Raw genomic sequence first — 230686 nt, forward strand, 5'->3', positions numbered from 1 at the left:
TGAACAAGGTCATCCTAGCGTTGTTTTAGAGCATCCTAAACATGCAAGAACAAAACAATTTTTACAATTAATACAATAATTTTTAAGATAAAATAATTTACAATATAGTGTAGAAAACTAGTACTAGATGTTGATCTAGTGCTTTTTTTATGTAAAAAACGCGGAAAAACCAATTAAAATGTTTTTTCCAAAATTTACATTAGCTAAACATACATATGTTAATCGATTAGAGTCATACTATCATTACACTACTTAAGGAGGTGAGACAACATGGCAAACAACAACAGCAGCAACAACTTAGTAGTAGCTGGTGCTCAATCAGCATTAGATGCAATGAAGTATGAAATCGCTTCTGAGTTTGGAGTAAACTTAGGTCCTGATACTACAGCTCGTGCTAACGGTTCTGTAGGTGGTGAGATCACTAAACGTTTAGTTCAAATGGCAGAACAAAGCTTAGGTGGTTATACAAAATAATAACTATGGCTAATAAGGGATGGAGATTAATCTCCATCCTTTCTTAATGAAGTAAATGAAATTGGAGTGAGCTTTTTATGGATGGTATTTGTCCACTGTGCAATGGAATTGAGTATTATAAACTAAAATGTCCTATTTGTGAAAATCATTGTGAAGATAAAGGCAGAGCTGTTGATTACGAAGATAAATATAGTCCATATTTAGATTATGACATTTCAGCAAAGGCTGATGGGTTAACTGAGCATAATTCAAATCAATATTGTACGCATATGTTTAATTGTCCGGATTGTAACGAAGGTTTTCTTAAAATTATTGAGAAAATAAAATAACGCAGTACCAATTAAAAATGGTACCGCGTTATTTTATGTTTAATTCATTATTGAATTATCGAATACGAGATTCTGTTTCTTTATCAAAGAAATGAACTTTGTTCATATCTACTGCTAATTTAATTACTTGACCATGTGTAAATGTTGAACGTGCATCTAATCTTGCTACTAATGTATTTCCTTCAAAGTTAGTATAAAGCATTGATTCTGCTCCTAAAAGCTCAGCTACTTCAATTTTTAAATCAAGAACTGTACCTTGAGATGCTTCGATAAATACTGGTTCGTCGTGTAAATCTTCAGGACGTACACCTAAAATAACTTCTTTTCCAACATACCCATTATCGCGTAATGTTTTCATTTTTCCTTCAGGGATAGCAACTTTTTTGCTGCCAAAGTTAAAATGGCCATCTTCAACCTTACCAGAAACAAAGTTCATTGCAGGTGAACCAATAAATCCACCAACGAATACGTTTTCGGGGCGATCATAAACTTCCTTTGGTGTACCTACTTGTTGAATAATCCCATCTTTCATGACTACTAAACGTGTAGCCATTGTCATTGCTTCTGTTTGATCGTGTGTTACATAAATAGTTGTCGTTTGAAGACGTTGATGTAATTTTGAAATCTCAGAACGCATTGCAACACGTAATTTAGCATCTAAGTTTGATAATGGCTCATCCATTAAGAATACTTTTGCGTCACGTACAATTGCACGACCAAGAGCTACACGTTGACGTTGTCCACCAGATAAAGCTTTTGGTTTACGGTTTAAATATTCCTCAAGACCTAAAATACGTGCAGCATCTTTTACACGACGATCAATTTCTGCTTTGTCAAACTTACGTAATTTTAATCCGAAAGCCATGTTATCATATACAGTCATATGTGGGTAAAGTGCGTAGTTTTGGAATACCATTGCGATGTCACGATCTTTTGGTTGAACATCATTTACTCGCTTGCCGTCAATAAAGAAGTCACCTTTTGAAATATCCTCTAAACCAGCGATCATTCGAAGTGTTGTTGATTTACCGCAACCTGAAGGACCAACGAATACGATAAATTCTTTGTCATCAATGTGAAGATTAAAATCTTTTACAGCTGTTACGTTATTATCATAAATTTTATAAATGTGATCTAATTTTAATTCTGCCATCAGTATTACCTCCAACTATTTGTAATCGGTTTCATTGATTAAATTGTAAACATTTAAACGTTTTTAAACAATGTCAAAGGTTCACAAAAAAAATAGCCTACTTTGTACAAGGTGCACAAAATAGGCTTTAATTAATTTTCATTCACGATCTCAAGTAGATGAATTGCTAAAAATATAACTAGTCCATCCTCGAAATGCTTTAAATCTATACCAGTTTGTTCCGAAAACTTATCAAGACGATATTGAACAGTATTTCGATGTAGAAAAGCTTTTTTTGAAGTAGCAGTAACATTTAAATTTTGTTGAAGAAAGATTTTTACCGTTGAAAGAATTGGGTCATCAATTTTCATATCATTCAAAAATAAATTAGGTAATTCCTTTTGTAAATCATCTGGTAAAAAGGAAAGAATATAATAAAGCATTTCTTTTGAAAACCAAAGTATATTTTTTTGCTTTTTTACAGATAAAGCTTTTTTAAAACATTGATGTTCAATATCAAAATAAAGGCTTAGATTTGCTAGTGGTGAGTAGCGTTTTCCTATAAAAAAAGTAACATCATGGTACAAGTCAGCTGCAATGATTTCTTGCATATGCTCTAAAAATTCTTTGTTAAAAGGTTGATCGATTATTTTTTCTATAATGACGCCTTCCTTAGCAGAATTCCAAACGACTATTACTTCTTTATGAAAGAATGCGTTGATTGCTTCTTCAAACTCATTTTTATTAGAGAATAACTGATTGCTATAAAAATGAATAAAACGAATTGAGGTAGGGAGAGTAGCTCCAGTTTCGAAAGAGAAGGGATTATGTCCTTTACTTAAAAATAAATATTGGAACCACTCGCTTTGTTCAGATGGCATCAAAATTGCATCTGATTCTAATTTTGTAAAAAGACATTCCAGTAGGTTATTTTGTTCCTCTGATATTGAATTTTTTTTAATCCCGAAAATTTCTTGATTCTCAGTAGAAAACCAAGAATAATCCATATATGTACTCTCATCAGGCGTGACTGAAATAGACTCACTCCCAAACAATGTCTTAATTTTATCAATCATATTTATTTCCTTCCGACGCATTATTTCATATTAGTTTATCATTGTTAATAAAAATAAAAAAGCTCAGACTGTTGACAAACGTTCGCTTTCTTCGTTGCTTCGTCTGCCTGAGCGGTGCTCATTACCGTTCAAAGGTAACTCCGCTTCTCACCAGCCTTCGCGCCTCGAAAGACAAACGCTTGCAATCAGTCTGAGACTCAAGTTTTTTGTACATTGTTACAGTAATCTTTTAACTACTGTTTAAAATTCGAAAGTTCATAAAATAGTCGAATTAAGTTTTCAAGTCCTTGTTCTTTGATTGCAATTTCGTCAAAGACCATTGGTTTTGAGTTAATTTCAAAAATATAGTAATGATTGTTTTGAATTCCGATATCCATTGAGAATTCATAAAAATGTGCATCATCCATATTTAATGCAATACCTGTTTGTTTGACTATTTCTTGTAATAATGAAAAATTTAATTCAATCGGTAGTTCTTCAATTGTAATAATGCTACCACCTCTAGGTACATGAGTTGTAATAGCATTAAATGTTCCTACTCTTACACCGATACCGGAAAGAATATAATTATTTTCATTTTTATGTGCAAGAATTCGTAGATCAAACTTTCTTCCATCAGGTAATTCGCTCACGATCCCTTGTTGACAAATAAAGTCCTCGCTTAATGAACTTAGAAATTTCCAACAATCACTAATTGATTTCACCAATTCTACATGAAATGCATTACGGATTAAGACTTCTTTGTCACTTTTTAAGGAGAGCTTAAACACGCCAAATCCCTTTGAAGAATTATGTTTCTTTATATATAGAAATTTCCATTTTTTTAAATAGAAATATAAATCTTTTTCGCTAATTAAATTGATTGTCTTTGGTATATAACTTTTTAAAAAGTCGTTTGAAGATAATATTGATGTTGTTTGTATTTTTGAGAGATATGATTCATTAAAAAAAGGAATGTTTAGTTCTGAGATTTTTACTCGGAAATTTTTATAATCATCGTTAGATTCGTACTGAACAGATGGGATGCGATTATAAATTACGTCTGGTAAAGGGGAAAATAGTTTAAGCCATTTTTTTGTTTTAAAACAAAACGTATAACATGTAACCGAATTACCAGAGAGGGCGGTAGGGGTTATTATGATAGGTATACCGCCTTCAGTTAACACCTTCTTACAAATTCTTTTAAAGGTTTTAATATTTCCACTAAAAGGTAGTCGATCTTCGTTTGTTAAAATACCGATAATAGGGCCTAAATGTGTTCCGGTTTTTTTTACCTGAAATTGTATGGAATTTGAACGATCGTCGTGGGATGGTAATATAGTAAGCCGATTATGGCCTATGGAATATCTTGATTCACTATGGTCATGCGACCAAGAATTTTTATCAAGATGATAAAAAACAGAGATCATTTCATTGAAACCTCGAGTTCATTACCTTTTTTGGAAAGGTGAGTAGCATATTCCAAAAATAGTTTTTTTATCTGTTTGTCATTTTCTTGGAAATTAGGATTTGAAAAGATTGATCTTCCAGGTTTGGAATTCGCTTCGAATAGCCAAATTTTTTCATCCTTATCAACACCTATATCAAATCCAATTTCTCCGATATGGCCATCTACTTGACGATCTAAAGATTCACTAATTTTTAATGCTGCTGTAGATAATTTATCATGAATTCTTTTCGCTTTTTCCTGATCAAATAATTCTTCAAGAGTTTTCACTCGACCACCGTTATTTAAGTGAGTAGTTGTGCTACCTTTTCCTGCTACTTTTGCGGCAATAACCGTTACATGCCATTTTCCTAAAGCATCCTTGTTTGTATGAACTCGGAAATCGACAGGCTGATGCTCGTAACGAATTAGTGAAATACCTTGTTGTACAATGAAGTCGTGTAACTTGGTGCTACGAAAAACATGATTAATTAAAGATTGGAGTGATGAGAATTTTTGAAGTTTATTTGTTTCAAAATCACGATATCTACAATAATAAATTCCTTCTTCTCGGTGGTATCGAATTAAAATAACTTTTGAACCGAGACTACCATTTTCTGGTTTTACATATACAAATTGGTATTGCGATAATAATTCTTCAATCGTGTCAAAATTATGGAACTTTACTGTTTTCGGGAGATAATGTGCAACTGATTCTTCATTTTTCAATTTTACATATAAGTCCCATTTATTGAAGAATCCAGGATTAAACCATGGGATTTTGTAATCTTTTTCTAGTTTTTGACGTACGCGTTTTATTGATTTATGAACCTCAACTTTTCGATTAGGTAACCTATTATATATAACTGTTGGAAAAGGAACGACTTCTTTGGTCCATCTTTTATTCGTAAAGAAATAACCTTGAATGGTTTCTGATTCCCAATCAATTCCGTGAGTACCAAATACAAATATGAAGCTATTTTTGTGATTATTTTCTGCAATTAAGTTTGCAAACATAAAGCTACGATCACCGATAGGGCGAAGTAGTGACTCAGTAAAGCCGGCGGTGAAAATTCCGACTAGTGGCCCAAGCTGTAATGTATTTCCGATAATAATTGGCTCAATAGAACCTTCAAAAGGTATACAGAGCATTTCGACTAAATGCTCTGAGATCGAAATAATATTGTGAAGTGTATTCATCGTAACTAGTTGACAAGGGTATTTTTTTTGACCAAAAGCAATATATTCAATATTTCTAGAAGTAGTAAGCTCTTCAGGTATACATACTAGATTCTTACTCTGTCGATGAGTAACGATTTTATAAACTTCATTCATTATTTAATTTCACTTCTTTCACTTTTAGATTTCGATTGTAAATGTAAGCAATATTGAATTGGTGCTGAGTAAAGCTTTTGTTGAATAGAAGGGTCGGTTTGCAGTAGAACTTTTCTTCCAGGCTTTGAATTAACATCTAAAATCCAGATGGCTTGATTTGAATCGATGCCTAAATCTAAACCAATTTCAAATAAAGGAAGAAAATTCTTTTCAAGAGTGACTGGTAATTGTTTACAAATTGTCTCAATATCTTGCTGTAATATTAAAGCAGTTCGTTGATTAAATTGAGTAATCCATTCTTCAAATGGAACTGCATTACTTCCCGCACTTAAATTTGCAACAATTGAATTAGGCTGACCGATGCGAACACCTTTTCCAACTGCTTGCCATTCACCTTTTTCATTTTTTTGTAAAAGGATCCTTAAATCAAATGCTTCACGTGATTTTGTTTGGAGGTCTAGATAATTTTGATAAACATATCCTTTTGATTCAACAATCGGTTGTAGCCACTCAAAAAATTCATCTCGTGTTTCGTAAACAGTCTCAATTACTTCCTTTTGTTTTTGTGTTGAAACACTGATTGAATAGGCACTTAACGTAATAAAATAAATATTGATTCCTCTTGAACCATGGATTGGTTTAATGACGAGCTTGCGCGTTTTTCTAAGTTCTTCAAAAAATACAGCTAAGTGTAATAGTTTCTTTGTTTTAGGGATATAAGGATTTAAACTTTCATCAGTTGCTAGAGCTTGATAAGTTTCCCATTTTCCTGGCAGTCCATATCCTAAAAAAGTGATGTCTTTACGTTTTTTTAGCCAGTCAACGATAGGCTTTGCTTGCTTACTTTTAATGCTTGGGGAATAGAAGCAACGATCATAAATATAATTCGGTATTTCAAATGTTGTTTTCTCCCATTGTTCTGTTTCTGCTATATACTTCCAACCCATAATTTCTTCAGTAGCTGGTTGAATATTAAAAGGGGTAAATTGAACGAATTCGTAACCAAGTTTACTTGCTTCTTTCGCCATATGCTGAACGTATTCACCTTCTTGTCTTTCTTTAAGAGATAAATAACCTATTCTCATTCTTTTCACTCCTTGTACTTATAAATATGATTGAACAAGAGAAAAAATAGCTTTTGTTGAAGGTCTAATTTTTTGAATTGGGTCTGAAACATGTAAATCTTTTGAAGGCTTTGAATTTATTTCGATAACCCAAGGGTTAAATTCATTGTCTATAGCGAGATCCACACCAAACTCTGCGAATAATCCATCAAAGGAGGAGTCTATACATATACAGCATTCGATGGCTAACTCAACCAATAACTTTTTAAAGTGAATTCGCTCTTTCTTTGGTAAATATTTACTTAAAAATTCATCAATTTTTTGAAGGTCTCCCCCGCGGGCCAAATTGCTTACAAACTGCGTAGGGTGACCAATCCTTGCTACAGTTGAAGTTACTTCCCATTTATTAAATTTATTTTTATGACATAAAAATCTAAAATCAACAAGTCGATCATCCTTACTGATTAAAGGTAAGCCTTCTTGGATGATAAAAGTCCGCTTACTTAATTGCTGTTTAATTGGGTGAAATAGTTGAGAAATTGATTTATATTCAACATCTACTTCGGAATTTTGGCTATTTTTTAAACGATACAAATCTTTATCTTTTGTAACCTTAAAAATGTTTCTTCCTTGGCTACCGTGAATGGGTTTAATAAAAACCGTTTCATATTTTTGAATAAAATTCTCTAATTGTTCGACTGAGCAGCATTCCTCAGTGTATGGAACGTATGGCTTTATATAGGCTGTATCAATCAGAGCTTTAAAAACTTCAAGCTTATTTAAGAAGCGAGCATTAAAAAAAGGTATTTGTTGACTTGTTAGCGAAGAATTTAGTAATCTAAACTCTTTCGTTCGTTCAAGTCTTCTCGAATGAATTCGATTATGAATGATGGATGGGGCAGGTACATTCATTAAAGTCCAGCCATTTTCTGAACGCTTATATCCTGTTAATTCATTCGATAGTAGTTTTTTTAATGTCGTTACATAGAAATCAATATCAGAGTCTCTGCATAACTCTGATAGTTCCTCACAAAGAGTCGTTATTGAACCGAGAGGATATAATGACTCCTCATTGATCGAATCAGTTACTACAACAAAAGAGTGGGGTTCTTGATTTTTAGGAAAAGATTGCAATGATTCTCCTCCTTTCCAAAATAATTGTCGTTGTATACTATGTGATATTCGCCTAGTTGGTGAATGTATTTAGGAAATTTTTAGGGAAGAAAGTTTGATTTGTTTTAGAAAGACTGACATATAATAGAATGTTTGCTATAGTGGAGATACAAAAGTTTATAGGAGGTAGTAACATGGCTGTAAATATTTATGATATTGCATACTCACTACAAAACGCTTTTAAGGAGCAACCAGAATTTAAAAACTTACAATCACTTTACTCACAAGTATTAGCTGATCCAAATGCAAAACCATTATTTATGGAATTTCAAAACTTCCAAAAAGCGATGCAACAAAAAATGTATCAAGGTGAAGCAGTTACACCTGAAGAAAATGCAAAAGGACAAGAAATTGTTGCAAGAGTGTCTCAAAATCCTTTAATTGCAAACTTAATGCAAGTGGAACAAAGACTAAATTTAGTCATCCAAGATGTAAATAAAATTGTCATGAGTCCATTAGAAGAATTTTATAAAGCTTTACTTGAACTTTAATATTTTTAAAAGGCAGGATAAGAAGAGGATCATTCATTCTTTTACTTTTTCCTGCCTTTCTTTAAATTTTTCCTAGCACATAAGAGAGACTTCATTGAAATGGAGTCTTTTTTAGTATAAGAATGGATATAATAACAGCCTATAATGTTCTAATTAAATGAAGCATGTCATATATTCTAGTAAGGTATTTCTTCGCGAAATGGGGGAGATTAAGTGATTTATAAGTTACTTGCAATTAATATAGATGGTACTTTATTGCAATCCAATGGAAAACTCTCAAAAGAATCGAAAGAAGCTGTTGAATACGTTCAAGACAAAGGGATTTATGTAACCTTATATACAAGTAGAAATTTTCAAGCTACAAAAAAAATCGCAAAAGCTCTTAAGGTTAATAACCTTTTGGTCTCTCACTCAGGTGCCTTTATCTCTTCAAAGCTTGATGAACCATTATTTGAAAAGAGAATTGAAGAGGAAGAAGCTTATGACATCGTTAAAAAACTAGAAAAATATGATTGTAATATTCGGTTGTCACATGAACATTTTTCAATTGGAAATCGAAAAAAATTACAATCTAATTTAGTGGCAAAAGCAGTTTTATCAAATGCTGATCCTGTCTTTTATCCAATCCAATTTGTTGAATCACTTTCAGATAGCATTCTGGAAAATTCAATATCACCTTTAAAAATCGAATGTTATTTCTCTGATGAAGTAGAGAAAAATAACGTGAAAAAAGAATTGAATGTAAAGTATCCACATCTTGATTGCTTATGTGATGAAGATCGTAAAATTGAAATCGTCCGAAAAGGAATTTCAAAATATTCAGGATTAAAACGATTAGGTGAACATTTAGGAATTTCTTATCACGAAATGGTTGTAATCGGAGATAATTATAGTGATTTACCATTAATCGAGCATGCAGGTTTAGGAGTTGCTATGTCAAATGCTCCTGTAGAGATTAAAAAAGTTGCTGACTGGATTACAAGATCAAATGATCAAAATGGTGTTCCTTATATGATCAAGGAGCATTTCAGGAAACAATTCCCACTGCCATTTTTAAAAACACATTTAAAAATCGAAAAATAAATAAAAGCCTGGTTTTCAAGAGAATCCTCTTCGAAAACCAGGCTTTTTCAGTGAATTTTAAATAATTGACCTCGTTACTCTTTAATTTTATACTTAAGTGATAACTTAAAAAGGTGATAATAAAATGAAAATATATATTAAAGGCTTAGAGGATATTCGTTTTCAAAGACCGTTAGAGCTATTAGCTCAACTATTTTTTGAAGACTGTGATGTATCGTTAGAAAAAATAGATGCAGATATTGAAGTAAGTTTTGTACTAGATGAAGTTAATAAACAAGTAACCGGTAAGCTAGGTACGAATTTCGAAGCAACTACAAGCTATGTAGATGGTAAAGATGATCGAGAATCATTTAAATTTAAAAAGAAAGCAGTTAATTTTGTCTTTTTATCATTACTACAAGAGCATACCGGAATTCAGCAAAAGTGGGGAATCTTAACTGGCATACGACCAACTAAGCTCCTTCATTCAAAACTTAAATCTGGTATATCAAAGGAAATGGCGCATGAAGAGCTACGAAATGACTATTTAATCCATGACGAAAAAATTGAATTAATGCAATCAATCGTCGATCGTCAGTTAAAAGTAATACCAGATTTATATAACTTGCAAAATGAAGTTAGTCTTTATATTGGTATCCCATATTGCCCTACTAAGTGTGCTTATTGTACATTCCCAGCTTATGCTATTCAAGGGAAACAAGGTGCAGTTGATTCATTCTTATATGGATTACATTTCGAAATGGAAAAAATCGGCGAATTTCTAAAGCAACGTGGCATTAACATTACGACGATTTATTATGGTGGAGGGACACCTACTAGTATTACAGCAGAAGAAATGGACTTACTGTATGCTAAGATGCACGAATCATTTCCAAATATGAAGCAGGTTCGTGAAATTACGGTAGAGGCTGGTAGACCTGATACAATTACACCCGAAAAATTAGATGTTTTAAATAAATGGAATATTGATCGAATTAGTATTAATCCACAATCCTATATTCAAGAAACGTTAAAAGCGATTGGTAGACATCACACTGTGGATGAAACAATAACAAAGTACCATCTAGCCCGTGAAATGGGTATGAACAATATAAATATGGATTTGATTATTGGTTTACCTGGAGAAGGTTTAAAAGAATTTCAATATACATTAGATGAAACTGAAAAGTTAATGCCTGAATCATTGACTGTTCATACACTTTCATTTAAAAGAGCCTCAGAAATGACGCAAAACAAACAAAAATATAAAGTTGCAGATCGAGATGAAGTGCAGCAAATGATGAATGAAGCAACCGTATGGACAAAAAATCATAACTATCATCCATACTATTTATATCGTCAAAAAAATATATTAGGTAATCTTGAGAACATTGGTTACTCTGTTGATGGTCAAGAAAGCTTGTATAATATATTAATTATGGAAGAAGAACAAACAATTATTGGTTTAGGTTGTGGTGCATCTAGTAAGTTCGTAAATCCAGAAACTCGTCAAATAACTCGTTTTGCTAATGCAAAAGATCCTAAATCATATAATGACGGTTATGAGCATTATACAAATGCAAAAATTAAGATTTTAGATGAGTTATTTTCGAAAAGTAATCAATCAAATTAATGAAAAATAAAGGAATTTCCCCTTGCGATGTTTAATGTTTAAATTAACCATGAAAACAAGGGGGATTTTTTTATGTCTATTTCAAACACGGCAGAACATGTTTTATTAAGAAAAGAGGGACGAGTTGCCACTGTTGTATTTAATCGACCTGAAGTATTGAATGCAATGAATGAAGATACATTCAGACAATTTCGAGATGTACTGGATGAAATTGCTAGCTCAGACGTTGATGTAGTCGTTCTATGTGGAAATGGCAAAGGTTTCTCTTCAGGTGGAGATTTAAAATCAATGCTAAGTAACACAGATGAGTCTGCTTTTGGTCCAGTAATGGATTTAATTACAGATGTAGCAGTTAAATTATATACTTTACCTAAAATCGTTATTAGTGCGATTCATGGACCAGCTGCTGGAATAGGACTAAGTTTTGCTCTTGCTAGTGATTTCGTTCTTGCTCACGAATCAGGTGTATTGGCAATGAACTTTATCGGAATTGGCTTAATTCCTGATGGTGGTGCACATTACTTCTTAGAAAAAAGGTTAGGTGAAACAAAAGCTAAACAACTGATCTGGGAAGGTAAAAAACTAAATGCAACGCAAGCGCTAGAAATTGGTTTAATTGATGAAGTAATCAGTGGGGACTTTGAACAAAAAATTAATGAACGCGTGAAGTCTATTCTTCAAAAACCAGTAAGTGCGATGATCCAAACAAAACAAATCTACAGTAACGGTAACGTAGAGTCCTTAAAAAATGTACTTTTATTTGAAAAAGAAGGACAAAGTGCAATGAGAAGAACAGCAGATCATCAAGAAGGTGTACAGGCCTTTTTACAAAAGAGACTGCCGGTTTTTACTGGTAAATAAGGATCGTGAAATCGACTGGATTCGGTCGATTTTTTTGATTAGAAGAAAAGAAAAGATGTACAGATAAAATTAACAAAAGTACAATTAAATAAACTGAAATAGTAGATATAATATTTTATTGACTATTTACGATCACACTACTATTTTCTTTCTGTAATCTTATGTATTTAATATAAAAAAGAATAAATCATTAAAAATTAGATTGTCTATATTCTATTATGCACTAGTCTTTGTTAGTTAAATTGTGTCTGACAATGAAAAAAACTTAACAGTTGTTTTACGAAATGGTTAATTTTAAAATACAAGACTATAAGTTTTTCTCCACTCATGGTAGAATGTTGACATTCTCAGTTTTGGGAGAGTGGTTAGATTGAAAAAGATTCAAAGCAATTCACGTACAACGTCAAGAGCGAAAAGAAAAAAAACAAAACTCATTTTATTTGGATCAATCGGAATCGTACTAATACTAATAGCATTTGTTTCGTATTCCATTTTTTCGCCGAATGATAATAAGGCAGGATCTAATAAAAGTGCTTATGCCTCAGCCAAAGACAGCAAAAAGAATGATGAAAATGGTGTAAAAGAGACATCAACAACGGTTCAAACAATTGATGATGACGAATCAGAGGGCACGGCACCGGAATCACCAGAACAAACGGGTGCACAAACTGGTGCCAAACATGTGACAAGCTATGATCGAAATTCTCAAGACTGGCAGGCAATGCTTCAGACAATCTCTTCTGCTGTTGGAACAGATCCAAGCAATATGACTGTATGGTTTTTAGGTAGTGACAAAAGCAACCCAGGTGGCTCAGTCGGAACTGTATCAGCAAAGACAAAAGGCTCGCAAAAATATCGAGTATATCTCATATGGGATGGCTCTGGCTATAAAGCTACAAAAGTTGAACCTGCTTCATAAAATGTAAATAGGATGTACTTAAAGGTAATCCTATGGCTGTTAAGAAATTCACGACGGCTTTTTCATTAAAAGGTAGTCCACGCCAAGCAGAAGTTGAAAAGTGTTGAAACTTTGATTGGTACTTAATTTAGATCAAAACAAAAAAGCTGCGATAAATTTTCGCAGCTTTTTTTATTATGGATGAAATAAAAGTAGTTTACCAGTTTGACTAATGCAACGGTGTGTTTTATCAAGTGCACCGAGTGTATTAAGTTTTTCTGTACCAATTTTTTTTGCTTCTAAGTCAGAATTAGCTTCAAATTGTTCATCGACAATTGATTCGCCACTTTTTTCAAAAGCAGTAATTCGATATGTTGCCATGTCCTAGACCTCCCTAAAGTAGTTGCGATATTACTATTTTGGCATAGATTGAAAAGCTGTGTAAAGTAATAATTTGAATTATAAAAAAATTCAGTTCGGATTTAAAATTTTGACATTTGGAGGTTACAACAGATTTTAAGAATTGTTAGATTATGTCTTAATTTTTTGTATGAACATTGTTGGGCTAAGTATCTATTTTAACGTATAATAGATAAGTAAAACGACTAATACATAATTTGATTTTCCTTTTTTTATTTTGTGAAATTAATTTTCCAAAATATTTTAAGCTATTTACTTAAGTAGAGCTTAAGGAAGCATATACAAAATGGAGGTACTTATGGATAAAAAAGTATATGATCATGAAGTTGGCGAACGTTTTGTAACATTTTTATTTGTCAAAGCTGTTACTAAAGGTGTAGCAAGTAATCAAAAAACATTCTTATCTTTAACTTTACAAGATCAAAGTGGAGATATTGAGGCGAAGCTTTGGGATATTTCTTCAGAGCAAGAAGAAGCGTATGTAGAAGGAACTGTTGTAAAAGTTGAAGGGGAGCTACACGATTATAGAGGAAAACTTCAACTTAAATTACGCCAAATTCGTCCAACTAAAGATACAGACGAAGTTAATCCGGAAGATTTTTTCGCAAGAGCACCAGTTTCTAAAGAAGAATTATATGAGAAAATTACTTCATATATTAATAATATGGCCAATGAAAAACTTAAAAAGCTTACTGAGTATCTAGTATTAAAAAATCAAGAGGATTTTCTTGATTTTCCAGCGGCAACTAAGAATCACCATGAATTTGTTTCTGGTTTAGCATACCATGTTTTTTGTATGTTGAAATTAGGTGAGTCAATTGCGAATTTATATCCTTCAATCAATAAAGATTTACTATATGCTGGAATCATACTACATGATTTAGGAAAAGTGAGAGAATTATCTGGTCCAGTTTCAACAAAGTATACTGTAGAAGGTAATTTATTAGGTCATATCTCGCTTATGGCAATTGAAATTGGAAATGCCTCAATCGAACTAGGTATTGAGGGAGAAGAGGTTACTGTTCTACAGCATCTTATTTTGAGTCACCATGGTAAGTATGAGTACGGTAGTCCTAAACTACCTTTAATTAAAGAAGCGGAAATTTTACATTATATTGATAATATTGATGCAAAAATGAATATGTTAGACCGCGCACTTGAAAGAGTTGAACCAGGAGAATATACAGAGCGTATTTTCCCATTAGAAAATCGTAGTTTTTACAAACCAAAATTTTAAATTAATCATACTTCCTCCTTATTAGCCATATAATGAAGCAAATGCTTGTCTACTAAGGAGGAAAAACAATGCCAATTTTACCATTTTGGATGTATATCGTGATTTTAGGAATTTTTGTAAGTGGATTTATGGTGCTTTATACCTCGAAACAAGAAAGAGATGCAGATGAAGCATTCATTGAAAAAGAGGGAGAAATTTACTTACAAAGAATTAAAGAAGAAAGAGAACGAAGAGAGCAATTACTTATTAACTCTGAGATTTCATCCAATTAAAAAACCTGCCAATTAAGGCAGGTTTTTTATTATGATTTTTTCTCTTGGCTTTCTAAGTCTTTATCTTTTACTTTAAATTTAGCTTTTTTAAGAAGTTCATCAGAGAATGCTTGGAAGTTTTCTTGGCTTAGCTTAGACTCTGCAAGTTTTTTGCGAGCATCTTTTTCGTTAGCAGTCTTTTTACCAGTTAGTTTAATAACATGGTATCCAAATTGTGATTTAACAGGTTGGCTGATTTCTCCAACTTTTAATTTGTAAGCAGCTGCTTCGAATTCAGGTACCATAGCACCTTCACCAAAATAACCTAAATCTCCACCTTTGTCTTTTGAACCAGTGTCAGTAGAATATTTTTTTGCTTCTGCTGCAAAATCTGCACCTTTAGCTAATTCTTCTTCAACTTTTTTAGCTGTAGCTTCATCTTTTACTAAGATATGACTAGCTCTAATTTCTGGTTTATATTTTGCTAAATCAGCTTTTGTAACTGAAGCTTCAGCAGCTTTTTCAGTTAATAGATCGATTTTAACACGATCTTTAAATGCTGCTTCATCTTTAAATCCGTACTGTGCTAAGAAAGCTTTAAATTGGTCACCATTTTGTGTTTTATACTCATTGAATTTAGCATCAACATCTTTATCACTAACTTTGTAGTTTTTCTTTAAATAATCTTCAATAGCCATTTGCTTAAGCATTGCTAATCCTGCTGTATCCTTCATCTTGTTATATAAATCTTTAGATGTGATATCTCCCGCATTAGATGTAGCAACAACATCGTTACTAATACCAGCAGATCCACATGCTGCTAGTCCGAATACTGAGGTAGCTAAAACTGCAGATACGATTAACTTTTTCATTTAAACATCTCCTAATAAAAATTTAAAATGATTTCTTATAAAGAAAAATTTTACTTATTAAAGTATGGAGCTTAAATCTTAATTTTTCCTGTATTTAGACGTACCTTTTACTGGAAATTACTTCACTTAATATAACATATTTTTCTTCAATATGACAAAGTTTATCCAAAAAAAGAATAATTTGGTATGCTTTTTAACTAAAAATAAATTAATTTTAAGGAAACTTGAACTAGTTTTAAATGAAATGTAGGCACTATGAGAGTAGGGGATTAAATGAATGTAGGTTTCTATTTTTTATATTATAACTCCTGATTTTACCTAAAAGTCTTGCTTATCCTGCAAATTAAAAACTTGTCAATCGTGACATTCGCCCAATCATTTAAGGCATTCGTCTATATATTATTATGGATTACTGTTAGGAGGGTGGAAAAATGGAGGGGAAAGCATCGAATGAATTTGTATTAATCGTGATCCTGTTTATTTTGTTAATCATTATTGGGTGTTCATTTTTATAAGTAGTATGAATCTTCAAAAATGAAGGTTATTTATACATTTGCCCAGACCATTTTTTACTACACGCATAAGATAAGATATGTAGCAAAAGGAGGTGTGAATGATGGGCGTAGGATTCCATGGTGGAGGATTTGCGTTAATCGTTGTATTGTTCATCTTATTAATTATCGTAGGAGCAGCTTGCATCTAATTTGTAAATAAGACAAATATTCGACCGGAGGTATTGTACCTCCGGTTGAGTTTTTATTCCAGATGAAATAGTTAGTACAGATGCTTGTTAAATGAAATTTAGAAATAAATGAAAAGGAAATAAAAGCTTGAGGATTTTAAAGAGGTATTTATGTGAAATTTTGAACAAAAGTGGCCGAAATAAAAAGCGGAAGGATTTAATTAATCTTGCCCCGCTTCTATTTATGTGTACAATTTCACGGCATATAAACTGAAATTGTAACTTTAAAGAAGATATTAAGGTTTCTTAATTAAACGATTATCTTCTTCAATGAATTCTTTATCTATGTTACCTAAAGTTGTTTCAAATATATCCATAAAATCTTTTCCATAAATATTACGTAAAATAGCCATAATTTCCATATTTTCTGGAAATTTACCATAAAATTCTTTTAATGGTAAAGTACCTTGAAAAACTGAATTTGTCTCTGGATCAAATTCACCTAGGATTTCTAATAGCATATCTTTACCTTTTTCTGTTAATTCAATATACGTATTACGTTTATCTTCTACTTTTTTAGAAAACACTAATAAACCACGTTCTTCTAGCTTTTTAGAGAAGTTAAAAGCAGTCGATACGTGCATCACACCAAATTTAGCAATTTCAGAAATAGACGCACCCTTTAAGTGGAAGGCGATCATTAAAATATGATGTTCATTGATATTTAAATCATAGGGCTTAATCCATTGTTGCCAGTCTTTTTCAACTGACTTCCATAATGCTTTAGAAATTTGGGCAATTCTTTGACTAAAAATCAAAGCTTCTTTCATTGTGTATAATTTTTGTTCAGTTTTCATCAATTCACCTTCTTTTCTATTTAACTATCTATTTATTATTATGCCAATAATATGTGAAGAAATAAAGAACTTTTAGTTAGAATTTTTAAAAATTTTCACAAAGTAGTTGATAAAATTCTACATTTTTATATTATAATTAAGTGTTGTGGGTCGAGAGAATTATGTTTGTATAATAATTTTAACGAAACTATAGAGTGATTGTCGATAAAATATTATTGGTAATATAGTAAATATATAATATAAATCTATAAAAATATAGTATATATTGCAGAATTCAGATGGGATTTACATAAAAAAAACAAAAACAGGAGATATTCACTCGCCTGTTTTTGTTTTTAAAAGAGATGATTTTATTATTTTTTAATAATGTTATTTTCGATGGATTTTGCAATCTCTTGTAGCGTTTCATTTGTGTATTGATTTTGGTTTGAAAGCCATTTTACATCAAAGCCATCATTATTTCCGTATCGTGGTAAAATATGCATATGATAATGAAATACAGTTTGACCTGAAACTTCACCACTATTATTTAATATATTTACACCTTGGACATTAAAAGTTTCTTTCATTGCATTAGCAATGTGAGGTACTTTTCGGAAGTATGTACTAGCTGTCTCTTCACTCATTTCGAATATGTTTTCAACATGATTCTTTGGAATGACTAATGTGTGTCCTTTTGTAACTTGACTTAGATCTAAAAAAGCTAAAATATCATCATCCTCATATACTTTTGAAGCTGGAATGCTACCTTCAACAATTTTACAGAAAATACAATTAGTGTCATGTGCCATTTTTTTATACTTCCTTTCACTTTTTTCCTTATTTTAACATAGGGGTAGGTTTAAGGGGAAATAGGGGCAGGAAAAAACAAGAAGCAACCTATGTTGCTTCTTGATGAAGGGGAAAGATTTTATTGGAGTAATTATAAATTGTCTTTAACAGACACCTCATTTGCTTTAAATGTTCAATAAATTGGCACACCTTATTAGAAATTTATATGCTCTGGTCGAGACACCTCATTTTCAAATTGGTATACTAAAACCTTTGTATATAAGTGATAATGTTCAAGCTAACCATCTCCTTTGATGTTTTCACTGCTGTTTATACAACGATGTTTTATCTATGGAGAAATTTCACTTCAACAACTACCCTTGCATAGGTTTGAACGCAAATTAAATTACCTTTAACACACACCTCATTTCAAATTTTGAACTGGAAAGTGTGTTGCTTTCCCTTCAAGAATTATGATGCCCTATATGAAAGAAAGTATGCAAAAACAATAAAAACCCTTAAAAGCAGTTTAAGACTAATTTAATTATTTGGATCATTAAGAGTATAGTACAGGGGAACGGGGACGTGCCCTCGAGGAGCAAACCAAGGTGTGGAGCATCTAGGAGTGGAAATCAACATAACATAATTTCTTTTCAACAACATAAAACAAGAAGCAACCTATGTTGCTTCTTGATGAAGAGGAAAGAATTATGGAGTAATTATAAATTGTCTTTAACAGACACCTCATTTGCTTTAATGTTCAATAAATTGGTACACCTTAAAATAAATTTATATGCTCTGCTCGAGACACCTCATTTACAAATTGGTATACAAAAACCTTTGATTTTAAGTAATGTTCAAGCTAACCATCTCCTTTGATATTTTCACTGCTGTTTTATACAACGATGCTTTATCTTGGGAGACACTTCACTTTAACAGTTACCTTGCACAGGTTTGAACGCAAATTAAATTACCTTTAACACACACCTCATTTCAAATTTTCGAATTAGAAAGTGTGTTGCTTTCCCTTCTAGAATTATGATGCCCTGCGGTAAAGAAAGTATTCCTAAAAGGAGAAAAAAAGATTTAAAAGGCATCGAAGGTTGAGAGGAAAGGCTATAAAACAGAGAGGGACTAGTTAATTATTGGTTAATTAGATAAATAAGAGTATAGATAATAGAAGGAAGTAAATTTAATGTAAACATCTTCATATGATAAGTTGATTTGAACGAAAGAATACTTCAATCCATAAGAAATGCAAGATCTGAGAAAGCGGGCATCCTGTATTGGAAATCAACCTTCTACTATTACGAAAATAAGGTAATTAATTGACAAGATTGTTTTTCAACAAAATAAAACAAGGAGCAACCAGTAGTTGCTCCTTGATGAAGGGGAAAGATTTAGAAAATGAATTTAGGTTAATAAGTTAAATTGTCTTTAACAGACACCTCATTTGCTTTAATGTTCAATAAATTGGTACACCTATAAATAAATTATATGTTCTGCTCGAGACACCTCATTTACAAATTGGTATACTAATGACCTTTGTTTTTATAGAACATGTTCAAGCGCACCATCTCCTTAGATTTTTGCATTGCTGTAAATGACAACGATGTTAATCTTTGGAGATACCTCATTTCACTTAAACAATTATCTGACTTAGGTTTGAACGCAAATTAAATTTCCTTTAACACACACCTCATTTCAAATTTTGAACTGGAAAGTGTGTTGCTTTCCCTTCATGAATTATAATACCCTTAACCTAAAATAGTATTCAAAAAAAGAAGGATTTTTTTTTAGTATTCCATAAATATGATATTAAGGAAGTTAAGATTATTATTTGATACAATAAAATTTATAGGAAAAGTACATTTGAAAGGATTTGTAAAGAATGACTTTATTGCATGTAAAAGATGTCACAGGTGGATACACTAGACAGCCTGTCATTAAAGATGTCTCATTTACGATTAATAGGAATGAGCTTGTTGGTTTAATCGGGTTAAATGGTGCCGGTAAGAGTACGACAATAAAACATATATTAGGACTTTTGAAACCATCTAAAGGTGACATATTAATTAATGGTGAATCTTTTGATAAAGATCCAACTGCATATCGTGCTAGCATATCATATGTTCCTGAAACTCCGATGATTTATGATGAATTAACTTTACAGGAACATCTTGAAATTACAGCCCTGGCGTATAATATTCCTGAAAAGGATTTTAAAAAACGTAGTGAAGAGCTATTAAAAACATTTAGATTATATGATAAAAGAAAATATTTTCCTTCGACATTCTCTAAAGGGATGAAACAAAAAGTAATGATCATTTGTGCCCTTATTGTTCAACCACAGTTATACATAATAGATGAACCATTTTTAGGACTTGATCCAATCGCGATAAATGATTTACTTGAGATTTTGAACAATGAAAAAGAAAAAGGAGCAGGCATTCTAATGTCTACTCATATTTTATCGACTGCTCAAATTTATTGTGATTCATTTATTATTTTGCATGAAGGAGTCATTATTGCAAAAGGTACATTAAACGAATTACAAACTCAATATAATATGCCAAATGCTTCATTAGATGAAATTTATATTTTTGCAACGAAGGAAAAAGAAATATGAGTACGATCAAAGAATTATGGTTAGCAAGGTATAGGAGTTTTTTAAAAGAAATGAGTAAATATGGTCGTTATATTTTTAATGATCATATAAAATTTGTAATTGTTTTTGGATTTGGAGGAGGAGCATATTATTATCAACAAATGCTAAAAACAATTTCTCCAGACTTTCCGGCTATTTTACTAATCTCTATTCTTTTTAGTTTTCTTGTTGTAACAGGTCAAGTTACTACTTTTTTTAAAGGACCTGATTTACATTATTTACTACCTTTAGAAAAAAAGATGAAAAGTTACTTTATCCGCTCCTTTTTAATTACATACATCGTTCAAGTTTATTTAATGTTAATGATGCTAGGTGTGATATATCCAATATATAAGAAATTTTCACTAGGACAAACAACAAGTTTTATCGTCTTTATGCTAATAATTTTCTTATTAAAAGGATACAATCTCTTTGTTTCATACATGCACCTTACAAATAGCGGTATTTTAAACCGAGCTTTTGATTATTGTTTAAGGTTGCTAGGTACTTTCTTATTTATTTATGGCTTATTAAGTAAATGGAGCAGTTTTTTCCTTGTAATAATGATCGTAATTTTAGCTGTTTATGCATTATCTATTCAAATAGGTAGTAAAAATAAAAGAGTACAATGGGAAAGAAATGTTAAACTTGATACTTCAAGATTAGCGACTTTTTATCGATTTGCGAATATGTTTACTGATGTACCATCTATTCAACAACAAGTTAAGCGAAGAAAATGGGCCGATCCAATCATTAATAAAATTAAAATGAGAAATGCTGCGAATTATTTACTAGTTCGTACATTTATCCGAAATGGTAACTATTTAAGTATGTTTTTAAGACAACTTTTCGTAGGTGGGTTTGTAGTTTACTTGGTGCCAACTACGATTGGGAAAATATTGATTGGTATTTTATTTCTATACGTAATCTCCCTACAGAATATGTCAATTTTAAAACAGTACAACTATCATTTGTTGTGGAAAATTTATCCTTATACAAATGAAGAAAATAAAAAATCTATTTCAACACTTTTGTATATACTACTGATAATATGTAGTCTAGTTTTTAGTATTATTGGTTTAATAAAGGGCTTATCAATTTTAAACTTTATTATTGCAATCGTTGTGTATACTTTATTTTCAATGTGGTTAATTAAATTTTATGTGCATAAAAGGTTAAGTCAGCCACAAAAATTGTAAAGGGTGGACAGAATGGATTCTTATGAACTTCGTATTCAGTACGAACTATCTAGATGGAAACAAAAAGTAATGTCCGATTCAAATATTTTTCAAACTTCTGCAAAAAAAGTTCAGTTAAAGCTTCAATCATTATTACCAGAACAAATACAAGACTTGCTCACAAAAACAGTTAAAAATATGACGGTTTTATTTATGGGAGGGTCTACTGTTTTTAATGGCAGTGGTGAAGAGTATGAAGCATTAACACTTAGAGAAAGAGATTTAATCTTAGATAAAAAGTTAAACGAGTACAAAAAGATTTCAGCTGTAGAAGGTGCGGGTACAGGTGCGGGGGGAATATTACTCGGTCTTGCTGATTTTCCGCTATTACTAGGAATAAAAATAAGGTTTTTAGTTGAGGCAGCAAAAATATATGGTTACTCGCCTAAAGATGAGCTTGAACGACAATTCATGTTGTATATTTTTCAACTTGCTTTTTCAAGTGACAGCCATCGCAAAAAAGTATTTCAAGTTATTGAAAAGTGGGAAGATAAAGTAGATGAAAATCCCCAAGTCAATTGGGAGCAATTACAACTAGAATATCGAGATCATATCGATTTAGCAAAACTTCTGCAATTAGTTCCTATTATTGGAGCACCTGTTGGAGCATATGTAAATTATCAACTTCTTGAACAATTAGGTGAAACGGCTAAAAATGCTTATCGATTAAGGTATATGAAGAAGAATGAAAATCTCATCTAAAGAGTTACATACTAAAAGGAGAACTAAAAGTTCTCCTCAGTGTGTAGACAAAGTACATAAAACTTGAGTTTCAGACTGATTGCAAGCGCTTGTCTTTCGAGGCGCGAAGCCTGGTGAGGAGCGGAGTTACCCTAGACGGTAATGAGCACCGCAGACAGGCGAAGCAACGAAGAAAGCGAGCGTTTGTCAACAGTCTGAGGAGAACTAAAAGTTCTCCTTTTTTTATTTTTGTTCAACTAATTTTTGTGATTGTTTCAATGAAGTTAATGTCACAGACCCTAGTGTTTTTGCTGCAATTAGCATTGCTTTTTCGTCAAAATCAAATTTTGGATGGTGATGAGGGTATGCTTCTGTGACGTGAGGAGGTTTAGCTCCAGTGAAGAAGAATGTACCTGGTAATTTTTGTAAGTAGTATGCGAAATCTTCTCCGCCCATCTTAGGGTCCATTTCTTTTAATTGACTAACTTCATCAATTGATTCGGCTACTTTAACTAATAAATCAGTTTCTTTTTCATGATTTACTACTGGAGGATATCCATCATCGTACTTATATTCGTATGTAACATCATTTGCTAGACAAATCCCTTTAATGATTCTAGCTATTTGTTTTTTTACTTTTTCTTGTGTTTCCTTTTTGAACGTACGAACCGTTCCTATTAAGGTTGCTCGATCGGCGATTACATTAAAAGCATTTTTTGCTTCGAAACTTCCGATTGATAACACTACAGTGTCAATTGGATTTGTTTCCCGACTAACAACTTGTTGAAGTGCCATAACAAGTTGACTAGCGATTACAATACTGTCTTTTGTTCGATGGGGTTCTGCACCATGACCGCCTTGACCTTGGATTGTGATTGAAAACCGATCAGCTGCTGCCATGATTGGTCCTTTTCGATAACCAATTGTTCCTAATTCTTCAATTGCCCACAAATGGGTTCCATAAACCTCATCAACACCGTCTAAACAGCCATCAGCAATCATAGAAATTGCTCCACCTGGAGCATATTCTTCTGCATGTTGGTGAAGTATGACAACCTTACCGTCCCATGAATCTTTTTGCTCATGAAGTGCCTTTGCTAAATATAATAGTGTAGCAGTGTGACCATCATGACCACATGCATGCATAACGCCAGGCACTTTTGAGGAGTAAGGAACATTTTTCTCATCTTGAATAGGTAATGCGTCAAAATCAGCTCGTAAAGCGATTGTTTTTCCAGGATTACGACCATTAATAGTAGCAACAACACCATTGCCACCGACATTTGATTTGAATGGAATATTTAATTGTTGATAAAAGTTTTGAATGAATTTTGCTGTCTCGTATTCTTTAAATGAAAGCTCAGGATTTTCATGTAAGTATCTACGAGTAGATACCATTTCCGGATAATATGAATCTAATAAAGAAAATAAATCTGACATTATTTCACCCTCCTACTTACTATCTATATAACCTATTCAAGAAATGTAATTGATATCCTTCAAAATTATCTTCAATTAAGAAATGACGAAAAATGTATTGCCAAGGAAATATAGATCGAAAAAAAGGAAATAATGACTTATTCATGGGAATAAATGGATATACTATTTGTTATAGTGTAAGAGAAATGAAGGTGAAATAATTGAAAAAATGGGGATATTTAGCAATAGGACTGTTAGGTGTCCTGTTAATTAGCTTTGTTGGATTTTTACTAATCGTTTTCTTAGGTAATTATGTTATAGATGAAGATAAGTTAGTCGTCCATTCATCATCGGAAATGGTAGATTTAGAGGGGAATTTTGTATCAAAGCTATATAATGAAAATCATCAAATCGTTTCAATTAGTGATATACCTGATTATACTAAACAAGCAGTAGTTTCAATTGAAGATGAACGTTTCTATAAGCACCATGGAATTGATACACAATCAATCTTTCGGGCAATAGTAAATGATATAAAAGCATTTAGTAAAGTACAAGGTGCGAGTACACTTACTCAACAACTTGCAAAGAATGTTTTTTTGACGAACGACAAAACATTTATGAGAAAAACAAAGGAAGTAATTATAGCAATTAATCTAGAAAGAAAGTATACAAAAGATCAAATACTAGAAATGTATTTAAATCAGGTTTATTTCGGTCACGGGGTATATGGCATAGGTGGGGCTGCAAAATATTATTTCGGGAAAGATGTTAAACATTTGACCATTGAGGAAAGTGCTTCGTTAGCAGCCTTATTAAAAGCTCCATCTCATTATGATCCAGTTACACAACCAGAGCGATCTTTAGAGCGTAGGAATCTTGTTCTTTATAAAATGCTAGATACGCATTATATAACTGAAACTGAGTATCAGAATGCCAAAAGTAAACCATCAGTATTACATATTACGGAACAAAAATTTGAAAACGGATATGCTACATATATTGATATGGTTATAAAAGAAGCAAAAGAGAAATATGGGATTTCTTATGACCAACTTTTAAATGGTGGATACAAAGTTGTCGTTCCTATCCATAAAAAAACACAATTAACCGCCTATAAATATTTTAAAAATGGAAACTATTTTCCGGGAACTGATCAAAATGCTGAAGGAGCCTTCGTATTAATAAACTCCGAAACAGGCGGTGTAGAGGCAGCAATTGGGGGGAGAAATTACTATTTTCAAGGTTTAAATCGTATTAACGTGAAAAGACAGCCTGGTTCAACAATGAAGCCTTTACTTGTCTATTCGCCAGCACTTGAAACGGGGAACTACAATCCGTATTCTTTATTACCAAATGAACAGAGTGCGTTAGGAGACTATAAACCGAAGAATTATAATGGAGTTTATTCGAAAACGATTTCGATGTTTAATGCGTTAATAGAGTCAGCAAATGTGCCAGCAGTTTGGTTATTAAATGATATTGGGATTGATAATGCAAAAGAGTATTTAGAAAAAATGGATTTGAATATCCCCGATCAAGGTTTAAGTATGGCGCTTGGAGGACTTAAGATTGGTTTAACACCATTAGAGCTAGTAAAAGCATATAGTGCCTTTGATCATGATGGAGATGCATTAGAACCTTTTGTTATTAATGCAATTTATGATCGGAACAATGAATTAGTTGCTGAAGCGAAAATTAAGGAATATAAAGTGTTTTCATCACAAACCTCTTGGTATATGACAAAAATGCTTAAAGGTGTTGTAAATGAAGGAACAGCTAGTAGAGGAAGTTTTACTGGCGATTTAGCTGGTAAAACCGGATCTACAAATATACCTGGCCAAACAAATGGAAATAAAGATGCTTGGTTTGTAGGCTACACACCAGACGTAGTAGGTGCAATTTGGATGGGATATGATAAAACAGATTCAAACCATTTTTTAAGAAATGGTAGTACATATCCAACCATTTTATTTAAAAAGATTTTAAGTGAAGCAGGAAGAGAACCCTCTACCAAATTTAAAAAACCAAAAAATATAGACGATTTAGAATCACCGATAAATTTAGAGCCTATTTCTAATGTTCAATCAAAAGTATCATTCTCTCCATTTGGATTATTCACTGTCGTCATTAACTGGAATGCACCAACTGACCACAGACAACAATATCGAATCTATCGAGTGAAGAATGGAAAAGAGAAATTAATAGATACTGTTACTGGTTTAGATGAGTACAAAGATTCCTTTGTAAATGTATTTAATGTACCTTCTTATTATGTAGTACCGTACAATCCTCAAACAAAAGAAGAAGGTGAGAGGTCTAAACTTGTCAAACCCAACATAAGAAATAAGGAATAGACATTTTAAGGCTCTCCTTCTTATCAAATGATTTGAAGGGGAGTTTTTTATTTCCTATTAAAGTAAAAACTGTATCTCTTTAAAAAATAGTAAAGAGATTAAGAAGATTGAACGATGAGATAACGATTAACCGAACATTAAAAAAAGAATTATAAAACTCCTTAAATTTATAAAAAGTCTTAATAAATAAAGATTATTAATTCGATATTTTAGACATATTTTGATATAATTTTTAATGGGAAAAGTCTGGTAGTAAAATATACCTATTAATTGAGAAAAATAGTAAAATCAGTGAACATTATGTGTCAAAATTCGAGTTTTCTATACAATTAATGGTTCAATCAGTATATTTAATAGTAGAGTTTGGAAAAGTGAAAGGGAGACTTTGAAGGATGAAAAGAGATTTTAACGATACATTTCTTAAAGCGATTAGAGGAGAAGAAGTAACGCATACACCAGTTTGGTATATGAGACAAGCAGGGCGTTCTCAGCCAGAATACCGAAAAATAAAAGAAAAATATTCTTTATTTGAAATTACTCATCAACCTGAATTATGCGCTTACGTAACAGCGCTACCAGTGGACCAATATAATGTTGATGCAGCTATTTTATATAAAGATATTATGTCTCCACTTCCTGCAATTGGAGTAGACGTAGAAATTCAATCAGGAGTAGGACCGGTAATAAGCAATCCTATTCGTTCTTTAGCAGATGTAAAAAAGTTAACTGATATTCATCCAGAAGAGCAACTACCTTATATCTATGAGACGATTAAATTATTAACAACAGAGGTTCTTTCTGTTCCATTAATTGGATTTGCAGGTGCACCTTTTACAGTTGCTAGCTATATGATCGAAGGTAGACCATCTAGAAGCTATAATAAAACAAAATCATTTATGTACGCTGAGCCAGAAGCATGGTTTGCTTTGATGGATCATTTAGCAGACATGACTATCAAATATGTAAAAGCACAAGTTAAAGCAGGGGCAAGTGCAATTCAATTATTTGATTCATGGGTTGGTGCTTTGAATGCAAATGATTATCGCATTTATATTAAACCATGCATGGAAAAGATTTTTACAGCACTTAAAGCAGATCATATTCCAACTACTATGTTCGGAATTGGAGCAAGCCATTTAATTCATGAATGGAATGAACTGCCTGTAGATGTAATTGGGCTTGATTGGAGAACTTCTATTACTGAAGCTCGCTCTTTAGGGATTACAAAAACACTTCAAGGTAATTTAGATCCTGCCTTTTTATTAGCACCATGGGAAGTAATTGAGAAACGTGCGAAGGAAATATTAGATGAGGGTATGGCAAATCCAGGTCATATTTTCAACTTAGGTCATGGGGTATTCCCTGAAGTAAATCCTGATACTCTTAAACGATTAACAAGTTTTGTACATGAGTATTCATCAAGGGTTAAAGCTTAATATAAAAGGACTATGGTGATGACATGAAAGAAAAAATCGGTTTATTAGTTATGGCTTACGGCACGCCATATAAAGAATCAGATATTGAGCGTTATTATACAGATATTCGTAGAGGTAGAAAGCCTTCACCAGAAGCGCTAGAGGAACTGACAGAACGATATCGTGCAATTGGAGGAATCTCTCCTTTAGCAAAAATAACAATTGAACAAGCAAATGCATTAGAAAAAGATTTAAATAAGATCCAAGACAAAGTAGAATTCAAAATGTACATTGGACTAAAGCATATTGAACCATTCATTGAAGATGCAGTAGATGAAATGAAAAAGGATGGTATAACAAAAGCAGTTAGTATCGTACTTGCACCACATTATTCTACGTTTAGTGTGAAGTCATATAACGAACGTGCTACAAATCATTCAGAAAAAATAGACGGGCCAAAAATTATCCATGTAGATGATTGGTATAAAGAAGAACGATTTATTCAATATTGGGTTCGTGAAGTAGAAGCAATTCTTGAACCAATGAATGAAGAGCAACGTGTCAAAACGGCGTTTATTTTTTCAGCGCATAGTTTACCTGAAAAAATTCTTAACTATGGAGATCCATACCCAGAGCAACTTAAGGAAACTGCCCAGTTAGTCGTTCAGCAATCTGATATTCGTCATTATTTTCTAGGATGGCAAAGTGCTGGTAATACACCAGACCCTTGGCTTGGACCTGATGTACAAGATTTAACACGTGAGTTGGATGAAAATTATGATTTTGAAACTTACGTATACTTACCATTAGGATTTGTAAGTGAGCATTTAGAAGTACTATATGATAATGATATAGAATGTAAACTAGTAACGGATGAAATTCAAAAAGCATATGTTCGTCCACCGATGCCTAATACGGATCCATTATTTATAAGTGGGCTTAGTACCGTTGTATTAAGAAAATTAAACGAACAATAATATGGTTTTGAAATAGGAGGTAAAGAAGTGAATAAGAAGGTTGTCATTATTGGTGGCGGTATTACTGGATTGACATCTGCCTACTATTTAAAACAAGAAAAATTAAAAAATAATCTTCCAATTGATATTCAATTAATTGAAGGTTCATCAAGGCTTGGAGGAAAAATCCAAACAATTAGAAAAGATGGATTTGTTATTGAGCGTGGCCCTGATTCATTTTTGGCAAGGAAAAAGAGTGCATATCGATTAGCTGAAAACTTAGGGATCCAAGATCAAATCGTTTTTAACTCTTCTGGAAAATCATATGTATTAGCCCATAATAAATTACATGGTATGCCAGAAGGTTCAAACATGGGGATTCCTACACAAATCAAGCCTTTTATTTTTTCGGGTCTATTTTCACCTGCAGGAAAAATTCGTGCAGGTTTAGATTTTGTATTACCAAAAACACATGTCCAAGGGGATATGTCATTAGGTAAATTTTTTAGAAGAAGACTAGGTAATGAAGTAGTTGAGAATCTAATTGAACCCCTTTTATCAGGTATTTATTCAGGCGACATTGATCAAATGAGTTTAATGGCAACGTTCCCTCAATTCTTCCAAATTGAACAAAAACATCAAAGTATTGTTCTAGGAATGAAAAAAGAGATGCCTGTGAAGAAATCAAAAGGTCCGAGAAAAGGAATTTTCCAGACTGTAAGTACAGGTCTTCAAACAATTGTTGAACGAATTGAAGAAGAGTTAGACCAAGAGGAAGTTTTAAAAGGTGTACAAGTAGTTAATATAAATAAAATTGGGAAAAAATATGAGATTTTACTTAGCAATAATGAAAAGATAGAATCAGATTCCATTATTGTTACAGTGCCTCATCGTTTTATTCCACAACTATTTAATAATAAACCTGTATTTGAGCCTTTCAAAAAAGTTCCTTCTACATCTGTTGCGAATGTTGCACTTGCATTTCCAGAGCATGCAATTAAGAAGGATATAAATGGTACAGGCTTTGTTGTTTCGCGTAATAATGACTATAATATAACAGCGTGTACTTGGACTCATAAAAAATGGGCACATGCTTGTCCAAAAGGTAAAGTTCTATTACGTTGTTACGTTGGACGACCTTACAATAAGGAAATAGTCGATAAAACAGATGAAGAACTTGTTGAAATTGTATTAGAAGATTTAAGAAAAACGATGGATATAACTGAAAAACCTGAGTTTTATATTGTTTCAAGATGGAAAGATGCTATGCCTCAATATACGATTAATCATAAAGAGCGTACGAAAAACATGGAACAATATTTACAAAAAGAAATGCCTGGTGTATCGGTAATTGGTTGCTCATTCTATGGGTCCGGCTTACCAGACTGTATAGATCAAGGTGAGAAAGCAGTTTCAGATACAATTGAATACTTGTTTGCACATGAAAAACAAGCTGTTCGAAGCTATTAAGGCTTTTAAAACAATTAGTAAAGAATAGAGCAACCAAAAAAGTAGATCGATACTTTTAGGTTGCTCTTTTTATTATGCCTCTGTACTAATAATATGTTTAATCATTTCATTAAGAAAATTGCTGAACCTAAAAGACTTCAATTAAAAACTATCTTTTAAGCAATTTGAACAAGTGTTACTGTAGCAATCATGTTGTTCTTCAATCGTCGAATTACAGTGTTTACATATTTTCTTTGGTAATAGTTTTAAAAATTCGGACATTTTTACAAGCATGTTACCCTCTCCTTTAGTTAACTTATTAGTATTGTATTACTACAACGTATTTTGTGTCAATCTGTATTAGTACAATTTTTAAAAAATAATCTAAACGCCTATTTTTTTAAAACAGTAAGGACAAGCTTATAAATTTAAATTTTCATAGAAATAATAAATCTAAAGGAGTGTGTTTGTTTTATGAAAGTAACCGTTATTGGTTATTGGGGCGGCTATCCAGGTAAAGGTGAAGCAACTTCATGTTATTTATTTAAATCCAAAAATTTTAATCTATTGGTTGATTGTGGTTCGGGTGCATTAGCTACATTGCAAAATTACATAGATCCTAAAAGCTTAAATGCTGTAATCCTGTCACATTATCATCATGATCATATTGCAGATATAGGAGTACTACAATACTTCAAACTTGTAAACGCTGGAAAGGATAAGTTTGCTTTACCCATATACGGACATAACTTTGATAATGTAAAATTTAATTCGTTAACATATAAAGAAGCAACAAAAGGATATGAATATAATCCAAATGAAGCTCTAGACTTAGGTCCATTTACTATTCGATTTATTAAGACAGTTCATCCTGTAGATTGTTTTGCCATGCGAATTGAAACAGCAACTCACTCAGTAGTCTATACAGCTGATTCAAGCTATACGGAAGACTTCATACCGTTTTCTTCCAACGCGGATTTGCTTATAAGTGATTGTAATATGTATGAACATCAAGATGGTGCCAAAGTAGGGCATATGAGCAGCAAAGATGCTGCAACAATTGCAAATGAGGCGAATGTAAAAGAATTATTATTATCACATCTTCCTCATAGCGGAAATACAACAGATTTAATAAGTGAAGCCCAAAAGTATTATAATGGACTTGTTCATTTAGCTTATACAGGTTTTGAATGGAAATCAAAATTATAGGAGGATACATATGCTATTTTTAGATAATAGGGGAATAACGGATCCAACATTAAATTTAGCGATGGAAGAATATGCGCTAAAAAATCTAGATCCTGAAAATACATACTTTTTATTTTATATTAATGAGCCATCAATCATTATTGGTAAAAATCAAAATACTGCCGAGGAGATTAATGCTTCATATGTAAATGATCATAATATCCATGTAGTTCGAAGATTATCTGGTGGTGGAGCGGTATATCATGATTTAGGGAATCTTAACTTTAGTTTTATTACAAAAGATGATGGTGACAGCTTTCATAATTTTAGAAAGTTTACTGAGCCCGTAATCGAGGCATTGAAGGAAATCGGTGTGAATGCTGAACTTAGTGGAAGAAATGATATATTAGCAGAAGGTAGAAAAATCTCAGGTAATGCACAATTTTCTACTAGAGGTAGAATGTTTAGCCATGGTACATTGTTGTTTGATAGTAATATAGATGAAGTTGTAAATGCATTAAATGTAAAGCTAGAAAAAATTCAATCTAAAGGAATTAAATCAGTCCGAAGTAGAGTTGCGAACATTAAGGAATTTTTAAAAGACGATTTAACAATCTTAGAATTTAAAGATTTAATTTTACAATCTATTTTTAAAGAACATGGGAAAATAGAGCGATACGAATGGACAGATGAAGATATAAAAAATATTAAAGAACTTGCAGAGAGTAGATACCGAAATTGGGATTGGAATTTTGGAAAATCTCCTAAATGCAATATCCAACAAAGTAAAAGATTTGCGGCTGGTTCGATTGATCTTCGTTTAGATGTAAACAAAGGAATCATTGAGAATGTTAAAATTTATGGTGACTTCTTTGGGGTAGGAGATGTATCTGATATAGAACAGCTTCTGATTGGTAGTAAATTTGATCAACAAGTGATTGAAAATAAGCTAAATGAAGTTAATTTTACCCATTATTTTGGTAAGGTAACGAAAGAAGAATTTATGAGTTTATTATTTTAAAAAAAGAGTAGGAAACTACTCTTTTTTTGTTTGTTAAAAAATTAGAAGTCTAAAAAGTGCTAGTTTTCTCACTTGCCAGAATTGTTTTCTAGCAATATAATATATTTAGAATATTTTTAATTTTTATATTTAAAGGGGGTAGTTTTTCTTGAATTTAGTTGAAACACTGTCACAATCAGCTTTGAGGCATCCTGAACATTCTGCTATTATCTTTGAAGGGCAGATATTTTCATACTCAACACTAGAGACTTATATTACGAAATTTGCGAGTGGCCTCTCAAAATTAGGAATAGAAAAGGGAGATAAAGTAGCTCTAGTTGTTGGTAATTCTCCTCATTTTATTATAGCACTATATGGTGCCTTGAAGGTTGGAGCGGCTGTAATACCGGTTAATCCTCTATATGCACCAGATGAATTAGTATACATATTAACAAACGGCGACGCAAAAGCAGTTATCACCTTAGACTTATTTCTTCCACTAGTAGAAAAAGCTTCACCGATTCTTCCTAATATCGATCACTTCATTATTTGTGAAACAAAACAAGAAAATCCTTATGAATTTGAGAACAATAAATTGAAATCGTTTACAAATGTAGTTGGACTTGGAGATCTAGATTTCAAAGGACCTGAATTACATGATGACGATTTAGCAGTCATTTTATATACTTCTGGTACAACAGGAAAACCAAAAGGAGCTATGTTAACGCATAAAAACTTATATTCAAATGCCATGGATGCTGGACACTTCTTAAGCTTTTCAAATACAGAAAAGGTCATTGCAACATTACCTGCATTCCATGTATTTTGTTTAACTGTAGCTTTAAACGCGCCTTTAATGTATGGAGCTACTGTTATTTTAGTGCCTAAATTTAGCCCGAAAGAAATATTTGATATTATTCGTACATACAAAGCAACTGTATTTGCAGGTGTGCCAACAATGTACAACTTCTTATATCAATTCCCTGAAGGGAAAACAGAAGACTTTGAGTCAATTCGACTTTGCATTTCGGGTGGTTCATCATTGCCGGTTGCACTTTTAGAGAATTTTGAGAAGAAATTTAAAGTTATTATTTCAGAAGGATATGGATTGTCAGAAGCTTCACCTGTTACGACGTTTAATCCATTAGACCGTCCTAGAAAAGCAGGATCTATTGGGACAAATATCAGCAATGTAGAAAATAAAGTTGTAAATGCTCTTGGTGAAGAAGTTGCAGTTGGTGAAGTAGGTGAATTAATCGTCCGCGGACCAAATATAATGAAAGGCTATTATAATATGCCAGAAGAAACAGCAATGACGATACGCGATGGCTGGTTATATACTGGTGACCTAGCAAGAATAGACGAAGATGGATATTTCTATATAGTCGATCGAAAAAAAGAATTGATTCTTGTTGGCGGCTATAATGTATACCCTCGTGAAGTTGAAGAGGTAATTTATAATCATCCAGATGTTGTTGAATGTGCGGTGATTGGATTACCAGACGATAATTTTGGTGAAAGTGTAAAAGCCTATGTTGTTTCAAAAAATCCTTCATTAAGTGTGGAGTCTTTGACAGAATATTGCAAAGCACACTTAGCCAAATATAAAGTACCAAGATCAATAGAGTTCATTCCAGAGCTACCAAAAAATGCAACAGGTAAAATACTTAGAAGAGCGTTGAAAGATTCAGTTAGACTATAAATTGAGGTAATAGAGGAGAGGGGATCTCTCCTTTTTTATTTTGCCATACCAGTTAAGGTATTGCACACTAAAAAATGGACAGTAGTTGATCCTTTCAAATGGAAAACATGCAAAACTATTCTAATTCTTTCAAATTTAAATAAAAAAATGATTTTAGTCTGCTAATTATCTATAAAATAAAGTTGAATTTATACTAGAAATGAAAAATAACCTCCGATATACCATTCTCACATTTTAAATTTCTCTCCATTAGGATAGATTACTAATTCTTGGTATTTATAAAAACTGTTTAAGATCTTCCCAATTTTATTCTAAAAGTGCTGGACGGAATTTTTTACGTTTGATAAAGGTTGTATCTTTATTTTCCTAAAAATCCCTTCAAAATAGAAAAAAAGTATTTAAAAATATCATAGGTTGAAGTTCTAAAAAATTGGACAAAGTTGATAATATAGAATGGGGGGAGATTTTATGAAAAAAGCAACTAAATCTAAATTAACCAAATACATCTGTCTAGGCTATCTCGTTTATATCATTTTAGTCCTGTTATACTTTTATGTTTTTACGACTTCTGACCTACCATCAAAATATAAAGGAACTTTCGTAGATCCACATACATTCATGAATCATAAGGAAGCTAATTTAAGTACTAGTTATAGCACTTTAAAAAATGTTCTTTACTTTATTACCTTGCCGATTGATTGGATTGTATTATCACTTTTATTATTAAGTGGATCAATTGAAAGATTAGGTGACTCATTATCTAAGTTGACTAGATTTAAGTTTATACAAGTCTTATTATATTTCTTCTTTGTATCGGTCGCTACATATATCGTTTCATTTCCATTTGATTTCTATCGATTTAAATTATCGACGAAATACGGATTGTCTGTTCAATCCTTTAATGCGTGGATGAAGGATGAAATGATTGGTTTTTGGATAAATTTTGCCATGATGTTTTTTGTGGTGTATGTTGTGTATTTATTAATCAAAAAACAACCAAAGAAATGGTGGCTCACTGCATGGCTATTAAGTATTCCTTTTACAATTTTCTTAACGTTTATTCAGCCTGTAGTAATTGATCCCTTATATAATGATTTTTACCCATTAAAAGATAAAAATTTAGAAAAGAAAATTATTACCCTTGCTAAAGAAGCAAATATTCCTGCACATCGGGTATATGAAGTAAATATGTCCACGAAAACAACTACTTATAATGCATATGTTACTGGTATAGGTAAAAACGCTAGGATTGTATTATGGGATACAACTCTTAAAGGGCTTACTGAAGATGAAATTATGTTCATCATGGCTCATGAAATGTCACATTACGTTCATAAAGACATCTATAAATCAATGTTTGGTATGTTAGCAGGTAGTTTAGTCGGTCTGTATATCATTCATTTATTAATGAGGTATGTACTATCCAAGAGTAGAAGCAGTAATTCTACTGAAAAAATGGCCGTCATCTTAACACTATTTTTAATCGTTAGTGGAGTAGTAAGTTTTATTTCTGATCCAGTATCAAATGCATTTTCAAGAAGTGCTGAGAAAAGAGCAGATTTATATGCAGTTAAGCTAACACATGATCCAGAGGCAGGCATTATAGCGTTTCAAAAGTTATCCAAAAACAGCTTGTCTCAAGTAAATCCACCATTTTTAGTGAAATTATTCAGATATGATCATCCGACTATGTTGGAAAGAATGAAGTATTTAGAGGCAGCTGAAAAAAGAAACAACAATAAATAGAGTAAATCCTTTTTTGAATGTTTAGCTTGTAGATTGATTGGTTTTGTACCAATATCTACAAGCTTTTTTTGTATTATGTATGAAAAATCTTATTTGAAGAATTTGGAACCTTTAGTAAAAAACAACTTTTTCTCTAAAACTTTTACTGAGGTGATCTTATTAAAAAAGTTAAGCTGTCGAAAATTCTTTTAGAAATATTTTCAGAATTTAATATCAAATCCGAATATACTGTTATATAATAACGTAAGTAATCAATATCTGTTATATAACTGAATGGAGGGATCATATGACAACTGAGCTTTCAAAAATCAAAGTTCTAGGTAATCATGTAGAGGGTTCAACTGACATTCTTACGACTGAAGCATTAAATTTTTTAGAGCAATTACATCTGAAATTTGATCAACGTAGACAACAGCTGTTATTAAACAGAAAAGAAAGAATGTGTTTTTTACAAAATGGGGGAAAGCTCCAATTTTTAGAGGAAACAAAACACATTCGTGAAAGTGAATGGACAATTGCACCTATTCCAGAGGATTTACAAGATCGAAGAGTAGAGATAACAGGACCAGTTGATCGAAAAATGATTATCAATGCATTGAATTCTGATGCATTTGTTTTCATGGCTGATTTTGAGGATGCTACTTCTCCAACTTGGGAAAATATAATTTCTGGGCAGGTTAATTTAAGAGATGCTGTGAATCGAACAATTTCACTTCATTCAAATGGAAAAACATATAAGTTAAAAGAGAAGCCAGCTGTACTATTAGTTCGACCAAGAGGCTGGCATTTAGAAGAAAAACATATCACTGTAAATGGTGAAAATATGTCTGGTAGCTTAGTAGATTTTGGACTTTATTTCTTTCATAATGCGAAACAAGCAATAAAAAATGGCTCTGGACCTTATTTTTATTTACCAAAAATGGAAAGCTATTTGGAAGCAAGATTATGGAATGATGTTTTTTTATTTGCTCAAAATGAATTGAATATACCTGTTGGAACGATTAAAGCAACTGTATTAATCGAAACAATTGCTGCTTCATTTGAAATGGATGAAATACTTTATGAATTAAAGGATCATTCAGCTGGATTTAATTGTGGCAGATGGGATTATATTTTTAGTTTTATAAAAATGATGCGATACGACAAATCAATTATTTTACCTGATCGATCTGTTGTGACAATGGAAGTACCTTTTATGCGTTCATATTCTCAAAAAGTTATTCAAACTTGTCATCGTAGAAATGCTCCAGCAATTGGAGGAATGGCAGCTCAAATTCCAATTAAAGATGATAAAGAGCGAAATGAAGTTGCGTTTGAAAAGGTAAGAAAAGATAAAGAGCGTGAAGCGAAGGATGGACACGATGGAACTTGGGTAGCTCATCCTGGTTTAGTAGCTGTAGCTCTTGAACAGTTTAATCGATTTATGCCTACACCAAACCAGATTCATAGAAAACATGAGGATGTTAATGTAACAGAGGCGGATCTTTTAGAGATTCCTAGTGGTGTTATTACGGAACAAGGTCTCAGAACAAATATAACAGTTGCGATTCAATATATTGAAGCATGGATAAGTGGTCGAGGTGCGGTGCCGCTTTACAACTTAATGGAGGATGCTGCGACTGCTGAAATTTCGCGTGCGCAAATTTGGCAATGGGTGCGTCATGAAAAAGGTGTTTTAGAGGATGGTACAAACATTACTTTACAATTAGTTGATTCTTTAAAAAATGAAGAAATGATGAAGCTTCAACTAGAAATTGGGAAAGAACAATTTGAAGCAAAACGATTTAATGAAGCAATTGGATTATTTGATGAGTTAATTAGCAACGATGAATTTGCTGACTTTCTGACTTTAAAAGGATATAACTTTTTATAAAATTAGGAGGAATTGATTATGACGAAAAATCGTGAAAAGCGTATTGCTGAATTACAAGAAAGCTGGGAGCTGGATTCTAGATGGAATGGCATTACAAGAACATACACTGCTGAAGATGTAATTAAATTAAGAGGATCAATCGATATTGAACAAACATTGGCAAAAAAAGGCGCGGAAAAATTATGGAAGCTTTTAAATGAAGAAAGCTATGTTAATGCACTAGGAGCATTAACTGGAAATCAAGCAATTCAACAAGTAAAAGCAGGTTTGAAGGCTATTTATTTAAGTGGTTGGCAAGTAGCTGCTGATGCGAATCTTTCTGGTCAAATGTACCCAGATCAGAGCTTATATCCGGCAAACTCTGTACCAGCAGTTGTAAAACGAATTAATCAGGCTTTCCAACGTGCAGATCAAATTCAATATGTTGAAGGTGGAGAAGAAATCGACTACTTCGCACCGATTATGGCAGATGCAGAGGCTGGTTTCGGTGGACAATTAAATGTATTTGAACTAATGAAAAGTATGATTGAAGCAGGAGCGGCAGGTGTGCATTTTGAAGATCAATTGTCTTCGGAGAAAAAATGTGGCCATTTAGGTGGGAAGGTATTATTACCAACACAAACGGCGGTGCGTAACTTAATCTCTGCTCGTTTAGCAGCGGATGTAATGGGAGTACCTACCCTTATTGTTGCACGAACTGATGCAGATGCAGCAGATTTAATTACAAGTGATATTGATCCTGTCGATAAACAATTTATTACAGGTGAAAGAACACCTGAAGGTTTTTATCGTACGAAAGCGGGGTTAGATCAAGCAATTGCTCGTGGTCTTGCTTATGCACCGTATGCAGACTTAGTTTGGTGTGAAACGTCAGAGCCAAATCTAGAGGATGCAAAACGTTTTGCAGATGCTATTCATGCCAAATTCCCAGGTAAATTACTAGCTTATAACTGCTCACCTTCTTTTAACTGGAAAAAGAAACTAGATGACGAAACAATCGAGACTTTCCAACAACAAATTGCAGCAATGGGTTATAAATTCCAATTCGTTACTCTTGCTGGTTTCCATGCGTTAAACTTTGGCATGTTTGAATTAGCTAGAAACTACAAAGATCGTGGAATGGGAGCATATTCAGAACTTCAACAAGCTGAATTTGCAAGTGAACAATATGGCTATACTGCAACAAGACACCAACGCGAAGTTGGAACAGGATATTTTGATCAAGTAGCTCAAATTATTACTGGAGGAACTTCTTCAACAACAGCTCTTAAAGGCTCTACTGAGGAACAACAATTTTCATCTAATTAATTAGTAAAAAAACCACTTTTTTCGAATGTGAGAAAGGTGGTTTTTCTATTGGCTTTTATCCTAAAATTTAGTAAACAATGACACTTTTGTTAAAGTATTCAAAAAATGATTTTATAAATAAAGATTTGTGATATTATTTCTCTAACATCAATGTTGCTACTATACTTCATGTTAAAAAATTCTTTGTCTGATCTTGTTAAACTTTATTGTTGGCTATCAAATTATTTAAGAGACTAACTTGTAGCCAACAAAATTTAACAGTTCAATACTAATAACAGAAGGAGTTGTAATGATGAATCATGTGAAAGGACAAGTTAAAGTATTAAATGAGTATGAGATTAATAAGTCGACAATGGCAATCATTCCAGAATTTACGGTCGATTTAGTTGTAATTTCAAAAGTATTCGAAACAGATGATAATTTTTATGTTTTAATGAAACCGATTGAAATTATAGAAAGGAGCTGTGCTTACTTCGGAAGTAGTTACCGGGGTAGGCGTGAAGGAACGAAACAAATGATTTCCATCACTCACAAACCACCAATAGCGATCAGCTCAATGAATCAAATTTTCTTTTTCCCCACTTCATCTTCTTTAAAAGTAGAATGTTCTTGGATCTCCTACAATCATGTTTCTAATTTCAGAGGCGGTAAATACAATCGATCAGTTGTTGAATTTTTCAATGGTGTTGAACTTCCATTAGAAATATCTCGTGGCTCATTTGAAAACCAATTATACCGAACTGCACATTTAAGGGCTATTTATGAAGACAGGCTTAATCCTGAAAATACCCAACAAAAATCTTACAAATTAATCCCAGATAACGAAATTACCTCATATATAAAAGGAATGTCAGTACACGAAAAATAAAAATGAAAGATTAAAATTTTGACTACTTAACATTTAGTAAAGTAGTTTTTTTATGTGAATTATTTGATCAAGTATGTAGAAGAAAAGATTATTTTGAAATTCAGAAATTTAGTCCTTTTAATTCTTAATAAGAAGGAACTGTTAAAGTAGATTGTTGATTTCTTATTCTACTATATGGCAGTTTAGTTGAAAAAGGTAATTTGAGTATAAATGAGAAATAGTTCAAGTCCATCTAAGACACTTATTTACTTATTTCCTAATGCTGTAACTTTTTAATCTATATAATTAATTTACCCGAAATTATTGGAATTTTGGTAAAATTTAAATATGTAAGGGAGGTATTCAACTTGATCGTATTAAAAGAAGTCACTATTCAAAACTGGTTTAACATCGTTATGCTTAGAAGTGCTAATGATCAAGCGAATAAAATTTTCGAAAAAAATATTGCTTCTAATTGTTTTTCTCTAGCACAGTCTAGTATAGAAGGAAACTGGGTCACAAAAGCTATCTATTATAATGAAACCCTAATCGGATTTACTATGTATGGTTATTCAGAAGAACTTCAAGGATATGAAATTTGTAGATTTATGATAGATTTTAACCACCAAGGTAAAGGGTATGGAAAAGAAGGATTAAACTTAGTAATACAAGAAATAGTAAACCATTTTAAATGTGAAGAGATACTACTAAGCTTCCATCCAGAAAATGAGAAGGCAAAAAAACTATATGAATCAGTAGGATTTCAGAATACTGGAAAGGTTGTTAAAGGTTTCGTTGATGAGCATATATATTCTTTAAAAACTAAGTAGTACATTTAATATTTTAGACAGTCAACAATTTATATAGTAATTAAGAATACCAACATAATTTATTGTGTTCTTTAAGTATTGCATTAGTTGAATAACAAGAATGACTATATAGAAATAAACGCATTTTTTTACAGAAAGGAGGGCTTACGTTTTATGACGTTTAGCGACCGTTTTTTCAAGAACAGGATAAAGCCGATCGTAATTACTCAAATGATATTGGGAATTCCAGTTACGTTATTTTTTATTTTTTCCTTAAAATCATCTCTCGCCGCTAATTTTTTCTATTCTGGACTAATAGGAATTACCCTTGCGTTATATATGTTTTTATCTGGGATAGAGCAATATATTTTAAAAAAGAAAAGTTGGTCAATTACCTTCTTTGTCTTATCGGTAATTATAATTTTAGTTGCATCACAATCCTTTTATATATCACAACTACATAAATAACTCTTATTAAACTAACGCAGAGCTTTAGTTCAATGAAAAGTTAAGAAGCTGATTATCGGCTTCTTTTTTGTGTTTAAAAATCAAACATTAAAAGAGTGACTAATTCAAGATAATGGTAATTTAGTCCTTTAAAAGTGGATTTCCATTTATTCAAAAAAGATTACCTTAGTACCCAAAAAAATAACCCAATTGACGATTTAGAACACAAAATAGATAATTTACTTATCAACATTTAATGAATAAGAGGGAGTTTTTATGAATCGGTATGAAAGGACAGAATCAGTAATTATCGGAATTGTTTTTATGATTTTTTATGTATTAATAAAAATGGATTTTTCGATTGCCATCTCGTTGATTTTATTAGTTCTGTTTTTTGTTTTCTTATACTACACACAACATTTGTTTAAAAAGAAGATGGAAGATCATTGTTTGAGTCGTGGTTTTACTTCAAAATGGTATTTTATAGTCATCTGCTTCTTATTTATTTTTCTTTATAATGGAGTAATAAATATCGCATTTTTTGAACGTTCATTTTTAAAAGGCTCATCAACACTACTGTTTGGAGGAATAGGGACTTTAATTGGTTCGTTTGTGAACATTAAAAATTAATATAAATCAACCTTGAACGAGTGTTTTTTTGAGGACTATTATAAAAGATTTTTGATTTCTTTATTTAATAAAATGGCAGGATAGTTTAATAAGAATATAGAAACTTTCATTAAACATATTATAAAATAGGGGATTAACTAAATGAAAAACTTTGGGATAATATTTGTATTTATGGGAGTTATTATGATGGTATTAGGTGGGTTCGAAAAGATACTTATTTCCTTATCTTTTAACGGTAATGGTAACGGTATTGATATGACCGCAATTAAAAATTTAACAACTTCATATTTATGGAATATTACAAACTTCACCTTCTGGTTTGGATTATTATTTTTCATTATTGGTTTAAGTGTATTTTTCGAAGTCTCAAAATATTTTAAAGTGGAAAATTGATTTTATTAAAAAACTCGATCGGCTATTTAGTCGATTTTTTTTATTGAAGTAAATGGCAGATAGTTCAATAAGGATTAATTATAAAAGGGAATATCATTTATTTCAATAATTTACATATTATGGAAAAAATACTATAAAGGAGATAGATTGATGGATTACGGATTATTGATTGTTGGAATAGCACTTTTACTTGTGTCTTACCTAGTCGCTGTGAAAAAACAAACATGGTTGTTAGCCGGTTTTAATGAGAAAATGATAAAAAATAAGTCCTTGTTAGGAAAAGTGGTAGGTGGAGGTTTTTCTCTTCCTCTCAGCATGTTAATAATTATTAATAGTATTTTCGACTATCCTTATGAAGTAACGCTTCTTATAATAATAATGTTGATTTTATTAACAATGGTGTACTTATTTATCAATAGAAGATTACTCGATTAGTTCAACTAATGCATGCCATAGTTAGATAAAAGCTCCTAAAGGTTGTCTAATTTGACAGTCTTTTTTTATTTCAAAAAAACATTTTAATTTAACAGAGCTAATACGAAAAATAATATAAATTAACATAGCGTTCGTTTTCATCTATTAAATCAACATGACGTGACTTATTTAAATGACAAATTCTCTTTCAACGCATGAAAAAACTACTTTACCATTCAGTGAAGTAGTTTTTTTATTTATTCAAAAATAGTTTATTAGAATTAGATTAAGCATCATTAGGAACAAATTAGTAAAAAAATATTTATAATATGATCAGTCAAATTATTACAAAAAATACTAGTTAGAATCATTTATTATTATTGAATAAATAGTTATATGTGATAATGTTAACAGTAAGGATATCTATTTAGAAATACGGCTTAAGGAGAGATTCATATTTAAATGAACGTTTTTGACTTAAAGGCTTTTTTTACAGAAGAACATTTTTTACATCTCATTCAACAATACAAAGATTATGGTCCATTAGTTGGAATTTCAATCCCTTTTATCGAAGCAATTTGTCCAATTTTACCTTTGGTCATTTTTGTATTTGCTAATGCAGCAGCATTTGGTCCTTTTTTAGGTTTTTTATATTCATGGATTGGTTCTTGCTTAGGTTCCATTTTACTATTCTATGTTGTTAGAAAATTTGGTCAGAAACGATTTTTTTCCTTTATAAGTAAACATAAGAAAGTAGAATCATCAATAGGGTGGATTGAAAAAAGGGGATTTGGTCCAATTTTTATTATGTTTGCATTTCCGTTTTCACCATCTTTTTTAATAAATATAGTAGCCGGTTTGTCACGTATTAAAATATCACAATTTCTTATCGCATTGGTACTTGGAAAGTTTACAATGATCGCGATGATTAGTTATTTAGGGAAAGATTTAACTTCAGTGTTTCAGAAACCGATTAAAGCATTGTACATAGGAATTTTTATATTCGTATTATGGATAGTTGGAAAAGTGATTGAGAAACGTATGGACATCAAAGAAAAAACAACAGAGAAAAAGAGTGCGTCTCGATCATCTGATGAGCAATAAAGTATTATGACTCAGGGAGGGAGAGAGCAACTTTATGCTAAGAAAAGAAGTATTTGACTGGGGAAAAGCGATCATTATTGGGATCGCAATTGCTTTTATTGTAAGAACGTTCTTATTTTCTACATATGTAGTTGATGGAGAATCTATGATGCCAACTTTAAAGGATGGAAACTTACTAGTTATAAATAAATTTGGATATGAAATTAGTGATATTAACAGATTTGACGTAATTGTTTTTCATGCAAATAAGCAAGAAGATTATGTTAAACGTGTCATTGGTTTACCTGGAGATTCAATTGAATATAAAGATGATCAGCTTTATGTTAACGATAAAAAATGGAATGAACCATATTTAAATGATTACAAAAGTTCTTTAAAGGGAACAACTTTTACACCTGATTTTAATTTAAACGAAGTTACAGGTAAAACGAAAGTTCCACCAGGCTATGTTTTTGTTGAAGGGGACAATCGACCAAAAAGTTATGACAGTCGTTTGTTTGGATTTGTAAAAATTGATAAAATTGTAGGGAAGGTCGATCTACTTTATTGGCCACTTTCAAGTTTGAATACGAATTTTAACAAATAAGCTCCTTATGGGGGCTTTTCTTATTAGGTACACATTTAAACACTTTTTTACTAAACAATAACCATTATTCTAATACATTAAGGAGGGGGATTTATGTCGTTTCAATTTATATTAGGACGTGCAGGAAGTGGAAAAACGCATCACATTTTAAATGAGATTACAGATCGATTAAAGAACGAAACAAAAAATATCATTTTTATTGTACCTGACCAAATGACCTTTCAGATGGAATATGAATTAGTTAAAAGGCAGGAAAAAAAAGCAATTATTAACTCCCAAGTTTTTAGTTTTACTCGATTAGCCTGGAAGGTTCTACAAGAAACAGGTGGAATCAGTCGGATTCATATTGGTGAGATTGGAATTTCTATGATTCTTCGAAAGATTATTGAAGAAAAGAAAGAAGATTTGAAAGTTTTTCATCACGTTGCTGATCGACAAGGATTTTATAAGGAACTAACGGGTCTTATTGCTGAGTTTAAAGGTTTTCAAGTTTCTTCAGATGAATTATCTTCCGTTATATTACAAATGGAGCAAGATTCATCAAAGGATCATATCTTTATTCAACAAAAGATAAATGATATTCAAATCGTGTTTGATGCTTTTAATACATATATGAAAGATAAGTATCTTGATTCAGAAGACTATTTAAATTTGTTGATTCAAGAATTACCTAAAAGTGATTATATAAAAGACAGTATTATTTATATTGATGGATATTATGATTTGGCACCTCAAGAGCGAAATGTAGTTGAGGAGCTAATGAGATATTGTAGTGAGGTAAATTTCTCTCTCACAATCGACCGGCAATATGATGATTTTTTACCACATGAATTAAATTTATTTTATAAACCAGCGCTTCTATATCAACAAATTAATGAGATTGCTTTAAATACAATGCAAACAATAGAGCAACCTGTTATTTGTCATCATAACTTTAGAAATCAATCGAATGATTTGAAGTATTTCGAAACGAATTTTGATAACAGACCAGTTAAGCCTTCGTTTGAATCAGATGGAATTAAGATTATGTCGGCATCTAATCGACGAGCTGAAGTAAATGGGATTGCCAAAGATATTATTAATAAGGTACGTGATCAAGGATACCGATATCGTGATATAGCTATTTTCTTAAGAAATGGAGAATCATATTCGCATTTGATTTCGACTATTTTTCATGCGTACGAAATACCCATTTTCATTGAAGAAAAGCGTTCTATGTTAACGCATCCATTATTTACGTTTTTACAGGCTACTTTCGATATCATTCAAAAAAATTGGAGATATGAATCAGTTTTCAATGCGTATAAAACGGAATTAGTTTATCCATTCGAAAGTAATCGTGATAAGAATCGTGAACAGCTCGAGTTATTTGAGAATTATTGCATAGCGTACGGTAAGCAAGGAAAAAGGTGGACGATTGAAGAGCCATGGAAGTATCGAAAGTATCGCTCAACTGAAGGTATTGATAGAGGGATAACAACTGAAGAGTTAGAATTCGAGGCATTAATCAATTCCGTAAGAGATTTATTAGTAAAGCCAATACTTACATTTCAAAGCAATCTAAAGCAAGCAAAAAATGCGAGAGAAATGTGTGTAGCATTGTATGAATTTGTTGAATCGCTAGATATTTCAAGGAAGCTTCAACGTTTAAAGGATGATGCTGAAAATCGATCCAATTTAATTGAAAGTAAAAATCATGAGCAAGTTTGGAAAGGGTTTATTCAACTTTTAGATGAATGCGTTGAATTAATTGGAGAAGAAAAGCTGTCTCGTAAAACATTTTTTGAAATTCTTCAAACTGGTTTTCAATCACTTCAATTTGCGAATGTTCCTGCATCATTAGATCAAGTAAACATAGCTGATTTTGATCATTCAAGATTACAAAATGTAAAATGTGCTTATATCATTGGTGTAAATGAAGGTGTTATTCCAAGGAAGGCTAATGAAGACGGATTATTAGGCGATACTGCCAGGGAGTTTTTACAATCATTTGGTGTAGAAGTAGCACCAACAAGTAAGCACCAATTATTTGTAGAAAATTTTAATATCTATACTGGAATTAATCGTGCAAGCCATGAGTTAATCATTAGTTACCCATTAGCAAGTGATGATGGAAAAAGTCTTGCCCCATCAAGTCTCATTCAAAGGCTAAAATCGATTTTTCCAAATATACATCAACGATTTGAAAGTGGAGACTTAACATTTAGTTCCGTAGAAGAACAGCTAACATCTATTACAAATTTTGGTACAGCGTTAACGAATTTAGTTTCTCAGCTTCAAGTTTGGTCTACTAGGGAAACAGAAACGAATATGGATTTATGGTGGACGCTTTATAATGTCTTACGAGAAAATTCTGATTCAAAAGATAAACTGTATAAAGTAATAGGTAGTGTAATGTATAACAATGTCGCGAAAGATCTTGGAGAAGATTTAAGTACAGAATTATATGGGGAGGAATTGAGTGGATCGGTTTCACGAATCGAGCTTTTCCATCAATGCGCATATGCCCATTTTGCACGATATGGTCTAAAGCTTCAAGAACGTGAAATTTATAAGTTTGAATCATTTGATATGGGTCAATTATTCCACAGTGCTTTAACAATTATTGGAGAGAATCTTTTACAGACAGGGAAAAGCTGGAGTAGTTTAACGAATTCAGAATGTGATGAATTAGCAGCTAAAGTAGTAGATGAAATCTCTCCAAAGTTTCAACGTGAGATTTTGTTAAGTACGAATCGCTATATGTTTTTAAAGAAAAAAATGAAGGATGTTATTGCTAAAGTATCCTCAATTTTAAGTCAACAAGAGCATGCAGGTAAATTCGTTCCTGTTGCTTTAGAAGTACCATTTGGTATGGGTAAACAGTTAAATTCTTATGAACTTCCGATTGATAGGAAGAGAAGAATGGTATTAAATGGTCGAATTGACCGAATTGATAAAGCAACAAGTGAAAAAGGCGATTACTTACGAATTTTGGATTATAAATCAACGAAGAAGGAATTAAAATTATCAGATGTTTACTACGGACTTGCTTTACAGTTACTAACCTATTTAGATATAGCTGTAGCAAATTCAACAACTTTACTTGGAAAACACGCGGACCCGGCTGGTATTCTTTATTTCCATGTTCAAAATCCGATTGTTAAAGTTAAAAATAATATCGAACTCGATGAAATTCAGGATGAGATCTTTAAAAAGTTTAAAATGAATGGATTACTTTTAGAAGATCGTGAAAGTAATACGTTAATGGATGAAGCCTTAATTCAAGACGGAAGCTCTTCAAAAATTGTGCCGATTAGGCTTAAGAAAACCGGAGAGTATATGGCGAAATATTCAAAAACGGTAAAGCCTGAACAATATCCAATGATGACAAATTATATAAAGCAAAAATTTACTGAAGCAGGTCAGCAAATATACAACGGTTTTGTAGAAGCAAATCCATATCAGCAAAAGGATAAAATACCCTGTACATATTGCTCGTACCAATCAGTATGTCAATTTGATGCGAATGTAAAAGGAAATGAATATCGTGTTCTACCTCCTTTAGAAGATAGCGAAGCATTACAAAAAATGATCGAGGTGGTGAATAAAGATGAGTAAAGAAGAAAATAACGCAAGTAAAACAACATGGACAGTCGACCAACAAAAAGCGATTGATTTCGAAGGGACGGATATTCTTGTAGCAGCAGCTGCTGGTTCTGGTAAGACGGCTGTTCTTGTTGAACGAATTATTCAAAAAATCATTCGTAATGAAAATCCAATAAATGTTGATGAATTACTTGTTGTTACTTTTACAAAAGCAAGTGCCCAGGAAATGAAGGAAAGGATCGGGATTGCATTAGAGAAACAACTTGTAAATAATCCTGAATCTGATCATTTAAGGAAACAAGCTTCTTTGTTAAATAAAGCTTCAATCTCTACTATTCACTCTTTTTGTACGGAAGTCATTCGATCAAATTACTATATGGTAGAATTAGATCCAAACTTCCGTACTGCAGAAGAAATTGAGATTCAATTACTGATGGATGAAGTGTTAGAAGAGTTGATGGAGTCAGAATATAGTGATGAGTCTAATTTAGTCTTCTTTGATTTAGTTGATCGATATACTAGTGATCGAGATGATAATGATTTACCAAAATTAATATTAAAGCTATATCGTCATGCAATTTCTAATCCAAACCCAAGTGAGTTTTTAAATGCATTCATTCATCAATATAATGTAGTCGGTAAACCAGTTGATGAGATTCCTTTTATTCAAGAGCTTAAGAAATTTATTCAAGATGATCTGTTTGCTTGTATAAACACTTATAAACAAGCTCTGGATATAATAGAAAGTCCTGATGGTCCAATTAAGTATGCTGAAGTGTTTAAAGAGGAGTATGCTAATTTAGAATGTTTATTCCATGCTTCAGAAAAATCATGGGAAGAAATTAATGTTGGTCTACAAAAAATAGTATTTAATCGATTGCCCACTATTAAAAAGACAGAGGGAGATCAACAGAAAAAGGAATTAGTAGCGAATTTCCGAAAAGACGTTAAAAAGGAGATTGATGATATAAGAGATAAGTATTTTAGTCGAAGTATTGACGTTCAATTAAGACAAATAAGTGAATTAAAACCCCTAGTTGAAAAGTTAATTGAACTTGTTAATCGTTTCATCGTGTTATTTAAAGAAGCAAAATTAGAAAATGGAATTTTAGATTTCAATGATTTAGAACACTATGCACTTGAAATTTTAAAGGAAAAAGACGAAAAAGATTTATTAGTACCTTCATCGGTTGCAAGAGTTTATCAAGAAAAGTTTAACGAAGTGTTGGTAGATGAATACCAAGATACGAACTATGTACAAGAATCGATTTTAAGATTAATCACAAAAGGCACGGGAGCTTCTGGTAATCTTTTTATGGTTGGAGATGTTAAGCAATCAATCTATCGCTTTCGATTAGCCGAACCACAGCTGTTTATAAATAAATACAATTTATATGAAAAAGAAAAAAATGAAAGAACTGGTTTAAGAATCGATCTTTCTAAAAACTTTAGAAGTAGAGCGGAAGTATTAGATGCTACCAATTTTATTTTTCAACAAATCATGGGAAGAGAAATTGGTGGAATTGAGTATGATGAAGATGCGATGTTAAAGCTAGGTGCGAGCTATCCTGAATACTCAGACTCGGCTGCTGAATTAATCTTATTAACGAATTCGGATGAAGAAGAAAATGTGCCTGAGTATAGTGAACAAGAAGATGATGATCTTGTTGAAGAAAAGCTTGAACAAATTGAGGCAAGGTACGTAGCAAGAAGAATAAAGGATTTAGTTGAAAGTGAATATTTAGTAACGGAAAAGACTGGAGAAATGAGACCAGTAAAATATAATGATATTGCTATTTTAGGCCGTTCATTATCGAATGCAGATTTGTATATCGAAGAATGCAAAGCGTTGGGTATACCGCTTTATGCTGAGAAATCAAAGGACTTATTTCAAACGATTGAAGTAGCCGTCTTTTTAAATTTATTAAAGCTAATCGATAATACGATTCAAGATATTCCACTTGCATCTGTCCTACGTTCTCCAATTGTAGGACTTTCGGAACCGGAATTAACGATGATTAGACTTAATCATAAAAATGGATCCTTTTACGATGCATGTCAAGATTATCTAAATAATTATGAAAACCGCCATAAACAGCTTTCAATTAAATTAGTAAATTTCTTTGCACAAATAAAGGAATGGAAACGACTCGTTAAAAGGGAGACACTTTCAATCTTTATTTGGAAGGTATTAAAGGAATCTACATACTATGACTTTGTTGGAGGCTTACCAGGAGGTAAACAAAGGCAAGCAAATTTAATTACGATATTTGATCGTGCTAAAGCTTTAGAAGAATCAAATTATAAAAGTCTATTTCAGTTTTTAAGATTTTTAGATCGTATGCAAGAAAGAGAGGAAAAGCTAGATGAGGTTCGTATTTTAAGTGATCAAGAAAATGTCGTTCAAATGATGACAATCCATAAAAGTAAGGGATTAGAGTTTCCAGTTGTGTTTGTCGTGAATACATCTAAGCAATTTAATATGCAGGATTTAAGGGCGAAATTCATTTTACAAAAGGAATTAGGTCTAGGTATGAATTTTGTACATCCTGCGTATCGTACGACTAATTCAACTCTTTTGAAGGAAACAATCAAGCGCAAGGAACATGAAGAGTTAATTTCCGAGGAGTTAAGAATTCTTTATGTTGCATTAACTCGTGCAAGAGAAAAACTTATTTTAGTAGGTAAAGTAAAAGATGCACAAAAAATGATTGAAAGTTGGAAGGAAGTTGAAAACCATAAAGAATGGCTACTGCCATTAAACGTTATTAGTGGTGCTAAAAGTTATCTTGATTGGATTGGTCCTTCGATCATTCGGCACGATTCTAGTAATGCAATTAGACTCGAAGATGATTTGTGGCATACAGAAAATGAAATTCAGTTTTATCCATGTCGCTGGAATTATTCAATTGTAGATGCTTCTACAATTCAACCATTGGAAACTGAGGAATTAGAAAATAATAAAGTCGAAGTATTTCAAGCCTTTCAGTCAAAGGAACCGATTCAATTTAACAATGATGAGCTTCATGAAAAACTAGAGAATCAATTAAACTGGCAATATCATCATAGACAATCAACGCTATATCGACCAAAACAATCTGTTACAGAATTAAAAAGGAAAATGCAAGAAGAAGATCCATATAGTCAACGTTTTACAGCGGCTAAAACGAAAGATTTCCCACTTGAAAGACCGAAGTTTATGTCAGAACAAAAAATGAATTCAGCTGAAAAAGGAACTGCTACCCATGCTATTATGCAAAATCTAGATTATCAATTTGTTTCATCTCATGAAGACATCATTAATCAGATAAATAGTATGGTTTTAAAAGAATTAATTACCCAAGAGCAAGGGAAAGCTGTAAATAGCTTGGAAATTTTTGAATTCTGTCAATCACAGCTTGGTCAATTAGTGGCAAACTCTAATCAAAATCTGCGCGAAGTACCATTTAGTTATGGTGTTTCAACAAATGAAATTTATAAAGATTGGGTAGATGAAGAGGAAGTTGTATTAATCCAAGGGATTATTGATTTACTTTTAATTGATGGAGACGAGGTTATATTAATTGATTATAAAACCGATCGAACTGGTGCATTTGCAACAAGCGATGCCTTGAAGCAAGAAGCAATTAGAAGATATGGTGTTCAACTTGATCTTTATTCAAAGGCAATTGAAGCGGGTATGGATAAACTGGTTAAAGCTAAGTATCTATACTTTTTCGATGGTGGTCATATTGTAGAGTTATAGAAAAAAGCGATGCGGATGCATCGCTTTTTTGTGTATTATAGAGTGGCTACTTCATTTTGATCTACTAAATCAGCATCTAAAGTATTGGTTGCACTTGCACCGTTAAATGCAACTGGTAGGAATCCAGTGTTACCTGAACCTGAACCGAAATATGATTTTGTTTGTGTTTTTGGTGAGATATTATTAAGATCTCCTGTATTTATATTTCCTTCATTGCTTGTTATGACAATTGCACCAAGAAATGTTGGCATGAAATATACTCCTTTCTTAATCGTTTATTTTTGGTTCTGATGTTTCTTCTTTTCGCCTTGTTACTACAGGTACTGTAGGCACGGTTGGTACTACTGTGTGTACCGGAACTACAGGTGCTACTGGTACTACAGTGTGTGGCGTTATTGCTGGCGAAACTGGTGTGGTAGGTTGAACAAGTACATCTGATTGATAAGGTTGCATAGTCTGTGTCATCATTGGCTGCATTAGTTGAGCAAAAGTAGGTTGAGCATGAATGCCTGGAGTTTGGTAATGGATTGTAGGTTCTGAGATAAAATGTCGTATTTGATGTACACGAGCTAACATTGTAGCACTATGAACGGAGCCAATTATGGAAGCGCTGGCTGAGCTTATACCATTATAATTAATCGAACCAACTTGGATTGTCGGGTTAAGATTTACTCGATTTAACTTCACATTAGGAACATATGGAAGATGTTTTGGAATGACTTTAAAAAGTGGATATATTTCAAAAACATCTTTATTTGGAACAGCAAACACATTTCCTTCTTCTTGAAGAGCGAGAGCATTTGACTCTGCATTGAGTGAAAATGCATCCCCAAACTGCAAAATGCTTGAAAATAGTACTGTATTTACATCATATCTTTCTACAGCGGCTAAACGAAATCTTGGATCAATTTTAAACATTAACTTACAGATAAAGGTACAAATGGTCCAATAATTAATGATTCTGGTGGTGTGTCAAATATAGAAGATAGTGAAATATTATGAGCATCTCCAATTATAAATAATGAAGATGATGAAATGGCTGTAAATTTTATTTCATCTACTTGTAAATTGCAATTTGTTACATTTAAATTCATCCTTTATTCTCCTTCCCAATATTATGCGGTAAGTTCTGTAAAAAGGCACTATAGGCAGTTCGAATATCATTTAACATGTGTAAAACGACTTCTTCAGAATATCTTAGCGGATTATCAGCGAAGTTTGGTTTATTTTTATATAAATCAATATAGTAAGGAATCCTAATATCCATTTGATTTCGGATATCATCGATCATCATTTGACGATAATAATCATCTACTGACACTCTAAGCTCTGTTTCTAATTGGAGAATGGTTTCTAGCGCTTCTTCCTTTAAATGGAAATGAATTCGATCTGCTATATATGATTTCAAGGCTTTCATATTATTGTCAGGTTTAATATCAATTTGTTGGTTTTCAACTGTTAAATCATCGAATGTTGGGGCTTGAAGAGGATTCAGCCCAATTGTTAGCGTACCATTTAAATTTTCTACTTTTAATTGGTCAAATTTATATTCAATTTTATCTATTTTTGTCTCAGGTCTTTGAGAAAGTTCAATAACAGTAGCCTCAAGCTGAACTACTTTAGCTTTTAATTGTTCAATTATTTGGGACTGCTCATATAGTAATTGCTCAATTTGAGTCTGTCTTAATTCTAGTTGATTCATAGAATTCCCTCGCTTTCAATTTGCTACAGGAATAAAATTTATGTTTCTTGCGAAGTTTGAACGATTTGACCTGGTTCAGTAAGTGGTGGTGCTGGTTCTAAATAATCTCCAGTATTATTCGTTATCGTTCTTGCATTTATATGTCCTGTTGTACCAATTTGGAAAACAGATGAGTTTACAATCCCACCGGTTTTTAGCTGATTAATAATAATTGTTTGATGTATATATATATTCAAACGACATCCTCCTTTACATGTTGCCAACCATTGGTTGATCTACTTGATCCTGATCATATACGGTCGACATACTTTTATTGTTATAAACTGTTACATTATCACCTGTATTAAACGAACCAGCACCGGCATACGTTTGAGCATTACTTTTAGGTATGATATTATATGCATCACCCACGTTAACTACAGCGCTACTACCGATACTGACGATATTTATTACTCCAACATAAGCAGGCATGACTGTACACCCTTTGTTCTTTTTATGATTATGTATTATATGGCCATTTAACCTAAAATGTGATTGTAGACTATGTATTGTTAAGAAGTATTAAATTTAATAATAGGAAGAAAAGAGGGAGGAGGGGGAAATTATACTATCGTATTCTATAACAAAAAAAATACTAGCTGCAATTAGAATAATCTAATCGCAAGCTAGCTATTAGGCTCTCCTTTTAGAAGAGGTAAAAGTCGAGATCATATTCATTAGCCTGTCCAATTCCTGGCTACATAAAACTGTTTTCTTGTTTGTAAAGCCATATCGTCCCGCATAATATACCATTCGGGCCCGTTTTTTCTCTATAACATGAAGCAGCAATTTAGTCACCAACTTTGTTCAAGAATAGGGAATTATGTCTAGGTCTCACGATGTATGTAATGCTATTATACAAAATCATTTTCATATGAGAAGACATTCGCTAAAAGAAGTGTAAAACTTACAAAATACTACAATATTCATCTGCATTCCATGTTGGGATAGTGGAAATTGAAAGGTTTTTGTAGGATAAACTATACGGGGTGTCGAATTGTAAGGAGCTATAGATGATATTGAATTTATTTTCGACAGTAGATTACAATCCTAGATTAATATAATTTATGATTTTTAAAAATGAATATTAAGTCATGCTTTTTATATCGGTTAATGGGTATAAAATCATAGCTTTTATTTTGAACAATTTGTGAATTTTTTAAAATCTTTTCCATTTCCATCTCCTCTACATTTTTCCTTATTGGATCTCTTATGTTATGATTATTTAGAATATATATTTGGGAGGAAATGAAATGATTCACTTACATATTACATCGTGGGTAATCGCTATTATTTTAGCTTTATTTGTTGGGCACGGATACAAAAATGGTTGGAATGTGAAAGTTGCCCATATGATTTTACGTCTTTTATACTTCGTTATTTTAGGAACTGGACTGTATTTATTTATTCATATTTCAAATAAAGAAAATATGCCGTCTAATATGATGATGCTTTATAACGTAAAAATGACACTTGGTATTCTTATGTTAGGTGTGTTTGAATATTTCACAGTGTCTTCTAAGAAACACCGTAAAATGGTTGTTCCTGCAACTATTTTTACTGTATTTATTTTAGCTTTATTATATTTAGGATTTAGATTACCACAAGGTTTTCACTTCTTTGCTTAATAAAAAAACTGTCACAAATTACTTGTGACAGTTTTTTGTATTTATGAAAGTTGAGTTAATAGGTAGCGGTTTCCTGTAGCTTTCGTGAGTTCAAATCGATGGTTTTGTTCTTCAGATGAAATTCTAAATTGGTGATATACTGAACAAACAAGTTCTCCATTATCAAATACGATGAAATTAACTCCTTCTGAAGGTGAACCTTCAGGTTGAAATGACAGGAAGTTGTGACAGTACAAGCAATCGTATAGGGAAAAACTATGAGTATTTAGTAGGTACGCCAAAGTATAAAAAGATTCATCGGTCAAATTTTTCAATAGTGAATCGAAGCTATATAAAAGCTTTCTTTGAATACGAAGGATATCACCATTTTGTAATTTTTTCTTTTTGGGATACTGAATAATAAAATTACCATTTTTTAAAGAAGCAGGAACCCACTCTTCATTTATAGAAACTTCAAAATCTTCATCGATAAGATCCTCAAGTAAAAATGCCTCATCAGTTTCATCATCGAAAAAGACCCATTCATCATTTATTTCTTCAATTGCTCCAATAGTAAAAGCGCGAGGTTGCTTTTGAAATAATTGTGATCGGTGCTTAAATTGCATTAAGTAACCTCCAGTTACAAGCGTTCTGCTGTTCATTGTTTAATTACATAGGTTCAAGTGAAAAGTAGTGATTCGGACATTTTATTGAATCATAAAATTAAGTATCTAATAGAATCTTTTTTTCGTTCGAACCTTTTTTTGAATCTCGAATATTGTTTAAAGGATTAAAAAATTTACTCTATTTTCCGACCGGTATTAGGATTTATAAATCATAATAGCTGAGATTATTTCGATTTTAATAAAGCTGCTACTTTTTTCATTTATTGACATAACTTAACTATTTTATAACTATGCAAAAATTAAAAAAACGTATGGACAAATATTGATAAGTTACAAACTTTTTTTGAGGATTAACGCACCTATTTTTAAAAACAATAATACGATATAGAATTAACTTTAGTTTTATAGGGAAATAGCCCAGAAAGGAGAAAAAAACATGTGCGGTATAACTGGGTGGGCAGATTTTCAAAAGGATTTATCCAATGTAAATTCAGTCACAAAAAAAATGGCTGAAACATTGTCTAAACGAGGGCCAGATGATACGAATATTTGGACGTCGAATCATTGTAGTTTTGGCCACAAAAGATTAGTTGTAGTTGATCCGGTAGGTGGAAAACAACCGATGCGTAAGACGAAAGGTAACTCCACGTACACGCTTTGCTACAATGGTGAGTTATATAATACTGAGGATATTAGAAAAGAACTTTTAAAAAGAGGCTATACGTTTCAAGGGCATTCAGATACAGAGGTACTACTTACAAGCTATATTGAGTGGAAGGAAGCTTGTGTAGACAAATTTAATGGAATATTTGCTTTTGCAATCTGGGATGAAGAAAAGGAAAGTCTATTCATTGCAAGAGACCGTTTAGGTGTTAAACCTCTATTTTATAAAGAGGACTATAAAAGATTATTATTCGCTTCAGAAGTAAAAGCAATTCTAGCAAACCCTGGGGTGAAGGCTGAATTAACTGAAGAAGGGCTCTCAGAAGTATTTGGACTTGGTCCATCTCGTACGCCTGGAAATGGTGTTTTTGATGGGATTAAAGAACTCCGTGGTGGTCATGCTATGACATTCTCAAGAAATGGACTTAAAATATGGAAATATTGGGATGTTAAAAGCGATATTCACACAGACTCAGTTGATGAAACGATTGAAAAAGTACGTTTTTATGTTGAAGATGCAATCGTAAGACAATTGGTTTCTGATGTGCCTTTATGTACGTTTTTATCAGGTGGAGTTGATTCTAGTACGATTACAGCAATCGCTGCAAATCATTACGCTAAAGAAGGAAAAGGTCAATTAACCACATATTCAATCGATTATGAGGAAAATGATAAATATTTTACATCAAGTGTATTCCAACCAAATTCAGATGCACCTTGGATTGAGTTAATGTCTTCAACATTTAATACAAATCATCAAAGATGTGTCATTACAAACGAAGAACTGGTTCAATATTTAGATGAGGCGACAGAGTGTCGTGATCTTCCAGGAATGGCGGATGTCGATTCTTCATTATTATGGTTTTGTCAAAAAATTAAACAGAACTTTGTAGTAGGCTTATCAGGAGAATGTGCTGATGAAATCTTTGGTGGATATCCATGGTTTCACCGAGAAGATGATTTGAACAGACCAGCGTTTCCTTGGATGAGATCAACAGAACTTCGTCAAAAGCTTTTAAAAGAAAATTGGAGTAAGAAGCTGAATTTAGCTCAGTACGTTCAAGATCGATACAACGAGACTGTAAAAGAAACGCCAATCCTTGAAGGAGAAAGTCCATTAGAAGCTAAAAGAAGACAACTGTTTTATTTAAATCGTCAATGGTTTATGTCACAATTATTAGATCGAAAAGATCGGATGAGTATGGGAGCGAGCCTTGAAGTGCGTGTTCCTTTTGCAGATCACCGACTTGTCGAATATGTATGGAATATCCCGTGGGAGCTTAAAATGTATGGCGACCGTGAAAAAGGCATTTTAAGAAAGTCGCTTGAAGGTCTGTTACCAGATGATATCTTATACCGCAAAAAAAGCCCGTATCCAAAGACGCATAACCCGGTATATACAAAATTAGTTGTTCAAAAATTAAAAGAAGCTTTAAAAGATAAAAGCTCAGCTCTTTACGAGTTTCTTGATAAAGAGCAATTAAATAGTTTAGTGGAAAGTGAAGGAAAAGCATTTCAAGTTCCATGGTACGGACAATTAATGTCTGGCCCTCAATTACTAGCTCATTTATATCAAATCCATGTTTGGTTTAAAAAATTCAATATTAATGTGAAAGCTTAAATTCTAGGGGTGATCTTTTTCACCTCTTTTTTGTCTGTTTAAATAGTCGAGTGGATCTGCAAATAAAAAGTCGGAAAGTGCAATTAAAAACTCGATAACTGCAAATAAAAAGCATGAAATTGCAAATGAAAGGAGAGAGCTTCAAATAAAAAGTCAGAAAGCACAATTAAAAAATTGATAATTGTAATTAAAAAGCCCTTAACTGCAAATAAACATTCATTTCCTTTGGTCTTTAATAAGATTTCAATGGATATAGCAAGAAACAGATTGGAAGCAAGCAACTATATTAAAAATCTAACCTCTTTTTACAAAAAAACTTATATTCAATAAAAATTTTGGCCACCATTCACATCTACAAAATCCTTGGAGTTGCTGTTACTCAAATGAAAATTGTGAACTAACAAATAAAAAACCTAGCCATATAGAACGACTAGGTTTTAAAATCTAATAATCATTTTGTAATGCGTCTCTTCCTTCTTCGCCAGTACGAATTTTTATCGCGTTTTCAATAGGGTATACAAATATTTTTCCATCCCCAGGTTTTCCTGTTTTTAACACTCTTTTTGCTTCATCGATTACAGCTTGAACAGGTACGTCACATACGACTATTTCAACTTTTATTTTTTCATGTAAATTGATTGTTCGTTTTTTTCCTCGATACACTTCCGTATAGCCGGATTGCATTCCGCATCCTAAAACGTTCGTTACGGTCATTCCTGTGATTCCTACCTTTGAAAGTGCATCTTTTAAAACATCAAATTTATCTGGCCGTGTAATGATTTCAATTTTCGTTAATTTTGCAGTCATTTTTTTCCCTCCTTAAATACTTGCGTCGTGATATGCTTTTTCTCCGTGTATGCTTAAGTCAAGGCCGAGGTTTTCTTCCTCTTGATCAACTCGAATGCGGATGAAAAAGCCTATAACTTTCACAATTAAAAAGGTAATAATTCCTGCAAAAAGATAGGTTGCACAGATAGCGAGTAGTTGTTTCCAAAGAAGTGATATGTCACCGTAAAAAAGTCCGTTTGCACCTGCACTATTTACTGATTTTGTGGCGAATAATCCTGTTGCAATAGCTCCCCATGTCCCACCGATTCCGTGACAACCGAATGCGTCTAAAGCATCGTCATATCCAAATTTGTATTTTAAGTATGTTACTGCTAAAAAGCATATGACACCACCTAAAAATCCAATCACGATTGATGAGAGAGGAGTGACGAATCCACAAGCAGGTGTAATTGCAACTAATCCAGCTACGGCACCACTAACGCCACCTAAAATAGTAGGTTTTTTATTTACGTACCATTCTACTAGCACCCAAGCAACTGAAGCTGCAGCTGCTGCAGTATTTGTATTTATGAATGCAGTTAAAGCCACATCATTTAATGTTAAAGCACTACCAACATTAAATCCGAACCACCCAAACCATAATAGTCCAGCGCCTAATACAGTTAGTGGTAAATGATGAGGTGATGTAGATCCGAAATCTCGTCTTTTGCCAAGAAGTAGAGCCAGAACCAAACCTGAAACACCGGAGGAAATATGGACAACTGTTCCGCCAGCGAAGTCTAAAGCACCTAGATTACGAAGCCAACCATCCACGCCCCAAACCCAGTGAGCTAATGGATCGTAAACAAATGTTGTCCATAAAAGAGTAAATAATAGAAATGCTGAAAATTTCATGCGCTCAGCGAAGGCACCTGAAATAAGTGCAGGAGTTAAAATTGCAAACATTAGCTGGAACATCATGAAAAGATTATGAGGAACTGTTGCGCTGTAGTTATCATTTGGAGTAAAACCAACATCCTTTAATGCTGCCCAAGAAAAGTTACCAATCAAATGATGAAAATCTGGACCGAATGCTAAAGAGTAACCAATTAACACCCACTGGATTGATACGATTGCCATAGCAGAATAGCTATGCATTGTAGTACTTAATACGTTTTTACTTTTTACCATACCGCCGTAAAAAAGTGCCAAACCAGGTGTCATAATCATGACTAAAACAGTTGAAATAAAAAGAAATACACTATCCGCAGCTTGAATACCGTTCATCTTCATTCCCCATTTCTTTAATGTTAGTTTTTATAACATTAAATGTTATATAAGTTATCATATTCAGAATGTATGCAAAATTCAATAATAATTTCACGAAATTCCCAAAAAAATATATAAAATTATAATGAAAACGCTAACATATAACTAATTTGTTAGAAAATCTAACATAACGTAAATGGGTGAATAAAAATACAGACCCACTTAAATGAGTCTGTATTTGAAAGTTTGATGTCAGGACAACAGCCTTAATTAAATAAGTTTGTATCTTCTACTTGCAAGATTAAAAAGTCGGTCTCTAGTAGATCAACACCAATTGAATCAGATTCAGTTGCAAACTGTTCGCCATTCCATACATTTGTAATTCTTTTCTTACCTAAATTTATTGGTACTTTAACTGACTGTTTTTCGCTTGAGTTATTAATGATGATAAAAAAATGAAATTGATTATTCTTTCTTTCATACATAACAATGTCGGGCTGTTCCACTTGTACCCAATTAAACTCACCGTCATTTTCTAAAACTGAGTATTTTTTTCTTATCGAAATCAACTTTTTTATTGAATCAAAGATACTTAAATTATATTTTGATTTGTCCCAAAGCATACAGCTTCGGCATTCGGGGTCATTTCCACCTTGTAGACCAATTTCATCTCCGTAGTAGATACATGGAGTTCCAAAGAAAGTAAATAAAAAGACATATAATAGTATCACTCGTTTTTCATTTTGATTACATTGTGTCAGTATTCTTGGTGTATCATGTGAACCTAATACATTGAAGAGCACTTTGATTACAGGTAATGGATATTGGGCTATTAAATCGTTAATCGAATATTGAAATTGTATCTTTGAAATTGATTGATACCCGAAATAATCAAAAAGCGATTTCATTAGAGGATAATTCATAACAGAATCGAATTCGTCACCTCTTAACCATGGAATTGCATGGTGCCAAATCTCACCTACAATAAATAAATCCTTTTTTAATTCCTTCATTTTTTTATTAAATAGTTTCCAAAAATAATGATCGATTTCGTTTGCTACATCTAAACGCCAACCATCTATATTAAATTCTTTGATCCAATAAGAACCTACTTCTAATAAAAAATTCTGTACTTCTTTATTTTCAGTATTTAGTTTTGGCATTTCCTTTACAAAAGAAAAAGTTTCATACGCTGCATTGTTTTGTTCATCTTTAAAAAAGTGAAACCACTCATAAAAGGCGGATTCCCTTCCGTTTTGCAAAGCATCCTGAAATGGAGGAAAGGATGCACTTGTGTGGTTAAATACTGCATCAAGCATTACTCGAATATTATTTTCATGACATTTTTCGATTAATGTTTTTAATACTTTTTCATCTCCAAAAGTAGGATCTATTCTAAAATAATTAATTGTATTATATTTATGATTTGAATTTGCTTCAAAAATAGGAGTTAAATAAATTCCGGATATTCCTAAATTTTTAAGATAATCTATTTTTTGAATAACACCTTCTAAATCACCACCAAAATAGCTTGAACTAGTTGGTAGAGTAGAGCCCCACGGAGTCGAATTGATAGGATTATTTTTGTTATTTCCACTAGCAAATCGATCGGGGAAAATTTGATACCAAATCGTATCATGAATCCAACTCGGGGGTGATATTAAATTATTTTTATGAAGAAACGGCAATGTAAAACAGTTTGATTGATCGTTAGGGTTAAAATTGTTTGAAAATCCTCCCTCACCATAAAATAGAGAAACTTGCTCATTTTTTAAAAGAAATTGATATTTCATTCGTTTATTTGGAGGGATTACATTTACTTCCCAGTAATCAAATAGTTCAGTGGAAAATGCAAGATACATGGAGAGTGATGATTCAATTTGCCAACCTGATTCATTAAATTTAAATGGATCTCCGAAATAAAAAATAATTTCTGTACAATCACCTTTTTTTGTTCGTATTCTTAAACGATAGGTTTCATCATCTATTGAAAAAGCATATTGATCATATGGCTGATGATATATTGATTCAATTTGCATGATCCCACCCTTTATTTTTTAGTATAATTTTATTATGAATGTCTTTAAGGAATTAACTTGCTATCTAACTTTGTAACAGTATAATTAAATAGTGTGTGCAATCGCTTCCATTTTTATGAAATTTAATTTAACATTTGAATTTCATTGTAATATTTTGCAAAATAATGTAGAGAGTGAAATTTTTGTACATGCGAGTGTCTTGCAGGGGGAGAAAAAATGAGGCGATTTGGTTTTTTAATACTAGTGTCTGTACTATTTTTTAGTACGTTACCAAGTATTGGTTTTGCAGAAAAAAATACAACTGATCTAAGAAAAGAAATGATTTATCGAATTTTAATTGATCGTTTTTTTGATGGTAATCCAATGAATGATAAAAATACAGACCCGAAAGATTTAAATAAATCTCAGGGTGGGGATTTAGATGGTATTACCCAAAAATTAGATTATCTTAAGGATTTTGGATATAATGCTATTTCTATTTCACCTATTTTTGAGAATGACGCAAATTCATATGATGGATTCTCAGTTGTTAATTTTAGAAAAATTGATCCAAGGTTCGGAACAAATAAAGAACTTAAGAAGTTAGTTAAAGAAGCGCATAAACGTAATATAAAAGTTTATATTGATTTTGTTACAAATAATGCTTCGCCAAATAATGAACTTGCTAAAAAAACGGATTGGTTTAATCCTGAAAATAGTACAAGTTCAGAAAAGAAATGGATAAATGGGTTACCTGATTTTAATCAAGAAAATAATGAAGTAGCTAATTACTTAATTGAAACAGCTAAGTATTGGATGGATCAAGCTAAATTTGACGGATATAATTTACAAGAAGTAAATAATGTACCTGTTTCATTTTGGGAATCATTTAACAAAGAAATAAAAAAGAAAAATCCAAATTTCATTTTATTTGCTGATTTAAATGCTTCAAGTGATATAGATCTAAATAAATATAAAAGTTTAGGTTTTAATGGAATTTATAATGTTGATTCAGTTCCTGATTTAGCAAATACGTTTTCTTCACAAAATCAATCATTAACTGACATAATGAAGCAACAAGCGTATTTAAGTAAGCAGTTAGGTTCGACATTAATGATTAACTATTTAGATGATGAAATGACTAAGCGTTTTGTTTCAATAGCTCTTTCAAAAGGGCAGTATCCACCTTCAAGATTAAAGTTGGCTCTTGCATATTTATTTACAACACCGGGGATTCCTTTGACGTATTACGGGACAGAAATTGCACTAAATGGTGGAAACATCCCTGATAATCGAAAAGGAATGGATTTCCGTACTGATGAAGATTTTTCAAAATATATTAAAAAGCTGACTGAATTAAGAAGAACTTTACCGTCACTTTCTGATGGTGATTTTGAAGTACTTTATGATGATTCTAAAGGTATGACTTTAATTAAGAGACATTATAATGATGAAACTACGATCGTTGCAATAAATAATACTTCTCTTGATCAAAAGGTTCATGTAGATTTTGATGTTGTTAAAAAGTCTAATGAATTAAGAGGGATGTTAAGTGATGATTTGGTTCGTCCAAATAAAAAAGGATTTGATATAGTCCTTAAAAGAGAATCTTCAAATGTTTATGCAGTTGCACCTAAAACTAGTTTAAACATTGGAGTGATTATTGCAATTCCATCTATTTTTGTGGCGTTTATCATCTTTTTATGGTTTGCAAGAAGACGTAATAATGAAGAGAAATAAATACTAGTTAGCTGAGCTTAGAATACTTGTGAAGATGACTGTCTTATTTAGTATTCTAAGCAAATTGTATAAAGATTTAATCCACTAGATTCCATTATAATAAACGGGACATCGACTTGTGAAGGAAGATGTGGATTGTATCAAGAATCAATAATCTTTTAAATAGAGTCTACATCTAAAGAAGAAATGATAACGTTTACATTCATTCGTAAATAAGGGGAATTAAAATGACTATTACAATTAAGGATGTTGCGAAGAAAGCGAATGTAGCGCCTTCAACGGTGTCTCGAGTTATCTCAAACAACCCAAGAATTAGTGAAAAAACAAAAAGAAAAGTTAGAAAAGTAATGGATGAACTAAATTATCATCCAAATTTAAATGCAAGATCATTGGCTAATCGATCAACGAAATCAATTGGATTAGTTTTGCCACCAGCATTAGATACATCATTTCATAATCCTTTTTTTGCAGAAGTAATTAGAGGTGTTACAGCGTATTCGAATCAAAAAGATTACTCTCTTTATTTTATTACAGGAAACAACGAAGAAGAGGTTGAACAAACTGTGATTAAAACAATTAGAGGTAGAAGAGTAGATGGAATTATTCTCCTTTACTCTAAGGAAAATGATAAGATTATTGATTATTTGAACGAAAATAACTTTCCTTTTGTATTAGTAGGGAAGCCTTATCATTCAATTGATGATATAACATATATTGATAACGATAATTATGCAGCTGCAAGAGATGTAACGAATTATTTAATTGATCATGGACATCGACAAATTGCGTTTGTTGGAGGAGATAGTAGTCTTCTTGTAACTCAAAACCGTTTACGCGGATTCGAAGATACAATGCAATTAAACGGACTTTCAGTAAATAAAGAAGAAATTATATTTACATCATTTACGAGAGACGGTGGAAGAAAAACAGTAAATCAATTGCTTGAACTAAAGGAGCTTCCGACTGCGATTGTTGTAACTGATGATGTATTAGCATTAGGAATTATAAGTGTATTAAGCGAACATAACATTTCAGTCCCAAATAATCTTTCAATTATTAGCTTTAATAATGCAATTTTTGCAGAATTAGCAAATCCACCATTAACATCAGTAGATATTAATATTTATCAATTAGGCAATGAAGCAGCAAAAAATATTATTTCAAAAATTGAAGAACCAGATGGTACTGAAAAAAGTATTATCGTTCCATATAAAATAGTAGTCCGTGGCACATGTGTAAAGAATGAAAGATTAACGTTAGTTAGTAGCTAATTGAATTTATAAAAGTTAAAAAAGAGGATGATTCGTTTCATCCTCTTTTAAATATGTATATACTTATCGGTAATTTAAAAATTGAACATCAACAGATAAATCTGCACCTTTTACAGCAGCGATAATTGCTTGTAAATCATCTCTACTTTTTGCAGTCACACGGATTTGATCATCTTGAATTTGTGATTTTACTTTTAATCCACTATTTTTAATGATTGTATTAATCTTTTTTGCATTATCTTTATCTATACCTTGAACTAATTTAGCTCTTTGTCTTACAGTACCACCCGAAGCACCTTCAACTTTACTGTAGTCTAGATTTTTAATTGGAACATTGCGTTTAATTAATTTATTAATTAATACGTCTTTTAATTGCTCTAACTTATAATCGTCATCAGAAACTAAAACTAGTTCTTCTTTTTCTAATGTGATTGAGCTTTTGCTTCCTTTAAAGTCATAGCGAGTTGCGATTTCTTTTGTAGCAAGTTGAATCGCATTCGAGACTTCTGGTAAGTCTACTTTTGAAACAATATCAAATGAACTTTCTTTAGACATAGATAGAATCCCTCCAATTCGTTAATACTTGTATTATAGTGTATGATAGACGAAGTAACAAACTTTCATTATGCATGATATAATAATTTTTAGTTTGGAAGTTTAGGGAGGATGTAACAAAGAATGAGTTTACAAGCAGGAGAGATTGTAACTTTAGTTTGCAGTCGAGAAACAGAGATTGGGTATATGCTTGTCCAAGATCAAGAAGAAGTATTTTTACATAAAAATGAGGCATCTGGTGAAGTTGAAATAGATCAAGAAGTAACTGTATTTTTATATCATGATTCTAAAGGTAGACTTTCTGCAACGATGGAAATGCCGTTCATTACAACAGAAGGATATGGATTTGCAAAAGTAGTCGATAAACTTGATGGAGTGGGTGTTTTTGTAAACATCGGTATTTCTAAAGATATTCTTTTAGAAAAAGGTGACCTTCCACCTCTTCAAGAAGTTTGGCCTGAAGCAGGCGATGAAATTTTTTGTACGTTAAAGCAAACAAACAAAGGCAGACTTTTAATTAAAATTGCTACTGAACCAGTCATGAAAGAGTTCTCTGTACCGGCTGAACCTACTATGCTTAATAAAAATGTTACAGGAATCATTTATCGTACTTTAAGAGTGGGTTCTTATATTTTAACTGATGAACGCTTCATAGGTTTTATCCATGAATCTCAGAGAAAAACTGAACCGCGCATTGGTGAAAGAGTAAGTGGACGCATTATTGATGTTAAAGATGATGGAAGTATTAACGTATCACTTTTACCAAGGGTGCATGAAGGATTAGATCAGGAAGCAAATGACATTTATGAATATATGATGAGTCGTGGTGGGGCAATGCCTTACTGGGATAAGAGTGACGCAGAGGATATTAAAGTAAGATTTAAAATTAGTAAAGCTTCATTTAAACGAGCGATGGGTAGATTATTAAAGGAAAATAAAATCTATCAAGAAGACGGTTGGACTTACGCTAAAGAACTGTTTGAGAAGAAAGAGCAATAATTAGTTTTTGAAACCATTTCACTTGGTGAAGTGGTTTTTTGCTATTTTTTTACAATTTACAGGCATACTAAACATATGAATGTTTAGGAGGCTTGTAGGTGAATGACAAAAAAGAATTGTTAACAAAAGTTCTTGTTGTAATATTTGGTGCATTTATGAATGCATTTGCGATGAATTGTTTTTTAATTCCCGTCAGTGTTTATTCAAGTGGTTTTTCTGGTTTAGCTCAGTTACTTACAAATTTATTAAATGATTTTACACCTTTTTCGGCTTCTACTGGTATTTTACTTGCGATCTTAAATATCCCTGTTATCATTTTAGCATGGAAAAAAATAGGTCGATCTTTTACGTATTTTACGATTTTAAGCGTTGGAATCACGACGTTATTTTTAGAAGTAATCCCAGTAACGCCGCTATTCTCAAAAGACATTTTACTAAACGCTGTATTTGGTGGATTAATTGTTGCAGTTGGGATTGGATATACATTAAAGTTTGGTGCTTCAACAGGTGGATTAGATATAGTTGCACTAGTATTATCACGTTCGAAAGGAAAACCAGTTGGTACATACTTCTTCCTGTTTAATGCGTTAATTATTTTAACAGCGGGCTATATTTATGGAATGGAGAAAGCACTTTATACATTAATTAACTTATACGTAACGTCTAGATTCATTGATGCAATTCATACTAGTCATATCAAAGTAACTGCCTTTATTGTAACAACAAAAGGTGATGAGTTGCGTAAAGAAATCCATTCGAAGCTAGTGCGAGGAATTACTGCGATCAATGCAAAAGGTGCCTTTACGAATCAAGATAAACAAATTTTAATGATGGTACTATCACGTTATGAGTTATATTATCTATCGAAAGTCATTAAATCAGTTGATGAAAAGGCGTTTACAAATATCGTTCAAACAATTGATGTGTTTGGAGAATTTAGGAAGTTCTAGGTATTAATGATGATAAGAACTTTGGAGATTAAATATTAGATCTTTCACTTCGTTATAAAGTGCAGCATTAAATACTTCAAGTTGCTAAGGCGTCATCTCTACAGTAACAGTAGCTTGTTTAAATAAATTTTTCATATAATCCCTCCAACTTGTAATTTTTGTATAGATGATCCAATGAAAACATTACTGTATTAATAGAGGTATCGTGAGTCCTTATTTGATATATTGCATTTCAAATAAGGAAAGTACATGGTGATTAATACTTGATATTATTTAATGTTGTTCAGATGCTTTTTTATATTATTCATTAAAACTCCAAGTAAAAAAAGACCTTTCCAGTAATGCTGGAATGGTCCTTTTTTTCAATTATTTAGATTTTGTATTGTTTTAAAAAGTGTCTGTTCACGATCATTATGAAAAAATATTCCTCAAAAACCTCACCCAATTTTTGGGAAGGGAGTTGGCTTTTGTTTGGCAAAGTTTTAAATTTGTTAAACCTCTAAAAACACTTATAAAATAGTGTTTCTAGAGGTTTTTTAAAAATATTTACATCGGTTAAATATTCTTAATAATAAGGCTTTTTTAAGTTTAGAAAGTTCTTATTGTCTTTCAGAAAGATTTAAATATACTTAAACTATTGGATGAAATTCTACATGTTTTTTGAATCGTTAGAACGTGTTAAATATTAAAGATGATCGACACTTTTAGAAAAAGATTTCTTACCAGCCTGTGCATTTTTGCTTTCTTGTGCATTTTTCTTTTCTCTTATAGCGTTATTATCTTTTGCTTTTTTGTCATTATCACTAGTAGGCATATTTAAGCTCCTTTATAAAAAATGATAATGTTAGGTTTGCCTTAATCACCTTAATTATGTATGTGTGTTCGTTTTTACATTTTGGCTTTTGTTAAACAACTATGATGTTCTACAGAGGCAAATTTTTTAATATAGAGAGAAGTTTTATTTTTTTGAGGAGGAAGCAGAGTTGGTGGAAAGAAATAAAGAGCTTTTATTTAAGCTGGTTGTAGTAATGATTGGCGGTTTCTTAAATGCGTTTGCAATGAATTGTTTTTTAATCCCTGCTAATGTTTATTCAAGTGGTTTTGCAGGTCTAGCGCAGTTGCTTTCAAATATTATTACTGACTACACTCCGTTTACTGCAACGACGGGGATTCTTTTAGCGTTATTAAATATTCCTGTTATCGTCTTAGCATGGAAAAAAGTTGGACGTTCCTTTACGTTTTTTAGTTTCTTTAGTGTAGGGATTATGACATTATTTTTGGAAATCTTACCTGTTAAACCGATTTTTTCTGATGATATTCTTCTTAATGCAGTTTTTGGTGGTTTAATTGCTGCGATCGGAATTGGAATGACATTAAAATTTGGTGGATCTACAGGTGGGTTAGATATTATCGCATTAGTTCTTTCAAAATCAAAAGGGAAACCGGTTGGAACCTATTTCTTTTTGTTTAATGCAATTATTATCATTACAGCTGGCCAGCTATATGGAATGGAAAAAGCTCTTTATACTTTAATCAATTTATATGTTACTACTCGTGTGATTGATAGTGTTCATACAAGTCATGTTAAGCTAACGGCAATGATTGTCACGACAAAAGGTGAAGAGCTTAGAAAAGAAATTCATGCGAAACTTGTCCGAGGAATTACACAAATGAATGCTACTGGAGCATTTACTAAACAAGATAAAGATATTTTGATGATTGTTTTATCTCGTTATGAATTATATGATTTGGAAAGAATTATAAAAAGAGTAGATCCAAAAGCTTTTACGAATGTGGTACAAACCGTTGATGTTTTAGGTGAATTTAGAAAGATTTAAATAGATAAAGACTAGCAAAAAGTTTAAATTTGCTAGTCTTTTTTGTTTATTTCAATTTAGGATTTTCAGGTTTTTGTTTTCCATTTATTTCATTAAAAATTGAAGCAGAACTTTGAGTACTCTCACTTAAATTATTATTATTAAGTTGAAAACCGTACGACTCCATTAGTGTTTTAAACTCTCTAATTGTTAATGGTTTTGCATCCTCAGCTAATTCGAATCCTAATAAGCCATTTGGTTCTATTGTAGCAAACTTAATATCATCAAATTTATTAATTCCTTCATTTCGAATACGCATTTCTAATTGATCAACCGTTAAACGTAGCTTTTTTAAATTTTTAACATTCAACTTCCCGTTTTCTACTACAATTTTTGATTTTCCTGTAAAAAATTTTTCAAGAGTATTCGATTTCGTCTGCAAAAATTCTAATACAAGTAGAGTTAATACAAAAACTGTGGCAGCAACAATTGTTTTAATTAAGCCTTTTTCAATAATTGGAGTAACGATAATTGTACCAATCGAAATCATAACAATTGTTTGGGGCAACGTCATTTGTGAAATTGATTTTCTTCCAGCTATTCTTAATAGTAAAATGCCAGCTAAAATTAGTATGAATGAATGAAAAATAGTATGCATCATGTTATTTCCCCTTTCAAATATGGGTAAGGAGTACTTATATCTTTGATAAAGCTTAATTATTTTTTATAGACAATTTCAATAATTAGATAAATACTTAATTAATTTTTCTTTTAATTTTAAGATTTATGCATTTGTTTCTAAATGATCAATGCTACTAATCACAATATTTCACTGAAATTTCAAACTAATTTCTCAGCTTTTTGGTATAATTTAGGATAAGGATACTAAAAAGGTGGAGATTATTTTGAAAAAGGGATTGATTCTCTTACTAGCTTGTTCACTACTTCTTTCTGGTTGTGGTGCAAAGAGTGACAAGGAAATAAAACCAACACCAAGTACAAAACAAACTGTAGGTCAAAGTAATGAGATTGACGTTGAAAAGCTTTCACCAACACTAGAAATTACAGAAGCTAATGGGCTTGTAAAAATGAAGTATTCATTACGTAATGATAATAAAATCTCTGCAAATTTTACATTCCCTTCATCTCAAAAAGTTGATTTTACAATTAAAGATGAAAGTGGACAAATAGTTTATCAATCATCTCGAGAAATGGTATATGCACAAGTCATTACAAATGTAGCGGTTTCTAGCGGGAAAACACAAGTTTGGGAAGAGCAAGTTAATTTTGCAAATAAAAACCTTCCATATGGGGATTATGAAATAACAGCAAATATCGTTGCAACAAAGGTTAATGAGAAGAATCTTAATGGAGAAATTAAACCAGTTACACAAACAATTTCTTACAAGAAACTTCTTCAGTAAATAAAGAACTAACGAAAAAATAAAAAAACAACCAAAGGAGTATTCCAATGGTTGTTTTTTGTTTTTAATGCTTTAAATTAAGCATTAAAGCTTTGACTATTATTAGCTTTTCGCTCTTCTGCTTCGGCTAATGTAAAGTGATAAGGGAATTTTTCAGAGTACTTTGTAACAGAATCAGAACTTTGTTGAATAAAGCGCTTAGACTTATTACTTTTGCCCATTATGATTCCCTCCTAAATAGGAAAGCTTTTTGTTTTTGACTTCGTAAGAATTTCCAATAGTAATTGATCGATATCAAAAAGTGGATAATCCCTTTGGTGAAGTCCTTAATAGAATGCTCATTTAGCAAATTGTTATAAGTGGTTATTATTAGTTATCTTTGAAATTAATGACAAAGAAGAATTATATTTTTAAGTTGAAAAAATCTTCTAGGAAAATTGCGATTCCATCATCTTGATTAGATAATGTCGTGTGGTTTGCAATATTCTTTAATTGATGAATTGCGTTATCCATAGCAACACCATGACCTGCATATTCAATCATTTCCAAATCATTATCCTCATCCCCAAAAGCTATAATGTTTTTTCGAGGAATATTATAGAAAGAAGCTACTTTTTGTAGACCTATTGCCTTATTCATGCCTGCTTTAACAATTTCGATTATATGATGAGGTGCTGCCCAACGACGGTGATCAATTACTTCAGCATGGACATTTGATAGGTGCTCACGAATGCTGGCAACATGAGACTCTTCACTATCGATTAAAAGACATGTTGGCGCTTGTGTAAGATTTATAACTAAATCTCCGTGGATTATATCTTCTTTTAAATAGTGGAAAAGTGGGAGAATCTCTTCTTCGTGTTTATCTGCGTATACATCGTCCATTACTTCAGCATACATATTTTTTAATTCATAGTCTCTACAAGAACTAATTACCTCTTTTGCAACTTCTAAAGGTAATGATTCGTGATAAACACCCCATGAATCATCTAGAGGGTGATGAACATAAGCACCATTAAAGTTTACAATGGGAGTTGTAAGTTTTAATTGGTCATAATACATTTTACTAGCTCTAAAAGGTCTACCAGTTGAAATGCATACTTCGTGACCTTGATTCTTTAACTGTTGGATCACTTTTAAAGTACGTTCGGATATTGTTTTTTCATCCGTTAATAAGGTGCCATCTAAATCTAGTGCAATTAAGTGTTTTGTTTTCATATTCATCACCTTTTATTTTTTAATGTTAATCTTTTTAAGAAAAAATATTATTGGATAAAAAACCAATAATTACTAATGATACCATCTTTTTAAAAGAAAAAACTTTCTTTTTAGAGGAACAATAAGAACCTAAAAAGAAGGAGGAATACATTATGGGTCAAGCACATCAATTTCGACCAGGCGACAAAGCACCAAATAATGGGGTATACGTGGAAATCGGTGAAACAGGAAGCAACGTAACTCGCCCAAAACAAATTAAACTTCAGGCTGGAGAAGTTTTTCCAGATACACAAAACCATAATAGAAAATGGACATATAAATCCAAATTTAAATAATTGTGGATCATAGAAGAGTCAACATAAGAAACATAAAAGAGGTATAAAAAAAGCGCTTTCGATTAATTGATCGAGGGCGCTCTTTTATGCGTTTACAATATACAAAATATTGAATGTATTTATCAAAATTTTAGTATTTTATAAATTATCTAAACCTATAATTGATGACATATGTATATACCAAGTTGAACGTTTTTGGGTGCTACAACATATGTTATATATAGATTTTAGTGGTGTTTTGCAACAGGTTCGTTAGGAATTATTGCTTCACTAAGAACTGAAATAGCTAAAGATAATACTACAGCCATAACTGAAGCAGTTGTGAAGTTATACTCTCCGCCAGTCATTGAACTTAAAACGTAAGCTCCCATTTGGCATAAAACAAAGCTCCAGAACAATGTCATAATAAAACGCACTCTAATCACTCCTATCTAGTTAGTTCTTATCATATTATATACCTAGAAATTTGATAATTGAAGTTATAATTAAAAAGTTTTAATTAAAAAAAGTAACTTAAGAATTTTTTATACCAATTTTATAATTCCCCAAAAATACTACATTAATAATAAGGTGATAGGAATGCCTGTAACTGAGAGATTTTTTAAACAAGAGGATCAATATGCAGTTATTCATCTACCTATTAGACCGAATGGTTTCGGAGTACTCTATATCGGTGGGAATACTCATTACGTAGATAATGCACATAGTTGCTTATTGCAGCATTTTGATAAAAGAAAGTTATTATCAACTTTAACAGATGATGGGTACACAGTATTCACTTCAAATTTATATGGGAAAAATTGGGGTTCTGATGACGCTGTCGATTTAGCAGAAAGCTTATATCATTCAGTTATGAGAAAAGAAATTTTAAATCCATCAATTCATATAATTGGAGAAGGTACTGGTGCATTAGTCGTTTGTAAATTACTTGGCCTCTTAAAGGGTAAAGTCAGAAGTGTTTCATTATTAAATCCTTCGTTAAATTTAAAAAATGAATTAGATTTAGAAAGAGAAAATAAATTGTTCTATAAAAGAACAGTTCATGAAATTTTGAAAGCATATAAAGCGTCGGATATATATATGGTTATAGATAGAGAATGTTTTTTTTATGAAACAATCTCACCAATTAAAATATACACAACAACAAGAAATCATTATAAATGGAAAAGTGATATTAGACTTTTAGAAGAAGAGCGACATAAAAATAATTTACCGATTTCGATTTTAATTTCATTAGAAGAGAAAAAATTTGACTGTGGAAAAAACTTAATAAGGTTTTTAAAAAAATATCAGGATGTTTTATAGTCTCTATATTTTTTTTGAATAAATTTCCTAAAAGAAGGAGGTTAATAATGAAAAAGTGTGCTGTAATTGGATCCAGTGGATTTATAGGATATGAGTTAGTTTGCCAACTAATGGAATATAATGATGTTTCAGCAGTTGTGATGGAAAAAGGAAATGAAAGTGATTTAATAAGTGAAGAAAAAATCTTTTCAATCGGAAGGAATGCAAGGGTCATCTTTTTAGATGAAGAGCAATTTTTATTAGAGAATGAGCAATATGATACTATCTTTATATGTCATTTTTATGATGAACTAAAGTTAAAAGGCTCAATTAATAGTATAGAGTTTACAGAAAAACTATTTAACAAAATCATTGGCAAAAGTAAGGATATTATTTTTTTATTATCTACAAAAAAAGAATTAGCTGATTTAGAAAGAACTGTTAATGAATTGAGTAAAAATATAGACTGCAATATTACTTATATTGAAATTCCATCTTTATATGGACCTTGGGAGCCGTCAGCAGGCTTAGTACATGAATTGATTGTTCAAGAACTAGGAAAGAGGAATGTTTCCATAAAAAATGTATACGGTTCTAATGAAATTCTATTTGTAGAAGATGTTGGTAAAGCAATTCGAATAATTTCTGAGAAGGAATTAAAAGAACATAAATATATCATTACAGCTAAACAATGTATGTACTTACCAGAGGATGGGAATTTCACCAGATTACAAAATATGATTGATGGAATAAAGTTCGCTCAAATGAGAAACTATATTGATGCAACTCCTTTTGTTATTATTAATACAACTTCATTTGAGGACGGTATACAAAAGCAAAAACAGCAAATTCAACAGCATTTTCATCTTTACTAATGAAATACATTACTCAAATAGGGAAATGGTTCATTTTGAACTATTTCCTTTTTTGTAGTAGAATACTATACGTTTAAAAATTCGCTTTGGCTTTGAGGTTCGTCCAATTGGATGGTATTCTTTTTAAGAAATGATTCTTCTTTTTTACATAGCCTGGATTTAAAAAGATAAAAATGTAGACAAAGTACATATTATTTCATAAAATTAGTACCAGGTAATAATAAGAAGACATAAAAATAATAAAGTAAGGCGGGGATATTAATGAATGCTGGAATTTTAGGTATTGGCTCATACGTACCCGAAAAAAAGTTAACTAATTATGATTTAGAACAAATGATGGATACTTCAGATGAGTGGATTGTTAGTCGTACTGGAATTAAAGAAAGAAGAATTGCTAGTGACGAACAAGACACATCTGATTTAGCATATGAAGCGGCAGTAGAAGCTTTAAAAGATGCAGATGTAAAAGCAGAAGAACTTGACTTAATTCTAGTTGGAACCGTTACTCCAGATAAGTCGTTCCCATCAGTTGCTTGTGTAATTCAAGAAAGACTTGGAGCTAAAAATGCAGCTGCAATGGATATTAGTGCTGCTTGTGCTGGATTTATCTACGGAGTTGTTACTGCAGCTCAGTTTGTAAAAACTGGTACATACAGTAGAATTCTAGTTATTGGTGCTGAAAAGTTAACTAAAATTGTTAACTGGGAAGATCGAAATACAGCAGTTTTATTTGGTGACGGTGCAGGTGCTGCAGTTATCGGTCCTGTAAGTGAAGGAAGAGGAATTCTTTCTTATGAATTAGGAGCGGACGGTACAGGTGGTAAACATCTTTATAAAGGTGGAGATCACTTAGTAATGAATGGTCGAGAAGTGTTTAAGTTTGCAGTTCGTCAAATGGGAGATTCTTGTGAAACTGTTTTAAAATTAGCAGGATTAACAAAAGAAGAAGTGGATTTCTTAATTCCACACCAAGCGAATACTCGTATAATGGACGCTGCAAGAGAAAGATTACAACTTCCTAAAGAAAAAATGAGTGTAATTATTGATCGTCATGGTAATACATCTTCATCTTCAATTCCAATTGCATTAGTTGAAGAATATAAAAAAGGAAATGTTAAAGAAGACGATGTATTAGTATTAGTTGGATTTGGCGGCGGATTAACTTGGGGTGCAATTGCACTTCGATTCGGAAGATAATCTAATTGAAGGAGGATTTTTTTAATATGAAAAAAAGAGTTGTTATTACAGGTTTAGGTGCAGTATCACCTATTGGTAATGATATAAATACAGTATGGGAAAGTTTAATGAATGGAAAGAGTGGAATTGGTGTTCTGACTCGAAAAAATCCTGATAATTTCCCTGTTAAAGTTGCAGGAGAAGTAAAAGACTTTGATCCTGAAAAATATATTGATAAAAAAGAAGTAAAACGCATGGACCGCTTTACTCATTATGCAATTGCAGCTTCAAAAATGGCATTAGAAGATGCAAACTTTACAATCGATGAAGAAATTGCTCCTAAAGTAGGTGTTTGGATTGGTTCTGGTATCGGTGGTATGGAAACATATGAAGAACAGTTTAATACATTCCAAACAAAAGGTGCACGTCGAGTAAGCCCATTCTTTATTCCAATGCTAATCCCTGATATGGCTTCTGGACAAGTATCTATTTTAACTGGTGCTAAAGGTCCTAATGGTTGTACAGTTACAGCTTGTGCTTCTGGTGCAAGTTCGATTGGTGATGCTTTCAAAATTATTCAACGTGGCGATGCAGTTGCAATGATTACTGGTGGTGCCGAAGCACCGATTACTGATATGGGTCTTGCTGGATTCTGTGCTGCAAGAGCTTTATCATTAAATCCAGATCCTGAAAAAGCTTGTCGTCCATTTGACAATGCTCGTGATGGCTTTATCATTGGTGAAGGTGCTGGGATTGTATTCCTTGAGGAATTAGAACATGCATTAGCTCGTGGAGCGAAGATTTATGCTGAAATCGTTGGATATGGAACAACGGGTGATGCACACCACATTACAGCACCAGCTCCAGGAGGAGAAGGTGGCGCTCGTGCAATGAGAATGGCACTTGATGATGCTGGTTTATCAATTGAAGATATTCATTACATTAATGCACATGGTACAAGTACTGAATTAAACGATAAATTTGAAACGATGGCAATTAAAGAAGTATTTGGTGAACATGCATACAATGTACCAATTAGTTCAACAAAATCTATGACTGGTCATATGCTAGGAGCAGCTGGTGGAATTGAAGCAATTATTACAGCATTAACAATCCATAATAAAGTAATTGCTCCTACGATAAATCACCAAGAAACTGATAGCGAATGTGATTTAGATTATGTACCAAATGTTGCTAGACCATTTAATGTAAAAGCAGCAATTTCTAATTCATTAGGATTTGGTGGACATAATGTAACTTTAGCATTTAAAGAATTTACTAAATAAGGTTGAAATTTATTTTGGACACGAAAGCTTAGGTCTTTACCTAAGCTTTTTTTTATTAAAAATCCCAGTGTAAAAAAAAGTAACTTTCACTAGTTAATTATCATACTTTAATAGTAAATTAAGGTGGTGATTAACTTGGGATAATGCCAACTTATAGATGGGTTGATTTTATTGAAGACAAACAAATGGTAATGAAAAAACTTTTACCATATTTTCCGAAATATAATGAGGAAAGTTTATATAAATATCTTCTTTCCCACGGTTTATCGAGGCTGTCAACTTTGAGTAAAGATGATCTGAAACAACTAGATGAAAAAAGTATATGGAAAAGCCTTTCTGAAGAGTTTGAGAAGTTAAAAAGAGAATTTAAAGGACCTGACCTTCCTATATTTATTTTACCTTGTCATAGAACGGGAAATATGTTTAAAAACACGACTTATCAAAGGGGTGGAATAGCACATAAAAATTGTATTTGTTTATTTTTGTCCCCTTTAGAAGGAATTTTACAACATAAAGCAGTATTATTACATGAGTATCATCATATTGTAAGATTGACAAAGTTATATAAAAACAAAAAGGTCACATTACTTGATGCTATGATTTTAGAAGGTTTAGCCGAAACTGCAGTTTTAGATCTGTATGGAGAAGCGGTTCAGGCACCATGGACAAATCAGTATTCTTCCAAGCAATGTGAATTATATTATAAAAAATATTTAATTGATAAACTTGAGATAACAAGTAATGATGCTAATTTTTCAAAATACTTGTATGGTGGGAACGGAATTCCAAAATTATTGGGTTACAGTGTTGGATATGACATTGTTAAAAGTTGTACAGAGCAGACAGAATGGTCAACTGATATCCTTTTACGAACGCCAAGTAAAAAGATTAAGGAAAATGCAATACATTATCTTTCGATTTGAATGCAAACGATGCCAGAGCAGATCAAAGCGTATATAATGTATTGTTTAGTATTAATGTATCAGAGATGCTTTAATCTATGATATTTTAATGAATTATTGACTATTTTTCATTCAGTTTGTTAAACACTTTTTGTAATTCAGTGGAAAATGGAATAAATTAGTGAATCACTGACCATACTGAAAGTTACATACAGTTGTGAAGTGAGGGGTAGTAAATGTTGTATTTACATGATGTATGGGTCAATTGGTTTGAAGGTGAAGAAAATGGTTACAATGTCTGTCATTTTTTTGAATGGAGAAAAGATGATAGTGTTGAATTATTAGACCAAGTTCCAGTCATTAAAGTTACTCCAGAGTTATATCAGTATATTGAAAATGAACTATTAGAGCTTCCTTCCGGTCTATTAACTGAAGTGTTCCAAAAGTCTTATGTAAGAAAGAATCACGAGCGTATTCAGCTAGATTATTGCTTTGTAGTAACTGACGGTAATGGTATTATTGCAGTTGACACAATTGGGTATAATATTCCAATTCGAAAAAGCCGTTTAATACCTAGGCAAGAACAAATGGTGTATGATATGACAGCCGAGATTGAAGAAACTCACTATACTCTTCAAAATTTAGTAAATGATGAAACAAAAGAACATCATATACTGTCACCGTCGCCTATTATTATGAGCGGACTAACAAGAAAAGAAAGACAACTAAAGCAGTTATTATTTATGGCGCTAGATCAACTCCATTCATCAAAAAATCCATCGGAGATTCGCTATTGGTACACTGAGTGGAATCCAAGATCGTATCAACAAATTCAGGATTTGTCATTTGAGGACATTTGGTCTCAATTATATGACGAAATAAAAAGTGGATGGTCAGAGCGACATGAGCAATTATGTGGAAGAATCGTTAAAGGTCAACCTTTCTTTGAAAAACTATGGGAAATGGAACACGAGCAAAAAGTAAACTAAAAGAGGTTATTTAAATTCGCCTCAAAACAAAAAGACCTACAAGGTGATAAGAGCCTTGTAGGTTTTTTAATGATTTATTGATATTTCGTTCTTTTCCTTACAGTAAAGAAAAAGGTGTCTCAAAAGTTCTTTGACTTTTAAGACAACAATTACTATTTAATGTTTACGTAAGTAGGGATTATTTTTTTCTCTTGCGACCTAATCCCATAGCATTTTCCATTTTTTTAATCATTTTACTCGCAACAGCATTTGCTTTTGCAGCTCCCGCATTTAAAATATCATCTAATTCAGTCGATGAAATAATTTCTTTATATCGTTCTTGTAATGGGCGTAATCCGTTAACTACTACATCTGCAACATCTTGTTTGAATTCTCCATAATTTTTACCAGCGTATTTATTTTCCAATTCTTGAATTGTTTCACCCGTAAATGCTGAGTAAATGCTTAATAAATTCGAAATACCAGGCTTATTTTCTTTATCATACTTTACAATGCCTTCAGAGTCAGTTACAGCACTCTTAATTTTCTTTTCGATAACTTTAGGATCATCTAAAACAAAAATTGTAGCTTTTTGATTTTCATCGGATTTACTCATTTTTTTAGTTGGATCAGCTAAACTCATAATTCTAGCAGCGTCTTTACTAATTCTAACTTCAGGGATCGTAAAGATATCATTATATTTCTTATTAAAACGCTCTGCTAAGTCACGAGTAAGCTCTAAATGTTGCTTTTGGTCATCTCCAACTGGAACTAAATGAGTACCGTATAAAAGTATATCTGCGGCCATTAAAGGTGGGTAAGTTAATAAGGCAGCAGATACACCATCTTTACCAGATGATTTATCTTTAAACTGTGTCATACGCTCTAATTCACCGATATATGATATACATTGCATCATCCATCCTGCTTGAGCGTGTGCAGGTACTTCTGATTGGATAAAAATAGTTGATTTTTCTGGGTCTAATCCAGCAGCAACATAGATTGCAGATAGACTTTGAATGTTTTTACGTAAAGCGAGTCTGTCTTGAGGAACAGTTATTGCATGTTGATCAACAATACAGAAATAACAGTTATAATCATTTTGTAATTCAATGAATTGTTTTACCGCACCTAAATAGTTACCTAAAGTAATACCTCCAGATGATGTTGGTTGAATTCCACTAAAAATAGTTTGCATCTTAAAATCCTCCTAAATAAAGCTAAATAAAATAAAAAAAGCGGCATAATCTCTCTATTACATAGAGACGATTAAACCGCGGTACCACTCTAGTTATTCCAAATATGGAATCACTCATGCATGAAATCATGCTCTCATCTATCGTTTGAGTTACGTCGAAGCCTACTTATACTATCTGTTCGGTTCGAAGCTCAGAAGTCCATTCGACAGGGAGCATGACTTGTTTTCACCATCCACAAGCTCTCTTAACATGCTAAATCTGTGTACTACTCTTCATCACAGCTTATATATACTTTCTATAGATAATATCTTAATTATATTCAACTTTCAAGATGTTGATACATCATTTAGTAAATAATGATAAAACTGAATAAAAAAGAAAGGATAACTAAAGTGATTGAAGCCATCAGTAATGGTTTTGTAATTGAAAATCGATATCTTCTATAAATCATATCCTTTTTAACAGTAAGTGATTCATCACCTGTCATTTCTGCCATCTGTTGGTCTCTCGTTCCGAATACTTTACGCATTCCAAAGCGAGTGATATTAAAAAATCCACTTTGTACAATTAATAAAAAACCACCAATCACAAATAATGTTAGTCCAATATAGAATATTGTGTTCGTGAAATGAAGGAAAAAGTTTAATGTTCCTTTGGTAAAAGAAAAGATTGCTGCTAGTACTATCGCAGATAATACGACAATGATATAGTGTTTCGACATTTAGTTTGTGATCCTCCTGTTGGAAAGAATTATATATTGTAGACTTAATAATGCTATACTATAATAATATTGTAAACAGTTTCAACTAATCGTTACAAAATATTTTTAAATTGTTAGCATTTTTAAGACAATTCTCTTTATTTTAACAAATTATTTAATTTTATTTGTCAAAATTGTTGTAAAACTCTCATAAAAATGTATAATAAAATTTGTAGAAAAAAATCGATACTTATCGAAAATTCTACTATAAAAATTCAGAATTGTATATTAACTTTCTGTATTTTAACCTACATTGCATTAGCATCTTAGGGGGTATACATCATGGATTGCGAGATATGTTACGATAAATAAATTTGCTATACTGAAATTGCAATTTGAATTTTTGAATAAACATTCATTTTTTTACCAAATTTATGAATAAATACCTAAATAAGCTATTTTTTATAAGGATCCCAGTTCAATTTATAAGGGGAAAAATTGTAAAGAATTATCTGTTTAGAATAATAATTTAGAATTTTCCGGTAAAAAAATATTGACCAAAAGCGTCATTGCGAATACGCTTACATTGTTGGGAAAAAAAGCTTAAGCAAAAATTTACACCATTTTACATCAAATGAAAAAAAAGGATTAAATGATTAATCCCATGTTTGAGAATAATATGGACAAGAAGTTAAATCGATCGAAAAAATTACAGAATTATAATTGGTACTAAAGAGTATGTGGAATAGATCCAAATAGGGGAAAATCCAAATGCTCTCATTTTTACAAAAAAATTATCAAAAAATAAAAAAAATAAAATATTTTTTAAATTAATAGGGGGGTGCAGTTGTGGGACGTTACGTGCTACAGAGATTTATTTACATGTTTGTCACACTATTTTTGATTTGTACTGTTACATTTTTCTTAATGAAGTTGTTACCAGGTTCTCCATTAAAAAACCCAGAGAAATTAACACCTGAACAAAAACAAATTATTTTTGTTAAATATGGGTTAGATAAGCCAGTTCCTGTACAATATGCAAATTACATGAAGAATCTTGCTAAAGGTGATTTAGGAGATTCATATAAATACGATAATCGTAAAGTAACTGATATGATTTCAACTCGTATTGGTCCATCAGCTCAATTAGGTGCTCAAGCACTATTATTAGGAACATTTATCGGATTAATCTTCGGTATCGTAGCAGCACTAAAAAATAATACAATTTTTGACTATGGTTCTACTGTTCTAGCAGTTCTAGGTATCTCCATCCCGTCATTCGTTTTCGGGGCAATCTTACAGTACTACTTAGCAGTAAAATTACATTGGTTCCCGGTAGCATATTGGGAAAGCTTTAAATACACGATTCTACCGACAATTGCATTGTCAGTATTCGTAACAGCAACTGTAGCTCGTTTTTCAAGAACTGAGTTAATCGAAGTTATGAACTCAGAGTATATCGTAACAGCTAAAGCAAAAGGTATCTCTCAAGTAGGCGTAATCATTAAACATGCTCTGCGAAATGCATTAATCCCAGTAGTTACAATTTTAGGTCCAATGGCTGTAAACTTAATGACTGGTACATTAGTTATTGAAAATATGTTTGCTGTACCTGGACTAGGTTCTCAATTCGTTAACTCAATTGTAACAAATGACTACTCAGTAATTATGGGTACAACAATTTTCTATAGTGCATTATTACTAATCGTAATCTTCTTTGTAGATATTTTATACGGTGTAATTGATCCACGTATCCGTTTAGCAGGAGGTAAATAAATAATGAACAACAACACAGCGCAAAAAATTTCATCTGATTTATTCCAACCTGCAAACGTAGATTTGAATAATGCAGATAAAATCTCAAGACCTTCGGATTCTTTTTGGAAAGATGCAAGAAGACGTTTTAGAAAAAATAAAGGTGCAATGTTAGGATTTATTATCCTTGGTATCTTATTATTCTTTACATTGTTTGGTCCAATGATGAGTGGACACTCATATAAAGACCAAGATTTAAAAAGATCAAAATTACCACCAAAAATTGGTGTATTAGAAAATGTAAAATTCTTACCATTTGACGGAATTGATCAATATGGAAACGATGTATATAAAAACAAAAATATTAAAGAAAATTACTGGTTTGGTACAGATGATTTAGGTCGTGACCTTTTCACAAGAACATGGGCTGGTGCTCGAGTATCAATCTTAATCGGTTTATTAGCAGCAGTAATTGATATGGTAATTGGTGTAGCTTTCGGTGGTATTTCAGGATTCTTTGGTGGCCGGACAGATACAATCATGCAGCGTATTGCTGAAGTTTTAATGGGTGTTCCTTATCTAATCGTAGTAATCCTATTCATTTTAGTATTTAAAAACCCAGGTATTCTTTCGATCGCTTTAGCGATGGTAATCACTGGTTGGGTAGGTATGTCCCGTATCGTACGTGGTCAAATGCTAAAACTAAAAAATCAAGAATTCGTATTAGCATCAAGAACTTTAGGTGCAACAAACACTCAATTAATTGCAAAACACTTAATTCCAAATATTATGGGTCCAATCATCGTAATGATGATGTTCACGATTCCAAGTGCAATTTTCTCTGAAGCATTCTTAAGCTTCATCGGTTTAGGTATTGCACCACCAAAAGCATCATTAGGTTCGTTAGTAAGTGATGGCTTCAAATCATTACAAACTTTCCCTCATATGATGATTATTCCAGCGGTTGTAATCAGTTTATTAATCTTAAGTTTCAACTTAATTGCTGACGGATTACGCGACGCTTTAGATCCAAAAATGAGTAAGTAATTTTGAAGGGAGAATGAACTATGAGTAAATTATTAGAAGTAAAAGATCTGTGTGTCTCCTTTTATACTCATGCTGGTGAAGTTCAAGCAGTACGCGGAGTTTCATTTGATCTTAAAAAAGGTGAGACATTAGCAATTGTAGGTGAATCTGGTTCAGGTAAATCAGTAACATCTAAAGCATTAATGGGGTTAATTCCAAACCCACCAGGTAAAATTAAGAGCGGTGAAATCTTATTCGATGGAAAAGATTTAGCTAAATTAAGCGAAAAAGAAATGCAAAGTATCCGTGGAAAAGAAATTTCAATGATTTTCCAAGATCCTATGACTTCTTTAAATCCAGTATTAACGATTGGATATCAAATAACAGAAGGTCTAATAAAGCATCAAAAAATGAGTAAAACTGAGGCAAAGAAAATTGCTTTAGAATTAATAAATCTTGTTGGAATTCCAAATGCTGAAGATCGTTTTAAACAATATCCACACCAATTCTCTGGCGGTATGAGACAACGTGTTGTTATTGCAATGGCCTTAGCATGTAATCCAAAATTATTAATCGCCGATGAGCCAACAACGGCTCTTGACGTTACAATTCAAGCTCAGATTCTTGAGTTAATGAAAGAAATTCAAAGAAAAACTGATTCAGCAATTATCTTTATTACACATGATTTAGGTGTAGTTGCGAATGTTGCAGATAAAGTTGCAGTTATGTATGCAGGAAGAGTAGTTGAAATGGGAACTGTAGACGATATTTTCTACAATCCAAAACATCCTTACACTTGGGGACTTTTAGCTTCAATGCCTGACTTAGATAATGAACAAGGAGCAGAATTAGTAGCAATTCCTGGTACACCACCGGATCTATTAAATCCTCCAAAAGGTGATGCGTTTGCACCACGTAATCCAAATGCTTTAAAAATTGACTATGAAATGGAACCTCCTATGTTTAAAGTTTCTGATACACACTATGCTGCAACATGGCTATTACATGAGGATGCTCCAAAAGTTGAACCACCTGAAGCCGTTAAGAAGCGTATTCAACGAATGAAGGAAGGTGAAGTAAATGTCAAATAAAGTAGCAGAAAAATTAGTTGAAGTTAAAAATTTAAAACAATACTTTAATACAGGTAAAACAACAGTTAAAGCAATCGATGATGTTACATTTGACATTTTCCGTGGAGAAACTTTTGGTTTAGTAGGTGAATCAGGTTCTGGTAAATCTACAACTGGACGTTCAATCATTCGATTATATGATGCGACTGATGGACAAGTAATTTTCGATGGTCAAGATGTACATGGTAAGAAAAGTCGTAAAGAGTTAAAGCAGTTTAACCGTCGTATGCAAATGATTTTCCAAGATCCATACGCTTCATTAAATCCGCGTATGAAAGTTGCAGATATCATTGCAGAAGGTATTGATATTCATGGCTTAGCTCGTAACAAAGAAGAGCGCATGAAAATGGTTTATGACTTACTTGAAACAGTAGGTTTAAATAAAGAGCACGCTAACCGTTTCCCACATGAGTTCTCAGGTGGACAACGCCAACGTATCGGTATTGCAAGAGCACTTGCTGTACAACCAGAATTTATTATCGCCGATGAGCCAATCTCAGCTCTTGACGTGTCAATTCAAGCTCAGGTTGTAAACTTAATGAGAAAGCTTCAACAGGAAAAAGGTTTAACATATCTATTTATCGCCCATGATTTATCAATGGTTAAGTACATTAGTGACCGTATCGGTGTAATGTACCACGGTAAAATTGTTGAACTTGCAGATAGTAATGAATTATATGATTACCCAATGCATCCTTACACAAAATCATTATTATCAGCAATTCCGCTTCCAGATCCTGATTATGAGCGCAATCGTAAACGTATCGTTTATGATCCAAAACAACACGATTATTCAAACGAAGAGCCAAAATTACGTGAAGTTCGTCCTGGACATTTCGTACTTTGCTCTGAAGCAGAATATAAAAACTATCAACAAATGTATAAATAATAAATCAATCCTAGTGAGTTTATCGCTAGGATTTTTTAATTGGATTAAGATTAGGTTACTGGGGGCATGAGTAAGTAGAACAGCGAAAAGGTGGAATACGGTTTCTCATGAGGAAGTAAAATAGCAAAAAGAAGTAAAATGGATCCTCTTGAGAGGTTTATGAGGAAGTAAAACAGCAAAAAGAAGCAAAATGGTTCCTCATAAGAGGTTCATGAGGAAGTAAATCAGGAAAAAGAAGGAAAATGGTTCCTCATGAGAGGTTTATGAGGAAGTAAAACAGGAAAAAGAAGTGTAATGGTTCCTCATAAGAGGTTCATGAGGAAGTAATACAGCAAAAAGAAGCAAGATGGTTCCTCATAAGAGGTTTATGAGGAAGTAGAAATACTAAAATAATGTTAAGGGAAAATTAAGGTGGAGGTTTTATGATAAAAGTGCAGATAAGGCTAGGGGTAATAATGGTAGGACAAGCTTAGAAGAAAATTATCCAGAGTGTACAATGATAACCAAATTTTTAATTCAAAGCCCCTGAGTTTAATATTTCAAAGTACTGTACCGTAGGACGAACTAGTGACCTTAGTCATTCTACATTGGTTATACACTAAACCTTATCAAGGCAAAAAAAAAGAAAGGGCCTTTGCCCTTTTTTTTAATCGTAAATTTCTAATAAGTCTGTTCTTAATAAGTTTTTTTACGGAACTTGCCTTGGCCACCAACTTGTTTGAAGTTTGCAGACATTCTGTCAGACATATCAACAAATTGACTTTTTTTACTTCTACCAAATATTTTTTCGCCGATCGCGTTTGTAAACACACCATTAAGTGCAGTAATTCCAATTACTAACAATGCAACAATCAATAGATCAGTTATGTAAGCTGCCATAAGATTAGCCTCCTAGGAATGTAAGCGTTACTATTATTGTATTAAAAATTTGGTGAAATAGAAAGGATAAATAAGCTTTTTCCGAATAATTATTTTTGGTCTTTTTATAAAGCAATCTTGTTTTTATTATTGTAACTTTAAGGAATAAAATTGTGTGAAACGAAGGGGTACTTGACTAATTTGGGAAATGCTACGGGAAGGTAAAGGACTGCAAGATCAGCTGAAACTAGAAATCAGGTTTCATTTACGGATAGTGAGGATTATGGAGTAAAATGCAGCTGTCATATACGAAAAATGTATCAAAGAAATTAGCCTATATTTTACTTGGGAATTTACTGAAAATTGTACACCTTTTGTATAGGTTTTTTAAAATTTTTTTACAAATTTGTATATATTTATTTTGAACAATACTGTATAATGTGAACATATGGTGGTAGATTAAACTAATTATAATTAACCAATTCTTATAAATTAATACACATAACTATATTACTTTTATTTAAAAGAGTAGTTAGGGGGAGAGCAAAATGGTAATTTTGTATAATTCACCAAGTTGTACGTCTTGTCGAAAAGCAAAAATGTGGCTAGAAGATAATAATATTCCTTATAAAGAAAGAAATATTTTTTCAGAACCATTATCAATTAATGAGATTAAACAAATTTTACGTATGACTGAAAGTGGTACTGATGAAATTATATCAACAAGATCAAAAATTTTCCAAGAATTAAATGTAGACTTAGAAAGTCTTCCATTACAAGACTTATATGAAATCATTCAGAAATATCCTGGTTTACTTAGAAGACCGATTATTATTGATGAGAAACGTTTGCAAGTTGGTTATAATGAAGATGAAATTAGAAGATTTTTACCGCGTTCAGTTCGCACATATCAATTACGTGAAGCGCAACGTCTAGTTAATGAGTAAATCTACGTTTCGAATTGTGAAAAAAATTACAATTCTTGATTAAGATTCTCAATCATATTGAACAAATACTTATTCATATTATATAAAAAGCTGTAAAAAGTTAAATGCATACTTTTTACAGCTTTTTTTTTAACAATTAGGATGTTCGCTTACGGTACCGAATATTATTAAAATAGTAACCTATAACAATGGTGAAGATTATACAAGATGAACCGACAATTAATTCCATATCGTTCCGCCCGTTTATATATTGACTGATAAATGGCTCGTCTATTAACATCTTGCTAGCTGTTATTGAAAGAACAGAAGCCCCTACAAAACTCAAAATTGGATATCTTTCTAAAAACCATAAAACGATTTTACTTCCCCAAATAATAATTGGAATTGAGATGGAAAGACCTAAGATGACTAATGATGGCTTTCCGTTTGATGCCCCAGCTATTGCTAATACGTTATCAATCCCCATTACTAAATCAGCAAACACAATTGTACGAATTGCGTGGAAAACTGTGTAGTTCTCCTTTATAGAAGGGTTGTCATCCTCCTGAATAATTAATTTGCAAGCTATGTACAAAAGTAATATTCCGCCAATTAAATGCAAGAATGGGACCTTAAGGACGAAAATTGCACATATTGTTAGGATAATTCGTAAAACAATTGCGGTAATACTACCGAAAATTATCGCTATGTTACGTTGCTTATATGGTAATTTTCTACATGCTAATGCAATGACAATAGCATTATCTCCACCTAAAACAATGTCTATAATTACAATCATTAAAAAGGACCATATATAATGAAGATCTATCATGAATTCACCTCTCTTATTAAAAGCTTTAAATGATTGTCCTATTATTAATAGGTATATGATGATTTTTAAAAAATAGGTGAATTTTATTTCCAAAATTTTAAATTGTATCATAAAATATAATTGTAGTTACTATTCGCATTTAATAAATTTTCATGGTAAGATAGATAAAAATTTACTTATTAAAGCTAAATTTTTAAGAGTATTTTTCTAATTTACTATTTCAGAATTTTATATTTAACATAAAATTTCTTTTACTTTATTTATTCTATTTCGTCTAACGCAATTACTTGTTGTTCATTAAAGGAGGGGGAAAACAAATGGAAATAGAAAGAATTAATGAAAATACGTTTAAGTTCTCCATATCCTACTTAGACATCGAGGAGAGAGGTTTTTCTAAAGATGAAGTATGGTTAGATCGAGAAAGAAGTGAAGAGCTTTTCTGGGAATTAATTGATGAAGCGCATTTGACTGAGGAATTCATTGCTGGTGGCCCCCTATGGATTCAGGTACAGGCACTAGACAAGGGGTTAGAAGTTGTTGTAACAAAAGCTGTGATTTCTAAAGACGGCAAAAAAGTAGAAGTGAATTTAGGTGAAGGAGAAAAGAATTTAGAAATTCCATTTATCTCTGTAGATGATGACGATGATTCAGATGAAGATGATGATGACGATATTTTTGACTCGATGGATGAAGAGGAAACTGAACTGATTCTATCCTTTAAAAATCTTGAAGACATTATTTCATTATCACATGCTGTGAATCAAGAATCATTTGAAACTACACTTTATTCCTTCCAAGATTATTACTATCTTTATGTTAAATTTGAAGAAGAATTGCTTGATGAAGTTCAAGTCGATTACTTGTCATCAATGTTACTTGAATATGGTCATCGTTCAAAAGTAACTATACATGTTTTAGAAGAATACGGAAAATTGATTTATGAAAAAACAGCATTACCTCATTTTAAATCTATTTTTCCATTATTGTAATAGCCGATGCCTTAGGGATCGGTTTCTTTTCTTTATAAAGGAGAATATTGATGCAATTTCGATTAAAGATTTTAATATTTTTATCAATTGTTGTATGCATTTTATATTTTGCTTCTCCAACTATTAAATTCATTTGGTTAATGAATTTTGCATTTTTTGAAAAATCTACTATTTTTAGATTAATAAGTATAATGTTCTCGATAACGGCTATAGGTGTATCGATTATTATTTTCTTAGAAAATAGAAATCCTGCTAGAACTTTAACATGGATCATTCTTTTAGCTATTTTCCCGTTATTCGGTTTTGTTTTTTATTTAATTTTTGGACAAAATTACAAAAAGAAAATGGTCTATCGAAAAAAGGCAATTAATGATCAAAATGCAAATGGTTTAATTAATGGGTCAGAAGATGTAGAAGTGAAAGAATTTATAGCGCAAAATCAAAGATTAGAGTATCTAATAAATATCGCAGCTAAACAGAGTAATACACCAGTCACGATGAATACTTTTACAAAAGTTCTTACAAACGGAAGTGAAACATTTCCAAAAATAATTGAGGAACTAAAAAAAGCAAAGCACCATATTCATATCGAATTCTATATCGTAAGAAATGATGAGATTGGTAATCAATTAAAAGATATTCTAATTGAAAAGGCGCAAAATGGTGTAAAGGTTCGATTTCTCTATGACGCTGTAGGTAGTTGGAAATTATCAAGAAATTTTGTAAAAGACTTACGAAAAGCTGGTGTAGAAATACTACCATTTTCTCCAGTTAAAATTCCAGTTTTAAACGATACGATAAATTACCGAAACCATCGGAAAATTATCGTCATAGATTCGAATGTAGGATTTGTTGGCGGCTTAAATATTGGAGATGAGTATTTAGGGAAAGATCATTATTTTGGAAAGTGGCGAGATACCCATCTATACCTTAATGGGGAAGGTGTACGAACACTACAATTCATATTCTTGCAAGATTGGTATTATATGACGAATGAGTTAATTGATGACAAAGAGTACTTTGACATTAATGCTAGTAGTTATTCTTCCAAAGGAGCAATTCAACTTGTTTCTGGTGGACCAGACCGAAAGCATGAAGTGATAAAAGAGTTATTTTTTGCGATGATTACAAGTGCAAGGAAAAGTATCTACATTGCTTCTCCATATTTTGTTCCTGATGAAGATATTTTAACTGCCCTTAAAGTAGCAGCAAATGGTGGGGTCAAAGTAAAAATTCTAATGCCTGATCGTCCCGATAAGAAAATCGTATTTTATGCCTCGCGTTCATATTTTCCAGAGTTATTAGAAGCAGGGGTCGAAATCTATGAATATAGACAAGGCTTCTTACACAGTAAAATATTGATTGTAGATGATGAAATCGCATCTGTTGGAACGGCAAATATGGATATGAGAAGTTTCCGTTTAAACTTCGAGGTCACTGCATTTTTATATTTAGAGGAAAGTATTAATCACTTAGTTAATGATTTTAATAATGATATCCGTGATTCTGAAGCAATTATTTTTACTGATTTTAAAAAGAGACCTATTTACAAAAGGATATTTGAATCATTATCAAGATTAATGGCACCACTTTTGTAATGAGCTATCTTATTGATAGAACATTGATAGAACATTTTTATAATATTTCATATAGTCACCTACCAAATAGAAAGTTTAATTTGGTAGGTTTTTTATTTGAAAAATCGTTTTTAATTTTTTTGAAGGAAAATACGAAAAGGATAGTGAAGTAATTTGGAAAGGAGGTTGTGGTAAATGATCGTGGCATTAAATACTAAAAGGCATACTATTAATTTATTTGAAGTTAAAACGACAGAGGAATTATTAAGATTAAAGCAAAACGGACCATATTTTTGCCCAAATTGCCAAAAGCAAGTGAGGCTCAAAATTGGAGTGAAGAGGGTAACTCATTTTGCGCATATCGATTTGACTGAATGTGAAAATGAGAAAAAAGAGAGTATTGACCATTATAAAGGGAAGTTTGCTTTGTATCAATTTTTTAAAAAGTTTAATGTAAATGTTGAAGTTGAAAAATTTTTACCTGAATTAAATCAAAGACCTGATTTATTTATAAAATTTAATACTCTTCAAATGTGTGTTGAATATCAATGTTCGCTTATTCCTTTAGAAACAATGATAAATAGGACAAACTCTTTTAAAGATAGTGGAATGAAAGTTTTGTGGATCCTAAATGACAAACTATTAAATCAAAAAAGATGGTCATCTTTCTACATTAATTCGCTTTCTATTTATTCATTTGTTAGAATTAACGTTTTTTCACTTCTCTTCTATAATCCTACATTACAATCTTTTACAGTGCTTTCCTCATTAATAGCATTTTCTCCAGTTCAATATATTGGTCAAAAGGACGTATTTCCAATAAATAATTTCAGTCTTAAGGAATTTTTATCTCCAAATAGAATTGATAAAAAGGTATTTGTAGCTAAATGGAATCGTTTAAAAAAGGATTATAGACTATGTCAACATTTGCATACTAAAGGTAATGTAAAGGTTTTTAAACAGTATTTATACAATGCAAATATTAATTATTTTCCGGCAGTAATTGGAGTTCCTCTAGACAGTAACTGCATCATTAAAGAACATTGTATCGTTTGGCAGGGGCAAATCTATTTTAAATTTTTTCATGAAGTGGAAATTGGACAAATGATCTTTATGGATAAAATAAATCAGTCTGTAAAAATGGAAGTGCAGAATGGTACATGGAGAGTTAATCAATTTCAAGATTATGAAATTGATAATTTGGAGAAATGTGTAGAAAAGTATATTGACTTTTTAGTAAAAATTAGAATCGTAAAACCCATTAAAAATGGTAAAATAATGAAGATAGCTAATGCTATTATTCCATCATCATTCCAACAAGCATTGGATGAAGACTGTCTGAGCGCTAATACAGCATTTGATTTGTTGTTTAATGCAAGAACTGATTCAAATGATTATTAATAACAGACACTGGAATGTTATTTATGCTAATAATAATTTTAGGGGGATCAGACATGCTAGAACAAAAAGCTGTTAAAAAATTACCAACTAGAAGTGAAGTTCAAGAAGAATTAACTTGGAAGTTGGAAGATATTTATGAAACAGATGCAAAATGGGAAGCAGAGTATAAAAAAGTACTTGAATTAATCCCATCATTTTCAGAGTTTAAAGGTAAATTAGGTGAGTCATCTCAAACACTTTTAAATGCGTTGAAAAAACAAGATGAAATTTCGTTTTTATTAGGTAAATTGTATACATACTCTCATATGCGTTACGATCAAGATACAACAAATTCTACATATCAAGCTTTAGATGATCGTGCGAAAAATCTATACACTAAGGCTGGAAGTGCAATGTCATACTTCGTGCCTGAATTATTAACAATTTCAGAAGATACATTGAAAAAATTTATTGAAGAAAATAATGAGCTGAAATTGTACGAGCACTCTTTAGAAGAAATTTTAAAGCAAAAACCACATGTTCTTTCAGCAGCTGAAGAGGAAATTATGGCACAAGCTTCTGAAGTGTTATCTTCTTCTAGTAATACGTTTGGAATGTTAAATAATGCGGATTTAAAATTTCCGACGATTGAAGACGAGAATGGTGAAGAAGTAGAAATCACACATGGCCGTTATATTAATTATTTAGAAAGCGCAGATCGACGCGTTCGAAAAGATGCTTTTGAAGCAGTTTATCATACGTATGATTCGTATAAAAACACTTTTGCAAGTACTTTAAGTGGTGCTGTAAAGAAAGATAATTTCAAAGCAAAAGTTAGAAAGTATGATAATGCTCGTCATGCAGCATTAAGTAATAACGAAATTCCTGAAATTGTTTATGATCAATTAGTTTCTACTGTAAATGATAATTTAAATTTATTACATCGTTATATTGCTATTCGTAAAAAAGCGTTAAAGCTTGATGAAATTCATATGTATGATTTATTTACTCCATTAGTAGAAGAAGTAAAAATGGAAGTTAAGTATGAAGAAGCAAAAGAAATTTTATTAAAAGCATTAAAACCATTAGGTGATGAGTATGTTGAAATACTAAAAGAGGCATATGAAAGCCGTTGGGTAGATGTTGTAGAAAACAAAGGAAAACGTAGCGGAGCATACTCTTCTGGTGCGTATGGTACGAATCCATATATCCTAATGAACTGGCAGGACAATGTAAATAATTTATTCACATTAGCACATGAATTTGGTCATTCAGTGCATAGTTATCATACTCGTAAAAATCAACCTTATGTTTACGGAGATTACTCAATCTTCGTAGCTGAAGTTGCCTCTACTTGTAATGAAGCGATTTTAAATGATTATTTACTAAAAAATACTGAAGATCCTAAGCAAAGACTTTATTTATTAAATCACTATTTAGAGACTTTTAGAGGAACTGTATTCCGTCAAACGATGTTTGCGGAGTTTGAACATCAGATTCACGTATTAGCTCAAAATGGTGAAGCGTTAACGCCAGATTTATTAACGAAAACATATTACGAGCTTAACAAAAAATATTTTGGTGACGAGATCGTAATCGACGAGTTAATTGGGTTAGAATGGAGTAGAATTCCTCATTTCTATTACAATTACTATGTTTACCAATATGCAACAGGTTTCAGTGCAGCAACAGCACTTTCAAAACAAATACTAGAAGAAGGCGAACCAGCAGTTGAAAGATACTTAGGATTCTTAAAAGCAGGAAGCTCTGATTATCCAATTGAAGTATTGAAAAAAGCTGGCGTTGATATGACCTCTTCACAACCAATCGTAGAAGCATTGAAAGTATTTGAAGAAATGTTAAACGAAATGGAAGAGCTTTTATTTAACGAATAACTTATTTTAACAAACACATGTAGCAATATTGCTATATGTGTTTGTCTTTTTAAATCCTAACTTTTTCTATATCTTTATACCTACTATTTTGTGTCTAAAATGTGAAATATTTCTCAAACGGTTGCCAAACTCTAAAATAAATTGTATTATAAGGGTGTGAATTACTTCACAAACACAAATACCCCTTTGTTGAACGTGAAAATTTCTCCCATCCCCTTGATGTAAAAATATTACATCAAAAAAATGACCTAGCGAAAGCTAGGTCTTTTTTTATATCTTAAACAACATATTGATAATAAATTTGATCTTTTTGAACAATCTTCTTAACTTTTCTACGTAGGATTAATTTTTTTAATTCTAACTCCATACATTGAGTAGATTGTTCGTAAATCATACATAATTCTTTAATCGTAACAAATGGTTGGAATTTAATAAATTCGGCTAAATCAGGTAGTTCTCGTTTTTCTAACTTTGTATTCGTCATTAATTCTAATATTTTTACATAAGTCTGATAGCTTTCAAAACCAGAAACTTTCAAACCTTCTTCTTCAATATTTTCATTAAAAAATACAACACTTGGAATTTCAGTTACATGCATTTCTTTCGTAACTTTAATATCACATTGCAAAGCTTTAATAGAGTGGGTACTGTGTAAATCTTCCATAAACTCTTTTACATCAATATTTATATCTTTAGCACATTCGATAAGAACATCTTGATCTGTAATGTCTAAATCCTTCAAGAAATAATATTCTTGTAACTTCTTTAAGTAGCTAACGCCAGCTACTCTACCTTGAAGCTCAGCTGCCTTTAATGCAATTGCAGAGTAGTATGGGTAGAGTTCTTTATTATCAATCCATAAGTGATCGTCGCAAAGGATATCCGATCTGCTAGCTGTCTTCTCCCATACGAATGCAAGCTGAGAAGGTCGTTTTTCTAATAGTTTTTTTGTTGTGTAATATCGACTAACTGGAATATAAGTAGATGAAAAATATTGGCCATATTCTAAGTGAAACTTTTTTAAAATTGTACTAAAATCCCAACAATTTCTACAAAGTGGATCTATGAATACATACAATTCAATCGATTTTTTTGTACAATTCTGCTCGGGAAGCTTGATTGATTCATTTTTATATTGTTTGTCATTCATATATTTCACCCTTAATGCAATTCATAAGTCCGTACTATAACAGACTTGAAAATTAATTTGTAAGATATAACACGTTTATTCTCTAATGGTATTGTAGCAACGGATAGTTAATATTTCAAATATGATGCACTATTTTTCATTAATCTATTAATATTTACTTATTTCAATTGAGTATTGTGATAAAAAGGGTGGTGCCGCAGGAGTCTGAGCGAATTGTAAAATAAATTTTTGAAATGGAACCGAGGAAAAAGTCTGGTCTGCAAATAAGGATGAGAGAAGTGCAAATAAGAAGTTTATCTGTGCAAATATATGAGGAATCGTTGTAATAAAAATTTGAACTGCAAATAAATTTCCAAAATCGTAAATAAAAATGTCAGAACTGCAAATAAAATTTAGAGAATCACAAATAAAAATAACAATACTGCAATTAGCAATTAAAGCCTGAGGAATTGCAAATAAGAGAAATTAATACCCATACCGGCTAAGGCATAATGACAAAAAATTGGACAAAAGTAGTTATTTTCAATTGGCAAACTAGGAAAGCAGCTTTAACTTTAATTAATCGGTTAAAAAGTTGAGCGAAATCTGCTATCTTTCAATAAAAAGATTGATAATATCAGTTACATACTAAAAAACGCCGAAATATACCCTTTAGGTTTCTCCGGCGTTTGAAAATAATGCTGCTCATATGTCAGTTAGCTTGATTTCCTTGCTTAACATTAAAAAAGCGTCTAATTTTATTTAATGTTTTACGGTGAGGAATTTGAAGGTTCTCTAACAGATTGATAAACTGTTGTTTACCAATGTTCTCGTCCGAAACTTCGAATTCTAACTCATAATCCTCGTGATTTAAATATGTACTATGGTCTAAAACTAAGAGTCCATTTTCATATGGAAATTCTGCTCTGTTTGTTGTTAAGTCACCTATTAATACTAGGGCATCTAAGTTTAATTTTACTTCGTTGATATAATCTTTTACTTCTCCATCTGGAATAGCGTATGTTTTTAGCATAGTTGATGCTTCAGTTTCACTAATTTTTTGATTAATTTCTAAATGTCCGACTGTTTGTTTTATTTTTAAAGTTAAAGTATATGAAGTTAGTGACTTTTTTCGTATTCTTAGAGCTCCGCCATGTTCTTTAATTGTAAAATCAGGTGTCTCAAAATAATAATTAGTTTGTGATTGGAAACTTGACTCGTTAACTTGGAAATACGATTTAAGCTTTTCAAATTCCTCTTTTGTTAATAAGTTCTTAAATTCAATTTCAATTTCTTTAGCCATAATTGACTCCTTATTTTTAGTATAATTTTTGTGATTGAATGTGCTAGTCTTCGTCTATTTTCTATTTGATATGTTACAATAGAAATGGTCAAATTTAAATAAAATACATACATTAAAAAGGTTGAGGTTTTAGTGATGAGAAAAATGCTTGAAATAAATGGAATAAATATAAATGAAGATGGCTTAATCCTGTTAATCGACGATACAAAAATGAATTTAGAACAGTGTCATGAAATAGGAACAATGATTGCAGATTCAGACCAAGGTTCACTATTGTATATATTAGAAGAAAATGAAGAATTTGTATATGTTACAGTGCCTTACAAGCATTGGTCGGACTTGAAAAAAGCAAATGATCAAAATTTAAACGTATTTTTAAAGGTCGCTGAAAAGAGTCTTTCACTAAATAATTGGAATGAAGAGTTAACTTATTTAATCCAAAATGTTGAAGGAAATTTTAACTATGGAGAAGAATTTGTTAAGCAAGTTCAAAGTGCATTTTTAGAAGAGAAGTAAGTTGGTGGTGATTGGATGAATGGTCAATGGGAAAGTTTTTTAGCACCTTATGAACAAGCAGTAAGTGAATTGAAAATAAAGTTAAAAGGGATTAGAAAACAGTTTGAAGAAACTAATCAGCATTCCCCAATTGAGTTTGTAACTGGGAGAGTTAAGCCTATTCACAGTATTGTTAATAAGACAATAAGAAAAGGAATTCCTTTAGCAAATTTAGAAACTGAATTACAGGATATTGCCGGTCTTAGAATGATGTGCCAATTTGTAGAGGATATTAAAAATGTAGTGGAGCTTCTTCGTAAACGTAAAGATTTTACAATTGTCGAAGAGCGAGATTATATTACAAATAAAAAGAATAGTGGGTATCGTTCCTATCATGTAGTTGTTGAATATCCAGTCCAAACAATTGAAGGTGAACGAAAAGTTTTAGTTGAAATTCAAATAAGAACTCTTGCGATGAATTTTTGGGCAACAATAGAGCATTCTTTAAATTATAAGTATAAAGGGAAATATCCTGAAAATATTCATGAACGATTACAAAGAGCAGCTGAAGCAGCGTTTCTATTAGATGAAGAAATGTCCCTTATTAGAGGAGAGATTCAAGAGGCGCAAGCAGAGTTTTCGAAAAAAAACGACCAATAGGAAAGGGCGAGAAAATGAAATTCGTAATTATGTCTAAGGGCGATCAAGAGTCCAATGAACTGACGAAACGAATGAGAGATTATTTAGAGAGTTTTAATTTTAAATTTGATGAAGAAGAGCCTGAAATTGCTATATCTGTAGGTGGTGACGGAACCTTACTTCATGCTTTTCATAATTACACTCATCTTCTCGATAAAGTATCTTTCGTAGGGGTTCATACTGGGCATTTAGGGTTTTATGCTGATTGGGTACCAAGTGAGGTAGAAAAGCTTGTTATTGCAATTGCGAAGACTCCATTTCAAGTAGTTGAATATCCTTTATTGGAAGTAATCATCCGTTATAAGGATGGAAGAAAAGAAATGCAAACATTAGCTTTAAATGAATGTACGATCAAAGGTCTTGAAGGTACATTAGTGATTGATGTTGAAATAAAAGGTCAGCATTTTGAGACATTTAGAGGTGATGGTCTTTGTATTTCTACACCTTCAGGTAGTACAGCTTATAATAAAGCACTTGGTGGAGCAATTATTCATCCATCAATTGAAGCGATTCAAATTGCTGAGATGGCTTCAATTAATAATCGAGTTTTTCGTACGATTGGTTCACCTCTTGTTTTACCTAAACATCACACTTGCTTACTTAAACCTGTAAGAAACGCAAATTTTCAAATTACATTAGATCATAAAACAATCGTACATCAAGATGTTAAATCGATTCAATGTCGAGTAGCTCATGAAAAAGTACGTTTTGCACGTTTTAGACCTTTTCCATTTTGGAAACGTGTTGTTGATTCTTTTGTTAAATAAAATGGTGAAGAATATGAAGCAATTTAGTTTATCATGGGAAGTAAAAAAAGAGCATAATGGAATTTTACTTAGAGAGTTTCTTAAATTAAAGGAGCTCTCTAAACGTGCTCTCACAGATATTAAATTTCAAGGTGGAAAAATTACAATAAACGGTGAAGAAAAAACTGTCCGCACGATGTTAAAAGAATTAGATCTTGTACAAATCTATTTTCCAATTGAGAAACCAAGTGAGGATCTTATAGCAGAAGATATTCCTTTTGAAATTGTTTATGAAGATGATGCTGTAATAGTCATCAATAAACCTTTTGGAATACCAAGTATACCTTCTAGAGAGCATCCTAATGGTACTCTTGCAAATGGATTATTATTTTATTATCAAACAATCGGGCTCCAATCGACCATCCATATTGTAACTCGATTAGACAAAGACACTTCGGGATTAATGTTAATTGCTAAAAATCGTTATATTCATTATTTGTTTTCGAAAAATGAATTAGAAAATGTAAAAAGAAAATATTTAGCAATTGTTCATGGGGAAATGAAGAATACAGAAGGTGTAATACGAGCAAAGATTGCAAGGAAAAGTGATAGTATTATCGAGAGAATTGTTTCTGAAGAGGGACAAGAAGCTATCACACATTATAAAGTCCTTTTAGTAAATAAGGACAACTCAGTTGTTGAATTAGAATTAGAAACAGGACGAACACATCAAATCCGGGTTCATATGTCTTCGATTGGACATCCACTAATCGGGGATGACTTATATGGGGGGAATACTGATCGATTAAAAAGGCAGGCGTTGCATAGTTATCAATTGTCATTTGTTCATCCAATTGATCATACGGAAAAAAACTTTGAAATCGCTTTATCTGCTGATTTAGAGAGATTATTGAAATCGTAAATGTCAAGTAATAAATTTGTCTAAATTTTGTATAAATTATTGACAATATATGAATAATAGATTATTTTTAGTATGTAGTGTTTCTCCATGGGGATGGAAGAGACTAATATATTAAGCTGATAAGTGAGCGCTTACATTATCAGCAAAAAAGTAGGTTCCGATCAGAAACCTACTTTTTTTGTATCTTTTTTCCTAAACTCTGCTTTCTGTTTCTTCGTAAAAACTAAATTTTTCTTCAATGTATGGCATGGAAGATTGTACTTGGGTATATTTATGCTCTGGATACGAAAAGGCTGTTAGTTTACCACCAAAGACAGCGCCAGTATCAATATTAATTGTATTATTTAATTCTCTTGGTTCCTTTATTGGCGTATGACCATAAACAATTAATGCTTTACCTTTATACTCTTTAGCCCAATCTTTTCTTACAGGCATCCCATTTGGAAGCACTTCTCCATTTATATCTCCATATAAAACGAATGTTTTAACATTATTTGAATGCTTACCGATCATATCCTCACGTATACCAGCATGACTAACAACTAATTTTCCATTGTCTAAAACATTATAAAGTGGGGAGCCTTCATATAGTTTTTTAAACGATGCCAGGTAATGGCTCCTCTCTTTACCACTAATTGATTCTAATTCAGCAACTGTTGTTTCAAGTCCATGTTGAATTTTTACATTGCGACCAAGAAAATAACGATAAAGTTTATTACAATGATTCCCTGGTGAATAATGTGCTTTCTTATGCTTCATCACAAGTTCATATACTACTTTTATAACTGCAAGTGAATTAGGTCCGCGATCCGTTAAATCACCAACAAAAACTAACTTTCGATTTTCAGGGTGAACAGGAATATGATTATCCCATGAATAACCAAGTTTTTTAGTTAGTTCAACAAATTCATCATAACAACCATGAATATCGCCTATAATATCGTATTTCATCCTATCAATCCTTTTAGTCTGTTATTTCAACTAGTCTTAATCGTAGTATGCCCCAAAAAAACAGTGTAAAAGAATTTTCCAAAAAGAGTATTGCTAATATAAAAAAAGAAGGGGTAAAGATCTTCATTAGATCTTACCCCTTCTTTTTTGTATTTCTATTCTATCAGTCAAACATATACTTATTTGTTCTTGATCTTACATTAAGGATGAATCCAATTGCTAGAAGATTGGTTGCTAGAGAACTTCCTCCGTAACTAACGAATGGTAGAGTAATCCCTGTAATCGGTAATAGACCGATCGTCATACCAATATTTTGGAAAATCTGGAAAGTAAACATTCCGACTACACCAGCACAAATATAGCTACCAAATTTGTCGTTACTTTCTAAAGCAATATGAATCATTCGATAGATTAATAAGAAGAATAATGAAATGACTACACTTGCTCCTATGAACCCGTATTGTTCGCAGATTACTGTGAAAATAAAATCTGTATGTGGTTCAGGGAAGTATGCTTCACCGTTATGGAACCCTTTACCTGTAAGCAAACCAGAACCAGCTGCCATTAATGCCTGAGTAAGCTGATAACCTTGCGAAGGGTATTCATACGGTGCTAACCAACCGTAAAAACGATTTAACTGGTATTCCTCAAGCACGTGCGATGTGAAAAATTCAAAATGATAAAAATATAGATAAACCATGAAAGCACCAAGGCCAATCGTTAATATAACAAGTCCAAGAATATAGCGCCAACGAATTCCAGAAATTAAGATCATTGTCGCGATAATTGCACACATAACCATTGTATTTCCTAAGTCAGGCTCTTTCGCAATCAGTAGTAGAGGAGGCAATGCAATACCGAATATTTTACCTAAAAGTAAAATATCTTCTCTCTTTCCACGGACAGAGTACATTTCATTATGTCTTGAAATAATCGTTCCTAAAATAATGATCATAAAAATCTTCATTAATTCAGATGGTTGGAAGTTACCAATACCAGGTAATGTGTACCATGCTGTTGCACCTTTGATGGTTTTAGCACCTGGAATATGCAGTTCTAATCCAAGTAGTAGGAGTAGTCCAAAACCATACATATACCAAATAACATTTTTATATCGATCAAAATCAATAATCATAATAAAGGCAATACCAACAAGTCCAATGATATACCATTTAATTTGTTGTCCAGCGAAATTGATGTTTCTTAGATTTGCAGGAAGGCTTGGCATTGCACTAGTAATTGCAAGATAACTTACAGCGGCAATACAAAAAAGGATAAAAAGTAATTTGAAATCAATTTGAAAGGGAGATGTACGGTCTTCCTTCATGTCCTCACCTCTCTATAGTAAGTTTTATTAGTATGCTTTTAAATAGGCACTTTTAATGTACGACAATCATCATTATAATTTATTTTTGTCCTTAAAGGAATTCAAAACTATAAACTCTTTTTAAATAAACTATTATATTTATATTTTTCACTTTAAAATATAAATTGGCAGATAGGAATAGTACTCGACGTGGTAGCCAATTCTAGGAACAAAGTATAAGTGCAACTACGCCTCTGACTTCGCCTAAAAGGCTCGTCAGTCGACGAGTTTTCTTTATGTGTATAAAGCTATATATAACTTTACTATTTTCAATTCATCGTATTTGTGCTACTATTTTAGTATCTAGTACTAATAACTAATAATAAAGGAGATGAATGATTTGATTTCATTGCAAGGAAAATCTTTTGTTGTTATGGGTGTTGCAAACTTCCGTAGTATTGCTTGGGGAATTGCACAATCATTACATAGCGCGGGAGCAAATTTAATTTTTACATATGCAAATGAAAGATTAGAAAAAGGTGTTCGTGAATTAGCTGACTCACTTGAAAATCCAAACAATCTTTTAGTTCAATGTGATGTAACTAGTGATGAAGATTTAGCAAAATGCTTTGCTTCAATTAAAGAGCAAGTAGGCACAATTCATGGTGTAGCACACTGTATCGCTTTTGCTAATAAAGAGGACTTAAAAGGTGATTTTGTAGACACAAGCCGTGATGGATACTTATTATCACAAAACATTAGTGCTTACTCTTTAGTAGGTGTAGCTCGTGAAGCAAAACCATTAATGGTTGAAGGCGGAAGCATTGTTACTCTAACTTACTTAGGTGGAGAGCGTGTAATGCAAAACTACAACCTAATGGGTGTATCTAAAGCAGCTCTAGAAGCTTCTGTACGCTATTTAGCAAACGATTTAGGGAAAGATAATATTCGCGTTAACTCAATCTCTGCAGGACCAATCCGTACGCTTTCTGCAAAAGGAGTAGGCGACTTTAATACAATCTTAAAAGAAATCGAAGAAAAAGCACCGTTACGTAGAAACGTAACACAAGAAGAGGTAGGAGATTCTGCTTTATTCTTATTTAGTGACTTAGCAAGAGGTATTACTGGAGAAAACATTCATGTTGATTCAGGATACCATATAATGGGATAAGAAGAGTAAGAAAAATAGAAGTCGAAATGGCTTCTATTTTTTTTTCGTGTTTTTAAGTAAACATACTTTAAATAAGGTTCATGAGTAAGTAAGACAGCTAGCAGACGAAAATAACTTACTCATAAGGGGTGCATGAGTAAGTAAAACAACGAGAAGTTGAAAAAAAACTACTCTTAATGGGTTCATGAGTAAGTAAGGCAGCCAGAAGATGACAAAATAACTCACAAAAGGTTCATGAGTAAGTACAGAGTAATAAAAAAAAGTGCCTTCTTATGATGATCATAACTAGGCACTTTTTTATTGTAAATGTGGCATTTTAATTTTATTAATTCTTACGGAATAAAAATTGATTTTAAGTGACGAAGACCTACTAATTTGCTTTCTCCTCTAGATGTAGTCAACTCTATGAAATTTGAGTCAATCGAACTCAACTTACCTATATATTCGTAATTTTCTCCACTGTTCATTACGACTAATTCACCAATCAACTTATTTAATTGAACGTCTAACGTGCGCGCTAGAGGGATATTAGAAGGATTAACAGGTAATAAATTATGACTTAACATATAAGGGGTTTTTTCTGTGAGATACGGGGTTAACCACTTTAAATGCTGGAGGGATATATACATGATTTTATAGATCGGTGAATAGAATACAAAGTAATTATTCATGATCGTTGTAATAAAGCCATGAAAAGAACGATTATTTGAGAGGTTAATTTCTACAAAAATCCCTTTGGCAGCAGTTAATACTTTACGTAAAGATAACTCATCTTTTTCGTGTTCTAATTCTTGGAGGGAAGGAACAACACCAAAGGATTCTTCGAGTATACTTTCACTAAGATTATGAATATGAAGTAGTGGAATATAAAGAAAATTTTCACCATTGAAAACAACTAATAAATCATTTCCAACTTCAATTAAGATTCCATCAACATTACTGTTACCGGATATTTCAATTGTAACTTGTTTGTTGAGAAAATTTTTGAAACTTGCCATGATTTTCTCCTTTCTTAAAAAGATAAATCATTATTATTCAGACATGTTCATTTCTGAAAAAGGATTTTCAATTTTATTAATTTGGGCATATCGATAGGATGATAGTTTGTCTAAATAAAATCAATCATTTCACTTAAAGGTTGGCAAAGTAGATAGTGCCTGTCTTATATGAATGAAAAAAGATTATAAAGTTTGAAAATTTTATAGTTGGATCAGTTAGTTCATAGCAGCATACTTCCAATGATTTATTGATTACCACTCAAAATTAAGTATAGTTTCAAATTACTTATAATGGGTTTACATAATTAGAATGGCATCGAGGGTCAAAGTTTTATAAAAAAAGGGTCGTTTTATTTCATAAAACGACCTTTCTAAACATTATTTTCTTCTTCTTAATGTTTGGCTTGTCGTATTACTTCTTTCGTAAACTTCAAATTTTTCTCCGAAACTTACACTTTTTACATGATAAGTAGCAATATACACTAGTTCATCGTTAAAAGAAATTTCTACATAATCATGGTTTGCATCAAGAAGAATGCCTTCAACTTTGTCGTGGCCACCGCGATTAATTTTTACCCATTGTCTAACTTGAGAATTTAATAAGTCTACAAAACTCTCGTTTGGTAATAATTCAATCGTATTGTACATTTCATCATAAGATAATTTACCTTTTGCAAATGAAGTTACGCTTTTAATATGAGTATAAGGGAAGTAAATTACACCTTCAGCCTCTGTAAAAAGAGCAATATGTGTTCCAAATGCACCAATTAATAAACCTTCTTTAGATTCATGACCTCCTCGACCAATTCTAACTCCTTTACCTACGAATACTGAGAATAACTCTTTATTCACTTTTTCATCGCTCCTTGTTTTTTCTGTGCGGTTACAATGTATTTATATGTGCCCTGTCAATTGTTTGTACTAGGATATTTGTCCAATTTCTATGATTATGTTCAAAATTGGTCAAGTGTTTATAGGCAATTATTTCGTATTTCGATTAAACTTGTAGGTTACTTGATTGAGAAAAAAGTAACATTATAAATATTGTTTGTTCATATAATTTATGAGAGCACACTTACGAGGGAGGAACAACAATGGCAAGAAAAGAGTCTAAAGAGGGTGTAAAGCCATTATTATATATTGCGCAGCCAGATTTCCAAGAAGCCAAGTTGAACGTACAACACTCATATGTGGTCAAAGTAAATAATCAGGATCAAAAACAAAAGGATAAAGAATATGTAGCTTCTAAATACGCGGAAGTGGAAGAAATAAAGGAATTAGAAGAAGTAGAAGAAGAAGAAGTAGAAGAAGTAGAAGATGTTGTGAATTTAGATGAACAAGAAGAGCAAAAAGAAGAGCAACAAGAAGAACAAGTCGAAGCAGACAATGCTTGGATGAAAAAACCATTTAAAGCTATGACGAATGAAGAAAAAGTTTTATTTATGATAAATAAACCCCATTATATCCCAAAAGTTGAGTGCCGAATTCGAACAGATAAAGATTTATATATTGGCTATATTATGGGTTACAACGAAGGAAAGGTTTCAATTAAAGTTTCTTCAAAAATTAATGACGTTCAATTGGATATTCAAAGTATTGTAAGTATTCAAATGGTAGGTATTTAAGGCGTTAAAAAGGTGGTAGATACATGATCTACCACCCATAGTTTTTTAGTTTACATTAAACTTACAGATTTGAAACGTGTACGTCACGTAAGCATTGGATCGCACAGAAGCAATCTAAGTCAACAGTTACACAAGTGTTTGAAGCAACAAACATGTCACCGTCTACTAATTCACAGAAAGTGTTTTGGTTGTTTTTGTTGTTGTCTTTGCCATTATTTACAGGGACTAATGCTCTTAACACTGCACAGCAATCATCGTCTACACTTTCAACACGGAAAACAACTGTATCTTGGCAATTGTTAACTTGAGCGTTTTTGTTTTGGTTTTGATTGCCGTCTTGATTTTGATTAGCTTGAGCCATGACTGCCATCATATTATTATTAAATGCTGGTACTCTAAATAATTCACCGTTTGCTAAATACAATAGGAAAGGGCGAGTATTTGCAAGTGGTACATTAGGGTTAGCACCTAAGAATGGAACGTCACAACCTGTTGGGCAAGTGTGTGTTGCGCAATCTTGTAGATCATTTATGAATTTTACAACGTCACATACACAATGGTTTCTTTTTTTGTCGTGGTTGTCTTTGCAACTCATCATTTTCACTCCTTATCACTTTAGATGGATATTACATTACTATGATATTAAGCAGGCGAAAAACGGTTACTGAAGATTTTTGCTTTTTTAGATAAATGGGCTTAGGAGCAAAGTAGTACAGTTAAAGCAGGTAATACAAAGAAGAGCGTAGATCTGAATAGGGGAATAAGGAGAGTAAAAAAGAAAAGGGGAGGAGAAGGGTTGGAAGGGATTAGAGGAGCATAAATGTAGGGTAAGGAAGTGAGATTATTTACCCCTTGCATCCAGATCCCTTGTCCTTCGTACTTAACATGGATATAAGTTGGTTGTTGCTATTCATCTTAATTTTGGCAAGCTTTCGATTGACTCGTTTAGTTGTTCACGATAAGATAACAGCTTTTCTAAGAAGACCTTTTATTGATGAAATAACGCTTGAAGAGAATGGGATGCCAGTTACTTATACAAAGATTAAAGGAAGTGGAATTCAATATTTTTTTGGTGAGTTATTAAGTTGTACTTGGTGTAGTGGAATTTGGTGTACAGCGTTTTTACTATTAATATATGTGTTCTTCCCACATGTGGGAGAGTTCATCATCATTTTATTAGCTATTGCAGGGGCAGCTGGCGTAATAGAAACGATTGTTAATAGACTGAATTCGTAATTTTAGGTAGAACGATTGAAAATTCCTTTCATATACTATTTTGAATAGACTTATATAGGAGGGAAGATATGTATAATCAAGGTCAAGGTCAAATGACTCCTTATCAATGGCAACAACTCCAACAACAACAACAGTACCAAATGCAACAACAACAAATGCAGCAACAAATAAATCAAGCGAATTATAACCCATATTATCAAGGCGCTCCGGCCGGCTATGAGAAAAAATCAGGTTGTGGCTGTAGCAGTAGAACAACTAGACGATAAATGATAAAAAGGTGAGCATATTTGCTCACCTTTATTTTTGTCCAATATTTAAAATTAGGTAGTTCAATCTCATTTCTTATTAATAAAACGTCGAATTAATCTTGAAGAATTAGCTTTTTTCCCTCTTCTTTTTTGAAGAATCGATAAGTATAATAGCTTTCTAGCTCTTGTACATGCCACATAAAGAAGGCGACGTTCTTCTTCTAGTTGATCTAAGTTACCATTTTTCAAAGATTCTAAAGCATAATCATGAGGGAATCCTCCGTCTACAACACCTAGAATATAGACATAATCATACTCTAATCCCTTTGAACGGTGAGCTGTTAAAAGCGAAATATTACCTTGTGATGACTGATTTTTTTTCTGCTTATATTCCTTAAATTTAGCAGAAATATGAAATGCGTGTTCAACAAACTCTCGAATTGATTTGAAGTTTTTGCTTACGACCTTTAAATCTCTTAAATCATCAGAAGGTCGTTCGATTTTATTAGATTCATTTCCACGTTTTTTAATATAGTCCATAAATGCTGGACTTTCTTCAATTCGCTCAATTGCTTCTAAAGGAGATGCATGTTTTAAATAACGTAAAATCTTGATCAGGTTTTCAATTTTTTTAATTTGAAATGGTGCTGCACTTTTAATAGTGGTGAATGCTTCTAAGAAAGATAGATTTTGCAAAACACTATTCATTTTTGCATCTTGAAATGCTTGTTGTTTTAGGAAAAAAACAGGTAATATTTCTTTTAATGCTGCTTGGTGGTCCTCATCTCCTATTAAAAGTAAGAAAGAGATCATTTTTCGAATAATCGGTCGATCATAAAATGAGTCACCATCTTGATCGATTGTAAAAGGTAAGCTTGTTCCAATTAATCGCTCAAAAACAGCCCTTGATGCAGTATTAGTGCGATATAAAATTGCAAATTGTCCTGGATTTGCTCCGTTATTTATTTTTTCTTTCATATCATTAATAATCATCGTTGCTTCTTCTTCTTCATCGTAAGGAAAGAAGAAAGAAGGTACTTGATCGTAGTCATATTGAGCATGCATTGATTTTACAAAACGGTTTTTATTAGGCTTAATGACTTCGTTTGCCAATGATACAATCCCGTGTGTGGAACGATAATTTTCACTTAAATGATAAATTGTAGATCCTTGGAAATGTTCTTTAAAGTCCAAGATAAACCTAGGGTCACTTCCTCTAAAAGCATAGATTGACTGGTCATCATCACCAACAGCCGTAATATTTTCTGTATGTTGAAAAAGGATTTTTAAAATATTGAATTGGATTTTATTAATATCTTGAAACTCATCCACTAATAAACATTTAAATCGATTTTGATAATGTAAGAGTATTTCATTATTTTCATTTAACATTTCAAAGCAACCGAGTAACATATCGTCAAAATCAAATTGCCCATTTTGCTTTTTCAATGATTCATAGCCTTCATAAAGAGAAGCGACCTGTTCTTCCCAAACATCTTTTGACCTGATCTCATGGGGATAAACACAAGAGTTCTTCCATAAGCCGATTTGTTGAATAGCTTGGTCATATGCAAATGACTTTTCATCAATTTCAAGTCGTCGACCAATTTGCTTTAACATAATCTCCTTTTGAAAATCCGATTTAATTAAACGGCTTGAATCCCATTTTGCACGGTCAAATCGTAAAAGCATTTTATAAAAAATACTATGAAAGGTACCAATTTCCATCTGTTGGATAGGGTAACCTAGACCTTTCATTCTTTCTTTCATTTCTGCAGATGCTTTAGACGTGAATGTTACGAGCATCATTTCATGAGGAAGTATACCGCTATTCATTAAGTGCATTGCTCGAGTTGTAATGACTCGTGTTTTACCACTGCCGGCTCCAGCAAGTACAAGTAATGGTGAACCGATATGTGTAACAGCGTTCCATTGTTGGGAATCTAATGAGATGTGATTGATCACAAATTCATCCGTTTTATGTTCATTTTTTTTATATGGTGGAATATTGTAAAAAGGTAGTCTGTTAATAAATTCATTTTCATCTGTTTTTTCGATTGTAGCTGTATTTGAGATCGAACGCTTAGTAGGTAGTTTAATAATACGATCGTTAGTATTTTCGGTAGTAGAATGATTATTTTCAAATCTAGCAACAATTTCTTGCTCCAACTCTACGTTATGATTCATACATGCTAGATTTTGCTCTTTGTTTATATGATAAAAATGAGGAATATCATAAATAGTTAAAGTGAAACTTAATTTTTGATGGCAATTAACACATTTAACTTCCCCGCGAATACTGGCTTGATATATTTCCTCATATCTTGATCGAGGGAATTCTGGTAAATAGATTGATTGATTTTGATAGTTTGCAATTTTCATTATTTTCCCCCTTAAAATTAAAGCAGACTCATCTATGTTACCAAAAAGATTTGTGTACGAAAAGTGAATTTTAATGGGAAAATAGTATCTTTTCATATGGATCGAACTAGATACATTAGTAAGACTGTTGTTTGTTACATAGCCCCGTGTATAGTTTTTTAAATCCCCATGAAAAAACTATGATTCAATTGAATCATAGTTTTAAGTGTGTTTAATTTAATTTTAGTTTCATTTCTGCATGTGGAATGCCAGCTTCAAAGAATATTTCGGAAGAGATTTTATAACCTAATTTTTCATAAAAAGGAATGGCAGATTCTTGTGCGTGTAAGACTAATTGATCTAAACCTTTTTCCTTTGCAGTGTTATGAATTAAATACATAATTTCATTTCCAATTTTTTTTCCTCGATAGCTACTTAACACACAGATTCGCTGAACTTTTCCAGTCGATTCGATTAATCTAAGTCGACCTGCAGCAATCGGTTGGTCTCCATCGTATGAAACAAAATGTATACATTCTTCGTCAAGGCCATCAAACTCTAATTCTCTTGAAATTTGTTGTTCCTCTACAAAAACTTCTACTCGTACTTTAAGAGCGTCTTGTATACTTGCGTCTATTGCTGCAACTATTGTGCGAATGCTCATTTTTTAGCTCCTAATTTAAATGTTTCATACACTTCCCAAGCACCGTTTTCTAATTGGTAAACTAATTTAAAGTTATCTACTACTTCATTGTAACTAAATTGAATCATACGTAACTGGCCTAGAATATCAGCAAATTCAGCATCTTGTAATTGCTGACCAATTGTAATATGCGGTACGAATGCATAATCTTTTATTTCTGGGAAAGTGCCAGTGTGCATTTTTTCATGAAGCTCTTTTAATGCTTCAACAGGTGTAACTTTTAAATAAATGACATTATTAACTGGTGCAAAAGAACTTACCTTATTAATTTCCAATTCAAATGGTTCAATTTGACTCGCAATTTCATTTAATTGTGAAATAATATTTGGAAGTTGATCTTCACTTAATTCGAATCCACTTCTTACTGTTACATGAGGAGAGATTAACGTATAAGCTGGATCAAAACGTTTTCTATACTCATTAGCCTTATCTTGAACGAAATTAGATGGGAAAATAACAACGCCACATTTCATAAAAATTACCTCCTGTTTACAATACTGTATATTTTAATTTGAAAAAATTAACGAAAGAAAAATAACTAATTTTAATTATACCAAATTTTTTGAAAATCGCTAAGTTTCACGAATTATTTTGCTAAACTAATTTTTAATACCTCTTCAAGTTGCTTTTCCCAGTTTGTCCAAGTATGGTCCCCTTCATATTCTGCATAATGTAATTCTACAGGGAATTTAGCTAAAATATCTTTTAACTGTAAACCGCCATTGACAAAATTAACCCATTGCTTACTTGGTGTGAAAACATTTTCTTCTTGTTTTCCAACAGTTTGAACAATAGAAAGAATTGAACTTAATTTTGTATTCTCTAAAAATTCTATCACATCATCGTTCACAAAAGGGGATTGCATAATGACTTGTCCGAAAGTATTTGGATATGTAAATGCAGCTTGTAATGAAACAGTACCACCTAATGAATCGCCGATTAATGTTCTGCTATGGGCTAATCCAAGTAAAGGTAAATGATCATCTAAATATGGAAGTAATTCTTCAGCTAAAAAACGAATATAATTTTTTTGTCCCACTTGAGAAGGGTGGTATAGCTTAAAGCGCTCCTCTGGTGAAGAATATGGAATTCCTACAATGATTGTAGGTTGAATTGAACCTTCTTTTGTTAATTTTTCAATTACTCGATGAACTTTTCCTAAATTAAAATAGTCTTGTCCATCTTGAGCAATTAATAAGTGATGTTTTATTAACGGAGTGTACATGCTTGAATAGTATATTGTAAATGTAATTTCTTTTTTAATGTGTTCACTATATAGTGTATGTTCTTCTCTAGTACCATTTGTTTGAATCATAAAATGTCTCCTCTTCTTTTCCCTAGGATGATATAATTAGATGTTACTTCATACAAAAAATTTAGAAAAGTAAAATGTATTAAACGCTTACAAAAATAAGTCTAAAAGAGGTGAAACATGAGTAAAAAACAACCTAATGCAATGATGTCTTTATTAATTTTGTCCATTATTGCAATTTCAACTTCAGCTATATTAGCTAAATGGACGAAAGCTTCCCCATCTGTTTTAAGCATGTATCGCCTCTGGTTTACATGTATATGGATGTTACCATTTGTATTGAAGCGAAAAAATGAGTTAAAAGCTTTAAAAAAATCGCATTATAAATCTTTTGCTTTAGGTGGATTAATGTTAGCTGTCCATTTTATTTTATGGTATGGTTCATTAGTTTTCACTTCAGTGGCGAGCTCAACTATTATATTAGCTCTTCAGCCATTAGTTGCAATGATTCTTGGATTCTTTGTATTTAAAGAGCGAACGTCTATGCAATCTAAAATATGTATGATTATCGCGATTATTGGTGTATGTCTAATAGGATTCGGTGATATCGGGTTAAGTATGTCAGCGTTTAAAGGTGATATACTTTCATTTTTAAGTGTAATTGCTGCAGTACTCTATCTAATGGTTGGACAAACAACCGTAAAAAATACATCCCATTGGGTGTATAGTTTCTGGGTATTCGCATTTTCAGCTGCATTTTTAACAATCTATAATATCGTAACGATGGATAATTTCTTTGATTACCAATCAAAAGATTGGATCATTTTTATTGCATCTGCCATTATTCCTTCATTAGCGCATATTATAAATAACTATTTATTAAATTACGTAAATGCTACGACAATATCAATGAGTATACTTGGGGAACCAGTTGGTGCATCAATTTTAGCTGTTTTCCTTCTTCACGAAATGTTATCATCATTTCAGTTAATTGGAGGTACGATCGTCATTGTGAGTGTATTCTTGTACTTATATCAACAACAAAAAGAAGTGTCATCAATACAAGTCAAAACAGATAATTCTTCATCAGCTTAGATCAACCAATTAAATTAATAATTATTTAAAAAGACTTTCAAATCTTTCATACGGTTTGAAAGTTTTTTTGTTTTTTAACTAAAAATAGGTAGAATAGATAATAGTGATTAGAAAAATATTCCATAAATTTTTATCCAGCCGATTAAAGGAGAAAAGAGCTACATATGAAAAAGAAGAAGAAAAAAGCCAAAAATCCTCTCCATTACATATTTATTTCTTATATCATCATTACATTTTTATTTTCATTCTTATACTATCTCCCATTTACGAGAATTTCGAATATAAGTTATATAGATAGTTTATTCGTTTCAACGAGTGCGATCAGTGTGACTGGGTTAACAACAGTAAACTTAGTTGAGACCTTTAATGTGTGGGGAAAAATACTATTAATGATCCAAATGGAAATTGGTGCAATCGGAATTGTTGTATTTATTAGTTATGGTTTTATGATCCTCGGTATTCGGATTACGATTTCAAATTTACTAGTCGTATCGAAGGATCAAAATCAAAGTAGTATTAAATCAATAAAAAGATTAAGTTTATCAGTTTTATATACATCATTATTTTTTCAATTTATCGGTGGACTCTTTTTTTATAGTCAATTTAGAGGGAAATATGACACTGTATTAGAAACTTTATTAGTTACAGCTTTCCATTCAATTGCAAGTTTTTCAAACACAGGTTTTGATTTATTTGGAAATAGTTTAATTTCATTTCAAAAAAATAATTTAGTCTTAATAGTAACAGCAGCGCTAATTTTTATAGGTGGATTAGGATATCCGACTATTATGGAGTACATCTATAAATACAACAAGAAAAAATCCTTATTTACAAGGATTAATATGCGTCTGCATTTTTCGTTTATGATACTTGGTACAATTGTATTTTGGCTTTTAGAAAGAGGCCATGCGTTTAAACATTTAAATTTTTTTGATCAACTAACAAATTCATTTTTTTTATCAGTAACGAGTCGAAATGGTGGATATGCACCTCTTGATATTGCAGAACTCACATTGCCTGCAATCTTAATACTTTTAGTGCTGATGTATATTGGTGGAGCTTCATCGAGTGCAGCAGGCGGGATTCGGTTAACAACAGTATCGGTCTTAGCTGCAAAAATGTTTTCAGTCATTAAGTCACAGGACGATACAATTATTTTTAGAACAAGTGTAAAGAAAGAGGTTGTTGACCGTGCATTTGTTATTGCGATGAGCTTTATCCTATTAATCACAGCTGCAACGTTCATGATTTCGATTTTTGAACCGTTTCAGTTAGATTTAATTTTACTAGAGGCCATATCGGCAATTACAAATACCGGATTATCATTAGGGATTACAACAAATATCCATAGTGTATCAAAAATAATATTAATTTTACTAATGTTTATTGGAAGAATTGGAATCTTCACGCTGATTTATTTCGTACTACGTGTAGATAATCAAAAATTAAAATATGTTGAAAAAGACTTAGCAGTTGGGTAAGGAGGAGAGTGTATATGCCAAAGCAATATTTAGTAATTGGTGCTGGACGTTTTGGGCGTGGAATTGTTAAAGAGTTTGATCGATTAGGCCATGAAGTTGTTGTTTGTGATAAAGAAAAGACGACATTAGAGCAATTAGAAGAGTACACAGAATATGCGGTAATTGGCGATTTGCGTGAAGAGTCTATTTTAGAGGACTTAAATGTAAGTCAATTTGATGCAGTATTTGTTGCGATTGGAACGGATTCTTTAGCCTCAATCTTAATTACGAGAAGATTGAAAGAGAGAAAAGTTAAAAGAATTATTTGTAAAGCAAATAATCGTGAAGTTGGTGGGATTTTAGAAAGCATTGGAGCGGATTTAGTTATTTATCCTGAAGAGGAAGCAGGACATAAAGCGGCAAGAATGGAAGCGATGAGTGGCATAATCGAATACATTGAAATTACAAAGAACGTTGCAGGCGTTGAAACGGTCATTCCTGAAAAATTGGTTGGTAAAACACTAAGAGAAATGAGTTTTTCGATGAAATATGGCATAACTGTTGTCCTAATCATCCGTGACGGTGAGCCGATGGTATCGCAAATTGGAGATGTAGTTTTTCAAAGTGGGGATTTAATTTTTATTGTAGGAGAAAAATCAAAAATAGAATTGTTTAAAAAGAAAGTTGGATAAATATAATAGGGCTCAATTACAACAACCTATTTGGAACGTTTAAACGTTATAGTTGAATATACTAATCCTAAATGACTAATCAAGGATTGGTGTTTTATAATGAGCCAAGTTATGGAAGTTATTGGGGCATGGGTAAATGCAATTGGAACAATCAGTTCAGCAATTAGTAGTACACCCATGAGAGGATTAAAAGGAGAAAACCGAAAAAGATGGGAAGATACAAGTTTTCATCTAGATTTTGGTGGAAATACCTTTCAAGCGATTGGAAATATAATAGAAGCTTTTTTAGGCGAGCCTAGTGTAATAGAAGATGCAGGTGAAATTATCCAAGCCTCAGGTAATGTTACTGTATTATTTAGTTTATTAGCTGCAGAAGCAGAGGAAGAAAAAGTAGAAGAAGAAAAAGATGCAGATCGAGCGATAAAGTTAAATATGACAGGAAATGCCCAACAAGCTTTTGGAGGATTAATCGCAGCCCTTGAAGAAGTAAGTTCAGAGGATTTTGATGTATCTGGTTTTATGGGGAACTTTTTACAAGCGATTGGAAATACATTACAAGTATTAGCTGGTATGGTAGAGCTAGAAATAGAGGATTTAAAAGATTATTTAGAAGAAACCGGTCAAGTAGAACAACCTAGCGATTTATCAGATGGAGTCATATTTGACGTACTTCAAGAATATCATGGCAGTGCGCCTTACTCTGAGACTAGTGATCTATCAGATGGAATTATTTTTGATGAAGTACAAGAATATACCGGAAGATTTCCAGAAGATGGTACGGTAGAACTTACAAATGAAATTGAAGATCATAATGAAAACATCCTATCAACCGAATCTTCTAATGAAGAAATATTGAATGAAATAGAATATCTTTTTGGTAGAATACCAGATTACGAACCGATTGAAACACAAGATGAATCAATTTCAAGTCAACATGATGAATCAATTTCTAGCGAACAAGACGTTCCTAGTGATTTGTCAGATGGGATCATTTTTGATGTACTCCAACAATATGACGAAGAAACTGAAACAAACCCATTAGTGAAGGAATACGAAGAATTAGCATTACTATTAAAATATAGCGGAAGTTGGATTCAAGCTGGCGGTTCAATCGTATCCGTGTACTCTGAACAAAAAGAGTTATTTAAGTCGAATGCTGAACAAAAAGAGAAAGAGAAACAAGAACTAGAAGAGAACAAAAACCCTAGAAAAAGAAATAAAAAATCGGTGGAAAATAAGGTCGAATCAAATCAAGTGAAAAGCAAAACTTCGGAATATACAGAGATAAAGAAAAAGAGCTAACAAAAATAAGCTTTAGTATGGATGTTAGTTCTAGATACATAGAACATAGAATAAAGCCATTCATTAAAGGTGCATAAAATAAACATGTAGAAATAGAAAGAATACAAGATTTTTTGCAGTGCTTGAATATATACAAAGGAAACAATACTAAATTGTAAACGATTTTAGAATTTTTGATTACATATTAGGCAAACAGGAAAATATTAATAATAAAGAGAGTATACCTTCACCATTTTTGGTTTAGGAATATTAATATTTAACTATTGGAGAGATCGCCTATGAAAAGTAGAATGATTAAAATCGTTAAAAACTATAAAGTTCAGACATTTGTATTTGGTGTGGGTGTTTTACTATTGTTCTTAACAATTGTGGTTGGCAGTATTCTATTAAGCAATATACCAAGAGACAAAGACGTGAGATGGAAAGATTTGATGCATACAATAAACGAAATAGAAGCAAAGTCGAATAAATGAGCATTTTTCAAAATTGAAAAATACATTCTAGTGGACTTATATTCGAAATTTTTTGTTAAATATTGGTTGAAGAGTAGTATACAAAACAGTATAATAGAATTAATAAGAGAGAATGATTTCTCTCCATATATTACGATTCCATAGCTCAGCTGGGAGAGCACTACCTTGACAGGGTAGGGGTCGCTGGTTCAAGTCCAGTTGGGATCATACGATTAAGGAAGCTTAAACCTAAGTGTATCAAGGGTTTGGGCTTTTTCTTTGTTTTCAGTTACTTCCATTTTTTGTAATGAATATTATGCATTGCACAAAGACTGCACAGAAACTTCACGAGCATTTTAATTTAAACCAAATTTTTCATCAAAACGATCAGCTGTATTCTTCTCCATTTCTTCATTTGAATGTGAGTAGATACCAATTGTAGTTTCTACTCTTGAATGACCTAATCTCTCGCTAACAATTTTCGGGTTTTCACCCATTCTCTCGAATTATTTTTTTAAGGAGCTCAAAACTAAAAGCTCGATTAGAAAAATATTAGTACCTGATTCTGTAATGAATTTATTAAAACAATTAAACGAAGTACAAGATCGAGTAAAATCCATCTTAGGTTTAAATTATCATTTAAACGATTTAGTAATATGTACTCATGATGGTAAGCCGATTCATCCTCGAATCTAGCGTGTAAGTTTAAACAACTAATTAGTAAAACCGGATTAAAAGAAATCAACATACACGGGATGCGACATTCGAATGCAACACTGTTAGTGAAGCAGAATGTTAACGCTAAAGTAATTAGCGATAGACTTGGCCATTCAAATGTAGGAATTACATTAAACCTTTATACACATACAGATTTAGAAATGCAAGAAAATGCAAAAAAAGGGAATACGATAACAATATTCAGCGATGAGTTAATTCATTCATTCAAGGGGGAAGTATATAATTGTCCCAAATACTCCAGGCAATACGACATTAAGGTATCTATTATTTGTGAAGAATATACAGAGCGACAGGACTTTTCGATCTCTATGATTATCAATCAAAAGGCGTAATTATTGTTTTAACCGTAATTCAATTTTTAATTTAAAGGATATTTTGTAAATCTCACCAGCATCTCATATATTGTCAATTACAGTCCACGCATGTAGAGTGTATCTCGCAACTCATTTTAAAGTAATGCAGTAAGCCCATTGGGCGCTGCCTTTTTATGTTTCCTATAACGGATATACAAGCCGTCACCGGGTCGATCGTCAGATTCACGTCACGGAAATTTACAAAAACTAACAAAATATTTACAATATTACTAAATTAATATGAAACACTCCTACTATTCTAATCTTGTTAAATAGATTTTAGAAAAGATCCTAGGAGGAGAATTATGAAAAAAGGACGTTTGACTAAAAAAAGAGCAACGTTAGTATTAGCACTAGCATTAACGATTCCTGCTGTAATGCCTGTTTCAGCCATGGAAAATAAAGGACATGTAACGATTGATTCAGTAAAATTTAATGGGATGGATGCGCCAAAAACGATTGATAAGATGGTTCAAACCTATTCGAACGCATCTCTGGAAGTAAAATATAGTAATGGTGAAGTAAAGAATTTCCCGCTTTCATATAACAGGCTTTTCAAATCTGAAGATAAAATTGCAATGAACAATGGAGAGTTAATTCCAGCTGGTACACCTATTGATGCGAACGGGAAACCAATTGTTGATAACAGTGTAGCAGGAAACTCAACATATTTTGTATCTGATGCTCCCGATTCCAATAGCCTGTTAAACCCGATTGGTGGGAAGATTTATATGGTCACCCATTATGAATATCAGACATTTGATGCCGCTGGTAAGTCTGCTTATGGAATCGTTCCTGCTTCGATGTCATTATCAACTATCCAGCAGGATAAGAATTCAGGCAAACTCACTCCTACAAGTGTAAGGAAAATTGACTTCTCTAGCGTAAACGGTCTTTGGATCCCTTGTAATGGTTCTCTATCGCCTTGGAATACCCACTTAGGTTCTGAAGAGTATGAACCGGATGCACGCAGTTTTGAACTAAATCCAACCTCATCTGCAAGGACTTCCGTTGAAAGCTTTGCTCAGCTCTATTTTGGGGACAAATTAAAAGCAAATCCTTATTTCTATGGATTTATTCCGGAAATTAAGGTAGACAATCATGGAGAAGCTTCCGTTTCAAAACACTACAGTATTGGCCGTTTTTCTCATGAATTAATGAAAATGATGCCTGATAACCGCACTGCTTTCTTTGGTGATGACGGTTCCTACACAACGATGTTTATGTATGTAGCTGATAAAGAGAAGGATCTTTCTGCCGGTACACTTTATGCCGCGAAATTCCATCAAAATGGGACGGAAAATGGCGGTTCCGGAAACTTGGAATGGATTAAATTAGGACATGCTTCCGACGAAGAAATCAAATCAATAATCGATAGCGGTGTGAAGTTCAGTGATATTTTTGAAATCGCTGAAGGACCTAAAGAAGGATTCAAAGCGATTAAGCAATACACATATGGAAAAACAGAATACCTAAAAGTAAAGCCTGGAATGGAAAAGGCAGCAGCATTTTTAGAATCCCGTCGTTATGCAGCTATTCTTGGTGCTACCTCCGAATTCAATAAAATGGAAGGTGTTACTTTAAACGAAAAAGATAACAAAGTGTATATTGCCATTTCGGACCAAAGCAATGGTATGCTTGAAAATGCTAGTGATCCTTCCGATGATATAAAATTGCCAAAAATTAAATCTGGTGTTACCTATCAATTGAATTTGACAGGTGATCAAAAAGACAGTAGCGGACAAAAGATTCACAGTCAATATGTTGCAGCCAATATGTTAGGATTAATTAAAGGTGAGGATTTACCTGGTCCAGATGCATATGGGAACACAGCTAATGTGGGAAAAATAGCGAATCCCGACAACTTAAGCTACTCAGAAGCACTAAGAACATTATTCATTGGTGAGGACAGTGGCATGCATACAAATAACTACGTATGGGCTTATAATGTTGACACCAAAGAATTATCAAGGATTTTATCGAATCCTGCAGGAGCAGAATCAACAGGTTTGTCTGCCATCGACAATCGTAATGGGTTCTCCTATATTATGAGTAACTTCCAGCATCCAGGTGATGAATTAGAGGGTAAAAACATTACAGCTGTTAATAAAGCTGAATTAATTAAAGCAATGGAAACTGAAATCGGTATTGATCGTACAGGTGGCGTAGGGTATATTTCCGGTCTGCCATCAGTTGAAGACCTGCTAAATAAGAATCGAGATGTGAATAGCATCTTTAAAAAATAAATAAGTAATAAACTATTGCAATAGAATATAAGGTTTAAACTCCGGTGTTCAATGAATCCCGGAGTTTATCGTTTAGTTTTATTCCTATATTCAACACATTTAGTCTGGATAGTCATAATTGGCTATTCATTTTTTTTCTAAACGCTTTATAACACAAGTCGATTCAAAATAGGATGGGAAAGAATTATTTAAAAGCTAATCAAATTGAAATTCCTCATTGAACTGACTGGCATTAGTTCAATAGGATTGTGAAAGGACTGTCAAAATTAAGTCAGTCCTTTTTCAGTTATTAAATATTAAGATTTTACTTTAACAGAGCCTTGATAAGAGAAAGACAGTGTAAAAAATTTATACATACTTATTTCATTCATCCCAATCCGTTTTTTCGATTTTTCAAAATGTAGGATCGTAATTTCTATTTTTACTAAGATCTACTAGCGCTTCGCTTAATTGAAGCAGATGTTCATGATGATTATATTTTTCCATGTAGTCATTTATAATTTTGTTTTCAAAGGGTTTAAGTAATTGTGAAATTCTGTGGTTTCTTCTACAATTTCAAATTTGTGCAATTCACCCTACCTCATAATAAAGCTTTACTTTTCAAATGCACAGAAATTGCACGGACATAATAGAAACAATAGAATTAAAAGAGTTGCAATGAATAAAATTACAGCGACCGCTTGATTTACTGGACTTAATTTAACTAAAATATTCATAATTACTGTATAATACTCGTATTCTGTATTTGATAGAGTAGGGGTCACTGGTTCAAGTCCAGTTTGGATCATGCGAATTAGAAGGCTCAAACCTAGTAGTATCAAGGGTTTGGGCTTTTTCTTTGTTTTCAGTTACTTCCATTTTTTGTAATGAATAATATTCATTGCACAAATACTGAGTCCGGATGCATGGATGGTATCGCCCACCGTTTCGACATTCGATAATGACAGCCACTCTCCATCACGGTTCCAAAGACGTTTTGGATCATTCATTGTCGGTGAAAGGATCCATTAGGCACAAATGCTTGGACAAAGGACTAGCCATCAGGATTAAGTGCCTTTGGATATATCTTCGGAGCATCGTTTGATGCTAGCATGAAAGCGGCGAAAAACGTACTAAACTGGTATCATATTACGGACTATCCTGCGACAGAAGCAATCCTGCAGCAAATATCGCTAAATGGGCAATGAACTTGATTCTATTGATCCGAATGCTGCGCATTGAACTGAGCTAGATAATTGAACAAGTAAAATATTAAAAACATTATGAATAAGGAAATATAAAAAAGGAACGTATTTTGAATTCAGAAATACGTTCTTTTTTTCATAATCTCAAGGAATGTATTGTTAATCTATCAATTTTACGGCGGCTTTGAAATTGCATAGCTGTTTAAGTAATCAAAGGAAATATGATTTTTTCAGAAAGGATTGAAATAATATTATTGACAAACTATGTATGTAATTTTAACATTACATTTGTTAACCATCTACCAATAATTGGTTAACAATAAAAATGATAATCAAAAATTGAATCTTTATGCTTTACGAAAGCTCTATTAGAAAGTGTTCTATAGTTTGCTCATGATGCAAATAACAAAAGAAAGATTTATAAAAAAACCCCCGCATTAAATTTATAAGATTATTAAACGATACCAAGGTTTGGAGAGTAACGTGTATGATTGATGAAAACTTATTTAGTGTTAGAATGAGAGCCTCCAAGAATGGGGCACATGAAAATGGTGGTAAACATATATCTGGTGGCGAACTAATTTCAACTTACGACAATTTAAAAAATGCAGTAATTGTCCTATTAGAGAAAGCTTTAACACATTCAAGAGGCAAACCGGACTTTTTTCAGATTCAGTTTGAATTAATTGATGAACCTATCTCAAAATTGAGGCCATTACATGTTAAGACAAATGAAGTGGGCTCCGTAGAAGAAGGACAAATAATCGCTCAGAGTCTTTTAGAACAAGCAGGTGTTCCAAAAGAGAGCATTAAAAAAGCATACCAACAAATATATGAATATATGAATCTTAGAGGGGCAATCTTGTTTGATATCCGAACTGGAAAACGAATTGATGATTTGAACGAAAAAGGTGTTCGGGTTTCAAGAATGGACTGGGGAACCATGGATTTTGAAAAGTGGGCTGACTTCTACACAATACCTCGAAGTCAAAGAGTGAAGGAGGCGCTTGTTCTTGCAACAAAGGTGAATAGGCATCACTCAACTATCGCAGAATTATGTTGGTCAGATGATCCTGAATACATAACAGGTTATGTTGCAAGTAAAAAGCTGGGCTATCAGAGAATTACGATGTTAAAAAAATATGGTGATGAACGCGGATGCCGAATCTTTTTTGTGGATGGTTCAAGCCATCTACAATCATACATAGACTACTTAGAAAAAAAGCCAATCATCGTTCAATGGGAGGAAGAAAATGCAACATGAGTTAATTGATAAAAATAAAAAACATACTTGGTTACTGTTCACACAAATGAAAGATTATGACGAAAATCCTTCCATCATTGTGGTCACAAATGAGGTGACAAAGGTTGGAGCTTGATGAATGGCTAAACCAACGAATACTTAATACAAAAGAGTCTGGTTTATATCGAATATTACGAACTATGAATTCGACCCCACTTTCTAATATGTTGATTGGTGGTCAAAGGCAAATTGTATTTTCATCTAATAACTATTTAGGCCTGTCGAATAATCCCAGCTTAGTTCATGCCATAGAAACGAACCTTCATGATTTTGGAGTAGGGAGTAGTGGATCAAGATTAACGACAGGCAATACGGATTGGCATCAAAGGCTTGAGGAGAAACTTGCCTCTTTTAAGCAAACGGAAAAGGCTCTGCTTTTTTCAAGTGGTTATTTGGCAAACGTTGGTGTGTTATCATCTATACCAGAAAAAGGGGATATTATTTTAAGTGATCAATTAAACCATGCAAGTATTATTGATGGATGCCGTCTATCAAATGCGACTACTATTGTTTATAACCATATCGATATGAGTGATCTTGAGGAAAAATTGAAAGGGATTTCTTCCTGTCAGCGACGTTTTATCATAACAGATGGTGTTTTTAGTATGGATGGGACAATTGCCCCTCTTGATCAGATCATTCCACTTGCAAAAAAATATCATGCCTTCGTCATTGTTGATGATGCGCACGCAACAGGTGTTTTAGGGGAAAATGGTAGAGGAACGAGTGAATATTTCGGAATTCATCCAGATGTGGTCATCGGAACTTTAAGTAAAGCTATTGGGACCGAAGGCGGATTCGTAGCTGGTTCACCTGTTTTAATTGATTTTCTCATAAACCATGCAAGAACCTTTATTTTTCAAACCGCTTTACCGCCGGCAGTCTGTGCAGCTTCTTATGCCGCATTGGAAATAATTGAGGAAAGTTATTCAAAACGCCAGCTATTATTTTCAAATGTAAAAAAAATAAAAGCTAGTTTAATAGAAATGGGATATATCGTGAAGGGAGATTTGACACCGATTATTCCAGTAATTATAGGAGATGCCAAAGAGGCGCTAATTTTTGCAGAAAAGCTACTGGAAAATGGAATTTTTGCTCCTGCGATTCGTCCGCCAACTGTACCAATTGGGGAAAGCCGTATCAGGCTAACTGTCACCTCCGAACATTCCTCGGAAGAAATAAATTATCTGTTGGATTGTTTCTACAGAATAGGAAAAGAGGTAAACATGATAAAATGAACGGTTTATTTGTAACAAGAACTGATACAAATGTTGGCAAAACGACTATATTTAGCGGATTTGCATTGGTTTTAAAAGAGAAAACATTATTTCGCTCTATCAATCAAACCAAAGAAATTCGATTTTCAGGAGGACGCGAAGTTAAACTCCGTTCCTTATAACCACTAGGTCTATATGCAGACAACTCTATCTTCGTTGGCGATTATTTAACAACTGCTGGGCAAGAAGAAAATGAGGATTACAAAATGTTACGTGACTTAGGATTTGTAGTGGAATCAGTAGAAGAAATGTAAGCCAGTTTAGCATTAGAAAATTAAAAAGTTTGATAGATTATTCATTATGCAGCAATCAAAATTGATAGTAATTCTTTTTAGGGAGGCTAAAATGAAAACGGAATACCAAGCATTTTCTTATATTACTAATGAGTTTTTTCAAAACCCTTATCCATTTTATGAGAATCTTCGATCCATGAATTCAATCTATCGGGGAAATCTTTTAAAGTATCCAGGCTGGTATGTGACAGGATATGAAGAAGCTATAACCATTCTCAAAGATTCTCGATTTAAAAATCGTGTCCCGTTGCCAGCGACCTCAAAAAAATATGATTTTTTAAAAAACATTCAAAATGACATGATGCTTTTTAAGAATCAATCAGACCATAAGCGGCTGCGTTTCCTAGTTAGTAACGTATTTACACCTAGGATGGTGGAACATCTTCGTCCTTATATTGAAGAAACGGTATACGATTTATTGCAACAGTTTCAAAATCAGAAAACATTGGATATAGTTTCCGATTTAGCATTTCCTTTAGCAAGTCTCATTATTGCGAGAATAATAGGGATACCTCAACAGGATATATATCAATTTAAAAAGTGGGCGGAAGGCTTAATTCAAAGTATTGATTTTACCCGTTCAGGAAAGACGTTAGAAAGCGGGAATGCTATTACAATAGTCTTAAGAGATTATTTTAATGAATTGATTAAAAAACGAAAACATAGCCCTGAAGATGATCTTATCAGCAGGTTAACTATGGAAGAGCAGCAAGGGGAAAGTTTATCAGATGAGGAATTATTAGCAACCTGCATTCTACTTGTTATTGCCGGCCACGAGACAACAGTTAATCTTATAAGTAATTCGGTTTTTACTTTATTAAAACATCCGAATCAAATGATAGAGCTCAAGGATAACCCAGTTTTAATTGAACAAGCTGTTGAAGAGTGTTTGCGTTATGAGAGTCCAACACAGATGATCGCTCGGGTAGCTACCGAAGATATTGAAATTGATAGTGCATCTATAAAAAAAGGGAATCAGATTTATGTCCTAATAGGAGCGGCCAATCGAGATCCGCATAAATTTCATGATCCTCATCTATTCGACATTACCAGGAGTCCTTGTCAACATCTAGCATTTGGATATGGTACTCATTTTTGTTTAGGTTCCACCTTGGCACGTTTAGAAGCACAAATTGCGATTAAAACACTCCTTAATTGGAAAGAAGTTCATCTGGTAGATTCTACTGAGTTGCAGTGGCGAAGACTTATTGGGTTTAGGTCCTTAAAAGAACTCCGAATAATATTTGACTGAGCAAGAACTTACATAATTGGTTTGGTGACCTGGAAAATTGCCTAGACAGATCTTTGAGGAAAATGGATTTGACGTTGAAAACATAGGTATTACTAGAATTAATAGGGCTGCCAATAGATGGCGTACATCATATAATGATTCTGGAGTTCTTGGACTTCGTGATACGCGTAAAGCCAACTCTGGGAGACCAACTAATAAAGAGCTCACTTTAGAAGAAAAAAACGCTAAATTAGAAGCTCAAATCCAACTATTAAAAGCTGAAAATGAATTGCTAAAAAAGCTAGATATGCTGGAGAGGGGGATGAAGGTAATAGAGTAAAAGTACCAACTGAACAAAAATTTCTTTTAATTCGTTCAGTGATCGAAAAGTTTAACTTTAAAAAATATGATAAGCTTTCTATGCAAAATTTCAGGAGTCTCACGTTCAGGTTATTATATATTTACTTCTCTTTTAGAGCTTCCGAAAGAAGATCACAATTTGAAAATAAAGACTCAAAAATAAAAGAAAATATCCTTAAGGCTCTCAAATTTAAAAAACGTAAAAAAGGTGCTCGACAAATTAAAATGACACTACAGAAGATCTTCAATATTATATATAACTTGAAGCGTATTCGAAGAATTATGAAGAAGTATAAGATGATCTGTCCAATTAGAAAGGCTAATCCTTATAAGAAGATGTTAAAAGCTACACAAGAAACACTCTGTATTACCAAACTTACTAAACCGTAAATTTAAACAGGATATCCCAGGTAAAGCTCTTCTTAAAGATATTACCTATCTTTATTACGGAAACGGGCATAAGGCTTATTTATCTACTATTTTAGATAGTTCCACAAATGAAATACTTGCCTATAATGTTTCCAATAGACTTACTTTGGATTTAGCGACAGATACTTTATTGAAGTTAAAAAGAAACAGGCGTGTCATATTAACAGAAGATGCTTTTATTCACTCTGATCAAGGCTCACATTATACCAGCCCTACTTTTCAGAAAAAAGTTAAAAAATTAGGATTAAAACAATCAATGTCTAGGAGAGGAAATTGTTGGGATAACGCTCTTCAAGAATCTTTTTTTGGTCATTTCAAAGATGAGGCAAATATACAACAGTGTAATAGTTTAGAAGAACTAAAGAAGAAAATAAGAAGTTATATGACCTACTATAACAATTCTAGATATCAATGGAATTTAAAGAAGATGAGTCCTGTAGAATACAGAAATCATCTTCTTTGTGTGGCATAACCTTTTTTCAATGTCCTTTACAAAGGGTACATTTTAATTTAACTGGTTAACCTTATAATACGAACGAATGCGTTAGTTGAAGATCAAAGTCACAGTTGTGGCTCTTTTTTTGAAGAAATTAACGATAAACGGATAAAAAGGGTTCAATTATTTTTTGTAGAATATATTAAGTTACAAAATTGGAAATAAATCCCAGTGTGGAAAGGGTATGTCCTCTGGAGGTGTTACTATTGGATTACAGTTTATTAGTTATTGGAATAGTGCTTTTAATGGTCTCTTACTTAGTAGCTGTGAAAAAACAAACTTGGTTGTTAGCAGGTTTTAATGAAAAAATGATTAAAAACAAATCCATGTTAGGTACAGTAACTGGTGCTGGCTTTTTTCTACCACTAAGCTTGTTAGTAATAATAAATAGTTTTATCAACTATCCTTATGAGAAAACGGTTCTTATAACGATAATGTTAATTTTATTAACCATTGTGTACCTTTTTATTAATAGAAAGTTACTTGATTAATCCAATTTAGCGTTTGTTGAATAACGAATATGCTGCTACGCAGTCTTTATTATTTTAATAACGGATTTTTATCTTCAAAAAACCAACGTAATTTTTGAATGATTTATGGTTCTTAACGAGGTGATTTTTTTAAGTCATGATCATTTGGAGGAAGGCAGAGTGTCAAATCAAATTAAGAGTTACATTGACTATCAAATGGTAAAAATTCCAGGGGGAGATATAGAGTTAAGAGACGATAGAATAAAAAGTAAATGGAAAACTGAAATAAGACCATTTCTTCTTGCCCAGTTTCCTGTAACTATGGATATATACAATACTATAACAAATAAAACACTCAATACTTTTGACAGAGATCTAAAACCAGTTGTGAATATTTCTTGGAATGATGCAATTTCTTTTTGTAATCTACTTTCACAGAAAGCAGGACTGAAAGAGTGTTATTTTATAAGTTATGATGGCGAAAGGATTTTTTGTGATTGGGAATCAGATGGCTATAGACTTCCTACAGAAGCAGAGTGGCAATATGCGTGTAAAGCAGGAACCACTGGTTATAGATACGGTGAACTTGATAAAATTGCGTGGTACAGTGAAAATTCTGGAGATAAAATCCATGAAGTAGGAAGAAAGGAACCGAATGCATGGGGTCTGTATGATATGATAGGGAATGTTTGGGAGTGGTGTTGGGATTTATATGATGAAAAAGTCTATGGGTCCTACCGAATTTTTCGAGGTGGTAGCTGGGCAGAAGTAGCTAGAGGTTGTGGCGCATCATGTCGTCGTCGTAGCCATCCGTCATTTTGCATAGACGATCTTGGATTCCGTCTTGCCCGGTCTTTTTAAATTCCTCAATTGATGGGACAGATATTTAGTCAATGCTTAAACTATCTTATTCAACTAAAGCAATGCTTTACTTCAATAGAAGGTCGCTTTTTTATTGAAGTAAAAAGCATATTATTTAAAGAAATGAATCGAGAATCTAATAATTTAGTTTGATTTGTTACAATTACTGGAGGACAGTAGGAAGAGGTAATATTTATGATAAAATTTATGTATATATTTTGCTTGATTGTATGGGGACTTAATTTTATTGCTGTAAAAATTCAAGGAACTCCAGTAAGCTTAGAATTATCCTTAACTTTTCGACTAGTTATGACAGCATTTTTATTTTTAGTTCTTGTTTTGTTCATTCGACCAAAGGGGAGACCAACAAGTAAAGATATCCCGTTTGTAATGGCATTTGGTATATGTAACTTTGCATTAAGCTATCTGTGTCTTTATTACGCTACAATATTGAGTTCTGCAGCAATCGTAACATTGGTATTTTCTTTAAAAGTGATATTAACTCCAATTGCTCTCCGGATTTTTTTAAAAGAAAAATTACATTCGAGAGTTCTATTTGGAGGTATTCTTGGTGTAGTGGGAGTGTGTATTCTAATTTATCCGACACTGGAAAATTTTCAAGGGTTCCATGACATAAAAGGAATTATTTTCGCTTTCCTAGGTACTCTCCTAACCGCAGTTGGTGACGCATGCTCGGCAAGAAATGCAAATCGCAAGGTTGATCCCATTTATGCAAATGCAATTGGATTTACAGTGGGCAGTTTATTGATGGGAGCAATAATATTGTTTCAAGGGAAAGAATTTATTTTTCCAACATCTTTTACGTACTTATCTGCGTTGTTATATTTAACGTTGGTTGCTTCTTTTGCTGCATGGTTATTCTATTTGAAGCTAGTAGAAAAAATTGGAGGATCTCAAAGCGGTTATATGGTCGCCCTTTTCCCCGCAATTGGTGGAGTGGCCTCTGTTTTAATTGGCGAGTCTGATCCATCAGTGTATTTGTTTGCTGGTTGCTTTTTTTCCTGTATTGGCGCCGCGATTGCTTTAGGTTTTGGAACGAGAAATCAGAATATGAAGTTGCCTATACAGGGCTAACTAAGGCTTTTCTTAAACGTAATGTTTTAGTTATATGACGGTGGAAAAGATTTCCAATGAGAAAGGCGAATAACGAATACAATACATAATAATTTTTATATAATAAAGTACAGTTACATGTTTCTTTTTTACCAATATCACCTATTTTTTAGGGAAACTCTTTATCCTGTGAGTTTCTCTTTTTTGTCAGTCTAAACATAACAATGTTAATAGATAAAAAAGAGCCTGTATCGAAAATTACTTGGTATTTGAAGATACAGGCTTTTAATTTAAACGATTAATTGTTGTTATAAATATTAGTTGTATACAAGAAGAAGAGCTTGATCTCGTATTAAAAAAGCGAGAAGGCTTAAGAAATGTAGTCAATGCTTGTAATGCAGTAGTCGGTGAATCTAGGTCTACTCAATTATGATGTTAAGAAAGATTATGCTGCATTTGTTTGCTTACCGGAATCAAGTGATTTAATATAAGCTTGCGCTTTTTGTTTATCGAATTGACCTTCTGATTTAGAAATAACAACTGCCGCAAGCGAGTTACCTACTACGTTAACTGCTGTTCTCGCCATATCTAAAAGACGGTCAATACCTGCGATAAACGCTAATCCTTCTACCGGAATTCCAACTGTACCGAGCGTTGCCAACAATACAACAAACGACACTCCGGGAACCCCTGCAATTCCTTTAGATGTTACTACCAATACAAGTACTAATGAGATTTGGTCGCTAATCGATAAATTAATACCATACATTTGTGCAATAAAAATGGCCGCTAATGCTTGATATAACGTTGAACCATCTAAGTTGAAAGAATATCCTGTTGGGATAACGAACGATGTGATTCCTTTAGGGCATCCGAATTTCTCCATTTTATTCATAATTCGAGGTAAAACAGTCTCAGAACTAGCCGTTGAATAAGCAAGGATCAGTTCATCTTTTAATAACTTAATAAAATGAATAATGTTAATGCCTGCCCATCTTGCAACAAGTCCTAAAACAACTAACACAAAGAAAATCATCGTTGAATAAACAAGAATCGTTAACTTACTTAATGGGATCAGTGATTGGACACCGAATTTTGATACCGTTACACCAATTAATGCAAATACACCAAATGGAGCAAACTTCATGATTAGATTTGTCACATAGAACATTGCTTCAGCTGTTCCCTCGAAAAACTTTATGACCGGTTTTCCTTTTTCACCTATCGCTGCCACACCTAGTCCGAATAAAACAGAGAAGAAAATAATGGCTAACATGTTTCCTTCTGTCATTGCTGAAATGATATTTGGCGGAACGATATTGACGAAAGTTTCAGCAAAACCGTGGCTTTTCGTCATTTCAGTTGTTTCTATATAGCTTCCGATATCTGTTTTCTGTAATGATGACATATCAACGCCGCTACCGGGATGAAAGATATTTGCCGCTAGCAATCCAACAAGAATGGCAATAGTTGTAATGATTTCAAAATATAAAATCGTTTTACCACCGAGTTTACCAAGCTTTTTCATATTCCCAACGCCGGCAACACCGACAATTAAGCTTGAGACAACAATAGGAATAACAATCATTTTGATTAAACGAATAAAAATATCTCCAATCGGCTTTAGATATCCTTCAATATTTGGATTTCCATAAAAGGCAGCTCCAACTGCGATACCTAAAATGAGACCAATTACAATCTGCCAAGCTAACCCAAGTTTTAGTTTTTTCATCCCATACACCCCTTCAAGTTTACTAAGAATATGAATGTAAGCGATTCCACTCAAAATCATACCGAATCATACAAAAACCTACAAATAAAAAATAAAAAATAAATAATTTTCTCACAACTATTTCAATTTTCCAAAGGTTTGAGTAAAATGTTTAATGTTTGGAGGTGTGGAACTGAAGGAACGAATTTTAGCAGTTGTATTTTTGATGATTACCGTTCCGCTCGCTGGAGAGTTTAAATTCTATCCGTTCAATGATGCATTCCGTGTTAGCCTGGGGACACCGGCATTTTTCTTATTTTTGTTATTGGGAAAGGGCATTCACCCGAATATTGCAGGAATTTTGACTGGGACAAGTGTGTTTATATTTCGATTTTTTTTGGCGGTCCTAATCAGTGACATACCGGTTGATGAGGCATTTTACAGTCATTTTCCGGTACTCTTTTATTACGTCGTGTTCGCCTTCATCTTTCATTTTACAAAAATGAATGAGCAGCATAACAAGCCATTTATGATTGGATTACTAGGAATGGTCGTAGAAATTGGTGCAAGTTTAGTTGAAATGGTGATTCGATACTCGATAGCGGATAAAATCATTGCATTTCACTCAATCGAAAAGATTATCTTTATCGCGTTTATTCGAAGTTTTTTTGTACTTGGCTTTTTTAACATTTTTAAACTGAGAGAATCAAAATTGGCAGTGGAAGAGCAACGTAGACAAAACGAGCAAATGCTGTTGTTCATTTCGAATTTGTATGAAGAATCGGTACAGCTTAAGAAAACAATGCAAAATGCGGAAGAAATCACCCGCATAAGTTATGATTTTTATCGTAGGTTGAAATCGGAAGTTTCTCATGTCCATTTTTCCCAAACCGCACTGCAAATTGCAAGTCTCGTGCATGAAGTAAAAAAAGATAATCAGCGAATTTATGCTGGACTATCACAGTTGATTTCTACTGAAAATCTAGAGGACTACATGGGCATTGAGTTACTGAGTAACATTATCCTTGTTTCCAATAGACGGTATGCAGAGTTATTGAATAAACACATTTCGTTTTCTATGCACGTCGAAGGGGAACATCCGCCATATCATGTCTATAGGGTATTATCTTTGATAAATAACTTGATCGCAAATGCGGTGGAAGCCATTGAGCAAGAGGGACATGTATCGTTGTATGTCATTCGAAGAGACTGGATTGTAGAATTTCATGTCTGTGATAATGGACCAGGCATTGCACCGAAGTTGAAAGAAGTCATTTTTAAAGAGGGGTTTACATCTAAGTATGATGCTTCCGGCAATCCTTCTACAGGAATTGGACTTTCATATGTGAAACTAACCGTGGACAAGCTTGGCGGACATATTAAGCTAAAAGAAAGTCATAAAGAAACAGTATTTGTTATCGAGCTTCCAATTAATGCGATGATACAGAAAGGATAAATCAAATGAATTATTTTATAATAGACGATGATCCAGCTATTAGAGCGATGCTGATAGACTTGATTGAGGATGAGGATTTAGGCAAAGTGATGGGTGAAGCAGAAGACGGATCATTAGTAGACAATGACTTGCTTGCGCTCAAAAAAGTAGACGTAGTACTTATTGATTTACTGATGCCAAAGAGGGATGGAATTGAAACAATTCGTGTTCTTTCTTCTGAATTCAAGGGGAAATTCGTGATGATTTCGCAAGTAGAGGCAAAGGAGCTCATAGGGGAAGTATATAGTTTAGGAGCAGAATACTACATCACTAAGCCGTTAAACCGCATTGAAATCTCAGGAGTGTTAAAAAAGGTTAACGAACGGATGATTCTGGAAAAATCAATTCGAGGCATACAAGAATCGTTAACTTTATTAAAAGGTCATCAGTCGCCACCATTCGGCTCTTCTCATACAAAAAATATAATCGAAGCCGGCCGTTCATTGATTTCGGATTTAGGGATTATCGGAGAAAGCGGAAGTGAAGACTTGATGAATATTTTAGAATTCTTGCAATACCAAAAACAAAAGTTTGGATCCTTCTACATCTTTCCGTCTCTAAAAGACATATTTTATGGAAATGCCAAAAAAACGCTTGGAGAACAGGCTACCGAGGCGGAAATACAAAAAGAATCGAAAGCCTCCGAACAACGGGTTCGCAGAGCTATTTACCATGTGCTCATCCATATTGCCTCATTAGGATTAACAGATTACACGAATCCAAAATTCGAAGCGTATTCATCCACGTTTTTCGATTTCTCGGAAGTCCGAAAGAAAATGTTAGAGCTTGAAGGTAAAAGTGAAAAAAGCACTAATCAAAGCCGAATCAACATGAAAAAATTCATTCAATCGCTCTATATAGAATCAAAGCAGTTGGTGGATTAGGCAATAAATTTGTTTCTTCAAATTGTAGGGATTGGCATGATTTAGGAGGAGAAATTAGTGGAAAATGATCTGAATATAGTCGTTGTGCACAATTTCTGAATATTTATTTTTGTTGAAAAATGCTTTGTATAATTAAAAATCGTATGATAAGATAAAAATCGTTTAATTCTAACAATTAAATTTTTCTGGATTTAGTTGTCGGAATTTTCTATTTTTTACAAACAACTATGAAACTATTAAAAAATTAAAAAATTAAAATTGGAAAAGTAGCACAAGAATTTAGAGGAGGCTCATATGAATTTATTTCGAAAAAAATCAGTTTCAAGCAGTTCGCCTAGTTCACTTAAACAAGTTCTAGGGGCGTTTGATCTTACAATGTTAGGTATCGGTGCCATCATCGGTACAGGTATATTCGTTTTAACTGGTGTAGCAGCTGCTGATTACGCTGGTCCAGCACTTATTCTTTCATTTATTATTGCAGGTTTAGCTTGTACATTCGCTGCACTTTGTTACTCTGAATTTGCCTCTATGATTCCAGAAGCTGGTAGTGCTTACACTTATAGTTATGTTGCTTTTGGTGAAGTCATTGCTTGGATATTAGGGTGGGATATGGTACTAGAATATGGACTTGCATCTTCAGCAGTAGCAAGTGGATGGTCTGGATATTTCCAAAGTTTATTACACGGTTTTGGAGTAAACCTTCCAACAGCTTTAACAAGTGCATTTGATCCATCTAAACATACGTTCATTGATTTACCGGCAGTAATCATTGTTTTACTAGTAACGTTCATTCTTACTAGAGGTGTTAAAGAATCAGCAAAACTTAACACGATCATGGTAATTGTAAAATTAGCAGTAGTAGCACTTTTCATCGTGGTCGGTGTTTGGTACGTTCAACCGCATAACTGGACTCCATTTATGCCAATGGGATTCCATGGGGTAACAGCTGGTGCTGCAGTAGTAGTATTTGCTTACTTTGGATTTGATGCAGTATCAACTGCAGCTGAGGAAGTTAAAAACCCTCAACGTAACTTACCAATCGGTATTATCACAGCATTAACAATTTGTACAATCTTATATATTGTCGTTTCATTAATTCTTACTGGTATCGTTCCGTTTGATCAATTAGGTGTTAAAGACCCTGTTGCATTTGCACTAGCATTTATTCACCAAGATTGGGCAGCTGGTTTCATTTCACTTGGCGCAATCATCGGTATTACAACTGTATTAATCGTAATGATGTTTGGACAAACTCGTCTATTCTATGCAATTAGTAAAGACGGTTTATTACCAGGTAAATTATCAAAAGTTAATAAGAAAACTTCAGTTCCTGTAACAAGCACTTGGGTAACTGGCGGACTAGTTGCTTTATTCGCAGGCTTAATTCCATTAAATAAATTAGCTGAATTAACAAATATCGGTACTCTATTCGCTTTCTCCGCTGTATCTCTTGGTGTTCTAGTATTAAGAAAAACTCGTCCAGACTTAAAGCGTGGATTCAAAACTCCTTGGGTACCTGTAGTTCCAGTATTAGCTGTTGTATTCTGTGTATATTTAATGCTACAACTTTCATCGTTTACTTGGAAGGGATTCGTAGTTTGGTTAGTAATCGGTTTAGTAATTTACGCTACTTACGGTTATAAAAACAGTAAATTAAATCAGAGTAACAGTACTGAAGCACCAAAAATAAAAATGTATAAATAAAAATTGGGCTATCCCTTAAGTTAGGAGAACTGACTTATGGGAAGCCCTTTTAAATACTAAAAATCACCTATTACTAAGTGGATTGAACATACTTCCTATGCAAGTTCTTTCCATCATAACAAAATAAAAATGATTTCCCTTCAAGTTAGGAAAGATCCTTTTTTTGATGGAGTATTAATGATTTTCTTTAAACAAGCTACTGCTTCAATAATAAAAGCAGCTATAAAAAAACAACGCAAAGCAAGCTTTTGAATATACACAAATTACATTTGGTTATAATGGTCTAGGTGAAAAATCAGACACTTTTCGTCATGCAATCTGGGATGCGCTAATGTGTAGATAGTTTATTTAAATGGGAAAAAAGTGAAATAATAATGATAAATAAAAAAGCAAGATTATTTATTACACCTATTAAAAAACTTTTTGTAAGCAGTTATTGAAACTGCTTACTTTTTTTATTTACAAAAATGATTATAAAACTTTCATAAACTATGAAAATAGTTTTTATCCAAATATGATAGAAAGGTAACAAGAGATTAAAACATAGAACATCATGCAAAAAAAATGGAACCGCTTTCTAGGATTATTTGAACAATAGGTAAACTAATGGATTCATTTGAGATGATAAAACTATTATAGGAGGGTTAAATATGCAAATTCCAATTAAGAAAACGCTTGATAAAATTCCAGGTGGTCTGATGGTTGTTCCACTATTTTTAGGAGTATTAACGAATACCTTTTTCCCGCAATTTTTACAAATTGGAAGTTTTACAACGGCATTATTTAGTAAAGAAGCATCGTCTACAATTTTGGCGTGTTTTATGTTTTTAATTGGTTCACAAATTAATTTCAAATTAGCACCAAAGGCATTAAAAAAAGGTGCAATATTATTAACAGGAAAATTTATAGTGGGTGCAGGTATCGGTATAACTGTAGCAATGCTTTTTGGGCCTGCCGGAATTTTAGGATTATCACCATTAGCGATCCTAGCAGCGTTATTAAATGCTAATGGTGGATTATATGCATCTCTTGCTTCATCATATGGTGACGAAACCGATGTAGGTGCATATGCTTTATTCTCTTTAAAAGATGGTCCATTTTTTACATTAGTTGCATTAGGTGCATCTGGCCTAGCCACAATTCCTTTTCAAACACTGATAGGAGTATTAATTCCAATCGTAATAGGAATGATTTTAGGAAATATTGATTCTGATATGAGAAAATTCCTTGGAAGCAGTAAATTATTATTAATCCCATTCTTCTCATTCCCATTAGGTGCGGGAATGAATTTTTCAACTATTATAAAAGCGGGAGGTCCTGGCATATTACTAGGATTAATAGCTGCATTCACTGGAATTGGAGCTTACGTACTATTAAAGTTATTTAAAGAAAATCCGATCGTTGGTTTAGCAACAGGGTCAACTGCAGGGAATGCTGTAGCTACACCAGCTGTTGTTGCAGCTGCAGATCCAACCTTAGCTGCAATAGCACCAGGCGCTACTGCGCAAGTTGCAGCAGCATGTGTAATATCTGCAATAGTCTGCCCAATTATTGTTAATTATGTATTTAAAATGTCCGAAAAGAAAAAAGCAAATAAATCAATTGCAAGAGCATCATGACAATAAAGTAAAAATCTACTGTAATCTTGGCCATCATGCTGCTGAAGCTATAATGCCAATTTGAAAATGAAACTAAAACAAAGCAGTCAGCTTTTACTTTCTGCTTTTTTTAGTTACAAAAAAAGGTTTTTAGTTAAAAAAATAGTGGGATAAGGAAAATTTTATTAACATGGTTTCGGTATTGTCTAAAATAGCTAATTTAAGATAGAAGGAAGGAAACACCATGAATGTACTTGAGAGTGTACCTGAGAATGTTATTATAACTACAACAAAAGGAAAAGAAGTTCTATCCAATCCTTTTTTGAATAAAGGAACAGCTTTTACGAAAGAGGAAAGGGAAGACCTTGGACTTGAAGGTTTGTTACCGCCTCAAGTAATAACCCTTGATGAACAAGTTAGTAGGGTCTATGAACAATATTCGATGCGGACGACCAATCTGTTCAAAAACGGGCTGCTTTATGATTTATATAACCGTAATGTTGTCTTGTTTTACCGTCTTTTGAAAGAACACCTGGCAGAAATGCTCCCAATCATCTATACTCCAACTGTCGGCGATGCAATCCAGTCATACTCCCATAGATACCGTCGCTCAGATGGCTTATATCTTTCCATTGATAATCCTGAGGGTATTGAAAAGGCATTTTATAATCTTGGAAAAGCCAAAAATGGTATTGATTTAATCGTCGTGACTGACTCTGAAAGCATTCTTGGTATTGGGGACCAAGGGATAGGCGGTATTAATATTGCGATTGGTAAACTTGCCGTGTACACTGCTGCAGCTGGCATTGATCCAAACCGTGTTCTACCAATCGTGTTGGATGTTGGTACGAACAATCAGGCTTTGATTGCAGATCCTATGTATATCGGGAACAAATTCCCACGTGTCCGAGGTGATCGTTATGATCAATTCATTGATTTATTCGTTCAGACTGCAAGAAAGTTCTTTCCAGAGGTTCTCATTCACTGGGAGGATCTTGGCAACGTCAATGCGCGAAAAATTTTGGACAAATATGGTGACAAAATCCTTACATTCAACGATGACATCCAGGGGACAGGTGCCGTTACTCTTGCTGCTATTATGTCTGCTTTGAAAGTAACAGGAGAATCCATGAAGGACCAGCGCATTGTTGTCTTTGGACCAGGGGCAGCCGGCATTGGTAACGCAGATCAAATGGCAGATGCTATGGTTCTAGAAGGATCGACTAGAGAAGAAGCCTTTAATCGTTTCTGGGCAGTAGACTATCGGGGTCTACTAACAGATGAAACACCAGATGTTCTGCACTTCCAGAAGCCTTATGCAAGAAAAGTGGATGAAGTTAAGGAATGGGATAAGAATGAGGAAGGGATCATTTCATTATTGGAAGTAGTTCAAAGGGTGAAACCAACAATCCTGATTGGTACTTCAGGACAAGCCGGCGCGTTCACTGAAGAAATTATTAAAGAAATGGCTAAGCACGTTGAGCGTCCTATCATCTTGCCTATGTCCAACCCGACTGCATTGACTGAAGCAGTGCCGGAAAATCTGATTAAGTGGACCGATGGTAAGGCTCTAATTGCAACCGGTAGCCCGTTTGCCAATGTAGAATACAAAGGTGTTTCCTATGAAATTGGACAGTCAAATAACGCATTTGTATTCCCAGGCCTAGGCTTGGGGGCGATTGTTGCAAAAGCTGAAGTAATCTCAAAAGGAATGTTTGCAGCTGCCGCTTATGCAGTTGCAAGTATGTCTGACTCCAGTAAACCTGGAGCATCCCTGCTGCCATCCATTGAAAAGCTACATGAAGTCTCAAAATACGTAGCCGTTGAAGTAGCCTATGCTGCCATACACGAAGGAATTGCGAGAGCTGATATTCAAAATGTTGAAAGTGCGATTGACGAAGCTATGTGGAAAGCTGAGTATAAAGAAATTAAGAGTGTAGCTATAGAAGTATAGAAGTCAAGGGGAAAGCTATTAACAGTTATTCCCTAATAATAAAACAGAGCCTAAATATTAGATAAAAAATAAAGATGGAGCGATAGTTTTACATTGACTCCATCTTTATTTCTTTACCATACCTTGATTAACCTAATCGTGGCGGGGGAAATTTCACTAATAAGTTGATTTAATATAGAGACTGCAAAGCTCTTCCATAGAGCTTCGCGGTCTCTTAGTATGTAATGGATAAACCTTATTCATACTATCATTAAGCAGATAACCTGGAGGAGATTATGAAAAAAGGTAGATTTAGTTTACAAGCTATCATCATTATTTTTGTATGCCTTGTTGTCGCTTTGTCACTAGGTATAACCGATTTGCTAATCAGTAAGAGAATTACCTCCAGTGTGGAAGAGACACAGAAAGAAAAGGTACTCAATATTGCAAGGATCGTTTCTCTTAACCCGCAAGTAATTGGGTCTCTTGAGGGGAAAACAAATTCGACAGAAATAGAAGTTTTTGCTAATCAAATAAAAGATTTAACACATGTTAACTTTATTGTCGTCATGGATATGAAAGGAATCCGGCTTTCCCATCCGGATCCAAGTGAAGTTGGAAAGAGATTCAGAGGAGGAGATGAAGGACCGGTCCTTCGAGGGAAAGAGTATGTATCTATCTCCAAAGGGATTCTCGGCCCATCCATGCGGGCATTTGCACCAATAATGAATTCAAATGGAAAACAAATCGGCGCTGTTGCGGTAGGGATTTCTTTGGAAAACGTAACGAAGGCTGTACATAAAGGTCGGATGGGGATGATGATCGGGACAATAATCGGAATATTAATCGGGATAACCGGTGCGGTGGGCTTGGCCAGGTTTATCAAAAAAATCCTATTGGGCCTCGAGCCGTTCGCTATTGCTAAGCTGCTTGAAGAGCGGAGTTCCATGCTCCAGTCGGTGCGTGAGGGAATTATAGCCATTGACCAAGAAGGAAAAATTACCCTTGTAAACAGGGCTGCCCAAAAGCTTTTTAATAAAGCCGGCCTAGAAGGGAATCCAAAAGGACTTAAAATAGAAGATTATTTGCCAGAGACCCGCTTAACCCGTATTTTGCAGTCTGGAGAAACAGAGGTTGATCAGGAACAGGATCTCCATGGAGTTACTATTTTGGTAAACAGGGTACCGGTAGTGGTGGGGAATCAACCGGTTGGAGCAATCGCTACATTCCGTGATAAAACGGAAGTTCAGTTATTGGCCGAACAGCTCACAGGTGTGCGCAATTATGCTGATGCCCTCCGTGCTCATGCCCATGAATTCATGAATAAGATGCATGTTATTCTTGGCCTTGTCCGTACAGAACAATACGATACACTTGCGAACTATGTGAGTGAAACAGTTAACCACCGGGAAATGGAAATGGGTTTTGTAACCAAGAATGTCCAGGATCCGGTTCTAGCAGGATTTTTGATTGGCAAGCTAAGCTTTGCAAGAGAGTCAGGTGCATCACTATCATTTGATTGTTCTAATAAGATTCCCCAGCCTGTGAACCCGGGAATCACCCAAGAACTCATAACGATTATTGGAAACCTTGTCGATAATGCAATGGAAGCGATAGCGAACAGTGCTGTCAAAAAAGTTGACTTAATGCTTGATTACGCTGAGGATATTTTAACAATCGAGGTTAAGGATACAGGTATGGGAATGACAAAAGCAATACAAAATAAAATATTCGATAAAGGCTTCTCCACAAAAGGAGATAACCGCGGGGTCGGACTCTATCTTTTAGCTCAGGGGATTGAAAGACTAGAAGGGGACCTAATCATTTCTTCTAAGCCTGGAAAGGGAACGAATTTTGCGGTGTACATACCTTATAAAGCAGAGGATGAAAAGGCATGATCAATGTTATGATTGTTGAAGATGACCCTATGGTGGCGGAAATCAATAAACGATACCTTTCTAAGATTGGTGGTTTCCGTTTGACTACAGTAGCCAATTCAGTTGATGATGCTATCCACTTACTTGGAAAGGAAGAGATACAGCTTATACTTCTGGATATTTTTATGCCAGGCAAACAGGGTTTAGAGCTATTGGCGTACCTCCGGAAAAATGAATTTGAAGTTGATGTAATTATTATTTCGGCAGCATCAGATCTAGAGCGAATCAAAAAGGCATTAAGGTACGGTGTTGTCGATTATTTAATAAAGCCTTTTGAATTTGAAAGGTTCAATGCTGCTCTTGTCAGCTATCAGCAAAAGACCCGGTTTACCGATAAACTGAAAGCAGTCAGCCAACAAGAGCTCGATAATTTTCTTTTACATAGGGATGAAACTGCAATAGTTGAAGACCTCCCAAAAGGATTGACTAAGGATACTTTAAAGCAAGTATGGGAAGCTGTTCAGGAATTGAAAGAGGTACCGTTTTCCACCGAAGAAGTGGCAAATGTTGTTGGCATTTCAAGGGTTTCAGCGAGAAAATATCTGAACTTTTTAAAGGATTTAGGAATCCTTAATGTAAAGGTTATATATGGGACCATCGGAAGACCTGTTTACCAGCATGAATATAACCAAATTAACGAGTACTTAATAAAAAACTTTTTGTAAGTGTTTATACCGAAATTAAGTGTAGAAGCCGGTGGTTCTCCCTTATTTATAATTTGCTTAAGTACAGCAAATAGATTAAATATTAAATAGAAAATGGTAGCGTGGGTGCTTATGCCTGCGCTACCATTTTACGGATTAACCAAAGTAAAGGTCAGATGAACTTTACTTCTAATTAAAAAAAGCGCTGATTAAATCAGCGCTAAAATTCATACGTTTTGTTTACTCAGATTTCGCTGAGCTGCCATATAGCTTCCAATTATATTCTGATAACCTGGAAGATTACTAGCAAGTAAATTACCAAAACCTTCTACATCGTTGCGCCAATCGCGTTGTAATTCGCACGCTACACTAAACCAGTTCAAAAGTTGCACGCCACTATGTGCCATTCGCGTATTGGCCGCATCTGCAACTTGTTTGCTAAAAGTGCCTGAAGCATCAGTTACAGCAAATACTTCATAACCAGCTTTTATAGCGGAAAGTGCTGGGAAAGCAACGCAAACATCCGTAACTACGCCAGCGATAATAAGTTGTTTTTTTCCAGTTTCTTCGATTGCTTTTACAAAATCATCATTATCCCATGCATTAATTTGTCCAGGACGTGCTATTTTTGGCGCGTTAGGAAAAAGATCAACTAATTCTTGCATAAGTGGTCCATTAGGCCCGTTTTCAAAGCTTGTTGTTAAAATAACAGGTAAATCAAAAAACTTAGCGGTGTGAGCAAGAGCCAAAACATTGTTCTTGAATTCATCAACACCATAATCACGAACTAGTCCAGCCATAAGACCAGTCTGATGATCCACTAAAAGAACGACAGCATCATCTTTATTAATACGAGAATAGAGATCAGACATTATGTATTCCTCCTAAAAATTAAGTAATCGAAGAAAGTTTAAAACTGGAATATTATCATAAATTTCTTCGTTTGTTACAATCAGTTTCTCAAAAATCAGAAAAAAGTTAGACTGATTTTTAAAATATTTGGTCCTTCTATTAATCTAAAACAGGAGTTTTATCTATCCAATTGATAAATTGTTGTAAATAACGATGAAGATATCGTTTTGTTCGATCGTCTGTAAGTATTTTATGATCGGAATCAATCTTTTCATGTACTTGGGAAATCAGCATTTTTTGAAATGGAAGAACATGAGCTTGCATTGTTTCTAGTATTTCTCTGATTTGTATTTGAGCATAGACAGTACCTAATCCTCCAGGAGTTGCACCAATTAATCCAACCGGTTTTCTACTTAGAACAGCGGATTCCCGAGGTCTTGATGCCCAGTCCAATGCATTCTTTAATACGCCTGGAATGCCAGAATTGTACTCTGGACTTACGATAATGATACCGTCAACGTCCTGGATAGCAGATTTAAATGATGTAACTGCTTCCGGAATATTTGTTTCTAAGTCTTCATTGAATAAAGGTAGATCATTAATCTCGATCCAACGAAATTGATGGGAATCAGCCATCTCTGTTAATGATTGAGCAATGATTCGATTATAAGAGTTTTTACGTAAACTACCACAAATAAGACCAATTGTCTTAGTCATACATACCCTCCTTTGTTAAAATCATCCTAATTTTACCATAATATTACAAAATTAAAAAAGTGGCTTTATACCTAATCTTCAGACTATTTGAATTGTAATCTAATCTATTAATGATTTGATATTTTTGGAATAATTTTACAATTTTAGTAGTTACGAATATAATAATCTTAAACATTTACTAAAAAAATAGTTTAAATGTTTTAGAGTAAAGAGTTTTTTTGATCAGAAAAGCAAGAATATAGGTTTAATAATGAAAATTCATGGGAGGAAATTTAGATGGCAAAATTTACTGTAGGTAATGAAAATCATGCTCCAATTGAACTTTATTATGAGGACCATGGTTCAGGGAAACCCGTCGTCTTAATACATGGTTGGCCCTTAAGTGGACGTTCTTGGGAATATCAGGTGCCAGCTCTTATTGAAGCAGGTTACAGAGTGATAACATATGATCGTCGAGGCTTTGGAAAATCATCTCAGCCGTGGGAGGGATATGAATATGATATATTTGCTTCTGATTTACATAAACTGTTAGAACATTTAGATCTTCAAAATGTCACACTTGTTGGTTTTTCTATGGGTGGAGGCGAGGTAGCTCGATACATTAGTACGTATGGAACAGATCGTATTGAAAAGGCTGTTTTTGCTGGTGCAGTTCCACCTTATTTATACAAATCAGAGGATCATCCTGAAGGTGCATTAGATGATGCAACAATTGAAGAATTCAAAAGTGGCGTGATTAATGACCGCATTGCATTTCTTGACAAATTTACGAAGGGATTTTTTGCGGCGGGTAATCAAACAGATTTAGTTAGTGAGCCATTCCGATTATATAATCGAGATATTGCAGCTAGTGCCTCACCTAAGGGAACGCTCGATTGCATAACGGCCTTTAGTAAGACAGATTTTAGAAAGGACTTGGAAAAGTTCGATATACCTACTCTTATTATTCACGGTGACTCTGATGCAACTGTACCTTTTGAGTTAAGTGGAAAACGTACATATGAGTCCATTCCTGGTAGTAAGCTGGCTTTAATAAAGGGTGCTCCGCATGGATTAAACGCAACTCATCCAAAAGAATTTAATGAAGCGTTGCTAACATTTTTAAAAGACTAATTAATATAGTTTTTATATACTCGAAAACAAGCAGGTCCTCGATTATTAAGGACCTGTTTATTTTCGTATAAATAAATATTAATTATTAAATCATTTATTTATTTCATGTTACTCTATCTAAAACATTACTTGAAAGAGAAAAAGCTATTATGTTTTTTTAATATAAAGATTTAGTATCTTAGTTAGCAACTTGTACTTCATCAAATAGTTATTAAAATTTTTATGAATAATAAATTTACATATTTATTTTACGAATATGCTTATCTAGGATTACTTTCTTATTAAAGTAATTTACAGCAACAACCCCAAAGACAATAAGAAAACTACCAATTATATGATAATAATGGAATGACTCTTTGAGATACAGAATACCAACTAAAATTGTAATAAGTGTAGATAGATTTTGAAATACACTTATCTGAAAAGTCGGTAATTTTGATAAAGCATAATTTGAAAGAAAGGATGTACCTAAAGAAGAAAAAATCCCTAAATATAATATAGCAATTATAAAATCATTATGTTTAAGAGGCTGGATATATTGTTGAATTGTTCCATTCCTTAAATGCAAAAATAGAGTAATTCCGTTAAATACAATAAACCCAATAAGAGTAATGAAATATGTGATCGTAAATAATGAATATTGTTGAAGGAGTTTTTTTGTTAAAACATTATATATTGAGTTTGCTAGCGCTGATAATAAGATTAAGATACTACCTACGATACTAGTATTAATGTTCTTAACTCCATTCATATACATAATATACATGACCCCAAGAACAGAAATGAATATCGCAATTTTTTGTACAATTGTTGATGATTCATTTAATAGTAAGCTAGCTAGTAGCAAAGTAAATATTGGAACTGTAGCCTGTATAACACCTGCTTCAGAGGAGGTTGTATGCATAAGTCCAAAAATTTGCAATGAGAAAAATAGTACTGGATAAAATGTGGCAAGAAATGAAATTTTAATTAAATCACCTCTATTAATCCTAATACTTTCTTTTCTACAGATTAAAATGATTGTGGCAGCAAGCCAGGCAATTGTAAAACGATGTGCTAAGGTATCAAGTGGTGATGCTATTGTTAACGTTTGTTTTACAAAAAGAAATGATAACCCAATGATTAATGAACAAATAGTAATCGCTAAATAAGCTTTTCTTTTATCCGTCATAATGTTTTCCCCCTATTAATCAGAACTGTTAATGCTAATATTATGTAAAAAAGTAATTCTTATCGAGGTAAATAATTTGTATCTGTATCGGTACAGGAGGATTCAACCATAAGGTCGAAAGGAGCAGGTTTAAAAAGCCTGCTCCTTGCTATTAATGAAAAGTAATTATTTTATCTAAATCAAAACGATGATGTTCATAACCATCTGAGTCTGGGCGCCCAAATGGTACCATAGCAGCAAAAGCTACATGCCCGGGAAGGCCTAACAGTTCTTTAACTTTCGCTTGATCAAAGCCTAACATTGGCACGCTTGAATAACCAAGACCTTGAATTGCTAGTAAAAGAAAACCAAGTGCAATATTTGCCTGTGTTAGACCCCATGCTATTTGTTCTCCTTTACTCATCTTTTCAAAAACAGATGAAAGATTAGCTATTTCAATTTGTTTTCGATCTTCAGAAATACCAGGATGGATTGTTTCCGATAAACGACTAATCGAATTCTCCATATCAACTGAAATAATTACAACTGCTGGAGCAGAGGTTACTTGTCTCTGACCATAAGCTGCTTCTTGAAGTTTTTCCTTTAGTTGAATATCCTTGATAATATGAAAATGCCATGGTTGAATATTCCATGCACTAGGTGTCAATCTAACAAGTTTGAATATTTCTTGGATTTCTTCGTCTTGGATTGTTTCTTGAATAAATTTTCGAATACTACGACGTGATTCGATTGAATCTTTCAATGAAAGAGTTTGCTTTGTTTTTTGTTCTGGCAAAATACATCTCTCCCTATACTAAATTTTGAACCGGCCGATACTTATATTTTATGTGCATTTTAAAATGTAACATTTAAAAATTAGACATCTGTACCGATACAGGAAAAATACAAGATCCTTTAAAGGAGTTATAAAATGCTCAAATATGAATATGTATATCAATCTTTACTTACTCAAATTCAATCTGGAGAGTTAAAAGCGGGATCAAAGATTCCATCAATACGAAATTTAGCGAAACAATTTTCTTGTAGTAATAGTAGTATCCTTACTGCACTTGAGAAATTAGAAAATCAACACCTTATTTATGCAAGACCTAAAAGTGGCTTTTATGTAGTTGAGCATAAGATATTTAAACAGCCATTTAAAACGAGTAAAATTGATTTTGCGACTTCAGCTCCTAATTGGCATTCGTTTCCGTATCAAGATTTCCAACATTGTTTAAATAAAGCAATTGATACGTTTCAAGCTGACTTATTTCAATACGGTACCGATAAGGGCTTACCGTCTTTAATAAATGAGGTTGAAAAATTATTAAAATCATATCAAGTATTTGCTCAAAAAAAACAAATATTTATTACTTCAGGCGTTCAGCAAGCTCTTTTTTTACTGAGTACTATGCCTTTTTCAAACAATAAAACTAAGATTTTAGTAGAGCAGCCAAGCTATCATTTATACATTGACTTAGTAAAACTATATAAATTACCTGTAATAGGGATAAAGCGAACAATAGAGGGGATTAATCTACAAGAACTCGAACAAATTTTCCGTGAGGGTGATATTAAATTTTTTTATACTATGCCAAGATTTCAAAACCCATTAGGAACTTCCTATAATAAAAAAGAAAAATTAGAAATCTTAAAATTAGCTTATAAATATAATATTTATATAGTAGAGGATGATTATTTAGCAGATTTTGAATATATGAATAAAAATGATCCTCTGTTTGCAAATGATGTACATGGACGTGTTATTTACTTGAAAAGTTTTTCGAAAATTATGTTCCCAGGTTTACGTATTGGTATAGCAGTTTTACCTGATTCGTTAATAGAAACTTTTCAGCAATTTAAAACAGTAATCGATATCGATAGTTCAATGATTTCACAAGTAGCTATAGAGCTGTATTTAAAAAGTGGTATGTTTGAACACTATCAAAAACAAGTCAGAGATAAATATCTAACTCGTGCTCAAATACTTCAAACGTCTTTAAAAACTCATCTAATAAATTTCAAGTACGCAACCGACCTCGTAATGCACAGTCATATTGTATTACCCAAACAAGTTGATATGACTGCATTAATTAAACAATTAAATGAACAAAATATTCAGGTGAAATCTATTAAGCAAAACTATTTAGATAACTATTTTCAAGAAAAATTATTAAAAATCAACGTTTCCAATTGTGAACCTACAGATATTGAAAATGGAATAAGACAAATAGCTAATTCATTAAATAACACTAACAATTACTTTGTATGAACAATGATACGTATCGGTAAAGTAACCTATTAAATTACCAAAAGCACCAATTAGTAGACTGTACCCCTTATAGTAGATGATATAAAAATAGTCCAGAGAATCTAAATGATTCGATGGACTATTCAATATTTTATAAACATGAGGAATTGTGTGATGGTTAAGTAGAATATATAATTATGTTTTTTAACTTATATAGTATTGTAATTCAGTTATTACATATTGTTAGTTGAGTCCAAAAAAACTTCATGAACAATCAATGTCATGGTTTTATCTTTACTGGATTCACTTTAGGATTATTAATCATGTGTTTTACACATTTTTTGTGAAGTATTAAGAAAGAAAAGATAGAATGTATCTATCTCTTTTATAGTTCTTTTAATGATGATGATGGTGATGAGAAGAGGGCTCATTCTTTAATTGACAAAGGATTGAATTATCGTGTTTATGAGCAGCTGTTTCTAATTGAATTGTGACATGCATAATGCCTTTATGTTCAAGGTCATGTTCAATTTTACGTAAAATAATTTCGCTCTCTTCAATTGTTAATTGGTCATCCACCACAGCGTGACAAGAAAGGGCATTTAGACCACTTGTAATCGTCCAAAGGTGTAAATCATGTACACTTTCGATCCCATCTGTATTTTCTATTAGTTGAATCACTTCGTTTAGATTGACTTCTTTTGGAGTTCCTTCCATCAACACATGAATAGAAGCTTTTGTGACAAAATAGCCACTTCTCAATACTAATGCGGCAACAATCACACTCGCCAATGGATCTGCCCAGCCCCACCCAAAGAAAATCATTAGTAGTGCAGCAATAATCGCACCAACTGAACCAAGCATATCACTTAAGACATGTAAATAAGCACCGCGCATATTGATATTTTCTTCGGTGTCTGCACCACGCATCATAATCCAAGCCACTAGTATATTCACTAATAAACCAATTAGACTGATTATTAGCATATCAGTTGAAGCTATTTCAGGTGGATTTGTGAAACGCTTGATCGACTCGAAAAAAATATAGAGTGCAATCAAAATTAACGTGACGCCATTTAATACTGCAGCAAGAATTTCGAATCGTTTATAACCAAATGTATTACTTTTGCTTGCGGCTTTTTCACCTAATTTAAATGCGACTAACGCGATTGCTAGTGAGATTGAATCACTTAACATATGACCAGCATCCGATAATAGTGCAAGACTATTTGTTATATAACCGCCAATTGCTTCAATAATCATATAGCCTGTAATAATGAAAAATGAAATTAGTAATACTTTTTTATTTGTATTGTGGGTATGAGTATGTTCATGATTATGTCCTACTTTCATTCCCCCTATTTATTAAAATGTTAGGTATGTGTAGCATGCTCAATTGCCTGTTTTAATAAATTCATAATGTGGTTATCGTCATGTGAATAGAAGAGAGTAGTACCTTCACGTCTAAATTTGACTAATCGTAAATTTTTTAAAAATCGCAATTGATGTGAAACGGTTGATTGACCCAAATCTAAAATATCTGCAATTTCATTAACGGAATGTTCTTTCGTACATAATAAATTTAAGATCCGTATTCGAGTTGGGTCACTTAAAGCTTTAAATGTTTGAGATACTACAAACAATGTTTCTTGATCTAAATGTTGTTTGTTTTCAAGGTTTTGTTCGCATGGTTGAATATTATCATTCGTCAATGAGAGTTTCCTCCAGTTATCTATAATAATAAATACATGTGTATATGAACATGTATTCATATATATATAATATTATTATTATTATTATATGAGCATTTATTCATATAAGTCAATCGTTTTTCTATGTCTATTTTTCTGATCACTACAAAATCTTATACCTAGAAGTATGATTTTTTACACATAAGGTAATATTTTCATTTTCATTATTACTCACTTTTAGTTGGTAAAACAAAACTCAAATTTTTTTGTTAACAACTTGATAATTACACTACTTAGTGATACTATGTAATAGTACTAAGTAATACTGAGTATCTGTAATACTAAAAAGTTTGAAAATGTTTATAAAATTTTTTTATAAAATGGTTCACATTTTCTCTACTCAGTAATACAATATACTATTACTAAGTAAGACTGAATATCAGTCACGCTAGATAGCTGAAAAGAGTTCATGTAAAAATTATTATATGAAATCCTTGATTCATTGACTATTTTAGATATTTTTTTTAACTGGTACTAAGTGACACTGAATATCTGTATTACTAATTAGCTTGAAAAACGGTTTTATCTATTCAATTTAGACCGAAACCTAATTTAACCAACGAATAGAGGAGGTGTAAGTCATGGAAAATTTAACAGAAATGCTCAAAGGTTCGTTAGAAGGTTGTGTACTGGAAATCATTAGTCGAGGTGATACTTACGGCTATGAGATTACTCGTCTGCTTAATGATTTAGGTTTTACAGAGGTTGTCGAAGGTACAGTCTACACGATTCTGATCAGGCTCGAAAAGAAGGAATTAGTAAATATTGAAAAAAAACGTTCTGAAATGGGCCCACCTCGGAAGTTTTATTCATTAACCGAAGCTGGGCATGAGGAATTACAGCAATTTTGGAAAAAATGGGATTTTGTTTCATCAAAAATAAATAGCTTAAAAGGGGAGAAGTAATATGAAGAAATTTATAGAGCTAATCATTGGCGATTTAGAAAGCAAGAAGGAATACAAAGCATTTATGAAAAAAGTAAATGCCCTTCCTAAAGATTACGCATTTGTGTTCAAAAAGATCCAAAAATACATGTGGAATTTCGGATATGGATTTGGGGAAGAAATTATCAATTTGTATGAACTGTTTGAAGCAAGTTCAGCAGAAGGCAAGCATGTGCTAGATGTTACGGGTGAAGACGTGGCTGCATTTGCTGACGAATTGATGGCTCTTTCAAAACTAGATGGAGAATCGGCAGGACTAATAGGAAGCCAAGTAGATTTGAAAAATGACATTGAGCGTAGAGTAGAACAGCAAGTAAAAATATGGACGAATAAAAAATAAATTAGGGGGCTAAAGATCATGATAAATTTTATCAAAAAGTTACTTGATGACAAAAAGGAATACAAAGAAATGATGGCGCGTGTGGAAGCTTTGCCTGGAAACTACTCAGAAGCCTACAAAACAATCTGCAACTATATGTGGAGTTACGCCTCAGGAAGTGGCATGGATATGCTGAGAATCCAATATGATCTCATTGATTTGTTTGAAGCTGGTGCGGCAGATGGCAAAGACGTATTGGAAGTGACAGGTGAAGACTTAACAGCATTTGCTAATGGACTTACCGATCAAGCGAAAAGATGGGATGATAAATTACGCAATAATTTGAACAAAAGCATTCTAGATCGTGTGGGTAAGAAAAAATAAGCTTGATATATACAAAAATAGTTGAAGGCGCAAGGACGCAGTGAAACGCGCCTTCAACTTTAAATATGGGAGGGAAATGATTATGAGTAATACAGCAATTTCAGTGAAAGGGCTAAAAAAATCCTTCAAAGAAATTGAGGTTCTCAAAGGTGTAGATTTTGAAGTGAAAAAAGGCACTGTCTTCGCTTTACTTGGTTCAAATGGTGCTGGTAAAACAACTATTATTAAAATTTTGACTACATTATTACAAGCAGATAAGGGGGAAATTGAAGTTTGTAATGCCAACATTCAAACAAACCCACAACAAGTACGTGAAAAAATTAGTCTAACGGGACAAAACGTTGCAGTAGATGATATTTTGACAGGACGTGAAAATCTCGATCTAGTAGCAAAACTTCGCCACTTGCCTAATCGGAAAGAAGCAGTGGAAGAAAGTCTACGACGTTTTGATTTAGTTGAAGCTGGTAATCGTGCTCTTGCTACTTATTCAGGCGGTATGAAACGACGCTTGGATTTAGCAATGACAGTACTTGGGTCACCTGAACTTGTTTTTCTTGATGAGCCTTCTGTTGGACTTGACCCTGAAGCACGTTTAGCTTTGTGGGAAGTGATTCGTGATATGGCGAAAGCTGGCATTACCGTTTTTCTCACTACCCAGTATTTAGAAGAAGCCGAACAACTAGCTGACAATATTGCGATTTTACATGAAGGAAAGATTCTAGTACAAGGAACATTGGATGAATTAAAAGCAATTCTTCCACCTAAAAAAGTGGAATACGTGGAAAAACAGCCGAACCTTGAAGAAATCTTCCTCGCTGTTACCGGAAAGAAAGGAGAATAGTAATGAGTGGAAACCATTTTTTCAGCGATACCATTACAATGAGTAGTCGGGTGATGAAGCATTCACTTAGAAGTATTGACACAATTATCACAACAATTCTCATGCCGATTATGCTTATGCTTGCTTTTGTCTATATTTTCGGTAGTGCCATGACAATGGATAAAGTAGATTATGTGAATTTTATTGTTCCAGGTGTGTTGCTAATGTGTATTGGGATGGGTATTTCTTATACAGCAGTTCGAGTGAATACAGACATGACTAGAGGCATCTTTGATCGATTCCATTCCATGCCAATCGCCAAATCATCGATATTGGGAGGGCATGTCATCTCAACATTATTATTAAACTTATTATCAGTTGCTGCAGTGATTCTTATTTCTTTTATCATGGGATTCCGTCCTCACGCTGATTTTGTGGAGTGGCTATTAGCAGCTGGTATGATCCTGCTTACCGTATTTTCTTTCACTTGGATTGCAGTAGCATGTGGACTAATGTCAAAATCGTATGAAGGTGCGAGCGTGTTCTCTTATCTACTAATGGGCTTAATGTTTGTAAGTTCTGCCTTTGTACCAACAAATAATATGGGTAGCAAGCTTCGAGCTTTTGCCGAAAATCAGCCAATGACACCAATTGCCGAAAGTGTGCGTTCCCTTTTAGCTGGGCAGTCGGACTATGGTGCCATTTTAACAGCAGTTTTATGGCTAGTGGGAATTGGGATTTTATTTTATGTGATTTCGATGAAGGTTTATAAAAAACGAATGAAATAAAATGACGAAGTACAGGGTGGGGAGGAATTCTTTCACTCTGTACTTTTTCCGGGTTTACATTGTATTTATGAAATAAAAAAAGAGAAACCTTAGTTTCTCTAAAGAAATACTTATTACAATATTTTATAAAAGTCTTTTATTATCGACTTTTTCATCTTTTGAAATACAGTTATTTTTTATTTTTATCATGTATTTCAGGAGTCAATTCTTCTGATGCCTCGGTTTGGTAACGTAAATTTCCAGTTGAAACATTCTCTCGATGTTCAGTATTTTTAATAACATTATTATAAACATATTTATGAAAAAAGATTTCAAACAAACCAATTCCAATTGCGGAAATTAAAGACGGTGTTACCATACTACCACCATATGTTAACTTTGAACCCATATACCAAATAATTAAGTATGCTAGTCCTACATCCGCTATTGTTGCTATCGTATTATTAGTTTTGGGTAAGATCAACAAATCACCAACGATATATGCAATTACGCCTAAAACTAACGTTATCAGAAATACATTTCTAAATGCCATATCGTACCCAATACCTAAGATTATATATAATAATGCAAGACAAGCAAAAAATTTAATGACAAATGCTTTTATATGCTTCATTGAAATCCCTCCTGTATTTATTATGAGGAATTAATTTCACATATATTCTTTTTTATTTTATAAAGGCCTAAAGTAAAAAAAATTAGCATAAATACAAATGAACATTCAAATATTATAAATGGTTCTCAAGAGCAATGAATATATGAAAAGGGATTTTTTTTGAATTCATTTTCAAAGTAGGGATCGTTTATTAATTCTAATTCTAACAAAATTTGTTTTCATCCATTCAATAGAAATGCAATAACTAACGCATCGAACCCATGATTCGATGTACTAGTTACAAATTAATTACTTAGTTAATGTTCTATATTCTTCGTCTGAAACAGATTCCAGCCACTCTGGTGTGCCTGCGGTTATTGCAATATGTTCAAACCAACTATCCTTAGTAGCACCATGCCAGTGTTTCACTCCATCGTGGGTAACAATCACATCACCAGCCTTTAAAAATTGAGCGGGTTTACCTTCTTCTTGGTACCAACCTTCTCCACCGGTTACTAATAAGATTTGAAATCCATCTCGATGGATATGCCAATTATTTCTGCAACTAGGTTCAAAGGTCACGTTCCCAACACTAACACTCACATTAGGATCATCGATTAAGGTTTTAAGATAACTTTGTCCTACAAAAAATTGTGCGAATGCTTCATTTTTTTCACCAACAGGGAATATGACGCCATTTTTTATTTCTTCATTTTTTATCATTACTAATTCCTCCAATAAACTTCATTTATAACGTGGTCGAGTATTCATCTCTTAATGGACAGTTTGCTTATAAAAGTCGACATAGTTAAAGGACAATCCATATTAAAAAGATGCCACAAAAGCATTGCTTTTAGCACATCTCAAGAAAAAATTAAATTGCATAACTCACATAGTGCTAGTGTCGATGACAAATCGATACTTCACATCAGAAGCTAAAACTCGCTTGTATGCTTCATCAATTTGATCGGCAGAAATAACTTCTATATTAGGAACAATATTATGTTCCCCACAGAAGTTTAACATCTCCTGAGTCTCACGAATTCCTCCGATCATTGAACCCGCAAATGAACGACGATGACCTATAAGTGAAAAAACACTTAGTGACAACGGCTCTGCTGGAGCACCGACATTTACTAGGGTACCATCAAGAGTGAGTAATCTTAAATAGGCATCCAAGTTAATCTTTGCACTTACAGTGTTAATAATTAAATCGAAAGTACCTGTAAGTTTTTCAAATGTTTCTGCATCGTTTGTAGCATAGTAGTGGCTTGCTCCAAATTGTAAACCATCATCTTTTTTGTTCAATGTTTGTGACAGAACGGTTACTTCTGCACCCATTGCATTTGCAATTTTTACAGCCATATGACCAAGACCGCCCATACCAATTACAGCAATCTTTTTACCAGGTCCTGCTCCCCAATGGTTTAATGGTGAATATGTAGTAATACCCGCACAAAGTAATGGTGCAGCAGCATCAAGTTCAATGTTATCTGGAATTCTAACTACGAAATCCTCCGTTACTACAATGTGGGTTGAATAACCACCCTGAGTTGGCTCGCCGTATTTGTCAACACCAGCATAAGTGGGAGTATTTCCTTTGAGACAATACTGTTCTTCACCTTTATGACAGTTTTCACAATGGCCACATGAGTCTACCATACAGCCTACTCCAACTCTGTCACCAACCTTGTATTTTGTTACTTCTGCACCTACATCTGTAACTATTCCGGCAATCTCATGCCCCGGTACAAGTGGGTAGTGCACATTACCCCATTCTCCATGTGCAGTATGAATGTCAGAATGGCATATTCCAGCATATTTAATTTCAATTAGAACATCATTTAAATCAAGATCACGTCGTTTGATTTCAGCAACTCGAAAGGATTTGTCTGGACCATCTACAGCGCGTGCTTTTGCAGTAATCATAATAAAACCTCCAAAAAATAATATTTTTTTCTCTTTCACCATCATGATATTCCCTCTAGTTAACTCTAGGTCAAGTGAATAAATTATATTTTTAAGAATGAACCAGTTTTTGTGTTCTTAAAAATGACATCAAAAAAATAACGTGATAAAATCCATTCATAATAATAGAGTTAACTCGAGGTCTAATTCTTGATGAAAGGGAGAGTAAAATTGAAAACATATTCGATCAGCGAAGTTGCAAAAGAATTGAATCTTACAGTTTATGCTTTGCGATACTATGACAAAGAAGGACTTATGCCTTTTGTAGAACGGACAACTAGTGGAATACGAGTGTTTAAAGAATCCGATATAGAAGCTTTAAAAGTAATTGAATGTTTGAAAGCGACTGGAATGCCTATTAAGGAAATTAAAAATTTCATTGAATGGTGTTCTGACGGGGACTCTACATTACAACAAAGATATGATATGTTTTTGGAAAGAAAAGCTAGTGTAGAAGCACAGATGGAAGAATTAAAAAGAACAATGGAAATAATCCAGCATAAATGTTCATATTACAAGACTGCTTTGGAAGCAGGAACGGAAGAGATTTTTAAAAGTAAAAAAATAGGGACTTTTATTACTAAGTAACAGAATCCCCAATATTCATATGGATGTATATGAGTATTGGGGGTTATTAATTTGAGAGAACATCTGAAAAATTTGAAAATTCCTCCTGGATTTTTCTTAAAAAAAGATTTGCAGCAACCGAAAAAACTTGATGTTTTTTCCAAACGATATTTAGGCCAGATTCTAGCCTTGGCTCTAACGGTCGAAAACAAAGATTACTATCACTAGATGTATTCACGATTTTATCAAGTACGATCGCATAACCAATACCTTCTTCAACCATAATTGCAGCATTATAAGCTAGGTTGTATGAAGTCACGATGTTTAGTTTATCAAATTCCTCACTAAACCAATCCGCAAATTCATTTTTAGAAAATGTCTTTTTCATTGCTTGTCTTGAACAGATTAAGGGAACATCTAATAAATCCCCTGCTTGAATAGTATCTTTTAAGGCAAGAGGACTGTCTTTTCTCATAACAACGCCCCAAACATCTTTTGCTGGGATATTTATATAATTGTATTTTGATAAATCAGCGGGTTGAATTAGAATCCCAAAATCAAGTAATCCTTTGTCTAGTCGTTCAGTCACATCGTCTTCGTTACCACTGTAAAGGTGATAACGTATACTTGAGTAGCTTAGCTGTATATTTTTAACTACTCGCGCAATCTGTTTCATGGCTTCTGTTTCTCCACTACCTATGTAAACATCACCACTTATAGTTTCTTCCATTGAGCTAAATTCTGCCTCTAATTTATCTACCATATCAACGATTTCTTCTGCTCTTTTTCGCAGAATCATTCCTTCTTCTGTAAGAATAATACTGTGACTACTGCGAGTAAATAGTTTTTTTCCTAACTCTTGTTCAAGATCTTTTATCTGTCTTGATAAGGTAGGCTGAGTAATATGCAAAAAATCTGCAGCACCCGTAATACTTCCTTCTCTTGCTACAGTAAGAAAATATCGCAATACTCTTAGTTCCATGCATCATTCCCCCTCAATAATGATACCAGTATATATAAACTCGTCATGCCTATCAAGCATATCTGTTTATAAGATATAAGCAATTGCTATATGAAAAGTGTACGCTAGAATAGATTACAAAGAGTGAAATCAAACAGTAAGAAGACTGGGCATCAAGTGAATTGTGACTTTTAAAATGTAAATATGTAAACACTCTCGATATTCATTCATGATAGAGTGTTTTAACTTTTAAAAGTTTAATGAAGGAGGATTAGAGTGAGAAATAATTACTTACTTATATTTATATTGACGTTTGGTGTTTTCGGCATTTTAAACACTGAAATGGGGGTTATTGGTATATTACCTGACATTGCTGTGCAATACAATGTTAGTGTATCTCAAGCTGGGTTGTTAGTGAGTCTATTTGCACTTGCTGTTGCAATAGCTGGACCAACGATGCCACTATTATTTTCCGGGATAGATCGCAAGAAAGTGATGTTACTTGTTCTTAGTATTTTTTTAGTGGGGAATATAGTATCAATATTTACAAGTAGTTTTAACGTTCTTTTGCTAGCTCGTTTAATACCAGCATTTTTTCATCCTATCTATTGTTCATTAGCTTTTACAGTATCTGCTGCTTCAGTAAGTAAAGATGAAGCTACAAAAGCTGTCTCTAAAGTATTTATTGGGGTTTCTGCAGGGATGGTTGTAGGTGTACCAATCGTAAGTTTTATTGCAAGTGCAGGTAATTTGCAACTAGCAATGGCGTTCTTTGCTTTTGTTAATGCAATTGTATTCATTGCTACATTACTCTTTGTACCATCGATGCCTGTAAAGGAAAGACTTTCTTACGGAAGGCAATTAAGCGTTTTAAAAAAATCAATTACATTGCTTTCAATCGTAGGGGTAATTTTATTAAATTCAGCGGTATTTGGAGTATATAGTTATTTTGCTGAGTATTTAAAAACAGTTACCAATATGTCACCGAAACTTATTAGTTTAATATTTTTCATATTTGGTAGTGCTAATATTATAGGCAACGTAGTAGCAGGAAAATTACTTACGAAAAATGCGAGTAAATATGTAGTCATCTATCCATTTTTATTAGGGGGCGTTTATATTATTTTATTCTTAACAGGTGGTTTTACTGTACCTGTTTTGTTTATTACATTAGCATGGGGGATTTTAGCTGGTATTGGAGGTAATATCAATCAATATTGGATTACATCATCAGCACCCGAGGCCCCAGATTTTGCTAACGGTTTATTTTTGTCTGCTTGTAACATAGGAACAACGATCGGTACAGCTGTAGGTGGGGCATTTATAACGGAGCTAGGTACACGATATGTCATATTAGTGGGAATTTTATCATTGATACTAGGTTTGGTAAGTATTCTATTTAGAAATTATTTATATAATTCAACTAAACAACTCTACTTATAAGGGAGACTAACCTTTTTAATGGGTATTAAATTGAATAACGATACAAGGAGGAGCTGTATGTTACTTGAAAAAAGAATTGCACTAGTAACTGGCGGAAATCGGGGGATTGGATATGAGCTAGTCCAACAATTGGCTTTGAATGGTTTTAAGGTGATTTTAACAAGCCGTGATCCTAAAAAGGGAGAAAAAATAGCTCAGAAATTTAATGATTTCAATCTAGACGTTTCCTTTATAGAGATGAATGTATACAATCAAGAAAGTATCAAAAACGCCGCAACTATTGTTAATAAGGAGTATGGAAGATTAGATGTATTGATTAATAATGCCGGTGTGATTTTTCATGAAGATAAAGACTTATTAAAAATGGAACCTACAATTCTCGAGAAAACGATGACAACCAACTTTTTCGGGGCATACCATGTGATTCGTACCTTTATTCCTATTATGGAAAAACAAGGTTATGGAAGAATTATTAATGTTTCTTCAGAATATGGAGCGATGAGTGAAATGGCATATCCAGAAGTAGGAGCTTATAAGCTATCGAAACTTGCTCTAAATGGTTTGACAAGATTGCTAGCTGCAGAAATCAAAGGAGACATCAAAATAAATGCCGTCGATCCGGGATGGGTAAGTACTGATATGGGTGGACCATCTGCCCCAAGAACTCCTGAGCAAGCTGCCAAGTCTATTATTTGGTTAGCGACAATTGGAAATGATGGACCTAATGGAGAATTTTTTAGAGATGGAGAAAGAATTGATTGGTAATTACCTTTCTTAGCAAATGAAAAATATTGAAAAAATGTGTAGGTGCTGATATGAGTGTGGACCATCTGTATCAAGCAAGTCCTAGGCAAGCTGTGCACTCATCCCTTGACTAGAAAATATGACTTCATTCATAATATAACAACCAAATTGCAATAAGATTGCACCAATAAACTAAAAAAGTCCACCTAATATTATAGGTGGACAATTTTTTTAATGTTGTTGTTGCTTTGTTTCAAAGTGAAGTGGCGGTGGGACTAACCAACCTTTTGTTTTCATGATTTGTAGTAGTGCCGCACCATCTTTCGCTTTTTTTGCACCAAAACTAGCAAACATCGTACCAATGTCTTCACGAATTGATTGGCTCATTAATGATGCATCAGCAGTAACTCCAGCTGCTATTCCAGCAGCAACCATGTAAGCGATTTGAGCATCTTGAAATCTAGCTCCAGCTGGAATTTGTTCCAAATCTGCTTCTGGTCGTTCTGATGGAGTAGGAGGGACTGCAATATCATTATGTAGAAGTACTTCTTCAATTTCTTTAATTGCAGGTTTCATAGAACTTTCAATTACTTGTTTTAAAAATGCTTTTAGCTCTTCATCACCTGTATGGTTAATATAAACTTGGTAAGTATCTACACCTGCTTTAGTAACCGATAGGTGACTCCATAGACCATAGACTTCTCCATAATGTAAAGGTTCATTTTGTGGATTTCCACTTAATACTCCCATTATAAATTTACTTCCCTTCTCAAATAAATTCATACTAAACTCCTTATAAAGAGGTAGGTACAAAAATTATTATTGAACCTTTTGAGTATTTTATACTATTTATTTAAATGAGCTAATAGGCGTTTACTTAGGAAGCTATACATTGTGTTACTTATTAAAACAGCTAAATGGATAGGTTTTAGATTCACTTTTTTTCTTAGATATATATACAAAATATTTGTTTGAATTCTACATCTTCTTGAAATCGAATAGTGTTTATAAGATAATCTTTTTTCAAGATGAGGTGGTATCCTTTGGTTCGAGAAGCCCTTTCAATGGAGGAAATGCTTGAGATCATTCAAAATGGATTAGCTAAAACAAATTCACCAAAGAGAGTTACCATAATTGGTGGAGGTATATCTGGTTTAGTTAGTGCATCACTTTTGAAAGAAGCCGGGCATCAAGTTACGATTATCGAGGCTAATCGCAGAATTGGGGGAAGAATTTATACAAAGAGAGAACCATTTCTTAATAACCAGTATACTGAACTTCGAGCAATGCGTATCCCTTCATTCCACCATTTAACATTTGCATAGATAAAAAAATTTAATTTAAAAGTAAATCAATTTATTAATAGTACGCCCAAATGATTTAATTTACGTCAATAATATATTAACAAATGTAAAAAATTACGAGATGAATCCGGACATATTAAATTATCCAGTCGCTCCAAATGAAAAAGGAAAAAATGCTATAGAATTACTCACATATGCCATTGATATGAATAACAATACACGTATTGATAAAGCATTAGCTAATCTTTCAACCATTTTTGGTGATGTGGTTTATAAAGAATTTTTAGTAGGTTATTCGCAGAGCTGGACACAATTTTCATTATCCGGTGGTGCATTTGTTATGTATAAACCGAATCAACAAAAAGAGCTCGGTCCCTATATTAGTTCTCCAGAAGGAAGAATTCATTTTGGGGGTTCACATGCATCATCTACTCCTGGGTGGATGCAAGGGGCAATTGAAGCAGGAGTTCGGACTGCAAATGGTATTAATAATTTATAAGTAATGTAACTAACCCAACGATTTGTTGGGTTTTTTCGTTTAATTGGGGTTCATGAGTAAGGAAAAAACCAGAATTCGAAATGTAATAATAATTCATAAATGGTTCATGAGTAAGTAAAAAAGCAAGAATTCGAAATATAGTAACTCATAGAGGGTTCATGAGTAGTAAAGAAGCAGAAATCCGAAATGTAGTAACTCATCAAGGGTTTATGAGTAAGTAAAGAAGCAGAAATCATAAATGTAGTGATTTTATCACCGTACCTTATTCAAACTACTAAGATGAGCGATCACATAAATAAATGGTTCATGAGTAAGGAAAACAGCAAGAATCTGAAAATTAGTAACTCAGTTCATGAGTAAGGAAAACAGCGAGAATCCGAAATCAACTAATTCATTCTGATAAAGGCTTCATTTGTCAAAATGCAACTTTATATCTAATTAAAATGTTAATAGAAAAGGGAAAAACAGGAATTTGAAAAGAATGGATAGACATTAAGTTGACATACTAAAAAAATATGAAAAGAAATAAAAGGAGGGAAGCATAAGATGAGAAGTCAACTTGCAGTAATAAATGCGCTTAAACAAGAATTTGAGGCATCAAAAGATTTAGTTGTCCATTCTTTTGAATATTACGAACAGCAAATCTGTTTAATTTATCTTCAAGATTTATGTGACGCAGATAAAATTAAAACTGATATCATCCAACCACTTATGCTTTGTGATAAAGAAAGTAAATTTCTGTTACACTTACTCTCCCTATCTAATTGTGAGTCGATTCAAAACAAAAGGTATTTAGGTGAATATATTATTTCTGGTAACGTATTAATTTTCATCTCGAATGGGATTTATTCTTTTAATGCAATTCGTACTATGAATACTCAATCAGAAGAAGCTTCAGTAGAAACATCAGTTCAAGGGCCACAAAAAGCTTTTTCACATGACCTCAGTACAAATATAGCGATAATTCGTAAAAGATATCCTTCCAATAAATTAAGCATTGAGTATCAAACAGTTGGAACAATCACAAAAACAAATATAGCAATACTTTATGATTCTAATTATGCAGATAAAAAGGTAATTGATGAATTAAAAAGTCGTCTTAAGAGGGTAAAGGTGGATGTAATACAAGCAGTTGGTCAATTAGAAAGTAAACTTTCTGATAAAAAGATTCATTTATTTCCTACAATGATGATAACAGAAAGACCTGATCGAACTGTTTTAAATCTTGCCCAAGGAAAGGTTGCTATTGTTATGGATGGAACGCCATTTACTTTGAGTACCCCTACTGTATTTTTTGATTTTATATCTTCAATGGATGACTTATATCATTCATTCTGGATAAAAAAACTTTTGCAATCAATAAGATATATTGCCCTTTTTATAACATTGGTGTTACCTGCTTTTTATATTGCAATTACTTCGTATAACCCGGAAATATTAAGGTCACAACTTACTTTGACGATTGCAGGTAGTAGGGCAGGAGTTCCTTATCCATCAATTTTTGAAGTGCTATTTATGATGTTAGCTGTTGAAATGTTAGTGGAAGCTAGTATTAGACTACCAAGAGTAATTGGTCCAACAGCTACGACTGTCGGTGGACTTATCCTTGGACAAGCCGCACAGCAAGCACAACTTGTAAGTTCCATCATGATTATTATTACAGCATTTGTTGCCATTTCTAATTTTACGATCCCAATCAGTTCAATGAGTTTCTCAATTCGATGTATTAGATACCCACTGATTATATTAGCAACTCTATTTGGAATGGTTGGATTAGTCGGAGGTATGCTTCTACTTATCTGTTATTTAGCTAATAAGCGAAGCTTTGGGACTCCTTTTTTAGCGATTGAATGGGGATCTTCCGATAAAGTTGAAACGATAAGTGAGAACCCAAAGGAGGGGCAAAGCTAGTTGACTCGTCACTTTTACAATACTGTACTGTTAACAATGATGTTGAACATTATTATCAATGTACCAATGGTTTTAATTGGCGAACGATTTAATGGGTCTCTTATATCTATGGTGTTAAGTATTTTAATTGGCGGAATTTTTATTTATTTGTTTACGATCGGAATAAGTAAATTTCCTAATAAAGGATTGCCTGAAATTTTTACCAATCGGCTACCCTCATTTATTAAAAACACTTACTTAGCATTTTTAGGCATTATGTGGTTGGCTGCAGGAGCATTTGTTTTAATTTCATTTACTTATATAACTGTACTGTACTTAACTCCTGAGTTAAATATGAAATACGTTTTAGCTTTTTTTCTAGTTATTGTTATATTTGGAGCAAATACTCATACAAAATCAATACTAAACGTTATTGAAATAATGGTTCTTGTTGCTACTCCAATTGTTTTTTTTATCGTTTATAAAGCTATGTCAAGCAAATATTTTTATTTCGTCCATATTAAAAGAATTCTCCACTACTTTTGGCAAATGCCTAGTTATAGCTCTATTACTGCTGCTACTTATTTTTTCACAGGGTATATAAATTTAGCAATCCTCAATCGTTATCTTGATACTAAAAAGGTTGTAAAATTTCTTTGGGTTTTGCCTTTAATCGGATTAGTGGTAATTAGTTTTACATTTTTCGTCCCAATTGCTTTTTTAGGTGTAAAAGGAGTCAATGAAGTAGTGTTTCCTTGGATCTTTATAACTGATTCTCTAAGAATGGAATATGGGTTTATCGAAAGAGTGCTATATTTGATGCTTTATATATTCCTTTTATTGTCATTTCTATTTGGCATATTAACATGGCATGTTGGTTTAAAACTATTTGAAGGAATGTTTTTTAATTATAATTTGAAACCTGCTAAAAAAAGGAAATATTATGGGTTTATGATCTTACTATTTTTTGGAGTCGTTACGATGATACTGCAGATGATTATGAACGAAAGAGAATTATTTGATCTGATTAAAATATGGCAAAATATCCGTTTTCCAGCTGAAGTTATATTAGTATTTTTGATTTTTTTCTTATCTCGGAGGCAAAGAGCATGAAACGTATTTTAACGTTGTTGTTAATTATGGAATTAAGTTTTATGTCTGGTTGCCAATTACTTGATGTTGATAAACGTTTTTTTGTCGTAGGGATAGGAATCGACCAAACAGATGAAAATGGGGTCTACCTTGTGTCAGTGAAATTAGCAATCCCTTCAGCACAGGTTGGAGCAGGTAAGTCAGATTTTCAAATTATCTCTCAAAAATCAACTTCAGTTTCTGAGGCAATTAGAATAATCCAATCTTTAGTAGATAAAAAATTAGATTTTGCTCATTGTAGGGTAATCCTTATCGATAAAGAGCTACTAGTTGAAAACCAAATAGATTTGATGAAGTGGTTTATTAAACGGCCAGATATTCAAGGCGTTGCTTATGTAGCTGTAGGAGAACCTTCTGCAAAAGAAACTTTATCATGGAAGGTCAAATCAGAGAGATTAGCGGGTAACGCTGTTGTGTTAGCTTTTAATGAAGAATCAAATAGGTCACCATACGTTATGGCAGAGATACTTAATGATTATTATATGCGATTGAAGGAAAACGGTATAGATCCATATTTACCTATTATTGAACCGTTCGATAGTTCCTTTAAAATTAATACTTCCGCCGTTTTTAAAGGAACAAAATTTAAAGCAGTATTAAATCGCGATGAAACAAGATTACTTAATGAGCTATTAAATCCAAAAAAAACAACATTAATTAATGTTGGAAAAGGAAAAAATCAATTTTATGTAAGTGCTGGAAATACGAAATCTGACATGAAAATCGTTGTCCCTAAAAGTAAAAAGCCATATGTAGACGTTCATATAAAGGTAAAAGGATTTATTGAAGAATCTAAAAAATCATTACATCAAAATAGAGAATTGAAAGAGTATGAGAAAAAAGCATCAATCATTTTGAGCTCAAGAACAAAAAAATTTCTAGTACGTCTACAGGAATTAAATGTTGATCCACTTGGACTTGGCTTAAACTATCAAGCAAAATACGGAGTGACAAAAAAAGAAATATATAAGTGGGAAGAAATTTATCCGAAACTTGAATTTCGAGTAAAATCAGAAGTGAAACTAAAGGGAACTGGTACTATGTATTAAATTCGATTTAATGTCAATTAAATAATTATAAAACTTTATTTTTTCTAATAAATACAACGATCAAAGCGCTATCTTAATAAAATGTTTGAATTCCCTTATTGACAATGTGTTTACTAGGATTTATGATTCAGTTAAAGAAATTACATAATTCAAACTTATCGAGAGTGACCGAGGGATCAGGCCCTATGACGTCCGGCAACCTCCTTATTTAGGAACGGTGCCACTTCCTGCAGAATGAAATCATTCTGATAGATAAGTCGAAAACAATTGTTTCCGATGCCTCTTTCTGAATGAAAGAGGCTTTTTTCTTTTTTTATTTATTTCGCGGAAGGTTAAACAAAAACTGAATTCCACTATATATAAATCCAACTTAACCAATGCGAAAACTAGACAATTTTGAGGATGAAGGAGAGAATAGAAATGAAATATGGTTTTTGGTTACCGATTTTTGGAGGATGGTTACGTAATGTGGATGACGAAAGCATGCCATCAACATTTGAATATGCTAAAGCGGTCATTCAATCAGCTGAAAGATGGGGATATTCGACTACTTTAATTGCTGAATTATATTTAAACGATATTAAAGGTCCAGAGCATGATTCACTTGAAGCTTGGTCAACAGCAGCAGCACTTGCTGCAGTAACGGAAAAAATCGAAATTATGACTGCGATTCGTCCAGGTTTTCATAATCCTGCAGTAACAGCAAAAATGGCTGCTAATATCGATCAAATCAGTAACGGTCGTTTTACGCTAAACGTCGTTTCTGCATGGTGGGCAGAAGAGGCTCGTCAATATGGCGGTATTTTTACAGAACATGATGAGCGTTATGCTCGTACAGAGGAGTTTATTGATGTCCTAAAAGGCTTATGGACAGAAGAAACGTTCAATTATTCAGGGAAATTTTACGACTTAAAGGATACGAAACTTGCTCCAAAACCTGTCCAAAGACCAAACCCGATTCTTTATGCAGGTGGTGAAAGTGAAAAAGGTAAGCAAACAATCGTTGAAAAATGTGACGCATATGTGATGCACGGTGGAACAATTGAAGAAATTAATCAGAAAGTAACAGATATGAAAGTACGCCGTGAACAAACTGGTAATGCACCTTTAAGTTCTTTCGGTATGGCTGCTTATGTTATTTGTAGAGATACAGAAGAAGAGGCTTTGGCTGAGCTAGAAAAAATTACAACAGTGAAAGATTCAAGCGGATATGCTGGTTTTAAAGACTTCACGACAAAATCACAATTAGAGCAACAAATACAATTACAAGATTACTCAGTTTCTAATCGTGGTCTTAGACCAAAACTAGTAGGAACACCAGAGCAAATTGCAGACCGAATTTTACAATTTGAAGAAGCTGGCTTAGACTTATTATTATTACAATTTTCACCTCAACTAGAGGAAATGGAACGCTTTTCAAAGCAAGTTATGCCATTAGTAGAACAAAAACGTAGTTTAATAAAAAGCTAGAAAGGGGATTTAAAGATGAGCAAAGTATACGTAATTCATGAAAATAGTGAGTGGACTGTGCATTTAACAAAAAGATTAGAGGAGCTTGGAGTTCCTTATGAGGAATGGCATCTAGACGAAGGTACGGTAGATTTATCAACTGAACCACCAGAAGGGATCTTTTATAGCAGAATGAGTGCTTCTTCTCATACACGTGATCATCGTTTCGCAGCGGAATTTACTGGGCAAGTATTAGCTTGGCTTGAAGCACATGGTCGTACGGTGTTAAATGGCACGAATGCCTTGAAGCTAGAAGTTAGTAAGGTTTTACAATATTTAGAGTTAAACAAATATGGTGTTAAAACGCCAAAAACGATTGCAGCTGTTGGTAAAGAAAACATTCTTAAAGCAGCTAATAGCTTTGAAGGACAGTCATTTATTACGAAGCATAATCGCGCTGGTAAAGGGCTAGGCGTCCAGTTATTCCATAGTGTTGATGCTTTAAAAGCTTATGTCGATGGACCGACTTTTGAAGAACCGGTCGATGGTATTACACTGATTCAAGAATACATCAAATCACCTGAAAGCTACATCACTCGTTGCGAGTTTGTTGGCGGAAACTTTGTTTATGCTGTTAAAGTAGATACTTCGGAAGGGTTTGAACTATGCCCAGCGGATGCATGCCAAATTGGTGATTTATTCTGCCCAGTAGGTGAAGAAGTCGAAGAGAAACCTAAGTTCGAAATTGTTGAAGGTTTTGACGACGAAATTTTAGAGAAATATAAAGAAGTTCTAGTTAAAAATAGTATTCAAGTTGCCGGAATCGAATTTATCCGAAATGCTGAAGGTGAAATTTATACTTACGATATCAATACAAACACAAACTATAATTCTGATGCCGAAGCAAAATCTGGAAAGTACGGAATGCTTGAAGTAGCTTTATTCTTAAAGAAGACTTTGGAAGAAAAATATAGTACAACAACAGCGTCTTAATTTGCAATTATTGCTTTGAAATTGAAAAGGTTCAAACCGAAGTATAACAAGGGTTTGGGCCTTTTTGTGTTCGTTTTTTTTTGTTTTTCTATTTTTTTTCAAATCTTTTACTTGAAATTAAGAGTAATAGGCAATCATTTAAGAGGAATATGCTAACGATTAAAAATATAATATTGATAATATTAGATTGTAAGTTAATCTCTAATTTTGAAACAAAATCTGTTACCCGAAACTTATTTTTTTAGATTAGAAAAGGGGGATACGAATGAAAAAGACTTTGTATCTAATGAGACATGGACAAACACTATTTAATAGTAGAAGGAAAATTCAAGGCTCGTGTGATTCTCCACTTACAGAATTAGGAATTAAACAGGCAGAGGCTGCTGCAAAGTACTTTAAAGAACAAAATATTATTTTCGATCATGCCTATTGTTCTACATCAGAAAGAGCGAGCGATACGCTGGAGATTGTGACGGAATTGCCATATACAAGATTAAAAGGCTTAAAAGAATGGAATTTCGGAACGTTCGAAGGTGAGAGTGAAGATTTAAATCCACCGTTACCGTATGGCGACTTTTTTGTTAAGTTTGGTGGAGAAGATCAAAAAGAATTGCAACAAAGAATGGCTACTACATGTCAAAAAATAATGGAAGAAGATAATGAAGTGGTATTAGCTGTTTCTCATGGAGCAGCATTGCGAAATTTTATGAGGCATTGGGAACATAAAAGCTCTATTACGCAGCAAGATCGAATTGGAAATTGTTGCATCCTAAAATTTGAGTATGAGAACAGGGAATTTAAATTAGTAGAGATTATCAATCATAATTTTAGTGATGTAGTCCAAGTATAGTTATTTTAGATTAATAGATTACATATTTCTGAAAGTGAGAATATAAAAATGGAATACACAAAACTTGGAAATACAGGATTAGAAATATCTAGACTTTGCCTTGGTTGTATGGGATTTGGAGACGCTAAACGTTGGATCCATCCATGGGTAATCGATGAGGAGAGTAGCCGTACAATCATTAAAAAGGCACTAGACTTAGGTATCAACTTTTTTGATACGGCGAATGTCTATTCAGATGGTACTAGTGAAGAATTTGTTGGAAGAGCTTTAAAAGATTATGCCAATCGGGATGAAATAGTACTTGCTACGAAGGTATATTTCCCTATGCACAAAGGTCCTAACGGTTCAGGACTTTCCAGAAAGCATATTATGAGTGAAATTGATAAAAGTCTTAAACGCCTCGGAACAGATTATGTGGATTTATATCAAATCCATCGTTGGGATTATAACACACCAATCGAAGAAACAATGGAGGCACTTCATGATTTAGTGAAGGCTGGTAAGGTAAGATATATCGGTGCTTCCGCTATGTATGCATGGCAGTTTCTGAAGTCTCTACATGTTGCAGAGAAAAATGGATGGACCAAATTTGTCTCGATGCAAAACCATCTGAACCTCATATACCGTGAAGAGGAAAGGGAGATGCTGCCACTTTGTAAGGAAGAAAAAATCGGCGTCATTCCATATAGTCCACTTGCATCAGGAAGATTGACACGTGATTGGTCAAATACGACGCTAAGATCTGAAACTGATGAAATTCAAAAATCTAAATACGGTGCAACTGAAAATACGGATCGACTTGTTGTGGAGCGTGTTGCAGAGATTGCTGAAAAACATGGAGTAACAAAATCAAACATAGCTCTTGCCTGGTTACTGCAGAAAGAGCCAGTATCAGCGCCAATTATTGGGGCTACTAAAATTTCACATCTAGAAGATTCAGTTGGTGCATTGTCGGTTAATTTAACGGCTGAAGAAGTTGCGTATTTGGAAGAGCCTTATGTTCCACATCCGGTAGTTGGTGCTTTAGGCTCTAATTAATGTTAATTTTAGTAAAATGAGTTAATCCCCTATTTTCCTTATGTGTGAAGAGGGGATTTTTTAGGTAATTTCACTATCAATATCTCTAGATTATAACGTATGAGTTAGTATATATATCGTTCATATTGCTTTTCTAAGACTTACTTGTAGAATAATTCATAAATCAACTGTACAAGCTGTAATTTTTGCCGTTTCCAACTCAATATTTTTATTGGAAAATCTTTTGTAAGAGCACTTCACTCAAAACTTTTGAAGTAGGACATCAACACTTGTTTTTTCATATCACAGTGATATATGTTGCAATATGCCGAAAAATCCTTCATATTTGTTAAAAAGGAGGTCCGTTATGCGAAGTGATATACAACCGAATGAACGAGCTTTTTCTTCCAAAGAAGTAGCAGAAGAACTGGGTATTGCAACACCTACTGTTCGAAAGTATGGTCAAATCTTAGAGCGCAATGGATATGAGTTCTTGAAAGATGGCGATCGACGTATCTTTGTTCAATCTGATATTAGAGTGCTTATAGCGTTACGCGATTCAGAAAAGCCCCTGGAAGATACTGCAAAAGACCTCGTTTTTCAACAAAAAGAAAGATTAGAAGGTTACGATGAAACACAAATTGCCATATCCGATACATATGAAAATTTACCTCATGACCCAAATCAATTAAAAGAGTTTTTAAGGTTTTTAGTCAGTGAACTCGCAGCTGCACGTGAAATGAATGTTCAAATGAAAAATGATATGACAGAACTTAAAACGGCGGTTTCCAGGCTTCAACAAGATCATCATGATATAAGTGCAAATATTGGGAATTCATCCAAAAAAACTTATACCAAAATCGAAGAATTAGCCAAACAACAAAAAATCCAATACGAGACATTACTGGAACATGAAAAACAAAAAATTGATTTTTTACAAGAAGAAATACAAAACATGCGAGAAGAACAGCGAACAGAATGGCGATCACAAGATAATTTTAATAAACGTTTAGAAGTTGTGATCCAAAAGCCTAAAGAAAAATGGGGATGGCTTTTCTCTTTATTTAGAAAATAAAGGAACTTTTAAAATCTTTTTATGCTAATCTTGTAAAATTTGATTAAAACTTTTGAAAATGAATACTTAAATATGTACTTTCAGGTCGATACTTCCACAAGGATGTATCGGCTTTTTAGTAGGTATCGCAGGCTGATACAGATTGCAATTAATTCAAAAATCTTTTTAATTGCTGATATAAGTTTATTTCAGCTTAAAATAATGCTTTTAAATATTAGATTTTATTTAACATCAAATTTTTACAAATTCCCGGGAAATATCTACAAATTTCTTGATTATAAGAAATAATTCTAAGTGTGACACTATATTCGTGATGACTTGTAAAGATATACTAGTAAAACCTCGTCATAACAATCAAATATACTACTTTACGACGAAGTTACTTAAGTATTCGAACTTTTTCAATATTGATTACAATAAATTGCATTACATTGAAAAGCCCCCAAATAGTGCTGGGGGCTTTTGTAGCTTCCAAATGGGGTTTTTATTCTTAATAAAAGGAATAAGAAATTTAATTTAAAGAATCTGTTAAATAATCTATCTTTTTCTTGATTCTTTTATCTGGTGAAGGTGATTTTTTAATCTTTCCAATATTATCCCATCCATTCCAGAAGATACTTTGATTTCTAATTTTTAAAGTATCTGGTCTCCTAATATGGATAAGGTCTCCTTCTCATTCCGACATTATTAATTTTAACGTCAACACTTACTGTAACTTTTGCTTTTTTAAATGTATCATTCCAATTCCCTTCATATTTTTTAAAAATTTTTGGATTAACCATGTATAATTTTTCACCAAATCCAAATACATCTCCACCGAGTTTTTTTACTTCAGAAATGCCTTTTTCTATTGATTGTTTTATAACATTTTCAGCGGTTTTTTCGTATTTATTAAGCGTTATTGCTTTATCAAAGTCAGCATTACATAATACTTCGTCAATATGGCCAATTGATTTAATTTTTATATTTATTATTGGAATATTATCTTTTATTTTAATTTCCGTCTTTGATTTTACCCGGGAAAGCTCCATCGAATCATATTCTTTTGTATTACATGGTATTTCTACATTCATTTCCTTGATCAGATTATCAATAATTTGTATAGATTGTGACGGTGGTCCATCTAACCAACCAACTAATTTTCCATCTCTAAAAATCCCTATGCCATTTATCCGATCATAACTAGAATTGACTTTATTAGCATTTTCAAGTGTTTGTGATGTTTCACTTTCATTTTCTAGGCTCACGCCATTTATTACTGGTTCCCTACCACTACTAGAAATTGCAGAAATTGCCTCACGCATTAATGTTTCTTGATTTTCACCTAAAAGGGCTGATGTATTTTTAATTTTACCTACAATTGATTTAGAAGATATTTTATCAAGTGCTACTATATTATTCATTATTTCATCAACGCTTTTATTTCTTGCAATAATAACTGGAATATTTACACGAATTTTAGAATCTCTTTCAAATACATCGAAAATATAATTCAATGTTTTTTCTTTTGCTAATGTTTCTCCTATAATGACAAGAGCAACATGAGAATATATATTTTGTCGAGAACCTTTCTTAGACACATTTCGTACAGCTTCTGAAATGGTTTTACCTTTTTCATCTAACGCAATTACTGGAACACCTTGAGAACCTGACTGTGTTGCAGTTGCAATAGCACTAGGATTAAAAATTTGAGTGATTACATGATATTTTTTTTCTTTAGGGAAGTAATCAATTCCCATTGCAACCACAATCGATACTTGATTTAATTCTTTATAGTTAGAGCAACCACCTAAAAGCATACTTACAATAAGAAATGAAATAAAAAATTTCTTTTTCACATTTTTTCTCCAATATCTTGGCTTTTTTATATTTATAAAGTATAAAAATTAGTATTCCTCAATTAGTTCTGTTTCATATTATAATTTTCCATTTTTTTCAATTCAAAGTACCATTTTCCAAAATCCGAAGCATTAAATTTTCCTGTAACTAAATTTTTTAAAAAATATTCTCAATCCTTACTAATTGGATTGAATTTAAGATTGATTACTTAAGCAAATAAAAATGATCTCAATGAGAAAAGCCTCTTTTTAAAAAATGCAATTGAGTCTAAAATAAATGAATTGAGTAGAATTTAAAATAAATTAGTTGTTTTTAGATTTAAAGAATGGCTAATAGGTTGGTTTATTCGTGTTTTTTTGTTGGCATGATTTTTGCTTAAGAATAGTGAGAAGAGGAGAAAGTTATTTCCGATTTTAGATGGGTAGAAATAGGAGGTGCTTTTAGAAGAGATTAATTTCTTATTTATTTTTTACTTTTTAATTTAGTATGTTGAGTAGGCACAATTATTACTTTGTTTAGGTTCTGCAGTGATCTTTGAGAGATATTTTTTTGTTTTATTTTTTCTGAATATTCTAAAATAAAGGTGGGGCATTTATGGATTCTACTAATGAAAAAGGTCAGTTACAACGTTCCATGAAAAGTCGTCATTTGTTTATGATTTCACTTGGAGGAGTAATCGGTACAGGTTTATTTTTAGGTTCAGGTTTAACGATTAATCAAGCTGGTCCAGGGGGAGCGGTTGTTGCGTATTTATTCGGTGGATTGGTGATGTATCTTGTGATGGTTTGCTTAGGTGAACTATCAATTACAATGCCAGTTACAGGTTCATTTAAGACTTATGCTACGAAGTACATTGGTCCTGGTACCGGGTTTACGATTGGCTGGATGTATTGGCTTAGTTGGGCAACAACGGTTGGTTTAGAATTCACTGCAGCCGGAATATTGATGCAAAGGTGGTTCCCACTTGTACCTGTTTGGATCTGGTGTCTTGTATTTATCGTTCTTTTGCTTTGTTTAAACATTCTTAGTGTAAAAGGTTACGCAGAGGCAGAGTTTTGGTTTGCGGGAATTAAAGTATTTGCAGTTATTGCTTTTATACTGATTGGAGCAGCAACCATATTTGGGTTTGGTCATAAAGGTAGTTCGGCACCTTTGTTTACTAATTTTACAAAAGATGGTGGACTTTTCCCTCATGGGTTTTCAGCTATATTTTCAACTATGATGGCGGTAGTATTTGCATTTCAAGGTGCAGAAGTTGTTGGAATTGCAGCTGGTGAAAGTGAAGCACCAGAAAAGACTCTTCCTAAAGCAATTCGAAGTATCATTTTTCGTGTCCTAATTTTTTATGTGTTAGCAATTTTGGTATTAGCAGCTTTGATTCCATGGAGGCATGCAGGGGTAGTAGAAAGTCCATTTGTTGCGGTATTTGATAGTGTTGGTATTCCATATGCAGCTGATATTATGAATCTAGTTATTTTAACGGCTTTGCTATCTGTAGGTAATTCAGGATTATATGTATGTTCTCGGATGCTTTGGTCACTTTCTAAAAGTGGTATGGCACCTAAAGCATTAGGTAAAGTAAATTCTCGAGGTGTGCCGTTTAATGCAGTATTGTTTAGTCTTCTTTTTGCACTAGTATCATTACTTACAAGTGTAGTATCTGCACAAACAGTTTTTGTCGTTCTACTTTCTGTAACTGGACTAGCTGGTACATTCAGTTGGATGGCAATTGCCTTGTCCCAATACAATTTTAGAAGACAATTTATTAAAAATGGTGGAAATGTTAAGGAATTAAAGTACAAAGTTCCACTGTTCCCATTAATACCTATTCTATGTCTAGTTTTATGTGGAATTTCCATCGTATTTATGGCTTTTGATCCTACTCAACGTTCTTCCTTAATAGGTGGTTTAGGCTTCATGGGTGTAAGCTATCTTTATTACTTTTTACGCCATGGGAAAAATAAAGGGAAGATTGGCATTAAGAACGAACATGGAGAAGTGCCGACACAGCCGACTATTTAATCAGTTTACATACAACTTTAGATTCTGACACAAGAAATCTATTAAAAAAGATAATCTTTAAGGAGGCTATAGTATGAAAAAACCTTACCTAGTTGTAGAGTGGAATGATAGTGAAACAGATGCACAAGGGTGGTTAGTGGTACATAACTTTGTCAAAGGGTATGCTGGTGGTGGGACAAGAATGCATCCAACAGTGACAAGGGAAGAAGTTGAACGTTTGGCAGAGGCAATGGCTTATAAATATATGGCTTCAGAAAGTGTCACTACAGGTGGATGTAAAGCTGGTATTGCTTATGATTATAAAGCCCCTGATGCGTATGACGTATTAAGAAGATTTTTGATTGCGATGATGCCATATGTAGAAGCAGGAGTATCTTTAGGAAGTGATTTAGGTACGAAATATGAGGATGTATTAAGAGTATTTGATGAATTTAATATAGGAATACCTTTAACAAAATCGATGAAGGAAGATGTAAGTGTTCAAAATGGAATAAAAGATTTTAATAATCTGCTAGCTTCTAAAATAGATTGTTTCCTTCTAAATGATGCTGTAACAGGCTACGGTGTTGCTTTTTGTGCAGATGAAGCATGGAAATTTAAAGGTGAAAATAAAGTAGCGAAAGTAGTTATTCAAGGATTTGGTTGTGTAGGAGCAAGTTGTGCGTTGAAATTATCACAGTTAGGCTATAAAATTGTCGGCATTTCCGATGCAAATTTATTAGTAACATGTGAAGATGGGTTAGATATTCAGAAATTAATTGACCACAAAAACACACATGGAGAAATGAATCGAGAGTTTTTTGAATCGAACTATTCGGTAAGAAGCAACTCTGAATGGCTTGATGTAGATTGTGACATCTTGATTCCGGCAGCTTTAGAGGATGTAATTAATGTATCAAATGCTAGTAAAGTAAAGGCAAGTTTAATTGTAGAGGCTGCAAATATTCCAATCTCGGCTGAGGGGGATCAGATCATCAAACAAAGAGGTATCGATGTGGTTAATGATTTTGTAGCGAACTTAGGTGCAATTAGATTTTATGACGCCGTTATTTTTGGATTAGTGAAACCTGAACCTCAGATAGTTATCGATGATATTGAAAGATTAAGCAGAAAGAATACCTTTAATTTATTTACAGAAGCTAAAAAACAAAAACGATATCAAAGAGATATTGCTTGCGAACTTTTTGAGCCTACAGTTAGAGATTTGATTGAGTGTTAAAATAAGTTAAAAATACTAAAGCCCACAAAGAATAAAAATTTCTTTGTGGGTTTTTTACATTTATAGGCTATTTCGACAGCCCCTTTTATGTATGAACTAGTTTAATAGATTCTAATAGCAAATTTTTTGTATGAGTTAAAAATGACACTTTTGAGTGGATTTTAATTTCATTTTTCACTAATTAGATCCGTAAATACAGCCTACATTTAATAATAATAAGAATTTTGAAGTTGGCATGGGTTTTGCATTATGAAAAGTATAACGAAAATGGAGGGCTAATATACCTTAAATTTTCTATATACATGCAATAACAAAAATACATTGGTAACCATTTTAATTGCCCAGTGGAAGTTAGAAAATACGAAAGAAAATCAATGAAGAGGTGATCAAATTGCCGGGGGCATTACATGGTATCAAAATTATTGATTTAACAAGAGTACTAGCGGGTCCCTTTTGTACGATGATCCTTGGGGATCTTGGGGCCGAGGTAATCAAAATTGAAAGTATTAGTGGTGGGGATGAAACACGAGGATGGGGGCCTCCTTTTGTAGAAGGAGAAAGTGCATATTATTTATGTGCTAATCGAAACAAGCAAGGGATTACTTTAAATTTGAAGGATAATAAGGGGAAAGAGGTTTTAAAAAAACTTATTTCTGAAGCTGATGTTGTTGTTCAGAACTTTAAACCTGGAACTTTAGAAAAACTAGGTTTTTCCTATGAAGAAATGAAAAAGATGAAAGAAGATATTATTCTTGCATCAATTAGTGGATTTGGTAGCAAAGGACCTAATTCTTCACTTCCTGGATATGATTATATCATTCAGGCGATGTCTGGTTTAATGAGCATTACCGGAGAGAAGGATGGCGAGCCAACAAAAGTGGGAGTTGCTATTTCAGACGTATTAACGGGGTTATTTACATGTATTGGAATTCTTGCTTCATTACAACATCGTAATCGTACAGGGGAAGGACAAGAAATTGACATCTCACTATTTGACTCGCAATTGGTTGCATTAGTAAATGTGGCTAGTAATTATTTATGTAGTGGTGTAATACCTGAGCGATTAGGAAATCATCATCCTAATATTGTTCCATATCAAGTTTTTTCAGCAAGTGATGGTGAAATGGTGATCGCAGTTGGTAATGATCATCAATTTAATCGATTTGCTTTACTTATGGAAGAACCGATTTTATTAGATGAATTATATAGGACTAATGCTAGTCGATTGCAGTATCGAAAACAAATTGAGGAAATCATCTCAAATAAAATCAAAACTAAAAGTAAAAATGAGTGGAAAGTTCGTTTAGATAAAATTGGTATTCCAAATGGACCGATTTATAACGTCAGTGAAGCCCTGCAGTCTGACCAAGCTAGTTCAAGGGATATGGTGCTAGAAGTAAAACATCCATTCATAAATGATCTGAAGTTAGTTGGTTCACCATTAAAATTATCAAAAACACCAGTTGAAGTAGTAAGACATCCTCCATTACATGGAGAACATACTGAAGAAGTAATGAGTAAACTTGGTTATTCACAATTAGAAATAGAGGAAATGAAACGAAATAATACAATTTGAGGAGGAAATAAAATGAATTTTTCATTAACAGAAGAGCAAAAAAGTGTACGAAAGGTAGTTAGATCGTTTGTGGATCGTGAAATTATACCATTTATTAAGGAATGGGATGAAAAAGGACATTTTGAAGTAAATATTCTAAAACGACTTTCCGAATTGGAATTAATGGGTGTATGTATTCCGGAACAATATGGTGGAGTTGGAATGGACTATAATACTTTAGCAATCATATGTGAGGAACTAGAGCGTGGAGATACAGCTTTCCGTACGGCTGTTTCAGTACATACGGGATTAAATAGCATGACATTATTACAGTGGGGAACTGAAGAACAAAAGAAAAAGTATCTCGTTCCTCAAGCGCGAGGGAAGAAAATTGGTGCATTTGGGTTAACAGAGCCAAATGCAGGATCTGATGTAGTAGCAATGGCGACAACAGCAGTAAAGGATGGTGATAGTTATATCTTAAACGGATCAAAAACATGGATCTCTTTATGTGATGTAGCTGATCATTTCTTAATCTTTGCAAAAACAAATCATGACCTAAAGCACCACGGAATTTCTTGCTTTATCGTAGAACGTACTTTTGAAGGGGTTACTACAAAACCAATTAAAGGAAAAATGGGAATTAGAGCTGGAAACACTGGAGAAGTATTTTTAGATGATGTCAGAGTACCAACTGAGAACCTATTAGGATTCGAAGGTGAAGGGTTTAAAATTGCAATGGCAGCGCTTGATAATGGAAGGTTTACAGTTGCAGCTGGTGCTTGTGGATTAATTCAGGCATCACTTGAAGCAAGCGTAAAATATTGTCATGAGCGAAAAACCTTTGGTAAAGAAATCGGGAAACATCAATTAGTGCAACAAATGATCGCTAAAATGTCTTCAAATCTTGAAATCTCCCGTCTACTAGTCTATAAAGCTGGCTGGTTAAAAAATAGTGGAAAACGCAACACTAGAGAAACATCACTAGCCAAATGGATTTCTTGTAATGCAGCAAATGAGGCAGCTAATGATGCTGTACAAATTCATGGGGCATATGGATTTTCAAATGAGTTTCCAGTAGAACGTTATTTAAGAAATTCAAAAGCACCAGTCATTTATGAAGGAACGAGAGAGGTTCATACAATTATGCAGGCTGAATATGACCTAGGTTATAGGGAAGATAAAGTTTTAAGAAAAATGCTTCCAGCTTGGCCATTCGAAGAGGTTAACGTAGAAACAGTTAAATCTTAATGAAAAATAGGAGTAGAAAATAGATTGCTAGTGTTTCAATATAAACGCATAGGAGAAGGGAGTGTTTTGTAATGAAAATTTGCGGTGGAAAAGCAGTAGTCAATGTTATGGCCAAGGAAGGGGTAAATAAAGTTTTTTGTGTACCTGGTGAGAGTTATCTAGGCGTTATGGATGCGTTATATGAACATCCGGAAATTAGCTTGATATCAGCTCGACATGAAGGTGGAGCTTCATTTATGGCGGAAGGTTATGCAAAAGCATCGGGAGAAGTAGGTGTTTGTATGGCAACTCGTGGTGTTGGTGCTTCAAACTTGGCGATTGGAATTCATACTGCCAGCCAAGATTCCACTCCGTTAGTTGCACTTATTGGACAAGTAGAGCGTCCTTTTAAAGAAAAGGAAGCATTTCAAGAGGTCAATCTTGTAGGGATGTTTAGCCATTTGTGCAAATGGACAGTGGAGATTGATCAAGTAGAACGAATCCCAGAGCTTTTACATCGGGCATTTCATATTGCTCGTTCAGGTCGTCCTGGTCCTGTGTTAGTAGCATTACCTCATGACATGCTAGAAGATACAGCTGAAATGGTAGAAATCCCAGTCTATCAGTCTCAGCCGGCTCGTCCACATAAAGAGAGTGTTCAGCAAGTAGTCGAAATGATTCAAAATGCCAAACGGCCGATTCTTATAGCTGGTGGGGGAGTCATTCGTTCACAAGCTGTTCCTTTATTAGTTAAATTTGCTGAAACAGTACAAATCCCTGTTGTTTCTGCATTCCGTCGTTTCGATGCGTTTCCAAATTCACATCCTTGTTATGCGGGCTGGCTAGGCTTTGGAACACCAAAGTATTTACTTGAAGCGATTGACAATGCAGACTTAGTGATTGCACTAGGTACAAGGTTTTCCCAAGTAGGAACGCAAGATTATTCATTGCTTTCAGGCAAAGGAAAACTGATTCACATTGATATTTCAGAGGATGTATTCGGAAAAGTTTATGCTCCTTCTTTGGCTGTTACAGCTGATGTGAAAGCTTTTTTAGTGGAAGCATTATCAATTGCTTTATCTACGCCATTAAATTCAGATGAAATGCGAGTAGAAAAGCTTCATAACGAATACATGAACTTTTCAAAGACGAAGGAAGATTATACGGATGAATATGTAGATCTGGATGGCTTTATGTATGATATCGTCTCGCATCTCCCAAAAGATACGATTATTACGAATGATGCAGGGAACTTCTTTGGATGGCTTTCTCGATATTATCGCTTTGAGCATGAAAATACATATGTCGGACCAACATCTGGAGCGATGGGGTATGGGCTGCCAGCTGCTATTGGTGCAAAACTCGCACAGCCGCATAAAACAGTTGTTTCCTTCTCAGGAGATGGGGGCTTCATGATGACGCTTCAGGAAATCGAAACAGCCGTACGATACAACATTCCTGTCATTTCAATTGTGGTCAACAACAATATGTATGGAACAATTCGAACACATCAAGAAAAGCATTTTCCAGATCGAGTAATCGGTACGGAGCTTTCTAACCCAAACTTTGCAGAGCTTGCGAGTTTATTTGGAGCATACGGTCAGAAGGTCGAAAAAAATACTGATTTTGCGCCGGCACTTAAGAGGGCATTATCATCGGGACGTCCATCTATTATCGAAGTTGTAACAAACCCGAAGATTTTATCTGCTGGTCAAGATAAGTCAAAAATGAATTTATCCTATAGTAAATAATTAATGAAAAAATCTAATTGGGGGAAATGATATGCGTTATGCAAACTATATTAATGGCGAATGGAAACAGCCTACGTTAGGTGAATATCGGGAAAATTACAGTCCTCATAATGGAGAGTCATTAGGAGAATTTCCTTCAAGTACAGAAGAGGATACACGACAAGCTATTCTTGCAGCGAAAACGGCCTTTTTATCATGGAAGAAACTTTCATACCAACAACGAGCTGTTTACCTTCAAAAAGCAGCAGATTTATTAAAAGCAAAGGTCCATGAAGTAGGACGTGATTTAACACTAGAAGAAGGGAAAACACTTGCTGAGGGTATTGGAGAAACACAGCGTGCGATCAGTATCCTTGAATATTTTGCAGGAGAAGCAAGACAGCCAGTCGGAGAAGTGATTCCTTCTGGTAATACAAATACATTTTTATATACAACTCGAATGCCAATTGGGCCAATTGGATTGATTACGCCTTGGAATTTTCCTATTGCAATTCCTGTATGGAAAATGGCTCCTGCATTAGTTTACGGAAATACGGTAGTGATTAAACCAGCGGATTTGACTCCAAAATCTGTTTATCATGTGATAAAAGCGCTTGATGAGGCTGGTATTCCACCAGGCGTTGTAAACTGTGTATTTGGTAGAGGTTCTGTCGTTGGAACAGAATTGGTAGAACATCCTTATATTAAAGCAATCTCATTTACAGGATCTAATCAGGTTGGAAATCAGATTCAGCAAAAGGCTACAGCAAAAGGAAAGAAAGTACAAATGGAATTAGGTGGGAAGAATCCACTAATCGTGCTTGCTGATGCAGATTTAGAAAAAGCAGTTGAAATTGCCGTGAGCGGTGCTTTCAAATCTACTGGTCAAAAGTGTACAGCAACGAGTAGGGTCATTGTGGAAGAAGCAATTTATGAAGTATTCCGTGACCGACTTGTAGAACGGTCAAAATCATTAAAAGTTGGAAATCCACTTCATGATGATACATTTATCGGTCCAGCTGTTTCTCAATCACAACTTGATGGTGTGCTAGCCATGATTGAAGCTGGAAAGGACGAGGCAACTCTATTATGCGGTGGAGAAATTCCTGCTGATAAAGAACTAATAAATGGTTTCTATGTACAACCTACAATCTTTGAAAATGTCTCCTCAGATGCTCGTATTGCCCGAGAAGAAATATTCGGACCTGTAGTAGCGCTTTTTAAAGTGAAAAACTATGAGGAAGCAGTAGAGATGGCTAATGATACTGAATATGGTTTAAGTGCAGCGATTTGTACAAACAATTTTACAATCGCACAGCGTTTTGTTGAAGACATTGAAGTTGGTCTTGTACATGTAAATAATGAAACAGCAGGTTCAGAGCCACAAGTACCTTTTGGCGGCTGCAAAAGTTCAAGTACAGGATCCCGCGAACAAGGTAAGACGGCAATAGATTTTTATACACAAGTCAAAACGGTTTATATGGATCGATTGTAATCTGTCAGGTTAAAAGAGGCTGCCTTATAAGTCAGGGGAACTGACTTATGGGCGCTTTTTTTGTGAAACTAAAGATTTTATTTGAGTACCTTGTAGCATTATTGATAAATCGTCTATATGATGGATGCTACTTACTCATGAACCCTTTATAAGGAAGTTATTTATAGCATTTAGCATTTATACTTCCTCAAGGATCTTCACTGCAAAAATACCCGACGATTTATCGGGTATTTTTTAATTTAAACATTTATTTATAAAAGTCTAAATCACTGCAATATTTACGAACTAATCTAGCCGCTTTTGACTGGCTGATTTCTAAATCATCTGCTACTTTTCTTGTATTCCTATATTTTGTATAAGAATTTATTACTATGTTTTTCTCAACTTCTTCTAGAGAAGCTAAAAGTGAGCAATCACTTATTACTTCATCGACCGGATTCTCTTTTTTATTTTCTATTAATAAATCAGTCAAGTCTTGCACTTTTATGAAGCCATCACTTGTGACGACGAGGCTTTCAAGCATATTTTCTAACTGTCGAATATTCCCAGGCCATGAATAGTTATAAAAAGTATTCAAAGCTTCTTCAGAAATGATCGTGTTCATTTGGTGTTTTCTATTAAACTCGGAAAGAAAATGGTAGGTTAGTGGAATGATGTCTTCTTTTCTTTCGCGTAGTGGTGGGATTTTTAAATTTACTACATGAAGTCGATAATATAAGTCTTCTCTAAATTCCTTATTCTGTACCATTTCATATAAGTTTCGATTAGTAGCAGAAAGGATGCGAATATTTACTTTTTTTGGTTGTTTGCCTCCAACAGGCATAAATTCAAATTCTTGAATCACTTTTAAAAGCTTTGCTTGGACCTTAGGTGATATATCACCAATCTCATCTAAAAATACCGTTCCCCCGTCTGCAAGCTCTAAAAGTCCTTGTTTGCCACCTTTTGTTGCTCCAGTAAATGCGCCATCTTTGTATCCGAAAAGTTCTGATTCTAGTAGCTCTTCTGGAATCGTTGCACAGTTTAAAGATAAAAAAGGAGCTTTATTTCGGCTGCTTTTTTGATGGATATATTTTGCAATTACTCCTTTTCCTGTGCCGGATTCTCCTTGGATTAATACGGTTGCATCTACTTTAGCAACCTTTTCACAAATCTTAACAATATTACTCATTTCCTTGTTATTCGTAATAATATTATTTTTATAATTTTCGGCTTGAGTTGCTTCATTTATTTCTTGCTCATCGGGTATGTATAAGTCTTTATAGCTTGCATCTTGTGAAGTGGTGATAATCAGCTCAATTTCTTGCTGATCATTTAGTAAAGGAATGGCTGTTGTGATGATTTCCTTTCCAACATAACTTATTTGTTTCATGATGACCGTTTTCTTTTCTTTAAATAAACGTGGGAGAATAAGAGGCTTCCAATATTCTTTTGAAATTAATTCATCGTTTGATTTTCCTACTACATCTTTAAGTTTAATACCATAATGTCTTTCACAGGCCTTGTTAATGTATACGATACGAGCATCTTTATCAAGTACATAAAATTCATTAGGAGAATTGTCTAATATTTTTTGTAGAATCTCATTACTGAACTCTAGTTTTAGCTTGTCATTTGTAGTTTTTGGCAAAACGTAACCCCCTCTAATAACATTTTGAATCTCGCAAAATAGTAAGTTGAGTTAAAATTGACTGAATTGAGTAAATTATAAGATAATAATTTAGATTTGGAAATAGATAAATAGTGTTATCTCCTATGGTAAAGCGAAAACTAAAATTGGCATAAATCTTGCTTAAGTTAATAAATAAAGGATGGAATTTCGTTTCAAATGAAATCCAAATAAAAGGAGGAATCATTATTATGTCTACAAAGGGAACAACGCAAACTTTACAAACTTCTTTGCCGTATAAAACATATGTCAGCCAAGAGGTATTCGATATCGAAAGAAAAAAGATCTTTAGTAAAAATTGGATCTTTGTAGGTCATACTAGTCAAGTTAAAAACGTCGGTGATTTTTTTACTTTTGAGGTTGCTGGTGAATCTATTTTAGTTACGCATGCTAATGATGGTAAAATACGCGCGTTTTATAATATTTGCCCACATCGCGGTACAAAAGTAGAGCAAAGTGAAACAGGAAATAAAAAGATCCTACAATGTATTTATCATGGTTGGACCTTTAATTTAGATGGGCATGTAAATAGAGCACCAAACTTTAAAAATATTGACCTAGGGGAATATAACTGCTTAAAGTCGGTCCAATTAGAAATTCAGCGCTCTATGATTTTTGTAAACTTGGATCGAAAAGCTAAGGCGTTTTCTGTTGAATTTGAAGAGTTAATAAATGAACTAAACCGTTATTCTTTCCTGGATTCATTACAATTAGTAAAAGAAAACCGTCGTTTGATTAAAGCAAATTGGAAAGCTGTAGTTGATAATTTCTTAGAGTGCGATCATTGTCCAGTTGCGCATCCTTCATTCTCTAAAACATTTGATTTATCGAATTATAGCATTGTTCCTTGTGATAAATTCTCTTACCAGTGTTCAAATGTAAAAAACCAAGATGATAGCTTAACACGTTTCTATTGGATATGGCCAAATATGATGATGAGTGTATTTCCTGGGGGCGGAAATATGACGACAACACAACTAATTCCTATTGATGCCAACCAAACGCTAGCAGTCTATCGCTATTTCTTTATTAATGAAGAAATTTCGAAAGAAGAAGAGGAAATGATTAAATTTGTTGATCAAGTCCGCGAAGAGGATTTTGATCTAGTAGAATTATTGCAAACAGGTTTACATTCTAAAGCATTTGAAAATGGTATATTTTCTCCAACTGAGAACGCGATGCAACACTTTCATGAAATGATTAAAGAAGCGATCGACTTATCATCTAGTTAATGGAGAAGGGAAAAAAAGACTATGATTTAATAAGCTAAGTATTTAAATTAATAAAAAATTAGATAGTACATACTTAGCTTTTCTTTTTTATTTTCTGTTTTGAAAACGCTTAAATTTTATCATTTCCTATTAATCTAGAAGTAAAAAAGGAGGGAATCAAATGAAAAAACTACTGTATGTATTAAGTGCGATTCCAGCTATTGGTTCACTCTCAGTTATTAATAAGGTTGAACCATTTGTTCTTGGAATGCCATTTGTTTTATTTTGGACGATATTATGGGTTTTTCTTACAGCAATATTTTTATTAATAGTGAATAATCTTGATCCTGCTAATAAAGGGGGCGATGAATAGTGAATTCAGCTTTAATTGTAATTCTTGGCTTCCTAGCTTTATCAATATGGTTAGGCTTACAAGCACGTAAGGGTAAAGAGATGACTTTTGAGCAGTGGTCAATTGGTGGACGGGGTTTTGGTTCTCTTTTTGTTTTTCTATTGCTAGCAGGAGAAATGTTTACGACATTTACTTTTATGGGGGCATCAGGAAGTGCCTACTCTTTTGGAATGCCAGCAGTGTATGCATTTAATGCTTTCTATTTTATTATCGCTTATTGGCTGTTACCTCCTGTTTGGAAGTATGCAAAAGAAAATAATGTTGTATCACAGGCTGATTTTTATACGAAAAAGTATAATAGTTCAGCACTTGGCGTTCTTGTTTCAGTTATTAGCATCATTTCAATTATTCCGTATTTAACGATGCAGTTAAAAGGGTTAGGGATTATTGTTTCTGAGGCTTCTTATGGGAAAATCCCTCAGAGTATTGCTATTACGATTGCTGTTTTTACGATAGCCATTTATGTAACAGTTTCGGGTATTCATGGTTCAGCTTGGACGGCTGTTATTAAAGACTTTCTAATTTTATTTGTTGTGATCTTCTTAGGAATCTATTTTCCTGTACATTATTATGGTGGTTTTCAGCCGATGTTTGAGGCAATCCAAACTGCTAAACCCGACTTATTGATATTTCCAGAGAAAGGTTTAAGTGTTTCTTGGTTTATTACAACTAGTATCATGTTAGCACTTTCCTTCTATATGTTTCCTCATATGCTTATGGGAGTTTTTTCTTCAAAGAGTGCAAAAGCTCTTCGCCTTAATGCTGCATTTATGCCAATCTATCAAATTATTATTGTCTTTTCTTTATTTGTTGGATTTGCTGCTATTTTAAAAGCTCCTACTTTAAAAGGAGGAGAAGTGGATTTAGCTTTATTTAAACTTGCAAAGATATCATTTGATCCTTGGTTTGTAGGAATCATTGGTGCCTCGGGCGCTTTGGCTGCACTCATACCAAGTTCATTAGTTTTAACATCTGCAACTACAATCTTAACTAAGAATGTATATAAGGTTATGAAACCTAATACAACAGATGATCAACTTATAAAATTAACCCGACTTCTAGTTCCAATCATTGCACTAGTGACACTTTATTTTACTTTAAATGGTGGCGATACAATTATGACACTGTATATTATGGCGTATAGCTTTATGGCACAATTGTTTCCAGCACTGTATTTTAGTCTTTGGAAAAAGAATCCAGTAACAGTTCAAGGAGCGTCTGCTGGAATTATCATTGGTGTTGCAGCCGTCACTTATTCCACAACAACTGGTACAACATTAGCAACTCTGTTTCCATCGTTTCCTCATGTCATCCAAGATATTGATGTTGGTTTAGTTGTAATGGTTATTAATTTTACTGTAACGCTAGTAGTAAGTAGAGTTACAAGAAAACCTAAAATGATCGTTGAAAAGAACGATCGGATGATTACGAACTTCCGAGAAAATGTATAGGAGAAAGGAAGTGGTTCAATTATGACAGACTTTAAACACCTATTTTCAAAAGTGACGATTGGAAATACTGAACTGAAAAATAGAATTCTATCAACAGCACATCAAACGAATTATGTAGCAAATGGCATTCCTACTCCTGAAATGACTGCCTATCATGTTGCACGTGCAAAGGGTGGGGCTGGACTAATTATTCTTGAAGCAGCTGCAGTTCACACATCAGGTATGCTTACTTCACATACGATCGCAGGATTTGATGAAAAAGTAGTACCTGCTTATGCAGAAATTGCAAAACAACTTCATCAATATGGCACGAAAGTTTTTAGTCAATTATTTCACGGAGGTAGAGAAGTTGTATCAAGCGATTATCGTAATGCTGCTTGGGCACCGTCTTCTGAACCAAGTTTTCGATTTGGAATAATGCCGAGACCGATGAACATTGATGAAATTAAAGACGTCATAGAGGGATATGCTTATTCAGCTTTATTAGCTAAAAAAGCTGGTCTTGACGGAGTAGAAGTTTGTTGCTCCCATGGTTATTTACCAGCTCAATTTTGGTCTAGCCATACGAACTATCGCACAGATGAATACGGTGGTACCTTTGAGAACCGGATGCGTTTTATCGTAGAAATAGTACAACGTATTTGGGGAAAAGTGGGAGAAGATTTTACCGTAGGAATTCGAATGAGTGCAGATGAAATGACAATGGATGGCACGAATGTAACAGATGCGGTGCAAATCGTCGAGCATTTAGTTGAAAACGTTAGAGTAGATTTTATAAATGTAACATCTGGTGACTCAAGTACATATGCAGGTTCGACTCATATCGTTCCACCTTCTCCAATCAAACATTCATATAATGCGCCACATTCATTTAAAATTCGGATGGCAGGTGCAGTTCCAGTTTTTGTTGGCTCGCGAATCATAGACCCTATGGAAGCAAATCGAATCGTTGGGTCAGGAAAAGCAGATGTTGTTGGTATGACGCGAGCTTTAATCGTTGATCCTGAATTACCGAATAAAGCAATGAGAGGGGATCTACAGTCAATTGATGCATGTTTAGGATGTATACAAGCTTGTATAGGTCACTATTCAAAGGGCCTTCCAATTGGATGTGTTCAAAATCCGATGGCTGGTAAAGAAAAAGAATTATTACCGCTTGTCCAAAGTATCAAAATAAAACAAAAAGTGCTTGTCATTGGTGCAGGTCCAGCTGGATTACATGCTGCTTTAACTGCTGATGGTGAAGGACATGAAGTAATATTAGTTGAACAAAGTGATGAGATTGGCGGATTGCTAAGAAAAATGAGAAAGGCTCCTATGCGACATGAAGTAGCTGAAACGATGTTAGATAATTATACAAGAAAGCTATCAAAAAGTAAGATAGACGTCCAGCTTGGAAAGAAAATTACCCTTGAGAAAATACAAGAGATAAAACCAGATGTCATTATTTGTGCAGTAGGGTCTCGACCATACTTTCCACATGTAGAGGGCATCGACGATCCGAGAATCATAACAGTTGATGACCTTTTTGGTGGAAATTCTATCCAGGTTGGAAAGCGGGTATTGGTATTTGATTTAATTGGCGATTGGCCAGGAATAGAGGCAGCTATACATTTGAAGGAGAAAAATCACGATGTTTCCTTGTTTTCTGCTAAGGTTCACATTGGAAAAGAACTACATTCATATCTAGTAAATGAATATCTAAAAAGACTCTATCAATTAAAGGTGGATGTTCGCCCGCATTTTGATTTTGGTGGTATTCATAATAATCAGGTCAAATTGAGAAATCTTTTTACTCATGAGACCGAATTGATTAACGACTGGGATACAATTGTACTTGCAATGGGACGGGTACCTAATTTTGAGCTTTATGAACAAGTGAAGGGTATGGCACCAGTCGTTCGACAAATCGGGGATTGTTTAGCACCTCGTACAATTGAAGAAGCTACTTATGAAGGGTTAACATCGGCTCTTGAACTAGGAATGGTTTCTTCCGAAGTTCATGTATAACTGACATAGATTAAAAAGGAACCTAATCAAAAAGATTAGGTTCTTTTTAGATTGACATCTTGCTAATTTCATCGCATAAAGCAGTTATGAGGAAGTAAAATTCATATTATTGCTAACATACGTCCTCATGAAGCAGTTATGTGGACGTAAACTTCTTAATCAAGCAATAGTCATTTCCTATTTAACAGGCTGTTAAAGATTGCACCTACGTTCAAATTCATTTTTTAATTCATTTATATAGATTTTATCTGCTTCTGAAAGAGGAAGATTTTCATTTCGAACACATCCAACAAAAAGGACGATGAAAAGCTCATAATACCATTTCAAATATTGCTCATCATGAACTACAAACGTTTCATTTTTTAGATCGTCTATAGTTAACTGTTTACATTCAACAAGTATGTGATTTTTGCTTACACAAACAATTATTTTAACTTCTTGAAAACTATCGAAGACCATTTCTTTATTCTTTATTATCAATTCATCATAAATCCAAATTAAACCAAAACGTAATTTATTCTCTTTTACATCGTTTAAAATTTTTAATGAATTTTTTCCGTGCACCCTAATCCTTGACTTTTGATTTTCGGCTTTAATTAGTTTAATTAAATTTACGATATAATGCATTAGTCCAGGAACAGAAGACAATTGTAATCTCCTTTTGTATTTCATTACTGTTTATTGCTAACTGTTTTAATTTTTCAGCATGTGCTAACACATTAAGGGATTTTTCAATTAATTTCTCGCCCTCAGGTGTTGGAATCGTTCATTGACGTAAACGAGTAAAAATTTTAAATCCGAATTCTTCTTCTAAATTATTTATAGCTTGGGAGATTGCCGAAACAGAAATATGTAAGTTCTTCGCTGACATTGATAGTGATTTAGTTTTGGAAACATCAACTATATATGCTAAATGGTCTAAATTCATTTCATTTTTTTGCTCCTTAAGAAATCGTTAACTTTATTTAAGTATAATTAAATATATTTTAACCTATTTTAATTTTATAATAATTTTTGGGGATGTTTTTTTAATGATATCCTAATAAAACATATAAGGGGAATATAAATGGGGAGAAAGAATCGCACAAATTCGAAAGCGTTATCATTTACTCTAGCTTTATCTTTATTAAGTATGTCAGTTGTGAGTACGCCGGTGTATGCAACACCAAAAGAGACTGAACCGGTCAATGTGCTTGCATCTAAGAATAAAGATGAGAAGGATTTAGTAAATTTTCGAATTATGGAAACGACAGATATCCATACAAATTTATTAAACTATGATTACTACAAAGATGCAGCATATGAAAAAGTTGGATTAGCTAAGACTGCTACTTTAGTAAAGGAAGCTCGAAAAGAAGTTCAAAATAATGTTTTAGTCGATAATGGAGATTTAATACAAGGTACTCCACTTGGAACTTATGAATCTAAAATTGACCCATTAAAAAAAGGTGAAGTTCATCCTGTATTTAAAGCAATGAACATAATGGGATATGATATTGCAACTTTAGGTAATCATGAATTTAACTATGGATTAGACTTTTTAAACGAAGCATATAATGATGCTGATTTTCCGTACATTAATGCAAACGTTTACGTAGATGATCACGATAAAAATCCTACTAATGATAAGAACAAATTTAATCCTTATAAAATTATTAATAAAAAAGTGATCGACGAACAGGGTAAGAAACACGTAATAAAAATCGGCTTCATTGGATTTGTTCCTCCACAAATTAGTGAGTGGGACAAAGCAAATCTTGATGGAAAAGTCATCACTAAAAATATAGTAGAAACAGCTAAAAAATTCATTCCTGAAATGAGAGAAGACGGAGCAGACGTAATCGTTGCAATGACTCATTCAGGGTTTAATGTGAATAAAGAAAATACTGAAGACGTTATTTATTCATTAAGTGAAGTACCTGGTATTGATGCAATCACGTTTTCTCATACGCATAAAGTATTTCCAGCAAAATCAGAGGCTACACTTGATGCATTATTTTTAGGGGCAAATAAAAAGCCATTACCGGGTGTAGATAATTCGAAAGGAACAATTAATGGCGTACCTGCCGTTCAAGCAGGTTACGGTGGTGGTTCATTAGGATTAATTGACCTAACACTTAAAAAAGAAAAAGGAAAATGGTCAGTAGTAAATTCCCAGTCTTCAACTAGAGAAGTATGGGCTGATGTAAAGGATCCTGCTACAGGTAAAACAAAGACTGAAAGTACAGTAGCTCCAGATCAAGAAATCGTAAATGCTGTTAAACCAAATCATGATGCAACTGTTAAGTATGTAAATACACCAATTGGAACAACTACGGATGATATTCATAGTTACTTCTCATTGATACAAGATGATCCATCGATTCAAGTTGTTACAAATGCACAAAAATGGTTTATAGAAAAATATATTACTGAAAAGAAACCAGAATATAAAGAATTACCAATTTTATCAGTAGGGGCTCCATTCAAAACTGGCCGTAATGGTGTAGCTGAATATACTGAGATTAAAAAAGGCGATCTTACGATAAGAAGTGCAGGCGATCTTTATCTTTATGATAATACGTTAAAAGCAATTAAAGTAAAAGGTTCTGTTGTGAAAGAATGGATTGAAATGACGGCAGGTAAATACAATCAAATTGATCCAACTAAAACAGAAGAACAAGCCTTATTAAATCCAGCTTTCCCTGTTTATAACTTTGATGTAATTGATGGTGTTAACTATCAAATTGATGTAACAAAACCAGCAAAGTATGATATAAACGGAAATCTAGTTAATAGTAATTCAAGTCGAGTAATTAACTTAACTTATAATGGACAACCAATTGATCTAAATCAAGAATTCATCGTTGTAACAAATAACTATCGTGCTGGTGGCGGTGGTAATTTCCCAAGTGTTAAAGGTAGCGAGCTTGTAGTAGATTCGGCTGATGAAAATCGTCAAATCTTAATGGATTACATTACTGAATCGAAAACAATTACACCAACAGCAGATCATAACTGGTCGATTGCACCAATTAGCGGAAATGTAAATGTAACGTTTACGACTTCACCAAGAGCGGAAGAATTTATCAAGCCTAATAGTAATATTGCGTTTACAAATAAAACGGATCTTGCAGGATTTGGAATTTTTAAATTAGATTTAGGTACAAAAGAAAATATTAAAGTTCAATTATTAGGCTTAAATGATCTTCATGGCCAGCTTGATACTGATACAAAAGTTACTGTTAATGGCCAAGAATTATTAACTGGAAGTATGGAATACACAGCTGCTGCAATGAAACAACATGAAGCAGAAAATCCTAATACATTACTAGTTCACGCTGGTGACATGATTGGTGGAAGCCCACTGATTTCTGCGTTATTCCAAGATGAACCAACAGTTGAAGTGATGGAAGCAATGGGCTTTGACGTTGGAACAGTTGGTAATCACGAGTTTGATGAAGGTATTGCTGAATTAAAGCGTATGATGAATGGTGGAGAACATCCTAAAGGTACAAAAGGGTATGACGGTATGAACTTTCCAGTGGTTGCAGCCAATGCATATGATTCTGCAACAGGAGAATTAATTACTCAACCATACACAATTAAAGAAGTGGGCGGTAAAAAGATTGGTTTCATCGGAGTAGTAACGCAAGAAACTCCTAATATGATTGTTCGAAAAGGAAATGAAACGCTTGAAATTCGTGATGAAGTTGAAGCAATTAACCATTATACGGATATTCTAAAAAAACAAGGGATTAAAGCAATCGTAGTATTAGCACATAACCCTACTCTTCAAACAGGTAAAGCGGATTTATATGATGCAACTGATATTGCTGAAAAAGTTGATGATGAAGTAGATGTTATTTTTGCTGCTCATAATCATGTATTTAATGATAAAGAAGTTGATAATAAATTAATCGTACAAGCTTATTCATATGGTTCTGCATTTTCTGATGTAGATTTAGAATTAGATGCAGTAACAGGTGATATTGTTAAGAAGGAAGCAGAAGTAGTAACAGTTTATCAAAAAGACTATACACCAGACCCGACAGTTTCTGCGATCATGAAAAAATATGAAGATTTAATTATGCCAATTAAAGCTGAGATTGTTGGTGACTCAATGCAAACTTTACCAAAAGGATATCCATCTTCTAATACTTATGGTGATTTTGCACTAGGTAACTTAATTGCAGATGGAATGAAAGCTGCAATGAATGCAGACTTCGCAATGATGAACGGTGGAGGAGTTCGATCACAACTTGAAGCCGGTCAAGTTACATTTGGTGATTTATTCGCAATTCAGCCATTTGGAAATGTCTTAAATAAAGTAATGCTTAGCGGTCAAGACATTGAAACAGTATTAAATAATCAAATTACCGATAAGGGCTTAGATTTCCATATCGCTGGATTTAAGTATACGTGGGATTCATCGACTAAAAAAGTAGTAGACATCCTTTTACCAAATGGTAGTAAAATTGATCCGAACAAAGAATATTCAGTTGTAGTAAACAACTATATGTACGGTAATGTAAAATATGGTATTGGCGAACGTTCTACTGATTTAGAAGTAGGACCAGAAGATCTTCAAGCGACTGTAAATTATGTTAAATCACTTCCAAGACCTTTCAATTATGAAGTAGAAGGAAGAATTAAAAAAGTAAATTAACACATTAAAAACGATGATTTAAATGACGTAACAAAAAAATCTCATTCTGACTATAGAATGAGATTTTTTTATTTAGATTCAATCCACTTGTTAACTTTTTCCCAACTATCATAAGTTAGAAGTATTCGTTTCACAAAAAAAGTAGGATCATTTGGTTTATTCAGTCCATAACGTAAACTGAATATCATTTTATATCCATCATTAATTAAAGTCTGGTCTGTTTGGGGTGTACCATATCCATAGGGATAAGCAAAGTATTGTGGCTGTTCTCCAAAATGTTGTTTATATGTTTTTGTAGCTAGACGTAAATCCTTTTGAAAAACTTTAATGTTTTTAGCTTCAATGAAAGGTGGTTGGCCATTCTTATTGTAATAATGTAGATTGTATGTGTGAGTTCCATAAGTAGCTAATCCAGATTTTTGCATTTCATTGATTTGCTTCCAATTAGCTAAATTAATTCCATTGTAGTCTATATTTCCTACTTGTCCCATAATGAGAAAAATGGTAAATGGAATTCGATACTTTTTTAAAATAGGGTAAGCATTATGATAAACGGATTGATCGACATCGTCAAATGTTAAAAGAACGCATTTTTGCTTATTGGTTAAATGATTTTTGTTCCTCATATATTCATCTAGAAACTTCGGTGTAATGAATTTTACGTGATTTCTTTTTAAAACGTCTATTTGTTTTTCAAAGTCACTTTTATAAATATTATAAGTTGTAAACTCAGGGTCTTTCGTTAGGAAGCGAATAAATTTATCACGATCTGGGCTAATTAGATGGTAATTTAAGACGACACATCCTTGCCCGACTAAATATTTTTGGTTTTCTAATTTGGTAGAATGATGGTTCATAGCAAATTTGTATGTAAAATAGCCGATTATTCCTGTTATTAAGAAAACGAAAATCAATTTTTTCACAATTTAACTCCTTTTTTCATACAGCACTTTAGTACCAAAAGTCATTTTACATTCGTTTAAAGAATTTCAGCTAATAATCGTGTATTTATATATATTTGGTTATCCTATATGTTTTATTCACTTTTCTAGTAAAAAAGTAAGTGTCTCCATCTAGTTCACAAGTACTTTTCTTAAAACTGAATATTCATAATATATTGTCAAAAGTAATTTTGTATATTAATATAAACTATAAGCGAATACATATGCCGTTGCCAATTCTTTCCTCATCGGTTGGAGTTATGTACGGAATACCTGTTTTGCGGGAGGACATAAATTGTATAGTAAAGATACGATCTATCTTATTGGAGATGCAAAGACTTCATCGAATAATCCGATTATGCAGAAGTATAATGCTTTTTTTATTGGTCTGGTAGTCGATCGGACTAGCCATTTAATTATTGATGCAGACTGTTCAGCTACAATATCTTTAACTTCATCCTTTGTGCAGCAACTTTTTGTTGGACAATCAATGTTAGACGTGGATGGGGTAATACAAGAAATTAATACACGTTATTTTGGCTCTTCCCAGAAAGCTCTGGCAGTAGCCTTTAAAAATGCACATATAAAATACTTGCAATTAATTGAATCTTAAACGCTGCTTTATCTATTTTCGTAGATGAAATCCAGCTATTAGCAGGGGGCATCCCTTTCTAATAGCTGGATTTTTTATTTAATACAAGATTTTAAATCAGGAAGTTTACTAGGAACTCAATTTAATCTAATAGGAAAGGACAAAAATGATGATTATTCAATCGATCCAAGTGCAAACAGAAGTTTTCCTTTTAAAAAAACCATTCAAAACGGCTCTTAGGACAGCTACTGAAATAGAGAATATTTTTGTATATGTTCAGCTAGAGGATGGGATTGTTGGAGTAGGCGCTGCAGCACCTACATTGGCTATTACTGGAGAATCAAAGGAAAGTATTGAAGCGATTTTAAAGACTGTCCTTACACCACTACTATTAGGAAGAGATATTCGAAATATGAATGAACTTTCTCTAATGATTGAACGCTCTTGCGTGGCAAATACAAGTGCGAAGGCAGCGATGGAAATTGCACTGTATGATGCATTATGCCAACATCTTAATCTGCCACTCTATCAATATCTTGGAGGACGGACGAATCAATTAAAAAACGATATGACCGTTAGTGTAGGAACAGTAGATGAAATGTGTCATGATGCGATACAAATAATCAAGGACGGCTTTTCTATATTAAAAATCAAAGTCGGAAAAGACTGGACGAGGGATATTGAACGAATTATGGCAATCCGTGAAAAAGTCGGTAATGACGTCACAATCCGAGTTGATGCCAACCAAGGATGGACTCCAAGACAAGCCGTTTTGATTATCCAAGAATTAGAACAGCTAAATTCTAAAATCGAGTTAATTGAGCAACCCGTACATGCAGGTGACATTGATGGACTAAAATTTGTTAAGCAAAACGTCAATACACCAATCATGGCTGATGAAAGTCTTTTTTCTCCGCAAGACGCTTTACGTCTTATTAAAGAGGATGCAGTTGATCTTCTAAATATTAAGTTAATGAAGACAGGGGGAATTAGAAGAGCACTGCAAATTGCAGATCTTGCTGAAAGAGCAAATATTCCTTGCATGATTGGAAGTATGATGGAAACTTCTGTCTCAGTACTTGCGGCAGCACATATCGCTACCGCCCATCCAAATATTCAAAAAATTGATTTAGATGCGCCACTTTGGTTGAAGAATCAAGATTTTGATGGAATCGAGTTTATTGGGGATGAGATTCAGTTATCATCCTTACCTGGTTTAGGGCTTCATCGAAGATTATCCAAAAGTCTTCGTTAAAATAGGGAGAGGAGTTTTACAATGAAAAAGACAAAAAATTTATTATTGAGTTTATGTGTTGCAGGTACCTTACTTTCTACGATGACAAACCAGTCTTTAGCAACGACAAATGAAGAACTTACTCCAGGTGAAACAGCTTACGTCGATGTGTCCGTTTCTACTCAATGGACAACTAATGGTAGATTCCAAGTTAGAGATATTGATGCACCATCTTTAAGCAATCCAGTTGATCCGCGTCAATGGTCAGCCAATATGGAAGATACGGAAGTACGACGTTGGCTAACAAGTTATCTTGAAACACAAGCAGTATATGGTACAAAAGTAACCATTTTAGAGGAATCAGGAGATTGGGTGAAGGTTGCTGTAGAAGGACAACCTACTCCACGTAACTCTTTAGGATATCCTGGTTGGATGCCAAAAAGACAATTAACAACAGATGATCGATTAGAGAATTACAAGGATACCCCATTTATGATGGTTTCTAGTCAAACAGCTTGGTTGTATGATGGAAAAGCCCTAAATCATAAGTTTATGGAGATAAGCTTTAATACAAGATTACCTGTTATTAAAGACTTTGGGGATGTCGTAATGGTTGCAACGCCAGATGATGGAAATAAATTTATTAAAAAAGAAGATGTGGCAGTCTATCAAAATGATAAACAATTTCCAAAGGCAACGCCTGAAAATTTAATTAATACGGCGAAGAAGTTCCTTGGCTTACGCTACTTATGGGCTGGTGTATCAGGATTTGGTTTTGATTGCTCAGGCTTTACATATAGCTTATTTAAGTCATATGGTATAACAATTCCACGAGACTCAGGTCCTCAATCTAAGAGCGGTATAGAAGTTAAAAAAGATGAGATTCAACCTGGTGATCTATTATTCTTTGCAAGTAACAATGGAACAGGATCAGTACATCACGTTGCAATGTATATCGGTGGTGGTTTAATGATTCAGGCTCCTAATGCTGCTAGAAGTGTTGAAATCATTCCTTTAAACACTCCTGGCTATATCGAAGAATTTTCTGGTGCTCGTCGTTATTGGCAAGAATAATTAAGTAGATAGAAATAGAAATGTTGAAAAATCATGAACAATTGCACTTGTTCATGGTTTTTTTATTTTTACTAGGATACTAGATTTAATTTGCTTTTTCTATGCTGATTGCTCATTAAATGTATTGTTTTAATTGGAAAAAATTGGAGTGTAGTAATATTGATTCATTTTGAATAAAGTCTATCACTCTCAACTTGCTTGTCCCATAGGATAGAGGGAAAGAGATAGGATCTCGAACGAGAAAATGCTATTTTCTCGTTTTCTATCATTTCTTTCTTATTTTAATAGGAAAGGAGGGTTATATGTTGGCTTCCATTCAAAAAAGTGTAGATTCTTCCAGCCTAGCTGAAGTAATCGACCGTATTCTTGATAAAGGTGTTGTGATTGATGCATTTGTAAGAGTATCGCTTGTCGGCATTGAGCTTTTAGCAATTGAAGCTCGTGTTGTCATCGCTAGTGTTGATACTTGGTTACGATATGCAGAAGCAGTAGGATTACTGAAAGACGAGGAAGAAGAAGTTGCTTAAGCAAGTAGGGCCAAGGCTTTATGCTTTGGTCTACTTTTTAGACAAGGAGGCTATTATGGAAATAATTAAAATACTAGAAGTAGTAAAAACTTTTTTTGGGCAGTATATTCGACCAGTTCATAAAATTACTCACGTCCATAAATCAGACAAAGGCTGGGAACTAACCGTTGAGGTAATTGAAGAAAAAGAATATATGAAAGCCCACGCTAAAGATGAGTTATTAGGAGTTTATTTTGTTTTGCTTAGTGCTGAGTTAGAAATTGTTTCATTTCAAAGAAAGTCACTGCGAGCTAGAAGCGCAATTCTACATGAGTGAGGGGGAAGAACTATGGAAAAAAGTTTTATATCGTCTCCTTATTTGAATAGCTTAACAGAAAGGGTACTGTCTTATTTAAAGTCTGGGTTTTCAGTTCATCTTACAGGACCAGCGGGCGTTGGAAAAACATCGCTTGCTCTTCATATTGCAAAACAAATGGGTCGACCATCACTGTTAATTCATGGGAATCATGAAATGACTAATAAGGATTTGCTTGGTAGTTTTAACGGATTTACCAAGAAAAAAATGATTGATAATTATATTCATTCCGTTTACAAAAAGGAAGAAACAATCAAAGAAACATGGGTTAACGGTCCCTTAATAGAAGCTGCAACAAAAGGATATACATTGATTTATGATGAATTCACTCGATCTCACCCAGAAACTAACACCTTATTTTTATCAATTTTGGAAGAAAGGGTGATTCCTCTATATGGAATGAAAAGGAAGGAATCTTTTTTGCCAGTGCATCCTAACTTTTCCGTTATTTTTATAAGCAATCCGCAGGAGTATGTTGGTGTATTTGAAGCGCAAGATGCTCTACTAGACCGCATGATTACGATTCCGTTAGAAAAAATGGATGATGAAACAGAGTGCACCATCCTATCACAAATAACTGGATTATCTGAAAAAGAATGTCTTTATATTGTTAATTTAGTGCAATTTGTCCGTTTTCAATGTAGAAAATTTGAACCTCAAAGTCTCCGTACTTCTTTCAAATTAGCCGTGATTGCAATTCAAAATAATATTCCCATTACAATTTATGATCAACAGTTTCAGAGCTTATGCACAGATATTTTTTGGTTTCATCTAAAACAAGCTGGTAAAGTTCAAACCTATTCACAAGCAAAACAATTCATTGTAAAATCTGTTAGTTTACAAATGGAGGGAAGTTGAAATGAGCGAAGGTGTTTATCCATTTTGTATCATCCAAACAAATAGCGATCCCGATTTTGGTTACACAAAGTGGGAAGGAAAGGAAATCAAACTATATCCAGTCCGATATAAAGAAATTGTGATGATTGTTGCAGATGTCCCTGATCAGGACTACCTTCCAACTCGTGCAAATTTACTAGCCCATCAAAGTGTGATCTCTTTTGTTATGCAACGGTTTACCGTCGTTCCAATGAGTTTTAATAATGTATTTTCCGCTTCAGAAGAGATCCAATTATTACTAGAAAAACTGTATGAGGAACTGCAATCAATCTTTCAGAAAATAAACAATAAAATTGAGCTTGGTTTAAAAATCATTGCACGCAAGGAGTGGTTAGAAGAAGAAATACGGATGAATGGAGAAATACAAAAACTTAAGGATAAGGTAAATCAGCAGAAAGAAGCAGCTTTTTATGAAAAGATTAAACTTGGAGAAAAAACAAAAGACTTTTTTTATTCTCTGCACCACAGTCTATACAAAGCGATTTATTCACCCCTTTCTACCCTTTCGAGTGCCTCTAAATCAAACCCTCCTATATACGAAACAATGCTTCTTAATGCTGCTTTTTTAATCAATCGCGACCAAGAAGAAATCTTTGATAAAAAAGTTAATGAGCTCTATGAACTATGGAAGAATAAAGTAGAATTTAAATACTCTGGACCATGGCCTGCTTATAACTTTATTCAGTTAACGATAACGGCAGGAGATCGGTCATGATTTTTAAAGCTTTAGCCTTTCCACTAAAATCAATCATTCTATTAGGTGAAAAAATAAAGGAGGAAGCTGATCGCGTTTTATTTGACTCGAAATCGATTGAGCAACAATTGATCCGTCTACAAATGATGTATGAATTAGGAGAAATTTCACAGGGCATTTATGAACAACAGGAAGAGGAATTACTTTTGCGGTATCAGGTCGCAAAAGCGAAAGAACGGGAGGCAGACAATTGAGCATTTATTTATATGGTTTGCTACCGACAAATCAACTAGAAGAATCACCTTTTTATGCAGTGAAGGGGATTGACAGTGATCAAACTTGTTTTGAAATTGTTGAAAAAGTAACCGCAGTTTTCTGTTATTTAAGAGAGGAAGAAGTTGGCGAATCTGTTCTAAAAGAGAAGATGGACAATCCAAAATGGGTACACAAAAATGCAGTTCATCATCATGAAACAATTGTGACTTATTCTAAAAACTACTTATTTCTTCCTTCTAAGTTTTGTACGATCTATTCAAGTATTGAAAAATTAAGAGAGGATTTGTCGCAGGAGCAGCTTAATATCGTTTCTCTTTTTGAACAATTAAAAGAAAAAGAGGAATGGAATGTAAAGATGTACTATGATAAAACGAAATTTTTTAAAGTATTGGAGCGACATAGTAAAGTAATCCAAAATATGAGGGATGAGTTGAAAGTATTATCTCCTGGGAAACAATTCTTTATGAAGAAAAAACAAGCACAACTACTCGAAAATGAAGCGCAAACTGAACTACGTTTAATAACTCAATCCTTGGATAATACACTAATTAATTCAACGTTTGGCAATAAAACAAGAGAAAATTGGAGCCGAAATGCTACTGGAAGAAATGTCGATATGATTTACAACAGTACTTCTCTAATTTTAAAAGACAGCAGAAAGAAATTTGAACTGCAACTAAATGAATTTAGTCAAAAGTATGTGGATAAAGGAATTATTGTTGAGATTTCTGGACCATGGCCATTCTATCATTTTGCAAGTTTGGATTCTAGAAAGACATGAACAGTAAAAATGATAATATCACATTATTAGATATATTAGATGGAGTTTTAGATAAAGGCGTAGTTATTACTGGTGATCTCATTCTTTCTATTGCGGATATTGACTTGGTCTATGTGAATATTTGCTTACTAGTAACAGCAGTAGAATCGATGCATGATAGGAGGATAAAAAATGTCAGCGAATCGGGGAATAGCTGAGAGAATTAATATGAATCCAGAAGATGTTGAACACGGATTAGCAGAACTAGTGCTTACAATTTTGGAATTGCTAAGGCAACTAGTAGAACGGCAAGCTATGAAAAGGGTTGAGGGCGGCACACTTACGGATGAACAAATTGAAAATCTTGGTATAGCTCTTTTAAATTTAGAAGAAAAGATGGAAGAATTAAAGATTGTTTTTGGACTTGAAGGAAAAGACTTAAATATAGATTTAGGACCTTTAGGAAACTTAATGTAAGGAGGGCGAAAACATGCAACATTCAGCACAATCTACTAATATTTTAGATATTTTAGAGAAAATCTTAGATAAAGGAATCGTCATCGCAGGAGATATTAAAATCGCTTTGGCAGATGTCGAATTACTCACAATTAAAATTCGTCTTGTTGTTGCTTCAATCGATAAAGCGATGGAAATTGGGTTAAATTGGTGGCAGGATGATCCGTATTTTAATTCAAGTGTAAAAGGCAAGCTTTTGAATGATCGGATTAATCGGATAGAAGACAAGCTTGGTATACAGCAAGATGAGTAGTGTGGTCAAATGGCTTTGTCCATATTCTTATGTAGATTTTCTATCATATCAATAATGCAGCGACCCAATTGGGCTGCTGCATTACATTTTTATAAAAATAAAAACTTTCACATGTAAAAACTCTATGCTTTCATTGAAACAAGCTTAAAACTCCTACGTATTAAGAATATCAATCTCAATCTTCGGTTCAATCGTCATTTTTGGATAATCTTTTCTCCAATTTAAAGACTTCCAAATAGTTGGATGGAATGCTTTTAATTCCCTTCCAATACCGAGAACATCTGCATTTGCTGATTGCATTGTCTTTATTGTTTCCAATGCCATTTTTTCAAAGTGTTTACTTAGAATTTTTTCCATTTTAGCATAATCAGGTTTTATCTTATGACCTTCTTTACCAAGTTCGAAAGTACTAACTTGCATCTTTACTTTTATCTTGATATTCGGAAATTTATTTTTCTCATTGGAAACGGTTATTTTTGAAAAGTTCCTTTTCACAGTAAACCCATAATTATTTTTTTTCGCAGATTCAGAATATGATTTTTCGCCATTTTTACCTGATAAATTTCCGGTCAACCTTTCCAAATTACCAGTAAATCTTTGCCTTCCTTTAGTTCCTCCTTCCAGTAACATCATCAGTTTTACTTGATCTCTATCAAGTGCTTTACCAGTAGGCTTACCACTTCGGTATAATAACGCACCACTTAGTTCCATGTGCGAATTTATTGGACTTAGCATAGGTAATGCTATATCACATAAAGGATCATCTCGGGATTGTATAAAATTCATCTTCGAAACAGTTGGAATCGTTCTGTTCTTCTCCATTGAGACAACAAACTCATTTAAATCTTTCGAAAACTCTTTTTTTGGATCTGAAGCTTTTTCAAATACTTTCGAAAGATCCCCGTCAACTACAAATATGGGGGTATTAATAGACGAATAGGGTGCTCTGAGTAAAAAATCTAGCTCTGAAACAGGATCAACTGAAGCGAAACTTTTACTTATTAAAGTAACCCTAGTACTAATCCCTATGAAAGGAGACTGCTCAGTAAATTCCCACTGGCCAATTGCCTCTGCTAATGTTGGTCCTTTAAGCACTGTCACTTCAGAAATAGGTTCACCTGTACCTTGTCCAGTGCTTTTAAGCTTAGTGATGAGAAAAAAAACATCTACTCCACCATTTTTTTCGTTAAGGTCAAAACCGTTTACATCAACCAGATGAAGCTTTTTTAAGTCCAATCGATCCCAACATCCGGTTAGAAGTGGCAATAGAAGCAATAAAATAAAGGTTTTTTTCATTTACTCGCCACCTTTTTTTTTACAATAGATATTAGTAGAAGTATTGTAGGCAATCCCAAAATGATGATTGCTGTTGAAATGTTATGATATTTAGAAAATTTGGGAATCAGCTGTCTTTCAGTAAACAATATTCCTGCCACAAAACATAAGATTGTGATAACCCACACTAAAAGTGAATGTTTCTGAATTTCTTTTTTACCAAGAAAGGCTAAATAACGAGCGGACAAGAACAAGTAAATATATGCTGTAACTAAAGATACTGATAGCCAAATGGTTATAAAGAGTATATCTAGACTTTGTACTATTGGCCATCTGAACTTACGAAGAATAAAAATCAATGGTTCCGGGATATGATTTAATTGCTTTTCGCTAAAGTTGTACGTCACTATAAAAGCTATAAATATGTAAAAAAGTGTTGTGATCCCGTTAGCGACAGACATAGCAACTAAAATATCTTTCTTTTTTTTACATTTTACATATGGAAATACGTACAAAAGAAGCTCATATCCAGCAAACGCCCAAAATGCTGGGAGAGCACCTTTTAAAATCGGAGCAATCCCATGAGTACCGATTGGTAGAAAATGACGTATATCTCCGTTTCCAAAACCACTAATAAAAATGATTACAAAACATAAAAAGAACATAAGCATTATAGATTGTGTAATAGTTGATATTGAACGAAGTGTTGAAGAAGCAATATACCCAGCGATTAAAATTATTAGGCCGATTAGAACGAACCAAGGTGTTTCAAATAACAACCATCGATTTATAACATCTGCATAAGAAACAACGATCATCAAACAAGATTCTGCACAGTATGCTGCAAATAGCAAGTTTAAAATCAATCCTAATGGTTTTCCGGTAATTGAAGTAATATACTGTTGTATCGGTCGATCGGGATAGGTTTTTCCAAGTTGATAGACAACCAGGATTCCAATTTGAGCTATGATCCCTCCAATAATAAGAGACATCCAGGAGTCATAGCCTGATATTTGAGACATTTTATAAGGGATTGATAAAACACTGACACCGACTTGATTCAATACTACAAGACAAATAAGTTGATTAATGGAAATCTTTTTTAATTGAATCATTCAGTCTCCCCCTTAGGACTTCCCATTCTAGTTTCGTCTTTAGCAAGGCTTTCTATAGGACGTTTTTTCAGGCTCCTAATCGGTGCTCTAAAAATCGTATCTTTAATCGTATCGCCGTTAAACCAATTATAAAAGTACGGAATCCCAAATGTATTCATCCGAGATAAATGTGTTAAAACTAACAAATATGAGATTTCCAATCCGATTAAGCCAAAAACTGCAGCCATGACGATAAAAGGAAAAGTTAATAAGCGAGCAGTATTACTCATTTCATACGAAGGTATAATGAATGAAGCAATACCGGTAAGTGCTGTAATGATTACCATCATATTTGAAATTAGATTGGATTGAACAACGACGGTTCCAATTACGATACCACCGACGACACCAATCGTCTGACCAATTGGATTTGGTAAACGAACAGTTGCTTCTTTTAAGATCTCGAGTATGGCTAGCATTGTGATTGCTTCTAATACTGGTGGCATAGAAACGTATTGCATAGAGCTTTGCAAGGTTAGTGCAAATTCTAATGGGAGAACTCTAGGGTCAAAAGTCACAAGTGCTACATAAATTCCAGGTAAACTAATTGCAAATATAAAACAGAGGATACGTAGAAATCTTAATACACTTCCGAATAACCAACTAACTTGGTAATCATCTGGACTTTGAAAAAATGCCCAAAACGAAATTGGAACGAATGCACATTCTGGCGCACCATCGGTTAAAAAACCAATTTTTCCATCCATCAAGTAAGATTTTACTCGGTCTGGTGTTTCTGTTATGAGCGTTTTTGGAAATAGAGTGAATTTTTTATCTTGTATTAGTTCTGGAAAAAATCCTGGCGCATCAATATAATCTATATCAACATTAGTAATTCTACGTTCAAATTCCTGTAAAACAACATCATTAGCAAGTGACTGTAAATAAATTATAGCAACCTTTGTGTTCGACCTACGCCCAACTTGAAAATACCTAACGACAAGATCCGGTGTAGCAACAAGGTTTCGAATAATATTGAGATTCGTATTCAGATTTTCATTAAATGCTTTGTGTGATCCACGTAAAACACGTTCATTCATTGGAACGTTTACTGAACGTTCTTTAATTAGCTCGGTTCTAAGTAGATAAAGCTTTGATTCGCCATCGATTTGGACAACTGATTTACCTTCAATTAGCGCATTAGAAGCAACGGATAGAAGTTCCGTTTCACTGTAATCGAGAATTGAAACGGCTTCACGTACACTGACATTTGGATTGTTAAGCAAAGGCCGTATAATAAATTCTTGCACCGATTTATCATCGATCATGGTATCCATATAAAATAACCGGTAACGTCGGTCATTGCTCCCGAAATCACTTGATTTAAAATCAGAACTATTAAATAGCAATTCCCGAAGCGATTTTTCATTTTTGTCTATATTTCGGTCTGCTATCATTTAATGCTCCTCGTTTCTGTGGTTGGTAATTTTATCCTATTTTTCCCATTATTTTTGTTACTATTCGGTCCTTTAAAATGTAGATATTTTCTGTTTTTTTAAATTTTATTTTTGAACAACAGAACGTTTTACTGTACGTTTTTATTGAATTCACATATAATACATATAGAAGGGTTGTGAAAACATTGGGATTGTCTATAAAATTGGAGAACTAGCAAAAGAAGTGGGAGTGTCTAAGCGCACAATTGATTATTATACAAATCTTGGATTACTTGAACCGAAACGTTCAGATTCTGGGCATCGCTTTTATGATGAAGCTTCTTTAGAAACGTTAAAATTTATTGAGCAATGCAAATCAATGCACTTACCACTCCAAGAAATAAAAGAGATTTTAGATAAGAAAAAATCAATGATTCCAGATCAGAGTATTGCCCCTCTAACAGAGGAAGTAACTGTTCATATGAATCAGTTACAGAATGAATTGTCACAATTAAAATATTTACTAGAAAATTTAACTGAAGAACAAAAACTAAATATTATCCGTCAGTTAACGTCACAAACATCAGAATTAATTCAGACGTTATTGTCATTTATTCTTTAAAAGGAGAGAATGTGAATGTTTTTTCATCCTATGGATTTCCTTATTTTAATTGCCTTCGGATTATCGATTTGGGCACAATTTAAAGTGAAATCTAGTTTTAATCACTGGGCTGAAGTACCAGCATCAGGAGGATTAACTGGAGCTGAAGTAGCTAGATATATATTAAATAATAATAATTTACCTCACGTACCAGTGGAAGTAGTACCTGGCCGTTTATCAGATCATTATGATCCTATGGCAAGAACAGTTCGTTTATCAGAAGAAGTATACTATGGAAGATCGATTGCATCTGTATCAGTCGCAGCACACGAAGTAGGTCATGCGATACAGCATGATACCTCATATGGTTTCTTAACACTTCGTCATCGAATTTTTCCTATTGTTAACATTGCATCAGGAGCAGCTCCATTACTACTACTAGCAGGATTTTTACTTCAAGCATTTTCTTTAATTGGAGTAGGGATTTTACTATTCTCAGTAGCAGTAGCTTTTCAATTGATCACTTTACCAGTTGAATATAATGCAAGTTCAAGAGCAAAGAAATTAATGCTAGCAGGAGGAATGATCCACGATTCCGACAGAAAAGGTGTAAATAAGGTTTTAGGAGCTGCTGCTCTTACGTATTTAGCGGCAACCTTAATTTCAGTTTTAGAATTAGTAAAATATTTATTTATATTTTTCCAAGGACAAACTGAAGAAGAATAAAATTAGTCAAAAAGATGATTTCGTGATGTATTCGAAATCATCTTTTTTGTTTGAAAAATTAAATTTAAATTGGTTAGTATGTTTAAAATTTCGATGTCTAAAATAGTAAATAGGTTTTTATTTTTGGAAGATTTATGTATTTTTGTAACCTTAGCTTTTTTAATACTAAATGTTGTACAATTAAGTGGTTAAAAAAATGGGGGAAAATTATGACACTTTCGGCAATTGAACATTTTTTAAATACATACAAAGACTATGCTGTCATCTTGAGTATTCTAATTAATGTTCTAATTAGTATTGTTGGTATTATACCAGCTTGGTTTTTGACAGCGATCAATATTAAATTATTCGGTTTTACTGGTGGATTTTTAGTCTCTTTCATAGGTGAATTAGTTGGTACATTCGTATCATTCGTTTTATATAGAAAGGGTTTACAAAAAAGATTTATTAGTAATTCAACAAAATTTAAAGGATTAAATAGGCTATTAAGCTTAGAAGGAAAAGAAGCTTTTTACGGGGTGCTATTTTTACGTTTTATTCCTTTTATTCCATCTAGTTTGATTACATTGTTTGCAGCCTTTGGGAAAATCACATGGTCAAGCTTCATGTTAGCTAGTTTGTTTGGTAAGTTACCAGTCATATTATTTGAATCGTATTCTGTTAATCAAGTGCTAGAGTTCACTTTATTCGGTAAAGTTATTTTGGGACTGTTAATTATCGTCTTGCTAATCTATTTTTATAGAAAACGATTTACTGTTTTTGTGAAGAATAAAATTTAAAAAAGATGTAAAAAAGCTCAAACCTAATATAAGGGTTTGAGCTTTTTTTTTTATAATACAACTAACTAAAATGGAATTAAAACCGAAAAGGATAACTATCTTTAACTTTTAAGTAGTAAGCTTTCATAATCATTAGTTAATAACTGACAACCCTTACATAAACATGTCTAAATTAATTTATTTAATCATATATTGAAATACCTCAATTTTAGAAAAAGCTTTACCTTTTTAGAAAGATTGAAAGTAATTAATTCTTACTTGAAAACGGCTGAAATTTTACTGTTGTATGGAATGAATGATAGAAAATCATTGGATAAATCGTATAATCCGCTTTCTTAAAAAGTAACTTTATAGCCTAATAGGAGGGTGTTGTTAGTGAATAGAGTTTCGTTAGAGAATTTATCGAAGAACTTTGAAGAAGTACATTCTGGATTATCCGATCGGGAAGCATTTGAAGAAGCACATCGTTGTCTTTATTGCTATGATGCCCCATGTATTAAAGCATGTCCAACTGGGATTGACATTCCAACGTTTATAAAGAAAATTGGTTCAGGCAATTTAAAGGGATCAGCGAAAACGATTATGTCATCTAATCCTGTTGGAGCAAGCTGTGCTCGTGTTTGTCCTACAGAAGAACTGTGCGAAGGTGCATGTGTACTAAAATCTTCTACAAAACCGATTATGATTGGCAATTTACAACGGTATGCAACTGATTGGGCGATAAAAAATAATCAAGTATTATTTAAGGCTGGAAAAAAGAACGGAAAATCTGTTGCAATCATTGGTAGTGGTCCTTCCGGTTTAGCAGCTGCTCGTGAACTTGCCCTCTTAGGCTACGAAGTAACTATTTTTGAAGCGGAAAATCATGCTGGAGGATTAAATCGTTATGGAATCGTTTCTTTTAGGTTACCAAAGTGTATATCAAGCTGGGAAGTTCAGCAAATTGAAAACCTGGATGTCAAAATTCAAACGAATACTAGAGTCGGTTCAGATATTTCTTCAGATGAATTATTAGCAAACTATGATATGGTCGTTCTGGCTATAGGGATGGGGAAAGTTCCGATGCTAGATATACAGGGAGAGGATTTGGACGGAGTATACGATGCGATTGATTTTGTAAAAGAGACAAAATCCGGGGAGCTATCAAATCGTTTTATTGGTAAAAACATTGCTGTAATAGGTGCGGGCAATACTGCAATTGATGCTGCGACATGTTCTGTTCGTTTAGGTGCAGGCAATGTCAAAATTTTATATCGTAGGACACAATCAGAAATGAGTGCTTATCAATTTGAATATGATTTTGCTAAGCAAGATGGTGTGGAATTCCGATGGCTAACATTACCTATACGAATAATTGGTGAAAATGGAAAAGTAATTGCACTTGAGTGTGTTCAATTGGAATTAGGTGATGTTGGAAAAGACGGTCGCCGCAGGCCTGTACTTATTCCTGATTCCAATTTCACGATTCCGGTAGATGGAGTCATAAAAGCGATCGGGCAAACTCGCTATACAGAGTTAATCGAACAATTTCATTTAGAACACAAAGATGGCGTTGTAAAAATTAACCAAGAAACATTTCAGACGTCTAATCCTAAAGTTTTTGCGTGTGGTGATGTCATTTTTGGAAAAGGGCAAGGAGAAGCGATGGTAGTGACTGCAGCACAACAAGGAAAAGAAGTAGCTTATGCGATTCATAAACAGTTAAACACTTAAAAGGAGGTTTTCTTTCATGGCAGATCTACGAATCAATCTTGCGGGTATACAGTCACCTAACCCATTTTGGCTAGCTTCTGCACCTCCAACAAATTCGGGTTATCAAGTACAACGCGCGTTTGAAGCTGGTTGGGGTGGGGCTGTTTGGAAAACGTTAGGAGAACCAATTATTAATACCTCCTCACGATTTGCTGCAATTAACTTTAACGGACAAAGAGTTGCAGGATTTAATAATATTGAATTGATTTCCGATCGACCTCTTGAAGTAAATTTAAAAGAAATTTATGAAACGAAAAAAAGATTTCCTGACCGAGCGATTATCGCATCACTTATGGTTGAACCGCAGCAATATAAATGGCACGAAATCGTAAAAAGAGTAGAGGATGTTGGGGTTGATGGTTTAGAACTGAACTTTGGCTGTCCACATGGAATGGCAGAAAGAGGAATGGGATCTGCATCCGGTCAAGTTCCTGAATTAGTAGAGCAACAAACTTTTTGGGTAAAAGAAGTTGCGAAGACACCTGTCATTGTAAAACTAACTCCAAACATTACTGATATTACCGTAACGGCTGAAGCGGCAGTTCGAGGTGGAGCTGACGCAGTCAGTATGATTAATACAATTAATAGTTTAATGGGAGTAGATTTAGATTCTTGGAATACAATTCCCCATGTTGCCGGGAAGGGAGCACATGGTGGTTATTGTGGACCTGCAGTAAAACCTATTGCATTAAATATGGTGGCAGAATGTGCACGGAATCCACGGATATCAGTTCCAATATCCGGGATTGGTGGTATTTCAAATTGGCAAAATGCAGTAGAGTTTTTATTAATGGGAGCGACTGGCGTTCAAATTTGTACTGCAGCAATGCATCATGGTTTCCGTATTGTTGAAGACATGATTGATGGTTTAAATAATTATTTAGATGAAAAAGGTCTTTCCTCAGTAACGGAGCTAGTAGGGAAAGCAGTTCATAAATATTCAGATTGGGGAAATTTAGATTTAAATTATCAAGTAGTTGCTAGGATTGATACCGAGGAATGCATTAACTGTAATAAATGCCATATTGCTTGTGAAGATACATCTCACCAATGTATAGATATGTCAGTAGATGAAAATGGAAAGTCATATTTAAAGGTTCGGGAGGAAGACTGCGTAGGATGTAATTTATGCAAAATCGTCTGTCCGGTGGAAGATGCAATTAACATGGTAGAAATTCCAAGTAAACAGCCTTCGATGACTTGGAATGATCGCCAACAAGCTTTAAAGCTATTAGCACGATCTAACCAATATTCAATTTTAAAGGGGGGAAGGAAAAGAAAATGAAGAAAATCATTCGAAATGGAACGATCGTTACTGCAACGGATACTTACAAGGCTGATATTTTAATAGAGGAAAATAAAATTACTGCAATTGGACGAAATTTAGATTGTACGGATGCTGAAATGATTGATGCAACAGATCATTATATTTTTCCAGGTGGAGTAGATCCACATACGCATTTAGATATGCCATTTGGTGGAACAGTCACAAAAGATGATTTTGAATCAGGAACGATTGCAGCTGCCTTTGGTGGGACAACGACAATTATTGATTTTTGTTTAACGAATAAAGGAGAGCCACTCCAAAAATCCATTGAAACATGGCATGAAAAATCGAAAAACAAAGCAGTGATTGATTATAGTTACCATCTTATGATTGGCGAAATAAATGATGAAGTATTACAAGAGTTACCTAGAGTAATAGAAAAAGAGGGAATTACATCATTTAAAGTATTTATGGCTTATAAAAATGTATTTCAAGCTGATGATGCGACTTTATACCGTACGTTATTAGCAGCAAAAGAATATGGGGCATTAGTCATGGTGCATGCAGAAAATGGAGATGTTGTAGATTATTTAATCAATCAAGCTTTAGCTGAAGGAAAGGTAGAACCTATTTACCATGCATTGACACGTCCTCCAGAAGTAGAGGGTGAAGCGACAGGAAGAGCGGCTACATTAACTGGACTTGCAAATTCACAATTATATGTGGTACATGTTACTTGCGCGGAGGCTGTTGAAAAAATAACAGAAGCCCGAAATAATGGAATTGATATATGGGGAGAAACATGCCCACAATACTTAGTGCTTGATCAGTCTATGCTAGAAAAGCCTGAATTTGAAGGTGCAAAATACGTTTGGTCTCCACCACTTCGTGAAAAATGGAACCAAGATGTGTTATGGAATGCATTAAAAAATGGAAATCTTCAAACTTTAGGCTCCGATCAATGTTCTTTTGACTTCAAAGGTCAAAAGGATCTAGGCCGAGACGATTTTTCAAAAATTCCAAACGGAGGACCAATGATTGAAGACCGAGTAAGCATCTTGTTCTCTGAAGGCGTTAAAAAAGGCAGAATATCTTTAAATCAATTCGTTGACATCTCTTCTACTAGAAGTGCAAAGCTATTTGGTTTATATCCCTCGAAAGGAACAATTGGAGTAGGTTCTGATGCTGATTTGGTTATTTTTGATCCGAATAGAAAAAGAACAATCTCTGCTGAAACACACCATATGGCAGTCGACTATAACGCATTCGAAGGGATGGAAGTAACTGGTGAGCCAGTGAGTGTCTTAGTTCGTGGAGAGTTTGTCATAAAAGAGAAGCAATTTGTTGGTAATGCAGGTAGTGGACAGTACTTAAAGAGAAAGAAGTATGGTGAAACTAGTTTAATAGAAGATTAGTAAGAAGGGAATGAGTAGCTAATGTCAACATATAAGGAGTTTTTAATTGAGAGAAATCAAATAGATTCCCTTATAAAAAAAGGCTACAAGATTAAAAATGTTAGAGAAACGCTAGACGGTGCTTATATTGACTTTGAAAACCAAGATGAAGAGGAGCAGTTTATCACTCTTCATATAATGAATGCTGATACACGGAAGTATTTTGGATCGTTGATTATTCAGCAGTTTGGGATTCATTTGTGAGAATTAGTGAATCGCAGTTAAATTGGTCGCATCACAATTAAATTTAGAGGATCGCAAATGAAATGATCGCATCGCAATTAATGAGGATCGCAAATGAAATGATCACATCGCAATTAAAGTTAGAGAATCGCAAATGAAATGGGCGGCGAACTGCAATTAAAGTTAGAGAATCGCAAATAAAATTGACGAATGCAATTAAAATCCTAGAATCGCAAAGAAAATGGCCGAATCAATTAAAATACGTAAATCGTAATTAAATTGACGGAATCACAAATAAAAATGGCAAAAATGCAATTTACCTTGAAATGGAGTGTTCTAAAAGGTTTAAATAAGCTAGTTTTGCTACTTTTCATTAAAAATGATGCAATATTGGTCTGTTTTTAAACGTATTTACAATGATCGAGCTAAACAGAACGTCCCGCATTAAATGATTCATAAATCAATAATGAATGAAAAATCGCATCTAATCCGTAACTACTTACGGGATATGCGATTTTTTCTAATTAAAAAGGCTTTCCCATTAGTCAATTACCTTAACTAATAGAAAAGCCACAATAATATTTACTCAAATCTACTCGTAATCATTTTTTTCCTTGTATAGAACTCGACACCGTCTGCACCATTTGCATGTAAGTCACCATAGAAAGAGTTTTTCCAACCAGAGAATGGGAAGAAAGCCATTGGTGCTGGCACGCCGATATTTACACCAAGCATTCCGACTTCAATGTTCTCCCTGAAATATCGAATACTTGATGCACTATCTGTAAAGATACAAGCCCCATTTCCAAAGTCTGATTTGTTTGTAAGTTCAATCGCTTCCTCTAATGATTCAACTCTAACGATCGAAAGCACAGGTGCAAATATTTCTTCCTTCCAAATTTTCATTGATGGGTTTACATTATCAAAGATTGTTGGTCCAATAAAATAACCTTTTTCTTTTCGAATTATATCATTTCGTCCATCGCGCAATAAAGTTGCACCTTCTTGAATTCCACATTCAATATATTTTTCCGTTCGTTCGCGATGTTCCTTGCGGATGACCGGACCTAGGAATACATCATCATCTAGTCCATTTCCAATCGTAATGCAATCCGCTTCTATCTTTAACTTTTCGATTAAAGGATCGGCAATATCGCCAACTGCTACGACTACTGAGCATGCCATACAACGTTCACCTGCTGAACCGTATGCGGCTGTAATGATTTGCTTGACCGATTCATCTAAGTTTGCATCCTGTAAAACGATACTATGATTTTTAGCACCAGCTAAAGCTTGAACGCGCTTACCATTTGCAGATGTAGTTTTATACACATATTCTGCCACAGGTTGAGAACCTACAAATGAAATAGCAGGAACATCTTTGTTTTGAAGTAACTCGTTTACAATTTCATGTGCTCCATGAACAATATTAAATACACCCTTTGGAAGCCCTGCTTCGGTAAAGATTTCTGCTAAACGATTTGCAAGAAGTGGAGTACGTTCTGAAGGCTTTAAGATAAACGTGTTTCCACATGCAATCGCTAGTGGGAACATCCAGCAAGGTACCATCATTGGGAAATTAAAAGGCGTTATTCCCCCAACAACACCAACAGGGTATCGATACATCGCCGATTCAATATTTGTTGCAATATCAGGTAATTGTTTACCCATCATTAATGTTGGCGCACCGGCAGCAAATTCTACGCATTCAATTCCACGTTGAACTTCTCCATAAGCCTCAGTATAGCTTTTACCATTCTCAATCGTTATTAGATTAGCAAGTTCATCCCAATGTTTAATTAGCAATTGTTGATATGAAAATAGTATTCTTGCTCTTTTAGGAACAGGGGTTTTACTCCATGTAATAAAAGCTTTTTTAGCTGCTTTTACAGCGGATTCTAAATCTGATTTAGTTGAGAGAGGTACAAATGCTAGTATTTCTTCAGTAGCAGGATTTGGAACTGGAATTGTCTTGGCATTTGGTGAAGCTTCGATCCATTCACCATTTATGAAATTCTTTATAACCTTTATATTAGTTTGTGTAGACATGAATATCACCCCGTACGATTATAGTTTTGAGAATGCTTTGTTTAAAGTATTTACGATAAAATCAAGCTCTTCATCAGTTGTTGTAAATGGAGGAGAAAGTGTAAGGATATTATTATAGCCTGGAACCGTATCTCCGTTTCGACCGATTATTAATCCTTGTGCTTTACATTCAGTAATTATTTTTAACACTAATTCTGGACTAGCAGGTTTTTTACTTTTTTTATCTTCAACAAGCTCAATTCCTGCAATAAAGCCAAAACTTCGGATGTCTCCAACATTTTTATAAGCTAGTAAACTATCTACTTTTTTACGGAGCTCTTCACCTAAATAGGCAGCACGCTCTATTAAATTTTCTCTCTCAATAATTTCTAGGTTTTTAAGTGCAACTGCACATGAAGCTGGATTTCCTCCGAATGTGTTAACATGACGAAAATGATTATCTGTCCCTGGTTGTTTAAATACTTCATATAGATCGCTACTTACTGCAGTTGCTGAAAGAGGAGAATAAGCGCTTGTCATTCCTTTAGCCATTGTGACGATATCTGGTTTTATACCGAAGTTTTGATGTCCAAATTGTTTTCCAGAGCGGCCAAAACCACATATGACTTCATCAACAATTAACAAAATACCAAATTTATCACAAATGTTTCGAACTTTTGTTAAGTATTCGGCAGGAGGGACAATAACTCCTCCACCTGTAATAACTGGCTCCATTATAATCCCAGCAATCGTTTCAGCACCTTCGTAAGTAATAACATCTTCTATTGCGGTTGCACATTGGATGTCGCAATCTCCATACGTTTTACCAAAAGGGCATCGATAACAATAAGGTGGTGCTACATGCTGGAAACCTGAAGAAAGAGGTTCATATTTAACTTTTCGGTTAGCTTGACCAGTAGCACTTAAAGCACCCATCGAATTGCCATGATATGCACGATATCTTGATATAAATTTATAACGTAAAGGCTCTCCGTTTTGTTGATGATATTGTCTAGCAATCTTAAAAGCTACTTCATTTGCATCAGATCCGGAATTCGAATAAAAAATACGATAGTCTCCACCAAGCCATTCATTTAACTTTTCGGCTAATAAGATAGAAGGAACATTTGCTTGAGACATTGGAACATAGGGGATGGCTTGAATTTGTTCAGAAGCAGCTTTGCCGATTTCTTCACGACCGTAGCCTACATTCACGCACCATAAACCTGACATACCATCTAAATAATTTTTACCATCAATATCAGTGACTGTACTGTTTTTTCCGGATACTAAAACCATTGGATTAGGATTGTGAGGCGACATATGATGCCAAACATATTTTTGGTCTAAATCAAGGAGCTCTTCCTTAGATAGCGAGGTAGAATCGGTTACTTTTACAGTTTTATCATTCATGATTTTGTCACCAACTTTCAGCTTTCTATTTTAATTGAAAACTCTCTTTATTAATTAATATTACTGAATAGACCATATTATCCTAATACGATTAGACAAATTGTTAGATTATGTATTCTATTGATTATTGGTGATGGCATATAAATGAAAGAATTTTTATGGGTGAGAAGAATTCAAGATGAAGCATATTTAGTTGCTCATGAACTCTTTAAGAGCGAGATATTTTCATCTTCTCTTCAAAATTAAAGAGCAACTACATATTTAGTGTAGTTGCTCTTTTAACGTCCTAGTCTAAAATTTGATTTTCATTTAACAATTTCTTACTGCAGTACTCAATTATTTCTCTTCTCTTTACCATGCCAATAAAAACTTCATGATCGTCAATTACTGGAATGAAGTTCTGATTAATTGCTCTTGTAAATAAATCTTCAATTTGTGCATTGATGGAGACTGGTGCATAAACATTATGCAAGGAAATTTCATTTAGATTTATTTTTCCTGTATTAGAAAAAGATAAACTTTCCGTATTTTTTAATTTCCATAATAAATCACCTTCAGTAAGTGTGCCAACATATTTGCCGTTATCATCAACTAAAGGAATTGCAGTAAAACGATGGTGCTCCATTTTTTCAAGAGCTTGACGCATTGTCGAGTTGATATTCATATAAACAAGTTCATTTTTGGGGGTAAAGAAAAACGCGATATTCATTTTTCGTACTCCTTACTTGATTTTAATATTTCCAAATATTAATTAGTTGTACTTAGCATCTAGTAATTTATTAATATTTTGATCCATTATAAAAACTTCAATACGTTCACCAGTATTTGTACTTGTGTCACTATGACTAGATAGAACCTTACATCCCGTATGTTTTTCAACTATTTCTTCATATTCTTTACTGTACATTTCTCTTAGAACTTGGCGCATTTTTTTTACAAGACTTTTTCCTGTATCATGCGAAACTAAGTGTTTCTCTTCTGTTGTTAAAACGCCTTTAAATCGAAGGATGATCATATCTTCAACTATATATGTTTTAGCTTCTTGCGGACCTCTTCCAATTAGCTCTCTTTGGAATTTTATAAATGCCTCACTTAATTCGATTTCAAGCTTTTTTTTCGATGTTATCATTAATATCTCTCCCATACGGTTAATTAAAACAAAAAAATAGCCACAAGAAGAGCAATCTTCTCGTAGTTATTTATTTCAATGGAAAGTATATTGAAATACTAATAACACGAATAAGTTTTGCTCTCTTCAAACGCTGGCGAAGTTAGCTGACGGATTCGGGCTTGAAAAGTAGCCCTACCTTTAATGGATTCACCCCGTGTGCAATGCACAAATGGTTCCCCCGCTCGTAATTTGCGATTTAGCGATTACAGCAAATTTATTTTGTAGATATGTATATAATACAGAGATAAAGAAAATTGTAAAGGAATAAATTTTTACAAAAAAAATTTTTAAAAAAAACTCTTTACATGAAAAAAACATCGCCGTATAATCAAGTCAGCAAAATAAATATCGGCTTAATTACGATTATCGTAAGCGGAGGAACCAATTTTTTGGGGTTAATTTTACATGAATGTAGAAGGGATGAGATACTCTTTCGCCATCCTACCCGACAGCTAACTTCGTAGGCTAAAGCGAGGGAGGTCAATAGACCGCCTAATTTGAGCGGGTTTTTTTATTGCATTTTTTTGCAGTAAAATTACCTGAGCAAATAATAAAGTAGGTCTTTTTATTTTGTTATTAAATGGTAAATTCTGGATGTTTTATAGAAAAGATTAGGGAGACAGAACACAAAGAGAGCTTTATGCTAGCTAGGTGTTAGGTAGACCAATGAATACTTTTCTTCCAAATTTCAATTAACTAAAACTTAATTAGGGATAAACATGATTGTTTTTGTTTATAGCCCTTTAAATTTAGTTAATTTGTTGGAGGATTAGTATCCATTGGTCTTTTTTATTGTTCAGAAATAGGCTGGAAAACATGAAATAAATGAAATTAGTGATTGAAGAAAGGGGAATTGCAGTGATGAATGATCTTACAATGGTGAGTTTAATGGTTATCGTTTTTTCAATATTTTGGGTATTTACAATATTTTGCGAAAAAGCGTAAGGGGGAAATTAAATGCTTATTCCAGCAATAATAGGGATCGTTCTTATTCTATATTTAGTTTTTGTATTAATTAAACCAGAGAAATTTTAGTATTTAATTTAACATTTGGGAGGAGTTTTTAAATGTCGATGGGGATTTTACAAGTAGTTGTTACACTACTGATTATCGTTTTATTAGTTAAGCCAGTAGGTAGCTACCTTGTTAAAGTATATGACAATGAAAAAACAGGGCTAGATCGCTTTTTTGGACCTTTTGAAAGATTAATTTATCGATTAATTGGTGTAAGAGAAGATGAAAAAATGGGTTGGAAAAAATATGTTTTGGCAATGTTACTTTCTAACTTTGTCATGTTGGTAATTTTATACGCAATCTTTAGATTTCAAAAATATTTGCCTTTTAATCCCGATCACATAGGTAATATGCCATCAGCTTTGGCATTCAATACAGCAACTTCTTTTATAACAAATACAAACTGGCAAGCGTATAGTGGTGAAAATTCATTATCATATTTTTCACAAATGATGGCTATTACATTCCCAATGTTCACTTCAGCGGCAACTGGTTTTGCGGTTGCTATCGCATTTATTAGGGGATTAGTAGGGCGTCAAGATAATCTAGGAAACTTTTATGTTGATTTAATTCGTTCAATTACTCGTGTATTTTTACCTATATCGTTTATAGTTGCCCTATTTTTAGTATTTCAAGGTGTGCCACAAACCTTAAAAGGTACCGTAGATGCAACAACAATTGAAGGGGTTAAACAAGTAATTACTAGAGGACCGATAGCTGCACTTGAATCAATTAAACATATAGGAACGAATGGTGGAGGGTTTTTTGGTACAAATGCTGCTCATCCATTTGAAAATCCTACTCCTTTATCAAATTTAGTTCACATTGTATGTATGATGCTTTTACCAACTTCATTAGTTTATGCATTTGGTGTAATGGTTAAAAACAAAAGACAAGGGTGGACAGTATTTGCTGCAATGGGCATTTTGTTTATAGGGCTTCTTACAGCGGTATTTGTTGCAGAGTATAATGGTACTCCAGCATTACAAGCACTTGGTATTCATGGGAATATGGAAGGAAAAGAAGTTCGATTTGGAATTTCTGAATCAGCTTTATTTACAGCCGTTACGACTGCTGCCACTACTGGATCAGTTAACAATATGCATGATTCATTAACGCCTATTGGTGGAATGATACCACTTGCTGAAATGATGTTAAATAATGTGTTCGGTGGTAAAGGTGTAGGATTATTAAATGGCTTATTATATGTAATCTTAACAGTCTTTATATGTGGGTTAATGGTAGGAAGAACACCAGAATTTTTAGGAAAGAAAATTGAAGCAAAAGAGATTAAACTAGCATCCATTGCGATTTTAACACATCCTTTAATTATCTTAGTTCCAACTGCTTTAGCATTGGCTTTAAAAGGACCAGTTTCTTCTATATTAAATCCCGGGTTCCATGGTTTATCTGAAGTGTTATACGCCATTACTTCTGGAGCTGCGAATAATGGATCGGCATTCGGTGGATTAACAGCTAATACTGATTTTTATAATATCGTCATCGGATTAGTTATGTTATTTGGTCGATATATTTCTATTATTGCTATGTTAGCAATTGCTGGATCGTTTTCTACTAAGAAAACTGTTGCAGTAACGTCTGGAACATTCCGAACAGATACACCTTTATTTACTGTTATTTTAATTGCGATTATTTTAATCGTTTGTGCATTAACGTTTTTCCCAGTACTTGCACTAGGACCAATCGCTGAACATTTAGGAATGTTTAAATAGTAGCAATCATAACGAAAGAGGGGATTGATCATATGGCTATAGAAAATAAGCCTATTTCAAAAGAGATAAAAACTCAGGCAATCATCGATTCATTTAAAAAGTTAAATCCACTTGTTATGATAAAAAATCCAGTCATGTTTATAGTTGAAGTGGGTACTTTTATTACTTTAATACTTTCTTTTAAACCGGATATATTTGGAATTAGTACAGTTGGAAGACCATATAATATTGCGGTATTCTTGATTCTATTATTTACTGTCCTTTTCGCAAACTTTGCAGAAGCAATTGCAGAGGGTCGCGGAAAAGCGCAGGCAGATACGTTAAGAAAAACGAAATCAGAAACAAATGCAAAGTTAAAACAAAAAGATGGATCATATATAGAAGTACCATCAACTTCATTAAGAAAAGGAGATATCGTTCGAGTTGATACAGGCGAAATTATTCCTTCAGATGGAGAAATTATTGAAGGTTTAGCTTCCATCGATGAATCAGCTATTACTGGTGAATCTGCACCAGTAATTAAAGAAGCAGGTGGAGATTTTTCATCTGTAACTGGTGGTACTCGAGTAGTATCAGATTATATTATTGTTAAAATCTTAACTGATCCTGGTGAATCATTTATTGACCGTATGATTTCATTAGTTGAAGGAGCTGCTCGTCAAAAGACACCGAATGAAGTTGCATTAACTACTCTATTAGCTGTATTAACATTAGTATTTTTAATCGTCATTATGACACTTGTACCAATTGCTAATTATTTAAATGTCTCAATAGATGTAGCAACTTTAATTGCCTTACTCGTTTGTTTGATCCCGACTACAATTGGTGGATTACTTTCTGCAATCGGTATTGCAGGGATGAACCGTGTTACACAATTTAATGTTTTAGCGATGTCTGGTAAAGCTGTTGAAGCTGCTGGAGATATTGATACGATGATTTTAGATAAAACTGGAACAATTACATTTGGTAACCGAATGGCGAGTGAATTCATTCCAGTTGGAACAATAACAGAAAAAGAAGTTACTTTTGCTTCTTTAAGATCATCTGTAAAAGATGAAACACCAGAAGGACGTTCAGTTGTGGAGTTAGCTCATAAAAATGGGGTGAGTTGGAATGAAAATGAATATATAGATGCAGAAATTATTGGATTTACAGCTGAGACTAGAATGTCAGGCTTAAATTTAAAAGATGGAACTGAAATTCGAAAAGGAGCAGTAGATGCAGTTAAAAAATTTGTAACTGCAAAAGGTGGCTTGATTCCTAATGGACTTGAAGAAAAAGCAAATATCGTAGCAAAAGCAGGAGGAACACCACTTGCAGTTGCAATTAATAATGAAATATACGGTGTTATTTATTTAAAAGATACTGTAAAACCAGGTTTGAAAGAGCGATTTGAAGAGTTAAGAGCAATGGGAATCAAAACTGTGATGTGTACTGGAGATAATCCATTAACAGCTGAAACTATTGCGAGAGAAGCAGGTGTTGATGAGTATATTGCAGAAGCAAAACCCGAAGATAAAATTGCTGCTATTAAAAAAGAACAAAATGAAGGTAAGCTAGTTGCAATGACTGGTGATGGAACAAATGATGCCCCTGCTCTAGCACAAGCTGATGTTGGTTTAGCGATGAATTCAGGTACGATGGCTGCGAAAGAAGCGGCTAACATGATTGACTTAGACTCAGATCCTACTAAACTATTATCTGTCATTGCGATTGGTAAGCAGTTGTTAATCACTCGTGGTTCTTTAACAACATTTTCAATCGCAAATGATATTGCGAAATATTTCGCGATAATTCCAGCTTTATTTATTATGGCAATACCACAATTAGATTATTTAAATATTATGGGATTGAATTCACCAAAGTCTGCAATCCTATCAGCATTAATTTTTAATGCAATCATTATTCCTCTCCTCATTCCTGTTGCAATGAAGGGTGCGAAGTATAAACCAATGGATGCAAATAAATTATTATCTAAAAACTTATTAATCTATGGACTTGGTGGAGTGATTGCTCCGTTCATTGGAATTAAGTTAATTGATCTGCTTGTATCTACATTGCATTTTGTTTAATTCATTGGAAATGGAGGATTTAATGTGAAATCAGTTATGGTTGCGATCAGAGCATCTATTGTATTGTTATTAATTTGTGGATTAGGTTATCCATTAGCTACAACGGGGGTTGCGCAAGTAATTTTCCCGAAACAAGCAGATGGTAGTTTAATAGAATCAAATGGAAAAGTTACAGGCTCTAAACTATTAGCTCAAGAATTTAAAGGACCTGAATGGTTTCATTCAAGAGCATCTGCAGCTAACTATAATCCTACTGCTTCAGCTGCAACAAATGCGGCGGTTGCTTCTAAAGGATACGTTAAAGCAACAGAAGATAAAATAAATGAGTTGAAAAAAAACAATAGTGATTTAGGTAAAACAATCCCGGCGGATTTAGTCACTACATCTGGATCGGGTTTTGACCCAGATTTATCACCAGAGGCAGTGAAAGCGCAAGTACCTAGGGTTGCTAAGGCAACAGGTATATCTGAGGATAAATTAATATCGTTGATAAATCAGCATACAAAAAATCGTCAATTAGGAATATTTGGTGAGCCGCGTGTGAATATATTAGAATTAAATTTAGACTTACAGAAAATAAGATAGAGGGGAGAGTATTCTCTCCTTTTTCCCTATATATATATATAGAAAGGAGGAAAAACCTTGAGCGATGAACAGTTTCGTAGGAAAACTCCTGAGGAATTGTTAGAATCCATACGGAATATCAAAAAAGGAAGACTTAAGATCATAATCGGTGCTGCAAGTGGTGCTGGAAAAACATATCACATGCTCCAAGAAGGTAATGTATTAAAAGAACGTGGAATTGATGTTGTAATTGGTTTAATCAATGTAACAAACCGTCAGAAAACGATTGAACAAATTGGTTGTTTGGAAAAAATGCCTACTATTAATTGGGAGGAAAAAGAATCAATTAAGCAAGACTTAGATTTAGATGCAATTGTAGCAAGAAATCCAGAAGTAGTGCTTGTGGATTCATTGGCTCATCAAAATCGACCAGGTGCAATGTTTCCATCCCGTTTAGAAGATATTAATTTTTTAATATCTAAAAATATTAGCGTAATTACAACGATGAATATATATGAAATAAAAGAAGTTAATGACGAAGCTGAGAAATTGACCGGTGGCAATGTTAAGGGGAATTTATTTGTGGCAGAAGATACTTTGTCATTGGCAGATGAAGTAAAGTTATTAGATGTTACTCCTGAAGTTATTTTACAAAGATCAAAAGAAGATGGAAAAATAAATCGTCATTCATTATTACATAAAAGTAATTTAGCAGTTCTTCGTGAACTTTCACTTCGATTCATAGCTAGCGAAGTGAATGATGAACTTGATGAATATCGAGAAAAGCACGGTATAGTAGGACCATCTGGAGCATCGGAAAAAATATTAGTTACTGTTCAATATCATTGGAATGGTTCTATTTTAGTACGAAGAGGTCAGCAAATTTCAAAAAGATTAGGTGGAGATTTACATGTAGTATGTTTTCGACCACCTAACAAAAAATTTACAAATGATGAATTAACTTTTAAACGTTCGATTATAAAACTTGTTGAAAAAGTTGGAGGGGATTTTGTAGAATTACCATTGAATAGTAATTCAATTGCAAATGAAATAGTGAAATTTGCAATTAGTAGTAATATTACAAGCATTGTATTAGGTCAATCAAAGAGGAGTCGTTGGGAAGAGATTATAAATGGTTCTATTGTTAATAAAATACTAAGAAAAATTAAAAGTATAGATGTGTTTATTGTTGCCGATCGAGCGGAAAAAGATGGAGAAAGAGTACTTCCTACAATGCAAGTAAATAAAGAAATAGTAGATCCATATCGTCGGTTGAGTCCGCAAGAGCTGAAACAGGAAATTCATAAAATTAAACGAGGATCATTAAAAGTTTATATCGGAGCTGCTCCTGGTGTTGGAAAAACTTACACGATGTTAAGGGAAGGAAATGAATTAAAGAAAAAAGGGATTGATATTGTAATTGGCCTACTTGAAACTCATGGTAGAAAAGAAACAATGGAAAAAGTAGAAGAATTAGAAATTATTCCGAGAAAAGTCATTCCCTATAAAGAAACTTCTTTAGAAGAAATGGATACTGAGGAAATCATACAAAGAAATCCGGAGGTAGTTTTAATAGATGAACTTGCCCATACGAATGTCCCTGGGAGTAAATTTAATAAGCGATATATGGATGTTGAAGAAATATTGGAAGCTGGAATTTCCGTCATTTCTACTATGAATATTCAGCATGTTGAAAGTTTAAACGATAGTGTCGAACAAATAACCGGTGTTAGAGTTAGAGAAACAGTACCTGACAATATACTAAGAGATGCCAATGAAATTGAATTAATTGATATTTCACCAAAAGCACTAAGGCAAAGAATGAGAGAAGGAAGAATTTATGCTCCTATAAAAATAGAACAATCACTAAATCACTTTTTTAAAACTGGAAATTTGATTGCTTTGAGGGAGTTAGCGCTTAGAGAAGTAGCTGATGATGTAGATGAACGCTTAGAAGCTTGGGAACGAGATTTAACACTTAGAGGACCTTGGAGACAAGAGGAAGTAATTTTCGTTTGTGTAAATTTAAAATCTAATAGTGAAAGACTGATCCGTAGAGGATTTCGAATAGCGTATCGGCTAAAAGCTAAATTGTATGTAGCCTATGTTAAAGAACAGGGTAAAATATCTGAAGGAGAGCAACTTTTATTAAAAAAATTAAAAGAGTTAACTGAACGATTAGGTGGTTCTTTTGAATTGTATGAGACAACTGATCGACGACACCTATTTATTGAATTAGTAAAAAACATCCATGAAAAAAAGACGACTCATGTCATTATAGGACAATCAGCTCGTACTAGATGGGAAGAAATAAAAACAGGTTCGATTGTTCAAAGACTGTTAAGGGAGTTAAGATATTTAGATGTTTTAGTAGTTGCAGATCAAAGTACAAAATGATGGTTTCATTTTCAAAAGTTGTAGCATGAAATGATTATATTTGATGCTTTTTTATTTATTTCTTTAGAATTAATGTCACCATAATTAAAAAAATTAATATTAAAACCCTTGACCTAAAGTAAGGTTTAGGCTGTAATCTCTGATTAGTAAGCAACAAAATAATAAATCGGAGGAAATAAATATGACAAAATTTGCTTTTGTAACAGGTGCTAATAAAGGAATTGGATTAGAAGTAGTTCGCCAGTTGGCGGAAGAAAATTATCATGTATTTTTAGGTGCTCGAAATGAAGAGCTCGGGATTAAAGCAGTGCAGACTTTAGGTTTATCAAATATTACATTTATTCAGGTTGATGTTTCTAGCACACAATCTATTCAGGATGCTTTAAATAATATTTCAAAAGTAACTGACCACTTAGATCTATTAATAAATAATGCAGGGATCGCACCAGATTTTCATATTTTACCAAGTGAAATCAAACTTGAAACTTTACGTCAAGCATTTGAAGTGAATTTCTTTGGAACATTCCAAATGATTCAAACTTTTTTACCTCTGGTTAAAAACTCTGAACGTGGAAAAATTATTAATGTTACGACAGATATGGCATCACAAACATTATTTGATCGTGGAGAAACTGCATTAATCAATATACTTGGTTATAATTCTTCAAAAACTGCTAATAATTCATTAACACTTACATTTGGGAAAGAATTTGGAAGTAATGGTCCTGAAATTTTTGGTGTTACACCAGGTTTTACAACGACAGATCTAAACGGAAATGCACCTGGAGGCAATACATCTGCAGAAGGTGCTAAAATTATCACAGGCTATGCAGTAAGTAATTTAAACTACAATGGAAAAATTCTAAATGCAAAAGGAATTATGCCTTGGTAAGGATGAGGGTAAGTGGAATATACAATTGGACAAGTAGCAAAGTTGAATAGCTTAACAATTTCTCAATTAAGATACTATGATAAACAAGGCTTGTTACCTTTTCTAAAAAGAACTGAAAGTGGAGACAGAATTTTTAATGAAGACGCACTTAAATTTATCGAGATGATCTTATGCTTAAAAAACACAGGTATGCCTATTAAGAAAATAAAGCAATTTGTTGATTGGTCAATGAATGGAGAGGAAACGTTACTACAACGTTTAGAATTGATGAAACAGCAAGAAAGAAATGTTTTAGAACAAATAAAGGAAACAGAAGAAAATTTAAAGAAAATTCAGCGGAAAATTGCGAAATATGAACTTGAGATTAATGATAGTAATTAAAATTAAAAAGACAACGATTTAGTTGTCTTTTTTAATTGGATTGAAATTAAATATTTGCATCGGCTTTTTCAATTGTTATGCCTAGTTTTTTTGCAACAAAACCTGTTGTACTAGCTTGTATAAGAATGGTCATTAATATTGCTATGAAAGTGACAGTTGTAATTTCGTCTGCATAATTCACTCCCGCAGCAACAATCATCCCGGAAAGTGCTGCAGGAATAACGCCTGTTTCACGTACCCAGAACATAAAAATAATTTCATTCCATTTCCATTTTGCAATTCGATCGGGCCATGTACAAATGAGAACAGTAATTGGTCTTGCAATAAACATGAAAATTAGAACAATCAATATTCCTTGTAACCAAAATTTGCTTAAAATATGAAAATTTACTTGGGACCCTAGTAGCATAAAAATAAGTGTTCTCATAATTAATGTTGTTGAATCTGAAAAATGAGCGTCGGTTGATTTCGTTTTATCTGATATTTGAAAATGAAATAATTGAGGATTACCTAATATCAGACCAGCTGTAAAAGTTGCCATAAATCCACTTGAATGTATGTAACCAGCTAAAAGATATGAACTGATTGCAGCGACAAAACTTACAATTGTACTAAATCTTTGAAGCAATTCCCATCTATGCTCCGAAGTAAGAAAAACAGCAAGGAATCCTATAACGACTCCGACTATAATTCCACCCCCAGCTTCTCGAATAAAGCTCCATATACTAGATGTAATAGATAATTGTGTTTGCCCTAAAATAACACTGAGAATCGTAAATGCTAATATGGAACCTGTTGCATCATTAAAAGCAGATTCGCTTTCTACTGTTTGTTTAACTTTTTCTCTAATTTTAACTTGTTTAAAGACTGGAATCAAAGTAGCTGGGTCTGTTGATGCAATAACTGAGGCAAGCAACAATGCATATAAAATGGGTATTTTTAATAAATAAAATGCAGTAAAGGCTACGACTGAGGCTGTAATGATCACACCAAGAATTGATAAAAGGGAAATTGTAATCCATACTTCTTTTAGAACTGAGAATTGAATGCCCCTACCACCTTCAAACAAAATTAGTACAGATCCAAGAACGATGATGAATTGATAAGCAGGAGATTCATTCGGTATTGAAATTAAGTTTAATCCAGGCTGCCCTAATATGATACCAAGTATCATAAACAAAGCAACATCAGGTATTTTAATTTTTTCAGCTAATTTCATAGCTAATAGTCCGAAAATTAATACAAGAACGATGATATATAAATGATGTTCTACGACATTCATTACCTTTGATTCCAATTAAATTGCTCCTCTCAACACTTTTCAACTACTCATAGATTGACCTTGTTGTATTAGAAATATTTATTAACTATTTCGTTATTATGGATAATTTTAATTATAATTTTTCTTCATTGGGAACTATAATGTTGAAAGTTTGAATGGGGGAAGTAGATTTCCTTTTCAAAATTAGGCAAAAAAGAGAGGTAGTACTACTATGAATAAAAAGTTGGAACCTTCGTTAGATCCTTCTAAAGTTTTAGTGTCTGGATTTGCCCTCATTATTTTAATTGGTAGTATATTTCTAACCCTTCCAATTGCAACTAGGGATGGTGAAGGTCTTAAGTTTTTAGATGCATTATTTACTTCTACTTCAGCTACTTGTGTAACGGGACTTGTGGTAGTGGATACTGGAACAACATTCACTTTATTTGGGCAATTAGTTATTTTGACACTCATACAAGTAGGTGGATTAGGCTTTATGACTTTTGCAACTTTTTTTGCTGTTATTCTAGGGAAGAGAATTTCTTTAAAGGAACGTTTATTACTGCAAGAGGCTTTAAATAACTTATCGATTGCAGGTATTGTCCGTTTAGTGAAGAGAATCCTCATTTTTACTTTTATCATTGAATTAGTTGGGGGGATCTTGTTAGCATTTCGTTTTGCTTTTGATATGCCAATAAAAAAAGCTATCTATTATGGACTATTTCATTCAATTTCAAACTTTAATAATGCAGGGTTTGATTTAATGGGTGATTTTAAAAGTCTAACTGGTTATGTAGCTGATCCACTTGTTACGATTGTTGTATGTTTATTGATTACACTTGGTGGAATTGGTTTTATTGTAATGAACGAACTATATGAATACAAGCATACTAAAATGCTCTCTTTACATACAAAAGTTGTTCTTCGTACAAGCATTATTTTATTGGTTGTAGGGACTGTCTTAATATTCTTATTGGAATTGCATAATCCAAAAACATTGCAACCATTATCGTGGTCAGGAAAATTACTTGGTTCTTTATATCAATCCGTGACACCTAGAACAGCAGGGTCAAATACATTGAATATTCCTGATTTAACGCAAACCACTCTTTTTATTACGATTATTCTTATGTTTATTGGAGCATCCCCAGGTTCTACTGGTGGTGGGATTAAAACTACTACATTTGCTACTTTATTGGGAGCGGTTAGGTCTCAAGTTAAAGGGAAAGAAGATGTAGTCTTATTTAATCGAACGGTAATGTACGATACAATCTATAAGGCGCTTACAGTAACAATAAGTGGCCTTCTAATTGTAATGGTTGTTACTTTGGTTTTAACGATAACCGAACATGGTAAAGACTTCTTAATGATATTTTTCGAAGCAACTTCAGCTTTTGGCACCGTTGGGTTATCTATGGGGTTGACACCTGATTTAACGCCGCTTGGAAGAATTTTAATTATATTAACCATGTTTGCTGGTAGGGTTGGCCCATTGACGATTGCTTTTGCCGTCACTTTAAAAAGAAAATCGGATCCATTTAAACGTCCGAAAGGAAAAATTATGATAGGGTAAGTAGACCATAATGATTTTATAGGAGCATGTTATATGAAAAAACAATATGCAGTCATTGGACTTGGAAGATTTGGTTCGGGTATTGTAAATACTTTATTGGATCATGGAAATGAAGTGTTGGTTATTGATAATAATGATGAACGCATAAATGAGATTGCAGATCGAGCGACCCATGCGGTAATAGCAGATTCAACAAATGAGGAGTCATTAAAAGCAATAGGAATCGGCAATTTCGACACAGTCATTGTAGCGATTGGAAATGATATGCAAGCCAGTATTTTGACAACATTAGTGTTAAATGATCTAAGTATTAATAAAATCGTCGTAAAGGCATTAAATAAGCAGCATGGTGAAGTATTGAAAAGAGTTGGTGCGGATTGGGTAATCTATCCAGAAAGGAATATGGGAGAACGTGTTGCACACCAACTAATGTCACCAAATGTTTTAAATTTTATTGAACTTGCAAAAAATTACAGTATAGAAGAAATTAAGTTACCGTCTAAAATGGTGGGGAAAAGTTTAAAGGAATTAAATATAAGAGTAGAGTTTAATTTAACGGTAATTGCTATTAAAACCCAAGGAGTCGTTAATATTTCACCCTCTCCTGATGAGGTTATACATGAGGGAGATGTATTGGTAATGATTGGGGAAAATAGGGATTTACATCGTTTTGCAAACCTTGACTAAGTGCATAAATCTGTTTACAGCGAATTACTTTTTTAGTGGAATTTAGAAATTATTAAAGTTAATTTTAAAGAATTGGAGTCACTACGCTAGTGACCCCACCATTGATGAAGGTATTTATTAATGAGTAGAATGGAATTAAACCGTATAAAAAAACTTCTTTTAAATCTTGAAATAAATGTAAACGATTACCAAAAATATGGTCTTAAAAATCATTACTTGTAAGTAATCGTTTACATTAGTAATTCCAAAAATCACCATTTGACGAGTGATTTTTAACATGATAAAGTTGGTCTTACGTTTAAAAACGAACGTCAAACCACGGCCATTTGGTCATGGTTTTTTTATATGAAAAAATGAGAAAGGAGAAATCAAAATGAAGAAAGTAATCTTATCTTTAGTAGTAGGATGTGGATTTTCTATTTTACTGACAGGGTACGAAACGAATAAGTCAGAAGTTAATAAAGAGATCTCTATGTTTAATCAAACTGAGGTACAAAACGTGTTAACAAACACTTTATCAGTTGATAATTCACAAGAGATCGTTTGGAATCAAGCGCGATAAATAGTCGCAAAACTTCCGAGGTTGGTCTTACGTTTAAAAACGAACGTCAAACCACGGCCAAAGGTCATGGTTTTTTTATATGGAAAAAATCGAGAGGAGAAAACAAAATGAAAAAAGCAATTTTATCTTTAGTAGTAGGATGTGGATTTTCTATTTTACTGACAGGGTACGAAACGAATAAGTCAGAAGTTAATAAAAAGATCTCAACGTTTAATCAAACTGAAGTACAAAACGTGTTAACAAACATGGTAGCAGTTGATCAATCAAAAGAGATCATTTGGAATCAAGCACGCTAATTAGTCGTGAAATTTCCACTTTAGTTGGTCTTACGTTTAAAAACAAACGTCAAACCACGGCCAAAGGTCATGGTTTTTTTATATGAAAAAATCGAGAGGAGAAAACAAAATGAAAAAAGTAATTTTATCTTTAGTAGTAGGATGTGGACTTACTATTTTGCTGACTGAGTACGAAACGAATATGTCAGATGCTAATAAAAAAATCTCTACATTTAATCAAACAGAAGTGCAAAACGTCTTAACGAACACTTTAGCTACGAATAAGTCTCAACAAATCGTTTGGAATCAAGTACGCTAATAATAGAGTAAATTTGTTTACTCTTATTTTGAGATTAAAAAAATTCGATTGTAAATTTTAGTAAAAGTCTATTTACAAATTTATCCTAAAGTTATATATTTACATTTAAATTCTATATTTTTCTAATTCAAAATCATAGTTGCTTAATCTTAAAAAGAGCGGGGGAACCATTTCTTTATTGGGGTGAATCCTTTTTTGTAAAGGTAGGGGTATTCTTTAATCCCGAATCCGACAGCTAACCTCGTAAGCATTTAAAGAAGGGGGTTTATTTAGTATTGTTTTTTAAACACTAAGTAAAGTTTAGTGTTTTTTTGTATGCAAAAAATTGGGGAATTGGCTGTAACACGCCAATGTTATTTGTTTCTTAAAGGGGAGAGAATCATGCATCATCCGTCCGAATATATAGAAATTGGACTATTTATTTTAGCGATTTTTGGGATTTATTACTCGGTTGCAAATTTTAACAGCGTAAAACGAGTATTTATTGGTAGACCAATGAGAACTGCAGAAATACATGCGCAGCACAATAAACTAATTTGGTTCATTGCTTTACCGATTCTTGCAGCTGATTTGTATTCATCAGTATCTTATGGACCAGAGGCAGGTATGACCGAATTAATGAGTCTAGGGGCCAAAGCACACTGGTATATCATACCGATTACAATAGCAACTGTTCTTTTATTAGGAATTCTAATTCTTTCTTATATAATGGGGATTTTAGCTTATCCAAGTGGTGGCGGGGCATATGCTATTGCCAAAGACAATTTCAAACCTCGATGGGTTTCACTCGTAGCATCAAGCTCTCTATTAGTAGATTATATTTTAACAGTTGCAGTTTCAGTTTCTGCTGCACTTGAAGCTGTGTCATCTGCTTACCCAGCAGTTGCACCTTATGAAACAGTATTAGCAATATTTTGTGTTTTTTTATTACTAGTTGTCAATCTTCGTGGGGTTGCAGAATCAGCTAAAATATTTGCGTGGCCAACATTTGGCTTTATGATTTGTATGTTACTTTTGATTTTTACTGGATTCTTTGATGAATTCCAAAATGGATTTGTACAACATCATACACCTACGTTTGGTACAGTTCCACAAGGATTAAGTATTTTACTTGTATTGAAAGCATTTAGTTCTGCATGTTCTGCATTAACAGGTATAGAAACCATTTCAAATGCAGTACCGGTTTTTAGAGAACCTCGTCAAAAAAATGCGATTAAAACATATATAGCATTAGGCGTAATTACTTCAATTACTCTTTTAGGATTTGCTTATCATTTATATGTAAACGGGATTTCACCTAATCCAAATGATACAATGTTATCACAATTAATAAAGGTGTATTTTGGACACGGAATTTTATATCAAGTAATCATTTGGTTTACATTTATTATTTTAATTTTGGCAGCTAACTCGACTTTTACAGGATTTTCGCAATTAGCAGCAATCGTAGCAGCGGATGGTTTTTTACCGAGGGGATTTACAAACAGAGGCGATCGTTTAGGTTATTCTAATGGCATTATCGCACTTGCTGCAGCAGCGAGTATTTTAATTATTGCATTCCAAGCCCATACTAATGCACTGATTCCACTATACGCAATTGGTGTATTTTTATCATTTACAATTGCGCAATTAGGATTAACACGAAGATGGAAGCGAGTAAAAGGGCCTAAATGGCAAGTTAAATTAGCAATAAATGTAATAGGATTAGTTGTAACTTCTGTTGTTACCGTAATCTTTGCAGTAACAAAATTTGTAGATGGTGCTTGGGTTGTTTTAGTCGTAATTCCGACAATTATATTCTTCTCTTTAGCGATCTATAAACATTATCAAAATGTAGCAAGCGAATTAAAGATCGATTTAAGTTCATTTAAACCGGAGGCAAATAAAGTCATTACAGTTGTATTAGTTTCGGGAACTCATCGAGTTGTTCATAATACATTGTCATTTGCAAAAGGGATTGCAACAGAACCGATCGCTGTTTATGTTGGATTTGATGATGAATCAATTGAGAAAATGGAAGAAAAATGGGAAGAGTGGGGTAATCCATGTCGCTTAGTCGTTCTAAAAAGCCCGTATCGTTCAGTACTTGCACCACTTTCAAGATTTATTAAGTTAATAGAAGGTAATGAACCTGATAGTCACGTGCAAATTGTGATTCCACAATTTATCCCTAAGAGATGGTGGCATAATCTTCTTCACAATCAAACGGCACTTTTACTTCGACTTTGGTTAATAAGTCAAAAGGATGTAGTCGTTACGACGGTTCCTTATCATTTGAGAAAATAGAAAAAAAGCATGAAATT

The 230686-nt window shown here is 33.3% G+C and carries 218 protein-coding genes, 1 tRNA gene, 5 pseudogenes, 4 riboswitches and 1 other annotated feature (1 of these 229 running past the window's edge); of the genes and pseudogenes, 154 read left to right on the plus strand and 70 right to left on the minus strand.

The annotated features are described in order from the left end of the window. The 3 genes from V5E38_RS02515 to V5E38_RS02525 all read left to right on the plus strand — a co-directional run. On the plus strand, nt 1-79 hold the 3' portion of the coding sequence (locus V5E38_RS02515) for an amino acid ABC transporter ATP-binding protein (protein WP_499212095.1). The gene continues 656 nt to the left of window position 1, outside the view; only the last 79 of its 735 coding nucleotides appear in the window; the start codon falls outside the window, past its left edge; the stop codon is at nt 77-79. A gap of 191 nt (nt 80-270) precedes the next feature. Beyond that, the gene (locus V5E38_RS02520; RefSeq protein WP_097973784.1) at nt 271-474 is read left to right on the plus strand and encodes an alpha/beta-type small acid-soluble spore protein; all 204 of its coding nucleotides are present in this window, start codon (nt 271-273) and stop codon (nt 472-474) included. 77 nt (nt 475-551) lie between these two features. Then, nucleotides 552-803, plus strand: a complete 252-nt coding sequence (locus V5E38_RS02525) for a hypothetical protein (protein ID WP_499212096.1) — start codon at nt 552-554, stop codon at nt 801-803. 55 nt (nt 804-858) lie between these two features. Here the strand turns inward: V5E38_RS02525 and V5E38_RS02530 are convergent, their stop codons facing one another. The 6 genes from V5E38_RS02530 to V5E38_RS02555 all read right to left on the minus strand — a co-directional run bounded on the left by V5E38_RS02530 (nt 859) and on the right by V5E38_RS02555 (nt 7970). Continuing rightward, nucleotides 859-1956 carry an ABC transporter ATP-binding protein gene (locus V5E38_RS02530; RefSeq protein WP_097973780.1) on the minus strand — a complete coding sequence of 366 codons (1098 nt, stop codon included), beginning with the start codon at nt 1954-1956 and terminating at the stop codon, nt 859-861. A 131-nt stretch (nt 1957-2087) separates the two neighbouring features. After that, nucleotides 2088-3011, minus strand: coding sequence for a PucR family transcriptional regulator (locus V5E38_RS02535; protein WP_499212097.1), 924 nt, complete (start codon nt 3009-3011; stop codon nt 2088-2090). A gap of 233 nt (nt 3012-3244) precedes the next feature. After that, nucleotides 3245-4420, minus strand: a complete 1176-nt coding sequence (locus V5E38_RS02540; protein WP_499212098.1) for a YheC/YheD family protein — start codon at nt 4418-4420, stop codon at nt 3245-3247. Then, nucleotides 4417-5772 (minus strand): YheC/YheD family endospore coat-associated protein, encoded by a 1356-nt coding sequence (locus V5E38_RS02545; RefSeq protein WP_499212099.1) that lies wholly within the window; start codon nt 5770-5772, stop codon nt 4417-4419. Before V5E38_RS02545 ends, V5E38_RS02540 begins: the two co-directional genes overlap by 4 nt. Then, nucleotides 5772-6857: a YheC/YheD family endospore coat-associated protein gene (locus tag V5E38_RS02550; RefSeq protein WP_097973775.1), complete on the minus strand. Its 1086-nt coding sequence runs from the start codon at nt 6855-6857 to the stop codon at nt 5772-5774. Before V5E38_RS02550 ends, V5E38_RS02545 begins: the two co-directional genes overlap by 1 nt. 18 nt (nt 6858-6875) lie before the next feature. Continuing rightward, nucleotides 6876-7970 carry a YheC/YheD family endospore coat-associated protein gene (locus tag V5E38_RS02555; protein WP_499212100.1) on the minus strand — a complete coding sequence of 365 codons (1095 nt, stop codon included), beginning with the start codon at nt 7968-7970 and terminating at the stop codon, nt 6876-6878. A 173-nt stretch (nt 7971-8143) separates the two neighbouring features. Here V5E38_RS02555 and V5E38_RS02560 point away from each other — a divergent pair, with 173 nt between their 5' ends. The 5 genes from V5E38_RS02560 (at nt 8144) to V5E38_RS02580 (ending at nt 12975) form a co-directional block, all read left to right on the plus strand. Further along, nucleotides 8144-8500, plus strand: coding sequence for a YlbF/YmcA family competence regulator (locus V5E38_RS02560; protein ID WP_097973772.1), 357 nt, complete (start codon nt 8144-8146; stop codon nt 8498-8500). A gap of 213 nt (nt 8501-8713) precedes the next feature. After that, nucleotides 8714-9583 carry a Cof-type HAD-IIB family hydrolase gene (locus V5E38_RS02565; protein ID WP_499212101.1) on the plus strand — a complete coding sequence of 290 codons (870 nt, stop codon included), beginning with the start codon at nt 8714-8716 and terminating at the stop codon, nt 9581-9583. 124 nt (nt 9584-9707) lie between these two features. Further along, nucleotides 9708-11195 carry a coproporphyrinogen III oxidase family protein gene (locus V5E38_RS02570; protein ID WP_499212102.1) on the plus strand — a complete coding sequence of 496 codons (1488 nt, stop codon included), beginning with the start codon at nt 9708-9710 and terminating at the stop codon, nt 11193-11195. 72 nt (nt 11196-11267) lie between these two features. After that, nucleotides 11268-12056 (plus strand): Clp protease/crotonase-like domain-containing protein, encoded by a 789-nt coding sequence (locus tag V5E38_RS02575; RefSeq protein WP_499212103.1) that lies wholly within the window; start codon nt 11268-11270, stop codon nt 12054-12056. A gap of 370 nt (nt 12057-12426) precedes the next feature. Next, on the plus strand, nt 12427-12975 hold the full coding sequence (locus V5E38_RS02580; protein ID WP_499212104.1) for a YrrS family protein: 549 nt from the start codon (nt 12427-12429) through the stop codon (nt 12973-12975). Between the two features lie 174 nt (nt 12976-13149). Here V5E38_RS02580 and V5E38_RS02585 read toward each other — a convergent pair whose 3' ends face one another. Then, complete coding sequence (locus V5E38_RS02585) at nt 13150-13335, minus strand: YhzD family protein (protein ID WP_097973763.1); 186 nt, start codon at nt 13333-13335, stop codon at nt 13150-13152. 337 nt (nt 13336-13672) lie between these two features. Between V5E38_RS02585 and yhaM the strand changes: the two genes are divergently transcribed. Together yhaM and V5E38_RS02595 are read left to right on the plus strand one after the other, a co-directional pair. After that, on the plus strand, nt 13673-14611 hold the full coding sequence (gene yhaM, locus V5E38_RS02590; RefSeq protein WP_097973761.1) for a 3'-5' exoribonuclease YhaM: 939 nt from the start codon (nt 13673-13675) through the stop codon (nt 14609-14611). A gap of 68 nt (nt 14612-14679) precedes the next feature. Continuing rightward, a complete protein-coding gene (locus tag V5E38_RS02595; protein ID WP_056472082.1) occupies nt 14680-14883 on the plus strand; it encodes a sporulation YhaL family protein in 204 nt (67 codons plus the stop codon). A 29-nt stretch (nt 14884-14912) separates the two neighbouring features. On the opposite strand, the gene V5E38_RS02600 is transcribed toward V5E38_RS02595, so the two are convergent. Beyond that, nucleotides 14913-15734: a peptidylprolyl isomerase gene (locus V5E38_RS02600; protein WP_097973760.1), complete on the minus strand. Its 822-nt coding sequence runs from the start codon at nt 15732-15734 to the stop codon at nt 14913-14915. A gap of 431 nt (nt 15735-16165) precedes the next feature. Between V5E38_RS02600 and V5E38_RS02605 the strand changes: the two genes are divergently transcribed. Then, complete coding sequence (locus V5E38_RS02605) at nt 16166-16249, plus strand: YjcZ family sporulation protein (RefSeq protein ID WP_082459494.1); 84 nt, start codon at nt 16166-16168, stop codon at nt 16247-16249. Nucleotides 16250-16347: 98 nt separating this feature from the next. Then, nucleotides 16348-16437: a YjcZ family sporulation protein gene (locus V5E38_RS02610; RefSeq protein WP_097973758.1), complete on the plus strand. Its 90-nt coding sequence runs from the start codon at nt 16348-16350 to the stop codon at nt 16435-16437. A 275-nt stretch (nt 16438-16712) separates the two neighbouring features. Here V5E38_RS02610 and V5E38_RS02615 read toward each other — a convergent pair whose 3' ends face one another. Together V5E38_RS02615 and V5E38_RS02620 are read right to left on the minus strand one after the other, a co-directional pair. Then, nucleotides 16713-17273: an HTH-type transcriptional regulator Hpr gene (locus V5E38_RS02615; protein WP_097973757.1), complete on the minus strand. Its 561-nt coding sequence runs from the start codon at nt 17271-17273 to the stop codon at nt 16713-16715. 353 nt (nt 17274-17626) lie between these two features. Next, entirely contained in the window at nt 17627-18064 is a 438-nt protein-coding gene (locus V5E38_RS02620) for an HIT family protein (RefSeq protein ID WP_097973755.1), read from the minus strand. Between the two features lie 1871 nt (nt 18065-19935). On the opposite strand from V5E38_RS02620, the gene V5E38_RS02625 reads away from it, so the two are divergent. From V5E38_RS02625 to V5E38_RS02635, 3 genes are read left to right on the plus strand one after another with little or no spacing between them, the layout of a single operon-like run. Continuing rightward, nucleotides 19936-20673: an ABC transporter ATP-binding protein gene (locus V5E38_RS02625; RefSeq protein ID WP_098233652.1), complete on the plus strand. Its 738-nt coding sequence runs from the start codon at nt 19936-19938 to the stop codon at nt 20671-20673. After that, nucleotides 20670-21890 (plus strand): ABC transporter permease, encoded by a 1221-nt coding sequence (locus V5E38_RS02630; protein WP_499212105.1) that lies wholly within the window; start codon nt 20670-20672, stop codon nt 21888-21890. Before V5E38_RS02625 ends, V5E38_RS02630 begins: the two co-directional genes overlap by 4 nt. A 12-nt stretch (nt 21891-21902) precedes the next feature. Then, the gene (locus tag V5E38_RS02635) at nt 21903-22631 is read left to right on the plus strand and encodes an EcsC family protein (RefSeq protein ID WP_097973750.1); all 729 of its coding nucleotides are present in this window, start codon (nt 21903-21905) and stop codon (nt 22629-22631) included. Nucleotides 22632-22853: 222 nt separating this feature from the next. Here the strand turns inward: V5E38_RS02635 and V5E38_RS02640 are convergent, their stop codons facing one another. Then, nucleotides 22854-24053 carry a M20 family metallopeptidase gene (locus tag V5E38_RS02640; protein ID WP_499213496.1) on the minus strand — a complete coding sequence of 400 codons (1200 nt, stop codon included), beginning with the start codon at nt 24051-24053 and terminating at the stop codon, nt 22854-22856. Between the two features lie 197 nt (nt 24054-24250). Here V5E38_RS02640 and V5E38_RS02645 point away from each other — a divergent pair, with 197 nt between their 5' ends. The 4 genes from V5E38_RS02645 to hemY all read left to right on the plus strand — a co-directional run bounded on the left by V5E38_RS02645 (nt 24251) and on the right by hemY (nt 30227). Next, on the plus strand, nt 24251-26386 hold the full coding sequence (locus tag V5E38_RS02645; protein WP_499212106.1) for a transglycosylase domain-containing protein: 2136 nt from the start codon (nt 24251-24253) through the stop codon (nt 26384-26386). 392 nt (nt 26387-26778) lie between these two features. Then, nucleotides 26779-27822, plus strand: coding sequence for a uroporphyrinogen decarboxylase (hemE, locus tag V5E38_RS02650; RefSeq protein ID WP_097973744.1), 1044 nt, complete (start codon nt 26779-26781; stop codon nt 27820-27822). A gap of 23 nt (nt 27823-27845) precedes the next feature. After that, entirely contained in the window at nt 27846-28778 is a 933-nt protein-coding gene (gene hemH / locus V5E38_RS02655) for a ferrochelatase (RefSeq protein ID WP_499212107.1), read from the plus strand. Between the two features lie 27 nt (nt 28779-28805). After that, nucleotides 28806-30227 carry a protoporphyrinogen oxidase gene (gene hemY, locus V5E38_RS02660; protein WP_499212108.1) on the plus strand — a complete coding sequence of 474 codons (1422 nt, stop codon included), beginning with the start codon at nt 28806-28808 and terminating at the stop codon, nt 30225-30227. A 141-nt stretch (nt 30228-30368) separates the two neighbouring features. Here the strand turns inward: hemY and yhfH are convergent, their stop codons facing one another. Beyond that, complete coding sequence (gene yhfH / locus V5E38_RS02665; RefSeq protein WP_097973739.1) at nt 30369-30500, minus strand: protein YhfH; 132 nt, start codon at nt 30498-30500, stop codon at nt 30369-30371. A gap of 180 nt (nt 30501-30680) precedes the next feature. Between yhfH and V5E38_RS02670 the strand changes: the two genes are divergently transcribed. The 15 genes from V5E38_RS02670 to addA all read left to right on the plus strand — a co-directional run bounded on the left by V5E38_RS02670 (nt 30681) and on the right by addA (nt 51586). Continuing rightward, complete coding sequence (locus V5E38_RS02670) at nt 30681-31415, plus strand: MBL fold metallo-hydrolase (protein WP_499212109.1); 735 nt, start codon at nt 30681-30683, stop codon at nt 31413-31415. 10 nt (nt 31416-31425) lie between these two features. Next, nucleotides 31426-32415 carry a lipoate--protein ligase family protein gene (gene lplA / locus V5E38_RS02675; protein ID WP_499212110.1) on the plus strand — a complete coding sequence of 330 codons (990 nt, stop codon included), beginning with the start codon at nt 31426-31428 and terminating at the stop codon, nt 32413-32415. Nucleotides 32416-32563: 148 nt separating this feature from the next. Further along, nucleotides 32564-34096 (plus strand): fatty acid--CoA ligase family protein, encoded by a 1533-nt coding sequence (locus tag V5E38_RS02680; RefSeq protein WP_499212111.1) that lies wholly within the window; start codon nt 32564-32566, stop codon nt 34094-34096. A gap of 468 nt (nt 34097-34564) precedes the next feature. Next, nucleotides 34565-35842, plus strand: a complete 1278-nt coding sequence (locus tag V5E38_RS02685) for a M48 family metallopeptidase (protein WP_499212112.1) — start codon at nt 34565-34567, stop codon at nt 35840-35842. 286 nt (nt 35843-36128) lie between these two features. Next, nucleotides 36129-37715, plus strand: a complete 1587-nt coding sequence (gene aceB, locus V5E38_RS02690) for a malate synthase (protein ID WP_499212113.1) — start codon at nt 36129-36131, stop codon at nt 37713-37715. 18 nt (nt 37716-37733) lie between these two features. Next, the gene (gene aceA / locus V5E38_RS02695; protein ID WP_098234710.1) at nt 37734-39023 is read left to right on the plus strand and encodes an isocitrate lyase; all 1290 of its coding nucleotides are present in this window, start codon (nt 37734-37736) and stop codon (nt 39021-39023) included. Between the two features lie 292 nt (nt 39024-39315). Further along, entirely contained in the window at nt 39316-39891 is a 576-nt protein-coding gene (locus V5E38_RS02700) for a competence protein ComK (protein WP_097973724.1), read from the plus strand. 347 nt (nt 39892-40238) lie between these two features. Continuing rightward, nucleotides 40239-40700 carry a GNAT family N-acetyltransferase gene (locus V5E38_RS02705; RefSeq protein WP_387323539.1) on the plus strand — a complete coding sequence of 154 codons (462 nt, stop codon included), beginning with the start codon at nt 40239-40241 and terminating at the stop codon, nt 40698-40700. Nucleotides 40701-41402: 702 nt separating this feature from the next. After that, nucleotides 41403-41756 carry a hypothetical protein gene (locus tag V5E38_RS02710; RefSeq protein ID WP_499212114.1) on the plus strand — a complete coding sequence of 118 codons (354 nt, stop codon included), beginning with the start codon at nt 41403-41405 and terminating at the stop codon, nt 41754-41756. Between the two features lie 141 nt (nt 41757-41897). Further along, nucleotides 41898-42149 carry a hypothetical protein gene (locus V5E38_RS02715; RefSeq protein WP_499212115.1) on the plus strand — a complete coding sequence of 84 codons (252 nt, stop codon included), beginning with the start codon at nt 41898-41900 and terminating at the stop codon, nt 42147-42149. Nucleotides 42150-42299: 150 nt separating this feature from the next. Continuing rightward, nucleotides 42300-42584, plus strand: a complete 285-nt coding sequence (locus tag V5E38_RS02720; protein WP_499212116.1) for a DUF3784 domain-containing protein — start codon at nt 42300-42302, stop codon at nt 42582-42584. Between the two features lie 441 nt (nt 42585-43025). Continuing rightward, nucleotides 43026-43667 (plus strand): TVP38/TMEM64 family protein, encoded by a 642-nt coding sequence (locus V5E38_RS02725; RefSeq protein WP_499212117.1) that lies wholly within the window; start codon nt 43026-43028, stop codon nt 43665-43667. A gap of 34 nt (nt 43668-43701) precedes the next feature. Then, on the plus strand, nt 43702-44253 hold the full coding sequence (lepB, locus tag V5E38_RS02730; protein WP_499212118.1) for a S26 family signal peptidase: 552 nt from the start codon (nt 43702-43704) through the stop codon (nt 44251-44253). Nucleotides 44254-44346: 93 nt separating this feature from the next. Continuing rightward, nucleotides 44347-47853 (plus strand): helicase-exonuclease AddAB subunit AddB, encoded by a 3507-nt coding sequence (gene addB, locus V5E38_RS02735; protein WP_499212119.1) that lies wholly within the window; start codon nt 44347-44349, stop codon nt 47851-47853. Next, nucleotides 47846-51586 carry an exodeoxyribonuclease V subunit beta gene (gene addA / locus V5E38_RS02740; protein ID WP_499212120.1) on the plus strand — a complete coding sequence of 1247 codons (3741 nt, stop codon included), beginning with the start codon at nt 47846-47848 and terminating at the stop codon, nt 51584-51586. Before addB ends, addA begins: the two co-directional genes overlap by 8 nt. Nucleotides 51587-51621: 35 nt before the next feature. Here addA and V5E38_RS02745 read toward each other — a convergent pair whose 3' ends face one another. From V5E38_RS02745 to V5E38_RS02775, 7 genes are all read right to left on the minus strand, one after another. Next, nucleotides 51622-51837 carry a spore germination protein gene (locus tag V5E38_RS02745; protein ID WP_499212121.1) on the minus strand — a complete coding sequence of 72 codons (216 nt, stop codon included), beginning with the start codon at nt 51835-51837 and terminating at the stop codon, nt 51622-51624. A 16-nt stretch (nt 51838-51853) separates the two neighbouring features. After that, on the minus strand, nt 51854-52504 hold the full coding sequence (locus tag V5E38_RS02750) for a spore germination protein GerPE (RefSeq protein ID WP_499212122.1): 651 nt from the start codon (nt 52502-52504) through the stop codon (nt 51854-51856). Then, the gene (locus V5E38_RS02755) at nt 52504-52680 is read right to left on the minus strand and encodes a spore germination protein GerPD (protein ID WP_499212123.1); all 177 of its coding nucleotides are present in this window, start codon (nt 52678-52680) and stop codon (nt 52504-52506) included. The genes V5E38_RS02750 and V5E38_RS02755 overlap by 1 nt, the downstream gene beginning before the upstream one ends. Then, a complete protein-coding gene (gene gerPC, locus V5E38_RS02760) occupies nt 52677-53288 on the minus strand; it encodes a spore germination protein GerPC (RefSeq protein WP_499212124.1) in 612 nt (203 codons plus the stop codon). Before gerPC ends, V5E38_RS02755 begins: the two co-directional genes overlap by 4 nt. Before the next feature lie 38 nt (nt 53289-53326). Then, nucleotides 53327-53524 carry a spore germination protein GerPB gene (locus V5E38_RS02765; protein ID WP_499212125.1) on the minus strand — a complete coding sequence of 66 codons (198 nt, stop codon included), beginning with the start codon at nt 53522-53524 and terminating at the stop codon, nt 53327-53329. Nucleotides 53525-53537: 13 nt separating this feature from the next. Next, entirely contained in the window at nt 53538-53759 is a 222-nt protein-coding gene (locus V5E38_RS02770; protein ID WP_499212126.1) for a spore germination protein, read from the minus strand. 201 nt (nt 53760-53960) lie between these two features. Next, nucleotides 53961-54116, minus strand: a complete 156-nt coding sequence (locus tag V5E38_RS02775; protein WP_088012099.1) for an aspartyl-phosphate phosphatase Spo0E family protein — start codon at nt 54114-54116, stop codon at nt 53961-53963. A 464-nt stretch (nt 54117-54580) separates the two neighbouring features. Here V5E38_RS02775 and V5E38_RS02780 point away from each other — a divergent pair, with 464 nt between their 5' ends. Continuing rightward, a complete protein-coding gene (locus V5E38_RS02780) occupies nt 54581-54955 on the plus strand; it encodes a DUF1516 family protein (RefSeq protein WP_097973702.1) in 375 nt (124 codons plus the stop codon). Nucleotides 54956-54996: 41 nt separating this feature from the next. Here V5E38_RS02780 and V5E38_RS02785 read toward each other — a convergent pair whose 3' ends face one another. Continuing rightward, nucleotides 54997-55560, minus strand: coding sequence for a DUF2777 family protein (locus V5E38_RS02785; RefSeq protein WP_499212127.1), 564 nt, complete (start codon nt 55558-55560; stop codon nt 54997-54999). Nucleotides 55561-55996: 436 nt separating this feature from the next. Here V5E38_RS02785 and asnB point away from each other — a divergent pair, with 436 nt between their 5' ends. Next, a complete protein-coding gene (gene asnB, locus V5E38_RS02790) occupies nt 55997-57844 on the plus strand; it encodes an asparagine synthetase B family protein (protein WP_499212128.1) in 1848 nt (615 codons plus the stop codon). A gap of 444 nt (nt 57845-58288) precedes the next feature. Here the strand turns inward: asnB and V5E38_RS02795 are convergent, their stop codons facing one another. From V5E38_RS02795 to V5E38_RS02805, 3 genes are all read right to left on the minus strand, one after another. Beyond that, on the minus strand, nt 58289-58651 hold the full coding sequence (locus V5E38_RS02795; RefSeq protein ID WP_069032963.1) for a P-II family nitrogen regulator: 363 nt from the start codon (nt 58649-58651) through the stop codon (nt 58289-58291). Nucleotides 58652-58663: 12 nt separating this feature from the next. Next, nucleotides 58664-59890: an ammonium transporter gene (locus V5E38_RS02800; RefSeq protein WP_499213497.1), complete on the minus strand. Its 1227-nt coding sequence runs from the start codon at nt 59888-59890 to the stop codon at nt 58664-58666. A gap of 257 nt (nt 59891-60147) precedes the next feature. Beyond that, nucleotides 60148-61920 carry a glycoside hydrolase family 13 protein gene (locus tag V5E38_RS02805; protein WP_499212129.1) on the minus strand — a complete coding sequence of 591 codons (1773 nt, stop codon included), beginning with the start codon at nt 61918-61920 and terminating at the stop codon, nt 60148-60150. Between the two features lie 216 nt (nt 61921-62136). On the opposite strand from V5E38_RS02805, the gene V5E38_RS02810 reads away from it, so the two are divergent. Beyond that, complete coding sequence (locus tag V5E38_RS02810) at nt 62137-63639, plus strand: alpha-amylase family protein (protein WP_499212130.1); 1503 nt, start codon at nt 62137-62139, stop codon at nt 63637-63639. Between the two features lie 227 nt (nt 63640-63866). Then, nucleotides 63867-64910, plus strand: coding sequence for a LacI family DNA-binding transcriptional regulator (locus V5E38_RS02815; RefSeq protein ID WP_499212131.1), 1044 nt, complete (start codon nt 63867-63869; stop codon nt 64908-64910). Between the two features lie 63 nt (nt 64911-64973). On the opposite strand, the gene V5E38_RS02820 is transcribed toward V5E38_RS02815, so the two are convergent. After that, complete coding sequence (locus V5E38_RS02820) at nt 64974-65465, minus strand: YajQ family cyclic di-GMP-binding protein (RefSeq protein WP_097973692.1); 492 nt, start codon at nt 65463-65465, stop codon at nt 64974-64976. A gap of 123 nt (nt 65466-65588) precedes the next feature. Between V5E38_RS02820 and V5E38_RS02825 the strand changes: the two genes are divergently transcribed. Together V5E38_RS02825 and V5E38_RS02830 are read left to right on the plus strand one after the other, a co-directional pair. After that, on the plus strand, nt 65589-66464 hold the full coding sequence (locus V5E38_RS02825; RefSeq protein ID WP_499212132.1) for a CvfB family protein: 876 nt from the start codon (nt 65589-65591) through the stop codon (nt 66462-66464). 98 nt (nt 66465-66562) lie between these two features. Then, nucleotides 66563-67414 carry a YitT family protein gene (locus V5E38_RS02830; protein WP_499212133.1) on the plus strand — a complete coding sequence of 284 codons (852 nt, stop codon included), beginning with the start codon at nt 66563-66565 and terminating at the stop codon, nt 67412-67414. 685 nt (nt 67415-68099) lie between these two features. On the opposite strand, the gene V5E38_RS02835 is transcribed toward V5E38_RS02830, so the two are convergent. Continuing rightward, complete coding sequence (locus V5E38_RS02835) at nt 68100-68228, minus strand: DUF3941 domain-containing protein (RefSeq protein ID WP_097973689.1); 129 nt, start codon at nt 68226-68228, stop codon at nt 68100-68102. A 214-nt stretch (nt 68229-68442) separates the two neighbouring features. Between V5E38_RS02835 and V5E38_RS02840 the strand changes: the two genes are divergently transcribed. Then, nucleotides 68443-69252, plus strand: coding sequence for a YitT family protein (locus V5E38_RS02840; protein ID WP_499213498.1), 810 nt, complete (start codon nt 68443-68445; stop codon nt 69250-69252). Nucleotides 69253-69298: 46 nt separating this feature from the next. Here V5E38_RS02840 and V5E38_RS02845 read toward each other — a convergent pair whose 3' ends face one another. Then, nucleotides 69299-69889, minus strand: a complete 591-nt coding sequence (locus V5E38_RS02845) for a DUF421 domain-containing protein (RefSeq protein ID WP_499213499.1) — start codon at nt 69887-69889, stop codon at nt 69299-69301. 247 nt (nt 69890-70136) lie between these two features. Between V5E38_RS02845 and V5E38_RS02850 the strand changes: the two genes are divergently transcribed. Continuing rightward, nucleotides 70137-70655 carry a BsuPI-related putative proteinase inhibitor gene (locus V5E38_RS02850; protein ID WP_499212134.1) on the plus strand — a complete coding sequence of 173 codons (519 nt, stop codon included), beginning with the start codon at nt 70137-70139 and terminating at the stop codon, nt 70653-70655. A 77-nt stretch (nt 70656-70732) separates the two neighbouring features. Here the strand turns inward: V5E38_RS02850 and V5E38_RS02855 are convergent, their stop codons facing one another. Then, a complete protein-coding gene (locus V5E38_RS02855) occupies nt 70733-70876 on the minus strand; it encodes a hypothetical protein (RefSeq protein WP_172445653.1) in 144 nt (47 codons plus the stop codon). A 181-nt stretch (nt 70877-71057) separates the two neighbouring features. Next, a complete protein-coding gene (locus V5E38_RS02860) occupies nt 71058-71873 on the minus strand; it encodes a Cof-type HAD-IIB family hydrolase (protein WP_499212135.1) in 816 nt (271 codons plus the stop codon). Nucleotides 71874-72025: 152 nt separating this feature from the next. On the opposite strand from V5E38_RS02860, the gene V5E38_RS02865 reads away from it, so the two are divergent. Next, on the plus strand, nt 72026-72208 hold the full coding sequence (locus V5E38_RS02865; protein WP_056473610.1) for a YjzC family protein: 183 nt from the start codon (nt 72026-72028) through the stop codon (nt 72206-72208). 227 nt (nt 72209-72435) lie between these two features. On the opposite strand, the gene V5E38_RS02870 is transcribed toward V5E38_RS02865, so the two are convergent. Then, nucleotides 72436-72624: a YjzD family protein gene (locus V5E38_RS02870; protein WP_069032973.1), complete on the minus strand. Its 189-nt coding sequence runs from the start codon at nt 72622-72624 to the stop codon at nt 72436-72438. Nucleotides 72625-72787: 163 nt separating this feature from the next. Here V5E38_RS02870 and V5E38_RS02875 point away from each other — a divergent pair, with 163 nt between their 5' ends. The 6 genes from V5E38_RS02875 (at nt 72788) to V5E38_RS02900 (ending at nt 78720) form a co-directional block, all read left to right on the plus strand. Continuing rightward, entirely contained in the window at nt 72788-73513 is a 726-nt protein-coding gene (locus tag V5E38_RS02875) for an alpha/beta hydrolase (protein WP_335480526.1), read from the plus strand. Nucleotides 73514-73560: 47 nt separating this feature from the next. Then, complete coding sequence (locus V5E38_RS02880) at nt 73561-74367, plus strand: hypothetical protein (protein WP_499212136.1); 807 nt, start codon at nt 73561-73563, stop codon at nt 74365-74367. A 261-nt stretch (nt 74368-74628) separates the two neighbouring features. Next, nucleotides 74629-75564: a beta-ketoacyl-ACP synthase III gene (locus V5E38_RS02885; RefSeq protein ID WP_069032976.1), complete on the plus strand. Its 936-nt coding sequence runs from the start codon at nt 74629-74631 to the stop codon at nt 75562-75564. A 26-nt stretch (nt 75565-75590) separates the two neighbouring features. After that, on the plus strand, nt 75591-76829 hold the full coding sequence (fabF, locus tag V5E38_RS02890; protein ID WP_499212137.1) for a beta-ketoacyl-[acyl-carrier-protein] synthase II: 1239 nt from the start codon (nt 75591-75593) through the stop codon (nt 76827-76829). Nucleotides 76830-77014: 185 nt separating this feature from the next. After that, complete coding sequence (locus V5E38_RS02895) at nt 77015-77752, plus strand: DUF2268 domain-containing putative Zn-dependent protease (RefSeq protein ID WP_499212138.1); 738 nt, start codon at nt 77015-77017, stop codon at nt 77750-77752. Nucleotides 77753-77967: 215 nt separating this feature from the next. Then, on the plus strand, nt 77968-78720 hold the full coding sequence (locus V5E38_RS02900) for a YjbA family protein (protein WP_499212139.1): 753 nt from the start codon (nt 77968-77970) through the stop codon (nt 78718-78720). Nucleotides 78721-78898: 178 nt separating this feature from the next. Here V5E38_RS02900 and trpS read toward each other — a convergent pair whose 3' ends face one another. Both trpS and V5E38_RS02910 read right to left on the minus strand, forming a co-directional pair. Then, nucleotides 78899-79897 (minus strand): tryptophan--tRNA ligase, encoded by a 999-nt coding sequence (gene trpS, locus V5E38_RS02905; protein ID WP_499212140.1) that lies wholly within the window; start codon nt 79895-79897, stop codon nt 78899-78901. 60 nt (nt 79898-79957) lie between these two features. Beyond that, nucleotides 79958-80186 (minus strand) — a binding site (T-box leader). A 58-nt stretch (nt 80187-80244) separates the two neighbouring features. Then, nucleotides 80245-80619: a DUF3899 domain-containing protein gene (locus V5E38_RS02910; RefSeq protein ID WP_499212141.1), complete on the minus strand. Its 375-nt coding sequence runs from the start codon at nt 80617-80619 to the stop codon at nt 80245-80247. A gap of 828 nt (nt 80620-81447) precedes the next feature. On the opposite strand from V5E38_RS02910, the gene opp3b reads away from it, so the two are divergent. The 4 genes from opp3b to V5E38_RS02930 are packed head-to-tail and all read left to right on the plus strand — an operon-like array spanning nt 81448 to nt 85398. Next, complete coding sequence (gene opp3b / locus V5E38_RS02915; RefSeq protein ID WP_098427730.1) at nt 81448-82374, plus strand: oligopeptide ABC transporter permease; 927 nt, start codon at nt 81448-81450, stop codon at nt 82372-82374. A 3-nt stretch (nt 82375-82377) separates the two neighbouring features. Continuing rightward, a complete protein-coding gene (gene opp3C / locus V5E38_RS02920) occupies nt 82378-83400 on the plus strand; it encodes an oligopeptide ABC transporter permease (protein ID WP_097973672.1) in 1023 nt (340 codons plus the stop codon). A 20-nt stretch (nt 83401-83420) separates the two neighbouring features. Next, the gene (locus V5E38_RS02925) at nt 83421-84470 is read left to right on the plus strand and encodes an ABC transporter ATP-binding protein (protein WP_499212142.1); all 1050 of its coding nucleotides are present in this window, start codon (nt 83421-83423) and stop codon (nt 84468-84470) included. Further along, the gene (locus V5E38_RS02930) at nt 84460-85398 is read left to right on the plus strand and encodes an ABC transporter ATP-binding protein (RefSeq protein WP_499212143.1); all 939 of its coding nucleotides are present in this window, start codon (nt 84460-84462) and stop codon (nt 85396-85398) included. Before V5E38_RS02925 ends, V5E38_RS02930 begins: the two co-directional genes overlap by 11 nt. A 675-nt stretch (nt 85399-86073) precedes the next feature. On the opposite strand, the gene V5E38_RS02935 is transcribed toward V5E38_RS02930, so the two are convergent. Beyond that, nucleotides 86074-86277, minus strand: a complete 204-nt coding sequence (locus tag V5E38_RS02935; RefSeq protein ID WP_097973667.1) for a hypothetical protein — start codon at nt 86275-86277, stop codon at nt 86074-86076. 527 nt (nt 86278-86804) lie between these two features. On the opposite strand from V5E38_RS02935, the gene spxA reads away from it, so the two are divergent. Then, nucleotides 86805-87203, plus strand: coding sequence for a transcriptional regulator SpxA (gene spxA / locus V5E38_RS02940; RefSeq protein ID WP_056473638.1), 399 nt, complete (start codon nt 86805-86807; stop codon nt 87201-87203). Nucleotides 87204-87339: 136 nt separating this feature from the next. Here spxA and V5E38_RS02945 read toward each other — a convergent pair whose 3' ends face one another. Then, nucleotides 87340-88011: a TerC family protein gene (locus tag V5E38_RS02945; RefSeq protein WP_056474234.1), complete on the minus strand. Its 672-nt coding sequence runs from the start codon at nt 88009-88011 to the stop codon at nt 87340-87342. Between the two features lie 320 nt (nt 88012-88331). Here V5E38_RS02945 and mecA point away from each other — a divergent pair, with 320 nt between their 5' ends. The 4 genes from mecA to pepF all read left to right on the plus strand — a co-directional run bounded on the left by mecA (nt 88332) and on the right by pepF (nt 93855). Next, complete coding sequence (gene mecA, locus V5E38_RS02950) at nt 88332-89003, plus strand: adaptor protein MecA (protein WP_499212144.1); 672 nt, start codon at nt 88332-88334, stop codon at nt 89001-89003. Between the two features lie 50 nt (nt 89004-89053). Continuing rightward, nucleotides 89054-90601, plus strand: a complete 1548-nt coding sequence (gene cls, locus V5E38_RS02955; RefSeq protein WP_097973664.1) for a cardiolipin synthase — start codon at nt 89054-89056, stop codon at nt 90599-90601. 180 nt (nt 90602-90781) lie between these two features. Beyond that, nucleotides 90782-91981 carry a competence protein CoiA gene (locus V5E38_RS02960; RefSeq protein WP_499212145.1) on the plus strand — a complete coding sequence of 400 codons (1200 nt, stop codon included), beginning with the start codon at nt 90782-90784 and terminating at the stop codon, nt 91979-91981. A 53-nt stretch (nt 91982-92034) separates the two neighbouring features. Continuing rightward, complete coding sequence (gene pepF, locus V5E38_RS02965; RefSeq protein ID WP_499212146.1) at nt 92035-93855, plus strand: M3 family oligoendopeptidase; 1821 nt, start codon at nt 92035-92037, stop codon at nt 93853-93855. A gap of 277 nt (nt 93856-94132) precedes the next feature. On the opposite strand, the gene V5E38_RS02970 is transcribed toward pepF, so the two are convergent. Further along, a complete protein-coding gene (locus V5E38_RS02970) occupies nt 94133-95005 on the minus strand; it encodes a DsbA family protein (protein WP_335480614.1) in 873 nt (290 codons plus the stop codon). Nucleotides 95006-95696: 691 nt separating this feature from the next. Then, a complete protein-coding gene (locus V5E38_RS02975; RefSeq protein ID WP_499212147.1) occupies nt 95697-96287 on the minus strand; it encodes a CYTH domain-containing protein in 591 nt (196 codons plus the stop codon). A 135-nt stretch (nt 96288-96422) separates the two neighbouring features. On the opposite strand from V5E38_RS02975, the gene V5E38_RS02980 reads away from it, so the two are divergent. Genes V5E38_RS02980 through V5E38_RS02995 form a run of 4 tightly spaced genes read left to right on the plus strand, consistent with a single transcriptional unit; the run spans nt 96423 to nt 99149 of the window. Beyond that, a complete protein-coding gene (locus V5E38_RS02980) occupies nt 96423-96803 on the plus strand; it encodes a UPF0738 family protein (protein ID WP_097973655.1) in 381 nt (126 codons plus the stop codon). Nucleotides 96804-96818: 15 nt separating this feature from the next. Then, entirely contained in the window at nt 96819-97442 is a 624-nt protein-coding gene (gene yjbM / locus V5E38_RS02985) for a GTP diphosphokinase (RefSeq protein WP_097973653.1), read from the plus strand. Nucleotides 97443-97456: 14 nt separating this feature from the next. Beyond that, the gene (locus V5E38_RS02990; protein WP_097973651.1) at nt 97457-98248 is read left to right on the plus strand and encodes an NAD kinase; all 792 of its coding nucleotides are present in this window, start codon (nt 97457-97459) and stop codon (nt 98246-98248) included. 13 nt (nt 98249-98261) lie between these two features. Then, nucleotides 98262-99149 (plus strand): RluA family pseudouridine synthase, encoded by an 888-nt coding sequence (locus V5E38_RS02995; protein ID WP_499212148.1) that lies wholly within the window; start codon nt 98262-98264, stop codon nt 99147-99149. Nucleotides 99150-99341: 192 nt separating this feature from the next. Here the strand turns inward: V5E38_RS02995 and prpE are convergent, their stop codons facing one another. Together prpE and V5E38_RS03005 are read right to left on the minus strand one after the other, a co-directional pair. Beyond that, on the minus strand, nt 99342-100100 hold the full coding sequence (prpE, locus tag V5E38_RS03000) for a bis(5'-nucleosyl)-tetraphosphatase PrpE (protein ID WP_499212149.1): 759 nt from the start codon (nt 100098-100100) through the stop codon (nt 99342-99344). Nucleotides 100101-100263: 163 nt separating this feature from the next. After that, a complete protein-coding gene (locus tag V5E38_RS03005; RefSeq protein ID WP_499212150.1) occupies nt 100264-101427 on the minus strand; it encodes an FtsW/RodA/SpoVE family cell cycle protein in 1164 nt (387 codons plus the stop codon). 370 nt (nt 101428-101797) lie between these two features. Between V5E38_RS03005 and fabI the strand changes: the two genes are divergently transcribed. Continuing rightward, nucleotides 101798-102577 carry an enoyl-ACP reductase FabI gene (gene fabI / locus V5E38_RS03010; RefSeq protein WP_499212151.1) on the plus strand — a complete coding sequence of 260 codons (780 nt, stop codon included), beginning with the start codon at nt 101798-101800 and terminating at the stop codon, nt 102575-102577. 332 nt (nt 102578-102909) lie between these two features. Here the strand turns inward: fabI and V5E38_RS03015 are convergent, their stop codons facing one another. Together V5E38_RS03015 and V5E38_RS03020 are read right to left on the minus strand one after the other, a co-directional pair. Next, nucleotides 102910-103575 carry a YwrJ family protein gene (locus V5E38_RS03015; RefSeq protein WP_097973645.1) on the minus strand — a complete coding sequence of 222 codons (666 nt, stop codon included), beginning with the start codon at nt 103573-103575 and terminating at the stop codon, nt 102910-102912. A 378-nt stretch (nt 103576-103953) separates the two neighbouring features. Then, the gene (locus V5E38_RS03020) at nt 103954-104427 is read right to left on the minus strand and encodes a spore coat protein (RefSeq protein WP_248266691.1); all 474 of its coding nucleotides are present in this window, start codon (nt 104425-104427) and stop codon (nt 103954-103956) included. Between the two features lie 563 nt (nt 104428-104990). Between V5E38_RS03020 and V5E38_RS03025 the strand changes: the two genes are divergently transcribed. Continuing rightward, nucleotides 104991-105200 (plus strand): CotO family spore coat protein, encoded by a 210-nt coding sequence (locus V5E38_RS03025; RefSeq protein WP_499213500.1) that lies wholly within the window; start codon nt 104991-104993, stop codon nt 105198-105200. 61 nt (nt 105201-105261) lie between these two features. Here V5E38_RS03025 and V5E38_RS03030 read toward each other — a convergent pair whose 3' ends face one another. Continuing rightward, a complete protein-coding gene (locus tag V5E38_RS03030; RefSeq protein ID WP_499212152.1) occupies nt 105262-105795 on the minus strand; it encodes a CotY/CotZ family spore coat protein in 534 nt (177 codons plus the stop codon). 290 nt (nt 105796-106085) lie between these two features. Here V5E38_RS03030 and V5E38_RS03035 point away from each other — a divergent pair, with 290 nt between their 5' ends. Beyond that, complete coding sequence (locus V5E38_RS03035) at nt 106086-106436, plus strand: DUF1360 domain-containing protein (RefSeq protein WP_056474236.1); 351 nt, start codon at nt 106086-106088, stop codon at nt 106434-106436. 68 nt (nt 106437-106504) lie between these two features. Then, entirely contained in the window at nt 106505-106702 is a 198-nt protein-coding gene (locus V5E38_RS03040; RefSeq protein ID WP_499212153.1) for a hypothetical protein, read from the plus strand. Nucleotides 106703-106771: 69 nt separating this feature from the next. On the opposite strand, the gene V5E38_RS03045 is transcribed toward V5E38_RS03040, so the two are convergent. The 4 genes from V5E38_RS03045 to V5E38_RS03060 form a co-directional block, all read right to left on the minus strand. After that, nucleotides 106772-109066, minus strand: a complete 2295-nt coding sequence (locus tag V5E38_RS03045; RefSeq protein WP_499212154.1) for an ATP-dependent helicase — start codon at nt 109064-109066, stop codon at nt 106772-106774. A 211-nt stretch (nt 109067-109277) separates the two neighbouring features. After that, nucleotides 109278-109709 (minus strand): GNAT family N-acetyltransferase, encoded by a 432-nt coding sequence (locus tag V5E38_RS03050; protein ID WP_499212155.1) that lies wholly within the window; start codon nt 109707-109709, stop codon nt 109278-109280. Beyond that, entirely contained in the window at nt 109706-110221 is a 516-nt protein-coding gene (locus V5E38_RS03055; RefSeq protein ID WP_499212156.1) for a YjcG family protein, read from the minus strand. The genes V5E38_RS03050 and V5E38_RS03055 overlap by 4 nt, the downstream gene beginning before the upstream one ends. A 113-nt stretch (nt 110222-110334) precedes the next feature. After that, on the minus strand, nt 110335-111063 hold the full coding sequence (locus V5E38_RS03060) for an alpha/beta hydrolase (protein WP_499212157.1): 729 nt from the start codon (nt 111061-111063) through the stop codon (nt 110335-110337). A gap of 117 nt (nt 111064-111180) precedes the next feature. Here V5E38_RS03060 and V5E38_RS03065 point away from each other — a divergent pair, with 117 nt between their 5' ends. The 6 genes from V5E38_RS03065 (at nt 111181) to V5E38_RS03090 (ending at nt 116229) form a co-directional block, all read left to right on the plus strand. Further along, on the plus strand, nt 111181-112095 hold the full coding sequence (locus V5E38_RS03065; protein WP_387323673.1) for a DMT family transporter: 915 nt from the start codon (nt 111181-111183) through the stop codon (nt 112093-112095). A 164-nt stretch (nt 112096-112259) separates the two neighbouring features. Continuing rightward, the gene (locus tag V5E38_RS03070; RefSeq protein WP_499212158.1) at nt 112260-113576 is read left to right on the plus strand and encodes a TrkH family potassium uptake protein; all 1317 of its coding nucleotides are present in this window, start codon (nt 112260-112262) and stop codon (nt 113574-113576) included. A 14-nt stretch (nt 113577-113590) separates the two neighbouring features. Further along, nucleotides 113591-114247, plus strand: coding sequence for a potassium channel family protein (locus V5E38_RS03075; RefSeq protein WP_499212159.1), 657 nt, complete (start codon nt 113591-113593; stop codon nt 114245-114247). Between the two features lie 99 nt (nt 114248-114346). After that, complete coding sequence (locus V5E38_RS03080) at nt 114347-115549, plus strand: DUF6944 family repetitive protein (protein ID WP_499212160.1); 1203 nt, start codon at nt 114347-114349, stop codon at nt 115547-115549. 278 nt (nt 115550-115827) lie between these two features. Continuing rightward, a complete protein-coding gene (locus V5E38_RS03085) occupies nt 115828-116022 on the plus strand; it encodes a hypothetical protein (protein WP_499212161.1) in 195 nt (64 codons plus the stop codon). A 134-nt stretch (nt 116023-116156) separates the two neighbouring features. Beyond that, nucleotides 116157-116229, plus strand: a tRNA-Val gene (locus tag V5E38_RS03090). Between the two features lie 128 nt (nt 116230-116357). On the opposite strand, the gene V5E38_RS03095 is transcribed toward V5E38_RS03090, so the two are convergent. Continuing rightward, nucleotides 116358-116498 (minus strand): hypothetical protein, encoded by a 141-nt coding sequence (locus tag V5E38_RS03095; RefSeq protein ID WP_499212162.1) that lies wholly within the window; start codon nt 116496-116498, stop codon nt 116358-116360. Nucleotides 116499-116699: 201 nt separating this feature from the next. Between V5E38_RS03095 and V5E38_RS03100 the strand changes: the two are divergent. The 11 genes and pseudogenes from V5E38_RS03100 to V5E38_RS03150 all read left to right on the plus strand — a co-directional run. After that, nucleotides 116700-117071, plus strand: a pseudogene (locus tag V5E38_RS03100) (tyrosine-type recombinase/integrase); the annotation flags it as partial. Nucleotides 117072-117397: 326 nt separating this feature from the next. After that, a complete protein-coding gene (locus V5E38_RS03105) occupies nt 117398-119338 on the plus strand; it encodes a PhoX family protein (protein WP_499212163.1) in 1941 nt (646 codons plus the stop codon). A gap of 1671 nt (nt 119339-121009) precedes the next feature. After that, entirely contained in the window at nt 121010-121786 is a 777-nt protein-coding gene (gene bioW, locus V5E38_RS03110) for a 6-carboxyhexanoate--CoA ligase (RefSeq protein ID WP_335479363.1), read from the plus strand. Next, nucleotides 121776-121865 (plus strand): annotated as a pseudogene (locus V5E38_RS03115) (hypothetical protein); the annotation flags it as partial. The gene bioW and the pseudogene V5E38_RS03115, both read left to right, overlap by 11 nt. A gap of 25 nt (nt 121866-121890) precedes the next feature. Then, the gene (bioF, locus tag V5E38_RS03120; RefSeq protein WP_499212164.1) at nt 121891-123063 is read left to right on the plus strand and encodes an aminotransferase class I/II-fold pyridoxal phosphate-dependent enzyme; all 1173 of its coding nucleotides are present in this window, start codon (nt 121891-121893) and stop codon (nt 123061-123063) included. Nucleotides 123064-123134: 71 nt separating this feature from the next. Further along, nucleotides 123135-123356 (plus strand): annotated as a pseudogene (locus V5E38_RS03125) (biotin synthase BioB); the annotation flags it as partial. 91 nt (nt 123357-123447) lie between these two features. Then, nucleotides 123448-124647 (plus strand): cytochrome P450, encoded by a 1200-nt coding sequence (locus V5E38_RS03130; protein ID WP_499212165.1) that lies wholly within the window; start codon nt 123448-123450, stop codon nt 124645-124647. A 31-nt stretch (nt 124648-124678) separates the two neighbouring features. Continuing rightward, nucleotides 124679-125887: pseudogene (locus tag V5E38_RS03135) on the plus strand (IS3 family transposase); the annotation flags it as partial. A gap of 221 nt (nt 125888-126108) precedes the next feature. Then, the gene (locus V5E38_RS03140; protein WP_286145512.1) at nt 126109-126402 is read left to right on the plus strand and encodes a DUF3784 domain-containing protein; all 294 of its coding nucleotides are present in this window, start codon (nt 126109-126111) and stop codon (nt 126400-126402) included. A 195-nt stretch (nt 126403-126597) separates the two neighbouring features. Then, on the plus strand, nt 126598-127242 hold the full coding sequence (locus V5E38_RS03145; RefSeq protein ID WP_499213501.1) for a formylglycine-generating enzyme family protein: 645 nt from the start codon (nt 126598-126600) through the stop codon (nt 127240-127242). Nucleotides 127243-127437: 195 nt separating this feature from the next. Further along, complete coding sequence (locus V5E38_RS03150; RefSeq protein ID WP_499212166.1) at nt 127438-128337, plus strand: DMT family transporter; 900 nt, start codon at nt 127438-127440, stop codon at nt 128335-128337. Between the two features lie 424 nt (nt 128338-128761). On the opposite strand, the gene V5E38_RS03155 is transcribed toward V5E38_RS03150, so the two are convergent. Further along, the gene (locus V5E38_RS03155; RefSeq protein ID WP_499212167.1) at nt 128762-130048 is read right to left on the minus strand and encodes a cation:dicarboxylase symporter family transporter; all 1287 of its coding nucleotides are present in this window, start codon (nt 130046-130048) and stop codon (nt 128762-128764) included. Nucleotides 130049-130214: 166 nt separating this feature from the next. Between V5E38_RS03155 and V5E38_RS03160 the strand changes: the two genes are divergently transcribed. From V5E38_RS03160 to V5E38_RS03195, 8 genes and pseudogenes are all read left to right on the plus strand, one after another. Beyond that, complete coding sequence (locus tag V5E38_RS03160; protein ID WP_499212168.1) at nt 130215-131483, plus strand: ATP-binding protein; 1269 nt, start codon at nt 130215-130217, stop codon at nt 131481-131483. 5 nt (nt 131484-131488) lie between these two features. Continuing rightward, complete coding sequence (locus V5E38_RS03165) at nt 131489-132406, plus strand: response regulator (protein WP_499212169.1); 918 nt, start codon at nt 131489-131491, stop codon at nt 132404-132406. Nucleotides 132407-132700: 294 nt separating this feature from the next. After that, nucleotides 132701-134110: an amino acid permease gene (bcaP, locus tag V5E38_RS03170; RefSeq protein ID WP_499212170.1), complete on the plus strand. Its 1410-nt coding sequence runs from the start codon at nt 132701-132703 to the stop codon at nt 134108-134110. A 244-nt stretch (nt 134111-134354) separates the two neighbouring features. Next, nucleotides 134355-134453: pseudogene (locus tag V5E38_RS03175) on the plus strand (hypothetical protein); the annotation flags it as partial. 307 nt (nt 134454-134760) lie between these two features. Then, complete coding sequence (locus V5E38_RS03180) at nt 134761-135729, plus strand: 2-keto-3-deoxygluconate permease (protein ID WP_335479094.1); 969 nt, start codon at nt 134761-134763, stop codon at nt 135727-135729. A gap of 223 nt (nt 135730-135952) precedes the next feature. Beyond that, complete coding sequence (locus V5E38_RS03185) at nt 135953-137662, plus strand: NAD-dependent malic enzyme (RefSeq protein WP_499212171.1); 1710 nt, start codon at nt 135953-135955, stop codon at nt 137660-137662. A gap of 275 nt (nt 137663-137937) precedes the next feature. Beyond that, a complete protein-coding gene (dcuS, locus tag V5E38_RS03190) occupies nt 137938-139539 on the plus strand; it encodes a sensor histidine kinase (RefSeq protein WP_499212172.1) in 1602 nt (533 codons plus the stop codon). Then, on the plus strand, nt 139536-140243 hold the full coding sequence (locus tag V5E38_RS03195; protein ID WP_499212173.1) for a response regulator: 708 nt from the start codon (nt 139536-139538) through the stop codon (nt 140241-140243). The genes dcuS and V5E38_RS03195 overlap by 4 nt, the downstream gene beginning before the upstream one ends. Before the next feature lie 206 nt (nt 140244-140449). Here V5E38_RS03195 and ycaC read toward each other — a convergent pair whose 3' ends face one another. Both ycaC and V5E38_RS03205 read right to left on the minus strand, forming a co-directional pair. Further along, nucleotides 140450-141094 (minus strand): isochorismate family cysteine hydrolase YcaC, encoded by a 645-nt coding sequence (ycaC, locus tag V5E38_RS03200; protein ID WP_097976051.1) that lies wholly within the window; start codon nt 141092-141094, stop codon nt 140450-140452. 139 nt (nt 141095-141233) lie between these two features. Next, entirely contained in the window at nt 141234-141791 is a 558-nt protein-coding gene (locus tag V5E38_RS03205; RefSeq protein ID WP_499212174.1) for an NADPH-dependent FMN reductase, read from the minus strand. Between the two features lie 276 nt (nt 141792-142067). Between V5E38_RS03205 and V5E38_RS03210 the strand changes: the two genes are divergently transcribed. After that, nucleotides 142068-142904, plus strand: coding sequence for an alpha/beta fold hydrolase (locus tag V5E38_RS03210; protein ID WP_499212175.1), 837 nt, complete (start codon nt 142068-142070; stop codon nt 142902-142904). Nucleotides 142905-143139: 235 nt separating this feature from the next. Here V5E38_RS03210 and V5E38_RS03215 read toward each other — a convergent pair whose 3' ends face one another. Beyond that, nucleotides 143140-144075: a DMT family transporter gene (locus V5E38_RS03215; RefSeq protein WP_499212176.1), complete on the minus strand. Its 936-nt coding sequence runs from the start codon at nt 144073-144075 to the stop codon at nt 143140-143142. A gap of 151 nt (nt 144076-144226) precedes the next feature. Next, a complete protein-coding gene (locus tag V5E38_RS03220) occupies nt 144227-144850 on the minus strand; it encodes a nitroreductase family protein (RefSeq protein ID WP_499212177.1) in 624 nt (207 codons plus the stop codon). Between the two features lie 135 nt (nt 144851-144985). On the opposite strand from V5E38_RS03220, the gene V5E38_RS03225 reads away from it, so the two are divergent. Then, nucleotides 144986-146326 (plus strand): aminotransferase-like domain-containing protein, encoded by a 1341-nt coding sequence (locus V5E38_RS03225; protein ID WP_499212178.1) that lies wholly within the window; start codon nt 144986-144988, stop codon nt 146324-146326. Nucleotides 146327-146701: 375 nt separating this feature from the next. Here the strand turns inward: V5E38_RS03225 and V5E38_RS03230 are convergent, their stop codons facing one another. Further along, the gene (locus V5E38_RS03230; RefSeq protein WP_499212179.1) at nt 146702-147658 is read right to left on the minus strand and encodes a cation diffusion facilitator family transporter; all 957 of its coding nucleotides are present in this window, start codon (nt 147656-147658) and stop codon (nt 146702-146704) included. 20 nt (nt 147659-147678) lie between these two features. After that, entirely contained in the window at nt 147679-148017 is a 339-nt protein-coding gene (locus tag V5E38_RS03235; protein WP_499212180.1) for an ArsR/SmtB family transcription factor, read from the minus strand. A gap of 620 nt (nt 148018-148637) precedes the next feature. On the opposite strand from V5E38_RS03235, the gene V5E38_RS03240 reads away from it, so the two are divergent. The 5 genes from V5E38_RS03240 to V5E38_RS03260 all read left to right on the plus strand — a co-directional run bounded on the left by V5E38_RS03240 (nt 148638) and on the right by V5E38_RS03260 (nt 151311). After that, entirely contained in the window at nt 148638-148961 is a 324-nt protein-coding gene (locus V5E38_RS03240; RefSeq protein ID WP_098231526.1) for a PadR family transcriptional regulator, read from the plus strand. Nucleotide 148962: 1 nt separating this feature from the next. Beyond that, nucleotides 148963-149340, plus strand: coding sequence for a DUF1048 domain-containing protein (locus V5E38_RS03245; protein ID WP_499212181.1), 378 nt, complete (start codon nt 148963-148965; stop codon nt 149338-149340). An 18-nt stretch (nt 149341-149358) separates the two neighbouring features. Further along, nucleotides 149359-149703 (plus strand): DUF1048 domain-containing protein, encoded by a 345-nt coding sequence (locus V5E38_RS03250; protein ID WP_499212182.1) that lies wholly within the window; start codon nt 149359-149361, stop codon nt 149701-149703. A gap of 82 nt (nt 149704-149785) precedes the next feature. Continuing rightward, a complete protein-coding gene (locus V5E38_RS03255) occupies nt 149786-150544 on the plus strand; it encodes an ABC transporter ATP-binding protein (protein ID WP_499212183.1) in 759 nt (252 codons plus the stop codon). A 2-nt stretch (nt 150545-150546) separates the two neighbouring features. Continuing rightward, on the plus strand, nt 150547-151311 hold the full coding sequence (locus V5E38_RS03260) for an ABC transporter permease (protein WP_499212184.1): 765 nt from the start codon (nt 150547-150549) through the stop codon (nt 151309-151311). 169 nt (nt 151312-151480) lie between these two features. On the opposite strand, the gene V5E38_RS03265 is transcribed toward V5E38_RS03260, so the two are convergent. The 3 genes from V5E38_RS03265 to V5E38_RS03275 all read right to left on the minus strand — a co-directional run bounded on the left by V5E38_RS03265 (nt 151481) and on the right by V5E38_RS03275 (nt 153832). Further along, complete coding sequence (locus V5E38_RS03265; RefSeq protein ID WP_499212185.1) at nt 151481-151924, minus strand: YndM family protein; 444 nt, start codon at nt 151922-151924, stop codon at nt 151481-151483. 288 nt (nt 151925-152212) lie between these two features. Then, on the minus strand, nt 152213-152626 hold the full coding sequence (locus V5E38_RS03270) for a cupin domain-containing protein (RefSeq protein WP_499212186.1): 414 nt from the start codon (nt 152624-152626) through the stop codon (nt 152213-152215). Between the two features lie 165 nt (nt 152627-152791). After that, entirely contained in the window at nt 152792-153832 is a 1041-nt protein-coding gene (locus V5E38_RS03275; protein ID WP_499212187.1) for an NAD(P)-dependent alcohol dehydrogenase, read from the minus strand. A 210-nt stretch (nt 153833-154042) separates the two neighbouring features. On the opposite strand from V5E38_RS03275, the gene V5E38_RS03280 reads away from it, so the two are divergent. Next, nucleotides 154043-154459 carry a MerR family transcriptional regulator gene (locus V5E38_RS03280; RefSeq protein WP_499212188.1) on the plus strand — a complete coding sequence of 139 codons (417 nt, stop codon included), beginning with the start codon at nt 154043-154045 and terminating at the stop codon, nt 154457-154459. A gap of 46 nt (nt 154460-154505) precedes the next feature. Here the strand turns inward: V5E38_RS03280 and V5E38_RS03285 are convergent, their stop codons facing one another. After that, nucleotides 154506-155420 carry a LysR family transcriptional regulator gene (locus tag V5E38_RS03285; RefSeq protein ID WP_499212189.1) on the minus strand — a complete coding sequence of 305 codons (915 nt, stop codon included), beginning with the start codon at nt 155418-155420 and terminating at the stop codon, nt 154506-154508. 249 nt (nt 155421-155669) lie between these two features. Between V5E38_RS03285 and V5E38_RS03290 the strand changes: the two genes are divergently transcribed. Continuing rightward, the gene (locus V5E38_RS03290; RefSeq protein ID WP_499213502.1) at nt 155670-156842 is read left to right on the plus strand and encodes an MFS transporter; all 1173 of its coding nucleotides are present in this window, start codon (nt 155670-155672) and stop codon (nt 156840-156842) included. Nucleotides 156843-156899: 57 nt separating this feature from the next. Continuing rightward, nucleotides 156900-157607: an SDR family oxidoreductase gene (locus V5E38_RS03295; RefSeq protein WP_499212190.1), complete on the plus strand. Its 708-nt coding sequence runs from the start codon at nt 156900-156902 to the stop codon at nt 157605-157607. A gap of 210 nt (nt 157608-157817) precedes the next feature. On the opposite strand, the gene V5E38_RS03300 is transcribed toward V5E38_RS03295, so the two are convergent. Beyond that, the gene (locus V5E38_RS03300; RefSeq protein ID WP_499212191.1) at nt 157818-158369 is read right to left on the minus strand and encodes a YvdQ family spore coat protein; all 552 of its coding nucleotides are present in this window, start codon (nt 158367-158369) and stop codon (nt 157818-157820) included. A gap of 260 nt (nt 158370-158629) precedes the next feature. Here V5E38_RS03300 and V5E38_RS03305 point away from each other — a divergent pair, with 260 nt between their 5' ends. The 10 genes from V5E38_RS03305 (at nt 158630) to V5E38_RS03350 (ending at nt 168864) form a co-directional block, all read left to right on the plus strand. Continuing rightward, nucleotides 158630-158911: an FAD-dependent oxidoreductase gene (locus V5E38_RS03305; RefSeq protein WP_499212192.1), complete on the plus strand. Its 282-nt coding sequence runs from the start codon at nt 158630-158632 to the stop codon at nt 158909-158911. A 100-nt stretch (nt 158912-159011) separates the two neighbouring features. Then, nucleotides 159012-159389, plus strand: coding sequence for an FAD-dependent oxidoreductase (locus V5E38_RS03310; RefSeq protein ID WP_499212193.1), 378 nt, complete (start codon nt 159012-159014; stop codon nt 159387-159389). A gap of 546 nt (nt 159390-159935) precedes the next feature. Further along, nucleotides 159936-161300 (plus strand): spore germination protein, encoded by a 1365-nt coding sequence (locus V5E38_RS03315; RefSeq protein WP_499212194.1) that lies wholly within the window; start codon nt 159936-159938, stop codon nt 161298-161300. After that, the gene (locus V5E38_RS03320) at nt 161301-162392 is read left to right on the plus strand and encodes an SLC5/6 family protein (protein ID WP_499212195.1); all 1092 of its coding nucleotides are present in this window, start codon (nt 161301-161303) and stop codon (nt 162390-162392) included. Further along, complete coding sequence (locus tag V5E38_RS03325) at nt 162389-163480, plus strand: Ger(x)C family spore germination protein (protein WP_499212196.1); 1092 nt, start codon at nt 162389-162391, stop codon at nt 163478-163480. The genes V5E38_RS03320 and V5E38_RS03325 overlap by 4 nt, the downstream gene beginning before the upstream one ends. Before the next feature lie 152 nt (nt 163481-163632). Then, nucleotides 163633-163739, plus strand: a riboswitch (SAM riboswitch). Nucleotides 163740-163900: 161 nt separating this feature from the next. Further along, nucleotides 163901-164950 (plus strand): LLM class oxidoreductase, encoded by a 1050-nt coding sequence (locus tag V5E38_RS03330; RefSeq protein WP_499212197.1) that lies wholly within the window; start codon nt 163901-163903, stop codon nt 164948-164950. A gap of 15 nt (nt 164951-164965) precedes the next feature. Continuing rightward, on the plus strand, nt 164966-165922 hold the full coding sequence (locus V5E38_RS03335) for an ATP-grasp domain-containing protein (RefSeq protein ID WP_499212198.1): 957 nt from the start codon (nt 164966-164968) through the stop codon (nt 165920-165922). Between the two features lie 265 nt (nt 165923-166187). Next, entirely contained in the window at nt 166188-166772 is a 585-nt protein-coding gene (locus V5E38_RS03340) for a histidine phosphatase family protein (protein ID WP_499212199.1), read from the plus strand. 48 nt (nt 166773-166820) lie between these two features. Next, nucleotides 166821-167810, plus strand: coding sequence for an aldo/keto reductase (locus tag V5E38_RS03345; RefSeq protein ID WP_499212200.1), 990 nt, complete (start codon nt 166821-166823; stop codon nt 167808-167810). Between the two features lie 346 nt (nt 167811-168156). Then, entirely contained in the window at nt 168157-168864 is a 708-nt protein-coding gene (locus V5E38_RS03350) for a hypothetical protein (protein ID WP_335477653.1), read from the plus strand. 650 nt (nt 168865-169514) lie between these two features. Here the strand turns inward: V5E38_RS03350 and V5E38_RS03355 are convergent. After that, nucleotides 169515-170702: a Ger(x)C family spore germination protein gene (locus V5E38_RS03355; RefSeq protein ID WP_499212201.1), complete on the minus strand. Its 1188-nt coding sequence runs from the start codon at nt 170700-170702 to the stop codon at nt 169515-169517. Between the two features lie 595 nt (nt 170703-171297). Between V5E38_RS03355 and V5E38_RS03360 the strand changes: the two genes are divergently transcribed. From V5E38_RS03360 to V5E38_RS03385, 6 genes are all read left to right on the plus strand, one after another. Further along, nucleotides 171298-172725 carry an amino acid permease gene (locus V5E38_RS03360; protein ID WP_499212202.1) on the plus strand — a complete coding sequence of 476 codons (1428 nt, stop codon included), beginning with the start codon at nt 171298-171300 and terminating at the stop codon, nt 172723-172725. Between the two features lie 73 nt (nt 172726-172798). Then, the gene (locus V5E38_RS03365; RefSeq protein ID WP_499212203.1) at nt 172799-173944 is read left to right on the plus strand and encodes a Glu/Leu/Phe/Val family dehydrogenase; all 1146 of its coding nucleotides are present in this window, start codon (nt 172799-172801) and stop codon (nt 173942-173944) included. Nucleotides 173945-174335: 391 nt separating this feature from the next. Further along, entirely contained in the window at nt 174336-175520 is a 1185-nt protein-coding gene (locus V5E38_RS03370) for a CaiB/BaiF CoA transferase family protein (RefSeq protein WP_499212204.1), read from the plus strand. A gap of 12 nt (nt 175521-175532) precedes the next feature. Then, nucleotides 175533-176750 carry an acyl-CoA dehydrogenase family protein gene (locus V5E38_RS03375; RefSeq protein WP_499212205.1) on the plus strand — a complete coding sequence of 406 codons (1218 nt, stop codon included), beginning with the start codon at nt 175533-175535 and terminating at the stop codon, nt 176748-176750. A 71-nt stretch (nt 176751-176821) separates the two neighbouring features. After that, the gene (locus V5E38_RS03380) at nt 176822-178480 is read left to right on the plus strand and encodes an acetolactate synthase large subunit family protein (protein WP_499212206.1); all 1659 of its coding nucleotides are present in this window, start codon (nt 176822-176824) and stop codon (nt 178478-178480) included. 31 nt (nt 178481-178511) lie between these two features. Beyond that, entirely contained in the window at nt 178512-179954 is a 1443-nt protein-coding gene (locus tag V5E38_RS03385; RefSeq protein WP_499212207.1) for an aldehyde dehydrogenase family protein, read from the plus strand. 247 nt (nt 179955-180201) lie between these two features. Here V5E38_RS03385 and V5E38_RS03390 read toward each other — a convergent pair whose 3' ends face one another. Beyond that, nucleotides 180202-181584 carry a sigma-54 interaction domain-containing protein gene (locus V5E38_RS03390; protein WP_499212208.1) on the minus strand — a complete coding sequence of 461 codons (1383 nt, stop codon included), beginning with the start codon at nt 181582-181584 and terminating at the stop codon, nt 180202-180204. A 230-nt stretch (nt 181585-181814) separates the two neighbouring features. Here V5E38_RS03390 and V5E38_RS03395 point away from each other — a divergent pair, with 230 nt between their 5' ends. The 4 genes from V5E38_RS03395 (at nt 181815) to V5E38_RS03410 (ending at nt 186707) form a co-directional block, all read left to right on the plus strand. Beyond that, on the plus strand, nt 181815-182855 hold the full coding sequence (locus V5E38_RS03395) for an aromatic ring-hydroxylating oxygenase subunit alpha (RefSeq protein WP_499212209.1): 1041 nt from the start codon (nt 181815-181817) through the stop codon (nt 182853-182855). 160 nt (nt 182856-183015) lie between these two features. Beyond that, nucleotides 183016-183207: a DUF3311 domain-containing protein gene (locus V5E38_RS03400; protein ID WP_499212210.1), complete on the plus strand. Its 192-nt coding sequence runs from the start codon at nt 183016-183018 to the stop codon at nt 183205-183207. Further along, the gene (locus V5E38_RS03405) at nt 183207-184697 is read left to right on the plus strand and encodes a sodium:solute symporter family protein (RefSeq protein ID WP_499212211.1); all 1491 of its coding nucleotides are present in this window, start codon (nt 183207-183209) and stop codon (nt 184695-184697) included. The genes V5E38_RS03400 and V5E38_RS03405 overlap by 1 nt, the downstream gene beginning before the upstream one ends. A 21-nt stretch (nt 184698-184718) precedes the next feature. Then, the gene (locus V5E38_RS03410; protein WP_499212212.1) at nt 184719-186707 is read left to right on the plus strand and encodes a beta/alpha barrel domain-containing protein; all 1989 of its coding nucleotides are present in this window, start codon (nt 184719-184721) and stop codon (nt 186705-186707) included. A 192-nt stretch (nt 186708-186899) separates the two neighbouring features. On the opposite strand, the gene V5E38_RS03415 is transcribed toward V5E38_RS03410, so the two are convergent. Together V5E38_RS03415 and V5E38_RS03420 are read right to left on the minus strand one after the other, a co-directional pair. Beyond that, complete coding sequence (locus V5E38_RS03415) at nt 186900-187355, minus strand: type 2 periplasmic-binding domain-containing protein (protein WP_499212213.1); 456 nt, start codon at nt 187353-187355, stop codon at nt 186900-186902. 118 nt (nt 187356-187473) lie between these two features. Then, the gene (locus V5E38_RS03420) at nt 187474-187635 is read right to left on the minus strand and encodes a LysR family transcriptional regulator (RefSeq protein ID WP_499212214.1); all 162 of its coding nucleotides are present in this window, start codon (nt 187633-187635) and stop codon (nt 187474-187476) included. A 138-nt stretch (nt 187636-187773) separates the two neighbouring features. On the opposite strand from V5E38_RS03420, the gene V5E38_RS03425 reads away from it, so the two are divergent. Next, complete coding sequence (locus V5E38_RS03425; RefSeq protein WP_499212215.1) at nt 187774-191355, plus strand: bifunctional 2',3'-cyclic-nucleotide 2'-phosphodiesterase/3'-nucleotidase; 3582 nt, start codon at nt 187774-187776, stop codon at nt 191353-191355. A 68-nt stretch (nt 191356-191423) separates the two neighbouring features. Here V5E38_RS03425 and V5E38_RS03430 read toward each other — a convergent pair whose 3' ends face one another. Continuing rightward, on the minus strand, nt 191424-192278 hold the full coding sequence (locus V5E38_RS03430) for a polysaccharide deacetylase family protein (RefSeq protein WP_499212216.1): 855 nt from the start codon (nt 192276-192278) through the stop codon (nt 191424-191426). Between the two features lie 313 nt (nt 192279-192591). On the opposite strand from V5E38_RS03430, the gene V5E38_RS03435 reads away from it, so the two are divergent. The 12 genes from V5E38_RS03435 (at nt 192592) to V5E38_RS03490 (ending at nt 199474) form a co-directional block, all read left to right on the plus strand. Next, a complete protein-coding gene (locus V5E38_RS03435; RefSeq protein ID WP_499212217.1) occupies nt 192592-192909 on the plus strand; it encodes a DUF3870 domain-containing protein in 318 nt (105 codons plus the stop codon). Between the two features lie 148 nt (nt 192910-193057). Next, nucleotides 193058-194143 carry a dipeptide epimerase gene (locus tag V5E38_RS03440; protein WP_499213503.1) on the plus strand — a complete coding sequence of 362 codons (1086 nt, stop codon included), beginning with the start codon at nt 193058-193060 and terminating at the stop codon, nt 194141-194143. A gap of 21 nt (nt 194144-194164) precedes the next feature. Next, entirely contained in the window at nt 194165-195196 is a 1032-nt protein-coding gene (locus V5E38_RS03445; RefSeq protein WP_499212218.1) for a C40 family peptidase, read from the plus strand. Between the two features lie 302 nt (nt 195197-195498). Continuing rightward, nucleotides 195499-195723 (plus strand): gas vesicle protein GvpJ, encoded by a 225-nt coding sequence (gvpJ, locus tag V5E38_RS03450; RefSeq protein ID WP_499212219.1) that lies wholly within the window; start codon nt 195499-195501, stop codon nt 195721-195723. Nucleotides 195724-195778: 55 nt separating this feature from the next. Then, complete coding sequence (locus V5E38_RS03455) at nt 195779-196039, plus strand: gas vesicle protein GvpR (RefSeq protein ID WP_499212220.1); 261 nt, start codon at nt 195779-195781, stop codon at nt 196037-196039. Nucleotides 196040-196051: 12 nt separating this feature from the next. Beyond that, the gene (gene gvpN, locus V5E38_RS03460; RefSeq protein WP_499212221.1) at nt 196052-196936 is read left to right on the plus strand and encodes a gas vesicle protein GvpN; all 885 of its coding nucleotides are present in this window, start codon (nt 196052-196054) and stop codon (nt 196934-196936) included. Between the two features lies 1 nt (nt 196937). Beyond that, a complete protein-coding gene (locus tag V5E38_RS03465) occupies nt 196938-197690 on the plus strand; it encodes a GvpL/GvpF family gas vesicle protein (RefSeq protein WP_499212222.1) in 753 nt (250 codons plus the stop codon). Next, a complete protein-coding gene (locus V5E38_RS03470) occupies nt 197687-197923 on the plus strand; it encodes a gas vesicle protein GvpG (protein ID WP_499212223.1) in 237 nt (78 codons plus the stop codon). The genes V5E38_RS03465 and V5E38_RS03470 overlap by 4 nt, the downstream gene beginning before the upstream one ends. Further along, nucleotides 197920-198726 (plus strand): GvpL/GvpF family gas vesicle protein, encoded by an 807-nt coding sequence (locus tag V5E38_RS03475; RefSeq protein ID WP_499212224.1) that lies wholly within the window; start codon nt 197920-197922, stop codon nt 198724-198726. Before V5E38_RS03470 ends, V5E38_RS03475 begins: the two co-directional genes overlap by 4 nt. Then, nucleotides 198723-198923, plus strand: coding sequence for a gas vesicle protein (locus V5E38_RS03480; protein WP_499212225.1), 201 nt, complete (start codon nt 198723-198725; stop codon nt 198921-198923). The genes V5E38_RS03475 and V5E38_RS03480 overlap by 4 nt, the downstream gene beginning before the upstream one ends. Next, nucleotides 198898-199182, plus strand: a complete 285-nt coding sequence (locus tag V5E38_RS03485; RefSeq protein ID WP_499212226.1) for a gas vesicle protein K — start codon at nt 198898-198900, stop codon at nt 199180-199182. Before V5E38_RS03480 ends, V5E38_RS03485 begins: the two co-directional genes overlap by 26 nt. A 13-nt stretch (nt 199183-199195) precedes the next feature. Continuing rightward, nucleotides 199196-199474, plus strand: a complete 279-nt coding sequence (locus V5E38_RS03490) for a gas vesicle protein (protein ID WP_499212227.1) — start codon at nt 199196-199198, stop codon at nt 199472-199474. Between the two features lie 153 nt (nt 199475-199627). Here V5E38_RS03490 and V5E38_RS03495 read toward each other — a convergent pair whose 3' ends face one another. The 3 genes from V5E38_RS03495 to V5E38_RS03505 are packed head-to-tail and all read right to left on the minus strand — an operon-like array spanning nt 199628 to nt 203300. Then, nucleotides 199628-200770, minus strand: a complete 1143-nt coding sequence (locus V5E38_RS03495) for a Ger(x)C family spore germination protein (protein WP_499212228.1) — start codon at nt 200768-200770, stop codon at nt 199628-199630. Next, a complete protein-coding gene (locus V5E38_RS03500) occupies nt 200767-201864 on the minus strand; it encodes a GerAB/ArcD/ProY family transporter (protein WP_499212229.1) in 1098 nt (365 codons plus the stop codon). The genes V5E38_RS03495 and V5E38_RS03500 overlap by 4 nt, the downstream gene beginning before the upstream one ends. Then, on the minus strand, nt 201861-203300 hold the full coding sequence (locus V5E38_RS03505; protein WP_499212230.1) for a spore germination protein: 1440 nt from the start codon (nt 203298-203300) through the stop codon (nt 201861-201863). Before V5E38_RS03505 ends, V5E38_RS03500 begins: the two co-directional genes overlap by 4 nt. A 184-nt stretch (nt 203301-203484) precedes the next feature. Here V5E38_RS03505 and V5E38_RS03510 point away from each other — a divergent pair, with 184 nt between their 5' ends. From V5E38_RS03510 to V5E38_RS03540, 7 genes are all read left to right on the plus strand, one after another. Further along, a complete protein-coding gene (locus V5E38_RS03510) occupies nt 203485-203901 on the plus strand; it encodes a MerR family transcriptional regulator (protein WP_499213504.1) in 417 nt (138 codons plus the stop codon). A gap of 15 nt (nt 203902-203916) precedes the next feature. After that, nucleotides 203917-204606, plus strand: a complete 690-nt coding sequence (locus V5E38_RS03515) for a zinc metallopeptidase (protein ID WP_499212231.1) — start codon at nt 203917-203919, stop codon at nt 204604-204606. Between the two features lie 209 nt (nt 204607-204815). Then, nucleotides 204816-205385, plus strand: coding sequence for a TVP38/TMEM64 family protein (locus tag V5E38_RS03520; RefSeq protein ID WP_175495574.1), 570 nt, complete (start codon nt 204816-204818; stop codon nt 205383-205385). 375 nt (nt 205386-205760) lie between these two features. Further along, nucleotides 205761-207098 carry an NAD(P)-dependent oxidoreductase gene (locus tag V5E38_RS03525; protein WP_499212232.1) on the plus strand — a complete coding sequence of 446 codons (1338 nt, stop codon included), beginning with the start codon at nt 205761-205763 and terminating at the stop codon, nt 207096-207098. Nucleotides 207099-207114: 16 nt separating this feature from the next. Beyond that, nucleotides 207115-208422 carry an NAD-dependent dihydropyrimidine dehydrogenase subunit PreA gene (gene preA, locus V5E38_RS03530; RefSeq protein WP_499212233.1) on the plus strand — a complete coding sequence of 436 codons (1308 nt, stop codon included), beginning with the start codon at nt 207115-207117 and terminating at the stop codon, nt 208420-208422. After that, the gene (hydA, locus tag V5E38_RS03535; RefSeq protein ID WP_499212234.1) at nt 208419-209819 is read left to right on the plus strand and encodes a dihydropyrimidinase; all 1401 of its coding nucleotides are present in this window, start codon (nt 208419-208421) and stop codon (nt 209817-209819) included. Before preA ends, hydA begins: the two co-directional genes overlap by 4 nt. Before the next feature lie 21 nt (nt 209820-209840). Continuing rightward, nucleotides 209841-210062: a hypothetical protein gene (locus V5E38_RS03540; protein WP_499212235.1), complete on the plus strand. Its 222-nt coding sequence runs from the start codon at nt 209841-209843 to the stop codon at nt 210060-210062. 561 nt (nt 210063-210623) lie between these two features. Here the strand turns inward: V5E38_RS03540 and V5E38_RS03545 are convergent. From V5E38_RS03545 to V5E38_RS03560, 4 genes are all read right to left on the minus strand, one after another. After that, a complete protein-coding gene (locus tag V5E38_RS03545; protein WP_499212236.1) occupies nt 210624-212090 on the minus strand; it encodes a CoA-acylating methylmalonate-semialdehyde dehydrogenase in 1467 nt (488 codons plus the stop codon). 18 nt (nt 212091-212108) lie between these two features. After that, nucleotides 212109-213482 (minus strand): aspartate aminotransferase family protein, encoded by a 1374-nt coding sequence (locus tag V5E38_RS03550; protein ID WP_499212237.1) that lies wholly within the window; start codon nt 213480-213482, stop codon nt 212109-212111. Between the two features lie 286 nt (nt 213483-213768). Continuing rightward, nucleotides 213769-214191: a CBS domain-containing protein gene (locus V5E38_RS03555; RefSeq protein ID WP_499212238.1), complete on the minus strand. Its 423-nt coding sequence runs from the start codon at nt 214189-214191 to the stop codon at nt 213769-213771. A gap of 42 nt (nt 214192-214233) precedes the next feature. Further along, a complete protein-coding gene (locus V5E38_RS03560) occupies nt 214234-214611 on the minus strand; it encodes a Na-translocating system protein MpsC family protein (RefSeq protein WP_097975950.1) in 378 nt (125 codons plus the stop codon). A 115-nt stretch (nt 214612-214726) separates the two neighbouring features. Continuing rightward, nucleotides 214727-214865, minus strand: a riboswitch (cyclic di-AMP (ydaO/yuaA leader). A 128-nt stretch (nt 214866-214993) separates the two neighbouring features. Further along, nucleotides 214994-215135: riboswitch (cyclic di-AMP (ydaO/yuaA leader) on the plus strand. Nucleotides 215136-215610: 475 nt separating this feature from the next. Here V5E38_RS03560 and V5E38_RS03565 point away from each other — a divergent pair. From V5E38_RS03565 to V5E38_RS03595, 7 genes are all read left to right on the plus strand, one after another. Next, the gene (locus V5E38_RS03565) at nt 215611-215688 is read left to right on the plus strand and encodes a potassium-transporting ATPase subunit F (protein WP_088012318.1); all 78 of its coding nucleotides are present in this window, start codon (nt 215611-215613) and stop codon (nt 215686-215688) included. A gap of 38 nt (nt 215689-215726) precedes the next feature. Beyond that, nucleotides 215727-217400: a potassium-transporting ATPase subunit KdpA gene (gene kdpA / locus V5E38_RS03570; RefSeq protein ID WP_499213505.1), complete on the plus strand. Its 1674-nt coding sequence runs from the start codon at nt 215727-215729 to the stop codon at nt 217398-217400. A 32-nt stretch (nt 217401-217432) separates the two neighbouring features. Next, nucleotides 217433-219472: a potassium-transporting ATPase subunit KdpB gene (gene kdpB, locus V5E38_RS03575; RefSeq protein WP_499212239.1), complete on the plus strand. Its 2040-nt coding sequence runs from the start codon at nt 217433-217435 to the stop codon at nt 219470-219472. A 24-nt stretch (nt 219473-219496) separates the two neighbouring features. Continuing rightward, the gene (gene kdpC / locus V5E38_RS03580) at nt 219497-220057 is read left to right on the plus strand and encodes a potassium-transporting ATPase subunit C (RefSeq protein WP_499212240.1); all 561 of its coding nucleotides are present in this window, start codon (nt 219497-219499) and stop codon (nt 220055-220057) included. Between the two features lie 57 nt (nt 220058-220114). Continuing rightward, on the plus strand, nt 220115-222433 hold the full coding sequence (locus V5E38_RS03585; protein WP_499212241.1) for a histidine kinase: 2319 nt from the start codon (nt 220115-220117) through the stop codon (nt 222431-222433). 181 nt (nt 222434-222614) lie between these two features. Beyond that, the gene (locus tag V5E38_RS03590) at nt 222615-223325 is read left to right on the plus strand and encodes a Rossmann-fold NAD(P)-binding domain-containing protein (protein WP_499212242.1); all 711 of its coding nucleotides are present in this window, start codon (nt 222615-222617) and stop codon (nt 223323-223325) included. A 12-nt stretch (nt 223326-223337) separates the two neighbouring features. Then, the gene (locus V5E38_RS03595; protein ID WP_499212243.1) at nt 223338-223706 is read left to right on the plus strand and encodes a MerR family transcriptional regulator; all 369 of its coding nucleotides are present in this window, start codon (nt 223338-223340) and stop codon (nt 223704-223706) included. A gap of 46 nt (nt 223707-223752) precedes the next feature. Here V5E38_RS03595 and V5E38_RS03600 read toward each other — a convergent pair whose 3' ends face one another. Continuing rightward, entirely contained in the window at nt 223753-225003 is a 1251-nt protein-coding gene (locus tag V5E38_RS03600) for a cation:proton antiporter (RefSeq protein ID WP_499212244.1), read from the minus strand. A 196-nt stretch (nt 225004-225199) separates the two neighbouring features. On the opposite strand from V5E38_RS03600, the gene V5E38_RS03605 reads away from it, so the two are divergent. From V5E38_RS03605 to V5E38_RS03630, 6 genes are all read left to right on the plus strand, one after another. After that, nucleotides 225200-226540, plus strand: a complete 1341-nt coding sequence (locus tag V5E38_RS03605; protein WP_499212245.1) for a TrkH family potassium uptake protein — start codon at nt 225200-225202, stop codon at nt 226538-226540. 33 nt (nt 226541-226573) lie between these two features. Then, complete coding sequence (locus V5E38_RS03610; protein WP_499212246.1) at nt 226574-227227, plus strand: potassium channel family protein; 654 nt, start codon at nt 226574-226576, stop codon at nt 227225-227227. Nucleotides 227228-227600: 373 nt separating this feature from the next. Continuing rightward, nucleotides 227601-227789, plus strand: a complete 189-nt coding sequence (locus V5E38_RS03615) for a hypothetical protein (protein WP_499212247.1) — start codon at nt 227601-227603, stop codon at nt 227787-227789. 107 nt (nt 227790-227896) lie between these two features. After that, complete coding sequence (locus tag V5E38_RS03620; protein WP_499212248.1) at nt 227897-228085, plus strand: hypothetical protein; 189 nt, start codon at nt 227897-227899, stop codon at nt 228083-228085. A 109-nt stretch (nt 228086-228194) separates the two neighbouring features. Beyond that, complete coding sequence (locus V5E38_RS03625) at nt 228195-228383, plus strand: hypothetical protein (protein WP_499212249.1); 189 nt, start codon at nt 228195-228197, stop codon at nt 228381-228383. Between the two features lie 130 nt (nt 228384-228513). Next, a riboswitch (cyclic di-AMP (ydaO/yuaA leader) is annotated at nt 228514-228648 on the plus strand. 116 nt (nt 228649-228764) lie between these two features. Continuing rightward, nucleotides 228765-230669: an APC family permease gene (locus V5E38_RS03630; RefSeq protein WP_499212250.1), complete on the plus strand. Its 1905-nt coding sequence runs from the start codon at nt 228765-228767 to the stop codon at nt 230667-230669. Nucleotides 230670-230686: the final 17 nt, after the last annotated feature.

The organism is Rossellomorea sp. GAMAL-10_SWC, assembly GCF_049568075.1.
Taxonomy (GTDB): domain Bacteria; phylum Bacillota; class Bacilli; order Bacillales; family Bacillaceae_G; genus Gottfriedia.

Bases quoted from the DNA above. Each gene is read 5' to 3' on its own strand.
- hemH (WP_499212107.1), top strand. From the start codon at position 27,846: ATGAAAGAAAAAATCGGTTTATTAGTTATGGCTTACGGCACGCCATAT.
- V5E38_RS03615 (WP_499212247.1), top strand. From the start codon at position 227,601: ATGAAGAAAGTAATCTTATCTTTAGTAGTAGGATGTGGATTTTCTATT.
- yjbM (WP_097973653.1), top strand. From the start codon at position 96,819: ATGAATGGTCAATGGGAAAGTTTTTTAGCACCTTATGAACAAGCAGTA.
- V5E38_RS03005 (WP_499212150.1), bottom strand. From the start codon at position 101,427: ATGAAGGAAGACCGTACATCTCCCTTTCAAATTGATTTCAAATTACTT.
- V5E38_RS03495 (WP_499212228.1), bottom strand. From the start codon at position 200,770: ATGAAAAAAACCTTTATTTTATTGCTTCTATTGCCACTTCTAACCGGA.
- V5E38_RS02795 (WP_069032963.1), bottom strand. From the start codon at position 58,651: ATGACTGCAAAATTAACGAAAATTGAAATCATTACACGGCCAGATAAA.
- V5E38_RS03025 (WP_499213500.1), top strand. From the start codon at position 104,991: ATGACGAATGAAGAAAAAGTTTTATTTATGATAAATAAACCCCATTAT.
- V5E38_RS02615 (WP_097973757.1), bottom strand. From the start codon at position 17,273: ATGAAAACTGAACAAAAATTATACACAATGAAAGAAGCTTTGATTTTT.
- V5E38_RS02600 (WP_097973760.1), bottom strand. From the start codon at position 15,734: ATGAAAAAGTTAATCGTATCTGCAGTTTTAGCTACCTCAGTATTCGGA.
- aceA (WP_098234710.1), top strand. From the start codon at position 37,734: ATGACGAAAAATCGTGAAAAGCGTATTGCTGAATTACAAGAAAGCTGG.
- V5E38_RS03145 (WP_499213501.1), top strand. From the start codon at position 126,598: ATGGTAAAAATTCCAGGGGGAGATATAGAGTTAAGAGACGATAGAATA.
- V5E38_RS02895 (WP_499212138.1), top strand. From the start codon at position 77,015: ATGGTAATGAAAAAACTTTTACCATATTTTCCGAAATATAATGAGGAA.
- V5E38_RS03545 (WP_499212236.1), bottom strand. From the start codon at position 212,090: ATGTCTACACAAACTAATATAAAGGTTATAAAGAATTTCATAAATGGT.
- V5E38_RS03345 (WP_499212200.1), top strand. From the start codon at position 166,821: ATGGAATACACAAAACTTGGAAATACAGGATTAGAAATATCTAGACTT.
- V5E38_RS03210 (WP_499212175.1), top strand. From the start codon at position 142,068: ATGGCAAAATTTACTGTAGGTAATGAAAATCATGCTCCAATTGAACTT.
- V5E38_RS03245 (WP_499212181.1), top strand. From the start codon at position 148,963: ATGAAGAAATTTATAGAGCTAATCATTGGCGATTTAGAAAGCAAGAAG.
- V5E38_RS03310 (WP_499212193.1), top strand. From the start codon at position 159,012: ATGAATCCGGACATATTAAATTATCCAGTCGCTCCAAATGAAAAAGGA.
- V5E38_RS02900 (WP_499212139.1), top strand. From the start codon at position 77,968: ATGTTGTATTTACATGATGTATGGGTCAATTGGTTTGAAGGTGAAGAA.
- V5E38_RS02755 (WP_499212123.1), bottom strand. From the start codon at position 52,680: ATGAATTTAAATGTAACAAATTGCAATTTACAAGTAGATGAAATAAAA.
- V5E38_RS02720 (WP_499212116.1), top strand. From the start codon at position 42,300: ATGGATTACGGATTATTGATTGTTGGAATAGCACTTTTACTTGTGTCT.
- V5E38_RS03385 (WP_499212207.1), top strand. From the start codon at position 178,512: ATGCGTTATGCAAACTATATTAATGGCGAATGGAAACAGCCTACGTTA.
- V5E38_RS02540 (WP_499212098.1), bottom strand. From the start codon at position 4,420: ATGATCTCTGTTTTTTATCATCTTGATAAAAATTCTTGGTCGCATGAC.
- V5E38_RS03265 (WP_499212185.1), bottom strand. From the start codon at position 151,924: ATGAAGCATATAAAAGCATTTGTCATTAAATTTTTTGCTTGTCTTGCA.
- V5E38_RS02815 (WP_499212131.1), top strand. From the start codon at position 63,867: ATGACTATTACAATTAAGGATGTTGCGAAGAAAGCGAATGTAGCGCCT.
- V5E38_RS03500 (WP_499212229.1), bottom strand. From the start codon at position 201,864: ATGATTCAATTAAAAAAGATTTCCATTAATCAACTTATTTGTCTTGTA.
- V5E38_RS03015 (WP_097973645.1), bottom strand. From the start codon at position 103,575: ATGGCAAGTTTCAAAAATTTTCTCAACAAACAAGTTACAATTGAAATA.
- V5E38_RS02930 (WP_499212143.1), top strand. From the start codon at position 84,460: ATGTCAAATAAAGTAGCAGAAAAATTAGTTGAAGTTAAAAATTTAAAA.
- trpS (WP_499212140.1), bottom strand. From the start codon at position 79,897: ATGCAAACTATTTTTAGTGGAATTCAACCAACATCATCTGGAGGTATT.
- V5E38_RS02845 (WP_499213499.1), bottom strand. From the start codon at position 69,889: ATGCATACTATTTTTCATTCATTCATACTAATTTTAGCTGGCATTTTA.
- V5E38_RS02865 (WP_056473610.1), top strand. From the start codon at position 72,026: ATGGGTCAAGCACATCAATTTCGACCAGGCGACAAAGCACCAAATAAT.
- V5E38_RS03045 (WP_499212154.1), bottom strand. From the start codon at position 109,066: ATGAAAATTGCAAACTATCAAAATCAATCAATCTATTTACCAGAATTC.
- V5E38_RS02545 (WP_499212099.1), bottom strand. From the start codon at position 5,772: ATGAATGAAGTTTATAAAATCGTTACTCATCGACAGAGTAAGAATCTA.
- opp3C (WP_097973672.1), top strand. From the start codon at position 82,378: ATGAACAACAACACAGCGCAAAAAATTTCATCTGATTTATTCCAACCT.
- bcaP (WP_499212170.1), top strand. From the start codon at position 132,701: ATGAATTTATTTCGAAAAAAATCAGTTTCAAGCAGTTCGCCTAGTTCA.
- V5E38_RS03465 (WP_499212222.1), top strand. From the start codon at position 196,938: ATGAGCGAAGGTGTTTATCCATTTTGTATCATCCAAACAAATAGCGAT.
- V5E38_RS02860 (WP_499212135.1), bottom strand. From the start codon at position 71,873: ATGAAAACAAAACACTTAATTGCACTAGATTTAGATGGCACCTTATTA.
- V5E38_RS03620 (WP_499212248.1), top strand. From the start codon at position 227,897: ATGAAAAAAGCAATTTTATCTTTAGTAGTAGGATGTGGATTTTCTATT.
- V5E38_RS02520 (WP_097973784.1), top strand. From the start codon at position 271: ATGGCAAACAACAACAGCAGCAACAACTTAGTAGTAGCTGGTGCTCAA.
- V5E38_RS03410 (WP_499212212.1), top strand. From the start codon at position 184,719: ATGACAGACTTTAAACACCTATTTTCAAAAGTGACGATTGGAAATACT.
- V5E38_RS03550 (WP_499212237.1), bottom strand. From the start codon at position 213,482: ATGAATGATAAAACTGTAAAAGTAACCGATTCTACCTCGCTATCTAAG.
- V5E38_RS02610 (WP_097973758.1), top strand. From the start codon at position 16,348: ATGATGGGCGTAGGATTCCATGGTGGAGGATTTGCGTTAATCGTTGTA.
- V5E38_RS02595 (WP_056472082.1), top strand. From the start codon at position 14,680: ATGCCAATTTTACCATTTTGGATGTATATCGTGATTTTAGGAATTTTT.
- V5E38_RS02855 (WP_172445653.1), bottom strand. From the start codon at position 70,876: ATGGGCAAAAGTAATAAGTCTAAGCGCTTTATTCAACAAAGTTCTGAT.
- V5E38_RS03400 (WP_499212210.1), top strand. From the start codon at position 183,016: ATGAAAAAACTACTGTATGTATTAAGTGCGATTCCAGCTATTGGTTCA.
- gvpN (WP_499212221.1), top strand. From the start codon at position 196,052: ATGGAAAAAAGTTTTATATCGTCTCCTTATTTGAATAGCTTAACAGAA.
- V5E38_RS03380 (WP_499212206.1), top strand. From the start codon at position 176,822: ATGAAAATTTGCGGTGGAAAAGCAGTAGTCAATGTTATGGCCAAGGAA.
- V5E38_RS03480 (WP_499212225.1), top strand. From the start codon at position 198,723: ATGAACAGTAAAAATGATAATATCACATTATTAGATATATTAGATGGA.
- V5E38_RS02810 (WP_499212130.1), top strand. From the start codon at position 62,137: ATGAGGCGATTTGGTTTTTTAATACTAGTGTCTGTACTATTTTTTAGT.
- V5E38_RS03445 (WP_499212218.1), top strand. From the start codon at position 194,165: ATGAAAAAGACAAAAAATTTATTATTGAGTTTATGTGTTGCAGGTACC.
- V5E38_RS03195 (WP_499212173.1), top strand. From the start codon at position 139,536: ATGATCAATGTTATGATTGTTGAAGATGACCCTATGGTGGCGGAAATC.
- V5E38_RS02880 (WP_499212136.1), top strand. From the start codon at position 73,561: ATGAAAAAGTGTGCTGTAATTGGATCCAGTGGATTTATAGGATATGAG.
- V5E38_RS03070 (WP_499212158.1), top strand. From the start codon at position 112,260: ATGAAAAAGAAGAAGAAAAAAGCCAAAAATCCTCTCCATTACATATTT.
- V5E38_RS02710 (WP_499212114.1), top strand. From the start codon at position 41,403: ATGAATCGGTATGAAAGGACAGAATCAGTAATTATCGGAATTGTTTTT.
- V5E38_RS02635 (WP_097973750.1), top strand. From the start codon at position 21,903: ATGGATTCTTATGAACTTCGTATTCAGTACGAACTATCTAGATGGAAA.
- asnB (WP_499212128.1), top strand. From the start codon at position 55,997: ATGTGCGGTATAACTGGGTGGGCAGATTTTCAAAAGGATTTATCCAAT.
- V5E38_RS02820 (WP_097973692.1), bottom strand. From the start codon at position 65,465: ATGTCTAAAGAAAGTTCATTTGATATTGTTTCAAAAGTAGACTTACCA.
- V5E38_RS02750 (WP_499212122.1), bottom strand. From the start codon at position 52,504: ATGTTTAAAATTGATCCAAGATTTCGTTTAGCCGCTGTAGAAAGATAT.
- V5E38_RS03085 (WP_499212161.1), top strand. From the start codon at position 115,828: ATGAAAAGTAGAATGATTAAAATCGTTAAAAACTATAAAGTTCAGACA.
- prpE (WP_499212149.1), bottom strand. From the start codon at position 100,100: ATGAAATACGATATTATAGGCGATATTCATGGTTGTTATGATGAATTT.
- V5E38_RS02570 (WP_499212102.1), top strand. From the start codon at position 9,708: ATGAAAATATATATTAAAGGCTTAGAGGATATTCGTTTTCAAAGACCG.
- V5E38_RS03590 (WP_499212242.1), top strand. From the start codon at position 222,615: ATGACAAAATTTGCTTTTGTAACAGGTGCTAATAAAGGAATTGGATTA.
- V5E38_RS03420 (WP_499212214.1), bottom strand. From the start codon at position 187,635: ATGAATTTAGACCATTTAGCATATATAGTTGATGTTTCCAAAACTAAA.
- V5E38_RS02585 (WP_097973763.1), bottom strand. From the start codon at position 13,335: ATGGCAACATATCGAATTACTGCTTTTGAAAAAAGTGGCGAATCAATT.
- V5E38_RS02885 (WP_069032976.1), top strand. From the start codon at position 74,629: ATGAATGCTGGAATTTTAGGTATTGGCTCATACGTACCCGAAAAAAAG.
- gvpJ (WP_499212219.1), top strand. From the start codon at position 195,499: ATGTTGGCTTCCATTCAAAAAAGTGTAGATTCTTCCAGCCTAGCTGAA.
- bioW (WP_335479363.1), top strand. From the start codon at position 121,010: ATGATTGATGAAAACTTATTTAGTGTTAGAATGAGAGCCTCCAAGAAT.
- V5E38_RS03055 (WP_499212156.1), bottom strand. From the start codon at position 110,221: ATGAAATGTGGCGTTGTTATTTTCCCATCTAATTTCGTTCAAGATAAG.
- hemE (WP_097973744.1), top strand. From the start codon at position 26,779: ATGAAAAGAGATTTTAACGATACATTTCTTAAAGCGATTAGAGGAGAA.
- V5E38_RS03275 (WP_499212187.1), bottom strand. From the start codon at position 153,832: ATGATTACTGCAAAAGCACGCGCTGTAGATGGTCCAGACAAATCCTTT.
- V5E38_RS03270 (WP_499212186.1), bottom strand. From the start codon at position 152,626: ATGATAAAAAATGAAGAAATAAAAAATGGCGTCATATTCCCTGTTGGT.
- V5E38_RS03520 (WP_175495574.1), top strand. From the start codon at position 204,816: ATGACACTTTCGGCAATTGAACATTTTTTAAATACATACAAAGACTAT.
- V5E38_RS03610 (WP_499212246.1), top strand. From the start codon at position 226,574: ATGAAAAAACAATATGCAGTCATTGGACTTGGAAGATTTGGTTCGGGT.
- kdpA (WP_499213505.1), top strand. From the start codon at position 215,727: ATGGGGATTTTACAAGTAGTTGTTACACTACTGATTATCGTTTTATTA.
- V5E38_RS02805 (WP_499212129.1), bottom strand. From the start codon at position 61,920: ATGCAAATTGAATCAATATATCATCAGCCATATGATCAATATGCTTTT.
- pepF (WP_499212146.1), top strand. From the start codon at position 92,035: ATGCTAGAACAAAAAGCTGTTAAAAAATTACCAACTAGAAGTGAAGTT.
- hydA (WP_499212234.1), top strand. From the start codon at position 208,419: ATGAAGAAAATCATTCGAAATGGAACGATCGTTACTGCAACGGATACT.
- lplA (WP_499212110.1), top strand. From the start codon at position 31,426: ATGCTATTTTTAGATAATAGGGGAATAACGGATCCAACATTAAATTTA.
- cls (WP_097973664.1), top strand. From the start codon at position 89,054: ATGCAATTTCGATTAAAGATTTTAATATTTTTATCAATTGTTGTATGC.
- V5E38_RS02875 (WP_335480526.1), top strand. From the start codon at position 72,788: ATGCCTGTAACTGAGAGATTTTTTAAACAAGAGGATCAATATGCAGTT.
- V5E38_RS03080 (WP_499212160.1), top strand. From the start codon at position 114,347: ATGAGCCAAGTTATGGAAGTTATTGGGGCATGGGTAAATGCAATTGGA.
- V5E38_RS03490 (WP_499212227.1), top strand. From the start codon at position 199,196: ATGCAACATTCAGCACAATCTACTAATATTTTAGATATTTTAGAGAAA.
- V5E38_RS03130 (WP_499212165.1), top strand. From the start codon at position 123,448: ATGAAAACGGAATACCAAGCATTTTCTTATATTACTAATGAGTTTTTT.
- yhfH (WP_097973739.1), bottom strand. From the start codon at position 30,500: ATGCTTGTAAAAATGTCCGAATTTTTAAAACTATTACCAAAGAAAATA.
- V5E38_RS02780 (WP_097973702.1), top strand. From the start codon at position 54,581: ATGATTCACTTACATATTACATCGTGGGTAATCGCTATTATTTTAGCT.
- V5E38_RS03065 (WP_387323673.1), top strand. From the start codon at position 111,181: ATGAGTAAAAAACAACCTAATGCAATGATGTCTTTATTAATTTTGTCC.
- V5E38_RS02670 (WP_499212109.1), top strand. From the start codon at position 30,681: ATGAAAGTAACCGTTATTGGTTATTGGGGCGGCTATCCAGGTAAAGGT.
- V5E38_RS02560 (WP_097973772.1), top strand. From the start codon at position 8,144: ATGGCTGTAAATATTTATGATATTGCATACTCACTACAAAACGCTTTT.
- V5E38_RS03315 (WP_499212194.1), top strand. From the start codon at position 159,936: ATGAGAAGTCAACTTGCAGTAATAAATGCGCTTAAACAAGAATTTGAG.
- V5E38_RS02975 (WP_499212147.1), bottom strand. From the start codon at position 96,287: ATGGCTAAAGAAATTGAAATTGAATTTAAGAACTTATTAACAAAAGAG.
- V5E38_RS02925 (WP_499212142.1), top strand. From the start codon at position 83,421: ATGAGTAAATTATTAGAAGTAAAAGATCTGTGTGTCTCCTTTTATACT.
- V5E38_RS03325 (WP_499212196.1), top strand. From the start codon at position 162,389: ATGAAACGTATTTTAACGTTGTTGTTAATTATGGAATTAAGTTTTATG.
- V5E38_RS03180 (WP_335479094.1), top strand. From the start codon at position 134,761: ATGCAAATTCCAATTAAGAAAACGCTTGATAAAATTCCAGGTGGTCTG.
- gerPC (WP_499212124.1), bottom strand. From the start codon at position 53,288: ATGAATCAACTAGAATTAAGACAGACTCAAATTGAGCAATTACTATAT.
- V5E38_RS03395 (WP_499212209.1), top strand. From the start codon at position 181,815: ATGTCTACAAAGGGAACAACGCAAACTTTACAAACTTCTTTGCCGTAT.
- V5E38_RS02575 (WP_499212103.1), top strand. From the start codon at position 11,268: ATGTCTATTTCAAACACGGCAGAACATGTTTTATTAAGAAAAGAGGGA.
- V5E38_RS03360 (WP_499212202.1), top strand. From the start codon at position 171,298: ATGGATTCTACTAATGAAAAAGGTCAGTTACAACGTTCCATGAAAAGT.
- fabI (WP_499212151.1), top strand. From the start codon at position 101,798: ATGAATGATTTGATTTCATTGCAAGGAAAATCTTTTGTTGTTATGGGT.
- V5E38_RS03165 (WP_499212169.1), top strand. From the start codon at position 131,489: ATGAATTATTTTATAATAGACGATGATCCAGCTATTAGAGCGATGCTG.
- addA (WP_499212120.1), top strand. From the start codon at position 47,846: ATGAGTAAAGAAGAAAATAACGCAAGTAAAACAACATGGACAGTCGAC.
- V5E38_RS02525 (WP_499212096.1), top strand. From the start codon at position 552: ATGGATGGTATTTGTCCACTGTGCAATGGAATTGAGTATTATAAACTA.
- V5E38_RS03105 (WP_499212163.1), top strand. From the start codon at position 117,398: ATGAAAAAAGGACGTTTGACTAAAAAAAGAGCAACGTTAGTATTAGCA.
- V5E38_RS03250 (WP_499212182.1), top strand. From the start codon at position 149,359: ATGATAAATTTTATCAAAAAGTTACTTGATGACAAAAAGGAATACAAA.
- V5E38_RS03515 (WP_499212231.1), top strand. From the start codon at position 203,917: ATGTTTTTTCATCCTATGGATTTCCTTATTTTAATTGCCTTCGGATTA.
- V5E38_RS03560 (WP_097975950.1), bottom strand. From the start codon at position 214,611: ATGATAACATCGAAAAAAAAGCTTGAAATCGAATTAAGTGAGGCATTT.
- V5E38_RS03330 (WP_499212197.1), top strand. From the start codon at position 163,901: ATGAAATATGGTTTTTGGTTACCGATTTTTGGAGGATGGTTACGTAAT.
- V5E38_RS03555 (WP_499212238.1), bottom strand. From the start codon at position 214,191: ATGAATATCGCGTTTTTCTTTACCCCCAAAAATGAACTTGTTTATATG.
- V5E38_RS02535 (WP_499212097.1), bottom strand. From the start codon at position 3,011: ATGATTGATAAAATTAAGACATTGTTTGGGAGTGAGTCTATTTCAGTC.
- lepB (WP_499212118.1), top strand. From the start codon at position 43,702: ATGCTAAGAAAAGAAGTATTTGACTGGGGAAAAGCGATCATTATTGGG.
- V5E38_RS03040 (WP_499212153.1), top strand. From the start codon at position 106,505: ATGTATAATCAAGGTCAAGGTCAAATGACTCCTTATCAATGGCAACAA.
- V5E38_RS03230 (WP_499212179.1), bottom strand. From the start codon at position 147,658: ATGAAAGTAGGACATAATCATGAACATACTCATACCCACAATACAAAT.
- V5E38_RS02995 (WP_499212148.1), top strand. From the start codon at position 98,262: ATGAAGCAATTTAGTTTATCATGGGAAGTAAAAAAAGAGCATAATGGA.
- V5E38_RS02835 (WP_097973689.1), bottom strand. From the start codon at position 68,228: ATGCCTACTAGTGATAATGACAAAAAAGCAAAAGATAATAACGCTATA.
- fabF (WP_499212137.1), top strand. From the start codon at position 75,591: ATGAAAAAAAGAGTTGTTATTACAGGTTTAGGTGCAGTATCACCTATT.
- V5E38_RS03050 (WP_499212155.1), bottom strand. From the start codon at position 109,709: ATGAGCATTCGCACAATAGTTGCAGCAATAGACGCAAGTATACAAGAC.
- yhaM (WP_097973761.1), top strand. From the start codon at position 13,673: ATGGATAAAAAAGTATATGATCATGAAGTTGGCGAACGTTTTGTAACA.
- V5E38_RS03225 (WP_499212178.1), top strand. From the start codon at position 144,986: ATGCTCAAATATGAATATGTATATCAATCTTTACTTACTCAAATTCAA.
- V5E38_RS02625 (WP_098233652.1), top strand. From the start codon at position 19,936: ATGACTTTATTGCATGTAAAAGATGTCACAGGTGGATACACTAGACAG.
- V5E38_RS02785 (WP_499212127.1), bottom strand. From the start codon at position 55,560: ATGCAATTTAAGCACCGATCACAATTATTTCAAAAGCAACCTCGCGCT.
- V5E38_RS03260 (WP_499212184.1), top strand. From the start codon at position 150,547: ATGAGTGGAAACCATTTTTTCAGCGATACCATTACAATGAGTAGTCGG.
- spxA (WP_056473638.1), top strand. From the start codon at position 86,805: ATGGTAATTTTGTATAATTCACCAAGTTGTACGTCTTGTCGAAAAGCA.
- V5E38_RS03540 (WP_499212235.1), top strand. From the start codon at position 209,841: ATGTCAACATATAAGGAGTTTTTAATTGAGAGAAATCAAATAGATTCC.
- V5E38_RS02980 (WP_097973655.1), top strand. From the start codon at position 96,423: ATGAGAAAAATGCTTGAAATAAATGGAATAAATATAAATGAAGATGGC.
- V5E38_RS03300 (WP_499212191.1), bottom strand. From the start codon at position 158,369: ATGAATTTATTTGAGAAGGGAAGTAAATTTATAATGGGAGTATTAAGT.
- addB (WP_499212119.1), top strand. From the start codon at position 44,347: ATGTCGTTTCAATTTATATTAGGACGTGCAGGAAGTGGAAAAACGCAT.
- V5E38_RS03605 (WP_499212245.1), top strand. From the start codon at position 225,200: ATGAATAAAAAGTTGGAACCTTCGTTAGATCCTTCTAAAGTTTTAGTG.
- dcuS (WP_499212172.1), top strand. From the start codon at position 137,938: ATGAAAAAAGGTAGATTTAGTTTACAAGCTATCATCATTATTTTTGTA.
- V5E38_RS02550 (WP_097973775.1), bottom strand. From the start codon at position 6,857: ATGAGAATAGGTTATTTATCTCTTAAAGAAAGACAAGAAGGTGAATAC.
- V5E38_RS03440 (WP_499213503.1), top strand. From the start codon at position 193,058: ATGATTATTCAATCGATCCAAGTGCAAACAGAAGTTTTCCTTTTAAAA.
- V5E38_RS03205 (WP_499212174.1), bottom strand. From the start codon at position 141,791: ATGACTAAGACAATTGGTCTTATTTGTGGTAGTTTACGTAAAAACTCT.
- kdpB (WP_499212239.1), top strand. From the start codon at position 217,433: ATGGCTATAGAAAATAAGCCTATTTCAAAAGAGATAAAAACTCAGGCA.
- V5E38_RS03060 (WP_499212157.1), bottom strand. From the start codon at position 111,063: ATGATTCAAACAAATGGTACTAGAGAAGAACATACACTATATAGTGAA.
- V5E38_RS02825 (WP_499212132.1), top strand. From the start codon at position 65,589: ATGAGTTTACAAGCAGGAGAGATTGTAACTTTAGTTTGCAGTCGAGAA.
- V5E38_RS03185 (WP_499212171.1), top strand. From the start codon at position 135,953: ATGAATGTACTTGAGAGTGTACCTGAGAATGTTATTATAACTACAACA.
- V5E38_RS03455 (WP_499212220.1), top strand. From the start codon at position 195,779: ATGGAAATAATTAAAATACTAGAAGTAGTAAAAACTTTTTTTGGGCAG.
- V5E38_RS03215 (WP_499212176.1), bottom strand. From the start codon at position 144,075: ATGACGGATAAAAGAAAAGCTTATTTAGCGATTACTATTTGTTCATTA.
- V5E38_RS03255 (WP_499212183.1), top strand. From the start codon at position 149,786: ATGAGTAATACAGCAATTTCAGTGAAAGGGCTAAAAAAATCCTTCAAA.
- V5E38_RS02770 (WP_499212126.1), bottom strand. From the start codon at position 53,759: ATGCCTGCTTATGTTGGAGTAATAAATATCGTCAGTATCGGTAGTAGC.
- V5E38_RS03625 (WP_499212249.1), top strand. From the start codon at position 228,195: ATGAAAAAAGTAATTTTATCTTTAGTAGTAGGATGTGGACTTACTATT.
- V5E38_RS03295 (WP_499212190.1), top strand. From the start codon at position 156,900: ATGTTACTTGAAAAAAGAATTGCACTAGTAACTGGCGGAAATCGGGGG.
- V5E38_RS03285 (WP_499212189.1), bottom strand. From the start codon at position 155,420: ATGGAACTAAGAGTATTGCGATATTTTCTTACTGTAGCAAGAGAAGGA.
- V5E38_RS02840 (WP_499213498.1), top strand. From the start codon at position 68,443: ATGATTGGCGGTTTCTTAAATGCGTTTGCAATGAATTGTTTTTTAATC.
- V5E38_RS03365 (WP_499212203.1), top strand. From the start codon at position 172,799: ATGAAAAAACCTTACCTAGTTGTAGAGTGGAATGATAGTGAAACAGAT.
- V5E38_RS02620 (WP_097973755.1), bottom strand. From the start codon at position 18,064: ATGGCACATGACACTAATTGTATTTTCTGTAAAATTGTTGAAGGTAGC.
- V5E38_RS02700 (WP_097973724.1), top strand. From the start codon at position 39,316: ATGAATCATGTGAAAGGACAAGTTAAAGTATTAAATGAGTATGAGATT.
- V5E38_RS02685 (WP_499212112.1), top strand. From the start codon at position 34,565: ATGAAAAAAGCAACTAAATCTAAATTAACCAAATACATCTGTCTAGGC.
- V5E38_RS03425 (WP_499212215.1), top strand. From the start codon at position 187,774: ATGGGGAGAAAGAATCGCACAAATTCGAAAGCGTTATCATTTACTCTA.
- V5E38_RS03505 (WP_499212230.1), bottom strand. From the start codon at position 203,300: ATGATAGCAGACCGAAATATAGACAAAAATGAAAAATCGCTTCGGGAA.
- V5E38_RS03035 (WP_056474236.1), top strand. From the start codon at position 106,086: ATGGATATAAGTTGGTTGTTGCTATTCATCTTAATTTTGGCAAGCTTT.
- mecA (WP_499212144.1), top strand. From the start codon at position 88,332: ATGGAAATAGAAAGAATTAATGAAAATACGTTTAAGTTCTCCATATCC.
- V5E38_RS03335 (WP_499212198.1), top strand. From the start codon at position 164,966: ATGAGCAAAGTATACGTAATTCATGAAAATAGTGAGTGGACTGTGCAT.
- V5E38_RS03470 (WP_499212223.1), top strand. From the start codon at position 197,687: ATGATTTTTAAAGCTTTAGCCTTTCCACTAAAATCAATCATTCTATTA.
- V5E38_RS03375 (WP_499212205.1), top strand. From the start codon at position 175,533: ATGAATTTTTCATTAACAGAAGAGCAAAAAAGTGTACGAAAGGTAGTT.
- preA (WP_499212233.1), top strand. From the start codon at position 207,115: ATGGCAGATCTACGAATCAATCTTGCGGGTATACAGTCACCTAACCCA.
- V5E38_RS03340 (WP_499212199.1), top strand. From the start codon at position 166,188: ATGAAAAAGACTTTGTATCTAATGAGACATGGACAAACACTATTTAAT.
- V5E38_RS03630 (WP_499212250.1), top strand. From the start codon at position 228,765: ATGCATCATCCGTCCGAATATATAGAAATTGGACTATTTATTTTAGCG.
- V5E38_RS02715 (WP_499212115.1), top strand. From the start codon at position 41,898: ATGAAAAACTTTGGGATAATATTTGTATTTATGGGAGTTATTATGATG.
- V5E38_RS02530 (WP_097973780.1), bottom strand. From the start codon at position 1,956: ATGGCAGAATTAAAATTAGATCACATTTATAAAATTTATGATAATAAC.
- V5E38_RS03095 (WP_499212162.1), bottom strand. From the start codon at position 116,498: ATGGGTGAAAACCCGAAAATTGTTAGCGAGAGATTAGGTCATTCAAGA.
- V5E38_RS03030 (WP_499212152.1), bottom strand. From the start codon at position 105,795: ATGAGTTGCAAAGACAACCACGACAAAAAAAGAAACCATTGTGTATGT.
- V5E38_RS02970 (WP_335480614.1), bottom strand. From the start codon at position 95,005: ATGAATGACAAACAATATAAAAATGAATCAATCAAGCTTCCCGAGCAG.
- V5E38_RS02745 (WP_499212121.1), bottom strand. From the start codon at position 51,837: ATGCCAACATTTCTTGGTGCAATTGTCATAACAAGCAATGAAGGAAAT.
- V5E38_RS03350 (WP_335477653.1), top strand. From the start codon at position 168,157: ATGCGAAGTGATATACAACCGAATGAACGAGCTTTTTCTTCCAAAGAA.
- V5E38_RS02990 (WP_097973651.1), top strand. From the start codon at position 97,457: ATGAAATTCGTAATTATGTCTAAGGGCGATCAAGAGTCCAATGAACTG.
- V5E38_RS03565 (WP_088012318.1), top strand. From the start codon at position 215,611: ATGCTTATTCCAGCAATAATAGGGATCGTTCTTATTCTATATTTAGTT.
- aceB (WP_499212113.1), top strand. From the start codon at position 36,129: ATGACAACTGAGCTTTCAAAAATCAAAGTTCTAGGTAATCATGTAGAG.
- V5E38_RS02605 (WP_082459494.1), top strand. From the start codon at position 16,166: ATGGAGGGGAAAGCATCGAATGAATTTGTATTAATCGTGATCCTGTTT.
- V5E38_RS02630 (WP_499212105.1), top strand. From the start codon at position 20,670: ATGAGTACGATCAAAGAATTATGGTTAGCAAGGTATAGGAGTTTTTTA.
- V5E38_RS03075 (WP_499212159.1), top strand. From the start codon at position 113,591: ATGCCAAAGCAATATTTAGTAATTGGTGCTGGACGTTTTGGGCGTGGA.
- V5E38_RS03485 (WP_499212226.1), top strand. From the start codon at position 198,898: ATGTCAGCGAATCGGGGAATAGCTGAGAGAATTAATATGAATCCAGAA.
- V5E38_RS02935 (WP_097973667.1), bottom strand. From the start codon at position 86,277: ATGGCAGCTTACATAACTGATCTATTGATTGTTGCATTGTTAGTAATT.
- V5E38_RS03155 (WP_499212167.1), bottom strand. From the start codon at position 130,048: ATGAAAAAACTAAAACTTGGGTTAGCTTGGCAGATTGTAATTGGTCTC.
- V5E38_RS02910 (WP_499212141.1), bottom strand. From the start codon at position 80,619: ATGTCGAAACACTATATCATTGTCGTATTATCTGCGATAGTACTAGCA.
- V5E38_RS02725 (WP_499212117.1), top strand. From the start codon at position 43,026: ATGAACGTTTTTGACTTAAAGGCTTTTTTTACAGAAGAACATTTTTTA.
- ycaC (WP_097976051.1), bottom strand. From the start codon at position 141,094: ATGTCTGATCTCTATTCTCGTATTAATAAAGATGATGCTGTCGTTCTT.
- V5E38_RS03150 (WP_499212166.1), top strand. From the start codon at position 127,438: ATGATAAAATTTATGTATATATTTTGCTTGATTGTATGGGGACTTAAT.
- V5E38_RS03240 (WP_098231526.1), top strand. From the start codon at position 148,638: ATGGAAAATTTAACAGAAATGCTCAAAGGTTCGTTAGAAGGTTGTGTA.